This window comes from Kitasatospora sp. NPDC058115 (genome assembly GCF_042884635.1).
In the GTDB taxonomy this organism is placed as follows: Bacteria; Actinomycetota; Actinomycetes; order Streptomycetales; family Streptomycetaceae; genus Kitasatospora.
In genome coordinates, this window is the sequence record NZ_JBHVTL010000005.1 from 81690 (window position 1) to 296395 (window position 214706).

198 protein-coding genes and 2 pseudogenes are annotated in these 214706 nt (G+C 76.1%); 110 read left to right on the forward strand and 90 right to left on the reverse strand.

Features of this window, described 5'->3' with window-relative positions:
- Positions 1-706: 706 nt before the first annotated feature.
- The 9 genes from ACFVVL_RS06845 to ACFVVL_RS06885 all read left to right on the forward strand — a co-directional run bounded on the left by ACFVVL_RS06845 (position 707) and on the right by ACFVVL_RS06885 (position 8018).
- Positions 707-1795, forward strand: coding sequence for a hypothetical protein (locus ACFVVL_RS06845; RefSeq protein ID WP_387671809.1), 1089 nt, complete (start codon positions 707-709; stop codon positions 1793-1795).
- Positions 1796-1968: 173 nt separating this feature from the next.
- Positions 1969-2598, forward strand: a complete 630-nt coding sequence (locus tag ACFVVL_RS06850; RefSeq protein WP_387671811.1) for a hypothetical protein — start codon at positions 1969-1971, stop codon at positions 2596-2598.
- Complete coding sequence (locus tag ACFVVL_RS06855) at positions 2595-3005, forward strand: hypothetical protein (protein ID WP_387671813.1); 411 nt, start codon at positions 2595-2597, stop codon at positions 3003-3005. The genes ACFVVL_RS06850 and ACFVVL_RS06855 overlap by 4 nt, the downstream gene beginning before the upstream one ends.
- The gene (locus ACFVVL_RS06860; RefSeq protein ID WP_387671815.1) at positions 3002-4183 is read left to right on the forward strand and encodes a zinc-binding dehydrogenase; all 1182 of its coding nucleotides are present in this window, start codon (positions 3002-3004) and stop codon (positions 4181-4183) included. The genes ACFVVL_RS06855 and ACFVVL_RS06860 overlap by 4 nt, the downstream gene beginning before the upstream one ends.
- Positions 4180-5031 carry a cupin domain-containing protein gene (locus tag ACFVVL_RS06865; protein WP_387671817.1) on the forward strand — a complete coding sequence of 284 codons (852 nt, stop codon included), beginning with the start codon at positions 4180-4182 and terminating at the stop codon, positions 5029-5031. Before ACFVVL_RS06860 ends, ACFVVL_RS06865 begins: the two co-directional genes overlap by 4 nt.
- Positions 5028-5984 carry an SDR family oxidoreductase gene (locus ACFVVL_RS06870; protein WP_387671819.1) on the forward strand — a complete coding sequence of 319 codons (957 nt, stop codon included), beginning with the start codon at positions 5028-5030 and terminating at the stop codon, positions 5982-5984. The genes ACFVVL_RS06865 and ACFVVL_RS06870 overlap by 4 nt, the downstream gene beginning before the upstream one ends.
- The gene (locus tag ACFVVL_RS06875; RefSeq protein ID WP_387671821.1) at positions 5981-6559 is read left to right on the forward strand and encodes a VOC family protein; all 579 of its coding nucleotides are present in this window, start codon (positions 5981-5983) and stop codon (positions 6557-6559) included. The genes ACFVVL_RS06870 and ACFVVL_RS06875 overlap by 4 nt, the downstream gene beginning before the upstream one ends.
- The gene (locus ACFVVL_RS06880; RefSeq protein ID WP_387671823.1) at positions 6556-7680 is read left to right on the forward strand and encodes an NAD(P)-dependent alcohol dehydrogenase; all 1125 of its coding nucleotides are present in this window, start codon (positions 6556-6558) and stop codon (positions 7678-7680) included. The genes ACFVVL_RS06875 and ACFVVL_RS06880 overlap by 4 nt, the downstream gene beginning before the upstream one ends.
- A gap of 158 nt (positions 7681-7838) precedes the next feature.
- Positions 7839-8018, forward strand: coding sequence for a hypothetical protein (locus ACFVVL_RS06885; RefSeq protein ID WP_387671825.1), 180 nt, complete (start codon positions 7839-7841; stop codon positions 8016-8018).
- A 115-nt stretch (positions 8019-8133) separates the two neighbouring features.
- Here the strand turns inward: ACFVVL_RS06885 and ACFVVL_RS06890 are convergent, their stop codons facing one another.
- A complete protein-coding gene (locus tag ACFVVL_RS06890; protein ID WP_387671827.1) occupies positions 8134-10428 on the reverse strand; it encodes a sensor histidine kinase in 2295 nt (764 codons plus the stop codon).
- A gap of 323 nt (positions 10429-10751) precedes the next feature.
- On the opposite strand from ACFVVL_RS06890, the gene ACFVVL_RS06895 reads away from it, so the two are divergent.
- From ACFVVL_RS06895 to ACFVVL_RS06905, 3 genes are all read left to right on the forward strand, one after another.
- Entirely contained in the window at positions 10752-11384 is a 633-nt protein-coding gene (locus ACFVVL_RS06895; protein ID WP_380289667.1) for a response regulator, read from the forward strand.
- 121 nt (positions 11385-11505) lie between these two features.
- Complete coding sequence (locus tag ACFVVL_RS06900) at positions 11506-13728, forward strand: histidine kinase (protein WP_380422662.1); 2223 nt, start codon at positions 11506-11508, stop codon at positions 13726-13728.
- A 202-nt stretch (positions 13729-13930) separates the two neighbouring features.
- Complete coding sequence (locus ACFVVL_RS06905) at positions 13931-15277, forward strand: M28 family metallopeptidase (protein WP_387671829.1); 1347 nt, start codon at positions 13931-13933, stop codon at positions 15275-15277.
- A gap of 63 nt (positions 15278-15340) precedes the next feature.
- Here ACFVVL_RS06905 and ACFVVL_RS06910 read toward each other — a convergent pair whose 3' ends face one another.
- Complete coding sequence (locus tag ACFVVL_RS06910) at positions 15341-17041, reverse strand: acyl-CoA dehydrogenase family protein (protein ID WP_387671831.1); 1701 nt, start codon at positions 17039-17041, stop codon at positions 15341-15343.
- Positions 17042-17094: 53 nt separating this feature from the next.
- On the reverse strand, positions 17095-17709 hold the full coding sequence (locus tag ACFVVL_RS06915; RefSeq protein ID WP_387671833.1) for a PadR family transcriptional regulator: 615 nt from the start codon (positions 17707-17709) through the stop codon (positions 17095-17097).
- A gap of 191 nt (positions 17710-17900) precedes the next feature.
- Between ACFVVL_RS06915 and ACFVVL_RS06920 the strand changes: the two genes are divergently transcribed.
- Entirely contained in the window at positions 17901-18371 is a 471-nt protein-coding gene (locus tag ACFVVL_RS06920) for an SPW repeat protein (protein WP_380296153.1), read from the forward strand.
- 78 nt (positions 18372-18449) lie between these two features.
- On the opposite strand, the gene ACFVVL_RS06925 is transcribed toward ACFVVL_RS06920, so the two are convergent.
- The 3 genes from ACFVVL_RS06925 to ACFVVL_RS06935 form a co-directional block, all read right to left on the reverse strand.
- Complete coding sequence (locus ACFVVL_RS06925; RefSeq protein ID WP_387672208.1) at positions 18450-19853, reverse strand: class II fumarate hydratase; 1404 nt, start codon at positions 19851-19853, stop codon at positions 18450-18452.
- Between the two features lie 227 nt (positions 19854-20080).
- Complete coding sequence (locus tag ACFVVL_RS06930) at positions 20081-20809, reverse strand: carbon-nitrogen hydrolase family protein (protein WP_387671835.1); 729 nt, start codon at positions 20807-20809, stop codon at positions 20081-20083.
- A gap of 143 nt (positions 20810-20952) precedes the next feature.
- A complete protein-coding gene (locus ACFVVL_RS06935; RefSeq protein ID WP_387671837.1) occupies positions 20953-21531 on the reverse strand; it encodes a helix-turn-helix domain-containing protein in 579 nt (192 codons plus the stop codon).
- Positions 21532-21600: 69 nt separating this feature from the next.
- Here ACFVVL_RS06935 and ACFVVL_RS06940 point away from each other — a divergent pair, with 69 nt between their 5' ends.
- On the forward strand, positions 21601-22401 hold the full coding sequence (locus ACFVVL_RS06940) for an AzlC family ABC transporter permease (RefSeq protein WP_387671839.1): 801 nt from the start codon (positions 21601-21603) through the stop codon (positions 22399-22401).
- Positions 22401-22709: an AzlD domain-containing protein gene (locus ACFVVL_RS06945; protein WP_380296146.1), complete on the forward strand. Its 309-nt coding sequence runs from the start codon at positions 22401-22403 to the stop codon at positions 22707-22709. Before ACFVVL_RS06940 ends, ACFVVL_RS06945 begins: the two co-directional genes overlap by 1 nt.
- A gap of 29 nt (positions 22710-22738) precedes the next feature.
- Here the strand turns inward: ACFVVL_RS06945 and ACFVVL_RS06950 are convergent, their stop codons facing one another.
- From ACFVVL_RS06950 to ACFVVL_RS06960, 3 genes are read right to left on the reverse strand one after another with little or no spacing between them, the layout of a single operon-like run.
- The gene (locus ACFVVL_RS06950; protein WP_387671841.1) at positions 22739-23065 is read right to left on the reverse strand and encodes a hypothetical protein; all 327 of its coding nucleotides are present in this window, start codon (positions 23063-23065) and stop codon (positions 22739-22741) included.
- 49 nt (positions 23066-23114) lie between these two features.
- Positions 23115-23417: a GNAT family N-acetyltransferase gene (locus tag ACFVVL_RS06955; RefSeq protein ID WP_387671843.1), complete on the reverse strand. Its 303-nt coding sequence runs from the start codon at positions 23415-23417 to the stop codon at positions 23115-23117.
- On the reverse strand, positions 23414-23671 hold the full coding sequence (locus tag ACFVVL_RS06960) for a hypothetical protein (RefSeq protein ID WP_387671845.1): 258 nt from the start codon (positions 23669-23671) through the stop codon (positions 23414-23416). Before ACFVVL_RS06960 ends, ACFVVL_RS06955 begins: the two co-directional genes overlap by 4 nt.
- Before the next feature lie 102 nt (positions 23672-23773).
- Between ACFVVL_RS06960 and ACFVVL_RS06965 the strand changes: the two genes are divergently transcribed.
- The 5 genes from ACFVVL_RS06965 (at position 23774) to ACFVVL_RS06985 (ending at position 29244) form a co-directional block, all read left to right on the forward strand.
- Complete coding sequence (locus ACFVVL_RS06965; RefSeq protein WP_387671847.1) at positions 23774-24964, forward strand: acyl-CoA dehydrogenase family protein; 1191 nt, start codon at positions 23774-23776, stop codon at positions 24962-24964.
- A gap of 97 nt (positions 24965-25061) precedes the next feature.
- On the forward strand, positions 25062-25451 hold the full coding sequence (locus ACFVVL_RS06970; protein ID WP_387671850.1) for an ADP-ribosylation/crystallin J1: 390 nt from the start codon (positions 25062-25064) through the stop codon (positions 25449-25451).
- Positions 25452-26046: 595 nt separating this feature from the next.
- Positions 26047-26922 (forward strand): alkaline phosphatase family protein, encoded by an 876-nt coding sequence (locus ACFVVL_RS06975; RefSeq protein ID WP_387671853.1) that lies wholly within the window; start codon positions 26047-26049, stop codon positions 26920-26922.
- A 331-nt stretch (positions 26923-27253) separates the two neighbouring features.
- On the forward strand, positions 27254-27733 hold the full coding sequence (locus ACFVVL_RS06980; RefSeq protein WP_380296139.1) for a hypothetical protein: 480 nt from the start codon (positions 27254-27256) through the stop codon (positions 27731-27733).
- A gap of 131 nt (positions 27734-27864) precedes the next feature.
- Complete coding sequence (locus tag ACFVVL_RS06985) at positions 27865-29244, forward strand: multidrug effflux MFS transporter (protein ID WP_387671856.1); 1380 nt, start codon at positions 27865-27867, stop codon at positions 29242-29244.
- 201 nt (positions 29245-29445) lie between these two features.
- Here ACFVVL_RS06985 and ACFVVL_RS06990 read toward each other — a convergent pair whose 3' ends face one another.
- From ACFVVL_RS06990 to ACFVVL_RS07035, 10 genes are all read right to left on the reverse strand, one after another.
- Positions 29446-31566 carry a glycosyl hydrolase family 18 protein gene (locus ACFVVL_RS06990; protein ID WP_387671859.1) on the reverse strand — a complete coding sequence of 707 codons (2121 nt, stop codon included), beginning with the start codon at positions 31564-31566 and terminating at the stop codon, positions 29446-29448.
- A gap of 959 nt (positions 31567-32525) precedes the next feature.
- Positions 32526-33227 (reverse strand): hypothetical protein, encoded by a 702-nt coding sequence (locus ACFVVL_RS06995; RefSeq protein ID WP_387671862.1) that lies wholly within the window; start codon positions 33225-33227, stop codon positions 32526-32528.
- 84 nt (positions 33228-33311) lie between these two features.
- On the reverse strand, positions 33312-34286 hold the full coding sequence (locus tag ACFVVL_RS07000) for an ABC transporter substrate-binding protein (protein WP_387671865.1): 975 nt from the start codon (positions 34284-34286) through the stop codon (positions 33312-33314).
- A 105-nt stretch (positions 34287-34391) separates the two neighbouring features.
- Complete coding sequence (locus ACFVVL_RS07005) at positions 34392-35084, reverse strand: ABC transporter permease (RefSeq protein WP_380297960.1); 693 nt, start codon at positions 35082-35084, stop codon at positions 34392-34394.
- Positions 35081-35749: an ABC transporter permease gene (locus ACFVVL_RS07010; RefSeq protein WP_387671868.1), complete on the reverse strand. Its 669-nt coding sequence runs from the start codon at positions 35747-35749 to the stop codon at positions 35081-35083. The genes ACFVVL_RS07005 and ACFVVL_RS07010 overlap by 4 nt, the downstream gene beginning before the upstream one ends.
- Positions 35739-36956, reverse strand: a complete 1218-nt coding sequence (locus tag ACFVVL_RS07015; RefSeq protein ID WP_387671871.1) for an ABC transporter ATP-binding protein — start codon at positions 36954-36956, stop codon at positions 35739-35741. Before ACFVVL_RS07015 ends, ACFVVL_RS07010 begins: the two co-directional genes overlap by 11 nt.
- Before the next feature lie 241 nt (positions 36957-37197).
- A complete protein-coding gene (locus ACFVVL_RS07020) occupies positions 37198-37584 on the reverse strand; it encodes a rhodanese-like domain-containing protein (protein ID WP_380297145.1) in 387 nt (128 codons plus the stop codon).
- A complete protein-coding gene (locus tag ACFVVL_RS07025; RefSeq protein ID WP_380297147.1) occupies positions 37578-38114 on the reverse strand; it encodes a cysteine dioxygenase in 537 nt (178 codons plus the stop codon). The genes ACFVVL_RS07020 and ACFVVL_RS07025 overlap by 7 nt, the downstream gene beginning before the upstream one ends.
- Before the next feature lie 215 nt (positions 38115-38329).
- Positions 38330-38410 (reverse strand): putative leader peptide, encoded by an 81-nt coding sequence (locus tag ACFVVL_RS07030; protein ID WP_350561156.1) that lies wholly within the window; start codon positions 38408-38410, stop codon positions 38330-38332.
- A gap of 60 nt (positions 38411-38470) precedes the next feature.
- Positions 38471-41737: a hypothetical protein gene (locus ACFVVL_RS07035; RefSeq protein ID WP_387671875.1), complete on the reverse strand. Its 3267-nt coding sequence runs from the start codon at positions 41735-41737 to the stop codon at positions 38471-38473.
- 393 nt (positions 41738-42130) lie between these two features.
- Here ACFVVL_RS07035 and ACFVVL_RS07040 point away from each other — a divergent pair, with 393 nt between their 5' ends.
- The 4 genes from ACFVVL_RS07040 (at position 42131) to ACFVVL_RS07055 (ending at position 46145) form a co-directional block, all read left to right on the forward strand.
- Positions 42131-42973: a nitrilase-related carbon-nitrogen hydrolase gene (locus tag ACFVVL_RS07040; protein ID WP_387671877.1), complete on the forward strand. Its 843-nt coding sequence runs from the start codon at positions 42131-42133 to the stop codon at positions 42971-42973.
- A 16-nt stretch (positions 42974-42989) separates the two neighbouring features.
- Positions 42990-44417: a dihydropyrimidinase gene (gene hydA / locus ACFVVL_RS07045; protein ID WP_380297151.1), complete on the forward strand. Its 1428-nt coding sequence runs from the start codon at positions 42990-42992 to the stop codon at positions 44415-44417.
- 49 nt (positions 44418-44466) lie between these two features.
- The gene (locus tag ACFVVL_RS07050; RefSeq protein WP_387671881.1) at positions 44467-45492 is read left to right on the forward strand and encodes a TIGR03842 family LLM class F420-dependent oxidoreductase; all 1026 of its coding nucleotides are present in this window, start codon (positions 44467-44469) and stop codon (positions 45490-45492) included.
- 95 nt (positions 45493-45587) lie between these two features.
- Positions 45588-46145 carry an NUDIX hydrolase gene (locus tag ACFVVL_RS07055; protein WP_387671883.1) on the forward strand — a complete coding sequence of 186 codons (558 nt, stop codon included), beginning with the start codon at positions 45588-45590 and terminating at the stop codon, positions 46143-46145.
- Here the strand turns inward: ACFVVL_RS07055 and bla are convergent.
- Positions 46126-47130 carry a class A beta-lactamase gene (gene bla / locus ACFVVL_RS07060; protein WP_387671886.1) on the reverse strand — a complete coding sequence of 335 codons (1005 nt, stop codon included), beginning with the start codon at positions 47128-47130 and terminating at the stop codon, positions 46126-46128. The two genes, ACFVVL_RS07055 and bla, sit on opposite strands and share 20 nt — an antisense overlap.
- Positions 47127-48383: a glycosyltransferase gene (locus ACFVVL_RS07065; protein WP_380297157.1), complete on the reverse strand. Its 1257-nt coding sequence runs from the start codon at positions 48381-48383 to the stop codon at positions 47127-47129. Before ACFVVL_RS07065 ends, bla begins: the two co-directional genes overlap by 4 nt.
- 166 nt (positions 48384-48549) lie before the next feature.
- Here ACFVVL_RS07065 and ACFVVL_RS07070 point away from each other — a divergent pair, with 166 nt between their 5' ends.
- Complete coding sequence (locus ACFVVL_RS07070; protein WP_380297158.1) at positions 48550-48816, forward strand: GlsB/YeaQ/YmgE family stress response membrane protein; 267 nt, start codon at positions 48550-48552, stop codon at positions 48814-48816.
- A 371-nt stretch (positions 48817-49187) separates the two neighbouring features.
- Here the strand turns inward: ACFVVL_RS07070 and ACFVVL_RS07075 are convergent, their stop codons facing one another.
- The 4 genes from ACFVVL_RS07075 to ACFVVL_RS07090 all read right to left on the reverse strand — a co-directional run bounded on the left by ACFVVL_RS07075 (position 49188) and on the right by ACFVVL_RS07090 (position 52220).
- Entirely contained in the window at positions 49188-49778 is a 591-nt protein-coding gene (locus tag ACFVVL_RS07075; protein ID WP_387671890.1) for a TetR family transcriptional regulator, read from the reverse strand.
- Between the two features lie 103 nt (positions 49779-49881).
- Positions 49882-50904 carry an aldo/keto reductase gene (locus ACFVVL_RS07080; protein WP_380291524.1) on the reverse strand — a complete coding sequence of 341 codons (1023 nt, stop codon included), beginning with the start codon at positions 50902-50904 and terminating at the stop codon, positions 49882-49884.
- A 69-nt stretch (positions 50905-50973) separates the two neighbouring features.
- Positions 50974-51276, reverse strand: coding sequence for a GNAT family N-acetyltransferase (locus ACFVVL_RS07085; RefSeq protein ID WP_380291526.1), 303 nt, complete (start codon positions 51274-51276; stop codon positions 50974-50976).
- 68 nt (positions 51277-51344) lie between these two features.
- Positions 51345-52220, reverse strand: coding sequence for a class I SAM-dependent methyltransferase (locus ACFVVL_RS07090; RefSeq protein ID WP_387671894.1), 876 nt, complete (start codon positions 52218-52220; stop codon positions 51345-51347).
- Between the two features lie 170 nt (positions 52221-52390).
- Here ACFVVL_RS07090 and ACFVVL_RS07095 point away from each other — a divergent pair, with 170 nt between their 5' ends.
- From ACFVVL_RS07095 to ACFVVL_RS07105, 3 genes are all read left to right on the forward strand, one after another.
- On the forward strand, positions 52391-53971 hold the full coding sequence (locus ACFVVL_RS07095; RefSeq protein ID WP_387671897.1) for a sensor histidine kinase: 1581 nt from the start codon (positions 52391-52393) through the stop codon (positions 53969-53971).
- The gene (locus ACFVVL_RS07100; RefSeq protein WP_387671900.1) at positions 53968-54627 is read left to right on the forward strand and encodes a response regulator; all 660 of its coding nucleotides are present in this window, start codon (positions 53968-53970) and stop codon (positions 54625-54627) included. Before ACFVVL_RS07095 ends, ACFVVL_RS07100 begins: the two co-directional genes overlap by 4 nt.
- Before the next feature lie 640 nt (positions 54628-55267).
- Complete coding sequence (locus tag ACFVVL_RS07105; protein WP_387671903.1) at positions 55268-56869, forward strand: M20/M25/M40 family metallo-hydrolase; 1602 nt, start codon at positions 55268-55270, stop codon at positions 56867-56869.
- A gap of 172 nt (positions 56870-57041) precedes the next feature.
- On the opposite strand, the gene ACFVVL_RS07110 is transcribed toward ACFVVL_RS07105, so the two are convergent.
- Complete coding sequence (locus tag ACFVVL_RS07110; protein ID WP_387671905.1) at positions 57042-57983, reverse strand: aminoglycoside phosphotransferase family protein; 942 nt, start codon at positions 57981-57983, stop codon at positions 57042-57044.
- A gap of 231 nt (positions 57984-58214) precedes the next feature.
- Between ACFVVL_RS07110 and paaA the strand changes: the two genes are divergently transcribed.
- From paaA to paaE, 5 genes are read left to right on the forward strand one after another with little or no spacing between them, the layout of a single operon-like run.
- A complete protein-coding gene (gene paaA / locus ACFVVL_RS07115) occupies positions 58215-59252 on the forward strand; it encodes a 1,2-phenylacetyl-CoA epoxidase subunit PaaA (RefSeq protein WP_387671908.1) in 1038 nt (345 codons plus the stop codon).
- A complete protein-coding gene (gene paaB / locus ACFVVL_RS07120; protein WP_030391930.1) occupies positions 59249-59542 on the forward strand; it encodes a 1,2-phenylacetyl-CoA epoxidase subunit PaaB in 294 nt (97 codons plus the stop codon). The genes paaA and paaB overlap by 4 nt, the downstream gene beginning before the upstream one ends.
- A gap of 17 nt (positions 59543-59559) precedes the next feature.
- The gene (gene paaC, locus ACFVVL_RS07125; protein WP_387671912.1) at positions 59560-60441 is read left to right on the forward strand and encodes a 1,2-phenylacetyl-CoA epoxidase subunit PaaC; all 882 of its coding nucleotides are present in this window, start codon (positions 59560-59562) and stop codon (positions 60439-60441) included.
- A gap of 5 nt (positions 60442-60446) precedes the next feature.
- Entirely contained in the window at positions 60447-61004 is a 558-nt protein-coding gene (gene paaD / locus ACFVVL_RS07130; protein WP_387671915.1) for a 1,2-phenylacetyl-CoA epoxidase subunit PaaD, read from the forward strand.
- Positions 61005-62144, forward strand: coding sequence for a 1,2-phenylacetyl-CoA epoxidase subunit PaaE (gene paaE, locus ACFVVL_RS07135; RefSeq protein ID WP_387671918.1), 1140 nt, complete (start codon positions 61005-61007; stop codon positions 62142-62144). It begins immediately after the preceding gene.
- A gap of 12 nt (positions 62145-62156) precedes the next feature.
- Here paaE and ACFVVL_RS07140 read toward each other — a convergent pair whose 3' ends face one another.
- Positions 62157-63281, reverse strand: a complete 1125-nt coding sequence (locus tag ACFVVL_RS07140; RefSeq protein ID WP_387672212.1) for an NAD(P)-binding domain-containing protein — start codon at positions 63279-63281, stop codon at positions 62157-62159.
- Between the two features lie 179 nt (positions 63282-63460).
- Positions 63461-63835 (reverse strand): YbjQ family protein, encoded by a 375-nt coding sequence (locus ACFVVL_RS07145; RefSeq protein ID WP_380291546.1) that lies wholly within the window; start codon positions 63833-63835, stop codon positions 63461-63463.
- A gap of 147 nt (positions 63836-63982) precedes the next feature.
- Between ACFVVL_RS07145 and ACFVVL_RS07150 the strand changes: the two genes are divergently transcribed.
- Both ACFVVL_RS07150 and ACFVVL_RS07155 read left to right on the forward strand, forming a co-directional pair.
- On the forward strand, positions 63983-64918 hold the full coding sequence (locus ACFVVL_RS07150; RefSeq protein WP_387671922.1) for a hypothetical protein: 936 nt from the start codon (positions 63983-63985) through the stop codon (positions 64916-64918).
- A gap of 31 nt (positions 64919-64949) precedes the next feature.
- Positions 64950-65663: an aminoacyl-tRNA hydrolase gene (locus ACFVVL_RS07155; RefSeq protein ID WP_380291550.1), complete on the forward strand. Its 714-nt coding sequence runs from the start codon at positions 64950-64952 to the stop codon at positions 65661-65663.
- Positions 65664-65717: 54 nt separating this feature from the next.
- Here the strand turns inward: ACFVVL_RS07155 and ACFVVL_RS07160 are convergent, their stop codons facing one another.
- The 4 genes from ACFVVL_RS07160 to modA all read right to left on the reverse strand — a co-directional run bounded on the left by ACFVVL_RS07160 (position 65718) and on the right by modA (position 69093).
- Positions 65718-66152 carry an SRPBCC domain-containing protein gene (locus tag ACFVVL_RS07160; protein ID WP_387671925.1) on the reverse strand — a complete coding sequence of 145 codons (435 nt, stop codon included), beginning with the start codon at positions 66150-66152 and terminating at the stop codon, positions 65718-65720.
- A 112-nt stretch (positions 66153-66264) separates the two neighbouring features.
- Positions 66265-67368, reverse strand: coding sequence for an ABC transporter ATP-binding protein (locus ACFVVL_RS07165; RefSeq protein ID WP_387671928.1), 1104 nt, complete (start codon positions 67366-67368; stop codon positions 66265-66267).
- Between the two features lie 58 nt (positions 67369-67426).
- A complete protein-coding gene (locus ACFVVL_RS07170; RefSeq protein ID WP_387672215.1) occupies positions 67427-68278 on the reverse strand; it encodes an ABC transporter permease in 852 nt (283 codons plus the stop codon).
- Positions 68278-69093, reverse strand: coding sequence for a molybdate ABC transporter substrate-binding protein (gene modA / locus ACFVVL_RS07175; protein ID WP_387671931.1), 816 nt, complete (start codon positions 69091-69093; stop codon positions 68278-68280). Before modA ends, ACFVVL_RS07170 begins: the two co-directional genes overlap by 1 nt.
- Before the next feature lie 310 nt (positions 69094-69403).
- Between modA and ACFVVL_RS07180 the strand changes: the two genes are divergently transcribed.
- The 4 genes from ACFVVL_RS07180 to ACFVVL_RS07195 all read left to right on the forward strand — a co-directional run bounded on the left by ACFVVL_RS07180 (position 69404) and on the right by ACFVVL_RS07195 (position 74111).
- A complete protein-coding gene (locus ACFVVL_RS07180) occupies positions 69404-70471 on the forward strand; it encodes an RNA ligase (ATP) (protein WP_387671934.1) in 1068 nt (355 codons plus the stop codon).
- A 139-nt stretch (positions 70472-70610) separates the two neighbouring features.
- Positions 70611-72095 (forward strand): cytochrome P450, encoded by a 1485-nt coding sequence (locus ACFVVL_RS07185; protein WP_387671937.1) that lies wholly within the window; start codon positions 70611-70613, stop codon positions 72093-72095.
- Between the two features lie 401 nt (positions 72096-72496).
- Positions 72497-73033, forward strand: coding sequence for an RNA polymerase sigma factor (locus tag ACFVVL_RS07190; RefSeq protein WP_387671940.1), 537 nt, complete (start codon positions 72497-72499; stop codon positions 73031-73033).
- A 43-nt stretch (positions 73034-73076) separates the two neighbouring features.
- Entirely contained in the window at positions 73077-74111 is a 1035-nt protein-coding gene (locus ACFVVL_RS07195; RefSeq protein WP_387671943.1) for a hypothetical protein, read from the forward strand.
- Between the two features lie 121 nt (positions 74112-74232).
- On the opposite strand, the gene ACFVVL_RS07200 is transcribed toward ACFVVL_RS07195, so the two are convergent.
- Complete coding sequence (locus ACFVVL_RS07200) at positions 74233-75648, reverse strand: cation:dicarboxylate symporter family transporter (RefSeq protein WP_387671946.1); 1416 nt, start codon at positions 75646-75648, stop codon at positions 74233-74235.
- A 224-nt stretch (positions 75649-75872) separates the two neighbouring features.
- Between ACFVVL_RS07200 and ACFVVL_RS07205 the strand changes: the two genes are divergently transcribed.
- From ACFVVL_RS07205 to ACFVVL_RS07215, 3 genes are read left to right on the forward strand one after another with little or no spacing between them, the layout of a single operon-like run.
- A complete protein-coding gene (locus ACFVVL_RS07205; RefSeq protein WP_387671948.1) occupies positions 75873-77609 on the forward strand; it encodes an ATP-binding protein in 1737 nt (578 codons plus the stop codon).
- Complete coding sequence (locus tag ACFVVL_RS07210; protein ID WP_387671951.1) at positions 77606-78382, forward strand: response regulator; 777 nt, start codon at positions 77606-77608, stop codon at positions 78380-78382. The genes ACFVVL_RS07205 and ACFVVL_RS07210 overlap by 4 nt, the downstream gene beginning before the upstream one ends.
- 53 nt (positions 78383-78435) lie before the next feature.
- Positions 78436-79347, forward strand: a complete 912-nt coding sequence (locus tag ACFVVL_RS07215; protein ID WP_387671954.1) for a zinc-binding dehydrogenase — start codon at positions 78436-78438, stop codon at positions 79345-79347.
- Between the two features lie 41 nt (positions 79348-79388).
- On the opposite strand, the gene ACFVVL_RS07220 is transcribed toward ACFVVL_RS07215, so the two are convergent.
- Together ACFVVL_RS07220 and ACFVVL_RS07225 are read right to left on the reverse strand one after the other, a co-directional pair.
- Positions 79389-79754 carry a PH domain-containing protein gene (locus tag ACFVVL_RS07220; protein WP_380291574.1) on the reverse strand — a complete coding sequence of 122 codons (366 nt, stop codon included), beginning with the start codon at positions 79752-79754 and terminating at the stop codon, positions 79389-79391.
- 64 nt (positions 79755-79818) lie between these two features.
- Positions 79819-80526, reverse strand: a complete 708-nt coding sequence (locus ACFVVL_RS07225) for a class I SAM-dependent methyltransferase (protein ID WP_387671958.1) — start codon at positions 80524-80526, stop codon at positions 79819-79821.
- 193 nt (positions 80527-80719) lie between these two features.
- Here ACFVVL_RS07225 and ACFVVL_RS07230 point away from each other — a divergent pair, with 193 nt between their 5' ends.
- The 4 genes from ACFVVL_RS07230 to ACFVVL_RS07245 all read left to right on the forward strand — a co-directional run bounded on the left by ACFVVL_RS07230 (position 80720) and on the right by ACFVVL_RS07245 (position 84390).
- Positions 80720-82132 carry a diaminobutyrate--2-oxoglutarate transaminase family protein gene (locus ACFVVL_RS07230; protein ID WP_387671961.1) on the forward strand — a complete coding sequence of 471 codons (1413 nt, stop codon included), beginning with the start codon at positions 80720-80722 and terminating at the stop codon, positions 82130-82132.
- A 29-nt stretch (positions 82133-82161) separates the two neighbouring features.
- Positions 82162-83658 (forward strand): pyridoxal phosphate-dependent decarboxylase family protein, encoded by a 1497-nt coding sequence (locus tag ACFVVL_RS07235; RefSeq protein ID WP_387672217.1) that lies wholly within the window; start codon positions 82162-82164, stop codon positions 83656-83658.
- 48 nt (positions 83659-83706) lie between these two features.
- Positions 83707-83862, forward strand: a complete 156-nt coding sequence (locus tag ACFVVL_RS07240) for a hypothetical protein (protein WP_387671964.1) — start codon at positions 83707-83709, stop codon at positions 83860-83862.
- Positions 83863-84081: 219 nt separating this feature from the next.
- A complete protein-coding gene (locus ACFVVL_RS07245) occupies positions 84082-84390 on the forward strand; it encodes a hypothetical protein (protein WP_387671967.1) in 309 nt (102 codons plus the stop codon).
- A gap of 562 nt (positions 84391-84952) precedes the next feature.
- Here the strand turns inward: ACFVVL_RS07245 and ACFVVL_RS07250 are convergent.
- From ACFVVL_RS07250 to ACFVVL_RS07275, 6 genes are all read right to left on the reverse strand, one after another.
- Positions 84953-85750: an inositol monophosphatase family protein gene (locus tag ACFVVL_RS07250; RefSeq protein ID WP_380291600.1), complete on the reverse strand. Its 798-nt coding sequence runs from the start codon at positions 85748-85750 to the stop codon at positions 84953-84955.
- Between the two features lie 143 nt (positions 85751-85893).
- Positions 85894-87117 (reverse strand): type III PLP-dependent enzyme, encoded by a 1224-nt coding sequence (locus ACFVVL_RS07255; RefSeq protein ID WP_387671970.1) that lies wholly within the window; start codon positions 87115-87117, stop codon positions 85894-85896.
- Between the two features lie 86 nt (positions 87118-87203).
- On the reverse strand, positions 87204-88925 hold the full coding sequence (locus ACFVVL_RS07260; RefSeq protein WP_387671973.1) for an IucA/IucC family protein: 1722 nt from the start codon (positions 88923-88925) through the stop codon (positions 87204-87206).
- Positions 88922-90208: an MFS transporter gene (locus ACFVVL_RS07265; protein WP_387671976.1), complete on the reverse strand. Its 1287-nt coding sequence runs from the start codon at positions 90206-90208 to the stop codon at positions 88922-88924. Before ACFVVL_RS07265 ends, ACFVVL_RS07260 begins: the two co-directional genes overlap by 4 nt.
- Positions 90205-92022: an IucA/IucC family protein gene (locus tag ACFVVL_RS07270; RefSeq protein ID WP_387671979.1), complete on the reverse strand. Its 1818-nt coding sequence runs from the start codon at positions 92020-92022 to the stop codon at positions 90205-90207. The genes ACFVVL_RS07265 and ACFVVL_RS07270 overlap by 4 nt, the downstream gene beginning before the upstream one ends.
- Positions 92019-93254, reverse strand: a complete 1236-nt coding sequence (locus ACFVVL_RS07275) for an acetyl-CoA carboxylase biotin carboxylase subunit family protein (RefSeq protein WP_387671982.1) — start codon at positions 93252-93254, stop codon at positions 92019-92021. Before ACFVVL_RS07275 ends, ACFVVL_RS07270 begins: the two co-directional genes overlap by 4 nt.
- A gap of 811 nt (positions 93255-94065) precedes the next feature.
- Here ACFVVL_RS07275 and ACFVVL_RS07280 point away from each other — a divergent pair.
- Complete coding sequence (locus ACFVVL_RS07280; protein ID WP_387671985.1) at positions 94066-94962, forward strand: (2Fe-2S)-binding protein; 897 nt, start codon at positions 94066-94068, stop codon at positions 94960-94962.
- A gap of 97 nt (positions 94963-95059) precedes the next feature.
- Positions 95060-95461, forward strand: coding sequence for a VOC family protein (locus ACFVVL_RS07285; protein WP_387671987.1), 402 nt, complete (start codon positions 95060-95062; stop codon positions 95459-95461).
- A 158-nt stretch (positions 95462-95619) separates the two neighbouring features.
- Here ACFVVL_RS07285 and ACFVVL_RS07290 read toward each other — a convergent pair whose 3' ends face one another.
- Together ACFVVL_RS07290 and ACFVVL_RS07295 are read right to left on the reverse strand one after the other, a co-directional pair.
- Positions 95620-96327, reverse strand: a complete 708-nt coding sequence (locus ACFVVL_RS07290) for a bleomycin resistance protein (protein WP_387671990.1) — start codon at positions 96325-96327, stop codon at positions 95620-95622.
- Between the two features lie 46 nt (positions 96328-96373).
- Entirely contained in the window at positions 96374-96991 is a 618-nt protein-coding gene (locus ACFVVL_RS07295) for a maleylpyruvate isomerase family mycothiol-dependent enzyme (protein ID WP_387671993.1), read from the reverse strand.
- Between the two features lie 72 nt (positions 96992-97063).
- On the opposite strand from ACFVVL_RS07295, the gene ACFVVL_RS07300 reads away from it, so the two are divergent.
- Entirely contained in the window at positions 97064-97999 is a 936-nt protein-coding gene (locus ACFVVL_RS07300) for a LysR family transcriptional regulator (protein WP_387671995.1), read from the forward strand.
- Here ACFVVL_RS07300 and ACFVVL_RS07305 read toward each other — a convergent pair.
- Positions 97980-98501, reverse strand: coding sequence for a GNAT family N-acetyltransferase (locus tag ACFVVL_RS07305; RefSeq protein ID WP_380294684.1), 522 nt, complete (start codon positions 98499-98501; stop codon positions 97980-97982). The genes ACFVVL_RS07300 and ACFVVL_RS07305 overlap by 20 nt on opposite strands.
- 210 nt (positions 98502-98711) lie before the next feature.
- On the opposite strand from ACFVVL_RS07305, the gene ACFVVL_RS07310 reads away from it, so the two are divergent.
- Positions 98712-100721: an SMI1/KNR4 family protein gene (locus tag ACFVVL_RS07310; protein ID WP_387671997.1), complete on the forward strand. Its 2010-nt coding sequence runs from the start codon at positions 98712-98714 to the stop codon at positions 100719-100721.
- Between the two features lie 191 nt (positions 100722-100912).
- Here ACFVVL_RS07310 and ACFVVL_RS07315 read toward each other — a convergent pair.
- Together ACFVVL_RS07315 and ACFVVL_RS07320 are read right to left on the reverse strand one after the other, a co-directional pair.
- A pseudogene (locus ACFVVL_RS07315) lies at positions 100913-101407 on the reverse strand (GNAT family N-acetyltransferase); the annotation flags it as partial.
- A 178-nt stretch (positions 101408-101585) separates the two neighbouring features.
- Positions 101586-102398 (reverse strand): MerR family transcriptional regulator, encoded by an 813-nt coding sequence (locus ACFVVL_RS07320; protein WP_380294668.1) that lies wholly within the window; start codon positions 102396-102398, stop codon positions 101586-101588.
- A gap of 173 nt (positions 102399-102571) precedes the next feature.
- Here ACFVVL_RS07320 and ACFVVL_RS07325 point away from each other — a divergent pair, with 173 nt between their 5' ends.
- From ACFVVL_RS07325 to ACFVVL_RS07335, 3 genes are read left to right on the forward strand one after another with little or no spacing between them, the layout of a single operon-like run.
- Positions 102572-104260, forward strand: coding sequence for a flavin-containing monooxygenase (locus ACFVVL_RS07325; protein ID WP_387672000.1), 1689 nt, complete (start codon positions 102572-102574; stop codon positions 104258-104260).
- Positions 104257-105258, forward strand: coding sequence for an alpha/beta fold hydrolase (locus tag ACFVVL_RS07330; RefSeq protein ID WP_387672002.1), 1002 nt, complete (start codon positions 104257-104259; stop codon positions 105256-105258). The genes ACFVVL_RS07325 and ACFVVL_RS07330 overlap by 4 nt, the downstream gene beginning before the upstream one ends.
- Positions 105255-106148: an SDR family oxidoreductase gene (locus ACFVVL_RS07335; RefSeq protein WP_387672004.1), complete on the forward strand. Its 894-nt coding sequence runs from the start codon at positions 105255-105257 to the stop codon at positions 106146-106148. Before ACFVVL_RS07330 ends, ACFVVL_RS07335 begins: the two co-directional genes overlap by 4 nt.
- A gap of 310 nt (positions 106149-106458) precedes the next feature.
- Here ACFVVL_RS07335 and ACFVVL_RS07340 read toward each other — a convergent pair whose 3' ends face one another.
- The 4 genes from ACFVVL_RS07340 to ACFVVL_RS07355 form a co-directional block, all read right to left on the reverse strand.
- Positions 106459-107547: a serine hydrolase domain-containing protein gene (locus tag ACFVVL_RS07340; protein ID WP_387672007.1), complete on the reverse strand. Its 1089-nt coding sequence runs from the start codon at positions 107545-107547 to the stop codon at positions 106459-106461.
- Entirely contained in the window at positions 107548-108528 is a 981-nt protein-coding gene (locus ACFVVL_RS07345; protein WP_387672010.1) for a DUF6895 family protein, read from the reverse strand.
- Entirely contained in the window at positions 108525-109445 is a 921-nt protein-coding gene (locus ACFVVL_RS07350) for a hypothetical protein (RefSeq protein ID WP_387672013.1), read from the reverse strand. Before ACFVVL_RS07350 ends, ACFVVL_RS07345 begins: the two co-directional genes overlap by 4 nt.
- 94 nt (positions 109446-109539) lie before the next feature.
- Entirely contained in the window at positions 109540-109740 is a 201-nt protein-coding gene (locus tag ACFVVL_RS07355) for a hypothetical protein (protein WP_355365744.1), read from the reverse strand.
- 187 nt (positions 109741-109927) lie between these two features.
- On the opposite strand from ACFVVL_RS07355, the gene ACFVVL_RS07360 reads away from it, so the two are divergent.
- On the forward strand, positions 109928-110701 hold the full coding sequence (locus ACFVVL_RS07360; protein WP_387672017.1) for an SDR family NAD(P)-dependent oxidoreductase: 774 nt from the start codon (positions 109928-109930) through the stop codon (positions 110699-110701).
- A 238-nt stretch (positions 110702-110939) separates the two neighbouring features.
- On the forward strand, positions 110940-112766 hold the full coding sequence (locus ACFVVL_RS07365) for an ABC transporter ATP-binding protein (protein ID WP_387672019.1): 1827 nt from the start codon (positions 110940-110942) through the stop codon (positions 112764-112766).
- 52 nt (positions 112767-112818) lie between these two features.
- Here the strand turns inward: ACFVVL_RS07365 and ACFVVL_RS07370 are convergent, their stop codons facing one another.
- Entirely contained in the window at positions 112819-113487 is a 669-nt protein-coding gene (locus ACFVVL_RS07370) for a lysophospholipid acyltransferase family protein (protein ID WP_380294677.1), read from the reverse strand.
- A gap of 215 nt (positions 113488-113702) precedes the next feature.
- On the opposite strand from ACFVVL_RS07370, the gene ACFVVL_RS07375 reads away from it, so the two are divergent.
- Entirely contained in the window at positions 113703-113915 is a 213-nt protein-coding gene (locus ACFVVL_RS07375) for an EF-hand domain-containing protein (RefSeq protein ID WP_380294678.1), read from the forward strand.
- 58 nt (positions 113916-113973) lie between these two features.
- Here the strand turns inward: ACFVVL_RS07375 and ACFVVL_RS07380 are convergent, their stop codons facing one another.
- Positions 113974-116184 carry a CDP-glycerol glycerophosphotransferase family protein gene (locus tag ACFVVL_RS07380; RefSeq protein WP_387672023.1) on the reverse strand — a complete coding sequence of 737 codons (2211 nt, stop codon included), beginning with the start codon at positions 116182-116184 and terminating at the stop codon, positions 113974-113976.
- 699 nt (positions 116185-116883) lie between these two features.
- Between ACFVVL_RS07380 and ACFVVL_RS07385 the strand changes: the two genes are divergently transcribed.
- On the forward strand, positions 116884-117126 hold the full coding sequence (locus ACFVVL_RS07385) for a hypothetical protein (protein WP_387672026.1): 243 nt from the start codon (positions 116884-116886) through the stop codon (positions 117124-117126).
- Between the two features lie 220 nt (positions 117127-117346).
- Positions 117347-117796 carry a secondary thiamine-phosphate synthase enzyme YjbQ gene (locus ACFVVL_RS07390; protein WP_380294681.1) on the forward strand — a complete coding sequence of 150 codons (450 nt, stop codon included), beginning with the start codon at positions 117347-117349 and terminating at the stop codon, positions 117794-117796.
- Between the two features lie 113 nt (positions 117797-117909).
- On the opposite strand, the gene ACFVVL_RS07395 is transcribed toward ACFVVL_RS07390, so the two are convergent.
- Positions 117910-118431 carry a DUF1990 family protein gene (locus tag ACFVVL_RS07395; RefSeq protein ID WP_387672029.1) on the reverse strand — a complete coding sequence of 174 codons (522 nt, stop codon included), beginning with the start codon at positions 118429-118431 and terminating at the stop codon, positions 117910-117912.
- A gap of 298 nt (positions 118432-118729) precedes the next feature.
- Here ACFVVL_RS07395 and ACFVVL_RS07400 point away from each other — a divergent pair, with 298 nt between their 5' ends.
- Positions 118730-118993 carry a hypothetical protein gene (locus ACFVVL_RS07400; RefSeq protein ID WP_380294682.1) on the forward strand — a complete coding sequence of 88 codons (264 nt, stop codon included), beginning with the start codon at positions 118730-118732 and terminating at the stop codon, positions 118991-118993.
- Positions 118994-119089: 96 nt separating this feature from the next.
- On the opposite strand, the gene ACFVVL_RS07405 is transcribed toward ACFVVL_RS07400, so the two are convergent.
- Together ACFVVL_RS07405 and ACFVVL_RS07410 are read right to left on the reverse strand one after the other, a co-directional pair.
- Positions 119090-122173 carry an AAA family ATPase gene (locus tag ACFVVL_RS07405; RefSeq protein ID WP_387672032.1) on the reverse strand — a complete coding sequence of 1028 codons (3084 nt, stop codon included), beginning with the start codon at positions 122171-122173 and terminating at the stop codon, positions 119090-119092.
- The gene (locus ACFVVL_RS07410) at positions 122170-123339 is read right to left on the reverse strand and encodes an exonuclease SbcCD subunit D (RefSeq protein ID WP_387672035.1); all 1170 of its coding nucleotides are present in this window, start codon (positions 123337-123339) and stop codon (positions 122170-122172) included. The genes ACFVVL_RS07405 and ACFVVL_RS07410 overlap by 4 nt, the downstream gene beginning before the upstream one ends.
- Positions 123340-124085: 746 nt before the next feature.
- Here ACFVVL_RS07410 and ACFVVL_RS07415 point away from each other — a divergent pair.
- From ACFVVL_RS07415 to ACFVVL_RS07425, 3 genes are all read left to right on the forward strand, one after another.
- Entirely contained in the window at positions 124086-124922 is an 837-nt protein-coding gene (locus tag ACFVVL_RS07415) for a hypothetical protein (protein ID WP_387672038.1), read from the forward strand.
- A 238-nt stretch (positions 124923-125160) separates the two neighbouring features.
- Positions 125161-125778, forward strand: a complete 618-nt coding sequence (locus tag ACFVVL_RS07420; RefSeq protein WP_380297574.1) for a hypothetical protein — start codon at positions 125161-125163, stop codon at positions 125776-125778.
- Positions 125779-126106: 328 nt separating this feature from the next.
- Positions 126107-126907 (forward strand): SGNH/GDSL hydrolase family protein, encoded by an 801-nt coding sequence (locus tag ACFVVL_RS07425; protein WP_380297572.1) that lies wholly within the window; start codon positions 126107-126109, stop codon positions 126905-126907.
- Between the two features lie 101 nt (positions 126908-127008).
- Here the strand turns inward: ACFVVL_RS07425 and ACFVVL_RS07430 are convergent.
- The 3 genes and pseudogenes from ACFVVL_RS07430 to ACFVVL_RS07440 all read right to left on the reverse strand — a co-directional run.
- Positions 127009-127419: pseudogene (locus ACFVVL_RS07430) on the reverse strand (nitroreductase/quinone reductase family protein); the annotation flags it as partial.
- A 351-nt stretch (positions 127420-127770) separates the two neighbouring features.
- Positions 127771-128952: a polysaccharide deacetylase family protein gene (locus tag ACFVVL_RS07435; protein ID WP_387672041.1), complete on the reverse strand. Its 1182-nt coding sequence runs from the start codon at positions 128950-128952 to the stop codon at positions 127771-127773.
- A 214-nt stretch (positions 128953-129166) separates the two neighbouring features.
- Positions 129167-131077 (reverse strand): AMP-dependent synthetase/ligase, encoded by a 1911-nt coding sequence (locus ACFVVL_RS07440; RefSeq protein WP_387672044.1) that lies wholly within the window; start codon positions 131075-131077, stop codon positions 129167-129169.
- A gap of 462 nt (positions 131078-131539) precedes the next feature.
- Here ACFVVL_RS07440 and ACFVVL_RS07445 point away from each other — a divergent pair, with 462 nt between their 5' ends.
- The 6 genes from ACFVVL_RS07445 (at position 131540) to ACFVVL_RS07470 (ending at position 137887) form a co-directional block, all read left to right on the forward strand.
- A complete protein-coding gene (locus ACFVVL_RS07445) occupies positions 131540-134485 on the forward strand; it encodes a nitrate- and nitrite sensing domain-containing protein (RefSeq protein WP_387672047.1) in 2946 nt (981 codons plus the stop codon).
- On the forward strand, positions 134482-134901 hold the full coding sequence (locus ACFVVL_RS07450) for a roadblock/LC7 domain-containing protein (RefSeq protein ID WP_380297310.1): 420 nt from the start codon (positions 134482-134484) through the stop codon (positions 134899-134901). Before ACFVVL_RS07445 ends, ACFVVL_RS07450 begins: the two co-directional genes overlap by 4 nt.
- Positions 134902-134909: 8 nt before the next feature.
- Positions 134910-135446, forward strand: a complete 537-nt coding sequence (locus ACFVVL_RS07455; RefSeq protein ID WP_387672050.1) for a DUF742 domain-containing protein — start codon at positions 134910-134912, stop codon at positions 135444-135446.
- A 145-nt stretch (positions 135447-135591) separates the two neighbouring features.
- Positions 135592-136140 (forward strand): ATP/GTP-binding protein, encoded by a 549-nt coding sequence (locus ACFVVL_RS07460; protein WP_387672219.1) that lies wholly within the window; start codon positions 135592-135594, stop codon positions 136138-136140.
- 263 nt (positions 136141-136403) lie between these two features.
- Positions 136404-136532, forward strand: coding sequence for a hypothetical protein (locus tag ACFVVL_RS07465; RefSeq protein ID WP_387672053.1), 129 nt, complete (start codon positions 136404-136406; stop codon positions 136530-136532).
- Between the two features lie 551 nt (positions 136533-137083).
- Complete coding sequence (locus ACFVVL_RS07470) at positions 137084-137887, forward strand: winged helix-turn-helix domain-containing protein (RefSeq protein ID WP_387672056.1); 804 nt, start codon at positions 137084-137086, stop codon at positions 137885-137887.
- Positions 137888-137953: 66 nt separating this feature from the next.
- On the opposite strand, the gene ACFVVL_RS07475 is transcribed toward ACFVVL_RS07470, so the two are convergent.
- On the reverse strand, positions 137954-138736 hold the full coding sequence (locus ACFVVL_RS07475; RefSeq protein WP_380297301.1) for an IclR family transcriptional regulator: 783 nt from the start codon (positions 138734-138736) through the stop codon (positions 137954-137956).
- Between the two features lie 400 nt (positions 138737-139136).
- Here ACFVVL_RS07475 and ACFVVL_RS07480 point away from each other — a divergent pair, with 400 nt between their 5' ends.
- The 6 genes from ACFVVL_RS07480 to ACFVVL_RS07505 all read left to right on the forward strand — a co-directional run bounded on the left by ACFVVL_RS07480 (position 139137) and on the right by ACFVVL_RS07505 (position 145116).
- Positions 139137-140201, forward strand: a complete 1065-nt coding sequence (locus tag ACFVVL_RS07480) for an ABC transporter substrate-binding protein (protein ID WP_387672059.1) — start codon at positions 139137-139139, stop codon at positions 140199-140201.
- A 101-nt stretch (positions 140202-140302) separates the two neighbouring features.
- Positions 140303-141322, forward strand: a complete 1020-nt coding sequence (locus ACFVVL_RS07485; RefSeq protein ID WP_387672062.1) for an NrtA/SsuA/CpmA family ABC transporter substrate-binding protein — start codon at positions 140303-140305, stop codon at positions 141320-141322.
- Positions 141323-141480: 158 nt separating this feature from the next.
- Positions 141481-142287, forward strand: coding sequence for an ABC transporter permease (locus ACFVVL_RS07490; protein WP_380297311.1), 807 nt, complete (start codon positions 141481-141483; stop codon positions 142285-142287).
- Positions 142284-143021 carry an ABC transporter ATP-binding protein gene (locus ACFVVL_RS07495; RefSeq protein ID WP_380297298.1) on the forward strand — a complete coding sequence of 246 codons (738 nt, stop codon included), beginning with the start codon at positions 142284-142286 and terminating at the stop codon, positions 143019-143021. The genes ACFVVL_RS07490 and ACFVVL_RS07495 overlap by 4 nt, the downstream gene beginning before the upstream one ends.
- A 49-nt stretch (positions 143022-143070) precedes the next feature.
- Positions 143071-144036 (forward strand): ABC transporter substrate-binding protein, encoded by a 966-nt coding sequence (locus ACFVVL_RS07500; protein WP_387672066.1) that lies wholly within the window; start codon positions 143071-143073, stop codon positions 144034-144036.
- 3 nt (positions 144037-144039) lie between these two features.
- Positions 144040-145116 (forward strand): LLM class flavin-dependent oxidoreductase, encoded by a 1077-nt coding sequence (locus ACFVVL_RS07505; RefSeq protein ID WP_380297295.1) that lies wholly within the window; start codon positions 144040-144042, stop codon positions 145114-145116.
- On the opposite strand, the gene ACFVVL_RS07510 is transcribed toward ACFVVL_RS07505, so the two are convergent.
- Complete coding sequence (locus ACFVVL_RS07510; RefSeq protein ID WP_387672070.1) at positions 145087-145257, reverse strand: hypothetical protein; 171 nt, start codon at positions 145255-145257, stop codon at positions 145087-145089. The two genes, ACFVVL_RS07505 and ACFVVL_RS07510, sit on opposite strands and share 30 nt — an antisense overlap.
- Positions 145258-145372: 115 nt before the next feature.
- Complete coding sequence (locus ACFVVL_RS07515) at positions 145373-146365, reverse strand: aldo/keto reductase (RefSeq protein ID WP_387672072.1); 993 nt, start codon at positions 146363-146365, stop codon at positions 145373-145375.
- Between the two features lie 236 nt (positions 146366-146601).
- On the opposite strand from ACFVVL_RS07515, the gene ACFVVL_RS07520 reads away from it, so the two are divergent.
- Genes ACFVVL_RS07520 through ACFVVL_RS07535 form a run of 4 tightly spaced genes read left to right on the forward strand, consistent with a single transcriptional unit; the run spans position 146602 to position 149229 of the window.
- On the forward strand, positions 146602-147189 hold the full coding sequence (locus tag ACFVVL_RS07520) for a TetR/AcrR family transcriptional regulator (RefSeq protein ID WP_387672075.1): 588 nt from the start codon (positions 146602-146604) through the stop codon (positions 147187-147189).
- Positions 147190-147200: 11 nt separating this feature from the next.
- The gene (locus tag ACFVVL_RS07525; RefSeq protein ID WP_387672078.1) at positions 147201-147791 is read left to right on the forward strand and encodes a DUF4865 family protein; all 591 of its coding nucleotides are present in this window, start codon (positions 147201-147203) and stop codon (positions 147789-147791) included.
- Between the two features lie 17 nt (positions 147792-147808).
- The gene (locus ACFVVL_RS07530; protein ID WP_387672081.1) at positions 147809-148279 is read left to right on the forward strand and encodes a carboxymuconolactone decarboxylase family protein; all 471 of its coding nucleotides are present in this window, start codon (positions 147809-147811) and stop codon (positions 148277-148279) included.
- Positions 148276-149229 (forward strand): phosphotriesterase, encoded by a 954-nt coding sequence (locus ACFVVL_RS07535; protein WP_387672084.1) that lies wholly within the window; start codon positions 148276-148278, stop codon positions 149227-149229. The genes ACFVVL_RS07530 and ACFVVL_RS07535 overlap by 4 nt, the downstream gene beginning before the upstream one ends.
- Before the next feature lie 33 nt (positions 149230-149262).
- On the opposite strand, the gene ACFVVL_RS07540 is transcribed toward ACFVVL_RS07535, so the two are convergent.
- On the reverse strand, positions 149263-150027 hold the full coding sequence (locus tag ACFVVL_RS07540; RefSeq protein ID WP_387672087.1) for an SDR family NAD(P)-dependent oxidoreductase: 765 nt from the start codon (positions 150025-150027) through the stop codon (positions 149263-149265).
- A 124-nt stretch (positions 150028-150151) separates the two neighbouring features.
- On the opposite strand from ACFVVL_RS07540, the gene ACFVVL_RS07545 reads away from it, so the two are divergent.
- Both ACFVVL_RS07545 and ACFVVL_RS07550 read left to right on the forward strand, forming a co-directional pair.
- Positions 150152-150772, forward strand: a complete 621-nt coding sequence (locus tag ACFVVL_RS07545; protein WP_380297978.1) for a TetR/AcrR family transcriptional regulator — start codon at positions 150152-150154, stop codon at positions 150770-150772.
- Between the two features lie 213 nt (positions 150773-150985).
- Positions 150986-152134, forward strand: a complete 1149-nt coding sequence (locus tag ACFVVL_RS07550; protein ID WP_387672090.1) for an alpha/beta hydrolase — start codon at positions 150986-150988, stop codon at positions 152132-152134.
- A gap of 58 nt (positions 152135-152192) precedes the next feature.
- Here ACFVVL_RS07550 and ACFVVL_RS07555 read toward each other — a convergent pair whose 3' ends face one another.
- The 4 genes from ACFVVL_RS07555 to ACFVVL_RS07570 form a co-directional block, all read right to left on the reverse strand.
- Positions 152193-152522 carry a hypothetical protein gene (locus ACFVVL_RS07555; RefSeq protein ID WP_380297982.1) on the reverse strand — a complete coding sequence of 110 codons (330 nt, stop codon included), beginning with the start codon at positions 152520-152522 and terminating at the stop codon, positions 152193-152195.
- 184 nt (positions 152523-152706) lie between these two features.
- A complete protein-coding gene (locus ACFVVL_RS07560) occupies positions 152707-153408 on the reverse strand; it encodes a hypothetical protein (protein WP_387672094.1) in 702 nt (233 codons plus the stop codon).
- Positions 153409-153643: 235 nt separating this feature from the next.
- Positions 153644-154489, reverse strand: coding sequence for an IclR family transcriptional regulator (locus tag ACFVVL_RS07565; RefSeq protein ID WP_387672097.1), 846 nt, complete (start codon positions 154487-154489; stop codon positions 153644-153646).
- A 109-nt stretch (positions 154490-154598) separates the two neighbouring features.
- Positions 154599-155660 carry a helix-turn-helix domain-containing protein gene (locus tag ACFVVL_RS07570; protein WP_387672100.1) on the reverse strand — a complete coding sequence of 354 codons (1062 nt, stop codon included), beginning with the start codon at positions 155658-155660 and terminating at the stop codon, positions 154599-154601.
- A gap of 55 nt (positions 155661-155715) precedes the next feature.
- Between ACFVVL_RS07570 and ACFVVL_RS07575 the strand changes: the two genes are divergently transcribed.
- Positions 155716-156984, forward strand: coding sequence for an MFS transporter (locus ACFVVL_RS07575; protein WP_387672103.1), 1269 nt, complete (start codon positions 155716-155718; stop codon positions 156982-156984).
- Positions 156985-157054: 70 nt separating this feature from the next.
- Here ACFVVL_RS07575 and ACFVVL_RS07580 read toward each other — a convergent pair whose 3' ends face one another.
- The 5 genes from ACFVVL_RS07580 to ACFVVL_RS07600 all read right to left on the reverse strand — a co-directional run bounded on the left by ACFVVL_RS07580 (position 157055) and on the right by ACFVVL_RS07600 (position 160869).
- Complete coding sequence (locus ACFVVL_RS07580; RefSeq protein WP_387672106.1) at positions 157055-158440, reverse strand: 8-oxoguanine deaminase; 1386 nt, start codon at positions 158438-158440, stop codon at positions 157055-157057.
- 59 nt (positions 158441-158499) lie between these two features.
- Positions 158500-159402, reverse strand: coding sequence for a factor-independent urate hydroxylase (gene pucL / locus ACFVVL_RS07585; protein ID WP_387672109.1), 903 nt, complete (start codon positions 159400-159402; stop codon positions 158500-158502).
- Between the two features lie 30 nt (positions 159403-159432).
- A complete protein-coding gene (uraH, locus tag ACFVVL_RS07590) occupies positions 159433-159771 on the reverse strand; it encodes a hydroxyisourate hydrolase (RefSeq protein WP_380296906.1) in 339 nt (112 codons plus the stop codon).
- Between the two features lie 33 nt (positions 159772-159804).
- Entirely contained in the window at positions 159805-160326 is a 522-nt protein-coding gene (gene uraD, locus ACFVVL_RS07595) for a 2-oxo-4-hydroxy-4-carboxy-5-ureidoimidazoline decarboxylase (protein ID WP_380296904.1), read from the reverse strand.
- Between the two features lie 162 nt (positions 160327-160488).
- Positions 160489-160869: a helix-turn-helix domain-containing protein gene (locus ACFVVL_RS07600; RefSeq protein ID WP_380296902.1), complete on the reverse strand. Its 381-nt coding sequence runs from the start codon at positions 160867-160869 to the stop codon at positions 160489-160491.
- Positions 160870-161138: 269 nt separating this feature from the next.
- Between ACFVVL_RS07600 and ACFVVL_RS07605 the strand changes: the two genes are divergently transcribed.
- The 8 genes from ACFVVL_RS07605 (at position 161139) to ACFVVL_RS07640 (ending at position 171571) form a co-directional block, all read left to right on the forward strand.
- Positions 161139-162281: a glycerate kinase gene (locus ACFVVL_RS07605; protein WP_387672113.1), complete on the forward strand. Its 1143-nt coding sequence runs from the start codon at positions 161139-161141 to the stop codon at positions 162279-162281.
- A 178-nt stretch (positions 162282-162459) separates the two neighbouring features.
- Positions 162460-163815 carry an allantoinase AllB gene (gene allB, locus ACFVVL_RS07610; protein WP_387672115.1) on the forward strand — a complete coding sequence of 452 codons (1356 nt, stop codon included), beginning with the start codon at positions 162460-162462 and terminating at the stop codon, positions 163813-163815.
- A 783-nt stretch (positions 163816-164598) separates the two neighbouring features.
- Positions 164599-165378, forward strand: coding sequence for an IclR family transcriptional regulator (locus ACFVVL_RS07615; RefSeq protein ID WP_387672118.1), 780 nt, complete (start codon positions 164599-164601; stop codon positions 165376-165378).
- Between the two features lie 221 nt (positions 165379-165599).
- Positions 165600-166514 carry a metal-dependent hydrolase gene (locus tag ACFVVL_RS07620; RefSeq protein ID WP_380296894.1) on the forward strand — a complete coding sequence of 305 codons (915 nt, stop codon included), beginning with the start codon at positions 165600-165602 and terminating at the stop codon, positions 166512-166514.
- 160 nt (positions 166515-166674) lie between these two features.
- On the forward strand, positions 166675-167763 hold the full coding sequence (locus tag ACFVVL_RS07625) for a PDR/VanB family oxidoreductase (protein WP_387672121.1): 1089 nt from the start codon (positions 166675-166677) through the stop codon (positions 167761-167763).
- 44 nt (positions 167764-167807) lie between these two features.
- A complete protein-coding gene (locus tag ACFVVL_RS07630) occupies positions 167808-168680 on the forward strand; it encodes a M24 family metallopeptidase (RefSeq protein ID WP_387672124.1) in 873 nt (290 codons plus the stop codon).
- A complete protein-coding gene (locus ACFVVL_RS07635) occupies positions 168677-170410 on the forward strand; it encodes an SDR family oxidoreductase (RefSeq protein WP_387672127.1) in 1734 nt (577 codons plus the stop codon). The genes ACFVVL_RS07630 and ACFVVL_RS07635 overlap by 4 nt, the downstream gene beginning before the upstream one ends.
- Positions 170411-170653: 243 nt before the next feature.
- Complete coding sequence (locus tag ACFVVL_RS07640; RefSeq protein ID WP_387672130.1) at positions 170654-171571, forward strand: SDR family oxidoreductase; 918 nt, start codon at positions 170654-170656, stop codon at positions 171569-171571.
- Here the strand turns inward: ACFVVL_RS07640 and ACFVVL_RS07645 are convergent.
- Positions 171562-172626: a helix-turn-helix transcriptional regulator gene (locus ACFVVL_RS07645; protein WP_387672132.1), complete on the reverse strand. Its 1065-nt coding sequence runs from the start codon at positions 172624-172626 to the stop codon at positions 171562-171564. The genes ACFVVL_RS07640 and ACFVVL_RS07645 overlap by 10 nt on opposite strands.
- A 113-nt stretch (positions 172627-172739) precedes the next feature.
- Here ACFVVL_RS07645 and ACFVVL_RS07650 point away from each other — a divergent pair, with 113 nt between their 5' ends.
- Positions 172740-172952: a cold-shock protein gene (locus tag ACFVVL_RS07650; RefSeq protein ID WP_380293038.1), complete on the forward strand. Its 213-nt coding sequence runs from the start codon at positions 172740-172742 to the stop codon at positions 172950-172952.
- A gap of 76 nt (positions 172953-173028) precedes the next feature.
- Positions 173029-173673: a LysE family translocator gene (locus ACFVVL_RS07655; RefSeq protein ID WP_387672136.1), complete on the forward strand. Its 645-nt coding sequence runs from the start codon at positions 173029-173031 to the stop codon at positions 173671-173673.
- 22 nt (positions 173674-173695) lie between these two features.
- Here the strand turns inward: ACFVVL_RS07655 and ACFVVL_RS07660 are convergent, their stop codons facing one another.
- Positions 173696-173989, reverse strand: coding sequence for a hypothetical protein (locus tag ACFVVL_RS07660; protein ID WP_380293034.1), 294 nt, complete (start codon positions 173987-173989; stop codon positions 173696-173698).
- 177 nt (positions 173990-174166) lie between these two features.
- Here ACFVVL_RS07660 and ACFVVL_RS07665 point away from each other — a divergent pair, with 177 nt between their 5' ends.
- Positions 174167-174463: a hypothetical protein gene (locus tag ACFVVL_RS07665; protein ID WP_380293032.1), complete on the forward strand. Its 297-nt coding sequence runs from the start codon at positions 174167-174169 to the stop codon at positions 174461-174463.
- On the opposite strand, the gene ACFVVL_RS07670 is transcribed toward ACFVVL_RS07665, so the two are convergent.
- The 4 genes from ACFVVL_RS07670 to ACFVVL_RS07685 all read right to left on the reverse strand — a co-directional run bounded on the left by ACFVVL_RS07670 (position 174445) and on the right by ACFVVL_RS07685 (position 179666).
- A complete protein-coding gene (locus ACFVVL_RS07670) occupies positions 174445-175704 on the reverse strand; it encodes an XdhC family protein (RefSeq protein WP_387672140.1) in 1260 nt (419 codons plus the stop codon). The genes ACFVVL_RS07665 and ACFVVL_RS07670 overlap by 19 nt on opposite strands.
- Before the next feature lie 155 nt (positions 175705-175859).
- Entirely contained in the window at positions 175860-178304 is a 2445-nt protein-coding gene (gene pucD, locus ACFVVL_RS07675; RefSeq protein ID WP_387672143.1) for a xanthine dehydrogenase subunit D, read from the reverse strand.
- 4 nt (positions 178305-178308) lie between these two features.
- Positions 178309-178782, reverse strand: a complete 474-nt coding sequence (locus ACFVVL_RS07680; protein ID WP_380293026.1) for a (2Fe-2S)-binding protein — start codon at positions 178780-178782, stop codon at positions 178309-178311.
- The gene (locus ACFVVL_RS07685; protein WP_387672146.1) at positions 178779-179666 is read right to left on the reverse strand and encodes an FAD binding domain-containing protein; all 888 of its coding nucleotides are present in this window, start codon (positions 179664-179666) and stop codon (positions 178779-178781) included. The genes ACFVVL_RS07680 and ACFVVL_RS07685 overlap by 4 nt, the downstream gene beginning before the upstream one ends.
- 378 nt (positions 179667-180044) lie before the next feature.
- On the opposite strand from ACFVVL_RS07685, the gene ACFVVL_RS07690 reads away from it, so the two are divergent.
- On the forward strand, positions 180045-181652 hold the full coding sequence (locus ACFVVL_RS07690) for a PucR family transcriptional regulator (RefSeq protein ID WP_387672149.1): 1608 nt from the start codon (positions 180045-180047) through the stop codon (positions 181650-181652).
- Between the two features lie 61 nt (positions 181653-181713).
- Here the strand turns inward: ACFVVL_RS07690 and ACFVVL_RS07695 are convergent, their stop codons facing one another.
- Positions 181714-182847, reverse strand: coding sequence for an alpha/beta hydrolase (locus tag ACFVVL_RS07695; protein WP_380293020.1), 1134 nt, complete (start codon positions 182845-182847; stop codon positions 181714-181716).
- Between the two features lie 357 nt (positions 182848-183204).
- On the opposite strand from ACFVVL_RS07695, the gene ACFVVL_RS07700 reads away from it, so the two are divergent.
- The 7 genes from ACFVVL_RS07700 to ACFVVL_RS07730 all read left to right on the forward strand — a co-directional run bounded on the left by ACFVVL_RS07700 (position 183205) and on the right by ACFVVL_RS07730 (position 191090).
- Positions 183205-184233 (forward strand): substrate-binding domain-containing protein, encoded by a 1029-nt coding sequence (locus ACFVVL_RS07700; protein WP_380293016.1) that lies wholly within the window; start codon positions 183205-183207, stop codon positions 184231-184233.
- Positions 184230-185270 (forward strand): ABC transporter permease, encoded by a 1041-nt coding sequence (locus ACFVVL_RS07705; RefSeq protein ID WP_380293013.1) that lies wholly within the window; start codon positions 184230-184232, stop codon positions 185268-185270. The genes ACFVVL_RS07700 and ACFVVL_RS07705 overlap by 4 nt, the downstream gene beginning before the upstream one ends.
- Positions 185267-186175: an ATP-binding cassette domain-containing protein gene (locus ACFVVL_RS07710; protein WP_387672152.1), complete on the forward strand. Its 909-nt coding sequence runs from the start codon at positions 185267-185269 to the stop codon at positions 186173-186175. Before ACFVVL_RS07705 ends, ACFVVL_RS07710 begins: the two co-directional genes overlap by 4 nt.
- A complete protein-coding gene (locus tag ACFVVL_RS07715) occupies positions 186172-187278 on the forward strand; it encodes an ROK family glucokinase (protein ID WP_380293009.1) in 1107 nt (368 codons plus the stop codon). The genes ACFVVL_RS07710 and ACFVVL_RS07715 overlap by 4 nt, the downstream gene beginning before the upstream one ends.
- Before the next feature lie 123 nt (positions 187279-187401).
- The gene (gene ggt, locus ACFVVL_RS07720; protein ID WP_387672156.1) at positions 187402-189189 is read left to right on the forward strand and encodes a gamma-glutamyltransferase; all 1788 of its coding nucleotides are present in this window, start codon (positions 187402-187404) and stop codon (positions 189187-189189) included.
- A gap of 248 nt (positions 189190-189437) precedes the next feature.
- Positions 189438-190241 carry an exodeoxyribonuclease III gene (locus ACFVVL_RS07725; RefSeq protein ID WP_376085398.1) on the forward strand — a complete coding sequence of 268 codons (804 nt, stop codon included), beginning with the start codon at positions 189438-189440 and terminating at the stop codon, positions 190239-190241.
- Positions 190242-190421: 180 nt separating this feature from the next.
- A complete protein-coding gene (locus ACFVVL_RS07730) occupies positions 190422-191090 on the forward strand; it encodes a hypothetical protein (RefSeq protein WP_387672159.1) in 669 nt (222 codons plus the stop codon).
- Positions 191091-191156: 66 nt separating this feature from the next.
- Here ACFVVL_RS07730 and ACFVVL_RS07735 read toward each other — a convergent pair whose 3' ends face one another.
- Entirely contained in the window at positions 191157-191942 is a 786-nt protein-coding gene (locus tag ACFVVL_RS07735) for a lysoplasmalogenase (protein ID WP_387672161.1), read from the reverse strand.
- Positions 191943-192429: 487 nt separating this feature from the next.
- On the opposite strand from ACFVVL_RS07735, the gene ACFVVL_RS07740 reads away from it, so the two are divergent.
- Entirely contained in the window at positions 192430-193941 is a 1512-nt protein-coding gene (locus ACFVVL_RS07740; protein ID WP_387672163.1) for a DUF2398 family protein, read from the forward strand.
- 1293 nt (positions 193942-195234) lie between these two features.
- Here ACFVVL_RS07740 and ACFVVL_RS07745 read toward each other — a convergent pair.
- The 6 genes from ACFVVL_RS07745 to ACFVVL_RS07770 all read right to left on the reverse strand — a co-directional run bounded on the left by ACFVVL_RS07745 (position 195235) and on the right by ACFVVL_RS07770 (position 199424).
- Positions 195235-195381, reverse strand: a complete 147-nt coding sequence (locus tag ACFVVL_RS07745) for a hypothetical protein (protein ID WP_387672166.1) — start codon at positions 195379-195381, stop codon at positions 195235-195237.
- The gene (locus tag ACFVVL_RS07750) at positions 195378-195815 is read right to left on the reverse strand and encodes a hypothetical protein (RefSeq protein WP_380292999.1); all 438 of its coding nucleotides are present in this window, start codon (positions 195813-195815) and stop codon (positions 195378-195380) included. Before ACFVVL_RS07750 ends, ACFVVL_RS07745 begins: the two co-directional genes overlap by 4 nt.
- 138 nt (positions 195816-195953) lie before the next feature.
- A complete protein-coding gene (locus ACFVVL_RS07755) occupies positions 195954-196139 on the reverse strand; it encodes a hypothetical protein (RefSeq protein ID WP_380292997.1) in 186 nt (61 codons plus the stop codon).
- 149 nt (positions 196140-196288) lie between these two features.
- Positions 196289-197932 carry a BCCT family transporter gene (locus ACFVVL_RS07760; RefSeq protein WP_387672169.1) on the reverse strand — a complete coding sequence of 548 codons (1644 nt, stop codon included), beginning with the start codon at positions 197930-197932 and terminating at the stop codon, positions 196289-196291.
- 140 nt (positions 197933-198072) lie between these two features.
- On the reverse strand, positions 198073-198447 hold the full coding sequence (locus tag ACFVVL_RS07765; RefSeq protein WP_380292993.1) for a MerR family transcriptional regulator: 375 nt from the start codon (positions 198445-198447) through the stop codon (positions 198073-198075).
- Positions 198448-198560: 113 nt separating this feature from the next.
- Positions 198561-199424 carry an alpha/beta fold hydrolase gene (locus ACFVVL_RS07770; protein ID WP_387672173.1) on the reverse strand — a complete coding sequence of 288 codons (864 nt, stop codon included), beginning with the start codon at positions 199422-199424 and terminating at the stop codon, positions 198561-198563.
- Positions 199425-199785: 361 nt separating this feature from the next.
- Here ACFVVL_RS07770 and ACFVVL_RS07775 point away from each other — a divergent pair, with 361 nt between their 5' ends.
- Complete coding sequence (locus ACFVVL_RS07775) at positions 199786-201135, forward strand: sulfite oxidase (protein ID WP_387672176.1); 1350 nt, start codon at positions 199786-199788, stop codon at positions 201133-201135.
- 35 nt (positions 201136-201170) lie between these two features.
- On the opposite strand, the gene ACFVVL_RS07780 is transcribed toward ACFVVL_RS07775, so the two are convergent.
- Together ACFVVL_RS07780 and ACFVVL_RS07785 are read right to left on the reverse strand one after the other, a co-directional pair.
- Positions 201171-201824, reverse strand: a complete 654-nt coding sequence (locus ACFVVL_RS07780) for a TetR/AcrR family transcriptional regulator (protein ID WP_380292987.1) — start codon at positions 201822-201824, stop codon at positions 201171-201173.
- 181 nt (positions 201825-202005) lie between these two features.
- Positions 202006-202914 (reverse strand): acyl-CoA thioesterase, encoded by a 909-nt coding sequence (locus ACFVVL_RS07785; RefSeq protein WP_387672179.1) that lies wholly within the window; start codon positions 202912-202914, stop codon positions 202006-202008.
- 147 nt (positions 202915-203061) lie between these two features.
- Here ACFVVL_RS07785 and ACFVVL_RS07790 point away from each other — a divergent pair, with 147 nt between their 5' ends.
- From ACFVVL_RS07790 to ACFVVL_RS07805, 4 genes are all read left to right on the forward strand, one after another.
- Positions 203062-204474 (forward strand): SWIM zinc finger family protein, encoded by a 1413-nt coding sequence (locus tag ACFVVL_RS07790; protein WP_387672182.1) that lies wholly within the window; start codon positions 203062-203064, stop codon positions 204472-204474.
- Positions 204471-207203, forward strand: a complete 2733-nt coding sequence (locus ACFVVL_RS07795; protein WP_387672185.1) for a DUF6493 family protein — start codon at positions 204471-204473, stop codon at positions 207201-207203. Before ACFVVL_RS07790 ends, ACFVVL_RS07795 begins: the two co-directional genes overlap by 4 nt.
- Positions 207204-207303: 100 nt before the next feature.
- On the forward strand, positions 207304-207828 hold the full coding sequence (locus ACFVVL_RS07800) for a TetR/AcrR family transcriptional regulator (protein ID WP_380297058.1): 525 nt from the start codon (positions 207304-207306) through the stop codon (positions 207826-207828).
- Between the two features lie 56 nt (positions 207829-207884).
- Positions 207885-208241 (forward strand): hypothetical protein, encoded by a 357-nt coding sequence (locus ACFVVL_RS07805; protein WP_380297056.1) that lies wholly within the window; start codon positions 207885-207887, stop codon positions 208239-208241.
- 53 nt (positions 208242-208294) lie between these two features.
- Here ACFVVL_RS07805 and ACFVVL_RS07810 read toward each other — a convergent pair whose 3' ends face one another.
- The 3 genes from ACFVVL_RS07810 to ACFVVL_RS07820 form a co-directional block, all read right to left on the reverse strand.
- On the reverse strand, positions 208295-209509 hold the full coding sequence (locus ACFVVL_RS07810; protein ID WP_387672221.1) for an MBL fold metallo-hydrolase: 1215 nt from the start codon (positions 209507-209509) through the stop codon (positions 208295-208297).
- Positions 209510-209772: 263 nt separating this feature from the next.
- Positions 209773-210225, reverse strand: coding sequence for a MaoC family dehydratase (locus ACFVVL_RS07815; protein WP_350564017.1), 453 nt, complete (start codon positions 210223-210225; stop codon positions 209773-209775).
- 200 nt (positions 210226-210425) lie between these two features.
- Complete coding sequence (locus ACFVVL_RS07820) at positions 210426-210857, reverse strand: pyridoxamine 5'-phosphate oxidase family protein (protein ID WP_387672190.1); 432 nt, start codon at positions 210855-210857, stop codon at positions 210426-210428.
- A gap of 382 nt (positions 210858-211239) precedes the next feature.
- On the opposite strand from ACFVVL_RS07820, the gene ACFVVL_RS07825 reads away from it, so the two are divergent.
- The 4 genes from ACFVVL_RS07825 to ACFVVL_RS07840 form a co-directional block, all read left to right on the forward strand.
- The gene (locus ACFVVL_RS07825; protein WP_380297052.1) at positions 211240-212136 is read left to right on the forward strand and encodes a hypothetical protein; all 897 of its coding nucleotides are present in this window, start codon (positions 211240-211242) and stop codon (positions 212134-212136) included.
- A 192-nt stretch (positions 212137-212328) separates the two neighbouring features.
- Positions 212329-212898, forward strand: coding sequence for a hypothetical protein (locus tag ACFVVL_RS07830; RefSeq protein ID WP_380297050.1), 570 nt, complete (start codon positions 212329-212331; stop codon positions 212896-212898).
- Positions 212899-212966: 68 nt separating this feature from the next.
- Positions 212967-213836, forward strand: a complete 870-nt coding sequence (locus tag ACFVVL_RS07835) for a hypothetical protein (protein ID WP_387672193.1) — start codon at positions 212967-212969, stop codon at positions 213834-213836.
- A 49-nt stretch (positions 213837-213885) separates the two neighbouring features.
- On the forward strand, positions 213886-214706 hold an 821-nt coding region (locus tag ACFVVL_RS07840; RefSeq protein WP_387672196.1), incomplete at its 3' end, for an SAF domain-containing protein.

Here is a 214706-nt window from a genome sequence, read left to right on the forward strand (position 1 = left end):
GGTGAGGTCGGCTCGGGACGTGGGTGTCGCCCGGTGAGGTTCGGGGCTCGGAGCTGGGCCGTCCCGGGGCCCGTCCGGCGGCCCCGGCCGGTGTCCGCGGGGCGTGGGTGGGGCCGGCTCGGGACGTGGCGGCCCATCCGGGCCCGTGGTGAGGGGGGCTGCGCCGGCCGTTGGTGGTCGCGGACGGTGTCCGTGGGGCGTGCGTGGGGCCGCTCCGGACCTGGGTGACGCCCGGCGGGGGCGGCGAGGCCCGCTCCGGCGCGGGTCGAGGCGGAGCGCTCGGGCCCGTGGTGGCGCCGGTTGGTGGCCGGTGGGTGTCCGTGGGGTGCGGGTGAGGTCGGCTCGGGACGTGGGTGTCGCCCGGTGAGGTTCGGGGCTCGGAGCTGGGCCGTCCCGGGGCCCGTCCGGCGGCCCCGGCCGGTGTCCGTGGGACGCGGGTGGGGCCGGCTCGGGACGTGGCGCCGCCCGGTCTGGGTGCAGGGGCCGGGGCCCTCCGCCATGGACCGGCGGGGTCGGGGCGGACTCGGTGAGGGGTGGGTGGCCCCGGCCGGTGTCCGTGGGGCGCGGCCGGGGCCGGTTCCCGCCCCGGGGCGTCCCGGGCGGGGGTGCGGGGCGTGGTGGGGGCCGGGGGCTCAGGTGGGCGGGGCGGTGGGTGGCGCAGCGTGGAGGCCGTGGTCCGGAGCCGTCCGGACGGGAGGAGGCCGCCATGCGTCGAGGCGTCCGGCTCGATCGCCGCATCCAGGCCGGTGCCGCACAGCTCTCCCTGGCGGTGCGCAGCGGCGAGGCGTCGTGGGCCGAACTCGGGGCGCGGCTGGACGGGTTCGGGGCCGGCCGGTTCGTCGTGGTGACGGACGGCACGGCGCCCGCCGGTCCGCTGGGCCGGGTCCGCGCACTCGCCGCCGGCCTGGCGCCCACCACCGTGCACGACCTGCGCGACGGACCGCTGCCCGCCGCCCCCGCCGCCCCCGCCGGGGCCGTCGTGGTTGCCGTCGGCGGTGAACGCGCCTGCGGGTACCCGGCCGACGTCCGGGTGCCCACCGACCTGGCCGCCGCGTGCGGTCCGGCACTGGCCCTGCACCGGCCGGTCCCGGCCGCGGCGCTGGCCTGGGTGCCGGCCGACGTGCTCGCCGAGCGCCCCGCCGCGTGGACCCGCGCCGGGATGGTCGCCGTCGTGCGCCACGTGCTCGCCGTCTGCCCGGCCCGCTACTCGACGCTCGCCGCCCTCCTCCACCCCGGCGCGCGCTACGACGAGCCGACGCTCACCGCCCTGCTCGCCCTGTGCGCCGACGCGCGGGCCGCCCTGGTCTGCTTTGACCCCGAGGAGACCGGCCCCGCGCTGGCCCTCGGCTACGGCCGCGGCCTCGCGAGTGCCGTGCGGGCCGTCGCCGGCCCCGCCCTCGCGCCCGGCGACGCCGGGGCGCTGGGCCTGCTGCTCGCCGCCCGGGTGGCGGCGCGGCTCGGGCTGGCGGACGGTGCCACCGGCTGGGCCCACCGGGAGCTGCTGGCCCGCAACGGTTCGGCGACCGCCCTGCCTTGCGGGGTCGACCCGGACCGGCTGACCGCCGCGCTCGCCGCCGCGAGCGCGCCCGGGCTGCTGCTCCTCGCCGAGCTCGGCCGCCCGTACTGCGCCGGTGGCAGGCTGCTGACCCCGGTGGACGGCACGGTGCTGAGGGCCGCGGTCGACGGTCTGGCCGACGGTGCGGGGGCGGGCGTCCCGCGCAGCCGCACCGGCAGCCCGGAGCCCGCCCGGGCCGTCGCGCTGCGGGCCGCCGGACCGGTCCCGGGCACGCCGTGAGGACGCGGGGACCCGGGCCCGGGGGCCGCCCGGGCACCGTCCGGGAGCGGGCCGGGAGAGGGCCGGGAGCGGGACAGGACCCGGCTCCCGTGCGACCGGGACGACAGGCGCCACATCGTGGACAACGGAAGCGGCCCCGTACGGACCGCAGGAGACCAGAAGGAGTTCCCGTCATGCCGGGCACCGTCATCACCGACCTCCGCCGACGCGGCGCCGTCGACCCCAGCCGGGTGCTGACCGGACCGCTGCGCGCCGTCGGACTGCAGTGGCTCGACCCCGGCCGCAGCGTCGAGGTCACCGCCGAGGGCGTCGAGCGCGCCCTGTACATCACGGCCGGCTCGGGCACCGCCACGGTGCCGGGGGCCGAGGCCGACGCCGGGTCCGAGGCCGGGAACGAGCCGTCGGCGGCCGGCGACTCCGGGATCCCGCTGGTCGAGGGCACCGCCGTGACCCTGCCGCTCGGCGCGCGCACCGTGTTCACGGCCGGCACCGCCGGTCTGGAGTTCTTCCACGCGGTGCTCGCCGTGGCCGGCCACCCGGGCCGGGCCCTCGCCCACCCGGCGGCCGACCGGCCGAGCACCGAACGCCCGGTGGACGGCCACCCGGCCGCCGGACGACCGGAGACCGACCACCCCGACGCCGACCACCCCGACGCCGGACATCCCGCCGCCGAACGTCCCACGACCGGCCGCCCCGACCCCCGGCGTCCCGCGACCGGACGCCCCGCGACCGGACGCCCCGCCGCCGGCCGCCCCGACCACCCCGACACCCCTCCGAGCCCGAAGGGAGGCGAGCCCCGGTGATCGTCACCACCGCCACGGCCTCGGCCGCCGTCATCCTCGGCCCGAACGGCGAGCGCGTGCGCCTGCGCTGCCTCGCGCGCCGCTCCATGCTCGCCAGTGCCTGCGAGAGCTTCGACCACCTGCGGCTGAGCCCCGGCGCCCACCACCTGATGCCGGGGCGGCCCGAGACCGAGACCGTCCTGTTCGTGGTGCGCGGCTCCCTGCTCGTCGGCCGGACCGCCGACGAGCCGGACCACCTGGCCGCCGACGGCGATCTGCTGCTGGCGACCCGGGGCCGGGAACTGCTCCTGGAAGCCGGTCCGCTCGGCGCCGAGGTGCTCTGCCTCGCCCTGGCCGCGCCCCGCCGCACCACCGCGACCAGGCGCTCCCTGGCCCGGCGGCGCGCCGAACGGCGGAGCCGGCCGTGACCGGCCCCGCCGCGGCCGCCGCGGCGCGCACCTCCGGCCGCGTCCCGGATCGCACCGAGGCCCCCGCCCGTACGGCGGGGGCCGCCGGTGCCACGGCCGACGCCGCGACCATGGCGGCGCTGCGCTTCGAGGCACCGCACCGGGTCGTGCTCGCCCGGGTGCCCCGGCCCGCGCCGCCGGGGCCGGACGCGGTCACCGTGCGCACCTCCCTGGTCGGCCTCTGCGGCACCGACCTCGAACTCCTCCACGGCACCGCCGCCTACCTGCGCGACGGGCGGGCCCGCTTCCCGCTCGTCCCGGGGCACGAGTGGTGCGGCACGGTCGCCGAAGTCGGCCGTGCGGTCACCGAGTTCGCGCCCGGCGACCGGGTGGTCGGCCACACCATGGTGCACTGCGGCCTGTGCCGGATGTGCCGGCGCGGCCGCCGCCCGCTGTGCGAACGCCTCACCGAGGTCGGCCTCTACGGCCGCCAGGGCGCCGCCGCCGAGTACGTGGTGCTGCCGGAACGCTCGCTGTCCCGGATCCCCGCCCGGGTGCCGGACCGGGCCGCCGTGCTGACCGAACCGGCGGTGACGGTGGTGGCCGGGCTGGAACGGTCCGGGTGCGGGCTCGGCGACCGGGTGGTCGTCCTCGGCACCGGCACCATCGGCCTGCTCGCCGTCCAACTCGCCGCCCGGCTGGGTGAGTCGGTGGACGCGGTGGGCATCGACCCGGCCGGGCGGCGGCTCGCGCTGCGCTGCGGTGCGCGCCGCGCGCTGAGCCCCGAGCAGGCCCGGGCCGCCGGCCCCGGCCGCTACGCGCTCGCGGTCGAGGCGTCGGGTGCGGCGCCGGCGTTCGCGCTCGGCCTCGACCTGCTCGAACCGGGCGGCCGGCTCGTCGTGATCGGCGTGGCCGGCGGCCCGTGCCCGGGCTTCGACCCGGGCCGACTCGCCCTGCGCGGACTGGAGGTGATCGGTGTCCGGCACGGCCTGGACCACTACGACCGCACGCTGCGGCTGTTCCGCGACGGCGTGCTGACGGCCGAGCCGCTGATCGCCGCCGTGCTGCCGCCGGCCGCCGGGCCGGAGGCGTTCCGCTTGCTTGCGGGCGGCCGCAGCGGCCCGCCCAAGGTGCTCCTCGACTTCGGCCGCGTCGGCGACGCGGCGCCCGTCCCTCCCCCCGAAGGAGATCCCGCGTGATCCTCGTACCCGCCGCCGTCCCCCGGACGGCCCCCGCGTTCCGGCGGCTGATCGACCCGCAGCACCTGCCGTCCGCGCACGGCGGTCTGACCGTCGAGACCCTGCCGCCCGGTGTCCGCGTCGAGCACCACCCCTCCCGGGTGGGCGAATCCGTGACGCTGGTGCTCTCCGGCGGGATCCGCTCGGCCGGGCGCGTGCTCGGCCCGGGCGAGGGCCTCTACCACCCGCCCGGCAGCGTCTGCGGACTCACCGCCCTGCCCGGCGCGCCCGCCGCCGTGCTGACCGTCCGGCCGCTCGCGGTGCCCGGCGACCGGCCCGCGCCGCGCCCCCACCCCGTCCCGCTCGCGCCGCCGAGGCCCGGCCTCCGCTCCCACGGCGACGTTCCGGACCCGCCCGCCCCCGACCCGCCCGCCGCGGCGGTGCCCGCCGCACGCAGCAGCGACACCGACGTCGGCGCCAGCACCGGCCCCGGCACCGGCAGCGCGCCGATCGCCGGCTCGGCCGGCATGACGGTGCACTGGCTCGCCACCGACGAGACGGTCGGCGCCCTGCGGCTCACCGTCGCCGCCTCGCGGTTCGGCGCCGGCGGCAGCCACGACCTGCACCGGCACCCGCACGCCGACGAGTTCTTCCTCGTCCTCTCCGGCGGCGGCACCCACCTCACGGAGACCACCGGGATCCCGGTCCGCGCCGGGGACCTGGTGTTCGTCCCGGCCGGTGAGTGGCACGGCTTCCGCACCGGCCCGGCCGGTCCGACCGACGCCCTCTACGGCTACCTGGGCGCGCCGAGCCTCGCCCGGGCCGGCTACCGGGTCCGCCCCGCCGCCGCGGCGGAGGTGACCCGATGAGCGTCCCCGGACCGCACGACCGGCACCCCGACGGCGGTGCGCGGCTGCCCACGGTGGCCGTCGTCACCGGGGCCAGCTCCGGCATCGGCCGGGCCACCGCCGTCGCCCTGGCCCGGGCCGGGCACGCGGTGGCGATCGGCTACCGCACCGACCGCGCCGCCGCCCGCCGGACCGCCGAACTGGCGGGCGGGCGGACCGTGCTGCTGCCGCTGGACCTCGCCGACCCGGCGGGCGCGGCGCGGGCCGTGCACGGCGCCGCCGAGCAGCTCGGCGGCATCGACATCCTGGTCAACTCGGCCGGGATCAACCATCGTTCACCGGCCCTGGAAGAGAACCTGGACGACTGGTGGCGGATCCTCGCGGTGGACCTCACCGGCCCCTTCGCCTGCGCCCAGGCGGCCGCCCGCCGGATGGTCGGCCAGGGGCGCGGCGGGCGGATCGTCAACGTCACCTCCGTCCACGAGTTCACCCCGATCCTGGGCGGCTCCGCCTACTGCGCGGCCAAGGGCGCGCTCGGCGCGCTCACCCGGGTGATGGCCCTGGAGCTGGCGCCGTTCGGGATCACCGTGAACGCGGTGAGCCCCGGCGAGACCGCCACCCGGATGAACGGCGTCGTCGACGACCGCGTCCTCGACGACCGCGCCCTGGACGGCCGTGACCTCGGCGCCCTCGCCCGGCCCGCCATCCCGGTGGGCCGGCCCGGCCGGGCGGCCGAGGTCGCGGCGGCCGTCGTCCACCTGACCGGCCCGGACGCCGGGTACACCACCGGCGTGTCGCTCACCGTCGACGGCGGCCTCAGCCTGATGAGCGCGATCGCCAACCAGCGCGACGCCGCCCACGAACGGGCCCTCCGCCCCGAGCGGCCCGACGGCCCGGAAGCCCCGGAAGCGGAAGCCCCGGAAGCCCCGGAAGCCTCCGGATTCCCGAACGCCCCCGGAAGGAGCGCCCGATGACCGGCATTCCCGGCGCGCGCGCCGTGCACCACGTCGCCTACACCGTCCCCGACCTCGACCAGGCGGTGGCGTTCTTCACCGAGGTGCTCGGCGCCCGCCTGCTCTACCGCCTCGGACCGGTCGCCGCGCCGCCCGGGGACGAGGACTGGATGCACCGCCAACTCGGCGTCCACCGCTCGGCGGTGGCGCACATCGCGATGCTGCGCCTGGGCCCGGTCAGCAACCTGGAGCTGTTCCAGTACACCGCCCCGGGCCAGCGCCGCGAGCAGCCCGCCAACAGCGACTGGGGCGGGCACCACCTCGCGATCGCCGTCGACGACGTGGACCGCGCCGTCGCCCACCTGCGCCGCCGGCCCGGCGTCGAGGTGCTGGGCGAGCCGCAGACGATCGCCGACGGCGGACCGATCGACGGCGACCGCTGGGTGTACTTCCGCGCGCCCTGGGGGCTCCAGCTGGAGGTGCTCGCGATGCCGCCCGGCATGCCCTACGAACGCGCCACCCCCGACCGGCTGTTCGCACCCCCGGGGCCGTGGGACGCCGCCGGCGCGCCGGCGGACGGGACCGGTCCGTCGTGATCGAGACCACCGCCGCCGTGGTGCGCGGCACCGGTGGGCCGTTCCGCCCGGAGACCGTCCGGCTGGACGGCCCCCGCGCGGACGAGGTCCTGGTCCGGATTCGCGCCGTCGGCATCTGCCACACCGACCTGAGCGTGCGGGCCGGCCGCACGCCCGCGCCGCTGCCCGCCGTCCTCGGCCACGAGGGCGCGGGGACCGTCGAGGCGGTCGGCGACGGCGTCACCCGGCTGCGGCCCGGCGACCGCGTCGTGCTGACCTTCGACTCCTGCGGCGCCTGTCCGCCCTGCCGGGCCGGGCTTCCGGTGCGCTGTGACCACTGGGCCGCGCTGAACCTGTTCGGCGGCTTCCGGCTGGACGGCAGCGCCACCGTGCACGGCACGGGCCGCCACCGCGGCGCCACGCTGCACGGCCACTTCTTCGGCCAGTCCTCCTTCGCGGGGCACGCGCTCGCCGACGAGCGCAACGCCGTGCCCGTCACCGGCCCGCCGGTGCCGTTCGAGGTGCTGGCGCCGCTCGGCTGCGGCGTGCAGACCGGCGCGGGCGCCGTCCTCAACGTGCTGCGGCCCGAACCCGGCGACACCCTGGCGGTGTTCGGCGCGGGCGCGGTGGGACTGGCCGCCGTCCTGGCGGCCCGGTCGACCCCGGTGGTGCGGATCGTCGCCGTCGACCTGCGCCCCGAGCGGCTCGCCCTGGCCCGCGAACTCGGGGCCACCGACGTGGTCGACGCGGGCACCGCGGATCCGGTGGCGGCGCTGCGGGACCTCACCGGCGGGCGCGGCGCGCAGCACACGCTGGAGACCAGCGGCAGCGTCCGCGCGCTGCGCCAGGCGGTGGAGGCGCTGGCCGTCGGCGGGACCTGCGGGGTGGTCGGCGCGCCGCCGGCCGGCAGCGAAGTGGGCCTGGACGTCCCCGGGCTGCTCGCCCGGGCGCCCAGGATCGTCGGGGTGAACCAGGGGGCGAGCGTGCCGCAGCGGTTCCTGCCGGTGCTGGTGGACCTGTTCCGGGCGGGACGGCTGCCGGTGGACCGGCTGGTGCGGACGTTCCCGTTCGCGGCGGTCGAGGAGGCGGCCGCGGCGGCGGAGGCGGGGGAGGTGGTGAAGCCGGTGCTGATGCTGCCCTGAGCTGCGCCGATGGCCCGCCGTCGGGTCCGCCGTCCCGTTCTGGGACCGGAACGGGACGGCGGGCCCATGTGCCCGGGGCGTGGCGCCGACCAGAGTGGAGTGCGGAGCGGTTGATCGGCTCGACCGCCCGGAGCTGAAGAATCTGGAGCACCCATCCCATGGCAACGAACACGACCTCGAAGACGCTCGGCGTCGCGTCCGCCATCGTCGGCATCGCCGCGGCGACCGCGGTCATCAGGAGCGCCGTCATCGGCGCGGTGGCCAAGTCGGCTCCCGCGCCGGCGGGCTCCGCCGCGGAACCCGAGCGCCACTGCAAGCCGGGCCAGAAGGACTGCTGAACCGGTCACCCGTGATCGCTTCCGCCGGATCCCTCCCCGGCCCACCCCCGACCCCCCGCCCCCGCTCCCGGTCCTGCCGGAAGCGGGGGCGGGGGGCGTCGTGGTGCGCCGCCGCTCAGGACGCGGGGCCGCGCCGCTGGGAGGGGTGCCGGGGGAGGACGGCCAGCACCCGGGTCCCGCTCTGCTGCGTGAGCCGGGCGATGGTGCAGTGTCCGCCGATCTCGGCCGCCCGGTCCGCCATCGACCGCAGCCCGACCCCGCCGGACGACCCCAGCCGCGCCAGGTCCGTTCCCGCGGGCCCCGGTGCACCCGGGGGGCCCTCCTCGGGCGGCTGCGGGACGCCGAGGCCGATCCCGTCGTCCTGGACGGTCAGCGTCAGGTTCGCGTCGTCCACCCGCATCGTCACCCGGGCGTGCCGGGCGTCGGCGTGCCGCAGCACGTTGTTGAGCGCCTCGGCGGTGATCCGGTACGCGGCCACCTCCACGGCGGCGGGCAGGTCCGGCAGCGGGTCCGGGTGCAGGGCGGCCGTGACGGCGAGCCCGTCGGTGCTGAACGAGGCGGCCAGGTGCTGGACGGCCCGGGTGAGGCCGAACTCGCCGAGCGGCGCCGGCCCGAGCCGGTCGGTGATCCGCCGCACCTCCTTGATCGCCATCGCCAGGTCGTCCGAGATGCCCTGCAGCGTCCGCGCGATCCCCTCGGCCGCCGCCCCGGCGGCCCCACCGGTGCCCGTCCCGCCCGCTGCCCCGCCCGTCCCGCCCGCTGTCCCCGCCGCGCTCCCGGCGGTCCCGGCCGTCCCCGCGCCCGCCGTCCCCGCGCCCGCCGTCGTCTCGGCCGCCGAGGCCGCGTTGTCGACCCGCAGCCGCAGCCCGGCCAGCGCCGGGCCGAGTCCGTCGTGGATGTCCCGCCGCAGGCAGCGCCGCTCCTCCTCGCGCGCGGCGACGATCTGCTCGCGGCTGGCCTGGAGGTCCTCCGCCAGCCGCAGCGAGGCGACGGCCGGCGAGGCCTGGTCGGCCAGCGAGCGCAGGATGTCGGCGTCGCTCGGCTCCAGCTGCTCCTCGCCCGCCCGCAGCCCCACCGTCAACTCCCCGATCACCACGCCGTGGTGGACCAGCTCGAAGCCCCGCACCGGCCCGTCCAGCCGCCCCACCGCCGCGAGCGGCCGGCGCCCGGCCCGGGTGGAGACGGCCAGCGCCACGCCCGGCAGCCTGAGCTCCTCCGCGACGGCCGTGCACAGCGCCGCCGGCAGCCGCTGCGGCTCGACCACCTGCCGGACCTGCCCGGCCAGCGTCCGCAGCACCTGGTAGGGCTGGGCGCGGTCGCCGTAGTAGAGCCGGTCCACCACGCCCACCGCCCACCGGGCGGCCCGCGGCAGACCCGCGCCCAGCGCGAAGACCAGCGCGATCAGCAACAGCGCGGCGGCGCCCCGGCCGGGCACCAGCCACGCGGACAGCACCGCCGCGCACGCCACGAACAGCACGGTGAGCCCGGTGGCGAGCAGCAGCCCGGTCAGGACGGAGCGGGCCGCCCGGTCCAGCCGCCACCCGCCGTCCCGGACCACCAGGAAGGCGACGGCCACCGCCCACACCGCGCCGGCCGCCGTGAACAGCGCGTAGCTCAGCCAGTACTCGTACGCGTAGCGGCGCTCGTAGTACTCCTGCATGCCCGCCCACAGCAGGTAGGCGCCCAGCATCCCGGCCAGGTGCGCGCGCCGCCGGGGCGCGCTGCGCCGCAGCAGCCGCACCAGCAGCACGGTGGCGGCGATGCCGATCAGCAGGTAGTTGGTGGCGTCGTAGAGGCCGCCGACGTGGTCGGCCACGGAGCCGAAGAAGTTCGCGGGCGCGGTGTCGGCGAGCGGGTTGGGGCGGCCGTAGACGGTCGGCCGGTCCAGGAAGGACATCGTGTCCGGGATCACCCAGAGGGTGACGGCGCCGATGTACCACCACCACCGGCGGGTGGTGAGCCGGGCGGCCGGCAGCCAGAGCGGCAGCACGTAGAACAGGGTCACGCTGACGGTGTCGCAGACCGCGCGCACCACCGCGGCGGTGCCCACCAGCCCGGGGTCGGTGACCTGCACCGAGACGGGTGCGGCGACGGCGCTCGGCAGCATGGACGTCAGCGCGTAGAGGAGCATCACCCAACCGAGCGGATTTCCCGGCCGGTGGGCGTGCAGCAGCATGCCCGCCGCCGCCGTCGGCAGGGCGTAGACCAGGATGGCGAGCTGGTCCCGCGGACCCTCCACCCCGGAGGCGCCGAGGTGGACCAGGACGTAGCAGATCCAGAGGGTGGCGACCGCCAGGCAGAGCACGGTGAGCGCGGCGGCGCCGGTGAGCCGCCGCTGGGCGGGCGTCCGGCGTGGCGGAGCCCCGGCCCGCGTGTGCGGCCGGGGGCGGGAGGGGATCACCGTGGTCATGGCACCGCCTAGGGACGGGTGGGGAACGGGCCACCGACGGCCGGTCGCGGGGCCGGGCGCGCTTTGCTCCAGTGTCGGCCGCCCGCCGTCCCGGGCGCATGGGGTCGTGGTCTCGTCCGCCCCGGTCGGGGGACGCCCCCGTCCACGGCCCGTCCGCCGGGCGGGCACCCGCCGTCACCGTCGTCACGCAGAGTCGCGAAGATATCGCTGGTAGTGTCGGCCACGTGGAGGAAAACCAGCCAGCCGAAGAACCGCGGCAGCCGGAGGGCCGGGCGGACGAGGTCCGGGCGGACGAGGAACGGGCGCCCGCACCGGTCCGGGTCCTGATCGTCGACGACCACCCGCTGTTCCGCGAAGGCCTGAAGGCCGCCCTGGAGAGCGCCGAGGGCATCGTCGTCGTCGCCGAGGCCGAACGCGCCGGCGACGTACCGGAGGCGGTCGCCCGCCACCACCCCGACATGGTCGTGATGGACCTCTCGCTCCCGGACGGCTCCGGGCTGGAGGCCACCCGGCGGCTCTCCGCCGGCCAGCCGGCCCCGCCGGTGCTGATGCTCACCATGGCGGACGACGACGGCAGCCTGCTCGCCGCCCTCCAGGCCGGGGCCCGCGGCTACCTGGTGAAGGGCGCGGGCCGCGAGGAGGTGCTGCACGCGGTGCGCACCGTCGCGGCGGGCGGAGCGGTCTTCGGCGCGGACGTCGCCGAACGGATCACCACCCTGCTCGCCGGGGCCCGGGTGCGGGAGGCCGGCCAGCTCTTCCCGGCGCTCACCGCCCGCGAGGCCGAGGTCCTCGACCTGGTGGCGCGCGGACTGGACAACCGCCGGATCGCCCGGGAGCTGGTGGTCGCGGAGAAGACGGTCCGCAACCACGTCACCCACATCTTCGAGAAGCTGCACGTCGCGACCCGCGCCGAGGCCGTCGCCCGGGCCCGCGACATGGGACTCGGCGACGGCTGACCGCTCCGCGGGCACCCCGCCGCCACCCCCCGGGCCGGCCGGGCCGGGGCCGGGACCGGACCGTCGTCCCGCGCCGCCGGGACGGCGGGACCCGCAGGATGCGGGGGAGGAGGCCCTCATCATGAGCGAACCGGCCGCGACCCCGGCCACCGCCGTGGCCCGGCACACCGCCGGCCCGGCCACCCGGCCCGCCCGCCCGCCCGGCCCGGCGGGCTCGTCCGCCACCACGGCGCCCCCGGCGCCGCACCCGGCCGCGCCCCGGCGCGCCGTCCTCGGCCCGGCGGCCTGGGTCTGCGTCGCGACCCTGCTCAGCGGGCTCGGCTGGGTCCTGCTCGCCGTCACCCACCCGAACGCCCCGTGGACCGCCCCGTTCTACCTCCACGACGGCGAGACCGTCCTGCTGGGCTTCGCCTTCGCGCTCTCCGGGCTGCTCGTCCTCGCCCACCGCGCCGCACCCGCCCCCGACGGCGCCGCCCCGGCCCCCGCCGCCGCGCCGGCCGGCCGCAGCCTCGGCCGCTGCCTGCTCGCCGCCGGCCTCGGCGGCTGCCTGTCCCGCTTCGTCCTCCTCGCCGCCGCGGTCACCGACGCCGGACCGGCGGCGAAGGCCCTCGGCGCGGCCCTGCTGCTGGCCTCCGTCGCCCTGTTCATCTTCGTCTCGCTCGCCCTCCCGCTCTGGCTGCCCGAGGGGCGGCTGCCCGGCGGACCGGGCCGGGCCTTCGTCGCGGCCATCGCGCTGTGGAGCGCCGTGCACGCGTGCGCCGTCCGCCTGCGCAGCCCGCTGCCCTACCACGGCGACGTCCTGCTGCCGCCCGGGCGCGGACTGCCGCTGGACGAATGGCACGCCACCCTGGTCGCCTGGGGCCTGGTCGCCGCCAGCCTGGCCGTCGCCGCCGTCCGCTGGCGGCGCTCCGCCCGGCCGCACCGCAGCGTGACCGCCGTCCTGGTGCCCTACCTGGTCTGGCTGGTCACCACCAACATCGCGCTGCGGCTCGGCAGCTCGGAGAGCGTCGCGGCGGTCGCCTACTTCGCCGGCTCCGCGCTGTGGATGCTCGGCGCGGTCGGCTACGCCTTCACCCGCGACCGCTCCCGCTACCTCGACCGGGCGACCCGCCGGATGCTCAGCGTCCTCGCCCTCACCGCCCTGCTGATCGCCGGCTACCTCGGCGTCGCGCTGCTGCTGCGCCGCGCCGTGCCGCAGGCCAGCAGCGCCCCCGCGCAGCTGCTCGCCGCCGCGGCGCTGGCCATCGGAGGCCTGCTCGGGCCCACCACCCGCTGGGTGGTGCGGGCCGTCGACCGCTTCTACTACGGCGACCGCGCCCGCCCCTACCAGGTGGTGCGGGCGCTCGCGGAACGGCTGAGCCGCGCCGTCAGCCCCGCCGACGCGCCGCCGCTGCTCTGCGACACCGTGGTGACCGCCCTCGGCCTGCCCGGCGCCCGGGTCGTGCTGCACACCCGCACCGGCCCGCACGAGCTCGCCTCCGTCGGCACCCTGGGGCCCGCCAGTCAGGTCTTCCCGCTCAGCTACGAGGGCGCGGTGATCGGGGACCTCTACGCGCCCCCGCGCACCGGGCAGCCCGAACTCGACGCCCAGGACCACGAGGTGCTGCGCTTCCTCGCCGACCAGGCCGCGCCCGCGATCGCCTCGCTGCGGATGTACGAGGAGCTCCAGCGCGGGCGGCGGCAGATCGTGCTGGCCCGGGAGGAGGAGCGCCGGCGCCTGCGGCACGATCTGCACGACGGCCTCGGCCCGACCCTGTCGGGCCTGCGGCTCGGCGTCGACACCGCGCGGGCCGCCGTGCCCGAGGACTCCCCGGCGGCCCGCTCGCTGATCGCGGTGTCGGCCGGGATCGGGCAGGCGATCGACGAACTGCGCCGGATCACCGAGGGGCTGGCGCCCGCCGCGCTGGCGGGGGAGGGGCTCGCGGTGGCGCTGCGGCGGCTGGTCGCGGAGCTGGACGGGGCGCGGGTGAGGATCTCCCTGGTGCTGGACCCGGACCCGCCGCCCGCGCTGCCGGCCGCCGTCGAGGTGGCGGCGCTGCGGATCAGCGGCGAGGCGCTGCACAACGTGCTGCGCCACTCGGGGGCCGGGCGGGCCCGGTTGACGCTGCGGGTGCGTCCGGAGGCGGTGGTGCTGGAGGTCTGGGACGACGGCCGCGGCTTCCACGCGGGGGGCGGGGGAGGCGCCGGGGCCGTCCGGCGGGCCGGTTCGGGCGTCGGGCTGCGGTCGATGGCCGAGCGGGCCGAGGAGCTGGGCGGCCGGTTCGAGACGGGCAACCACGACGGCGGCGCCGTCGTCCGGGCCGTGCTGCCCCGCACGCCCGAGCTGCCGCCGGTCGACGCCTGACCGCCGCCGCCTGACCGCCGACGGCTGACGGATATCGGCCGTCGCCGCTCCGCCGCCCCTTGACGGGGACCTCGCTTCGCCCAATCATCATGGTCGCGTCAACTTTTCCGCGCGGCCGGTGGCCCCACGCCCCCTCAGTACCCCCCTGCCGCCCGCGAAGTGGCGCGCTTCCGTTCTGCCCCACCGGATACCGGAGCCCCCATTGACCGAGCGCGCCCCGCGGCGATCCCGCCTGCGCCGAACCGCCCTGTCCGCCGCTGCCGCCGTCACCCTCGCGGCCGCCTTCCTCGTCCCCGCCGCCTCGGCGGCCCCCGCCCCGGCCGGCGCCCCCGCCGCGCCGACGGTGGCCGCCGCCCCCGACATCCCGGTCGCCAACGTCAAGGCGCACCTGGCCCAGCTCCAGTCGATAGCCACCGCCAACGGCGGCAACCGCGCCCACGGCCGCACCGGCTACAAGGCCTCGATCGACTACGTGAAGGGCAAGCTGGACGCGGCCGGCTACACCACCACCCTGCTGACCTTCAGCTACAACGGATCGACCGGCTACAACCTGATCGCCGACTGGCCGGGCGGCGACACCTCGCACGTGGTGATGGCCGGCGCCCACCTCGACTCCGTCAGCGGCGGCCCGGGCATCAACGACAACGGCTCCGGCTCGGCCGGCGTCCTGGAGACCGCGCTCGCCGTCTCGCGGGCCGGCCTCAAGCCCACCAAGCACCTGCGGTTCGGCTGGTGGGGCGCCGAGGAGTACGGCATGGTCGGCTCCAAGAACTACGTCAACGGCCTCGGTGCCACCGAGCGTTCGAAGATCGAGACCTACCTCAACTTCGACATGATCGGCTCGCCCAACCCCGGCTACTTCACCTACCGCTACGACAGCGCGCTCGACGCCCTGTTCCGCGACTACTTCGCCGGCCTGGGCATCAGCACCGAGCAGGACTTCGAGGGCGACGGCCGCTCCGACCACGCCCCGTTCCAGAACGCCGGCATCCGCGTCGGCGGCCTGTTCAGCGGCGCCGACTACACCAAGACCAGCGCCCAGGCCGCCAAGTGGGGCGGGACGGCGGGCCAGCCCTTCGACCGCTGCTACCACTCCTCCTGCGACACCAGCGCCAACATCAACGACACCGCGCTGGACCGGATGAGCGACGCCATCGCGCACGCGATCTGGACCCTCGCGGCCGGCAGCACCACCCCGCCCACCGGCACCGTCTTCGAGAACACCGCCGACGTCCAGATCCCCGACTACGGCTCGGCCGTGACCTCCGAGATCACCGTCACCGGCCGCACCGGCAACGCCCCGGCCGCGCTCCAGGTCGGCGTGGACATCAAGCACACCTTCCGCGGCGACCTCGTCATCGACCTGGTCGCGCCGAACGGCACCGCCTTCCGCCTCAAGTCCTCCAGCAGCGACTCCGCGGCGAATGTGCAGACCACGTACACCGTGAACGCCTCCGCCGTGCCGGCCAACGGCACCTGGAAGCTCAAGGTGCAGGACGCCGGCCCGCAGGACACCGGCTACATCGACAGCTGGAAGCTCACCTTCTGACGACGCGCCGGAACGCTCCGGGGGCGCCGGTCCGCCGTGCGGCCGACGCCCCCGGAGGTCCGCCTACGGGGCCATCTCGTACGCGCCGGAGAGCGCCTCGACCATGCCCCACACCTTCGCCGCCCGTGCGCCGTCCGCGACCGGGCGGCGCACGTGCGCCAGGGCCCACGCCGCCTGGGCCTCACTGGTGGACGCCTTGCCGTGCAGCTCGGTGGCGTGCGCGGAGAAGTCCCGCACCAGCGCGTCGAAGACCTGGTCCAGCAGGTCCGCGTCCAGCCCGGTGAGCGCGGCCTGCTCCAGCACCAGCTGCCCGTAGACGATCAGCGCGAACAGCTGGCCGATCTCCAGCAGGAAGTCGAGGTCCGCCTGCTGCTCCGTGCCCGGTGCGTGGTTCAGCAGCAACTCGCAGAAGCCGTCGGCCTGTTCGCGGAACCGGGCGACGTTCGGCAGGTGGCCGTGGGCGTCGTAGGCGGCCCGCCAGTCGTGGAAGCGGATCGCGCCCAGGCCGCGGGCCGGGCCCTGCCGGAACAGGAAGGCGTCGTCGGCGGCGTCCTGCCGGGTCGGCACCGGGGCGTACTCGGCCGGGTCGAACAGGTAGTTCGCCATGAACTTGAGGATCAGCGCCAGGTTGACGTGGACGGTGCCCTCCAGCTTCGGCAGGCCGCGGATGTCCTTGGCGGCCTTGTCGAAGTAGGTGTCCGCCTCGAAGCCCTTGGCCGCGATGACGTCCCACATGAGGTCGATGACCTTCTCGCCCTCGGTGGTGACCTTCATCTTGGTCATCGGGTTGAAGAGCAGGTAGCGGCGGTCCTCGGGGGAGGCGGTGCGGAAGTAGTCCACCGCCCGCGCGGAGAACAGCTTCATCGCCACCAGCCGCGCGTAGGCGTCGGTCAACTCGCGGCGCACGTGCGGGAAGTCGGTGACCGGCTTGCCGTACAGCACCCGGTTGCGGGCGTGCGTCACGGCCTCGTACATGGCGTGCTCGCAGATGCCGACCGAGGCGGTGCACAGGTTGAACTTGCCGACGTTCACGGTGTTCAGCGCGGCGTCGAAGGCCGCCTTGCCGGTGTGCAGCACGTCCTCGGCGCGGACCGGGTACTCCTCCAGCCGGAACTCGCTGACGTACATCTGGGCGTTGACCACGTTCTTCACCAGGTGGTACGCCTCGTGGCGGCTGTCGGCGGCGAAGAAGACGTAGCCCTCCGGCCCCTCGACGTCCGAGCGGCGGCCGAAGACCGAGACCAGCCCGGCGACGTTGCCGTTGCCGATGTAGTACTTGGACCCGGTGGCGGTGAAGCCGCCCTCGCCGTCCGGGGTGAGGATCATGTCGGTCGAGTAGATGTCGGCGCCGTGGCCGCGCTCGGAGAGGCCGAACGCCATGACGTGGCCCTCCGTCAGGAGTCGGGCGGCGCGCGCCCGGACGGCCTCGTTCTCGCTCTGCCACACCGGGCCCAGGCCCAGGATGGTGACCTGCCAGGTGTACCAGTAGCCGAGGCCGTAGAAGCCGAGGATCTCGTTCAGCTCGGCGATCCGGGCGGTGTCCCAGCGCTTGGCCGGATCGGCGGCGGAGGGCGTCAGGAACTCGGCGAACAGGCCTTCCTTCGCGGCGAAGTCGAGGAAGTCGCCGTACCAGGCGCGGTCGACGTAGGTGTCGATCAGCGCCTTCTTTCCACGCGATTCGAACCAGTCGACGGTCGCGCGCAGCAGCCGGCGGGTCGGCTCGTCGAACTGCGCGGGGTCGTAGGTGCGCGGGTTGAAGAGCATCGCGGGCTCCCGGGGGTCGAGGGTGAGGGTGAGGGGTGGGGGGGGAGAGGGGGTCAGCGGCCCGGGGCGTCCGGGCCGCCGGCCAGCTCGCGCAGGGTGGCGAGCACGTCGTCGAGCCAGGCGATCGTCATCCGCTCGTACTCGATGCCGCCGCGCAGCACCACGTGCTGGAGCCGCTGCTGGGCGTCGAGCGCGGCCGGGGCCGGGTCCGGGCCGGCGGCCCCGGGGCCGGTGGTGTCCGGTTCGCCGGCGCCCGGGAAGTCGCGCCGCTCGCCGTGCAGGTAGCGGGCGAGCAGGGCGGCGTGGCCCTCCCGGTGGCGCTCGACCTCGGGGATCAGCGCGGCCGGGTCGTCGAAGGCCGCCGCCCGGATCCGGACGGCCAGCTCGTGCCGGACGGTCTCCGGCTCGACGGGCTCACGCAGCCAGGCGGCGAGGGCCGCACGGCCGGGCGGGGCCGCCGAGTACACCTTCTTGTCCGGCCGGCCGTCCTGGGCGACCTCCTCGGCGCGGACCCAGCCGTCCGCCTCCATCCGCCGCAGCACCCGGTAGATCTGCTGGTGGGTGGCGGTCCAGAAGCGGCCGATGGACCGGTCGAAGCGCCGGGCCAGCTCGTAGCCGGAGCCGGGCCGTTCCAGCAGCGAGACGAGGATCGCGTGCTCCAGTGCCATGGGCGGCATCCTGCTATGCAACGAATTGCATAGGCAAGGGCGGCGGGTGGCGGTGAGACGGAGCTCACCCGCCGCAGCGGCGTGGGCGCGGAAGGGTAACCGCCCAGGTCAAAAGGTGCAAAACGGTCGAACGGCGCCAGAATGGTACTGGGCTAGAGCCCTCCATGTTCGCAACCTAGGAGGTGGTATCGGTGTCGACCCAAGCGCCGATGGGCATGGAGCACCATCCGGACATCGTCGAACTCCGGGAGCACTACGAGCGGGTCACCCTGACCCCGCGGGCCCAGGCCGTCGAGGCCCTGGCCGTTCTGGCCGGTCTGTTCCTGGCGGCTTCGCCGTGGATCGTCGGCTTCACCGCGTTCAACACGCTCACCGTCACCTGCCTGATCGTCGGCATCGCCTACTGCGTGCTGATGGCCGGCTACGGCTCGGCGTACGAGCGCACCCACGCACGGGCCTGGGCGGCGACCCTGCTCGGCGCGTGGACGATCATCTCCCCGTGGGCCGTCTCCGGCGAGGCGGACCGGGGCCGGAACATCATCACCTGCCTGATCGCGGGCGCCGTGATGTTCCTGCTGGGGCTCGCCGCCATCTCGATGGCGACGATGACGTCGAACGGAGCAGCGATGCGGCGCGGCCGGGCCGGCCGGGCCAGGGGCTGACGGTCACCGCGAGCCCGACACCCGGGGCGCGGACGGCGGCGCCGCCGTCCGCGCCCCGGGCGCGACCCCGTCCGGCGGCTACGGCCGGGTCATCCGCAGCACGTCCAGCGCCTCGTCCAGCTGCTCCACCGTGAGCCGCCCCTGCTCGACGTAGCCGCGCTCCAGCACCACCTGACGGATGGTCTTGCGCTCGGCGAGCGCCTGCTTGGCGACCTTGGCGGCCTCCTCGTAGCCGATGTACCGGTTCAGCGGCGTCACCACCGACGGCGAGGACTCCGCGTACTCCCGGGCCCGCTCGGCGTTGGCCGTGATCCCGTCCACCGCGCGGTCGGCCAGCAGCCGGGCGCCGGCGGCGAGCAGCCGGACCGACTCCAGGACGTTGCGGGCGATCACCGGCAGCATCACGTTGAGCTCGAAGTTGCCGCTCGCCCCGGCCACCGTGACGGTGGCGTCGTTGCCGATCACCTGGGCCGCGACCATCAGCACCACCTCGGGCATTACGGGGTTCACCTTGCCCGGCATGATCGAGGAGCCGGGCTGGAGGTCCGGCAGGTTCAGCTCGCCGAGACCGGTGCGCGGCCCCGAGCCCATCCACCGCAGGTCGTTCGCGATCTTGGTGAAGCCGACGGCGACGGTGCGCAGCTGGCCGCTCAGCTCGACCAGGCCGTCCCGCGCGCCCTGTGCCTCGAAGTGGTCGCGGGCCTCGGTCAGCGGCAGCCCGGTGGTGCGGGCGACCTCCTCGATCACCGCCGCCGCGAACCCGGGCGGGGTGTTGATGCCGGTGCCCACCGCGGTACCGCCCAGCGGCAGTTCGGCGACCCGGGGGAGGGTGGCGAGCAGCCGCTCCCGCCCGTGCCGCACCTGCGCCGCGTAGCCGCCGAACTCCTGGCCGAGGGTGACGGGCGTGGCGTCCATCAGATGGGTGCGCCCCGCCTTGACGACGTCCGCGAACTCCGCCGCCTTGCGTTCCAGCGCCTCCGCCAGGTGCTCCAGCGCCGGGATCAGCTCCTGGCTGACGGCGGCGGTGGCGGCGATGTGGATCGAGGACGGGAAGACGTCGTTGGACGACTGGCTGGCGTTGACGTGGTCGTTGGGGTGGACCGGGCGGCCGAGGCGCTCGCCGGCCAGGGTGGCGATCACCTCGTTGGTGTTCATGTTGGACGAGGTGCCCGAACCGGTCTGGAAGACGTCCACCGGGAACTCGGCGTCCCAGCGCCCGGCCGCCACCTCCTCGGCGGCGGAGGCGATCGCGGCGGCGGTCTCCTCGTCCAGCACGCCGAGCCGGGCGTTGACCCGCGCGGCGGCGGCCTTGATCCGGGCCAGCGCGGCGATGTGCGCCCGCTCCAGGCGCTGGCCGGACACCGGGAAGTTCTCCACCGCCCGCTGCGTCTGCGCCTGCCACTTCGCCCCGGCCGGCACCCGGACCTCGCCCATCGAGTCGTGCTCGATCCGGTAGTCGCCGGTCATCTGCTCGTCACCCATCGTGCGCTGCACCTCCTGAACGGTCCCGGCCGGTGCGGGGCCCCTTCGGGCCCGGGGTCCCCGCTCCCGGCCGGGTACGGCTTCCGCACACCACAGCCGCGCGCGGGCCCCGGGTATTTCCGGGCCGGTACCGGTGCCGGTGCCCGCCACCCGCGTCCGGAGAAGTGGCGGGCGTCCGAGGTGCGTGCCAGGCGTCGCCCGGCAGGCGGGGGTTTGAAGACGACCCCCTAGCCCAGGACGGCGGTCACGACCTCGTCCGGTGCCGTGCCCGCCCTGGCGACCTCGGTGCCGTCCGGCGCCCAGACGCCCGAGCCGCCGGAGGTCGCGGCGAACTCGCCGCTCGGCCCGGCGGCGGTGGCCAGCACCACCCAGAGGCCGTTGTCCGCCGCGCGCGCGGGGTACCGGGCCTCCTTGGTGGCCAGGGCCTCGGCGCCCGCCCCGTACAGCGTGGAGGCGACGTAGGCGTCGGCGCCGAGCGCGGCCAGCCGCCGGGCGTGCCCGGGGTCGGCGGCGTCCGCGCAGATCGCCAGGCCCAGCCGCCGGCCGTCCAGCTCCAGGACGGACGGCCGGTCGGCGGCGGTGAAGCGGTCGGACTCGCGCCCGTAGAGGTTGGTCTTGCGGCAGACCACCGTGGCGCCCGCGCCGGTGACGGCGAGCGTGGCGATGTACGCGCGGCCGTCGGCCGCGGCCACCGGTGCGCCGACGAGGGCGGTGGCGCCGGTCCCGGCGCAGGTGGCGACCAGGGGCGCGAGCCGTTCGTCGGACGGGTCGACGGCGGGCGCGGCCAGGTCGTAGCCGGTCAGCGAGAACTCCGGGAACACCACCAGGCGCACCGCCCCGGCCGCGCGGACCGCGGCGGCGTGCCGCTCGACGTTGACCGCGACGGTCTCGGGCCGCCCCGAGGGGTGGCAGGCGGGCTGGGCGACGGCGACGGCCAGGGGAGCGGGCGCGGGCACGGCGGGGCCTCCGGGGGTGAGCGGGCGCGGGTGCGCGGGGGTGACCGGCGGTGGCGATCACGATCAACCTATGAGCCCACCGGCGACCCGGCAAGGTTCACCCGTTCGGGTGCAGGTGAGGGGCGCCGCCGCCCGGCGGCCCGTCAGACGTGCTCCATCACGATCACCGCGAGGGTGCCGGGCGCCAGGGCCCGGAACACGTGCGGCACGTCGCCGGGGTAGCTGACGTAGTCGCCCGGGCCCAGTTCGACGGGCGCCTGCGTCGGACCGGCCAGCGCCCGGCCGGCGCCCAGCAGCACGTGCTCGACGGTGCCCGGCATGTGCGGGTCGGAGGCCCGGGTCTCGCCCGGCTCGGCGTCGATCCGGTAGATGTCGCGCCGGGCGTTCGGCGGGCAGGAGGCGAGCAGGGTCGCGGCGTAGTCGGCCCGCTCCGAGTGGGTGACCGGACCCTCGCCGGCCCGCACCACCCGGACCACCGGGCGGGGCGGGTCGACCAGCCGGCTGAACGGCACGTCCAGGGCCACGCCGAGCGCCCAGAGCGTCTCGACGCTCGGATTGCCGGCGCCCGACTCCAGCTGCGAGAGCGTCGATTTGGCGATCCCCGCCCGCCGGGCCAGCTCGGCCATCGACAGCCCGGCGCGCTCGCGCTCGCGCCGGATCGAGGCCGCGATCAGCTCGATCAGTTCGCCCCCCGAGGGGCCCGCGCCGTTGTTGCCACTCATCCGCGTTCGCTCCACCCTGCCAGGCGTTCGCCTTGACGAACGACCCCTGTTGCGTTCACTCTACTGGACATGCGTTCGCTCCTCCGAACCCTCGAACGCGCCACCCTGCGCGACATCGCCCTGGTCTGCCTCGCGGACGCCCTGGTCGGCGCCTCGTTCGGGGCGATCTCCGTCTCCGGCGGCCTCCCGCTCTGGGTGCCCGTCGCCATGTCCGTGCTGGTCTTCGCCGGAGGCTCGCAGTTCGCCGCGGTCGGCATCGTGCTCTCCGGCGGCGGCCCGCTCGCCGCCGTCGTCACCGGTGTCGTCCTCAACGCCCGCCTGCTGCCCTTCGGCTTCACCGTCACCGACGTCCTGGACGGCCCCCGGTGGCGCCGGCTGCTCGGCGCCCAGCTGCTGACCGACGAGTCCGCCGCGTTCACCCTGATGCAGTCCGAGCCCCGGCGGCGCCGGGCCGCGTACTGGATCAGCGGCCTGGCCCTGTTCGTGATCTGGAACGTCTCCGTCGTGGTCGGCGCGGCCGCCGGCGGGCTGATCGGCGACACCGACGCCCTCGGCCTGGACGCCGCGTTCCCCGCCGTGCTGCTCGCCCTCGTCCTGCCCGCGCTCGGCGAGCGCCGCACCCGCACCGCCGCCCTGGCCGGCGCCGCCGCCGCGGTGGCCGCCACCCCGTACGTCCCGGCGGGCCTGCCGGTGCTGCTCGCGCTCGCCGGCCTGCTGTTCGCCGCCCGCCCGGCCACCCCGGCCACCCCGGCCGCTCCTGACACACCTGACGCTCCTGACGCACCGACGGCCGGGGCGCCCGGAGCCGGCCACGAGGAAGCCGGGGCCGCCCCCGGCCGTGCCGTGCGCCTCGCCGAGGAGGTCCGCTGATGCCCCTGACCGCCATCCTGCTGCTCGCCGCCGGCACCTACGCCTTCCGGGTCGCCGGACCGCTGCTCGGCGACCGCCTCACCGTCTCCGACCGCCTGCGCCACCTGCTCACCGTCTCCGCCGCCGTGCTGCTGGTCGCCCTGGTGGCCACCGGCGCGCTCACCCAGGGCCACGGCTTCGCCGGCTGGGCCCGGCCGGCCGGCGTCCTGGTCGCGGGCCTGCTCGCGGTGCGCCGCGCGCCGTTCCCGCTGGTGGTCGTCGCGGCCGCCGCGACCACCGCGCTGCTCCGCCTCTGCGGCGTCTCCTGACCACCCGCCGGGCGGCCGCGCCCCGCCGTTCAGCCGGCCCCGCCCCCGGCCTCCGTGAGCCGGTCGCGCTGCACCTCGGGCCGCTCGCTGTCCCACAGCAGCTCCCACACCGTGAACACGCAGTGGTAGTCCCGCATGCTCCCCTCGGTGATCAGCAGGTAGTCGTCGCCGTCCCGCAGCAGCCGGCGCCGCCGCCCGTTGAACGGGTGCTGCGGGGTGTACCCGGGCACGATCCGCCGCAGCTCGGCGAGCGCGTCCTCCCGGCCGCCCTCCACCTCGGCGAGCACCTTGGGACCCCAGATCCGGTTCTCCCCGATGCCCTCGGTCTCCTGCACGACCACGGCCCACCGGCCCACGGTCCACCACCCTTCCGGTTCGTTCCACGCCCCGCCCTGCGCGGGAGCGTCAGCGCGGCGACGCGGCCCCCGCGCCGCCCAGCGGCTTGTAGAAGACGGTCGTCCCGCGCGGGACCCCCGTCGGATCGGTCGCGAAGTCCGGCACCGTGCCGACCCTGGTCCAGCCCGCCGCCGCGTACATCCGCTCGGCGGGGCTGTCCGTCTCGGTGTCCAGCACCAGCGTCCGCAGCCCGCGCGCGGCGGCCGCCGACTCCAGGGCCGCCAGCAACCGCCCGGCCAGCCCCCGCCCCCGGTCCGCCCGGTGCACCATCAACTTGGCGACGTCCGCCCGGTGCCGGCCGTTGGCCGTCACCGCCGGACGCAGCTGCACCGTCCCGGCGACCCGCCCTCCCCGCCCGCCGGGCCGGGTTCGGCCACCCAGACCAGCAGCCGCCCCGCCGCCACGTCCGGGGCCAGCGCCCGCCACCAGTCGGCCGCCGCGACGCGGTCCAGCGGGGCGAGGAAGCCGACCGAGGCGCCGCCGTCGACGGTGTCCGCCAGCAGGTCGCCCAGCCGCTGCGCCGAACCGCGCAGGTCCTCCGCCGTCAGCTGCCGGACTGTGTACATGGTCACCCCTTCGTCCGCGGTCCGGCGCCGGCCGGGTGCGCCATACTCGCCGGTACTCAACGCCGCGACGGTTCGCACCCGCCGAGACTACAAGGAGCTTCCATGGCGAAGCCGACCAGGATCGACCCCGCCGACCTGCTCGCCGTCGGTGACCTGCTCACCGACGAGGAGCGCCTCGTCCGCGACACCGTCCGCAGGTTCGCCGACGACCGGATCCGCCCGTACATCGCCGAGTGGTTCGAGCGCGGCGTCTTCCCCGCCCGCGAACTCGCCCCCGAACTCGGCGCCCTCGGCGTGCTCGGCATGCACCTCGACGGCTACGGCTGCGCCGGCTCCGGCGCCGTCGCCTACGGCGTCGCCTGCATGGAGCTGGAGGCCGCCGACTCCGGCCTGCGCAGCTTCGTCTCCGTCCAGGGCTCACTCGCCATGCGCTCCATCCACGCCTTCGGCTCGGAGGAGCAGAAGCAGCGCTGGCTGCCGGGCCTCGCCGCCGGCGAGCTGATCGGCTGCTTCGCCCTGACCGAACCGGACTTCGGCTCCGACCCCGCCAACATGCGCACCCGCGCCCGCCGCAAGGGCTCCGGCGAGGGCGCGGACTGGGTGCTCTCCGGCTCCAAGACGTGGATCACCAACGGCGGCATCTGCGACGTCGCGGTGGTCTGGGCGCAGACCGAGGACGGCGTGCGCGGCTTCCTGGTCGAACCCGGCACGCCCGGCTTCACCACCACCGACGTGCCCGGCAAGCTGTCCCTGCGCGCCTCGGTGACCAGCTTGCTCGCCTTCGACGACGTCGTCCTGCCCGCCGACGCCGTCCTGCCCGGCGTCAGCGGCCTGCGCGGACCGCTCTCCTCCCTCAACGAGGCCCGCTACGGGATCCTCTGGGGCACCGTCGGCGCCGCCCGCGACTGCTACACCGCCGCCCTCGACTACGCCGGGAGCCGCGTCCAGTTCGAGCGCCCGATCGCCGGCTTCCAGCTCACCCAGCAGAAGCTGGTCGAGATGATGCTGGAGGTCGAGAAGGCCTACCTGGTCGCGCTGCGGATCGGCCGCCTCAAGGACGAGGGCGCGGCCCGCCCGGCGCACATCAGCTTCGGCAAGCTCAACAACGTGCGTGCCGCTCTGGAGATCGCCCGCAGCGCCCGCACCGTGCTCGGCGCCAACGGCATCACCACCGCCTACCCGGTCCTGCGGCACGCCAACAACCTGGAGTCGGTGCTCACCTACGAGGGCACCAGCGAGATCCACACCCTCGTCCTCGGCGAGGCCATCACCGGCGAGTCCGCCTACCGCTGAGTCCGGCGATCCCGCCGATCCCGCCGATCCCGCCGACCCCGCGCCACCGCGAAAACCGGTACCGCCGCCGGGCCGTTCATGGCCACCGTCCCTGCCCATGCCCATGAACGGCCCGACGAACCCGACCGCGCCCACCCCCGCCACCACCACGCTCCGGCGCCCGACCGGCCCTCAGGAGCCGGCCCTGGTCGAGGCGGCGAACTGGCGCGCCTGGCCGCCGCGCCTGCCCGACCAGCCGATCTTCTACCCGGTGCTGAACGAGGACTACGCGATCCGCATCGCCCGGGACCGGAGCGTCCCCGCCTCCGGCGTCGGCTACGTCACCCGCTTCGAGGTCGACACCGCCTTCCTCGCCCGCTATCCCGTCCGCCGGGCCGGCGGCCGCACCATCCTCGAACTCCGGTTCCCCGCCGAGGACCTGCCCGCGTTCAACCGCCACCTGGTCGGCCGCATCGAGGTGGTCCACGCGTTCCGGCCGCCGCGGTGACGGCGCCGGCCACGGTCCCGTCCTCCTGACCCCGGCCCGGGCCCAACGGGCCGACCACCGGCTCACCACCCTCGCCGAGGGCGTGGACGCCGGGCCGGCCGGCCTTCGTCGAACCGCCCGCCGACGAGTCCCTCCCACCCGCCGTCCATGCCGACGGCGGCCGCCTGCCGCACACCGGCGAGCGGATCGGCCCCGACGCGCCCGCTTCGGCCGGCTCGGCCCGGGGCCGCTCACCGGACCGGCCGTCGCCCTCGCGCCGCGCCTGCCCGCCGCCGTCGCCCTCGCGCTGCGCCTGCCCGCCGCCGTCGCCCCGGACACCGGAACGCTGCTCGACCCGTACGATCCGGCCGAACGACGGGCCGTGGTCGAGGCGAACCCGCCGTGGTCCGCCCACTGCTGCGCCGCCGACCGGCGCCTCGTACGCCCCGCCGCGGGCTGCGGGGCGGAGGAGGGGATTCCGGACGCCGCCCGTCCACCCGGCCGTCCCCTCCAGGACACCCGGCGGCCCGGCGGGGCGTGAAGCATGGCGCGGTCGCCGCCGCCCGCCCCGGTGCGGGCGCCGCCGACGCCCGCACCGTGAAAGGAACCGCCCCTCATGCCCACACCGCCGCCGCGCCCCCACGTCCTCGTCGTCGGGATCGACGGCGTCCGGTTCGACCTGCTGGAGCGGGTGCCGATGCCGAGGCTGGCGGAGGTCGCCGCGGCCGGGTTCCTCGCGCCCGTGACGGTCGCGGACTCCACGCCCACCATGTCCGGCCCCTGCTGGGCCACCATCGTCACCGGCGTCGAGCCCGCCAAGCACGGCGTGTGGGGCAACCACCTGGGCGGCAACCGCCTCGACGTCTTCCCCGACTTCACCACCCGCCTCGCCCGCGGCGAGGGGCGCCGCACCTTCGTCGCCGCCGGCTGGGACCCGCTGGTCATCGGCGAGTCCGGCGGACCGCTGTTCCGCGCCCCCGGCCGGCTCTGCTACGTCGCCCCCGCCGAGGACACCCCCGAGGCCTGGGACGCCGTCGACGAGGAGGTCACCCGGGAGGCCGTCGACGTGCTGCGCGACGCCGACCCCGAGGCCTCCTTCGTCTACCTCGGCGCCGTCGACGAGACCGCCCACTTCCTCGGCTGCGGCGAGGAGTACCGCACCGCGATGCGGGCCGCCGACGAGCGCCTCGGCCGACTGCTGGACGCGCTGCGCGCCCGGCCCGGGTACGCCGGGGAGGACTGGACGGTCATCGTCGTCACCGACCACGGCCACGTCGACACCGGCGGCCACGGCGGGCGCACGCCCGAGGAGCGCACCGCCTGGGTCGCCTGCGCCGGCCCCGGGATCCCCGCCGCCCCGCCCGTCGGCGAGATCCGCCACCCCGACGTCGCCGCCCAGGTGTACGCCGCGCTCGGCCGCCCGATCGACCCGCACTGGACCCTGGACGGCCGGCCCTTCCCGCTCGCCGCCCCCGTCCCGGCGGCGCTCTGACACCCCCGCGCCGGCCCGGGCGCCGGGCCCGGCAGTATCCGGCGACCGGGTGGCCGCCGCACCCGCCGGCACCCGGGCGGGTGCGGCCGGGCTGCGCCGCCGGTCGCGGCGGGCCAGGCTCGACCAGGGGGAACCCCGAGACCGGCCGGGCGCGCGTACGCCTCAAGGTGGAGGGCCTACCCCCCAAGGACGGCGCAAGGTCGCGACCTGCCGGTGACGATCCGGCACCCCGGCGCGGGTCAGGATGGAGACACACCGGGAGACCGGGGCCGGAGTCGCGGGCCCGGGACACCGGACGCACCGCAGCACCACACGGGAGAGGACAGTCGGCATGAACGGCATCGCGGGCAGGATCGCACTCGGAGTCGCGGGCACCGGCATGGCCGTCGCCGTCGCCGCCGTGGTGGCGGGGCCGAGGGTCGCCGAGTGGTACGACGGCCGGCACCAGGAGCAGTCCAGCTACGCCAGCGGCAGCGCGGCCAAGGCCGACGGGCGCGCCGTCCCGGCCTGGCTGCCCGACAACGCCTCCTCCGTCCGCTACCTGATGTCCACCACCGGCGACGACCGCCTGCTGACCGCGACCCTCCCCGAGGGCCGGCTGCCCGCCGGCTGCCGGGTCGGCGAGCCCGGCAAGGGCAACCACCCGGCGCCGGTCTCGCTGCGGGCGGGCTGGTTCCCGGAGGGCGTCACCAACAAGGTCACCGGCTCCTGCGGGCACTACCACGTCACGCTGACCGGCAACCAGCTCTACGCGTGGCAGGACGGCGCCGCCGTCCAGGCCGCCCTGCGGGCCGAGCGGCTCGCGCGCTGAGACGGCGTCACCGGGGACCGGCCGCCCCGCCCGGCGGCGGAAGGGCGGCCGACCCCCGACTGTCGGCGGCCCCGGGGGCTGCGGTAGGACGGAGCGAGCACGAACGCCGTGCTCGTTCCGAGAGGAGCCCCATGCCTGGTCCGACCGCCGGCCCCGCCGGTGACACGTCGACCGCCGCCTCCGCCACTCCCGCCGACTCCCTCACCGGCACCGACTCCCTCACCCCCGCCGAAGCCGCCGCCCCCTCCGGCCCCGCCGATCCCTCGGGCCCCTCCGGCCCCGCCAAGGCCCGGCCGGGCGGCGGCCCCGGCGGCCGCGCCACCATCGGCGTCCTCGGCGGCCTGGTCGCCCTCGGCCCCCTCACCACCGACCTCTACCTGCCCGGCCTGCCCGCGATCGCCGACGACCTCGCCGCCGAACCGGCCGCCGTCCAGCTCACCCTCACCTTCTCGATGTTCGGCGTCGCCGCCGGCCAGCTGCTCTTCGGACCGCTCAGCGACCGCTTCGGCCGCCGCCCGCCGCTGCTCGCCGGACTCGTCGTCTACACCCTCGCCAGCGTCGCCTGCGTGATCGCCCCCAGCCTGCCCGTGCTGATCGCCGCCCGCTTCGTCCAGGGCGCCGCCGGCGCCGCCGGCCTGGTCATCGGCCGCGCCGTCGCCCGCGACCGCTTCGAGGGCGTCGCGATGATCCGCTTCCTCGCCTCGATCACCCTGATATCCGGTCTGGCCCCGATCCTCGCCCCGCTGTTCGGCGCGCAACTGCTGCGCGTCACCTCCTGGCGCGGCACCTTCGGAGCCCTGGCCGCGCTCGGCCTGCTGCTCACCCTGGTGGCCTTCGGCGCGCTGCGCGAGACCCTCCCGGCGTCCGCCCGGCGCGGCGGCGGCCTGGGCGCCACCCTGCGCACGATGGGCGGGCTGCTGCGCGACGTGCCCTTCCTCGGCCTGCTGCTGACCAGCACCTTCGCCTTCGGCGCGCTGTTCGGCTACATCAGCGGATCCTCGGTGGTGCTGCAGCACGTCTACCACGTGTCCCCGCAGACCTACAGCCTGCTGTTCGGGCTCAACTCGGTGGCCATCGTCGCCGCCACCCAGGTCAACGGGCGGGTGCTCGCCCCCCGCTTCGCCGCCGCCACCCTGATGCGGACGGGCCTGGCGGTCCTGATCACCGCCGGGACGTTCCTGGTCCTGGCCACCGCCGTCTGGGACCTCGGGCTGGCCGCCGTCTGCGCCTCGCTGTTCGTGATGATGGCGGGCCTCGGCATCGTGCTGCCGAACTCGGCCGCCCGGGCGCTGAGCGTGGTCGCCCCGCAGACCGCGGGCTCGGCCTCCGCCCTCCTCGGCACCGCCAACTTCCTCTGCGGCGCCGTGGTCGCCCCGCTCAGCAGCCTGGGCGGGAACCCCTCGGCGGTGCTGCTCGCGCTCGTCGTGCTCGGCTGCTCGCTGCTCGCGGCGGCGTCCTACCTGCTGCTCCTGCGGCCGGGGCGGTCCGCCCCGGAGCCCGCCGCGGTGTGACCGACCGCAGTGGGACCGACCGCCGTTCGACCGATCGCCGTTCGACCGGTCGCGGTGTGACCGGTCGCGGTGCGACCGGCGTCATCGGCGGCGGCGCGCCCGGCACGGGTGCGGCCGTCCGCCGGAACGGGACCCGCCGGGGTGCCACGACACGAGGGTCGCGGCACCCCGGCGGGGGAGTGGAACGGGGGCCTTCGGCCGTCAGGCGATCGAGAAGTCGTCGCCGAAGACGTTGCCCTGGCCGTACCAGCCGTGCAGGTACACCGTCACCGTGCCGGAGGCGCCGGTGGTGAACGGGACGGAGAGCTTGGTCCAGCCGGAGCCGCTGGTCCACGCGGAGCCGGTGGCGCCGCCGCTCACACCGATGTAGGAGTAGCTGCCCTGGACCCAGCCGGTCAGCGTGTACGCCTTGTTGGGCGCCAGCGTCACGGTCTGGGCGCACTCACCGGTCTGCGAGCCGGTCGCCGCCGCCTGGAGCGCGTACGAGCCGGAGTGGACCGGGGTGCTCACCACGGAGCCGCCGGCCTGGCAGGTCCACGGGCCCAGGCTGCCGGTCTCCAGGCCGCCGTTGACCAGACCGCCGGGCGGGGTGACCCCGGTGACGGTCAGGGTGTAGGTGGCGGTGTGGCTGCCGGAGGCGGCGGTGCCGGTGATGGTGAGCGGGTAGCTGCCCGGGGTGGTGGTGGCCGCGGTGGCGATGTTCAGCGTCGCGGGCGAACCGGCGGTGACGCTGCCGGGGTTGACCGTGGCGGTGACGCCGGCCGGGGCGCCGCTGACGCTCAGGGCGACGCTCTGCGCGGAGCCGGCGACGACACCGGTGTTGACGGTGGCGCTGGCGGAGGAGCCGGCCGTGACCGAACCGGCGGCCGGGCTCACGGCGACCGAGAAGTCGTTGCCGGGCTGGGTGCTCGTCACCTTCAGCGTGTAGGTGGCGGTGCGGGTGCCGCTGGTGGAGGTGCCGCTGACGGTGAGCGGGTAGCTGCCCGGGGCGACGGAGGCCGTGGTGGTCACGGTCAGCGTCGCGGGCGTACCGGCCAGGACGGTACCGGGGTTGACCGTGGCGGTGACGCCGGCCGGCGCGCCGCTGACGCTCAGGTTGATGCTCGGCGCGGTGCCGGTGGAGCCGCCGGGCGGGGCGACCTCGGCGGTGAGGACGGTGGCGGTGGTGGAGGAACCGGCCGTCACGGTGCCGGTGGCGGGGTTCAGGCTGAGCGCGAAGTCATTGGTGGACGGGGTGTTGCTGGTGAAGGGCGCGAAGATCTTGCTGAAGTCCCAGGTGTTCTGCTGGATCCCGGAGCAGTCGTCGCGGCCGCCGACGCCGGGGCACTTGCCGGTGTCGCGCTGCAGCGCCCAGAACGACAGGGTGCTGATGCCCCTGGACAGCGCCCAGTTGTAGACCGTGGTCGCGTTGGCCAGCGTAAAGGTCTCGGCCGGGCCGAAGTCGTCGATGCCGGGCATCTCGATGATGCCGATCGAGCCCCAGAGCTGCGTGGGGGTCTTGGTCGGGTACAGCTTGGCCAGCTGGTTGTACAGGCCGGTCGCCGCGGTCTGGGTGTCGGCGGCCATGTCGTGCGTGGCGTTGTCGTAGTAGTCGAACGTCATGAGGCTGACGACGTCGATCCGCGCGTTGTTGGTGACGGCGTTGCGCAGCAGCGCGAGGCCGTTGGAGGCGAGGCCGCTGGTCGTGGTCGGCAGCGTGTAGGCGAACTGGACCTGGCGGCCGTTGGCGGCGGCCCAGTCCTGGGTCAGCTTGATCGCCTTGTTGCGGCGGTCGACACCCGCGGCGTTGTCCAGCGAGTCGGCCTCGATGTCGAGGTCGATCCGGGTGATGTCGTAGGTGGTGATCAGCTTCTGGTACGCGGCGGCGATCTGGTTGACGTCGGTGCAGCTGTCGGCCAGTTCGGTGCCGGTGGTGTCGGCGGTGTAGCCGCCGAACGACGGGATCACGTTGCCGCCGTTGGCCCGGATGGTGGCGAAGTCGGCGCCGAAGGACGACTGCGCGATCGGCAGCGAGGTGTCGCCGTTCCAGTACGGCGTGCAGGAGCCCTTGGTGGCGGTCTGCAGGAACGCCATCGTCAGGTTCTTGGCCCCGGACTGGGCGGACAGCGCGGCGGGGCTCTCGCCGGTCCAGGACTCGAAGTAGGGGGCGAACACCCGGCTGGGGATCGGGGTCGGGGCGGCGGCGACCGGGGCCGCGGCCTCGACGGAGACCTGGTTCACCGGGGCCGCGCCGGCCGACACCGCGCCGGCGACCAGGCCGGCCGAGGCGACGAGCGTGGCGCAGGCCGTCAGGGCGGCCTGAACTGTTCTGTGTAGACGCATGGGTTCTCCAACAGACGTGGTGGGGCAGGGCGTTGGTGAAGCGTGCGGAACTGCGCCCGCAGAACTGCGCTGCGGGCCTTGCGGGGGCGTGCAGGGGCGTGCGGAACCCTCGTAGGGGAGAGGGGCGTGCGGCGGGACGGTGGCGCGGGGGTGTGCGGGACCCGCAGGCGCGCGGCACGGACGGACGGCGTGCGCGGACGCGCGGACGCCGTGACGGGGCCTGGGGGCGGAGCAGAGCAGGGCATGGCAGGGCAGTGCCTCAGCCGCCGGTGGTCACACCCCCACAGTGCATCCCGGTCGGATCGACATGCCTATGGTTGGACTAGACCACTCGTCTGTCAAGAGTCCTTACAGTTCGTCAGCGAACCGCAGCCGGTTCGAGGTTGGCCGAGTGAGGGTCAACCGCCGACAAATCCGCTTGTGGCCCGGTCGGCCGCTCCGACATCATCGGGGCATGCGAGACCTCGACTGGAAGTCCGACAGAGAGGGCGGCTGCCGCCCGCACCGGTGAGCCCCCGGCTCCCGGGTCCCGGCCCGCCGCCATCGGCGGCCGGCGGCCGGACCGGCCCCGTCCGCGCCCGCTCCCGTTCGTCCGTTCTGCCGATCCTTCGCCCTCCCGTGCCTGCGTGCGCCCGATCTCCCGGGCGTGCGCCGCCGTGGACGGCTCTTCACTCCCACGCGCCCGTGCACCGGGCGTCCGCAAGGCGCACCACCGCGCCCGTGCGCCCGTCATGGCCGGCGCCGCGGCGGCGTGACGGTGCGCTCCGTGTCTGTGCGTTCTCGCGCCTGTCGACCCCCGGAAAGGAGGAACCCGTGGACTTCATCACGTCCGACGACAAGGACACCGCCTGGAGCCTGGTCTGATCCAGGGGGTGGGCCGTGGCCGCGCGGTGGTCGTCGCGCGCGGCCACGGTGGCCCGGAGCTCAGGACACCGGGCCGTTCGGGGGGTGCCGGCGGTTCAGGCCGGCGGGCAGAGGGTGGTGCGCAGCGCGTCCAGGATCTTGTCCGCCTTCTCCGGTCCGAAACCCAGGGGATGGGCGGGATCCGTAAAGCGCTGGTCGGCCAGCTCGGCCAACTTGGCCCGGTCCTTGGGGAACCGGTACATCGCCTGGCACTGGTTGCGGGCCCGGTCGACGGCCTGTTCGGGATTGCCGCCGACGATCGCCGGGTCGATCGCCTCCAGTGCGGCGATCAGCCGCGCGGTGACGTCCGCGGCGGGTGCGGCCGGCAGCCCGGCGTCGGCGGGGGGTGCCGGCTTCGGCGCCGCCGGGGGATCGGCGGGGGAGCCGGCCGCCGGTGGGGTGCCGGTGGCCCCCGCCGCGGGGGGCGCCGGGGGAACGGTCGCGGCCGTGGGGGCGGTGGCCGGTGCGCCGGCCGGGCTGCCGGGGCGGGAGGGGGCCGCGCCCGACGCGACCGGGGCGTCGGGCGCGTCGGAGGCGCCCGGTGCCGGGGCGGAGGCGGTCGCGGCCGGCGTCGCGGCCGGCGTTCCCGATGGTGCGGGGGCGCCCGGTGCGGCGGCCTCGGTGGGGCCGGCCGCGGCGGTTCCGGCCGGGGTGGTGCCGGCCGCGGTGGTGGCGGAGCCCGAGCCGGAGCCGGAGCACGCGGCGAGGCTCACCGCGGCCAGGGCCGTGAGGGTGGCGGCGAGAAGGCGAGTGCGCATGCCGTCACACTGTCATGTTCGCGCCGTTCTGGGGAAGGTGCTGCCGGACCCGGGATCGGCTCCCGGGCCCGGCATCCGGCGTGGTCAGGAGAGCCCGTTGCTCTTCAGCCAGTCCTTGGCCACCGCCGACGGGTCCTCCTTGTCGACCGCGACCTTCTTCATCAGCGCCAGCAGCCCCGCCGTGTCCAGCTTGGCCGACACCGCGTTGAGCGCGCCGGTCGCCGTCGTGTCCACCTTGGCCTTGTTGACCAGCGGCGTGACGTTCTGGGCGGCGAACAGGTTCTTCGGGTCGGTCAGCGGGACGAGCTTCAACTGCGTGATCTTGGGGTCCGTGGAGAAGACGTTGCCGACCTGCACCGAGCCGTCCTTGACCGCGTTGGCGGTGGTCTCGCCGGTCGACTTCCACTCCTTGAACGTCACGCCGTAGACGTCCTTGAGCGGCTGTTCCTGGCGCGACTTGAACTCCGGCGGGCCGCCGATGGTCAACTCGCCCGCCTTGCCGGCCAGGTCGGCGATCGACTTCAACCCGTACTTGTCGGCGGTCTCCTGGCTGACGCTCAAGGTGTCCTTGTCCTCGGCGGGGGAGGAGTCCAGGACCGCGAGCGAGGCGGGCAGCGCCTTGGCCAGCTCGGCGTTGACGGCGCTCGTGCCCGGATCCGCGGACTTGCCGCCGAGGTAGGCGAGCAGCGAGCCGTTGTACTCGGGCAGCACGGACAGGCTGCCGCTCAGCAGCTGCCCGTAGAGCACCTCGCGGCTGCCGATGTTGAACTTCTCCTCGACCTTCACGCCCTTGGCCTTGAGCGCCTGCGAGTAGATCGAGCCGAGCAGCACGTTCTCGGGGAAGTTGGCCGAGCCGACCACGACCGTCCCGCCGGCCGGGGCACCCGCGGTGGCGCTGCCGGCGGGCGCCGGGGCCGCCGAGTCCTTGCCGCCGAGCGGGTCGCCGCCGGAGGAGGAGCAGGCGGTCGCGGTCAGGGCGAGCGCCGCGAGGGCGGCCAGCGCGGCGGCCCGGCGGCCGGCCTTCACCGTTCTCAGCGGCGTGGATACGGATGTCGACATGGTGATGGGTGTCCTTTCGAGGTGGACGTCACGGTCGGTCGAAGGAGGTGAAGGAGGTGAGGGAGGTGAAGGAGGCTCGGGAGTGAGGGGAGCGGGCCGGAACGGTCACGTCGGCTGCCGGGCCGCGGCCAGCTGCTGGGCGCGCAGCCCGGGCGGCAGCGCGTAGCGGGCGAGCAGGGCGAAGAACGCCTGGGCCCCGACGGCGAGCAGCACGACCAGCAGCGCGCCGCCGACCGTCATCGCGTAGTCCCGGGTGGCCAGGCCGTCGACGACGTACCGGCCCAGACCGCCGAGCCCGACGTACGCGGCCACCGTCGCCGTCGCGATCACCTGCACGGTCGCCGTCCGGAAGCCGGCCAGCAGGGTCGGCAGCGCGGACGGCACGCAGACCTGCCGCAGCACCTGCGGATGCGTCAGCCCGACGCCGCGCGCCGCGTCCCGCACGTCCGGGTCGGTACCGCGCACCCCCTCGACGGCGGCGACCAGCAGCGGCGGCGCGGCCAGCGCGACCAGGGGCACCAGGACGGCGGTGTCGCCGACCCCGGCGAGCAGCACCGCCAGCGTCACCAGCCCGAGCGTCGGCAGCGCGCGGGCGGCGCCGGCCAGCGCGGTCACGGCGGTGACGCCGCGCCCGGTGTAGCCGATCAGCAGCCCGAGCGGGACGGCCAGCAGCGCGGCGAAGAGCAGCGCCTCGCCGGAGAACAGCAGGTGCTCGGCGATCCGGTTGACGATCGAGTTCGGGCCGCTGCGGCGGTCCGGGTCGGAGAAGAAGTCCCCCAGCCAGGTGAGCCAGTTCACCGGCCCGCCCCCCTCTCCCGCACGGCCCACGGCGCCAGCAGCCGGCGGGCGCCGACCAGCAGCAGGTCCACGGCCAGGGCGAGCGCGGCGATCAGTACGATTCCGGCCACGATCGGGGTCGGGAAGGTGCGCTGGAAGCCGTCGACGAACAGGTAGCCGAGGCCGCCGCGCCCGACCAGCGCGCCCACCGAGGCCAGCGAGATGCTGGAGACGGCGGCCACCCGCAGACCGGCCACCAGATAGGGGACGGCGGCGGGCAGTTCCACCGCGGCCAGCCGGTGCCACGGTCCGTACCCCATCGCGGTCGCGGCCTGGCGCACCGGGTCGGGCACGGCGCGCAGCCCGTCCACGGTGGTGGGCAGCAGCACGGCGAGTGCGTAGAAGGTGAGCGGGATCATCACGGTGGCCTGGGTGGCGAGCCCCGTGTAGGGGATGAGCACCACGAAGACGGCCAGCGAGGGCAGGGCGTAGACGATGTTGAAGACGGCGGCGAGCGGCTGGTAGAGGCGCGGGTAGCGGGTGCAGGCCAGGCCGAGCGGGACCGCCAGCAGCAGGCCGATCAGGACCGGGAGCAGCGCGATCGCGGCGTGGTCGGCGAGCAGGTCACCGAGGTAGCCGAGGTGGTCGCCGATCCAGTACCAGCGGACGATCGGTTCATCGTCCACCGGTGGCTCCGTCCTTCTCGGGCTCACCGGCGCCGGGGGCGTGCGCGCCGGGTGCGTCCGCGGCGGATGCTTCTGCGGCGGGGGCGTCCGGACCGCCCGTTCCGGCCGTGTCCGCGCCGGCCCGGTCCGCCGGGGGGACCCGGGCGACGACGGGCGAGGGGGCCGGGGGCGCGGCGAGCGCCGCCAGGACGGCCTCGCGGTCGGCCGTACCGGTCACCCGGCCGTCGGTGTCCAGGGCGGTGGCGATCCCGGCGGGGGAGAGCACGGCGGCGTCCAGCGCCGCGCGCAGCGTGTCGGTCCCGGGCCGGAACCCGGGCGCGGGCTGCAGGGCGGCCCCCGCCGCGTCCCGGTCGATCCACCCGATCGGGCGGCGCTCGTCGTCCAGCACGAGTTCCCAACCGCCGAAGAGCGCTCCGCCGGTCCCGGCCGGTATCGGCCGCACCGCGACCGCCGCGGCCGGCCGCAGCCCGAGCCCGCGCAGGCCCCGGTCGCGGCCGAGGAAGGCGGCGACGTCCGCGTCGGCGGGCGCCGTGAGCAGCGTGTGCGGGTCCGCCAGCTGGGCGATCCGGCCCCGCTCGCGCAGCACCACCACCTGGTCGCCGAGCCGGACGGCCTCCTCGATGTCGTGCGTCACGAACAGCACCGTCTTGTGCAGCTCGGACTGCAGGCGCAGCAGCTCCTCCTGGAGCCCGGCCCGCACCACCGGGTCGACGGCGCTGAACGGCTCGTCCATCAGCAGGACCGGCGGATCGGCGGCCAGCGCCCGAGCGACGCCGACCCGCTGCTGCTGGCCGCCGGAGAGCTGGAACGGGTACCGCTTGGCGGTCTCGGGGGCGAGCCCCACCAGGTCGAGCAGCTCGGCCGCCCGGGCGCGGGCCTTCCTGCGGTCCCAGCCGAGCAGGTAGGGGACGGTCGCGACGTTGTCGATCACCCGGCGGTGCGGGAACAGCCCGGCCTGCTGGATCACGTACCCGATGCCGCGTCGCAGCTTGGCCGGATCCAGCGCCGCCACGTCGGTGCCGTCCAGCAGGACCCGGCCCGAGGTCGGCTCGACCATGCGGTTGACCATCCGCAGCAGGGTGGTCTTCCCGCAGCCGGACGGGCCGACCAGCACGGTGGTCCGGCCGGTGGGGACGTCGAGGTCGAGGCCCTCGACGGCGACCGTGCCGTCGGGGTGGCGCTTGCCCGCGCCGTCGAATCTGATCACGGGGTGTTTCCTCGTCCCGGCGGCCCCCGGCGGCGGCGCCTGTGGTGTCGTCTGTCGGTCTGTCGGTCTCGGTCGGTGTGCCTGTCGCTCGCGTGGCTGCCCGCCCTGGCGGCGGTGGAAACTCTGATCAGCCTATGACCTGACGACCCTTGTGTCCCTGATTTCCCAGCCGTGGTCGGATCCGCCGGGCGTCGCGGCCCGCACGGATCCGACCACCGGCCGGGTTCACGGCAGGGCCCGCTCAGCCGCCCTGACGGGTCGGCAGCCCGGCCGCCGCCCAGCCGACGAAGCCGCCGTCCAGGTCGGTCGCCCGGTGCAGTCCCAGCTCACGCAGCGACGCCGCCGCCAGGCTCGACGCGTACCCCTCCGAGCAGACCAGGATCACCTCCAGGTCGTACCCGGTGGCCTCGGGGATCCGGTGGCTCCCCGCCGGGTCCAGCCGCCACTCCAGGACGTTGCGCTCGATGATCAGCGCGTCGGGGATCTCCCCCTCGGCCGCGCGCTGCGCCGCCGGGCGGATGTCCACCAGCAGGGCGCCGTCGCGCTGGGCGCGGTGCGCCTCCTCGGCGCCGGGCCGCCGGACGCCCTCGCGGGAGCGGGCGAGCAGGTCGTCGATCGTGGTCACCACTGGTCGGGTCCTTCCTCGGAGGTGCGGACCAGACCGCCGGCCCGCAGTTCGTAGTGCGCCATCGAGCTCAGCGGCGGCGAGTAGGCGTGCAGCGTCACGGCCGGGCCGGACGCGGTGTTGCGGACGTCGTGCACGTACTCCGGGCCGAACGCGCGGACGGTGCCGGACTGCACCCGCCGGATCAGCAGGCCCTGTTCGGGGCCGCCCAGCGAGAGTTCCTCCAGCTCGCCCAGCGCCACGGTGAACGCGCCGCGCGAGCCGCCGTGGTCGTGGAAGCCGGTGGACTGGCCCGGCAGCCAGCTGATCAGCCAGACCTCGTGGTCCTCGTCGGCGGCCAGCCGCCGGTACCAGCGCTCCTCGGTGGAGAGCCGTACGTGGTGGATCCACTGGTCGGGCTGTTCGGCCAGCTCGCGGACGATCGTCCGCAGGGTGTTCGGGGTGAGCGGTGCGCGGGTGTCCCCGGCCGGGGCGGGCGTGCCGGGGGCGGGTGCTCCGGGGGCGGGGGTGTCGAAGGCGAGGTCCAGGCTCATGTGGGTGTCCTCGGAAGAAGGCGGAGGGGAACGGGAGCGTGGGGGCGTACGCGCCGGACCGCACGGGACCGCACCACCGCGCCGGTCGGGCGTCGGCGGACGGCGCGCTCGCGCGGGGCGAACGCGGCGCGAAGGCGCGTCAGGAAGACGGGTGTGGCTGTCCGGCGCGAACCCTGGGGGGCGTCACAGGGCGGGGCCGGCGGGGGAGGGGGAGATCAACAACAGGCACAGATGGAACTCGCCTGGCGTCGGAGGTCGACGTGCAGGCGGCAGACCAGAGTGGTGCCGGTGTCCATGAGCCGGATCCTTCCTGACGGAAGCGGTAGGAGTCAAGCGCACACCGGCACACCTGCCCGTCACGCCCGTCCGTCGGGCCCCTGCCCGTTGCGCCCCTGGTCGGGCGCGGTGGCCCCGCGTTCCGCGCCGGGCGCGCGCCCGGGCGCGGGGACGGTTCCCGTCCGGCCCGGGCGCCGGCCGTTGGACTTGGGGTCCGGGGGGACCACGGCCGGTTCCGCCGGCTCCCCTGCTCCTTCCGGTTCCGCCGCTCCTCCCGGTTCCGCGCGTTCCGGTGCTTGCGGTGGGACCTCCGCCGGGATCTCCCCCGGGTTCGCCAGCGCCGCCGCGACCGCCGGTGCGGCCTGCTCGCCCAGGTACCGGCCGAGCGTCTGGTAGGCGTCGAACTGCCGGTGGTCGAACCACTGGTCGCCGGCCCCGTCGTTGGGGAAGGCCGGATCCGCCGCCGCGTACGCGTGCAGCTCGTACGGCATGCCCGGGGTGAGGACGGCCTGGGCGACGATCAGCGTGCCGTGCCGGGCCGACCCCGGCGGATCGTCGGCCTCCCCGAGCTCCAACGGCCACGGGTACACGATGTCCCCGACCACCACCGCCCGGGCGGAGAGCCGTTCGGCCAGCCGCGCCGCCAGACCGCGCAACGGCGGCCGGCCGCTTCCGCCGGGCCCGCTCCCGCCGGAGCCGCCGCCCCCGGCACTGCCCGGGACCAGCAGCTCCGGCTCGCGCAGCGTGATGGCGATGCCCAGCTCCTCCCGCGCCAGGGTGATCGCCGCCGCGAGCGCGCCCGCGAAGGCGGAGTCGCCGCTCGCGTCGATGCACACGGCCGTCCGTACGCCGTGCCGCAGCAGTTCGACCAGACCGAGGTTCTCGTAGTGCCCGCCGTCGGTGGTGAGCAGGAACCGCGCGTCCATCGGGTACCGCCCGCAGGCCTCCCGCAGCTGGTAGGAGAGCCGCCGGACAGCCGGCTGCGGCGCGTAGCGCCAGTCCCGCTCGGCGGCCCAGAGCGGGGCGAGCGCCGCCGGGTTGGGCAGCCAGGTGCCCAGCCGGGCGTTGGTCACCGCGAACAGCCCCTGGTAGGCACGGGAACGGCGGCCCATCGCGGAGGAGAACGCCGCACCGGAGACGGCCATCGCGGACTGCACGGTGAGGTCCCGCGCGATGTGCCGCCGGGTGCGCCGCTCCAGCAGGTCGGTGCGCGCGTACCCGACGTCCGGCCCGCCCACGTAGTCGTGGGAGAAGGTGAACGACACCGCCCGCCGCCCGGGTGGCGTGCGCGCGCTGCCGGAGAGGTTCGCCGCCGCCGCGAAGATCACCTGCGGGAAGTCTGGCCGCCGGGCGCCGTAGTGGCTGAGCCGGGTCTGCTCGCGGAAGAAGTGGTACGGCCGGGCCAGCACCTCCCCGGACCCGTCCCCGCCGGCCGCCTCACCGCTGCCCCCGCCTGCCCCGCCCCCGCCTGCCCCGCCCCCGCCTGCCCCGCCGCCGGTCCCGCCCCCGCCTGCCCCGCCGCCGCCGTCCCCGTCCCCGCCCTCGACGACCCGGCGGACGGCGAAGGCCGAGGCGAGCCGGCGCCGGTAGAAGGGGTGCAGGCCCATCCAGGTCTGGTCGAGGTTGAGCCCCACCGTGACCAGCACCAGCGGCAGCAGCACCTGGACCGCGCCCGGCCAGGCGTGCCCGGTCGCCACCGCCCAGCCGAAGGTCAGCAGCGTGCCCGAGGTGAGCGCGGTCAGCGCCGACCAGAGCACCAGGTACTCGGTGATCCGCCCGGTGAGGCCACCGGGACGCCGCACCCCGGCGCCGTGCCGCACCCCGCGCAGCACCCCGCCGAGCACGGCGGCGCCCTGCTCGATGGCGTGCCGCCCGTGCCACAGGATGCCCAGCAGCAGCGCCAGGTAGCTGAGCAGCACGGTGAGGCTGATGCCGGCGCCGGTCTGCCGGGCGCCGACCGCGAGCGCCCGCTGCAGCGCGACCGCGCCCCATGCCAGGCCGGGGACGGCCAGCACCCCGAGGGCGGTCAGCGCGGCCAGCGCCAGCGCGCCGTGCGAGAAGCGGCGCAGGACGCGGGGCAGCAGCGTGTTCCAGCCGAGCCAGGAGAAGGTGAGCAACCACAGCAGCCACCCGGTGACGGCGGCCGCCAGCAGCCCGGCGAGGGCGAACAGGGCGGGGGAGCGCACCGAGGGCGGGCCGTCCAGGTCGGCGAGCGGGACGAGGTGGTAGCAGCGGCTCAGCCCCAGGCCCAGCACCAGGACGGCGGCGAGCAGCAGGGAGAGCGCCGCGACCAGCCCGCGCAGCAGGGTGCCGAGCGCCACCAGCCACTCGCCCGCGCCGTCCGCCAGGTACTTGGAGTGGCGGCGCAGGTGGTCCTCCTCGGGCGAGCCCGGTTCGAGCACGGTCTCGGCGCTCAGCCCGGAGCGGGCCCGGACCGGACCGCCCGGCGCGGAGTCGCTCAGCGCCAGCTGCATCGCGCCGACGGTGTACCCGCCGCCGGAGACGGCGACCAGGTAGCGGGCCTGCTGCAGCCAGGGGCGCAGCGCCTGCAGCGCGCCGAGGGTGACGCAGGCCGAGCGGATGCCGCCGCCGGAGACGCAGAAGCCGAGCCGGGCGTGCTCGCGGCCGGGCGGCACCCTGGCGGCGTTGCGCCAGCGGGCGTGCCGGGCGAGCGGCCCGTGGGCCCGGGGGCCGGGCGGCCAGCGCCCGCCCCGCGCGGTCGCCACCGGCCACGGCGGGATCAGCGCCGGTCCCGCCCCGCCGTCGCCGCCCGCCTCCTCCGCCGGCCGGGGCAGCAGTGCCCGCACCGCCCGGTGGACGGTGGCGGTGCAGACGACGACCGCGACCGCGCCCGCGGGCGGCAGCAGCAGCCATTTGACGGTGGCGAACGCGGCCGCCGCGGCGAACGGCGCGTCCCCGCCCGCCGGTCCCGGGCCGGCGGGGCCGAGACCGGCGTCCAGCAGGACGTCCTCGGCGAGGTCGCAGCAGCCGGCCAGCACGCCGGCCAGGCCGGCGACCAGCGCCGTCCGCCGCCAGTGCGCCCGGGTGAACACGTAGCCCCCGAGCAGCCCGGCCGCCGCCAGGGTGACCGCGAGGCCGCCGATCAGCCACAGGTCGGCCGCCAGCGAGGCGCGGAAGGCCGGGGCCCGCCCGGCGAGCACGGCCTCGGCGGCGGCCCGCGAGCCGGCCAGCTGGAGCCGGACGTCCAGGGTGCCCTGGCCGGCGGGCGTCCGGCGGACGAACAGCAGCCACCCGAGCACCGCCGGCAGCGGCACCCCGAGCCCGAGCAGCACCCCGCCCCAGGCCGGCACCCGCACCGGCTCCGCCGCCCCCTCGGCCGTCCCCATCCGGCCACCTCCCCCTCGACCGCCACAGCCACGTCGTGTCACCGGCTTCCTGCCCCGCACCACGCGGTTCCGCTCCTGGATTCACCCGAATGAGTAAGAAGGGCGGTCCCGGGGTAGATGACCGTTTCATCCCATCAATTCATCCCGCCTGCGGGGCCCCGCGTGTCAGCGCACCAGGATCGCCCCGGGCGCATCGCGTCCGACGTATTGTCAGGCGACCGAGGCCGGGCCTACGGTCGAGGCACCCACCCTCTACGCACGTAGACCGCGCACCGGCCGCACCGGCGGACCATGCGCGGACCGCTCGGAGACATCCACCGCAGGCAGCACCGCCCGCCGACCCTCGGACCGCGGGCCCGCCCCCGGACGGGCCGCGGAGTTGCGGAGGTACCCATGTCGCAGATCGTCCGTGCCGCCCTCGTCCAGACCCGCTGGACCGGCGACCAGGAGAGCATGATCGCCCTCCACGAGCGGTACGCCCGCGAGGCCGCCGCCCGGGGCGCGAAGATCCTCGGCTTCCAGGAGGTCTTCAACGCCCCGTACTTCTGCCAGGTCCAGGAGCCCGAGCACTACCGCTGGGCCGAGGCCGTCCCCGACGGCCCCACCGTGCGCCGGATGCGCGACCTCGCCCGCGAGCTCGGCCTCGTCCTCGTCGTCCCGGTCTACGAGGAGGAACAGCCCGGCGTCTACTACAACACCGCCGCCGTGATCGACGCCGACGGCAGCTACCTCGGCAAGTACCGCAAGCACCACATCCCGCAGGTCAAGGGCTTCTGGGAGAAGTACTACTTCAAGCCCGGCAACCTCGGCTGGCCGGTCTTCGACACCGCCGTCGGCAAGGTCGGCGTCTACATCTGCTACGACCGGCACTTCCCCGAGGGCTGGCGCGCCCTGGGCCTGGCCGGCGCGCAGATCGTCTACAACCCCTCCGCGACCAGCCGCAGCCTCTCCGCCTACCTCTGGCAGCTCGAACAGCCGGCCGCCGCCGTCGCCAACGCCTACTACGTGGCCGCGATCAACCGCGTCGGCACCGAGGAGTACGGCGACAACGACTTCTACGGCACCTCCTACTTCGTCGACCCGCGCGGCCAGCTCGTCGGCGACGTCGCCTCCGACAAGGAGGAGGAACTCGTCGTCCGCGACCTCGACCTCGGGCAGATCGAGGAGGTCCGCCGGCAGTGGGCGTTCTACCGCGACCGCCGCCCCGAGGCCTACGGCCCGCTGACCGAGGCCTGACGGAGGCGAACCCCCTGTGACCAGCAGCGCATCCCGGCGCACCGCCGTGCGCGGCGGCCTCGTCATCACCGCCACCGAGGAACTGCACGCCGACGTCCTCATCGAGGGCGAGCGGATCGCCGCCCTCGCCGCCACCGGCAGCGACGCCGCCCTCTCCTGGAGCGCCGGCACCGTCATCGACGCGACCGGCCACTACGTCCTCCCGGGCGGCGTCGACGTCCACACCCACATGGAGCTGCCGTTCGGCGGCACCCACGCCTCCGACACCTTCGAGACCGGCACCCGCGCCGCCGCCTGGGGCGGCACCACCACCATCGTCGACTTCGCCGTCCAGCCCGTCGGCGGCAGCCTGCGCGAGGGACTGGACGCCTGGCACGCCAAGGCCGAGGGCAACTGCGCGATCGACTACGCCTTCCACACCATCGTCTCCGACGTCACCGATGCCGTCCTCAAGGAGATGGACACCCTCGTCGACTCCGGCGAGTCCACCTCCTTCAAGCTGTTCATGGCCTACCCCGGGGTGTTCTACAGCGACGACGGACGCATCCTGCGCGCCATGCAGCGCGCCGCCGCCAACGGCGGGATGATCATGATGCACGCCGAGAACGGCATCGCCATCGACGTCCTCGTCGAACAGGCCCTCGCCGCCGGCCGCACCGCGCCCCGGTACCACGGCGAGGTCCGCCGCGAACTGCTGGAGGCCGAGGCCACCCACCGGGCGATCAGGCTCGCCCAGGTCGCCGGCAGCCCGCTCTACGTCGTCCACGTCTCCGCCGCCTCCGCCCTCGCCGAACTCGCCCGCGCCCGCGACGACGGCCACCCCGTCTTCGGCGAGACCTGTCCGCAGTACCTCTTCCTGTCCACCGACGACCTCGCCGCGGAGGGCGACGACGGCTTCGAGGGCGCCAAGTACGTGTGCAGCACCCCGCTGCGCCCCCGCGAGCACCAGGCGGCACTCTGGCGGGGCCTGCGCACCAACGACCTCCAGGTGGTCTCCACCGACCACTGCCCGTTCTGCTTCACCGGCCAGAAGGAACTCGGCCGCGGCGACTTCTCGAAGATCCCCAACGGCCTGCCCGGCGTGGAGAACCGGATGGACCTGCTCCACCAGGCCGTCGTCGACGGGCGCCTGGGCCGCCGCCGCTGGATCGAACTCGCCTGCACCACCCCGGCCCGGATGTTCGGCCTGCACCCGCGCAAGGGCACCCTCGCCCCCGGCGCCGACGCCGACGTGGTCGTCTACGACCCCACCGCCGTGCAGACCGTCTCCGCCGCCACCCACCACATGAACGTCGACTACTCGGCGTACGAGGGACGCACCCTCACCGGCCGGGCCCGCACCGTGCTCTCCCGGGGCACCGTCGTCCTCGACCGCGGCACCTGGCTCGGCCGGGCCGGCCACGGCACCTTCCTGCGCCGCGACACCTGCCAGTACCTCGGCTGAGCCCGCCCCCGTCCCACCCGCCTCCCCGTCCCGACTCCCGGAGCCCACCATGGACATCGGCCTCGTGCTGCAGACCGACCCGCCCGCCCGCCTGCTCGTCGAGCGCATGGTCCGCGCCGAGCGGGCCGGCTTCAGCCACGGCTGGACCTTCGACTCCTGCGTGCTGTGGCAGGAGCCCTTCGTCATCTACAGCCGCATCCTCGCCGGGACCAGCACCCTCACCGTCGGCCCCATGGTCACCAACCCCTCCACCCGCACCTGGGAGGTCACCGCCTCCCTGTTCGCCACCCTCAACGACATGTACGGCAACCGCACCGTCTGCGGCATCGGGCGCGGCGACTCCGCCATGCGCGTCGCGGGCCGGCAGCCCGCCACCCTGGAGCGGCTCTCCCACGCCATGCACGCCATCAAGGAACTGGCGGAGGGCCGCACCGCCGAGGTCGACGGCACCGAGCTGCACCTGCCCTGGGTCGGCGAGGGCGCCACCCTGCCGGTCTGGATGGGCGCCTACGGCCCCAAGGCGCTCGCCCTGACCGGCCGTCAGGCCGACGGCTTCATCCTCCAGCTCGCCGACCCCTTCCTCACCGAGTACATGGTCAAGGCGGTCCGCCGCGCCGCCGCCGAGGCCGGCCGCGACCCCGACGCGCTCACCGTCTGCGTCGCCGCTCCCGCCTACGTCACCGCCGACGACTCCCCGGCCGCCCTCGCCCACGCCCGCGAACAGTGCCGCTGGTTCGGCGGCATGGTCGGCAACCACGTCGCCGACCTGGTCCGCCACTACGGCGAGCACTCCGGGCTCGTCCCCGACGCCCTCACCGCCTACATCAAGGACCGCCAGGGCTACGACTACAGCCACCACGGCCGCGCCGGTAACCCCGACACCGCCTTCGTCCCCGACGAGATCGTCGACCGCTTCTGCATCATCGGCCCCACCGCCACCCACCTCGCCCGCCTCGACCAGCTCCGCGCCCTCGGCGTCGACCAGTTCGCCGTCTACGCCATGCACGACGCCGTCGAACCCACCATCGACGCCTACGGCACCTCCGTCATCCCCCGCCTGTCCGCCGGCAGCTGAGCCCCCGCCCCCGCGAGGACCGCGACCACCAGCCCACCACGGCGGACTCGTGAAAGAGTCGGGGCAGCGGCAGGCACACGTGCGAGGAGGGCTCGGTGGCACAACCGGAACGGCAGGTCCACGGTCGTCGGCAGCTGTACGGCTCGCCCTGGGTCAAGCTGTGGCTCGACGACGTGGAGGTTCCCGGCGCCGGCCGCGGCGAGCACCACGTCGTCCGCATGCCCCGCGCCACCACCACGGCGGTCGTCACCGACGAGGACGGGCGCTTCCTGCTGATCCACCGACACCGCTTCATCACCGGCCGGTGGGGCTGGGAGGTCCCGGCCGGCTGGGCCGATCCCGGGGAGGAGCCGGCCGCCGCCATCGCCCGCGAGGTGGAGGAGGAGACCGGTTGGCGGCCCGGGAAGGTCGAGCCGATGACCGAGTACGACGCCATGCCCGGCCTCGGCGACGCCCGCTTCCGGAGCTACCACGTCACGGGCTGCACCCGTGTCGGCGAACCGCAGGACGTCGCCGAGGCGGCCCGGGTGGAGTGGCTGCCGCAGGCCGAGGTGGTCGGGCTGCTGCTCGGCGGCGGGGTGCCCGACGGCCCGTCGCACGCGGCGCTCTCCTTCTCCCTGGGGCCCTGGCGCCTCACCCGCGGGGGCCGTTGACCCGGCCGGCCGTCCCCGGCCCCGGGGGCCGGGCGAGTGCGGAGGCGAGCAGGGCGGCGGTTGCGGCGAGCAGGGGCTCGTCGGGCGGGGCGGCGGGGGCGTGTCGGGTGGAGAGGAGCGCGATGGTGATCGGGGGGCGGCCGGGGGGTGCGGTGAGGCCGACGTCGTTGGTGGTGCCGTAGTCCCCGGTGCCGGTCTTCTCCGCGACGGTCCAGTCCGCGGGCAGGCCGGCGCGCAGGCGGTGGGCGCCCGTCGTGTTGTGCAGCAGCCAGCCGGTCAGGCGGCGGCGGTCGGCGGGGTCGAGGGCGTTCCCGAGGGTGAGACGGGCGTAGTCGCGGGCGATGGCGCGCGGGCTGGTGGTGTCGGTGATCCGGCCGGGTTCCGCGGAGTTCAGTGCGGGCTCCCAGCGGTCCAGGCGGGTCACCCGGTCCCCGAGGGAGCGGCAGAAGCGGGTGACCGCCGTCGGGCCGCCGAGCGCGCGCAGCAGGAGGTTGGCGGCGGCGTTGTCGCTGTGTGTGAGGGCAGCGGCGCACAACTCCTCGACGGTCAGGCCGCCTTCGAGGTTCGCGGGCAGGCCGGTGACCGGTGCGTGACCCGCCTGCGTGACGTCCCGTTCCGTGTAGTGGAGCCGTTCGGCGAGGAAGGTGCCGTCGTGGTCGAGGTCCCGCAGGACCGCGGCGACGGCGAGGGTCTTGAACGTCGAGCACATCGGGAACGGTTCGTCCGCGCGGTACGCCAGTGTCCGGCCGGTGGCCGTGCCGTGGGCGAGGACGCCCAGCCGCGCCCCGTGCGCCTGCTCCAGCGCCCGCAGCCGGCCGGCGAGGCCGCGTTCGCCCGTGTCCGGGGCTGAGCCCGTGTCCGGGGCTGAGCCCGGGTCCGGGGCTGAGCCCGTGTCCCGCGCGAAGGCCCGGCCCCCGGTGGGGAGGGCGGCCGCGAGGGCGGTCGCGGCGGCCCCGCCGAGGAACCGGCGCCGGCCGCGGCTCACCGCTGCCCGTGCCGTGCGGCGACGCGGGTGATGCGGGTGAGGACCTCGGCGGCGCCGTCCTCCTCCGCCAGGGCGTCGGCGAGGAACCGGGCGCGGGTGCGGTGGCGGGGGTCGTCGAGGGCCCGGCGGATGGCGGCGGCGAGCCGGGGTGCGGTGAGCCGGGCGAGGGGGACCGGCCCGGGGGAGGTGCCGAGGCGGGTGAGGCGGTCGGACCAGAAGGGGGCGTCGAGTTGGGCGGGGACGGGCACCGTGGGGGTGCCGGCGCGCAGGGTCGCCGCGGTGGTGCCGGCGCCCGCGTGGTGGACGGTGACGGCGGTGCGGGGGAAGAGCCAGTCGTGCGGGGTGTCGCCGATGGTGAGGACGTCGTCGGCGCCGTCGGGTGCGGCGAGGCCGCTCCAGCCGGACTGGACGACGGCGCGGACCCGGGCGGTGCGGACGGCGGCGAGGAGGGTGGCGCTGAGGCGTTCGGGGTCGGGGACGACGAGGCTGCCGAAGCCGAGGTAGACGGGCGGCGGTCCGGCGGCCAGGAAGTCGAGGAGGCGTTGCGGTGGCCGCCAGCCGGGGTCGGGGTGCGGCCACCAGTAGCCGGCGACCTCGTGGGCCGGGCGCCAGTCGGCGGGGCGCGGGACGACGTGACGCGAATAGCCGTTCAGCACCGGGTGGTTGCCGAGGTCGCGGGCCGCCGGGCGCGAGGGCAGGCCGAGTTGGCGCCGCAGTGCGCGGACCGCCGGGGCGGCGAAGCGGTCGGCGGCGGCCTGGACGGCCCGGCCGGCGAGCAGGTTGCCGGGGCCCCCGAGCGAGCGGGCACCGATGACGGGCGGGGCGAACGCGCGGGTGGCGAGGAGGGGTTGGAGGCTGAGGGTGATGCTGGGGATGCCGGCCGCCTCGGCGACCACCTCGCCCAGGTGGGCCGTGGTGCTGGTGGTGAGCAGGAGGTCGGCGCCCGGTTCGGCCGCGGCGGCGATGCCGGAACCGAGGGCGGGCAGGAACGAGCTTGCCATCCGGGCCAGTCGGACGAGGCCGAGCGGGCCGGTCCCGGTGCGCAGCAGCTGCTGACCGCGGGCGGAGGCGAGTTCGGTGCGCGGGTCGACGGGCAGCGGGCGGAATTCCAGACCGGCGGCGCGCACGGAGTCGGCGAACGCGGTGTGGGCGGCGAGGGCCACCTGATGGCCGGCCGCGCTCAGGCGGGCGCCGAGTCCGGTGAAGGGGGCGACGTCGCCCCGGGAGCCGGCGGTGGCGATCAGGATGCGCATGGCCGCAGTATCGCGGGGCAGTCGGGAGCGCGGAAAGGGCGCCGCGCCGACCGTTCCCGCAGCGGAGGCGGCGGGGGCGGGAACCGCCGGCCGGTGGTGCGGCGTCCTTGCAGGCAGTACGGCGCGCACGGGGCCGCCGTACGGTGCGAAGGGCGGGAGGACACGGATGAGCTTCGTCGCATGGATCGTGCTGGGTCTGGTGGCCGGAGCCCTGGCCAAACTGCTGCTGCCGGGCCGGGACCCGGGCGGCCTGGTGGTGACCACCCTGATCGGCATCGCCGGTTCGTTCGTCGGCGGCTGGATCTCCGCGAAGGTCCTGGACCGCCCGGTGACGGCCCAGTTCTTCGACCTGGCGACCTGGGGGGCCGCGATCGGCGGGGCCCTGGTGCTGCTGATCCTCTACCGGCTCGTGTTCGGGCACTCCCGGAGCTGAGCGCGGGGGAGGAGCGGGGACGGATTCGGGGCCGGGCCGGTCGCGCGGGATGCGCGACCGGCCCGGCCGCGTCCCCGGCGGTCGCGCCGCCCGCGGTGGTGGTGGTGTCCAGGTCGTCCCAGCCCTCCCGGGTGTGCCGGAGGGCGTCCGGATGCCCGGCGGCGGACCACCGGGCGTCCGGCAGGGAGTCCGGCGCCCGTCCGGGTGGACGTACGTGGTGCGGGCCTGGAGTTCGGCCTGACGGACGACGGCGTGGAGGTCGTCGGCGAACCAGCGGTCGCCGAACGCGTCGCCGAGGGCGAGGCCGTGCAGGCTGTCGAGGGCGGGCGCGGGTCGGCGGCTCCCGCCGCCCCGGGCGGGCCGGGTACCCGTCAGGCGTCGGCGGCCAGGCCGCGCAGGAGGAGCGCCCAGAGGGCCTCGAAGCGGTCGCCGGCCGCCGGGTCGGACCAGCCGGACGCGTGGGCGGGGTCGTGGAAGTGCGCGGTGGCCTCGAACACCGCGAGGGCGGTCGGGTCGACGGGGGCGTGCCGGAACTCCCCCCGGTCGACGCCGTCGCGCAGGATCCGGGCGATCTGGCCGACCAGCGTTCCCAGGTGGGCGTCGACGACGTGGCTGGCCTCGCCGACCAGCGTCAGGTAGGTCGCGAAGAGCTGGGGGTCGTCCAGGGCCTTCCCGCGCTTGGCGGCGAACAGCGTGGTCAACCACCGGTGCAGGCGCTCGGGGGCCGGGCCGGACTCGGCGGCGACGGAGCGCAGCTCCTCGTGGGCCTGGGCGAGCCAGCGCTCGGTGACGGCCTCGCGCAGCGCCGCCTTGCTGGGGAAGAAGCGGTAGACGCTGCCGTGGCTGACGCCGAGGGCGCGGGCCACGTCGACGACGGTGGCCTTGGCCGGGCCGAACCGCCTGAGGGCGTCCTCCGTCGCGCTCAGGATCTGGTCGGCGGTGAGCGCGCTGTCCGTGGCCACGGGGAGGTTCGTCCTAACGGGTGAGACGTGCGCCGGCCGGGTGCGGTGGCCGGCCGACGGTGGGTGGCCCGCGGCGGGTGGGCGCCGCGGGCGGGGCCGCGGCTCAGCGCTCGCTGTCGAGATGGGCCATCTGGGCGGCAGCGTACCGTTCCCCGGCGGCGGACCCGGCCGGGACCGCCGCCTCGACGGCCGCGAGGTCGGCCCCGGTGAGGGTGACGTCCAGCGCGCCGAGCGCCTCGGCGAGCCGGTCGCGGCGGCGGGCGCCGACCAGCGGGACGACGTCCCGGCCGCGCGAGGCGACCCAGGCGACGGCGATCTGCGCGACGGTGGCGTTCCGCTCGGCGGCGACCGCGCGCAGGGCCTCGACGAGCCGGAGGTTGTGGGCGAGGTTGTCGCCCTGGAAGCGGGGGCTGTGGCCGCGGAAGTCCGTGCCGGACAGCTCGCGGTCGCCCCGCCAGTGGCCGCTGAGCAGGCCGCGCGAGAGCACGCCGTACGCGGTGACGCCGATCCCCAGCTCGCGGGCGGCGGGCAGGATCCCGGCCTCGGCGGAGCGGGAGAGCAGCGAGTACTCGATCTGGAGGTCGCTGATCGGGTGGACGGCGGCGGCGCGGCGCAGGGTGTCGGCGCCGACCTCGGAGAGGCCGATGTGGCGGACGTGGCCGGCCCGCACCAGCTCGGCGATCGCACCGACGGTCTCCTCGACCGGGACGGCCGGGTCCAGCCGGGCCGGGCGGTAGACGTCGACGTGATCGGTGCCCAGCCGGCGCAGGGTGTAGGCGAGCGCGGTCTTCACGGCGGCCGGGCGGGCGTCGTAGCCGAGCCACCGGCCGTCGGGGTCGCGCTGGGCGCCGAACTTCACGCTGAGCAGGACGTCCGCGCGGTCGCGGCCGCGCAGCGCCTCGCGGATCAGCAGTTCGTTGTGGCCCATGCCGTAGAAGTCGCCGGTGTCGAGCAGGGTGACGCCGGCGTCGAGGGCGGCGCGGACGGTGGCGATGCTCTCGGTGTCGTCGGCGGGGCCGTAGAGGTCCGACATGCCCATGCAGCCGAGGCCGAGGGCGGAGACGACCGGGCCGGTGGCGCCGAGGCTGCGCCTCGGGACGCGGGGGAGCGGGGTGGAGGTGGACATGGGGCCAGGGTGCACCCGTCACTGACAGGTGACAAAAGCTGTCACCTGAAATCCGCCGGGAGCCGGCCGTCAGTCGCTCACCCGGCTCCGGTTCTCGTACGCCAGGTCGAGGTACTCGGGGTGCCGGGCCATCCACGCCTTGATGAACGGGCACGTCGCCAGCACCGCCAGCCCCCGGGCCCGCGCGTCGTCCAGCGCCGCCCGCGCGAGCGCCCCGCCGATGCCCTGCCCCTCGTACGCCGGCTCGACCACCGTGTGCGGGTACACCACCAGCTCGCCGCTGCGCAGGTACTCCGCGAACCCGGCCAGGGTGTCGCCCACCCGCGCCTCGAAGCGGCCGGCCTCCTCGGCGTCACGGATCGTGACCGTCATCGTGGCTCCCTCACTGCTGCTCGCTCACTGCTGCTCGGCACGGAGCCGCGGCCGGCGGCCCCGGTCCATCATCGAGCGGCCGACGCCTCCCCGCCCGTCGGGTCGCCCCCGCCCGGCGTGGCGTTCCGGCGGCCGCCGGGTGCGCGCAGCAGGTGCGCCCGCGCCGGCGGAACGTTCCGCCACGCCGTCCGGCTCCCCAGCCCGTACTCCTGCTCGAACCGCCGCAGCAGCCGCACCACCGCCCGGTGCTGCGCCCCCCGGCGCGGCCCGGACGTCAGCAACCGCGCCGCCGACGTCCCCAGGTAGGAGAAGTACGTCAGCTCGCCGCCGGGCACCAGCAGCCGCAGGTAGAGGTCGAGGACGCGCTGGACCTCCGCCGGTGCGAAGTTGGTGAACGGCAGGCCCGACACGATCACGTCGTACCGCTCGGCGGCCGGCCCGGCCCCGCCGTCGCCCCCCGGCCCGCCCGACTCCGCCGCGCGGGCCTCCGGAAGGTCCTGCACCCGGCACTCCGAGACCCGCAGCCCCAGCTCCGGCCCGCGCCGCGCCAACTCCGGATCCGAGCGCAGCCGTTGGGCGAACCGCGGGTTGGCCTCCACCGCGTGCAGCCGGTCGCCCGCCCGCAGCACCCGCACCAGCCGGCGCGTCACCGCCCCCGTGCCGGCGCCCACCTCCAGCACCGAGATCGGCCGGTCGGGACGGCTCGTCGCCGGGACCACCAGCGCGTTCACCAGATCCGCCCCGCTCGGCGCCACCGCGCCCGTCAGACGGAAGGTGCGCAGCGCCTCGGAGAGGAAGAACCAGCCCTCGCCGCCGCCGTCCGCCCGGGGCCCGCCGGGAACGACGGGCAGGGCGTCCGGGTGGACGGCGGCGGAGGGTGCGGGGGAGCCGGGGCTCGGAGCGGAGCCGGGGACGGGGTCCGGGCGGAGCTGATCGGTCGTCATGACACCGAAGCTAGAGACGCCCCGGCCGCCCGGGATCGGCCGACCGACCGCCCGCACCCCCGACGAAAGTCGAGGGTGCCGCTGGTCGATCGTCAGGGGCCGCGGCCCGCCGCCGCGTCGTAGCATCAGGGCGCTGGAGCCGCCGAGGAGGGAGAGGAGGAGGGAGCCGGATGGCCGCCGATCACCTGCCCCGGCCCCGCACGCCCCGCCCTGCCCGCCCCGCCCGCCCCGGCCGTCAGCCCCGTCCGCCCCGCCCGCCCCGCCCGCCCCGCCCGTCGGAGGGGCCGCGGCCCGGGCGCACCGCGCTGTTCGGCTGGTACGCCCCCGGCCGCAACCGGCTGACCGAGACCCTGCTGCTGGTGACCGTCCTCGTGCTCGTCGCCGAGGAGATCGTCTTCCAGTGGCTCGACCACGACCTGCCGCTGCGCCCGCTGCGGATCGTCGGCGCCGCCCTCGCCGCACTCTCCCTGCTGCTCACCCGCCGCCACCCGGTCGCCGCCGCGGTGCTGCCCGTTCTCGTCAGCGGACTGCTCAACCGCGCCTTCCCCGGCCTGTTCAGCGTCTTCCACCTGGCCGCCACGGGCCGCACCGGACCGGCCTTCGCCGCCGGGGCCGCGATGGCGGCGCTCAGCGCGTTCCGGGCCGACTCCGTGCTCGACCGGGTCGGCATCACCGGCTCCCAACTCCTCGTGGACACCGCCGCCGTCTTCCTCGGCCTGTGGTTGCACGGCCGCCGCGTGCTGATCCGCACCCTGCACACCAAGGTCGACGCGCTGCGCCGCGAACGCGAGCTGCGCGCCGAGCAGGCCCGCGCCGCCGAACGGGCCCGGATCGCCCGTGAGATGCACGACGTCCTCGCCCACCGGCTGAGCCTCCTGGTGCTGCACACCGGCGTGCTGCGCGACCAGGCCCGGGCCGGCACCGTGGCGGACGACCCCGAGCGCCTGGCCCACCGCCTCGAACTGCTCCGGGCGACGGCCGCCCGGTCGCTCGACGACCTGCGGGACGTCCTCGGCGCGCTCCGGGCCGACCCGCCGGAGCAGCCGGACCCGGCCGACCCGGCCGACCCGGCCGACCTGCCCGGCCTGTCCGACCCGTCCGACCTGCCGGACCGGCCCGACCCCGCGAGCGCCGCCGACGGCGACGACGCACCGCCCGGCCGGCGCCCGGACCCCAGACCCGTCGCCGCGCCCGCGCTGCGCGACCTCGCCGAGCTGGTCGGCGAGGCCACCGGCGCGGGCCAGCGCGTCGAACTCGCCCTCACCGGGGACCCGGAGAGCATTCCGACCACCCACCGGCTGGCCGTGCACCGGGTCGTCCAGGAGGCGCTGACCAACGCCCGCAAGTACGCGCACACCGCGCAGGTCACGGTCCGCGTCCAGTACGGGGCGCCCGCGACGACCGTCGAGGTGCACAACGGCGCGGGCGACCCGGCACCCTCCGGTGCCTGCACGGGCGGCGGCTACGGTCTGGTCGGGCTCGGTGAACGGATCGGCGCGCTGGGCGGGCACTTCGACGCGGGCCCCGATGGCCGCGGCGGCTTCCGGCTGGCCGCCCGTCTCCCCGCCCCGCCCCGGCCCCCGGTCCGCCCGCCGGCCCGACCGCCCGAGCGGACTCCCCCCGGGCCCGTCCCGGCCGACCCGCCCCCGCCCCTGCCTCCGATACCGCCCCTGCCTCCGATACCGCCCCCGCCCGCGACGCCGGCTCCGGCTCCGCGTCCGGGCCCGAACCCACCGAGTGAGGCGACGTGATCCGCACGATGGTCGTGGACGACGACGCGCTGGTCCGGCTCGGGCTCGTCGACCTGCTCGCCCAGGACCCCGAGCTCACGGTCGTCGCCGAGGCCGCCGACGGTCTGGAGGCCGTCGAACTCGCCGGACGGCACCGCATCGACGTCGCGCTGATGGACATCCGGATGCCCCGGCTCGACGGCATCGCCGCGACCCGCCGCCTGCGCGAGCTCCCCGACGGCCCGCGGGTCATCGCGCTGACCACCTTCGACCTCGACGAGTACGTCTACCGGGCCCTGGCCGCGGGCGCCGACGGCTTCCTGCTGAAGGACACCCCGCCCGCCGAGATCGCCCGCGCCGTCCATGTCGTCGCCGGCGGACAGGGCATGCTCCACCCGGCAGCCGCCCGGCGGCTCATCGACCGCTACCACCGCACCGGCGCACCGCGTGCGGTCGCCGCCCGGGCCCGGCTGGCCGGGCTCACCCCGCGCGAGACCGATGTGCTGCGCGAACTCGCCGTCGGCCGTTCCAACGCCGAGATCGCGCTCGCCCTCGGCATGCGCGAGAGCACCGTCAAAGCCCATGTCAGCCGGATCCTCACCGGACTGGGCGTCGGCAACCGCGTCCAGGCGGCGCTGCTCGCCCGGGACGCGGGCGTGGTCGACGACCCGGCCTGACCGACCGTCGCCCGCCATGACCGTCCCCGGCCATCGTCGTTGCCCGTTCCACCCGGCCTCCTCCGGATTCATTCCGGTTGAGGGGGAATCGTCCCGTTCCGGCGATGTGCGATCCGCGCCACGCGGTACTCGCCACCGGCCCGCCATCACCCATCTGGCTTGGAAAAGGCGCGCCTTGGCGCCCCGCGCTGCCGAACCCCGGCGCCGGGTCCATGGTGGAAGTGGGCGCGATCCGGCGACCGCGCCCGCGCGCCGGGCAGGATCCGTACGCCGTGCGCCGACCGCGGCCCGCGGCCGCGCGCCGGGGCGGATCCCGGTCCCGGCACGCTGGGAGCAGGGCCACCTCGCAGGAAACCGAACGGTTCTTCTAGGCTCACATCTCGGCTTCCCTGCAGTGGTGCGCTGATCTGCGCCCGCCGCGAGGGAAGCCGCCGTCCACGGAGGCCCCGGGACGATCGGGGCCACCGGATCGAGCGAGGAGGACGTACATGCCACAGACGCCGCCCAGCCGTTCCAGCGCACTTGGACCGGAGGGCCACCTCCGCTGTCCCGCCGTCACGGCCGGGGCCGTCCGCCCGGCACCCCGGTCCGGCCGGCCCGCCCGGCCGCTCTATACCGGCGGCGGCCGCGGAGGCGAGCGTTGAGTCCTCAAGCCGTCCGCCCGTCCGCCGCACCGGCGGCCCCCGCGACCGCCGTCGCTCCCACCGCCGTTGCCGCCGCCACCACCCAGGGCGCCGCTCCGGGCGCCACCGTCGGCACGCTCACCGCAGCGCCGGCACCGCCCCCGGCCCCCGTGCCGTCCGCCGCCCCCTCCGCCGTCGCCCCCGCCGCCTCCACCGCGACGGCAGTCGCGCCAGCCGCGGCGGTCACCGCCATCACCACGACCGAACCGCCCGGGACCCCCGGCGCCGCGCCCGTCGCGGCCGTGCCCGGCACGACCAGGACCGCCGGCACCGTCCGGACCGCCCTCGCCCCGGCCGCCCCCGCCGCCGCCGCCGCACCACCCACCGCGGCGGCCCCCCACGCTCCGGCCGTCCCCGACAGCGAGGGCCAGTCCGGCCCCACCGCCGCGCTCCCCGGTCTGCCCCAGGCCCTCTCCACCCGGGCCCGCACCCTCGCCGGAGCCGTCCGCAGACGCTGCGCGGACCTCGCCAGGATCGAGTCCCCCAGCGGCGACGCACCCCGACTCGACGCGCTCGCCGAGGAGTTGTCGGCCGGATTCCGCGCCACCGGGGCCACCGTCCAACGCGAGCCCGGTCCGGCCGGCGACCACCTGGTCCTCCAGTGGGACGGCCGGGACGAGAGCCTGCCGCACCTGCTCGTGGTCGGCCACCACGACACCGTCTGGCCGGCCGGCATCCTCGCCGACTGGCCGGTCACCGAGCGCGACGGCACCCTCAGCGGGCCCGGCGTGGTCGACATGAAGGGCGGACTCGCCATCCTCGAAGGCGCGTTCGCCCTGCTCGCCGACCTCGGCCAACGCCCGCACCGCACCGTCCGCCTGGTCGTGGTCTCCGACGAGGAGGTCGGCAGCCCGGACGGCCGGCGCCTCGTCGAACGCCAACTGCGCGGAGCCGCCGCCGTCCTGGGCCTGGAACCCCCGCACCCGGACGGCCGGCTGAAGACCGCCCGCCGCGGCTCCACCCGGGTACGGCTCACCGTCACCGGCCGTGAGGCGCACGCGGGCAACGACGCCGCCGAGGGGGTCTCGGCGGTCGACGAACTCGTCGACCAACTGGTGGCCGTCCGCGGACTGGTCAGTCTGCCCGGCACCGAACTCAACGCGGGCCGGATCAGCGGCGGCAGCCGGGCCAATGTGATCGCCGGCCGGGCCGAGGCCGAACTCGGCCTGCGCTTCGCCACCACCGAGGCGCAACGCCGCACCCTCGACAACCTCGCCCGGCTGACCGCGCTCCGGCCCGGCGCGCGGGTCCGTACCGAGGTGCTGTCCAGCAGGCCGGCCTGGCCCGAACGCTCCGCCAACCCGTTGCTGCGCCATGTTCGTTCCCTCGCGGCCGTGCTGGGGCAGCAACTGGACGGCGGTCCGGCGGGCGGCGCGGGCGACACCAACCTGCCGGGCTCGCGCGGACTGCCCACGCTCGACGGCTTCGGCGCCGTCGGCGGGGGCGCGCACGCCCGGCACGAGCATATTCGGATCGACCAGCTGGCACCGCGGATCGCCCTGCTGGCGGCGCTGCTGGCCGTCCCGCTCCCTCGGCTGCGCGACCGCTCGGAGGGCTGAGCGGCACAGCGCGGCGGGTCGTGACGGTGGGCGGTGGATCCCGGGATCCACCGCCCGCCGTCCACCGTCCACCGCCCACCGCCCGTCGGCGCCGGCCCGGTTCCCCCCTCCGGGTCCGTGAGCAGCGGGAAGAGCCCGGCCCCGCGGCGGGCCGGACTCTTCCCGGTGCCGCCTACCCGAGCCCGGCGGCGTCGGCGAGGATCGCCCGCAGGCGCGCCAGGCACTCCGCGACGAAGGCCGGAAAGGTGTGCCGGTAGTACGCGATCCCGCTGGCGCCGACCACGATCGCCCAGGCGCGGGCGCGGGTCCAGGTGGCCTCGTCGAGGTCCAGCGCGTCCCGGTAGGCCCGGCGCGCCTCGGGCGGCAGGTCCCAGACGGTCGAGTGCTCGGCGTCCGGGCGGCCGACCGAGAGGCAGCCGAAGTCGATGACCGCCCGCAGCCCGCCGTCCCGGACCAGCAGGTTGGTGGGCTTGAGGTCGCCGTGGAGCCAGACGTGCGGCCCGGCCGAATCCGGCAGCGCGAGCCCGGCGCGCCACAGCCGCTCCAGCGTGTCGACGTCGAGCCCGCCGCCCCCGTCGGGCAGCTCCGCGTCGGGACCGGTCAGCGCCCGGCACTCCGCCAGGCACCGGGTGCCCCACTCGACGCAGTCCCGCAGGGAGCCGCCGCGGTACCAGCTGAGGTCGCCCGCGCGGACCGCGCCCATCAGATCGAGGCCGTGCAGCTCCCGGACGAACGCCGCGAGGTCACGGCCGAGCCCGGCCCAGTCCCGGACGCTCGCCGGCCCGGCCTCCGCGCCGTCGATCCAGCGGTAGACCGACCAGGCGAGCGGGAAGGCCGTGGTGGGCGCCCCGGCGTGGACGGGGGCGGGGACGGCGGTCCGGCCCAGCAGCGGGGCCAGCCGGGGGAGCCACTCCTGCTCCTTCCGTACCGACCGTGCGGCGTCCGGGGTGCGCGGCAGCCGGACGAGCAGCTCCTCGCCCAGCCGGTACATCGTGTTGTCCGTGCCCGCGCCCGCCGGTGCCAGGGCGAGGCCCGCCCAGTCCGGCCGCTGCGCCCGCAGCAGGGAGCGGACCAGTTCCTCGTCGGCCGCGATCTCGTCCGCGTGCAGTGTCATGCCGGGAAGTCTCGCGCCGCGGGCGGGCCCAGGCCACCGGTTTTCCGCCCGGACGGCCGGAACCGCGGGGCCCGAACCGCACGGCCGGAACCGCGGGGCCCGCCACCGGCGGTGCTCCCTTGTCAGCCGCCCCCTCGCCGCGCACAATAGTACCGACCGAACGGTTGGTCGGTTACCTCTGTCGGGCGCCCGACGGGGCGGCGGGGACAGAGCCAGCGAAAGGGGACCGTGGTGACAGCAGAGGTGGCCGAGCGGCCCGGGGCGTCGCCCGAGGAGACGTTCGAGGCCGTCATCGCCGCGGAGCAGCGGATCGAGCCCCGCGACTGGATGCCCGACGCCTACCGGGCCACCCTCGTCCGCCAGATCGCCCAGCACGCGCATTCCGAGATCATCGGCATGCAGCCCGAGGGCAACTGGCTCACCCGCGCCCCGTCCCTGCGCCGCAAGGCGATCCTGCTCGCCAAGGCCCAGGACGAGGCCGGTCACGGCCTGTACCTGTACGCCGCCGCCGAGACCCTCGGCGTGGACCGCGCCGAGCTCACCGAGAAGCTGATCGCCGGCCGCCAGAAGTACTCGTCGATCTTCAACTACCCGACCCTCACCTTCGCCGACGTCGGGGTGATCGGCTGGCTGGTCGACGGCGCCGCGATCTGCAACCAGGTCCCGCTCTGCCGCTGCAGCTACGGCCCGTACGCCCGCGCCATGGTCCGGATCTGCAAGGAGGAGTCCTTCCACCAGCGCCAGGGCTACGAGCTGCTGATGACGATGATGCGCGGCACCGACGCCCAGCGCCGGATGGTCCAGGACGCGGTGGACCGCTGGTGGTGGCCGTCGCTGATGATGTTCGGCCCCTCGGACGCCGCCTCGCCCAACACCGCCCGCTCGATGGCCTGGCGGATCAAGCGGCACACCAACGACGAGCTGCGGCAGCGCTTCGTCGACATGACCGTCCCGCAGGCCGAGCACCTCGGCGTCACCCTCCCCGACCCCGAGCTGCGCCGGAACGAGGAGCGCGGCGGCTGGGACTTCGGCGAGCCGGACTGGTCGGAGCTGAACCGGGTCATCCACGGCCAGGGCCCGTGCAACGCGCAGCGGACGGAACGCCGCCGGGCGGCCCACGAGGACGGCGCATGGGTGCGCGAGGCGGCCACGGCGTACGCGGCGAAGCGCCGCGCCGAGGCCGGGGCGGGGACGGGAGCGGCACGGCACGCGGCGCCGAACACGGCACAGCACGCGGCACAGCACGCGGAACAGGAGAACGGAAAGTGACCGAGTCCAAGGCCGGCTGGCCGCTCTACGAGGTGTTCGTGCGCCCCCGGCGCGGCCTGAACCACGTGCACGTCGGCTCGCTGCACGCCGCCGACGACCGGATGGCCCTGCTCGCCGCCCGCGACCTCTACACCCGCCGCAACGAGGGCGTCAGCCTCTGGGTGGTCCGTTCCGACGCGATCACCGCCTCCACCCCGGACGAGCGCGACCCCTTCTTCGCGCCCAGCGGCGACAAGGTCTACCGCCACCCGACCTTCTACGACATCCCCGAGGATGTCCCGCACATCTGACCGGGAGCAGCCGAACCATGACCGACGACCACGTGTACCTGAGCCTCGCCGAGGCGTCCCCCGAGCCCGAGGGCGAGGGCCGCTGGGCGTACGGGACGGGCTTCGCCGACCCGCTGCTCGGCGTGGACACCGCCGTGCCGCCCGGCCTGGACGGCGCCGACCTCGCGGCCTACTGCCTGATGCTGGGCGACGACGCGCTCGTCCTCGCCCAGCGGCTGATCGAGTGGTGTACCCGCGCGCCGGAGCTGGAGGAGGAGGTCGCGCTCGCCAACCTCGGCCTCGACCTGCTCGGCCAGGCCCGTCAGCTGCTCACCCGGGCCGGGCAGGCGGACGGCTCCGGGCGCACCGAGGACGACCTCGCGTACTGGCGCGAGGAGCACGAGTTCCGCAACGTCCGCCTGGTCGAGGCGCCGAACGGGGACTTCGCGTACTCGATCGCCCGGCTGCTGCTGTTCGCCACCGCCCGCGGGGCGCTCTACGAGGCGCTGGCCGGGCACGCCGACCCGGTGCTGGCGGCGGTCGCGGCGCGCGGGGCGAAGGAGCTGGCGTACCACCGCGAGTACGCCACCGCGTGGACGCTGCGGCTCGGCGACGGCACGCCGTACTCGGCCGCGCGGATGCAGGCCGGGCTGGAGGCCGTGTGGCCGCTGCTGGAGGAGCTGTTCACCGCGCACCCGGTGGAGCTGCGGGCCGGGGTGGACCCCGGGACGCTGCGCGAGCCGGTGCTGCGCGCGGTGGCGGCGGTGTGCGCGGAGGCCGGGCTGACGGTGCCGGAGGTGCCGGGCCTGGCGGCCGTCGGTGGCCGGGCCGGCCGGGACGGCGTGCACACCGAGGCGCTCGGCCCGCTGCTGGCCGAGCTGCAGGTGCTGGCCCGCGCGCACCCGGGCGCGACGTGGTGACGGCCGTGGCCGGGGCGCGCGCGCCGGGCGGGACGACGGCCTGGGAGGTGGCGGCGGCCGTGCCGGACCCGGAGCTGCCGATGCTGACCCTGGCGGACCTGGGCGTGCTGGCCGAGGTCGCGCAGGACGGCGGCACCGTGACCGCGTGGCTCACCCCGACGTACTCGGGCTGCCCCGCGGTCGCCGAGATGGCCGCCGACGTGGACCGGCGGCTGCGCGCGGCCGGGTTCGCGGACGTGCGGGTCCGGCTGCGGCTCGACCCGCCCTGGTCGACCGACCTGATCACCCCCGAGGGCCGGCGCAAGCTCGCCGAGGCCGGCATCGCCCCGCCCCGGCCCGGCGCCGCCGCCGGCCGGGTCACCGGCGGCGGGAGCACACCGCTGAGCCTCGGCCCGACCCGGCTCGCGGCCGTCGGCGCTCCCGTCGCGGCCGCGCCCGTCGGCTGCCCGCTGTGCGGCGGCACCGACACCGAGGAGCTGTCCCGCTTCGGCTCCACCGCCTGCAAGGCGCTGTGGCGCTGCCGGGACTGCCGCGAGCCCTTCGAACGCGTCAAGGAGATCTGAATGGCCGCCGTCCCCTCCGCGGACCTGCCCGCCGCCCCGGCCGTCGAGCCGCCCGCCGTGCGCCCCGCCCGCCGCCCGTCCTTCCACGCGCTGCGGATCGCCGGGCTGGAGCGGCTCTGCGAGGACGCCGTCGCGGTGACCTTCGCCGTACCGGAGGGGCTCGCGGAGGCGTTCGCGTTCCGGCCGGGGCAGACGCTGACGCTGCGCAGGGTGGTGGACGGCGTCGACGAGCGCCGCTCGTACTCGATCTGCGCCCCCGTCGGCGGCCCGCTGCGCATCGCCGTGCGCGAGGTGCCGGGCGGGCTGTTCTCCCGCTGGCTGGTGCGCGACGCCCGGCCGGGGGAGGAGGTGGAGGTGCTGACGCCGTCCGGCCTGTTCACCCCGGACCTCGCCGAACCCGCCGACCACGTGCTGCTGGCGGCCGGCTCCGGCATCACCCCGATGGTGTCGATCGCGGCCTCCGTGCTGGCGGCCGACCGCACCTCCACGGTCACCCTGCTCTACGGCAACCGGCGCAGCGACACCGTGATGTTCGCCGACGAGCTGGCCGACCTGAAGGACCGCTACCTGGGCCGCTTCCAGCTGGTCCACGTGCTCTCCCGGGAGACCAGGGACGCCGAACTGCTCAGCGGCCGGCTGGACCCGGAGCGGGTCGCGGCGCTGCTGGCGGCGCTGGTGGACACGGCGGCGGTCGGCCACTGGTGGCTCTGCGGGCCGTTCGGCATGGTCGCCGGGGCGAAGGAGCTGCTCGCCGGGCTTGGCGTCCCGGCGGAGCGGGTGCACCAGGAGCTGTTCCACGCCGAGGACGAGCCGGTCGCCGGGCGTACGGCCGACACCCCGGCCGCCGACGCCGACGGCGCCGCGCACAGCGAGGTCACCGTCGTCCTGGACGGGCGCGGCAGCACCCTCACCCTCCCGTGCGACCGCTCCATCCTGGACGGCGCCCAGCGCTCCCGCCCCGACCTGCCGTTCGCCTGCAAGGGCGGGGTCTGCGGCACCTGCCGCGCCCTGGTGACGCAGGGCGAGGTGGAGATGCGGCGCAACTTCGCCCTGGAGGAGAAGGAGCTGGCGGCCGGCTACGTCCTCACCTGCCAGGCCCGCCCGGTGACGGACCGGGTGACGGTCGACTACGACCGCTGACCAGCGGCCGGGCTACGCGGGCACGACCGCCGGCACCGGGGCCCCGGCCGGGGTCCCGGTCCCGCCCTCGGAGCCGCCCTCAGCCCCGGCCGGGGCGCCGAGCAGCGCGACGATCTCGTTGACCGCCGCGCGGCCGGCCCGGTTGGCGCCGACGGTGCTGGCGGACGGCCCGTAGCCGACCAGGTGGATCCGGGGGTCGGCGGTGGCCCGGGTGCCGGTGAGGGCGATCCCGCCGCCGGGGGAGCGCAGGCCGAGTGGGGCGAGGTGGCCGACCTCGGGGCGGAACCCGGTGGCCCAGACGATCGCGTCGACGGCCAGCTCCTGGTCGCCCCAGGCGACACCGTGCTCGGTGAGCCGGTCGAACATCGGGCGCCGGTGCAGCGCGCCCAGCTCCTCGGCCCGGCGGTAGGCGACCGACGGGCCGAGCCCGGTCACGCTCACCACGCTGCGCACCGGCAGCCCCTGGCGGACCCGCTCCTCGACCTTGGCGACCACGGCGCGCCCGTACTCGGGGGTGAACGGTCCGTCGTGGAGCACGGGCGGGGTGCGGGTGACCCAGACGGTCTCGCCGACCGCCGCGACCTCGGAGAGCACCTGGATCGCCGAGGCCCCGCCGCCGACCACCAGCACCCGCCGGCCGGCGAACTCCTCCGGGCCCCGGTAGGCGGCGTAGTGCAGCTGGCGCCCGGCGAAGTGGCCGGGGTAGTGGGGCAGGAAGGGGCGGGTCCAGGTGCCGGTGGCGTTGATCAGCGCCCGGGCGGACCAGGTGCCGGAGTCGGTGGTGACCAGCAGCCGGGCGTCCGGCCGGGCGGACGCCGAGCGCACCGCCAGCACCTTGACGGGGCGTACGACGGGGAGCGCGTGCTTCGCCTCGTACGCCGCGAAGTACCCCGGGACGACCTCGCGTGCGGGGGCCTGCGGGTCGGGTTCGGGGAGTTCGAAGTCCGGCAGGTCGTGGAAGCCGTGCACGGTGGCCATCCGCAGGGAGGGCGCGCGGTGCGCCCAGGCGCCGCCGGGGGCGCGGTCGGCGTCGAGGACGGCGAACCCGCCGTCGATGTCCGCGCGGTACGGCGCGAAGCCGCGGCGGCGCAGGTGGTAGGCGGCGGACAGGCCCGCCTGGCCCGCGCCGATCACCAGGACGTCGACCCGGCGGCCCGCGTCCGACGCGGTCCCGGGCTCCGACGCGGCACCGAGGGTGGTTGCACCGTAAACAGTCACGCCGGTGAAACATGTGGCGGGCGGGCGGTGTTCCCGCTCGCCCGCCCGTCGTGGGAGCCGTGCCCGCCGCCCGTCGTGGGAGCCGCGCCGGCCGGGGGTCAGACCGTGGCCGGGGAGATCACCACCGCAGTGCCGTAGGCGCAGACCTCGGTACCGACGTCCGCCGCCTCCGTGACGTCGAACCGGAACATCAGCACCGCGTTCCCGCCGCGCGCCCTGGTCTGCTCGACCAGCCGCTCCATCGCCTCGTTCCGGCTCTCCACCAGGGTCTTCGTCAGTCCGCGCAGTTCCCCGCCGACCAGCGACTTCAGCGAGGCGCCGATCTGGCTGCCGATGTGCCGGCTGCGCACGGTCAGACCGAAGACCTCGCCGATCACGTGGTCGACCCGGTAACCGGGGATGTCGTTGGTGGTCACCACCAGGACCTGGGCGTCCGGGCGCTGCCCGCCGCCGTACTCGTCGATGTTTGCCATGGGGCCCATCCTGCCGGGAATTCGGACGTCGTCGAACAGAGGCGCGCGGGGCGCGCACGGGAACGCACGGGGCGGTAACGGCGAGAACGCGTAGGGTAGCCGGAACAGACCGGTGATCGGAGGGCCGAAAGGCCGTACCGTAGCCCCATGGGCGAGCGAAGCGATCATCCACAGGGGCCGGGCGCGGCGGAGGACTCCGGTGCGCAGGAGATCGAGGCGACGGTGGTCCTGGGCCTGCGGATCACGAACTGGCCGGCGTTGCGCGCCGCGGCCATCGCGGCCGTGGAGGAGCTGGACTTCGAGGGCATCGATCCGGCCGGGCAGCGCCGTGAGCTGCTGCGCGAGGTGGCCGAGGACGCCAACGCGGCGCTCGGCGCGCTGCTGCACCCGGACCGGCTGGTGGCGGCGATCCCGGGCGTGGAGGCGATCGGCGGCACGCTGGAGATCAGCCTGACCGAGGACTTCGCGCCCGACTTCGCCGAGCTGTTCCCGCTGGACGGCGGCGACGAGGAGGACGGCGGCGGCGCGGCCGGCGACTGGACGCTCACCCCGCGCACCGCGTGTCTGCTGCACGCCCAGCTGCTCGGGCTGGCCGACGCCGCCTACGACGACCTCGACGAGCACGAGGACGAGCCGGTCGCCGACGGCGAGGAGGCCGACTGGACGGTGTTCGGGCGGCTGCCGCAGCGCACCTGGCGCCTCCACCGGGGCTGGCGCCGCGCCATGGCCCGCACCTTCGACGACCTCGCCGACGACCTCGCCCTCGGCGAGTGGCCGCTGCCGCGCTGCCTGGCGGAGGAGATCGCGCTGCGGATGGCGCTGGTCGACGCCCGGGCGCTGCTCGGCGCGCAGCCCGAGTCGGTCGCCGACATGATGGGCGACCTTCCGGCGGACCTCTACGACTACGACTGGGACGGCTGCCACGACGAACTGTTCGGCGTCTACGGGCCGGACGACGGTGATCCGGAGCTGACCGCGGAGCAGCGCGCCGAACTGCTGCTGACCGCCACCCACCCGGAGGGCTGGTTCCTGCCCTACGACGACGCGGAGGAGCGGGACCCGCACCGCGGCTACCGCCGCTGAGCGCGGCCGCGGGGGCTGGCATGCTGGTCGGGTGACTTCTCCGTTCGACACCCCCGTTCCCGACCCGACGCCCGAGGACCGCGACGCCCGGCCGCAGTACGTGCTGCCGCTGGTGGTCCGGCTGGAGCGCGCGACGCCCCCCGGGCGGACCGACGCGCTGGAGACCTCGGCGCGCGCGGTGCTGACGCTGCTCGCCGACCCCCGTGTCGTCGGGGCCGAGGGGGAGTGGGCGGAGCGGGTCGCGGCCTGGGAGGACGCCCGGATCCGCAAGGTGGTCCGGCGGGCGCGCGGCGGCGAGTGGCGCCGGGCCGGGGAGCTGCCCGGGATCACGGTGACGGGCCGGGAGGCGGAGGTGCGGGTCTTCCCGCCGGTGCCGCTGGACGGCTGGCCGAAGGAACTCGCCAAGCTCCAGGTGTCGGGCACCGACCTGGAGGAGAGCGGTCCGGTGGACGCCCCGGCGCCGGGGGTCCCGGTGCTGTGGCTGAACCCGGAGCTGGAGATGAGCGCCGGCAAGACCATGGCGCAGACCGGTCACGCCGCCCAGCTCGCCTGGTGGCGCCTGGACGAGGCGCACCGCAAGGAGTGGGCGGACAGCGGCTTCGCGCTCGCCGTGCGCACCGCGACCCCGGAGGCCTGGGCGGAGCTGGTGGCCGGGGGTCTGCCCCTGGTCCAGGACGCGGGCTTCACCGAGATCGCCCCGGGCAGCTGCACCGTGGTCGCCGACCACCCGGCGCTGCGCGGCTGACGGCGCGCCGCGCGGGCCGGGAGCCGACGGCCGGCGGTCGCCGGCCGACGGTCGTCAGCGGCGGAGCGTGAGGCGCTCCGTGTGGCAGGCGAGGTCGGTGAGCCTGCGGGTCCAGCCGGTGCCGCTGCGGTCGGTGCCGGCCCGGGCCGCCTTCCCGGGAAAGCCGGGGGCCGTGAAGCCGCTCTCCGTCATGCGCAGCCGGGTGTGGTCGCCGGGTTCGGTGGTCAGGGTGAGGGTGACCAGTGTGGTGGCGGCGGAGGTGAGGGCGGAGGTGACGGCCGCCGGGGCGGGGGCCCCGTCGGCCGGGCTCCGGCCGCCGTCGCCCCACGGTCGGCGGAACGCGAGGACGGCGGGCGGCTCCACCCGCTCGACGGGTCCGTGGGCGCCGCCGAGCCAGGCGCCCAGGAACTCCGGCCGGGTGAGCTCCTCCCAGACCCGCTCGCGCGGCGCCGCGATGGTGATCTCACGCTGGATGCTGTCGGCGACCATGCCGTGACCCTCCTCGATCCGTTGCCCGAGGGTCCCACGTCCCGGCCGCCATGTGCAACCCAATGGTTGCGCGTGGCGGCCCGGCGCCACCGTCCCGCGCGCCGCGCCCCCCTCAGGCCGGGTACGCGTGCGTCTGGGCGGCCTTGACGGCGGCCCAGACCGTCGAGCCGGGCGCGAGGCCGAGTTCCGCGGCCGCCGCCGGGGTCAGGTCGGCGGCCATCGGGACGGCCCCCGCCAGGTCGGCCCGCACCTGGTCGCCGTGCAGCTCCAGGCCGGCGACCGTCAGCTCCCACACGTTGCGCGCGCTGCCCTCCGGCCGGGCGGGGTGCAGGGTCACGGCGGAGGGCGGGAACGCCACGAACGCGGGCCCGGACAGTTCCTCGTCCGTCGTCAGCACGGCGCCCTGCGGCAGCGTCACCCGGTGCCCGTCCGCCGTGCCCCGGTAGAGGTTGAGGCCGACCAGCCGGGCGATGTAGTCGGTGCGCGGCCGGCGCGCGATCTCCGCCGGGAGGCCGGACTGCACCTGGCGGCCCTCCTCGATCACCACCAGCCGGTCGGCCAGCACCATCGCGTCCAGCGGATCGTGCGTCACCAGCACCGCGACCGCCTCGAACTCCGCCAGGTGGCGGCGCAACCGGGCCCGGACGTCGAGCCGGGTGCGGGCGTCCAGGGCGGCCAGTGGCTCGTCCAGCAGCAGCAGCCGCGGCCGGACGGCCAGCGCCCGGGCCAGCGCCACCCGCTGCGCCTGGCCGCCGGAGAGCCGGCCCGGCCGGGCGTCCGCGTGCTCGGCCAGGCCCATCCGCTCCAGCCAGACCGCCGCCTCGGCGCGCGCCTCGCGCCGGGAGCGGCCCCGGCAGCGCGGGCCGAACGCCACGTTGTCCAGCGCGCTCAGGTGCGGGAACAGCAGGTAGTCCTGGAAGACCACGCCGACCGGGCGCTCCTCGGCGGGGGTGTGCAGCCGCCGCGCAGGGTCCTCCAGGACGCGCCCGTCCAGCCGCAGGTGGCCGTCGCCGAGCGGCAGCAGACCGGCCAGCGCGCGCAGGGCGGTGGACTTGCCGGCGCCGTTCGGGCCGAGCAGCGCGACCACCTCGCCGGGGGCGGCGGTCAGCGCGAGGTCCAGGGTGAAGGCGGCGCGCTCGACCCGCAGCCGGGCGTCCAGGCCGGTGGCGGGGCCGGGGCCGTGGCCGGTGGCGGTGCGGTCGGTCGGGGCGGTCATCGGCGGAGGCCTCCGGGGACGGGGCCCGGGCGGGCCGGCGGCAGGGGCGCGGAAGGTGTCACGGCGTGGTCAGCCAGCGCTCGCGCAGCCCGGCCAGGACCGCGATCGAGACCACCAGCAGCACCAGCGACAGCGCGATCGCCGCCTCCGGGTCCGACTCCATCGCCAGGTAGACGGCGAGCGGCATGGTCTGGGTGCGGCCGGGAAAGTTGCCCGCGAAGGTGATCGTCGCGCCGAACTCGCCGAGCGCCCGCGCCCACGCCAGCACCGCGCCCGCCCCGATTCCCGGGGCGATCAGCGGCAGCGTCACCCGGCGGAACGTCGTCAGCCGGGAGGCGCCCAGCGTCGCGGCGGCCTCCTCGTAGCGCGGATCGGCGGCGCGCAGCGCACCCTCGACGCTGATCACCAGGAACGGCATCGCGACGAACGCCTCGGCGATCACCACACCGGTGGTGGTGAACGGCAGGGTCAGGCCGAACGCGGAGTCCAGCCAGGAGCCGACGATGCCGCGCCGGCCGAGCGCCAGCAGCAGCGCCACGCCGCCGACCACCGGCGGCAGCACCAGCGGCAGCGTCACCAGGGCCCGGATCAGCCGCCGGCCCGGCAGTTCGGTGCGGGCCAGCAGCCAGGCCAGCGGCACCCCCAGCACCAGCGACACGCCCGTGGCCGCCGTCGCGCAGACCAGCGACAGGCGCAGCGCCTCCCACACCTGCGGGCTGGTGAGCTGGTCGGACAGCGTGCTCCACGGCGCCCGGACCAGCAGCCCGACCAGCGGCAGGACGAGGAACGCCAGGCCGAGCAGCGCCGGGAGCAGCAGGGCGGCCGGCACCCGGTGCGCCCGCCGGCGCCGTCGGCGCGGCGGGCCGTCGGCGGGGTCGGTGCGGTCGGCGTCGTCGTCGGTGCGGCGGATCACGGCGCCTGGAAGCCCGCCGCGGTCAGCACCTGCTGCGCCTCGGGCGACCGGACGTAGGCGACGAAGGCGGCGGCGCCGCCCTTGTTCGGGGCCTTGGCCAGCGCGGCGATCGGGTAGTCGTTCACGGCCTTGGCGGCCTCGGGGAAGTCCACGCCGTCGATCTTCCCGGAATCGGCCCGCACATCGGTGCGGTACACCAGCGACGCGTCCACCTCGCCCAGTTCGACCTTGGTCAGCGCGCCCTTGACGTCCTGCTCCAGGGTGACCGGGGTGAGGTCGACGTTCGCGGCCTTGAGGGCGGTCAGCGCGGCGGCGCCGCAGGGCACCTCCTTGGCGCAGAGCGCGACCTTCACGCCGGGGGCGGCCAGGTCGGCCAGGGCGGCGAGGTGCTTGGGGTTGCCCTTGGGGACGGCGATGGTGAGGGTGTTGCGCACGAAGGTCGCCGGGTCGCCGGCGGCGCCGCCGGCGTCGGTGACGGTCTTCATGGTGGCCGCGCTGGCGGCGGCGAAGACGTCGGCCGGGGCGCCGGAGTTGATGCTGGCGGCGAGGGCCGAGCTGCCGCCGAAGTTGAAGCCGACCTTGGTGCCGGGGTGGGCGGCCTCGAACTTCCTGCCGAGGTCGGTGAAGGTCTCCTTGAGCGAGGCGGCCGCGAACACGGTGACCGTCCCGGAGACCTGGGGGGCACCGGCGGTGGCCGCGTCCGTGGCCGCGTTCCCGGTGGTGCCCGAACCGCCATCGCTGCCGCAGGCGGTGGCGCCGAGCACGAGGGCGAGGGCCGCGGCGCCGGCGGCGGTGAGTCTGCGGATGGTCATGGCCTTGCTTCCCCTCCTGGGCGCGCCGCGGGGGCGCGGAGCAACGGCCGCATCTGCGGCCTTTATGCCGATCATAGTGCCGCAGTTGCGGGCCCTGGATCCCCTGTTCCCTCGCAGGAGCCAGGGCTCGGCCGGGCGGCGCGTACGCGCCGTCCCGCCGCCGTCCCGCCGCCGTCCCGCCGCGGGCGCGCCGCCCGGCCGCCGGAAAACCCTTCGCGCGGGGTCGCGCCGCAGCGGGAGAGTGGCCCCGTCCGTCCACCAGTCCGTCCGCGCACCGGCCGACCGGCCGAGCCCGGGGAGGAGTACGCCCATGTCCACGCTGCGGGTCACCGCCGAGCGGCTGACCGTTCTGGAGCACCCGAACGCCGACGCCCTCGAACTGGCCCAGGTCGGCCTCTACCGCGCGGTGGTCGCCAAGGGGGCGTTCCGCACCGGCGACTGGGCCGTGTACATCCCGGAGCAGGCCGTGCTGCCGGCCCCGCTGATCGCCGAGCTCGGCCTGACCGGGCGGCTCGCCGGGAGCGGGGCGGACCGGGTCAAGGCGGTGCGGCTGCGCGGCGAGCTGTCGCAGGGCATCGTCTGCCGGCCCGCCGCCCTGGCCGGCACCGACCTGCGGGCGGCCGCCGCGCGCGGCGAGGACTTCGCCGCGCTGCTGGGCGTCACCAAGTGGCAGCCGCCGGTGCCGACCACGATGAGCGGCGACGTCGTGTCCGCCCCGGACCTGCTGCCCTGGGTGGAGGTCGAGAACCTCAAGCGGTTCCCGGACGTCTTCGAGCCCGGCGAGCCCGTCGTGGTGACCGAGAAGCTGCACGGCAGCTGCTGCCTGGTCACCTACGACGCCGCCACCGGCGAGGTGTGGGTCTCCTCCAAGGGCGTCGGCGCGCGCGGGCTGGCGCTCGTCGAGGACGAGCGCAACCTCTACTGGCGGGCGGTGCGGGCGCACGGGGTCGCGCGGGTCGCGGCGCGGCTGGCCGAACGCCTGGGCGCGCAGCGGGTCGGGATCTTCGGCGAGGTCTACGGCGCGGGCGTGCAGGACCTCACCTACGGCGGGTCCGGGCGCGGCGCGGAGCCGGGCTACGCCGCCTTCGACGTCTCGGCGGTGTCCGGCGGGCGGCTGCGCTGGCTGCCCGCCGCCGAACTGCTGGACGGCGAACTGCCGTTGGTGCCAGAGCTGTGGCGCGGGCCGTTCGCGGCCGACACCGTGCTGGCGCTCGCCGAGGGGCGCGAGACGGTCTCCGGGCGCGGGCTGCACCTGCGCGAGGGCGTGGTGGTCCGGCCGCTGACCGAGCGGTACAGCCCGGTGCTGGGCGGCCGCGCCATCGCCAAGGTGGTCGGTGACGCCTACCTGACCCGCAAGGGCGGCACCGAGTACGAGTAGGCCCCCGGGGCGTGAACGGCTCGGCGCGCGCCGTGAGGCGTCCGCCGAGCCGCTCCATACGCTCCTTCTGCTGTGATTACCACTCAGTTACGTTGGAAGTGGATGGAAGTGGGACGAGGGGAACGACCGAGGAGGGGACATGGCGCAGACCTTCGCCGCCGTCACCGTGGCTGCGGCCGCCGGAGCCGCCGGTTCGCAGCGGATACCGGGCCCGCCCGGACTGCCGCTGGTGGGTTCGCTGTTCGACCTGACCCGCCGCCCCCTGCGGACGTACCTCGACGCCCGCCGCGACTACGGTGACGTCGTGCGCTTCGTGGCCGGACCGCCCGGGCTGCGCGCGGAGTTCCACGCCGTCTTCTCCCCGGAGGGCGCCCACCAGGTGCTCGCCGGCCAGGCCGCCAACTTCCGCAAGGACAACAGCTTCTACGACGAACTGCGGACGAGCCTCGGCAACGGCCTGCTGACCAGCCAGGACGGCGACTACCAGCGCCAGCGCCGACTGATCCAGCCGCTGTTCACCCGCCGCCGGGTGGACGGCTACGCGCGGGCCGTCGGGCTGGAGTGCCGGGCGCTCGCCGACCGGTGGCGGGCGGCGCCCGACGGGGTGGTGGACGTCGCCGGGGAGATGTCGCGCTTCGCGCTGCGCACGGTCTCCCGGATCCTGTTCGGATCGGACGTGGAGGCGGCGGTCGACGTGGTGCACCGCAGCTTCCCGGTGCTGGGGGAGTTCGTCCTCGAACGCGGGTTCGCGCCGGTCAGGTTGCCGCTCTCCTGGCCGACGCCGGCCAACCGGCGCGGCGGTGCGGCGCGCCGTGACCTGTACGCGGTCTGCGACCGGATCATCGCGGACCGGGCCCGGCGGGCGGAACGGTTCGGCGGGGCCCACCACGGCCCGGACGGCACCGGTGGAGCGGGTGGTCCGGGTGGTCCGGGTGGTCCGGGCGGCCCGGGTGGAACGGAGGACCTGCTGGAGCTGCTGACGCGGGCCCGGGGCGAGGGCGGCGAGCGGCTGGACCCGGACGAGCTGCGCGACCAGGTGCTGATCTTCCTGCTCGCCGGGCACGAGACCACCGCGACCTCGCTCGCCTTCGCGCTGTTCCTGCTGGCCAAGCACCCCGAACAGCGCCGGCTGGCCCAGCGGGAGGCGGACGCGGTGCTCGGCGGGCGCGAGCCGGTGGCGGCCGACCTGGAGGCGCTGCCGTACCTGACCCGGGTGCTGAAGGAGGCCATGCGGCTCTACCCGCCCGCCTCGCAGATGGGGCGCCGCTCGGTGGCGGAGTCGGTGGTCGACGGGCACGTCATCCCGGCCGGCGCCCAGGTGATCCTGGCGCCCTGGGTGACCCACCGGCACCCCGCCCACTGGGAGGAGCCCGACCGCTTCGACCCGGACCGCTTCCTGCCCGAGCGGGAGAGGGCCCGGCACCGCTACGCCTGGTACCCGTTCGGCGGCGGGCCGCGGGCGTGCATCGGGCAGCACTTCTCGATGCTGGAGTCGGTGCTGGCGCTGGGAGCGCTGCTGCGGGACTTCGACCTGGAGGCGATCGACCACGGGGTGCGGCTCGGCCAGGGCATCACGCTCCAGGTGAAGAGCCCGATGCGGGTCCGGCTGACGCCGCGCGGCTGAGCCACCGCGAAAGCGCGCACGGAAGCGTGCAGCGAAGCGCGGGCGGGCGTGCAGCGAATCGCGGGCAGCGAATCGCGGGCAGGGAAGCGCGGGCGGGGAAGCGCGCCCGCACGGAATTCGCAAGAACGTGCGCACCGGAATGTGCGCGCGCGGATGAACACGCGAATGCGTGAGCGAATTCGCGAACGAACCACCGCGCGATGCATTGCCGGGATTCAGAGCGGGCAGGAGGACGGAGCAGCCATCGCGCGCGGGAGCGTCATGGCTGCTCCGGCCGGTGGTCGCCGGCCGGGCTTCGGAATGCCGATGTCCGAGGGGGCGGCATGGCGGGCGCGCCGGATTGTCGGGGGGATCAGCGGCCGAACGGCTTTTCCGGGGCCGAATCGGCGGAATTCGATCGGGTGTTCACGGAACTGCTGCCGAGGCTCCACCGGGCGGCCGCGCGGCTGCTCGGAAATCCGTTCGGCGCGGGGGACGTCGTGCACGAGACGTATCTGCGCATCGCCCGGCGCCCCGCCCGCTTCCTCGGCCATCCGCGGCCCTACGCCTACGCGTTCACCGCCATGGTCAACGTGGTCCGCGACGAGTGGCGCCGCGACCGCCGCCGGCTGGTCCCGTTCGAGGCGCTGGAGGACGTCGAGGCGCTCGGCGGCGAGGCCGGCGGGCAGGCCGAGCTGCAGGCGCACTGGGAGGTCGTGCGGCTGCTGGGCTGCCTGACGGCCAAGCAGGCCCGGGCCGTCCTGCTGGTCGACCTCGACGGGTACGGTCTGGAGGAGGCCGCCGCCCTGCTCGGCGTCCACCGCTCCACCCTGGCCCTCACCCGGCGGCGGGCGCTGGAGCGGCTGCGGACCGTCCTCGAACGGGAGCGCGAGACGGCCGACGGGTCCGGTTCCGGCTCCGGCTCGGGCCCCGGGCGGGGCCCCGACGCGCCGGACTGACGGTCTGTCAGCTGCCGCCCCGCTCCCGCCCGTACGCTGAACCGTGATCACCTACGAGGAGCACCGGCTCCGCTCCCTGGCGGACCAGGGCCGGTGGATCGAACTGCTGGGCGCCTACCGGCAGGCCCGGGCCGCCGCCGTCGCGCTCGACCCGGTGGCCGGCGGTGCGGCCGGCGGTCTGTTCCGTGCCCCGGGCGGTCCCGCGCAGGGCCGGGCCGCCGCCGCGACCGCCCCGCTCGGCCACCTGATCGCGTACGCCGCGCCGCCCGAGGTGGCGGCCCGGCTGTTCGACCCGGACGGCGGGCCCGGCACCGCCGCCGACGTCACCGACCACGACGCCGGACCGCTCTGGGAGGTGCTGGCGACCCGGCACTCCTGGCGACGGCTCGCCCCGCTGCTCGGCCCGCCCCCGGTGCGGCGGCTGGTCGCGCAGACCCGGGTGCTGCTCGGCGAGGACCTCTCCCGGGACGCCGAGCCGGACCGGGAGGGCGTCCCGCTGCGGCTGGAGCCGTGGGAGGCGGCGGGCCGCACCGAGGGCGCGCCGGTGCGCGAGTACCTGCGCGACGGCGGTGCGCGCAGTGCGCTGCTGACGCTGCCGGCCAGCCGCGAGGGGCTGGCCCCGGTGGAACTGCCCGCGCCCGGCACCCGGCTGCCCGGGCAGCCGGCCACCCGGGCGCTCGCCGAGCTGGCGGGGTGGGCGCGGGCGGTCTGCGTCCGGGGGCCGGCGCCGTGCGCCGCCGCGCAGCTCGCGCCCGGGCGGCTGGTCACCGGCGGGTACCTGCCGTTCGTGCTCGCCTGGCCGGCGCTGGTGCAGGCGGGCGTCACGGGCCGGGCGCACGGCGCGGCGCACGGGCGGCTGGCGCTGTGGCGGGCGCTGGCGGCGATGACCGGGGCCCGGCGGCCGGGGTGGGCGGACCGGGCGGACCTGGTGGACCGGGCGGAGGTGGGCGCCCTGGTGGCCCGGATGCGCTGCTTCACCTGGGAGGACCCGGCGGACCGGCTGCGCCACCTGCACCTCGCGCTGGAGGACCCGGCGAGCGGCCTGAGCTGGGCGCTCAGCGGGTCCGAGGAGGTCTGAGGGCGGTGCGGGCATGGCGAACCCCCGGTCCGGCGCCTTTCCGGGGGGTTGGGCGGGGCGCCGGACCGGGGGAGTCAAGGGGTGGGGCGGCAGGAGGTGGGGCGGCAGGGGTGGCCGGGGCTCAGGCGGCGGCCGCCGGTACCACCGCCGGGGCCGCGGGCACCGCGGCAGGCCCGGCGGCGCCGCGGCCGTGGCCGTCGGCGCCGTGGCCGTCGGCGTCGGCGTCGAGCAGCGTCCGCTCGTCGAACGGCACCGCGCCCGTCAGCACCTGCCGGGCCCGCTCGCGGTCGAACTCCCCGGTCCACTGGCCGATCAGCACGGTGGCGACGGCGTTCCCCGCGAAGTTGGTCAGCGCCCGGGCCTCGGACATGAAGCGGTCGATGCCGACGATCAGCCCGACCCCGTCCACGAGGGCCGGCTTGTGCGACTGCAGCCCGCCGGCCAGGGTGGCCAGCCCGGCGCCGGTGACCCCGGCCGCGCCCTTGCTGGCGATCACCATGAAGACCAGCAGCGACAACTGCTCGCCGACCGACATCGGCTTGTCCAGCGCCTCCGAGATGAAGATCGAGGCCATGGTGAGGTAGATCGCCGTGCCGTCCAGGTTGAAGCTGTAGCCGGTCGGGACGGTGATGCCGACCACCGGGCGGCTGACGCCCAGGTGCTCCATCTTGGCGATCAGCCGGGGCAGCGCGCTCTCCGAGGACGAGGTGGAGAGGATCAGCAGGAACTCCCGGCCCAGGTAGCGCAGCAGGGCGAGGACGTTGACGCCCGCGACCAGCCGCAGCAGCGTGCCGAGCACCACGACCACGAACAGTGCGCAGGTCAGGTAGAAGCCGATCATGATGACGGCGAGGCTCTTCAGCGCGGCCGTGCCGGTGGCGCCGACCACCGCCGCCATCGCCCCGAAGGCGCCGACCGGCGCCACCCACATGATCATCGCCATCACCCGGAAGACCAGCCGCTGCACGTGCTCGACGCCGCGCAGCACCGGTGCGCCGGCCGGGCCCATCGCCTGCAGGGCGAAGCCGGTCAGCAGGGCCACCAGCAGGGTCTGCAGCACCTTGCCCTCGGTGAGGGCGGAGAGCAGGGAGGTGGGGATCATGCCGAGCAGGAAGTCGGTGGTGGACTGCGCGCCGCCCGCGGCCGCCTGGGCGTGGCCGGACTTGGCGAGCGCGGCGGTCAGATGGAGGCCGCCGCCGGGCTCCAGCAGGTTGCCGACCAGCAGGCCGATGCCGAGCGCCACGGTGGACATCGCGAGGAAGTAGCCGAGCGCCAGGCCGCCGACCCGGCCCACCTTGGCGGCTTTGGTCACCGACCCGATGCCGAGCACGATGGTGCAGAAGATGACCGGGCTGATCATCATCTTGATGAGGTTGACGAAGCCCGTGCCGACCGGCTTGAGCTCCACCGCGAAGCCCGGTGCGGCCAGGCCCACCGCGACGCCCGCGACCACCGCCGCGATCACGGCGAGATAGAGGTAGTGGGTGCGGTCCTTCGCTCTGGCGCCCGCCCCCGCTGCTGTTCCGGTGATCGACATCCGCGGCTCCTTCGCCGTGCTGTGCCCGCCCGGCGCGCCTGCACGGGGGTGCGCGGCCGGACGGCTTCCTGGCGGCCCCGGGTGGTGGGCCGCTCCGACTATGCGGCCGGGCGTGACGCCGGTCACGCTTGCGTTCATAGAGTTCACGCGGGCACCGGGCGGCCGGCACCGGCGGACGCCGCGGGCGCCCGGGGACGCCGCGGCCGTGGTGCACACTGACAGGCATGTCCGCGCGTCCCCTCCCTCCGCCGCGCCGGCTGGTGCGCAGCCTGGCCGGACAGCTCTTCGTCGTCCAGGTGGTCATCGTCGCCGCCGTGGTGGCCGGCGGGGCGGTGCTGGCGTACCTGTTCACCGCCGACCGCGCGGAGGACGCCGCCCGCCGCCAGGTCACCGCCGTCGCCCGCGCCGTCGCCGACTCCCCGGACGTGCTCGCCGCCGTCACCGCGCCCGACCCGACGGCCGTGCTCCAGCCGTACGCCGAGCGGGTGCGGGCCGACACCGGGGTCTCCTTCGTCACCGTGATGGACACCGGCGGTGTCCGCTGGACGCACCCGCTGCCCGAGCAGATCGGGCGCACCTTCCTCGGCCACATCGACTGGGCGCTCGCCGGGCAGACCCGCAGCGAGACCTACACCGGCACGCTCGGCCCCTCGGTGCGGGTGGTCACCCCGGTGGCGGACGGGCGGGGCCGGGTGGTCGCCCTGGTCAGCGCGGGCATCACGGTGCAGTCCATCGCGGCGCGGCTGCGCGGGCCGCTGCTCGCCCTGGCCGGTGTCGCGGCGGGCGCGCTGGCGATCGGCGGGATCGGCACCTACCTCGCCAACGCCCGGCTGCGGCGGCACACCCACGGCATGGGCCCGGTCGAGCTCAGCCACCTCTACGAGTACCACCAGGCCACCCTGCACGCCGTACGGGAGGGGCTGGTGCTGCTCGACCGCGACCGCCGGGTGGTGCTCTGCAACGACGCCGCGCGTGAACTCCTCGGCCTGGCAGGGGTGGTGGAGGGCCGGCCGGTCGCGGAGCTGGGCCTGCCGGGAGCGCTGGTGGCCGCCGTCTCGGGGGCCGGGCCGGTCCGTGACGAGGTGCACCTGACGGCCGAGCGGGTGGTGGTGCTCAACACCTCCACCATCGGCACCGGCCTCGGCCGCGTCCTCACCCTGCGCGACCACACCGAACTCCAGTCGCTCAGCGGCGAACTGGACTCGGTGCGCGGGTTCACCGAGGCGCTGGGCGCACAGGCGCACGAGGCCGCCAACCGGCTGCACGCCGTCGTCTCGCTGATCGAACTCGGCCGCCACCGCGAGGCGGTGGAGTTCGCGACCGCCGAACTCGCCCTCGCCCAGCGGCTCACCGACCGGGTGGTGGCCGCCGTCGGCGAGCCCGTCCTGGCCGCCCTGCTGCTCGGCAAGGCCGCCCAGGCGGCCGAACGGGGCGTGGAACTGACGCTCACCCCGGACAGTTCCATCGACGACGGGGTGCTCCCCGCGCACCTGAGCGCGCGCGACCTCATCACCGTCCTCGGCAACCTGATCGACAACGCCGTGGACGCCGCCATCGCGGGCGCGGGCGCGAGCCCCGAGCCGCCGGAGGTCATCGTCACCGCCCGGATCGACGGCGAGCACCTGCTGCTGAGGGTCGCCGACACCGGCGCCGGCATCGCCCCGGACGCGGTCGACGACGCGTTCCGGCGCGGCTGGAGCACCAAGGCGGACCGGACCGGGGGCGGCCACGGGCGCGGACTCGGACTCGCCCTCGTCGCGCAGGCCGCCCGGCGCAACGGCGGCACCGTCGAGGTCGGCCGGGAGCGCGGCGCCGTCCTCACCGTCCGGCTGCCGCTCGACCGTCCGGCGCGCGCCGGGGGCACGGAGGGGGCGATGGGCGCGGAGGGCACGGAGGACGCGGAGGGTGCGGACGACGCGGGGGAGCACGGGCCCGGCGGGCGTGTGGCGGTGGCCCCGTGAGCGCCGCGCGCCCCGCGATCTCCGTCCTGGTCGTCGAGGACGACCCGGTGGCCGCCGCCGCCCACGCCCTCTACGTCGACCGCGAACCGGGCTTCCGCACCGCCGGGACCGTGCACGGCTGCGCCCAGGCGCTGCGCTTCCTGGAACGCGAGCGCGCCGCCGGGCGGCCCGTCGACCTCCTGCTGCTCGACCTCTACCTGCCCGACGGCCACGGCCTCCAGCTCTGCGGCACGCTGCGCGCCGCCGGGCACACCACCGACGTCATCGCCGTCACCTCCGCCCGCGACCTGACGATGGTCCGCCAGGCCGTCTCCGCGGGCGTCGTCCAGTACCTGCTGAAGCCGTTCGCCGCCGCCGCGCTGCACGACCGCCTGGAACGCTACGCCCGCTACCGCGACACCCTCGCCCGGACCGGCCCGGCCACCGGGCAGGACGAGGTCGACCAGGCACTCGCGCTGCTCCGCGCACCCGAACGCACCGCCCTGCCCAAGGGCCTGTGCGCACCGACCCTGGACACCGTCGCCGGGGTGCTGCGCACGGCCCGCACCGGCCTGTCCGCCGCCGCCGCGGGCACGGCGGCCGGGGTCTCGCGGATCACCGCGCGCCGTTACCTGGAGCACCTGGTGGACACCGGTCTCGCCGCCCGCGAGCCCCGGTACGGCACCGTCGGCCGCCCGGAGCTGTGCTACCGCTGGACCGGCGACGGCCGCCACGGCGGTGCCGACGGCGGTACCGGCACCGAAGGTGGCGGAGGTCGGCGGGAATTCCCGTGATCATGACGGTTGTTGACGCCGTGACAGCAGCCGTCGTGTGAGAAGGGCCTCCCGTGCGCGCCATCCGGATCGACCGCTTCGGCACCCCCGACGTCCTGCGGGTCGTCGACGTCCCCGAGCCCGAGCCCGAGCCGGCTCCCGGCGAGGTGCTGATCCGGGTCGCCGCGACCGCCGTCAACCCGGTCGACGAGAAGACCCGGGAGGGCGCCATCGGCGAGGGGACGCCGCCGCTGCCGATGACGCTCGGCTGGGAGCTGGCGGGCACCGTGGTCGACGGCGGCGACAGCGGACTGCGCGCCGGGGAGCCCGTCGTGGCGATGTCCCACCAGCTCGCCTCCGGCCGCGGGACGTGGGCGGAGCTGGTCGCGCTGCCGGCCGCGGCGGTGGCCCGCGCGCCCAGGACGGCCGGCCCGGCCGCGGCGGCCACCCTGCCGCTGCCCGGGCTGACGGCCTGGCAGACCCTCGACTGGCTGGCGGTGGAGGCCGGTGAGCGGCTGCTGGTCGCCGGCGCGGGCGGAGCCGTCGGCGGGCTGGCGCTGCAGATGGCCCGGGCGCGCGGCGTCGAGGTGGACGCCCTGGTCTCCCGGGACGAGCAGGCCGCCTTCGCCCGGGCGCACGGCGCCGGACTGGCCACCACCGACCGCCGCGCCCTGCGCGAGGGCGGCTACGACGCCGTGTTCGACACCTTCGGGGCCTTCGTCACCGGGGCGGTGGCCGACGGCGGCCGCTACGCCTCGATCGCCACCCAGGCGGGCCCGGTCCCCGACCTGTCCGGCCGGGGCGTGCGCACCACCGTCCACCAGGTGCGCGAGGACGGCGCGGCGCTCGGCGAGCTCGCCCGGCTGGTCGACGCCGGGGCGCTGCGACCACGGGTGCACGCCGTGTTCGCCCTGGAGGAGGTCCGCCGGGCGCACGAGCGGTTCCGGCGCGGCGGGCTGAACGGGAAGCTCGCCCTGGTGTTCTGAGCGGCGGGTGCGGTGCCCGATGGGTGCGGTGCCCGTCGGGGTCAGCGGGTGACGAACTGGGTGAGCAGGGCCTGCACCTCGTAGATGTCCACGCCCTTGGTGAAGTTCTTGGAGATCGGCAGTGCCGCGCCCGACACCCAGATCTTCAGCTCGGCGTCCAGGTCGAAGTTCCCGGCGGTCTCCACGGCGAAGTGGGTGATCGAGCGGTAGGGGATCGAGTGGTACTCGGTCTTCTTGCCGGTGATGCCCTGCTTGTCGACCAGGATCAGCCGGCGGTCGGTGAACAGGAAGGAGTCGCGCAGCAGTTGGTACGCGGCGTGCACCTGCTCGCCCTCGCCGAACAGCCGGGCGAACTCCTTCTGGGCCTCGTCGTTGTCGACCCGGTGGGCGTTGCCGAAGAGCGCCACGCCGGCTCCTTCCGTCGGGCACCCGGGGCGGGTGCGGAGGGTCCCGAGTCTGGCACGCCCCCGATCACGCCGGGGTGGCGGGCCCGTCCGCGGTCCGTTCGGCGAGCGCGAGGTAGCGGTCGTCGGCGTCCGTGTAGGAGACGAGGCGCCAGCCGGCGGCGGCGAGCAGGGGGCGCAGCCGGGGCTCGGCGCGCAGGTCGTCCGGGGTGACGGCGCGGCCGTGGCGGGCGGCGAGGGCGGCCCGGCCGACGGGGTGGAACAGCGCGAGCCGGCCGCCGGGGCGCACCACCCGGGCCAGTTCACCGAGGGCGCGGAGCGGGTCGGGCAGGTGGGAGAGCAGCCCGGCGGCGAAGACGGCGTCCAGCGCGGCGTCGGGCAGCGGGAGCCGGGCGCAGTCGGCGAGCAGCAGGCGGGCGGCGCCGGGGTGGCGGGCGGCGGCCTCGTGCAGCATCTCCGGGGTGACGTCGACGCCGAACACCCGGCCCGCCGGCCCGACCGCGGCGCGCAGCGGCGGCAGGGCGCGTCCGGTGCCGCAGCCCGCGTCGAGCACCGAGTCGCCCGGGCGCAGGGCGAGTTCGGCGACGGCGGCGGCGTAGCGCGGGCCGTCGTCGGGGAACTTGGCGTCCCAGCCGGCCGCGCGGACGGCGAAGAACGCGCGCGTGCGGGCGAGTTCGGCGGCGTAGGCGTCGGGGGCGCCGTCAGGGTCGAGGCCGGTGTCGGTGTCGAGGTCGGGCGAGGGCCGGGCGGGCGTGGAGGGCGTGGAGGGCGGCATGCGGCGAGGGTAGCGCGGGGCGGGGCGGGGCAGGGCCGGGCGCGTGCGGAGGCCGGGCGTGACCTCCGGACGGCTCGCTCGTTGGGGAAACGGGCCCGATGTCACCCGCACGGGTGGTTCCGGCGACCCGGGGGCGGATCCGGACGGACCGGGGAAGTAAGGTTAGCCTCACCTAATTTCTTGGGAGTCCGTCTTGACGCTCGCCGCTGAGCCCGCCACCGGTCCGACCGTCCCCGTCCCCGCCCCCGCCGCCCAGGACCCCGCCGCCCCGGCCGCCGCCGTCCTGCGGCGCCAGCGCGTGCGCGAATCCGCCGCCCGCACCTACGCGCGCTCGTTCCCGATCGTCCCCGTGCGCGCCAACGGCATGACCGTCGAGGGCGCCGACGGCCGCCGCTACCTCGACTGCCTCTCCGGCGCCGGCACCCTCGCGCTCGGCCACAACCACCCCGTCGTCCTGGAGGCGATCCGCCGCACCCTCGACAGCGGCGCCCCGCTCCACCTGCTCGACCTCGCCACCGCGGAGAAGGACGACTTCACCACCGCCCTGTTCGAGAGCCTGCCGCCCGCCTTCGCCGACGGCGCGCGGGTGCACTTCTGCGGCCCGGCGGGAACGGACGCCGTCGAGGCCGCGCTCAAGCTGATGCAGACCGCCACCGGCCGCTCCGGCGCCCTCGCCTTCACCGGCGCCTACCACGGGATGACCGCCGGCGCCCTCGCGCTCACCGGCAACGTCGCCGTCAAGGAACCGCTGCCCGGCGGCGGCGAGGTGGTCCGGCTGCCCTACCCCTACGGCTACCGCTGCCCGTTCGGGGTCGGCGGGCGGGCCGGCGCCGACCTGTCCGCCACCTACGTCGAGCGGCTGCTCGACGACCCGTCCGGCGGCGTCGTCCCGCCCGCCGCGATGATCCTGGAAGCCGTCCAGGGCGAGGGCGGCGTCGTCCCCGCCCCCGACGACTGGCTGCGCGCGATGCGCCGGATCACCGCCGAACGCCGCATCCCGCTGATCGTCGACGAGGTGCAGACCGGGGTGGGCCGCACCGGCGCGATGTGGGCGGTCGAACACAGCGGGATCGTGCCGGACGCGATGGTGCTCTCCAAGGCGATCGGCGGCAGCCTGCCGCTCGCCGTCGTCGTCTACCGCGAGGAGTACGACGGCTGGCGGCCCGGCGCGCACACCGGCACCTTCCGCGGCAACACGCTCGCCATGGCGGCCGGCGCCGCCACCCTGCGTCACGTCGCCGCCCACGGGCTCGCCGAACGGGCGGCGGTGGTCGGCGAGCGGATGACCGGACGGCTGCGGGCGCTCGCCGGCGAACTGCCCGTGATCGGCGAGGTCCGCGGGCGCGGGCTGATGATCGGCGTCGAGCTCGTCGACCCGGCGGCGGAACCGGACGCCTGCGGGGCGCGGCCGGCCGCCCCCGCACTCGCCGTCCGGGTGCGCGAGGCGTGCCTGGCGCGCGGGCTGATCGTCGAACTCGGCGGCCGGCACGACGCCGTCCTGCGGCTGCTGCCGCCGCTCACCATCACGGACGAGCAGGCGGCCGCGGTGCTGGACCGGCTCGCCGACGCCGTCGCGGCGGCCTCGGACCCGGCGGCCTCCGCGTGAGCGCGGACGATCCGGACGGCGCGGACCGCGTGGACGGCCCGGGCGGCGGGCGGCGGCCGGACGCGCTGGCCGGCGGCGTCGGAGGGCCCGCCGCACTCGGCCCGCTGCTCGCCACCGTCCTCGACGCACTGGAGACCGGCGCCACCCGGCGCGGCGGCCCGCTGCCCGAGGGCCGTCCCGAGGACCTCGCCGCCCGGACCGCCGAGGCGCTCGCCGCCGCCCACGGCCCCGGCGCCCTCGCCCGGCTCACCGAACTCCTCGCCCACGGCGCCGCCGACCCTGCCGACCCCTACTGCGCCGCCCACCTGCACTGCCCGCCGCTCGCCGTCGCCACCGCCGCCGACCTCGCCGTCAGCGCCCTCAACCCCTCCCAGGACTCCTGGGACCAGGCCCCCGCCGCGACCGCGCTGGAGACCGCGCTGCTCGCCGAACTCGCCGCCCTCGTCGGCTACGACCCGGCCCACGCCGCCGGCGTGCTCACCTCCGGCGGCACCGAGTCCAACCTCATGGGCCTGATGCTGGCCCGCGACCAGAAGCTCGACGGCATCGTCGAACTCGACGGCCTCCTCGGCCGGCCCGCCGGCACCCGGCCCCGGATCTTCGCCTCCCGGGCCGCCCACTTCTCCGTCCAGCGGGCAGCCGCCCTGCTCGGCCTCGGCGAACGGGCCGTCGTGCCCGTCGACGTCGACCGTGAACTGCGGATGGACCCCGCCGCCCTCGAACGCGCCCTGGCCGAGGCCGACTGGGCCGGCGCCACCCCGCTCGCCGTCGTCGCCACCGCCGGCACCACCGACACCGGGGCCGTCGACCCGCTGCCCGCCGCCGCCGACCTCGCCGCCCGCTACGGCGCCTGGCTGCACGTCGACGCCGCGTACGGCGGCGGCGCACTGCTCTCCGACCGCCTCGCCCCGCTGCTGGCGGGCATCGAACGGGCCGACTCCGTCTCGCTCGACTGGCACAAACTGGGCTGGCAGCCCGCCGCCGCCGGGGTCTTCCTCGTCCGCCGCGCCGAGACCTACCTGTCGCTCGCCCGCCGCGCCGCCTACCTCAACCCGGCCGACGACGAAAAGGCCGGCTACCCCAGCCTGCTGGGCCTCTCGCTGCGCACCACCCGGCGCCCCGACGCCTTCAAGCTCGCCGTCACCCTGCGCACCCTCGGCCGCGCCGGACTGGGCCGCCTCGTCGACGCCTGCCACGACCTCGCGCTCGCCGCCGCCGACGCCGTCCGCGCGGACCCGGAACTCGAACTGCACGCCGAACCCGTGCTGACCGCACTGCTGTTCCGCTACCGCCCGGCGGACGCCCGGGACGAGGCCGCCGTCGACCGGGTCAACGCCGCACTGCGCCGCGAACTGCTGCGCACCGGCCGCGCCGTGGTCGGCCGCACCGAACTGCCCGGCGCGGGCCCGGGGCGGGTGCGGCTGAAGCTCACCCTGCTCAACCCGCACACCACGCCCGAGGATGTCGCCGGCCTGCTCGGCGAGGTCACCCGGGCCGGCCGGGAAGCCTGGCACACGCTGCGGTAGCCCGGCCGGCTCCGCCCGGGGCGCCGGGTTTCGTCACGGGCGGGAGCGGTGGGTGCGGGCCGTTGGTTCGTGGTCGGCGCGGGCCCGGGGCGGGTGCGGCTGAAGCTCACCCTGCTCAACCCGCACACCACGCCCGAGGACGTCGCCGGCCTGCTCGGCGAGGTCACCCGGGTCGGCCGGGAAGCCTGGCACACCTTGCGGTAGCCCGGCCGGCTCCGCCTGGACCGCCGACGCGTGGTCGGCGCGGGCTCGGGATGGGTGCGGCTGAAGCTCACCCTGTTCAACCCGCACACCACGCCCGTGGACGTCGCCGGCCTGCTCGGCGAGGTCACCCGGGTCGGCCGGGAAGCCTGGCACACCCTGCGGTAGCCCGGCCGGCTCCGCCTGGACCGCCGACGCGTGGTCGGCGCGGGCCCGGGATGGGTGCGGCTGAAGCTCACCCTGTTCAACCCGCACACCACCCCGGAGGACGTTGCCGGCCTGCTCGGCGAGGTCACCCGGGTCGGCCGGGAAGCCTGGCTAGACCGGCCGGCTCCGCCCCGGACTGTCGACGCGTGGTCGGCGCGGGCGGGAGCGGTGGCTGCTGGCCGTTGGTTCGTGGTCGGCGCGGGCTCGGGATGGGTGCGGCTGAAGCTCATCCTGTTCAACCCGCACACCACCCCGGAGGACGTTGCCGGCCTGCTCGGCGAGGTCACCCGGGTCGGCCGGGAAGCCTGGCACACCTTGCGATAGACCGGCCGGCTCCGCCCGGGGCGCCGGGCTTCGTCACGGGCGGGAGGGGGTGTTGTGGATCGTCGGTTCGTGATCGCCAGTCCCGAAGGGCTTCGTCACCGGCGGGAGCGGTGGCTGCGGGCTGTTGGTTCGTGGTCGGCGCGGGTGGTCGGGGGCCTTGCCGTGGGCGGTGGTTCCGCCGGGCCTCGCGCCAGCGGCAGCCGCGGGTCGGCGGTGGGGGTGGGCGTTGCCTCGGGTTCCCGGTGGCCTCGTCGGTGGGGGCGTCCTCGGAGGCCTCGTGGTCGGCGGTCCCGCCGGGCGTCGTCGCCGGCGGGAGCGGTGGCTGCCGGCCGTCGCTTCGTGGCCGGCGCGGGCGGCCAGGGGCCTCGCGACGGGTGGTCTTGCCGAAGATCGTCATCACGGGCGGCAAGGGTGGACCGCCCGCTCGTGGCCGGCCGCGCGGGCGGGGGTTGCCTCGCGGTGGGTGGCCCTGCCGGCGGTGGACCGGCCAGGTCGCGTCGGGTTCCGGGCTGCCGGCCGGTGCCTCCGGCGAGGCGTCCCAGGCCCCCCGGGCCCCCGGGGCCTACGGGGCGAGCAGGATCTCGCGGCAGCGCTCCCAGGTGGCCGGGTCGGCGGCGGCGAGCAGGCCGTCCTCGCCGCCGGGGGCCTCGGGGCGGTACGGGGTGCCGTCGAGGCGGGCGGAGCGGCCGCCGGCCTCGGTGAGGAGGAGGGAACCGGGGGCGTGGTCCCAGGGCAGGGTGCGCCAGTAGAGGATGAAGTCCATGGCGCCCTCGGCGAGGTCCGGGTACTCGATGCCGGCGGCGTGGCGGCCCGGGGTCATCTCGCCGAAGGCGGTCGTGTTGGCCTCGACCAGGCGGCGGCGGGACGGGTCGAGGAAGCGGCTCTTCACCGAGCCGCGCCACTCGGCCGGGTCGGCGACGGCCGGGGTGCGGGTGAGGCGGTGGCCGTCGCGCCAGGCGCCGGAGCCGAGTTCGGCGGTGTAGGTGGTGGCGGTGACGGGGTGCCGGATCCAGGCGGCGACCGTCCGGCCGTCGCGCACCAGCGAGACCATCACGGCGTACTCGGGCCGGCCCGCGATGAAGTTGGAGGTGCCGTCGACGGGGTCGACGAGCCAGGCGGCGGGTTCGGCGTGCAGCGCCCGGGCGAGGTCCGGGTCGGCGGCGACGGCCTCCTCGCCCACCACCGGGACCGGCAGCAGCTCGCGCAGCCGCCGGGCGATGATCACCTCGGCCTCCCGGTCGGCGACGGTGACCACCTCGCCCGGGGCCTTCTCCATCACCTCGCCGGCCGCCAGCGCGCGGAACCGGGGCTCCACCACTTCGGCCGAGGCCTCCGCGATGATCTCCGCCACCTTCTCCATCAGCACGTGCCCGCTCCCTTCGCCGGCTACCACCTTCGCACGTCAGTGCGGAGTCGGCGTGCGGCAGGGCGGGCGCAGCCGGCGGCGCTGACAGCGGACAGATTCCGGAGTCTGTCAGCGCCCGCCGGCTCGGCCGCCGGCCGTCAGCCGCCGAGGTGGTGGAACCCCGGGCGGGGGTGCATGAGGAAGTCGTGGTGCGAGATGTTCCAGCCGTACGCCCCGGCCATGCCGAACAGCACCCGGTCGCCCGCGCGCAGGCCGGACGCCGCCGGGGCGCCGTGGGCGAGGACGTCCTTCGGGGTGCAGAGCTGGCCGGTCAGCGTGGCCCGGCCGGTGGTCACGGCCGGGCGCGTCCAGGGGTGCGGCCAGTCGGCGACCCGCAGGGTGGTGAACGGCTGGCTGTGGCCCCGGGCGGCCGGGGTGCGCAGGTGGTGGGTGCCGCCGCGGACGACCGCGAAGTCCTCGCCGTGGCTGCGCTTCACGTCCAGCACCTCGGTGGCGTACCAGCCGCAGTACGCGGTGAGCGCCCGGCCCGGCTCGATCCGCAGGAGCGTTCCCGGGTGGCGCTCCAGCAGCCCGCCGAGGCCCTCGCCGAACGCCGCCCAGTCGAAGCGGGCGGCCGGGTCGCCGTAGTCGACGGCCATGCCGCCGCCGACGTTGACCTCCTCCAGCCGGAACGCGTGCCGCTCCGCCAGCCGGGCGGACCAGGCGACGATCTGCCCGGCGAGCGCCAGTTGCTCGGCCGCCGCGAGCCCGCTCGCCAGGTGGGCGTGCACACCGCGCAGCCGCAGGCGCCGCCGGACCGCGCCGAGCGGGCCGAGCGGGCCGACCGGCTCGGTGAGCATCCGCACGGCGGCCTCGGCACGGTCCGGGTCCAGCCCGAACGGCGTCGGCCGCCCGCCCATCGCCAGGGCCACCGAGTCCAACGCGCCCGCGCCGACCGGCAGGTTCACCCGCAGCAGGACGTCCACCACCGCGTCCGGCCGCTCGGCCAGCGCGGCGGCGAGCCGGTGCAGCTCCTGCTCGCTCTCCACGTGCCAGCGGTGCACGCCCGCGTCGACCGCGGCGGCGATCTCGGCGGGCGTCTTGCCGGGCCCGCCGAACGCCAGCGGAGCGCCCGGCACTTCGGTCGCGACATGCGCCAACTCGCCTCCGCTGGAGACCTCGTAGCCGTCCACGACGCCGCGCAGCGCGGCCAGCACCGGCGCGTCCGGGTTGGCCTTGGCGGCGTAGTACAGCTCGACGCGCTCCGGCAGGGCGGCCCGGACGGCCGCGGCGTGCGTCCGCAGCGCGGACAGGTCGTAGACGAAGGCGGGCAGTTGCTCCGGCGTCAGACCCGCGACGTGGCGGCGGACGGCCTCGGTCACGGGAGCGGGGGGAGTGGGGGGCGAGGCGGGACCGACGGGCGAGGCGGGGGCGACGGGCGAGGCGGCAACGGGGCGGGCGGGGGGAGTCATCGGGTCCTTCCGGCGGGAACGGGCGGGGCCTGCACGGGTCGTGGGGCGTGCGCCGCCTCGGCCAGCACCGAGCGGGCCAGCGGCGAGGCGAGCCGGACGTAGTCGGCCGAGCGGTCGGCCTTGCGCCCCCAGCGGGTGAGCAGATTGGCCTTTCCCGGCAGCGGCACGCCCGCCAGCAGTGCGCGCAGCCGTGGCGGGCATCCCTGCGCGGCGGCGCACTCGGCCAGGACGCGGCGCACCGCCTCCCAGAGCGCGCCCTCCGCCGACGGGTGCAGGTCGGCGAGGGCGGCGAGCAGTTCGGCGACGTGGTTGACCAGCAGGCAGTACACCACCCGGTCCCAGCCGCGCTCGGCGTCGTACGCCATCGGCCCGGCCACCTCGGGCGGCAGCGTCGCGAGCAGGGCCGCGTGCCGTTCGGGGACGAGCTTGGTCCCCTCCAGGTCGCGGAAGAGCACCTGGACCGGCCGCCCGGCGGCGTCCACACCGATCAGCACGTTCTGCAGGTGCGGCTCCAGCACCACGCCGTGGTCGAAGTAGGCGGCCAGCACCGGCGGGAGCAGCAGCCGCAGGTAGGCCGTCCACCAGTCGAGCGCCCGCGCCGGGTCCGCGGTGCCGGGCAGCAATTGGGAGATGTGCGCGGAGCTGGTCGGGTACTCGTCGGCGACGGCGGCGGCCAGCAGCGGCGTGACGCCGGGGCGCAGCGCGCCGCCGAGGCCCTCGCGGACGATCAGCCCGAACCCCTCGAAGAGCGCCAGGTCGGGCCGGCCGTCGGGGCCGGGCACGGCGAGGGTGCGGTACGCCGGTTCCCGCAGCACGGCCGCGTCCGGGAACCGTCCGGCGAGGTCGGCCAGGACCGGGGCGAGCAGCCGGGTGAGGGCGACGGCGCCGGTCAGCTCGTACGCCGCGTTCTTGCGCAGGCAGTTGGTGATCCGCACGTTGAGGCTGAACTTGAGGAACGCGCCCGCGCCGTACAGGGTCCGCACCGAGGCGGTGGCGGCGAACGGGGCGCCGGCGGGGCCGAGGTCGAGGACGTCCCCGCGTTCCAGGGCGCCCCGCAGCAGCGGGTGGTCGCCGACGAGCCGGTACTGCCAGGGGTGGGCGGGCAGCAGCCGGTAGCCGTCCGGGACGCCGCCCAGGCCGTCCAGCAGCGCGGTCGCGGCGGGGTCGACGGAGGACTCGGCGATCAGCTCCCGCCGCACGGCGAGGTGGCGCAGCGGGAAGGCGGCGCGGGCCTCGGGCGCGTAGTCGCGCCAGTCGCCGTGTTCGGCGGCGCGGGACTTGGGCGCGGGGTGGAAGCGGTGGCCGAACAGCAGGGCCTGCTCGGACTCCAGGTAGCGGTCGGGGCCGGGTGCCGGGCGTCCGGCCAGGGCGGTGGCGACGGCGGCGTGGCTGGAGGCGAGTTGGCCGAGGAACTCCTCGTTGACGGTGCCGGTGCGCAGTTCCAGCTCGCCCTGGACGTGCCGGGCGAGCTCGTCCCAGTCCAACGCGCGCCAGCCGTCGGGGTGTTCCTCCTCGACGGGGCCGGTGAAGCGGTGCGCGCCGAGCAGCGAGGTGCGGCGCAGGGCGATCCGGAGCAGGACGCCGCGCCGGGGCAGCCGGAGCAGCAGCCGTCCGTCGGTGACGGCGGTCTGGTGCTCGGGCGCGGACACCTCCCGCAGCAGGCAGTTGACCAGGGTGTGGGCCACCGCGTGCTCGGCGGTGGGAAGTCGGTGCGTCATGAGTGACTCCAACGCTGGCGGACGGGGGCGGTGAACGCGGTGGCCGCGAGGGCGGCCAGGAGTGCGGCGGCGGTGCCGGCCAGCACGGGGGCGGTGGCGCCGAACCGGCCGTTGACCAGCGCGGCGACGGCGCCGGCGGCCACGGCGCCGCCCTTGGAGACGAATTCGAGCGTGCCGAACATCCGCCCGGGTGGCCGGCCGCGGGCGGCCTCGGCGGCCAGCACCGCGAGGCTGACCAGGCCGAGGGTGAGTCCGGCGCCGAGCAGCAGCCGTACGGCGGCGAAGACGGCCAGCGAGCCGGCCACGGCGTGTCCGGCGAGGCCGAGTGCGACGAGGAGGAGGCCGAGGGCGAGGCCGGTGTGCGGGCGGTGCAGGAAGGCGGTGTGGGTGCGGGCGGCGAACACCAGGTAGCACAGGTGGGGCAGGGCGAACAGCACGCCGGTGGTGGTGCCGGAGACACCGGGGAGGCGCTGCTCGGCCAGCGCGATCAGGTAGGGGAAGGAGATGATGGTGGCGAAGACGAAGGCGAACTCGAAGGCGTAGAGCACCCGCAGGGGCGCCCGTGGCGGCTCATCGGCGACACCGGCGACACCGGAGGCCTCGGCGACCTCGGCGACCTCGGCGGTCCGGGCGGCCTCGGCGGTCTCGGCGGCGCCCGGGGCGTCGCGGGCCGGTGGCCGGCCCGGCTCCGGCAGCAGCAGCAGGAATCCGGCGGCGGTCAGCGGCAGGACGGCCATCAGCAGGTACTGCCGGTGCGGGTCGATCCACGGCGAGAGCGCGCCGACCAGGATCGGCGCCGCCACCAGCGCGGCCCGGGCGCTGCCCTGCATCAGGGTGAGCGCCCGGGAGAGCCGCGGGCCGTCGAGGGCGGCGGCGAGGTAGCCGTTGGTGGCGGCGAAGGTGCCGCCGAGGAAGCCCTGGAGGACCAGGGCGAGGGTGAACGCGGTCAGCGAGCCGGCCGCTCCGGCCAGCAGGAAGGAGACGGCGAGGCCGAGTTGGGCGCGCAGCAGCAGCCGCTTCCGGCCGAACCGGTCGGCGAGCCGCCCCCAGAGCGGCGCGCCGAGGGCGCTGAACACCGTCGGCACGATGTACAGGACGCCCGCCCAGGTGCCGTCCGGGTCGCCGAGGCCGGGCAGGATCGCGGTCAGGTACGGCGGCAGGCCGAGGGCGGCGAAGGAGGCGACGAAGTAGCAGGCGGCGACGGCGTTCACCTGGCGGCGGCCGAGTCCGCCGGGGGGAGCGGCGTCGGATCCGGAGGCCAGGGACGGCGCGTCGACCGTCACCTCCCGCTGCCCTTCGGAGAGGAACCGCTCTGCGCCAGTAGGTAGTTGGGGCCGTCGGTGTAGTGCTTGTTGATGTCGGTGGCGCCCGAGCGCCGCTTGCTGAGCAGGGTGCCGGCGGTGACCATCGCCTTGACCGGCAGCCGTTCGGCGTCGAGCAGGGCGGCGCGCAGCGGCCGGGCGGCCGGTCCGGTCCGCTCGACGGCCTCGGTGAGCCGCTTGCGCAACAGCGTCAGCAACTCGTCGAGTCCGGCCCGCCCGTGGGCGGCGAGGCCGAACGCGAGGGCGCCGGTGCACAGGTGGCCGGTGATCGTGGCGAACAGGTCGGTGAGCGGCCGGTCGTCGTCGGCGAAGGTCCGGGCGTCGTCGAACGCCTCGCGGACGGAGGTCAGTTCACCGAGGGACTCGGCGAGGCGGCCGGTGTGGACGCGCGGGCCGTCGTCGTCCTTGAAGAGCAGGCGGGGGTCGCCGTGTTCGTCGAGGACGAGGGAGGTGTTCTGCTGGTGGGACTCCAGGGCGACGCCGTACCCGAAGAGGGTGGTCTGCCAGTCGAGCAGCAGCTCCAGCAGGGCGTCGTAGAGGGCGACCACGTCGCCGCCGTAGAAGCGGGCGGCGAGGTGGTCGACCACCAGGCGCCCGCCCGCGCCGGGCGCCGGGGCGAGCAGGGCGGCGAGCGGGACGGTCACGGACCCCGGCGGCCCGGCCGGCTGGCGGCGCAGCAGCACGGCGAGCAGCTCGTGCCCGGCGTGCGCCCAGGTCTGCTCGTCGGCGTGCAGGATCCGTCCGGCGAAGCGCGGTTCGCGCGCCAGCACGGCCTCGACCAGCCGCTGTCCCGCGGCGCCGTCGCGCAGGGTGCCGGGCTTGATGGTGCGGCGGTTGAGCCGGCCGAGGGTGGCGGTGACGAGCGGGAGCTTGAGGTGGTGGACGGGGTCCTCGGCGACGGCGACGGTGCGCATCGACAGGGTGGGGACGACGGGGAGGTGCGGGCGTTCGGCGAGCACGGCGCGCTCGTCGAGGCCGGTGGCGCGCAGCGCCTCGTCCAGGGCCGGACCGACGGTGAGCGGGTGGACCGGCAGGGTCTCCCAGGCAGGGTCGCCGCCGGGCAGGTCGAGGCTCAGCCGGCCGGGGGTGGGCCACCAGGGCGGCAGGGGTCGCTCGCCGTGCCGGGTGAGCGTCCCGGCCGGCAGGGCGAGCCAGCGCAGCTCGAAGACCGGGTGGAACTCCGGTGCGTAGGAGCGCAGTTCTGGTTCTCCGAGGCCGGCGCGGCCGCGTGCGGTGGGGTAGACGGGATGGTCGAGAAAGGCGGCCAGCGCATCGTGGCCGAGCGTGGCGGAGGGGCCGCTCCAGTGGGCCGGGTCGGCGCCGTACAGGTCGGCGAGCGCGCTGTGGACCTCGTCGCGGACCCGGTCGTGCAGCTCCATGGTGGCGAGCGTCTGGCGGCACTCCTCGGCGAACGCGGCCCAGCCGGGCCGGTCCTCGGCGTCGGCGCGTTCGGCGAGGGCGGCGAGGACGGTGTCCAGGTCGCCGGTGGGGCGGCCGTCGAGGTCGACGAGCGGGAGCCGGGCGGCGTACTCGCTCTGGAAGCCGTCGGCGGCGACGGGGACGGCGATGCCGAGCCCGGCGGCCACCAGCCAGGCCCCGTCGGCCCGTTGCTCCACGGCGGCGCGGGTTCGCAGTCCGAGCACGTCCTCGCGCAGCAGCGCGGACAGCACCCGCAGCGCGAGGGCGTCGGCGGCGGAGCGGGCGGAGCGGGCGGAGCGGGCGGGGCGGCCCGCGGCCGTGACGGGGGAGCCGGTCGGGGCGGCGGGGGCGCTCACGGGGTGATCTCCCAGCGGTTGGCGGCCTGGAAGCCGGCCACGGCGGCGTCGACGGAGGCCTGATCGGGGCCGATGGCCCAGATCAGGCCCAGGTAGTCCCGGTTGGTGCGGTAGTGCTCGTGCCGTTCGCCGACGGCGCGCAGCGGCCGGTAGGCGAGCCGGACCCCGTCGGCCCGCTCCTCGGCCCGCGCGTCGTACGGTCCGGGCGCGGCGGTGAGGGTTCCGGCCCGGTCGGCGCAGACGGCCTCGTTGCTGGCCCGCACGGTGGTCGCGGCGCAGTGCTCGCCGAGGCCGGCGGGCAGTTCGCGGCCGAGGTGGACGGCCAGGATGTACTCGAAGAGCGGGATGTCCAGGACCTCGGCGAGCATGAGGTCGCACTGGTCGCCGATGGCGCGGTAGTTGACCTCGATGATCCGGGCCCGGCCGTCCGGCTGGACCACGAACTCGGTGTGGCAGGCGCCGAGTCCGACGCCGATCGCGTCCAGCTGGGCGAGCACCTGCGTGACCACGGCCGGCGGGTGCGCGGGGACGAACTCCAGGACCACCTCGATGAAGTCCGGGGGCGGGGAGAGCCTGGTGCGGAACCCGCCGAGGACGTGCCTGCGGCGGCCGTCGCCGAGCGTCTCCAGCGTGCACAGCGCGCCGTCCAGGAACTCCTCGACGACCAGCGCTCCGGCGCGCCTGGCCTGGATCTCCTTGGCGAGGCGCACCAGTTCCCCGGCGTCGGCGGCCAGCGTGACGTCCTCGCTGGCGACGCCCTCGCGCGGCTTGACCACGACCGGGAAGGGGAGGTCCGCCTCCCGCAGTGCGGACGGGTCCTGGTCCGGGGCGAGTTCGGCGGAGCGGACGGTGTCGAGCCCGGAGGCGGCCAGGTGGCGGCGCAGCAGGCCCTTGTTCTTGGCCCGCAGGGTGGCCCTCCAGTCCTTGCCCGGCAGCCCGAAGTACTCGGCGGTGAGGGCGGTCTGGGTCTGCAGGTGGTCGCTGTTGCTGAAGACGGCGAACGGCCGGCGGTCGTCCGGGGCGAGCCGGGAGACCAGCCCGACGACCTCGCGGAAGTCGTGCACCGCGCACTCCACCACCTCGGGCCGGTGGGGCAGTCGGGCGTAGGCGGCGCGGTGTGCGTCGGCCTGGTCGGTGAGCACGGTGACGTCGAGTCCGAGGCGGGCGGCGGCGGGCAGGAATCCGTCGGTCACCGAGTCGGTCGGATTGAGCGCGAGCAGGTAGAGACGCATGGCAGAGTGATCCTCTCCGCTGGGGCGGTGTGGGGGTGAGGATGGGGGTGGGCTCGGCTCCACCCCCCTGGCGTCCCCGGGGGGTGGAGCCGAGCCCACTCGGACGCTTCGCGCCCGCGACCTCGGTGACGTCGTCGGCCGGCGCCCGGGTGCCTCCGGGTGCCGGGCCGGCCCTGTCGGGGCGCGTTGACGTCACAGGCTTGTCGTGTTCATGAGCATAGGGCCGGTGGTCTGTACCAGGATGCTTGCGGGGGCGGATCCGGGCCTTCTTGGGCGTGCCGGTGCCCGCGCCCTTGACGAGGTCCAGGAGTGCGGCTTCCGCGGCCCGGACGCCGCGGCCGGACATCGGGGTTCCGCCCGGCGGGCGGGGGGCCTCGTCGGGCCCGGCGGCGTTCAGGCCCTGCCAGGTCAGGGTGGTCCGGACTTCGCTCCGCCCGGCCCCGGCCGGGCCGGCGGCCGCGGTGCCGAGGGCCCGCCCGCATCGCTCCGGTGGATCCGCCCGGCGCCGGCCCCCGGCATCGATCCGTCGACGCCCCGTGCGAACGCCGTCCGGGCATGCCGGCGCCGGCCGCCGGGGCGGCGGCCGATCTTCCGGTCGCGTACCGGGCCAGGTCGGTGCGGCCCGGCGCCTCGACGGTGGCCGCTCCGGGCAGGGCGCCGGCCGCCGGGCGCGGCGGCATGCTGCACCCCGTCAAGCCTTGGCGCGATTCGAGCGCGCCGCAGGCGCCGACGCGCGAATGCCCCGGGTGGCGCGCGGCGATCGCGGACTGTGTATAAGGTGAGGCTCACCTAATGCGATGCGGGAGTGTCGATGAGTTTCTCGGGTCAGCCGCCGGCTGTCAACAGGTTCGCCGAGACGCCCGCTGTCGCCGCGCCGGGCGCCGCCGTGTCCGCCGCGCCGCCTCCCGTGAACCCGCTGGACGCCGACTACCGGTGGCTGCTGGACCTCTGCCCGGTGCTCCGGGTGCGGCTGCTCGCGGCGGACGAACCCGCCCCCGCCCGGGCGCAGGGCTGGTACTCCGCCACCGAACTGGCCGGGGAGCCGGAGGCGCTGGCGCGGGCGCTGGCCGGCGAGGCCGCGCGGATCGCCCCGCTCGCCGCCGTGCACGGCACCGCCCCGCGCCCGCACGTGACCGCCTCCCGGCTGCTGCACCACTACCTCTGGTCGGTCTGCGTGCTGATCGCCGGGCCGTGGTGGCGGGCCCGGCGGGTGCCCTCGATCAACGGCGCCGACCTGTGGCTGCACGCTCCCACCGGTGACCTCGCGCTCCGTCCGGGCGCCTGTGTCACCCGCCCCGGCGAGGACGAGCTGCGGGCCGAACTGCGCGCCGCCGTCGTCGCCCACGTCGAACCGCTGGTCACCGCCTTCGCCGCGCCCACCCGGCGCGGCACCCGCGCGCTGTGGGGCATGGTCACCGACGACCTCGCCGCGGCGATCTGGTACCTCGGCAAGCAGCTCGACGCCCGCGCCCCGGCCCCCGGCACCGGCCGGGAGGCCGCCGCGGTCGAGGCCGCCGGCGCCGTCCTGCCCGGGCGCACCGACCCGCTCCCCGGGGCGGCCAGCTTCCGGCGGCTGCGCGGCGAGGACGGCCGCACCCACCACACCCGGACCCGCCTCGGCTGCTGCCTGTACTACGCCGTCGAACCCGCCCGGGCCTGCCTCACCTGTCCGCGCACCGGGGACGAGGAGCGGCTGCGCAGGCTCTGACGGGCCCTCCGGCCGGGCGGGGAGGCCGGGCGGGGAGGCCGGGCGTGCGCCGGGGAGGCCGGAGTGCGGCGGGGCCCGGCGGGTAGGCTCGGCGCCCGTGATCGACTCCACCACCCATGTCCGGGTCGCGCGCCCCAGCCGGGACCTCGCCGCGGCCGAGCGCTTCTACGCCGGCGGTCTCGGCCTCGCCGTCCTGTGGCGCGGCACCGCGCACGCCCCCGGCGAGCACGACCTGCTAATGGTCGGCCCCTCCGGCGGCGGCTGGCACTTCGAGCTCACCCGCGACCCGGACCACCCGGTCGAACCGTCGCCCACCGTCGACGACCTCTTCGTCGTCTACCTCGGCGCGCCCGCCGACGAGGCCCTGGTGCGCCGCCTGGAGGAGGCCGGGGGCACCCGGGTGCCCGCCCACAACCCGTACTGGGACGAGCACGGCGTCACGGTGGCCGACCCGGACGGCTACCGGCTGGTGCTCTGCGCCCGCACCTGGAGCTCCTGACCGCGCGCTCCCGGCCGGAGTGCTCCCGACCGCGCGCAGGGCCCTTGAGCAGCGCGCCGGCGCACCGCACGCACCATCACTGCGGTGCGTGCCGTTCGTGCCGCTCGCGCTGCTCACGGACCCCCGGGCGCCGGAGCCCGGTCGTACCTGACGGTGGGTCAGAGCAGGATGTCGGCCAGCCGCTTGAGGTCGTCGCGGACCGACTCCCGCTCCTCATCGGTGAGTTCTTCCGCGACGGCCCCGGCTCGCTGGGTGAACGCCTCGGCGCTCGCGCCGTCCGCGAGGCGGTGCGCCAGATCGGCGCGCAGGGCCAGGATGCGGAACAGCAGCACCGGCGCGGGCGGGCCGTCCGGCAGCGAGAGCGCGCGGTCCAGCACCCGGGCGGCCGCGGCCGGGTCCTCCTTGGAGTCGGCGAACAGGGCCGCGTGGTGCAGCGCCTTGGCGAACGGCTCCTCGGGGGACGGGCGGTGGCGCTGGTCGGCACGGATCGGCTGGCCGATCCGCAGGCAGTTGCCGCCGGGGTCGGTCACCAGGAACTGCCGTACGCCGTGCGAGGTGTCGCCGACCGGGCCGATCCGCGGCAGCCCGCGGGTCGGCACCCGCCCGTAGGCGGACCGCAGGCCCTCCTGGAACGCGGCGTGCAGGGCGTCCACGTCGTCCGTGCGCACCAGGCAGGTGCTGTAGGAGGCGCCGGGGTCGTACTGCTTCATGCCGAAGAAGTGCAGTTGGATGGCGCCGCGCTGGACGACGGCGTAGGGATTGGGGCTCTTCTGATGGAGGGTCACCTCGAAGCCGAGCGCGGTGTAGAACTCGAGCACTGGTGGGAGGGCCTGACAGGGCAGGATCGGGACCGTCGATTCGACCATGCCCGCTGACTTTACCCCTGGTTGACCGCGAATCGGACGCTTCCGGTCAGATGTCGACCCCGGGAACGCGGCGGCCGTGCGCGAGGAGCAGGAGTTCCTGGGCCGGCCGGGCGACGGTCCGGGGACCGCCCGCGTACGACCAGTCGAGATCGGTGGCGCGCAGGGCGGCACCGTCCAGGCGGGCCCCGAAGAACCGCAGGGTGCGCGGGGTGGTGCCGTCGAGCAGCATCCGCAGCCGCTCGGGCGGCACCCGGCGGCCGAGGCCGAGGGCGACGGTGATGTCCAGGCCGTGCACGACGTCGTGCCCCAGCGCGGCGGTGAGGCCGCCGACCGGCGGCATCCACGGATGGTCGGCGTTGTCCCGCATCGCGGAGGCGAGTTGGGCCCCGGTGAGCCCGGCGGCGTCGCGGCGGGCGAAGCGGTCGGTCATCCGGTGCAGGCTGCCGCGCGAGCGGACCAGCTCGACGGCGATCCGCGGGAGCCGGTGGCGGAAGCCCATGCTCAGGTGCGCGGCCACCTCGCGTGCTCGCCAACCCGCGCACAGCGAGGGCGAGTTCCACTGCTCGAAGGACAGCGTGTCCAGGACGTCGGCGAGTTCGCGGCGCTCGGCGGCGATCGCGGCGCGCAACTCGGCGGTGTGGTACGGGCGGGAGTCGTTCTGCATGATCACCAGGCTGCGGGACGAAGCGGCCAGAAGTCCAAGAGCTGGTTCTTCTGGTCCCTAGAATCACCGGTTATGGAGCTTCGGCAGTTGCAGTACCTGGTGGCGGTGGTCGAGGAGGGCGGATTCACCCGGGCGGCCGAGCGCCTGCACCTCGCGCAACCCGGGATCAGCGCGCAGATCCGACGGCTGGAGCGCGAGTTGGGCCAGCGACTGCTCGACCGCACCGGACGCACGGTCACCCCGACCGAGGCGGGGGAGGCCGTCCTGCCGTACGCCCGGGCGGCGCTCGCGGCCGTCGAGGGCGTGCGGCAGACCGCGCAGGCCCACGCCGGGCTGCTGACGGGACAGGTCGCGGTCGGCATGGTGGCGGGCGTCGCGGGCGGACCCGTGCCCGCCGGGACGCCCGATCTCGCCGCACTGCTCGCCGACTTCCACACCGAGCACCCCGGCGTGGAGATCTCGCTGCGCGAATCGACCTCGGAACGCATGCTCACCGCCGTGCGGCGCGGCGAACTCGACCTCGCGCTGGTCGGCCTGGAGACCGCCGGAGCGCCGCCCGGCCTCGCCCTCCACCTGGTCGTCGACCTGCCGCTGGTCGCCGCGATCGCCCCGGGCCACCCGCTCGCCGCCGACCCCGGACCGCTCCCGGTCGCGGCCCTCGCCGGCCACCCGCTGATCGGACTGCCGCCCGGCACCGGCCTGCGCGGCGCGCTCGAACAGGCCTGCGCCGAGGCGGGCGTCCGGCCGCGCGTCGCCTTCGAGGCCTCCACCCCGGCGCTGCTCGCCCGGCTCGCCGCCCGCGGCCTCGGCGTCGCCGTCCTGCCGCGGCCGGCCCCCGACGGCGCCCCCGGTCTGCGTCTGCGCCGGCTGACCGGCCCCGAACCGCGGGGCCGGGTCGCCCTGGTCTGGCCCGCCGCGGGCCCGGCCCGGCCCGCCGCCCGCGCCCTGCTCGCCCGGCTGCGGGCGGCCTTCGACGCGGCCGGGCCGCTCACGCCGTCAGACGCTTGACCATCACCCGCTCCGGTCCGCCGGAGCCGTGCGCGTCGACGAACCCGTGCCGCCGGTACAGCGCGACGGCGGCCGTGTTGCCCGGCAGCACCCCGAGCCGCAACCACGCGCTGCCCCGGCGCCGCGCCCACCCCTCGACGGCGCCCAGCAGCCCGTCCCCGACCCCGCGCCCCCGGGCCCGCGGCCCCACCCACACCGACCGCAGCTCGCTCACCGCGCCCGCGTCAGGACCGGCTCCCGGAACCCCGCCCGCGAGCCCGGCCGGCCGCCCGTCCGCGCCGACGGCCACCACGTGCAGGGCGTCCGTCCGCGCGAACCGGGCCCGCCACTCCTGCTCGCCCCCCGCGGACCAGTCCGCCGGGCGCGCCGTGAACGCGTACGGCGCGTCCGCCAGTGCCGCGAGCCGCGCGTCCCGCCACAGCGGCCAGTCGGCCGGATCGGCGGGCGTCAGGACGCGGAGCACGAACCCCGCGCCGCCGGTCCCCTGCGGCGTCCCGCGCATCCCGTGCCCGTCGATCTCCATCGCCCCCCGGCGGCGCACACGTCCGAGCCCCGGGCCGCCCCCGTGGTCGCGTTCCACCGCACCTCCCATTCTGCGGCGGCCGCCACGCTTCGCGGGAGGGCGGCGCGGCTTCGCGGTGGACGCCCGGGTGCGGGCGTCCGCCTGACGGGCCGACGGGGACTGTCGGTGGTGCGTGCAAGGATCACCGGCATGACGGAGCAGACGTTCGACTGGCGGTCCTTCCTCGTGCGCTGGAGCGAGGAGTGGGCGGGGGCGTGCCCCGGCCCGGAGGAGCTCCGGGCCGGGGACGAGGAGGCGTGGCGGGCGCGCTGGCTGGGGTTCGACGGGGCTCCGGCCGACCGCCTCGCGGCGGCGGAGACGGAGCTCGGGTGCGCGCTGCCGCCGTCCTACCGGGAGTTCCTCGCGGTGAGCGACGGGTGGCGGCACGCCGGGGGCTTCGTGTACCGGCTGGCCGGGACGGACGGTGCGCGGTGGCACCGGGACGCCTACGGGCTCAGCGAGTACGACGACGAGGACGGGACGCAGGGCATGTGGGAGCGGGCCCTGCAGCTGGACGTCGAGTCCGACGCGACGCTCGTCCTGCTCGACCCGGGCGACGTCGACGCCGACGGGGAGTGGGCGGTGTACTGCCACGCCTCGTGGCGGGCCGCGCCGCCGGAGCGCCACCCGTCCTTCAAGGCGTTCATGCTGGCCATGCACCAGGAGTTCCACCGGCTCGCCGCCGACCGGCCCGTGGTGCCGTTCGTCAACGCCACCACCCGTGCGCTGGACGCGCGGGTCGAGGCCGCCCGGCTGGACGCCCTGGCGGGCGCGCACGAACGGGCGCAGGCCGCGCTGACCGAGGCTGTCGCGTTCGGGCGGCCGCGCGCGGCCGGCATGCTGGACCAGCTGCGCCGGTTCGAACGGCACTGGCCCGAGCCGACGTTCGGGGAGCTGCCGGGCGATCCCGGCTACCTCGGGGAGGTGGTGCCGGTGCTCGCGGCCCACCACGTGCGGAACGGGCACGACGCCGCGGTGTGGGGCTACAAGCTGCGGGTGGACACCGGGGACCTGCGGACCGCGGCCGACGAGGTGCTCCGGCAGGTGCGCGGGCGCGCGTACCGCTACCGGGCGGCCGGTCCGTTCGGCGAGGCCGTCGACCGGGCGCGGGAGCAGGCGCGCTGGGGTGCCACGGACACCGCCTGGCGGACGCTGCGCGCCGCACTGCCGCAGTGGACCCCGGTGGGGCCGGACCACCTCGCGCCCGTCGGGCTGCTCGCGGACACCCTGCTCGGGCCGCTGATCACGGCGGAGCGCGGGCGGGAGCTGCTGGCCACGCCGCGCGGCCTGCCCGGCGGAGCGGCGGGGGAGCCGGCGCGGGAGGAGCCGGGGGCCGGGGGCGACGGGCTCGCCTGGCTCGCCCTGGAACCGCGCTCGGGCCGGCCCGAGCCGTACCGCTTCGTGCTGGTGGAGGGGGTGGCGCCGGACGCGCTGCCGGCCGCCCTCGCCGGGGAGGGGGCGGTGCTGGACCCGCCCGCGACCCGCTGGGAGGCCGACAGGGAGCGGTTCCGGGACGGGGCGCTCTTCTCCTCCGGGGGCCCGGCGGCCGCCCTCGTCGGCCACGCGGGCGGGGACGGCGGGGGCGGCTGGAGCTTCGCCTTCGAGGCGCGGACGTGGCCGGGGACGGCGGAGCAGCGCATCGCCACCCCGGCCGTGACGGCGTCCGGGCGGACGGGCGGGCGGGCCCTCGCCGTGTCCGTCGCGCCGGAGGAGGGCTTCTTCCACCTGTCGGTGGCCGAGGCCGGGCAGGAGCGGTACGGGTTCACGGTGCACGGCCCGGAGCTCGGCCGCAGCGGGGCGGCGCCGGTCCCGCCCGCGCTGGACCCGGACCGCCACTTCGGCCCGCACGCCCACGGCCGGCAGGGCGAGCACGGCCTGCTGACCGCGCTCGCCGCCGAGTTCGGGGTGGCGCTGCCCCGGTTCGCGCTCACCGAGGGGCGGCTGCACGCCTTCGCGGACCCCTCGTGGACGCCGACCCGGCTGCCGGGCGAGGTCTATTCGGAGGCGAGGATCGTGCTCACGGAGCCCCACCCGACGTCGGACAGCGCCCGGGAGGCGTTCTCGGCGCTGCGGTCACGAACCGCCGGGGTCGTGCCGGGCGTCCCGGGGGCGGCGGGGGTGCCGGACGGCCCGCCGGGGCGGCCGCCGGAGGCGTCGTGAGCACCGTCGGCTCGGGCAGGTCCGGCAGGTTCGGAGGGTCCGGCAGGTTCGGAGGGGCCGGCAGGTTCGGCGGGCCGTCCGGTGGGGTCGGTGCGGTCGGTGCGGTCGGGCCCGTCGGCTCCGGTGGAGTCCGGGTGGCGCCGCCGCTCCTCCCACTCCTCACGGAGCATGCCGAACAGCAGGCGGTCGTAGCGGACGCCGGCCACCAGCACGGCGGCCCGCCGGCGGCCCTCCTCGCGGAAGCCGAGCCGGGTGAACGCGCGGGCGGCGCGGGCGTTGCCGCTCCAGGTGTCCAGCTCCACGCGGTGCAGCGGGAACGCGCCGAACAGGTGGTCCACCAGCAGGCCGAGGGCCTCGGTGCCGTAGCCGCGGTCCCAGAACCTCCGCTCGCCGATGGCGACCCCGACCTCGGCGACGCCCTCGTACGGGTCGAAGCCCCGGTAGTCGACCAGCCCGATCGGACGCCCGCCGGCGGTCTCCTCGACGGTCAGCATCGCGGCCTCGCGCGGATCGAGGCGCAGGATCCGCTCGAACCGCTCCGCCAGCGCCTCGGCGGTGACCGGCCCGAAGCGGGGATCCCCGGCCGCCGCCAGCCGGACGACCTCGGGGTCGTTGCGCCAGCGGAGCTGGTGCTCCGCGTCCCCGGCACGCAGGGCACGAAGTCGTACTGTCCTACCTTCGATCATGAACGGATGGTAAGCCGGACGGCCCTCGGCGGGTGCGGTGACGGCGGATCCCGCTCCGCGATCTCGGCGATCTCGGCGGTCGGCGTGGTCGTGGCGGTCCTGGGGGCAACGATGCCGCCGCCGCCCGCGCCGCGTCGCCGGAGCAGGGGCCACACCTCCGGACCGGACCGTGGTCCCCTCAGCCGTCGGCCGCCGGCGGTCCGTCGCCGTCCTCCCGGTGCTCCCTGCGCTGACGGAGCAGCCGGTCGTACTCGGTGTGCACCCGGCGGTCCATCGCCAGGGCGAACTGGGCGTCGGTGACCGTCCGGGCGAGGGGCCGGATCCGCAGGACCTGCTCGGTCAGCCGGGCGGCCTCGCCGGGCGGCAGCGGGCCGTCGGCGGCGAGCGCGCCGAGGACGTGCTCGCGGGCCAGCGAGGTGAAGATCTCGGCGATCGCCGTCACGTGCTCCAGGGTCTGCCGGCTCGCCTCCAGCACCACCGAGAGCGGCACGCCCTCCGCGACCAGGGCCGTGGTGGCGTCCATCAGCCGCCGGCTGACGTGGGTGATGCCGTCCTCCTCGACCGTGATGAAGCCCTGCGCGAGGGACTCGGCGGTGTTCTCCTCGGTGAGCTCGTCGCCGAGGGCCGCCTTCAGATCGTCCCAGCCGAGGTGCACCGGCGTCTCGTCGGACCACGGTGCGACGATCGCCGCCTCCAGACCGATCAGCTCGGCGACGTCCCGCCCGCTCTCGCCGGCGCCGATGAGCTCGGCGATGCCGCCCAGGGTGTGGCCGCGCTCCAGCAGTTCGGCGATCATCCGCAGCCGCGCGAGGTGGGCCTCGCCGTACCAGGCGATCCGGCCCTCCTTGCGGGGTGGCTGGAGCAGCTTGCGCTCACGGTAGAAACGCAGGGTGCGGGTGGTGATCCCGGCCGCTTCGGCCAGTTCCTCCACCCGGAACTCGCGTGGTCTGTCCTCGCCGGCGGTTTCTCCCTTGTCCACGGCGCTCAGCATAGGACCGGAGGAGAGGTCCTCCGATCGGGTCGGTCGGGCTTCTTCCCACGACTGTCAGCAAGGGCTACCCTGCCAACCGTGCCAGTGATTGCTGGCGCGGTTGGCGTGATCCGCGCCGCGCCGGGCAACGGCGACGCGCACCCCACGGCCCCCCACCTCCAGGAGGACGCCGCATGGCATCCAGCAGCAAGCGCCCCCGCCCCCGCGCGTCCGACGCGGACGCCGACACCGCCGTCGCCGACACCCCCGCCGGCCCTGCCGACACCCCCGCCGCCGCGACCGCCCCCGACCCGGCCGCGTCCACGGGCGGGCGGACCGGCGGGGCGGAGCCCGCCGAGGAGCAGCCCGTCCCGCACGTGCGGGTCGCCGTCATCGGCTCCGGCTTCGGCGGCCTCGGCGCGGGCGTCCGGCTGCGCCGCGCCGGCATCACCGACTTCGTCATCCTGGAGCGCGCCGACTCGGTCGGCGGCACCTGGCGCGACAACAGCTACCCCGGCTGCGCCTGCGACGTCCCCTCGCACCTCTACTCCTTCTCCTTCGCCCCCAACCCGGACTGGCCGCGCAGCTTCTCCGGCCAGCCGGACATCCGCGCCTACCTGGAGAAGGTCACCGACGTCTTCGGCCTCCGCCCCCACCTGCGGCTCGGCACCGAGGTCACCGAGGCCCGCTGGGACGTCGCGCGGACCCACTGGCGGATCACCACCACCGCCGGCCGCTGGACCGCCGACGCCGTCGTCTCCGCCGCCGGCCCGCTCGCCGACCCGCAGATCCCCGACCTGCCCGGCCTGGACACCTTCCCCGGCAAGGTGTTCCACTCCTCCCGCTGGGACCACGACTTCGACCTCACGGGCAAGCGGGTCGCGATGGTCGGCACCGGCGCCTCCGCGGCCCAGATCATTCCGGCCATCCAGCCGACGGTGGGGAGGCTGACGGTCTTCCAGCGCACCCCCGCCTGGGTCCTGCCGCGCCGTGACCGGGCGGTCACCGAACTGGAGAAGTGGCTGCACGGCCGGTTCCCGCTCACCGCCAAGATCCGCCGCGGCGCCCTGTTCGCGCTGCGCGAGCTCCAGGTGGACGCCTTCGTGCGGCGGCCCGGCCTGCTCAGGGCGGTCCAGCGGCTCGCCGAGCGGCACCTCGCGGAGGGCGTCGCCGACCCGGCCCTGCGCGCCCGGCTCACGCCCGACTACCGGATCGGCTGCAAGCGCATCCTGCTCAGCAACACCTACTACCCGGCGCTCGCCGCCGCCAACACGGAGGTGGTGCCCGGCGGTCTGCGCGAGGTGCGCGGCTCGACGCTGGTCGGCGCCGACGGCAGCGAGCACGAGGCGGACGCGATCGTCTTCGGCACCGGCTTCCACGTCACCGACATGCCCATGGGCTCCAGGGTGTTCGGCGTCAACGGCACCAGCTTCGCCGAGGAGTGGAAGGAGGGCATGGAGGCGCTGCGCGGCTCCACCGTGCACGGCTTCCCGAACTTCTTCTTCGTCATCGGCCCCAACACCGGCCTCGGCAACAGCTCGATGATCCTGATGATCGAGTCCCAGCTCAACTACATGATCGACGCGTTGACCACGCTGGACGAGATCGGCGCGAGCGCCATGCAGCCCACCGCCCGGGCGCAGCGCCGCTGGAACCTCGAACTCCAGCACCGGATGGACCGCACCGTCTGGACCAACGGCGGCTGCCGCAGCTGGTACCTGGACAGGAGCGGCAAGAACACCGTGCTCTGGCCGGGATCGACCACCTCCTTCCGCCGGGCCACCCGTAAGGTCGACCTCGGCGAATACGAACTGATCCTTCGTCAGGAGGGCCGACCGGGCCTTCCGGCGACCACCGCCGAGACCGGGGAGGTCCTGGTATGAGCCGCTCGTCGATCCCCGCCGACTGTCTGCCGCCCGTTCCCGCCGAGGAGTTGGCCGTGCTGTCGGCCGACGGGACCAGGCTGCACGTCGAGGTGCACGGGCAGCCCGGTGCCCCGACGGTCGTGCTCGCGCACGGCTGGACCTGTTCCACCGCCTTCTGGGCGCCGGTGATCCACCAGCTCGCGGACCGCTACCGGGTGGTGGCCTACGACCAGCGCGGCCACGGACGCAGCGAGGTCCCGCCGAGCCGTGTGCGCTACTCCACCCGGGCGCTGGGCGAGGACCTCGCGGCGGTGCTCACCCGGGTCGTTCCGCCGGGGGAGCGGGCCGTGCTGGCCGGCCACAGCATGGGCGGGATGACCATCATGGCGGGCGCCGCCCGGGCCGAGGTCGCCGAGCGCACGGCGGCGGCGGTCCTGGTCTCCACCGGACCGTTCGACCTGGTCCGGGAGTTGAACGTGGTGCCGCGGGCGGTGCCCTCCGGCGTGCGGTTCCTCCTGCACCGGGAGCTCATGCGCTCCCGGCTGCCGCTGGGGCCGGTCAATCCGCTCACCCGGGCCGGACTCGGCTACGCGATCATGGGGACGAGCGCCACCGCCGCCCGCACCGAGGTGGCGGTCCGGATGGTGCACGCCTGCCCGACCGCCGTGCGGGCCAACTGGGCCCGGGTGCTGGGCCGGCTGGACGTCCGCGCCGGGCTGGCCCGGCTCGCCGTGCCGACCTCCGTGGTGGTCGGCGCCGAGGACCGGCTCACCCCGCCGGTGCACGCGCACCGGATCGTCGCGGCGCTGGCCGATCCGCAGGGGCTGCTCCTGCTGCCGGGGGTCGGCCACATGGCGCCGATCGAGCGGCCGGCCGAGGTCGCCGCCGAGATCGACCGGATGGCGACCGCCCACCTCCCGGGCGGCCTCGCCGCCGACGCCCCGTCCGCCACCGATGCCCCGACCGGCACGGACGCCACGACCGGCACCGACCCCGAGAGGACCGCCGTCGCATGACCGCCACCCCGCCGCTCTCCGCCCAGGTCGTCGTCGTCACCGGAGCCGCGCGCGGCGTCGGCGCCTCGCTGGCCCGCGCCCTCGCCCGCCGCGGCGCCAAGGTCGCGCTCCTCGGCCTGGAACCGGAGGAACTCAAGGCCGTGGCCGCCCAGTGCGGCCCGGACGCCACCGCCTGGGAGGCCGACGTCACCGACGTCGAGGCGCTCACCGCGCTCGCCGGGCGGATCAAGGAGCACTACGGCCGGGTCGACACCGTCGTCGCCAACGCGGGCATCGCGATCGGCGGCCCGCTGCTGCAGAACGACCACGGGGCGTTCAGCCGGGTGATCGAGGTCAACCTGCTGGGCAGCGTGGCGACCGCCCGGGCGTTCCTCCCGGTCCTCGCCGAGAGCCGCGGCTACCTGCTGCAGATCGCCTCGCTGGCCGCGCTCACCCCGGCGCCGCTGATGAGCGCCTACTGCGCGAGCAAGTCCGGGGTCGAGGCGTTCGCCCACGCGATCCGCGCCGAGGTCGCCCACGAGGGCGTCAAGGTCGGCGTGGGCTACCTGAGCTGGACCGACACCGACATGGTGCGCGGGGCCGACGAGGACGCGGTGCTCAAGCAGATGCGCTCCCGGCTGCCCTGGCCGGCGAACAAGACGTACCCGCTGGAACCGGCCGTCGACCGCCTGGTCGCCGGGATCGCCCGGCGCTCCGCCCACGTCTACGCCCAGGCGTGGCTGCGCGGCATGCAGCCGGTCCGCTGGGTCCTGCCGTCGCTGATCGCCGTGGTCGGTTCCCGGGACGTGGCCCGCCTCGCACCGCAACTCGCCGCCACCGCCACCACCCGCCTCCGCGCGGTCGGCGCCGGGGGAGCCGCCGACACGGCTGCCCGTTCGGGGCGGCCCTGACGGGTGGCGGATGCCGCAATCCGCCGGCGGTCTCCCGGGGCGACTCCCGGTCGCCTTGGGGGGAATGGTTGACAAGGCTGTCCGCTCCGGGCGGCGTTGACGGGTTGCGGCCGGCTGCTGCGTCCTCAGCCGTCGTCCGGCTCCTCGGACGGCTTCCCGCCGTGGTCGGCTTTCGGGGTGTGGTCCGTTTCGCGTCGCTGATCGTCGCGAGCCGGCTTCGTGTGGTCTGCCTCTGACGTGGCTGCCCGTTCGGGGCGGCGCTGATGGCCAGCGGCCGGCGGGTGTCGCGACCCCGCTGGCCGCTGCGTCCTCAGCCGTCGTCCGCCTCCCGGGCGAACTCCTTGAAGACGTCGTAGGCCGCCTGCGCGAAGTTCTCCCACCGGCTCGGGCCGGCGTTGCAGAGGGCGGCCACGGCGGTGGCGGTCTGCGGGCAGAATGCGATGAGCGCCGTGCAGCCGCGCGTGCCGCCGGAGTGGAAGAGCAGGTCGCGGCCGTCCTCGGTGCGCCGGTGGTTCCAGACCAGGCCGAGCTGGTCGCCCGAGCGCGGCAGCCTCAGCCGCGGCCGCTGCACCTCCCGCAGGGCGTCGCGCAGCGCGTCCCCGGCGGGGGCCCCGTCCGGCCGCAGATGGGCCCGCAGGTACCGCAGCAGGTCGCCGCCGCCGGCCCGGACGGCGCCCGCCCCCGGCAGGCCGGGGATGCGCCACGGTGGCAGCGGACGTCCGTGCCGGTGGCCGATCGCCCGGTGGGGCGGGTCGGGCGCGCAGGTGGTGGCCCGCAACCCGAGGGGTCGGCAGACCCGCTCGGCGAGCAGCTCCGGGTAGCCGGCGCCGCCGCCCGCTTCGGTGAGCAGCCGGCCGAGCAGCCCGACCCCGAAGTTGGAGTAGCCGAACCGCTCCCCGGGCCGGTGGCGCACGGTGGTCCGGGCGAGCCCCGCCCGCAGCTGCCGATCGCCGTAGGCGGCGTACGGGTTGCTGTTCCAGGCGGCGACGGCGCTGGCCACCAGTCCCGGCGGCAGCCTCGGCAGCCCGGAGGTGTGGGTGGCCAGGTGGAGCAGCCGGATCGGCCCGCCGCGCCGGACCTCGGGGGGCTGCCAGCCGGCCGGCAGGTGGCGTTCCACCGGGTCGTCGAGGGCGACGTCGCCGCGTGCGGCGAGTTCGGCGAGCAGCAGGGCGGTGAACGTCTTGCTGATGGAGCCGAGTTCGAAGACGGTGTCGGGTGTGCAGGGCTCGCCGGAGGTGTGGTCGACCCGCCCGGAGCACCGCACCGCCTGCCGTTCGCCCCGCGCCACGGCGAGCGTGACGGCGCTGGCGCCCGGTCCGGCGGCGCGGACCAGGCCGGCCAACTCCCTTTCCCCCCAGGGCCCGTCGTCCAACCGCGCGGGTTCTTCGAGGGTGATCACCTAGTTCTCCGGCGGCGTGCCGGGCGCCACCGCCGCCGGTACGCCCGCGGCCGCCCCGGTGGTGCCGCCGAGCGCGCGGGCCAGGGTGGTGGTGGCGGCGACCACGGCCACCACGGCGGTGTGCCCGTGGTCGGTGAGCAGTTGGGCCGGGTCCCCCTCCGTCGCCGTGTTGGCGTCCTTCGGCAGGAGCCCGTCGGGCAGTTGGGCGGAGGCCAGTGCGGCCCAGCCCGTCGTGCCCTGGTCGAGCTCGCCGATGCAGGCCGCGACGATGAGCAACTCGCCCACGAGGTCCCAGTGGCCGACCTCCTGCCACACGTCGAGCCAGGCCGGCAGCCAGTCCCGCAGGTACCCGCGGATGTGCGCGGGCAGGCACTCGGGGCGGGCGCCCCAGTCGGTGAGGTGGAAGACGGAGTGGGTGACGTAGTAGGCGGTGAGCCAGTCGATGATCCACGGCTCGGGCGTGGCGCCCAGCCAGGTGGCGGCGGCCAGTTCGTCCCAGTCCTCCAGCTGGTCCAGGCCGATCACGCGCCGGGCGTTGGCCGAGGCCAGGCGGCGGCTGGGGAGCTGTTCGGCGGCCCGCACGGAGTGCAGCCGGTTCAGCGTCGCCAGCTGCTCCTCCAGGGCCCGGTGGCGGAAGCCGGCCCGCGCGAAGTGGACGTAGACCTCCAGCGGGTCGGTCATCAGCGGGTAGCGCAGCTGCCGGTCGTAGAGCAGGTCCCCCTCGCGCAGTTCGGCCCAGGCGAGGTCGATGATCTGGCGGGCGATCCGCGTGTCGTCGGCGCCGGCGACCCCCTCGCGCAGCAGCAGGCCGGTGGCCAGGGCGACTTCGCCGAGCGGCTTGTAGATCTCGTTGGGGTTGGCGAGGTCGGTGGTGACGTCCTCCTGGAAGCCGCCGAGGCCGTTGGCGTAGAAGGAGTGCAGCCAGCGCAGCGATCTCGATCCGACCTGCTGGGCGACGCCGATGATCTGACTGTCCGTCATGCCGCTGCTCCGTCCGGGGAGTCGCCGTCTGGTCCGTGGTCCGGCGGTCCGGCGGTCCGGCCGGGCGCCCCGGCGGACGGCGTCGAGGCCGCGGTGGGGGAGGCCGTGGAGGCGGTGGTGCCGGGGCCCGCCAGGGCTTCGGTGATGGCGAGTTCGAGCCACATGCGGGTGCTGCCGTCGCCGACCGCGCGGATCCGGTCCAGGACGGGGCCGAGGTCCAGGTGCGCCGCCGCGCCGTCCGCCTCGGTCCAGGCCAGCCAGCGGGCGAGCCGGGCGGCGGTGCGGTAGTCGCGGCGGAGCATGGAGCGCACGACGCCGCGGGCCAGCGTCAGCGAGTGGCGGCGGGCGAGTTCGTGCACGGGGCCGTCGAGGCGGGGCAGGGCGAGGGCGGAGAGCCGGGCCATGTCCACGGACCACCGCGGCCAGTCGCCCGGCGTCGGTTCCGGGGGGCGGAGCGGATCGGGGCCCGGGACCGGGCCGGGGCGGCCCGCCAGCGCGACGAGCTGCGCGGTGGTCCGGTCCCGCCAGGCGTTGGCGAGCGCGGCGCCCGTCGCGTCCGGGCCCGCCGCGGCGGCGCTGCCGGGCGCGGGGGAGGCCCCGCCCATCGGGAAGGTTTCGAGGGCCTCGGCCGCGGCGTCGGCGGTCGGGCCGTCCAGGGGCAGCCCGGCGAGCAACTGGGCGGCGAAGAGGTCGGGCCCCAGGACCCGCACCGCGGCCGACTCTGCTCGGGACAGCGGGCCTTCGGCGGGGAGGGGGCCCTCGGGCGCCGCGTGGGCGGGCCCGGCGGCGCCCGGGGCGGACCGGCGGGTGGGCGCGGCCGGGTCCCCGGCGCCGCGGAGGGCGTCGAGGACCCGGCCCGCCACTCGCTCGACGGCCGCCGCGTACTCGTCGCGGAGTGTGGTGTCGGCGAACGGCATGGAGTGGGATTCTCCTGTCTGGAGCGTGCTCAGGACCTCCGGGACCGGCCGGCGGCCCGGCCGGTGTGCGACCGGGTCGACCGGGTCCAGGGGTCTACCGGGTCTTCTCCTTGGGCTGCTTCTGCGGAGAGAGCAGGAGGAGTCCGAGCAGCAGGAGCAGGCCTGCGGCTTCGGGCTGGTACGTGGGCGCGTCGCTGACGGCCGCCTCGTCCTCCGTGATCAACGTACCGAGGGTGTCGATCTCGGCCTGGGTGGCGAGCGGAGCCCGCGTGGTACGGGTGGTCTGAGCAAGCATCTGAGTGCCTCCTCATCGAAGTTCCACCGCCTGGTCCGGCGATGCCCCCTCGATCGACGATACGAGCACGAACCGACCGGCGCCACCCCTGTACGCTCCGTCACCGCGGTCACGGAGGGGCACCGCGGTGCGGCGCACCGGAAGCGCCGGGCTGTCGCGGATACCCGGGAGTAGGTACGGTCGCTGCATGACCACTGCCTTGATCACCGGCGCGACCGCCGGCATCGGAGCCGCGTTCGCGCGCCGGCTCGCGCGGAACGGCTACGGGCTCGTCCTGGTGGCCCGGGACGGCGAGCGGCTGGAACGTTCCGCCGCGGAATTGCGGGACGGGTTCGGGGTGGAGGTGGAAGTGCTCGGCGCGGACCTCGCCACCGACCGGGGGATCGCGGACGTCGAGGCCCGGCTGTCCGACGCCGACCGCCCGGTGGACCTCCTGGTGAACAACGCCGGCTTCGGCAACCGGGGCGCGTTCTCCACCGTGCCGCTGCAGGACGAGCTGGACATGCTGAAGGTGCACGTCGAGGCGGTGCTGCGGCTGACCACGGCCGCCCTGCCGGGGATGCGCGAACGCGGTCGCGGCGCGGTCGTCAACGTGGCCTCGGTGGCGGCGTTCCTGCCGCGCGGCACCTACGGGGCCAGCAAGGCGTGGGTGGTGAGCTTCACCCAGGGCGTGATGCGCGACCTCGGCGGCACCGGGGTGCGGCTGATGGCGCTCTGCCCGGGCTTCACCCGCACCGAGTTCCACCAGCGGGCCGGCATGGGCACCGGCAACATCCCGGCCTGGGGGTGGCTGTCCGCGGAGCGCGTGGTCGACGAGGCGATGCGCGACCTGGCCCGGGGCCGTTCCGTCTCGGTGCCGAGCAAGCGCTACAAGCTGGCGGTGGCGCTCGCCCGGGTGCTGCCGTCCGGGAAGCTCGGCGGGCTCTCCTCCAAGGCGGCCCGCACCTACCGCACCACCTGAGCCGGGCCCCGGCCCCGGCCGGACGGGGTGGGCGGGGGCGAAGGGCCGCGGGCACGGGCGGACGGGCCCGGTCGGGGCGGAGGGTGTCCGAACGGCATCGCAGAGGGCATCTCACTATTAGCTTTGCTAACTATGAGCCTCTCTCGTTATGCTGGCGATCGCCCGACCGCCCACCCGCCGCCGGCGCGCGCCCCCGGGCGCCGCGCCCGCCCGGCCGTCCGAGGGAGGCTGCCCGCCCGTGCGCCCCGAAGGCATTCAGTGGACCCCGCCCGCCCGCGCCGAGGACGACCCGCGCCCGCCGACCCAGTGGCGCCGCATCCTCGCGCTCTTCCGCCCCTACTCGGGCCGGCTCGCCGTCGTCGGCCTGCTGGTCGCCGCCTCCGCCGTGGTCTCGGTGACCACGCCGTTCCTGCTGCGCGCCGTCCTCGACACCGCCATCCCGCAGGGCCGCACCGGACTGCTGACCGTCCTGGTGCTCGGCATGGTCGGCACCGCCGTGGTCAACAGCATCTTCAGCGTGCTGCAGACGCTGATCTCCACCACCGTCGGCCAGCGGGTCATGCACGACCTGCGCACCGCCGTCTACGGCCACCTCCAGCGGATGTCGCTGGCGTTCTTCACCCGCACCCGCACCGGCGAGGTGCAGTCCCGGATCGCCAACGACATCGGCGGCATGCAGTCCACCGTGACCTCCACCGCCACCTCGCTGGTCTCCAACTTCACCGCCGTGACCGCCTCGGTGGTCGCCATGGCGGCGCTGGACTGGCGGCTGACCGTGGTCTCGCTGCTGCTCCTGCCGGTGTTCGTGTGGATCAGCCGCCGGGTCGGCAACGAGCGCAAGAAGATCACCGGTGAGCGGCAGAAGCAGCTCGCCGCGATGAGCGCGGCGGTGCAGGAGTCGCTCTCGGTCAGCGGCATCCTGCTCGGCCGCACCATGGGCCGCTCCGGCTCGCTCTCGCGCGAGTTCACCGCCCAGTCCGAGCGGCTGGCCGAGCTGGAGGTGCGCTCCTCGATGGCCGGGCGCTGGCGGATGAACACCATCCAGATCGTGATGGCCGCGATGCCCGCGGTGATCTACTGGGCGGCCGGCATGACCGCGGCCGGCGGCGCCCCGATCGTCTCGATCGGCACCCTGGTCGCCTTCGTCTCGCTGCAGCAGGGCCTGTTCCGCCCGACCGTCAGCCTGCTCGCCACCGGCGTCCAGGTGCAGACCTCGCTGGCGCTGTTCCAGCGGATCTTCGAGTACCTCGACCTGACCGTGGAGATCGACGAGCCCGCACGCGCCGTCACCCTGGACGCCGTGCGCGGCGAGGTCCGCTTCGAGGGCGTCGACTTCCGCTACGACCCGCAGCAGGAGCGGCCCACCCTGGCCGGGGTGGACCTGCGGATCCCGGCCGGCGGTTCGCTCGCGGTGGTCGGCGAGACCGGCTCGGGGAAGACCACGCTCAGCTACCTGGTACCCCGGCTCTACGACGTCACCGGCGGCCGGGTCACCCTCGACGGGGTCGACGTGCGCGAGCTGTCCTTCGACACCCTCGCCCGCGCGGCGGGCGTGGTCTCCCAGGAGACCTACCTCTTCCACGCCTCGGTCGCCGACAACCTGCGCTTCGCCAAGCCGGACGCCACCGACGAGGAACTCGTCGCCGCCGCCCGGGCCGCGCGGATCCACGACACCGTCGCCGCCCTGCCGGACGGCTACGACACCCTGGTCGGGGAGCGCGGCTACCGCTTCTCGGGAGGGGAGAAGCAGCGCCTCGCGCTCGCCCGCACCATCCTGCGCAACCCGCCGGTGCTGATCCTCGACGAGGCCACCAGCGCGCTGGACAACAGCACCGAACGCGCCGTCCAGGAGGCCATCGACACCCTCGCGGCGGGCCGCACCACCATCACCATCGCGCACCGGCTCTCCACCGTGCGCGCGGCGGACCAGATCGCCGTCCTGGACCGCGGCGAGGTCGCCGAACTCGGCACCCACGAGGAACTGCTGGCGGCGGACGGCCGCTACGCCGCGCTGCTGCGCCGGGAGGCCCCGGCAGCGGCGGCCGCCGTGGCCGTCGCGCCCTGACGGCCGCGGGGCCGCCGGGCCCCGGCGGCCGGTGCCGGGTCAGGCGGCCGGGTCAGGCGGCCTTGGGGACCTCGTTGTACGTCCCCACGACCTCCTGGCCGGAGAGCTGCTGGATCGCCGCCATCACCTCGTCGGTGACCTGGCGGCGGGCCTTGAGCGACCGGGCCTGGCCGTGCAGGTCGTCGAAGTGCAGCGGCTCGCCGAAACGGACCGTCACCTTCTTCAGCCTCGGCAGCCGCTTGCCGACCGGCAGGATCCCCTCCGGGCCCTCCAGGGCCACCGGCACCACCGGGACGCCGGCCGTCAGGGCCAGCCAGGCCACGCCGGTCTTGCCGCGGTAGAGCCGGCCGTCCAGCGAGCGGGTGCCCTCCGGGTAGATGCCGAACGCCTTGCCGTCCTCCAGGATCTCCAGCGCCCGCTCCAGCGAGGCCTGCGCGGAGCGGTAGGTGCCGCGCTCGACCGGCACCGCGCCGATCCCCTGGAAGAAGCCGCGGGACAGCGCGCCCTTGAGCCCGGTGCCGGTGAAGTACTCGGCCTTGGCCAGGAAGTGCACCCGGCGCGGCGCGGTGAGCGGGATCACCACGCTGTCGATGAAGGAGAGGTGATTGCTGGCCAGGATCACGCCGCCCTTGCGCGGCACGTTCTCCATGCCCTCGATGGCGGGTCGCCAGAGCCCCCGGGCGAGCGGTTTCAGTACCAGCCTGGTGACGAGATCGAGCATGGTCCCTCCCTGGACGAGCATGCCCGAGAGGTGCCCGGGCCTGGGGTTACGACGAGCGGCGTTCGGTCGGCCCGGCCGGGCCGGGAACAGAACCGCAGACTACGACACCCACCCCGGACGCCGTCCACTCCCGGCGGCCGTGGCGCTCACCACGGCCGGGTAGGGTACGGCCGTCGGAAATGCACATCAGCAGTTGATCATCCCTGGGAGGGCCCATGGCAGACGTCGAGGACATCCGCGCGGCGTTCGACAAGTACGACGTGAACGGCGACGGCCGGATCACCGCCACCGAGTACGCGCTGGTCGCGCGTGAGCTCGGCGACCTGACCACCTCGATCGCCGTGGCCGAGGCCGTCATCAAGACGATGGACACCAACCACGACGGCGAGCTGACCTTCGACGAGTTCCTGGCCGCGCGCCAGGGCTGACGCGGGTCGGACGGGGCCCGGGGAACATCCCCGGGCCCCCTCCTCGCCTCCGGCCGCCTCAGCCGGTGGTCGGGAACACCCGGCGGACCACCCGCTCCGCCGCCCCGCCGTCGTCCCACGGGCAGAACCGCTTGCGGAACTCCGCCCGCGCGGCCGGCTCCGGGTCCCCGGCCAGCAGCGCCGCCGCCAGCCCCTGGAGATCCGTCGTCACCGCGCCCGGCGGCTGCTCGAACAGGTCGAAGTAGACGCCCCGGTCCCGCTTGTACTCCTCCCAGTCCGGCGCGAAGATCACCACCGGCCGGTCCAGCACGGCGTAGTCGAACATCATCGACGAGTAGTCCGTGACCAGCACGTCCGCCGCCAGGTAGAGGTCCTCCACGGTGGGGTGCGCCGACACGTCCAGGATCCGCGCCGCGCCCTGCTGCTCCGTCAGGTCGCCGGTGCCGCCGGTGTGGAAGTAGTGGGTGCGCACCAGCAGGGTGAAGTCCGGTCCCAGCCGCCGCGCCAGCTCCCGCACGTCCAGCAGCGGCACGTAACCGCCGCGCGCCTCCCGGTGGGTGGGCGCGTACAGCACGGCGGTGCTGCCGGGCGCCAGCCCGAACCGCTCGCGCATCGCCGCCGTCCCGGCCGGCGTCGCGTTGGCGAGCCGGTCGTTGCGCGGGTAGCCGGTGTCCAGCATCTCGTAGCGGCCGGGGAAGGCGCGGGCGAAGTGCTCGCTGGTGTGCGGGTTGGAGGAGACCAGGAAGTCCCAGCGGTCGACGGCCTCCTGGAGCCGGTCGAAGTCCATCCCGTCGGCGGCCACCGGGTGGTCCCTGAGGTCCATGCCCATCGCCTTGAGCGGCGTGCCGTGCTGCGTCTGGACGTGCACCGTGCCCGGCCGCTTGACCATGGTGCGCGGGAAGTTGACGTTGTTCACGAAGTACTTGGCCGTGGCCATCGTCTTCAGGTACGCCGGGGTGTTGACGATGACGTACGGCACGCCCTCCGGCAGCGTCGCCGCCTGCGTGCGGTTCTCCACCACCCAGACGCCGCGGATCCCGGGCGCCAGCTCCTTGGCCTTCTCGTAGATCGCGGCCGGGCTGCACGCGTAGCCGCGGTGCCAGTACGCGGCGTACACCGCCAGGCCGGGGTCCAGCGGCATCCGCCGGAAGGCGTTGTAGGCGGTGAACCGGGCGCTGCTGCGCACGCCCTTCTTCAGGGCCGGCGCCACCGCCCGCGCTCCGCGCTTGAGTTCGCGCGGCAGCCGCCCGGTGCGGCGCAGCTCCGCGTACGCGCGCCGGGCGCCGCGCGCCGCGAGCCGGTACTGCACCCCGCGCACGCCCCCGGGGAAGCGGTAGCCGGCCGGGCGGTGCCGGGCGAAGTGCCCGGCGATCCGGCGGAAGAACTCGGGGCGCAGCGCCACCGGGACCAGCCCCGGGGTGTCGTAGACGGTGAGCGCCTGCTGCACCGTCCGCTCGAAGACCAGCGTGCGCAGCGCCTCCGGGACGGGCCGGCCGGGGCGGTCGGGCCGGTCGAGGAAGGCGAAGATCGCGTCGTACTGGGCGAAGGCGTCGGCGTGCTTGGCGGAGGCGGTGCTGGTGATCGCCCCGGCCCGCCCGCGCCGGTAGAAGTAGCAGGGGCGGTCGAGGTGGCGCAGTCGCTCGGCGGCGAGCAGCGCGGGGTAGGTGACCGAGATGTCCTCGTAGTAGCCGCGGCCGAAGGAGACGCCGAGGCCGAGCAGGAACTCCCGGCGGAACACCTTGTTCCAGACCGACATCACGGTCTTGAACAGCGCGGGGTGCTCGGCCAGCGTGCAGCCCTCGATCAGCGGGGAGCCGGTCAGCACGTGCCGCCACGGGTTGGGCTCGGTGCCGCCGTCGGGGTAGACGTGGGTGAAGTCGGTGAGCAGGACGTCGGCGGGGGCCTCGCCGCGTTCGGCGCGCTCCGTCTCCGCGCCGAGTTCGTCGAGCAGGGCGGTCACCGTGCCCTCGGGCACCCAGTCGTCGCTGTCGACGAACCAGACGTAGGTGCCGCGGGTCTCGGGGAGGGCGGCGGTGCGGGCGCCGCCGAGGCCCTGGTTCTCGGCGAGGTGCAGGACGCGCAGGCGCGGGTCGCGGGACGCGTACTCGTCCAGGATCGCGCCGCAGCGGTCGGGGGAGCGGTCGTCGACCGCGATCACCTCGAAGCGGGACTCACCGGCGGGGGTGTCCGCCAGGAGGGAGTCGAGGCAGCGCGGCAGGAAGCGCTCCACGCCGTGGACCGGGAGCACGATGCTGAGGAGGACTGGCACGCTGGCCGAGTCTACCGAGGCGGCGCAAGGGCGGAACCCGCAGGTCCGCGGCGCAGGAGCCGCCGGTGCCGGACCCCGTGCGGGGTGGCACCGGCAGCCTGGCGGCGGCCCGGCCGACCCTCTACGGCCGGCCACCCGTCCGAGCACCGCCCGAGCCTGGCCGCCGCAGCGTCGAGGCGACCTGGCAGTAGGCACGGGGGAGCCGGAGTCTTCATCAGTCGAACACGTCGGTGAGTGCGGCTCGCGCCCGCGTGGTCGCTACGAATACTGCTTGGAGTCAGGGTCCGCGTCAATCCCTCGTCTGTGTTCACTTCCTAAACGGATAGTCGTATCGACCTCGAACGGGCGCCGCAGCTTGCGAGGGGCGCCCGACGGGCGCTCGTCGAGCGCCGGACGGGCGCGGGGCGTGACAGTGCGGTGACTCCGCGCTCCCGGCGCGCGCCTTTCCGGCGGGCGCCGGGGAAGTGCCCCGGCGAACCCGCTGACGATTGCCCGGTCGTGCACCATCATTGATGCCTAGTCGTGATCGCCCGGGCGGCCCCTGGTGCGGTGTCAGTTGACGCCGCACGGTACGGTGGCAGCACACCGGGACGGTTGCGCGAAGACCGTCTGTCGCGGATAGTCTTCGCCTCACGGCCCTGGCGCCTCGTAGGGGTGGGAAATCAGATGGAACACATGCAAGTGCGGAACCGGCCCCGCGTGCCGGCGATCCAGTGCGGTGTCGGCACGACCGGCCGCCGGATCGACCGGCACCTGGCCGTGCTCGGCGCGCCCGCACTCCCGGCGGTGGACACCGCCGAGGCGCTCGGCTTGATAAGGGAGCTGACGCCGCGCGGTGTCGGCGCCCCGACCGCGCCGCCGCGCCGCCACGCCCGGGTCAGGCTGCTGGCGCCGCTGCGCCGGCTGCGCCGCGGCCTGTTCGGCGGGCGCGGGCGCGGCTGAGGGGCCGACCGGCCCCGGGGCGCACCGCCGCCCTCCGCGCCCGACCGCACCGACCCGACGGATCCACGCGACCGTCGGGTCTTCGGCATGCCCCGGGGCAGGGTCGTCCCCGACTCCCGGAATTGGTCTGAACCTCTCAGGGTACGACGACTTGCCCCACCGGCACGGGGAGTCGGCGAGGCTGGTCGGACCGCCCCCGGACGTGGGCGAGGATGGCGCCATGGCGGACCACATCCACACCTCCCCCCACTCCCCGTCCTTCCGGACCGAGACCATCGAGATCACCACCGGCAGCCGTGAGGTCGCACTCGACATCACCGACCGCTGCGCCCGGTTCCTCGACGAGCACGCCGTCGGGCGGGACGGCCTGCTCAACGTCTTCGTCCCGCACGCCACGGCCGGGATCGCCGTCCTGGAGACCGGCTCCGGCAGTGACGCCGACCTGCTCGCCGCCCTGCGCGAGCTGTTGCCGGCCGACGACCGCTGGCAGCACCGGCACGGCAGCCCGGGACACGGCCGCGACCACGTCGTCCCCGGCCTCGTCGCCCCGCACGCCACCCTGCCGGTGATCGACGGACGGCTCGCGCTGGGCGTCTGGCAGTCGGTGGTCCTCGTCGACACCAACGGCGACAACCCGCGCCGCACGGTCCGGTTCTCCTTCCTGGGCTGACCTGACCACCGTGCCGGGCCGACCACCGCGCCCCCGGGGCGGACCGGCGTCGGGCCAGGGGTCGTCTTCACACCCCCGTCGTCACCCGGCAGGCGGGGGTTTGAAGACGACCCCTATAGCCCCGCGCCGCCCGCCCCGGGGGCCTCCCCGGCGGCCGCGGCCCGCAGGACGGCGCTGAGGTACCGCTCGATCGCCAGGTACTGGCAGAGCGCGGCCACCGGACGGCCGAGCCGGGCGTACCAGGCGGCGAGGCGGGAGAAGGCGCTCACCTCGAACCACACCTCGCCCGCCGCGTCCATGGACACCACGAAGGACTCCTCGCCGCACTCCGGGTGCCCCGGCAGCGTCCCGTAGGCGAAGCCGATCCGGTCCGGCTCCTCCACCGTCCACACCACCCGGCACGGGATCACCAGCCGGGGCCACCGGGTGCCGGGCAGGGCGAGCCGCAGCAGCACCGTCGCCCCCGTCGCGGCCGGCGCGTACGGGTGGACGGCGAAGCCGGTGCCCAGCTGGCAGCCCCAGCCGAGGACGAACCGCCCGGCGCGCTCCAGGACCTCCGGACCGTGCCCGAGGTGGACCCGCCGCCGCAGGTGCGCATAGCCCTCCGGCAGCCGGGCGCCCCGGGTGGCGCCCACCTCGCGGTAGCCGGGCGCCCCGGGTGGCGCCCACCTCGCGGTAGCCGGGCGCGGCGGCCCGGGCGGCGAGCAGCCGCCGCTCCAGGGCGGACGACGGCCTGGCGGTGCGCCGCGCACCGGGGGCGCCGGGGGCGGGGGCAGTGCCGTCGGTGCGGGTGCCGTCGGTGCCGGTGGCGGTGCCGTCCGTGTCGATCTCGGCGTCGATCTCGATGTCGGGGGAGTCGGGCATGCCGCCACCGTAGCGGCCGCCCCGGAGCGCGCCTTGCGCCGGGCCCGGCCGAGGAGTAGAGAGGGCCCCATGAGCGAAACAGCCGTGAACGACAGGGTCCTCCCCGGCACCCCGGAGCACGACGGCAGCACGGTGACCGACCAGGTCTGCGCCCTCGCCCCGGGCGACGGCGAGGCCGTGGCGGGCCTGCTGCCCGACCCGGACCTCACCGGCCCGCGCGCGGACTGCGTGCTGTGCGGCGAGCCGACCGAACTGCCCGCCGACCACCCGGGCAGCACCCTGTGCCCCGTCTGCACCTGGCAGCAGGCCCAGCGGATCGCCTGCTCCGGCTGACGGGCCCGCTCCGGCCGGCGGGCCCGGCCACGGCCCGGCCCGCCCGGTCGGGATCCGCCCGGTCGAGGGCGCCGCGCGGCCCGGTCACGGCCGGCGTCAGGCGTCCTCCCGCCCCGCCAGGGCCAGCGTCGAGCCGTGCCGCCCCTTGCGGACCAGCAACTGGGCCGGGATCCGGCTGCGCAGATCGGCGACGTGGCTGACGATGCCGACCGCGCGGTCCCGCTCGCGCAGACCGTCGAGGACGTCCATCACCTCCTCCAGGGTGTGTTCGTCGAGGCTGCCGAAGCCCTCGTCGATGAACAGGGTGTCCAGCGGCATCCCCCCGGCCTCGTCGGTGACCACGTCGGCCAGGCCGAGCGCCAGCGCCAGCGAGGCGAAGAAGCTCTCGCCGCCGGAGAGCGTCGCGGTGTCGCGCTCGGTGCCGGTCCAGGCGTCCACCACCCGCAGCGCCAGCCCCGAGCGCTTGTTGCCGGTGCCCCGGTCGTCGCTGTGGACGAGGGTGTAGCGGCCGCCGGACATCCGGACCAGGCGGTCGCTGGCCGCCGCCGCCACCTGCTCCAGCCGCGCCGCCAGGACGTACGACTCCAGGCGCATCCGGAGCCGGTTGTCGGCCGAGGTCCCGGCCGCCAGCGCCGCCAGCCGGCCGATCCGCGCGGACCGGTCCAGCTCGGGCGCGAGCGAGCGGGCCAGCTCGGCCAGCTGCCGCCCGATCCCGGCGAGCGCCTCGCACCGCGCCCGGGCCGCGTCCCGCGCCGCGTGGGCGGCCCGCAGCCGGTCGGTGGCGGCGGCGAGCGCGGCGCGGCTGCCCGGCAGGTCGGCGGGCGGCAGCGCGGCGGCGGTGGCCAGCTCCGGCTCGGCGAGCCGGCGCTCGGCCGCCGCCAGCTCCGCGCGGTGCCGGTCCAGCCGCTGTTCCAGCCGCTCGCGCTCCGGGCGGGGCAGCAGCACGGCGGCGGCGTCCTGGGCGTCCGCGAACCCGGCCGCCACCGCGGCGCCGGCCAGTTCGTCGTCGGCCAGCTTCAGCTGGTGCGCCGCCTCGTCGGCGGTCCGCACCGCGCCCGCCAGCGCCGCCACGGCCGAGGCGAGCCGGTTCAGGATGGCCGCGCGCGCCGCCACCGACGGCGCGTCACCCCGGGCCGCCGCCACCCGGGTGCCCAGCTTCTCCTGGTCGGCGTGCAGGGTCCGGGCCTGGACGGCCAGCTCGGCGCTCCGCTCCCGGGCCCCGGCCAGCGCCGTCCGGTGGACCGCCTGCTCCGCGGTGAGCCGCTCGATCGCCCGGCCCGCCGCTCCGAGCCCCTCCGCGGCCCGGAGTGCCTCCCGGTGCTCGCGCTCCAGCCCGGCGAGCGCCCCGGCAAGGGCCTCGGCGGGCTCCTCACCGGCCGCTCCGGCGGCCGCCGCCCGGCGCACCCGGAGGCCGGAGAGATCCTGCTCCGCCGTGTCGGCGGCCTGCTCGGCGGCGCTCTGGGCCCGCCGGGCGCGCTCCTCGTCCTCCGCCCGGACCGGCTCCCCGGCCGGGCGCGCGGGTGCCGGGTGCTCCGCCGAGCCGCAGACCCGGCACGGCTCCCCGGCGCTCAGCTGCGCGGCCAGCTCGGCGGCCATCCCGGCCAGCCGGCGCTCCCGGAGGTCCAGGCCGTACTGCCGGGCGTCGAGGGCCTCCGCGCGCAGCGTGAGGGCGCGCGGACGGGCGTGGTCGATCTCCACGTCCAGCCCGTCCCGCTCGCGGGCGGCGGCCAGCCGGGCGGCCAGCTCCGCGCGCCGGGCGTCCAGCCGCTCGACCCGCCCCGCGGCGTCCCGGGCGGCGGACTCCTCCGCCTGGAGGGTGGCCAGCCGGGGCTCGAAATCGGCCAGCCAGTCGCCCGCCTCCTCGGCGAGGTCCTCGGCGCGGCGCAGGTCGGCGGCCACCGCCGCCCGCGCACCGTCCAGCTCGGCGCACTGCCGCTCGTCCTCCCGGGCCCCCTCCAGCCGGACGATCTCCGCGCGCAGCCGCTGCTCGGCCTCCACCAGCTCCCCGGCCTGCGCGTTGGCCAGGGCCCGGCCGCCGACCGCCGGATCCCCGCCCGCCGGGCCGTCGGCGAGGCCGCCCAGCACCGTGCGGTGCCGGCGCTCCTCCTCCCCGGCCCGCCGGTGCACCTGTGCCGCGCGCTCGCGCAGGTGCAGCACCGACTCGACGCCGACCGCCGCCTGCGCCGCCGCCAGCCGCTGCCGGTCCGCCTCCCGGGCGGGCCCGTCCTCGGCCAGCCGGTCCGCCTCCCGCACCGCCTGCCGGTACCGCTCCTGCCGGTCGGCCAGCTGCTCGGCGGCCTCCCGGCCCCGCTGCGCCGCCCGGTGCGCCTCCTCCGCGCCCGCCAGCGCGGCCCCGGCCACCGTCAGCTGCTCGGCCGCGCCGCCGCGCAGCACGGCCGCCCAGCCCAGCACGCCCGCGGTGAGGTCGCTGTCCGCCGGGGCGGACTCGTCCTCGCCGGGCACCAGGCCCGCGGCCGGCTCCGCGCCCGGGCCGGCCGCCTGCTCCGCCCGGCTCGCGAGGTCCCGCAGCCGGCGGCGCCCCGCCTGGACGGCGGCCTCGTGGGTCCGGCGCTGCTCGGCGAGCCAGGCCTCGACGGACTGGAACCGCTCGGTGTCGAACAGCCGGCGCAGCAGCTTGCCGCGCTCCTCCGAGTCCGCCCGCAGGAACCGCGCGAAGTCGCCCTGCGGCAGCAGCACCACCTGGCAGAACTGGTCCCGGCTCATGCCGATCAGCCGGTGGATCTCCTCCCCGGCCTCCTGGTGCGACTTGCTGAGCGCCCGCCAGCCCGGCGTGCCGTCGCCGGTGCCCGTGCCGTCCGCCGACCACTCGCGCAGCAGCGTCTGGGCGCGCTCGGTCGTCATGCCCCGGCCGACCTTCTTCGGCCGCGGCTGCTCCGGGACGCGGGTAACCTCCAGCCGCCGCCCGCCCAGCGTCAGCTCCAGCCGGACGCTGGTCAGCCGGTCCGGCTCGGCGTGGTCGCTGCGCAGCCGGTTGGCCTTCCGGGTGCCGGGCACCTCGCCGTAGAGGGCGTAGCAGACCGCGTCCAGCACGCTGCTCTTGCCCGCGCCGGTGGCGCCGCGCAGCAGGAACAGCCCGCCGGCGGCCAGCGCGTCGAAGTCGACCGTCTCGGTGCCCGCGAACGGGCCGAACGCGGTCACGGTCAGCCGGTGGAGTCTCATCGGGGCAGCTCCGCCTTCCGGTCGGTGGTCTCCCGGACGCGCTCGAAGCCCTCGCGCAGCCAGTCCAGCTCCCGCGCGTCGGGCTCGGCGCCGGGGCGGACGTGCCGCAGGAAGCCCTCGGCGATCTCCAGGTCCGTCCGCCCGCCGACCCGGGCGGCGTAGGACGCGGAGGCGGCGGCGGTCGTCTCCTCGGGTTCGAAGAGCAGCTGGAGGGTGTGCGGGAAGCGGCGGCGCAGCCGCTCCATCGGCTCGGCCGGGCGACTCGGGTCGGTGAGGGTGGCCTGCACCCAGGACTGCTCGTCGGCGCTGTACCGCTCGTCGGTGAGCAGCTCGTCGAGGCGGCCGCGCAGCCGGGCCAGCGGGCGCGGCACCGGGCAGTACACCCGCTCGGCGGTGACCTCGCCGTCCGCCGCGAGGTCGACCAGCCACATGCTCTTGCGGTGCTCGTGCTCGGAGAAGGAGTAGGCGAGCGGGGAGCCGCTGTAACGCAGGTGCGGGGCGAGCGTCTGGCAGCCGTGCAGGTGGCCGAGGGCGGCGTAGTGCACGCCGTCGAAGACCGAGGCGGGGACGGCCGCGACCCCGCCCACCGCGATGTCGCGCTCGCTGTCGCTGGGCTCGCCGCCGGTGACGAAGGCGTGCGCCAGCACCACCGCGCGGGTGCCGGCCGGCCGGGCCGCGAGGTCGGCCCGGACCTGTTCCATCGCCGCGCCGAGCACCGCCGCGTGCCCGCCGCGCGCCAGCCCGAACCGCTCGCGCACCAGCGTCGGCTCCAGGTACGGCAGGCCGTAGACGGCGACCGGGCCGTGCTCGTCGGCCAGCAGCACCGGCTCGGCGCACTCGCCGGGGTCGGTCCGCAGGTGGACGCCGGCGCGGCCGATGAGCCCTGCGCCCACGCCGAGGCGGCGGGCGGAGTCGTGGTTGCCGCTGATGAACACCGTCGGCACGCCGAGGTCGGCCAGTCGGTGCAGCACGTCGTCGAACAGCGCCACCGCCTCCAGCCCGGGCAGCGCGCGGTCGTACACGTCGCCGGCGACCAGCACGGCGTCCACGCCCTCGTCCCGGACCACCGCTACGAGGTGGTCCAGGAAGGCGCGCTGGGCGTCGTGCAGGCTCTCCCGGTGGAACGAGCGCCCCAGGTGCCAGTCGGAGGTATGCAGCAGTCGCATGGTCCCCGACCATAACGGGAGCCACCGACAATCCGGCCCGGAACGGAGATCCCGCCCGATCCCCGAGGTCGCTGTGGGTCGGAACTTGCGGTCGAAGGTGAGCGGGTTCGGTGGCCTGGCCGGGAGTGGGTTCCGCCCGGTCCCCGTCGGCCGTCCGGCGGTCGCTGCGCGTTGGGGCTCGCGGTGGGTCGGGTGTGTGCGGATTTGGCGGCCTGGCCGGGGGCGGGGGTTTCACCCGGTCCCTGTCGGCCGTCCGGCGGTCGCTGCGGGTCGGGGCTCGTGGTGGTGGTGACGGGTGGGTCGGAGGTGCGCGGGTTCGGTGGCCTGGCCGGGGGCGGGGGTTTCGCCCGGCCCCCGTTGGCGGTCCGGCGGGCGCTGTGAGTTTGGGGCTCGTGGTTGGTGTGTGCTGGCCGGGCCGGGGGCGGGTCCTGTCGGGCCCCCGCCCCCGGCCGGGGGTCATCGCTGCGTGTGGATTGTCAGTGACCGTGTGTATGTTCGTGCCCGCCGGGAGCCGAGGGGCTCGTGGGGCCGGTGGGACGGGTGTCGACGACGGGGAGGAAGGGCTCATGGTGGTGCGGGACGGAATGCGCGGTGGGTGGGCCGGGCGGCGGCCGGGGCCGGCCGGGCCGGTGACGCGGGGGTCCGGTGGGCGGCCGCCGGGCGGTGGGCCGGGTGGGCCCGCGGCCCCGGGGCGCCGGCGGGGGCGGCCGCGCGGGGCCCCGCCGCCGCAGCCGGTGGCGCTCGCGGTGGCGGTCCGCGCCGCGGACTTCGCCGACCTCGCGGGGCACGGGCTGTTCGGCGGGCTCTCCTTCCGGGCCTACCTGCGGCGGGTGGCCGTCCAGCTCCGGGCGCTGGGCGGGCACGGTTTCGAGGTCCACCTGCGGATGCTGGACCCGGCGGACTACGAGGAGTACTGCGCGGCGCTCGGCTTCGACCCGGGTGACGCGGCGGCCCGGGTCGCCTACGCGGCCGATCCCGAGCTGGCCGGGGAGCCGTTCGTCTACGCCGGGCAGCGGCTGGCGGTGCTGCTGCCGGCGCTGGCCGGGGACCACCGGGCCAGGGTGCGGATCTCCATCGCGACGGCGGCGCTGCTGACCGCGGCGGGGGAGGGGCCGCCGGGGGACCGGCGGTTGGTGGAGGCGATGCAGCACGCGATCGAGGTCCGCGCGGCGGTGGCGGCGGGCGCCGGTGACGGGTTCCACCTGCTGACCCTGCACTGCCACGGCCCCGAGGACGGCGAGGAGCTGACCTCGGCGACCGATCTCCTGGTGGAGCGGGGCCGGTCCGCGGCGGGCGGACGGGACGACGAGGCGTTCTGCGTCACGCTGGCGGCGGGGCTGGCCGCCGGCGGGGCCGGGGCGATGGTGCTGCACGGGGATCCGGCGGCGCCCGGCGGCCGGGCGGTGCGGGGCTGGGCGCTGCGCGGCGGGCGGCTGCGGCCGATGACGGTCCGGGAGGTGCTGGACGAGCTGGCCGACGACGTCGGCCGCGGCCTGCCCTTCCCGCCGGCCGCCGTCCCGCTGCCGGGCTTCCCCCTCCCGGTGCCGCCCTCGCCGCAGGACGGGGGTGGGCCCTTGGACTGACGCGGACCGACCGGGGCTGACCAGGGCGTTCGGGCCCCGGTGTCCACCAAGCGGCGCTGGGGACTGTTCATCGACCGCCTGTTCGGGGAAGATTTCGGGGAAGATCAACAGTGGGAACGGCCGGTGCCCCACGCCGCCGTTCCCGCCCGCTCGGCCCCGAACCGCGCACCGAGAACGTCCCCGTGAACGTCCCCGCGCAGTGTCGGCCCGGCGAGCCCGACACCGAGAGGGGGGACGCATGAGCCGGATCGAGTTCAGCGCGGAGATCGCCGAACTGCTCGGCCGGGTGCGTCGGCGTCCCACCGCGGGGTGGCCGTGGCGGCCGGACGAGCAGGTGCCCCCCGGGCTGCCGGTCAAGCAGTCGTGGGGGTGGCTGTTCGCCCCCGACGGACGGGTGCTGACGCTGGTCAACCCCAAGGACGGCATCGTCTCGCTGCCCGGCGGTTCGCTGGAGCCGGAGGACGCCGGCGACCCCGGTCGCGCGCTGGCCCGGGAGGCGGGCGAGGAGGCGCAGGCGCTGATCGGCCCGGCGTACTACCTCGGCTACCTCTACGACCGGGTCGGGTCGGCCAACGGCGGGAACGAGTGCGCCCGGGTCCGGATGGCCGCCGCGCTGGGGGCGGTCGGCCCGAGCGCGCCGGACCCGGCCTCGGGGCGGCACTACCGGCGGCTGCTGGTGGCGCCGGGCCTCGCGGTCGAGCTGCTGGGCTGGGGTGCGCCCGGCCTGCGCCAGGCCCGGGCGGCGGTGACGACCGCCGTCCGGTGGCTCGGCGTGCCAGCGGCGGCCAACGAGACGATCGAGGAGCTGCCGGTCGACGGCTGCGAGGTCTTCCCCGGGGTGACCCCGGGCGGGTGACCACCCCCGGGGTCGGGTCCGCGCCCGGGACCGCGCGCGTCCGCGTCCGGTCCCTCCGGTCCCCCCGGGCGACCGGCCGTCAGCGCCCCACGCCCGCCAGCGCCCCGCCGCCGTCTCCCGCCCACCTGACGCCTCGTTCGGGTGATGACCACCCGGGTGATGCCCCGTCCGGTCACTACCGGCGCCCGCCCGGTCGCCGGTAGTGAGAAAAGGGCGTGTTCTCCCCTCGTTGTCAGACTGTTCGTCAATTGACTTGGCATGACAACTTCACACGTTAGCTACCGCCTGGTATCAAATTGCGTGACACACGTCACTACCAGGAGACCACATGTCGCGCCCTGCCCGAGTCATGTCCGTCGCCGTCACCGCGGCCCTCGTTTCCCTGACCACGCTGGCCTCCGCCGGCTCGGCCCACGCCGCCGGTGTCAACTACGTCGCCCTGGGCGACTCGTACTCCGCCGGCGTCGGTGCCGGCAGCTACACGAGCGAGAGCGGGAGCTGCAAGCGCAGCACCAACGCGTACGCGTACCTGTGGAAGAACGCGCACGCGCCGTCGTCCTTCAAGTTCGTCGCCTGTTCCGGAGCGAGAACCGGAGACGTGCTCAACAGTCAGATCTCCGCGTTGAGTTCGACCACCACGCTGGTCAGCATCAGCATCGGCGGCAACGACGCGGGCTTCGCGAGCACGATGCAGACGTGTGTCCTGGACACCGAGAGCGCCTGCCTCAACGCCGTCGCCACCGCGAAGAACTACGCCACCGCCACGCTGCCCGGCCAGCTCGACAAGGTCTACGCGGCGATCCGTGCCAAGGCGCCGAACGCCCGCGTCGTCGTGCTCGGCTACCCGCACATGTACAAGGTCGGGGGCAGCTGCATCCTCGGCATCGGCGACACCAAGCGGGCCGCCATCAACGGTGCCGCCGACACGCTCGACGACGTCGTCGCCAAGCGCGCGGCCAACGCGGGCTTCGCCTTCGGCGACGTCCGCTCGATCTTCCGCGAGCACGAGATCTGCGGCTCCAGCACCACCTGGCTGAACAGCACCACCCTGCCGGTCGACGAGAGCTACCACCCCAAGGCCGCCGGCCAGTCGGGCGGCTACCTCCCGGTCTTCTCCGCCCAGGTCTGAGCGGATCCGCCCGGGCCCGAGCGCGGCTCAGGCCCTGACCGGGCCCGGGCCCGCCGGTCCCTCACAGGGGGAGGGACCGGCGGGCCCGTCCACGGTCAGTGGCGTTCCAGCGCGACCACCGGCAGCACCCGCCGGGTGTGCCGCTGGTAGTCCCCGTATCCGGGCGCGGCCCGGACGACGGCCGCGAAGAGCCGGTCCCGCCGCTCGCCCCCGGCCGGGACGGCGGTCGCGTCGAACACCTCCTCGCCGAGCTCCACCCGCACCGCCGGGCGGGCGACCAGGTTGCGGTACCACTGCGGGTCCTCGGCCGCCCCGGCCGCCGAGGCGACGATCAGCAGCAGGCCCTCGGCCCGTACGAATCCGAGCGGGACGGTGTGCTCCCGGCCGGTCCGCGTGCCGGTGGTGGTCAGCAGCAGGAGGTCCCCGCCCTCGAAGGGCCCGCCGACCCTCCCGCCGTTGGCGCGAAACTCCTCGATGACGGACTGATTGAACGACGAATTCGACATGGGCATACGTCTGTACGCATCTCCGGAGAAGGAAGAGCGGCCACCGCGCCTCGGCCGTGGCCGCGGGGAACGGGTCAGAAAAGGGGAGCGGAGCAGGTACTCGTCACGCGTCGTCCCTCGGTGTCGGGTGCCGGCTCGGCTGCCGGCCGGCCCACTTCTCCGTGGCCGGCGCCGCGCTGCACGGGCCCCATCCCAACACCCCGCCCGCGACCTGTCAACGAGCGCCGGCCGACGCAACGGGCGCCACCGGAAGGCCGACGGGGGCAACGGTCGCGCCGCCGGCCCCGTGCGGGACCGGCGGCGCAGGACGGTGCGTGGCAGTACTGGCAGTACGTGTCAGTGCGTGGCGGCGCGGCGTCAGCGCAGGTACGACGCCAGGCCCGCGGGCTTGAGACCGGCGATCTCGGCGGCGGCCAGGGCACGCTGGAGGTCACCGGCCAGGGTGTCGGTCCAGTGCATCAGCACGACGTCCCCGGGGGACAGGGTGCCCTCGTGCCAGATGTTGGAGGCGCCCCAGCTGAAGTCCGCGTCGGCGGTGAGCACGGTGCGCATGCCGCAGTTGGCGGCGGCCTGCAGGGTGTCGGTGTTCCAGGCGAAGTACGGCGGGCGGAACACGGTCGGTGCGGTGCCGAACTGGCGGGTCAGCGAGTCCCGGGCGTCGCAGATCTCCACCTGCTGCTCGGCGGGCGAGAGCTTGGTGAGGTCCGGGTGGGAGACGCTGTGGTTCTGCACGGAGGAGCCGGGCACCGCGGTGACCCGCTGGAAGTAGCCGGGGTTGTTGGCGGCGGCCATCGGCAGCGGGAAGGCGGTGATCGGCAGCTGGTGGTCGGCGATGAACCGCTCCGCCTCCGGGGTGGTCTGCCAGCCGTCGTCGACGGTGAAGAAGACCACCTTGTCGCTGGTCGGCACCGAGGCGGCGGCGGTCGCCGGGGCGGGGGCCGGGCCGTCCACCCGGACGTCGTCGACCGCGAACGGGCCCTGCTGGTACCAGCCGTGGACGGTGAGGCGGACGGTGGTCGCGGTGGCGCCGGCGGTGAAGCGGGTGGTGAGCTTCTGCCAGCCGCCGTGGGTGTCCTCGGTCCAGTCGGGGGCGGTCGGACGGTCGGTGCCGTCGGTGGCGCCGAGGAAGACGAACGTCCCGCGGACCCAGGCGGAGGCGGTGTAGGTGGTACCGGGCTGGACCGAGACGGTCTGCGTGCACGCGCCGGTGGAGTCGTCGCCCGCCGGGGTGACGGCCAGGGCGGAGGTGCCCGAATGCGGGGCGGCGGCGGTGACGGAGGCCTCGGCGGGCCCGCCGGAACAGCGCCAGCCGGGCACGCTGCCCCAGTCGGCGAGCGAGGAGGCGGGGATCTCGAACCCGGGGTTGGTGGCCAGGTTGACGGCGGGAGCGGCGGCGGCCCCACCGGACGCGGCCGAGGCCGAGGACACGGATGCGGACTCGGACGCCGCCGCGGCGGGCCCGGCGAGACCGGCCACCAGCAGCGCGGCGGTCGCGGCGAGCGCGGACAGGCGTGCGGGCATGCGCGAGGAGATGGACACGTGGGGACTCCTGCGTGGGGACGCGGCCGTTGGGGCGGACGCGCGGTGAAGGGGAGGTGGCGGTGTGCGTGGGGGTGCTCCCGGAGGGGGCGGGAGCCGTCGGCGTGCCGCACTCTGACCGGACCAAAACAATGGACTGGACCACTCCGATCGTCAAGGAGTGACGGCCGGGTCGGCGCCACCGGCCGCGCCGAAAGCGGGACGAGACGGTCCGTCAGGGGGCGTAGAGCTCCTCGATGTCCGCCGCGTAGTACTCCGCGACCGCCGCCCGCCGCACCTTCAGCGAGGGTGTCATCAGCCCCTGCTCCACGCCGAACTCCCGGGGCAGCAGCCGGAACGCGCGGATCGACTCGGCCCGCGAGACGGCGGTGTTGGCTGCGGCCACGGCCCGCTGGATCTCGGCGTGGAGCTCCTCGTCGGTGAGCACCGCCCACGGGTCCGCCTGCCCGCGCCCGCGCCGTTTCAGCCAGTGCGCCAGCGCCGCCGGGTCGAGGGTGATCAGCGCGGCCACGTACGGGCGGTCGTCGCCCACCACCAGGCACTGCGAGACCAGCGGGTGCGTCTCGATCCGGAGCTCCAGGGCGGCCGGGGCGAGGTTCTTGCCGCTGCTGGTGACGATGAGGTCCTTCTTGCGGCCGGTGATGGTCAGGTAGCCGTCCTCGTCCAGGCTGCCGAGGTCGCCGGTGCCGAACCAGCCGTCGAACAGCGACTCCTCGGTGCAGCGCGGGTGGTTGAGGTAGCCGCCGAAGACGCCGGGGCCGCGCACCCACACCTCGCCGTCGTCGGCGATCGCCACCGTGGCGCCGGGCACCGGCCGGCCGACCGTACCGGCCTTCGCCCGCCCGGGCGGGTTGCCGGTGATCGCGGCCGAGGTCTCGGTGAGCCCGTAGCCCGTGTACAGCTGGAAGCCGATCCCGGTGAAGAAGAGGCCGAGGCCGCGCTCCAGCGTCGAGCCCCCGCACATCAGCGCCCGCAGCCGGCCGCCGAACACGGCGCGCAGCCGCTGGTAGACGGTCCGCTCGTAGGCGAGGTGGCGCAGCCGCAGTGCGGCGCCGGGGCCGGGGCCGCGCCCGAACACCCGCAGCTCGCGGGCGGTGGCCCAGTCCACGGCCACCTGCCGGGCCTGGTCGAACAGTTCGCCGCGCCCGGCCTCCTCGGCGGAGCGGCGGGCCTGCTGGAACACCTTGTCGAGCACGTACGGGACGACGAGCAGGAAGGTCGGGCGCAGCGCGGCGAGCGCGGGCAGCAGGGCGTCGGTGGACACCTCGGAGACGTGGCCGAGCCGGAAGCCGCCGCGCACCGCCGCGATCTGCACCATCCGCCCGTAGACGTGCGCCAGCGGCAGGAACAGCACGGTGGAGGGCTGGTGGCCGCCGGTGTCGCGCAGCGCCTCGCCCCAGCAGTCGAGCAGCGCGTCGGCGGCGGTGGCCAGGGCGCCGTGGGTGATCGGACAGCCCTTGGGGCGCCCGGTGGTGCCGGAGGTGTAGACGACGGTGGCGACGGTGTCGGCGGTGACGCCGAGCCGCTGGCGGTGGACGAGGGAGTCGGGGACCCCGTGCCCGTCCTCGACGATCGCGGCGACGCAGCCCCGGTCCAGCTGCCAGATGCCGGTCAGGTCGGGTAACGCGTCGCAGACCGCGCCGACGGTCATCGCGTGGTCCTCGTCCTCCACCAGGCAGGCCGTCGCCTGGGTCTCGGCGAGGATCCAGCGGACCTGCTCGGGTGCGGCGGTGGGGTAGACGGGCACGGAGATCGCGCCGATCGACCAGAGTGCGTAGTCGAACAGCGTCCACTCGTAGCGGGTGCGGGACATCAGCGCGACCCGGTCGCCGTAGCGCACGCCCCGGGTGAGCAGGCCCTTGGCGAGGGCGAGCACCTCGTCGCGGAAGCCGGCCGCGGTGACGTCCTGCCAGCCGCTTCCGGCGGCGTCCTGCCACCGGCCCCCGGTGGGGTCCTGACGCCCGCTCCCGTCGGCGCGGTGCCGGCCGTGCTGCCGGGGGGCGGCCCCGTCGGGGCGGGTCAACTGGACCAGGGCGGGTGAGCGTTCGGCGGTGTCGTAGAGCGAGTCGGCCAGTCCGCCGGCGGCCGGCGGTCCGGCCGGGGCGGGGGTGGTGAACTCGCGCACGATCCCCCCGATCAGTCCTGCAGGTGGAGCGAAACTATCGGATGGCGTGCCGACTGCCCAGGGTTGTGACCGTGACGCGACGAGATCGGCACCGGGTCGTGCGCAAAGTGCCGTGGAACGGCCGTCCGCCGCCGGTCAGCGGCCTGGAGGCGGCTTGGAGGCGGCGGGGAGGGCGGCACCGGGACGGCACGGCGACGGCGCCAAACCGGTGATCTTGGTGCCGATCCGGACACGATCCGGTCCGGGGCGAAGAGAGGCCGGGTTCGACCCTCGAACGAGTGGTCAGGGCGTAGTAGAGTCTCGCAGACCCGCGGCCGGGTCTCCCGGCCCGGCCTGCGGAACCACCCCCGGGCCGGCACCTGGTCCGTACCAGCCCGCCCGTCGTCCGCGCCGAACCACGCCCCCCACCGACCCCGCCGCCCGCACCCCGTCCGCGCCTGGCACTTCCCGACCGAGGACTCCATGCGTCTGCGCAGCAGCTCGATCCGCGCGAAGATCATCGCGCTGCTCCTGGTGCCCATCGTCGCCCTCGCCGCCCTCTGGGCGTACGCGACGCTCACCACCGCCGGGGACGTCTGGAGCCGGCTGGACCTCAGCAGGACGTACAAGGAGTTCGGCACCCCGGTCGACCAGTACGCACACGACCTGCAGAACGAGCGCCGGGCCGCCGTCAAGCGGCTGGCCGACCCGGCCTCGCGCGCCGCCCGGGACGCCCTCGAACAGGCCCAGGCCGTCACCGACCGGGACCTCGCCGTGCTGCGGCAGAAGAAGGACACCGGCAGCGGCCGGCTCGACGAGGCCCAGCGCGGCCGCCTGCTGCAGATCCTCGCCGCCGCCGACCAGCTCCCCCCGCTGCGCGCCCAGGTCGGCCGCGCCGCGCTCAACTGGGAGTTCGCGCTCGCCCAGTACACCGACCTGGTCAAGCCCACCTTCGGCTTCCGGTCCGCCTTCGTCGCCCGCCAGAGCGGCCAGCTCCCGCGGCAGGGAACGATCCTGACCGAGCTGGTGCGCGCCCGCGAGTACCTCTCCCAGGAGGACGCGGCCATGGAGGGCCTGCGCACCGCGCCCGGCCGCCCGACCGCCGAGCAGTACCAGGTGGCGCTCGACGCCCTGCACAACCAGCAGGCCCTGTTCACGGTCTACATCGCCGAACTGGACCCGGTCGACCAGGCCGACTACATCGCCCTGCGCGGCGGCGAGGCCTGGGCCTCGCTCGCCCGGGCGGAGGCGGACTTCGTCGGCGCGGGCGGCCCCGAACGCGTCGTCCAGGCGATCAACGGCAGCGACTGGCGGCGGACCGCCGACCACGCGCTCGGCGACCTCGCGGCGATCAACACCCGGCTGGCCGGCACCATCGACGACCGCGACCACTCGTACGCGGTCGGACTGCTCTGGCGCGGCGGCATCGCCGGTGTGATCGGCCTGGTCGCCGTGGTGCTCTCGGTCCTGATCTCCTACCGGATCGGCCGCGGCCTGGTCCGCGAGCTGATCGGCCTGCGCAACGCCGCCAACGAGCTGGCCGGCACCCGGCTGCCGTCGGTGATGCTGCGGCTGCGCAAGGGCGAGGCGGTGGACGTCGTCACCGAGGCCCCCGAGCTGGAGTTCGGCCCGGCCGAGATCGGTCAGGTCGGACGGGCGATCAACGCCGTGCAGCGGGCCGCCGTCGAGGCCGCCGTCGAACAGGCCGAGCTGCGGCGCGGCGTCTCCGCGGTCTTCGTCAACCTGGCGCGGCGCAGCCAGGTGCTGCTGCACCGCCAGCTGACCCTGCTCGACACCATGGAGCGGCGCACCGAGGACCCGGCGGAGCTGGAGGACCTCTTCAAGGTCGACCACCTCACCACCCGCATGCGCCGGCACGCCGAGGGCCTGATCATCCTGGCCGGCGGCTCGCCGGGCCGGGCCTGGCGCAAGCCGGTGCGGATGGTGGACGTGGTGCGCGCGGCGGTCGGCGAGGTCGAGGACTACGCCCGGGTGATCGTCCGGCCGTTCCCCGGCACCGGGCTGCTCGGCAGCGCGGTCGCGGACGTCACCCACCTGGTCGCCGAACTGGTCGAGAACGCGGCGGTCTACTCCCCGCCGGCCACCCAGGTCACCGTCCAGGGCGAGGTGGTGGCGCACGGCTTCGCGCTGGAGATCGACGACCGGGGGCTCGGGCTGAGCGAGCAGGCCCTCGCCGGGATCAACGAACGCCTCGCCGTGGAGCAGGAGTTCGACCTCGCCGACACCGACCGGCTGGGGCTGTTCGTGGTCAGCCGGCTGGCCCGGCGGCACGGCATCCGGGTGCACCTGCGGCCCTCGCCGTACGGGGGGACCACGGCGGTGGTGCTGATACCGCGCGAGCTGCTGGCGGAGGCCCCGGACGGGCTGCCGGAGCCGCCCGGCGCGGGCGCGGCTGCGGCCGGGGGACGACGGGCGGCGGCGGGCCGGCGCGACCTCGTCGCGGTGCCCGGGCCCGGCGGGACGAACGGCGCGAGCCCGGCGAACGGCGGGGCCCGGACGAACGGTGCGAGCCGGACGAACGGTGCGAGCCCGGCGAACGGCGCCGACGGGGAGGGCGGACGGCACCGGAGCAGCGGGGGGCCGCGCCCCTCGGCGCCCGAACCCGCGCGCACGCCCGGCGGACTGCCGCGCCGGTCGCGGGGCACCGGCGGGCCGGTGCTCGTCCCGGCGCCGGGCGGCGAGCCCACCGGACCGGGCACCGGCCGGCACCGGCGTGCCGAGGAGCGGGGCGCGACCGTGGCGGACGCCGCGGCCGGGGCCCCCGCGCCCACCGTTGCGCCGGGTGACGCCGCGCCGCGTGCCGGGGCGCCGTCCGAGGCCGTCTCCCCGGGCGGCCTGCCGCGCCGCGTCCGGCAGGCGAGCCTCGCCCCGCAGTTGCGCGAGCGGGCGGCGGAGACCGCTGCCGCCGCCCCGGCCGGTACCGGCCCGGACGGCGCCGAGGCGGCCCGTGAGCGTTCGCCCGAGGAGGCCCGGGCCACCTTCGCCTCGTTCCAGCGCGGCTTCACCCGTGGCCGTGGCGCCACCGGTGCCCCGGCCGCTCCCGCACCCCCGCCGCGGCCGGCGCCGTCGCCGCGGCCCGCGCCCGGCTGGCAGCCGCCGGACCCCGGGCGCCGCGCGATCAGCCCGGCGCCCGCCCCGGCGGCGCTGCCCGGCCCGTCCGGCGGCGAGCCGGCGCCGCTGGCCCGCCGCGCGCCCGTACCGCCGCCGACCAGGCTCGTCCGCGCTCCGCGCGTCACGGCGGAACCGGGCGCACCCGCCGGTCCGTTGTCCGACGGGCCGACCGAAGGCACCGCACCACCCGCACCACCGGCACGACCCGCTCGACCCGGTCGACCCGCACCACCGGCAGGACCCGCACCACACGCAGGACACGCACCACCCGCACCAGCGGAAGGAACAGATTCATGACCACTACGACGCAGTCGCCCGGAGACCTCAACTGGCTCCTGGACGACCTGGTGGGACGCGTCGCCGCACTGCGGCATGCGGTGATCCTCTCCAGCGACGGCCTGGCCACCGGAGCCTCCCGCGACCTCGACCGCGAGGACGCCGAGCACCTGGCCGCCGTCGCGGCGGGCTTCCACAGCCTGGCGAAGGGCGCCGGCGGGCACTTCAAGGTCGGTGGCGTGCGCCAGACCATGGTCGAGCTGGACGAGGCCTTCCTGTTCATCACCGCCGCCGGTGACGGCAGTTGCCTGGCGGTGCTGAGCGAGGCCGAGGCGGACATCGGCCAGATCGCCTACGAGATGGCCCTGCTGGTCAAGCGGGTCGGCGAGCACCTGGCCGCCGAGCCGCGCGCCGACGTGGCCCCGCCCGGGAGATGAGCGGTCCGATGGCGGACGAGGAACCGACACCGGTGCCGCCGGAGCCGGCCCCGGTCTCGGGGCCGGTCCCGGGAGCGGACGGCCCGGGGCCGGGCGGGCGGGAGCCGGACGGCCCGGACGGGGGCGAGAGCGGGCTCGACCTGTTCCAGCCGCGGACCCCGGTCGACGACCGCTGGTTCGACGACGAAGCCGGCCCGGTGGTGCGGCTGTTCTCGATGACCCGCGGCCGCACCCGGCCGGTCGAGGACGGCCTGTTCGACCTGATCTCGCTGATCACCGCCAAGGACCCCGCGCCGGCCACGGGGGCCGTGCCCGCGCACGTACTTGACCCGGAACACCAGACCATCCTGGCCTGGTGCCGCCGGGAGCCGATCTCCGTGGCCGAGCTCGGCTCCTACACCGACCTGCCGGTCAGCGTCGTGCGCGTCCTGCTCGGCGACCTCTACGACGCCGACCTGATCAGCGTCACCCGACCCGTTCCGCTCGCCGAGCTGCCGGACGAGCGCCTGCTGCGAGACGTGATCAATGGACTCCGTGCGCTCTGACCTCCCCGCGACCGCGCCCGCCCCGGTACCGTCCGCCCCGGTGCCGTCCGCCCCGGTACCGTCCGCCCCGGTGCCGCCCGCCCCGGCGCCGTCCGGCGGCGACCGGGCCAACGACCCGCGCTGGCGGGGCGGCCCGGCGGTCGCGGTGAAGATCCTGGTCGCCGGCGGCTTCGGCGCGGGGAAGACCACCCTGGTCGGCTCGGTCAGCGAGATCCGCCCGCTGCGCACCGAGGAGGAGCTCAGCGAGCTGGGCCGCCCGGTGGACGACACCGCGGGCGTGGAGGCCAAGCGCACCACCACCGTGGCGATGGACTTCGGCCGGATCGACCTGCGGCCCGGGCTCGCCCTCTACCTGTTCGGCACGCCCGGCCAGGACCGGTTCTGGTTCGTCTGGGACGAGCTGGCCCGGGGCGCGCTCGGCGCGGTGGTGCTCGCCGACACCCGGCGGCTGGCGGACTGCTTCCCCTCGGTGGACTTCTTCGAGCAGCGCGGCATCCCGTTCCTGGTGGCCGTGAACTGCTTCGAGGGCAGCGAGGTCTTCGCCCCCGAGGAGGTCCGGGACGCGCTCGACCTGGACCCGGGGATCCCGGTGGTGCTCTGCGACGCCCGTCTCCGGGAGGACGGCAAGAAGCTGCTGGTGGCGCTGGTCGAGCACGCGGCGGCCCGCCGCCGGAGCGCGCCGGCCGCGGTCTGAGGGGCCGCGGCACGGCTTCTCCGGCGCCCTCCGCGGCGGGTGGCACCGCGTCAGCGTCTCATTCCGGTGTTCACATGCCGGACGATCGCAGCGCGGCAGGTTGCCTTGACCGGCCCGGCGTGGAAGGCTCTGGGGAGAAGGCCGCCCGGCCCGCCGCCGGGGTGCCTCGAACGTGCCGCGCACCCATGGTGCCCGGCACGCGCGCCGCAGCACGCCACAGGGACGTGCCGGCGCACCGGGACCAGAGGGGGGAGGGCCGCACCGTGAACGCCGAGCAGCGACGTACCGCGGCCGTGTCCGCCGCCCTGGTCCTCCCCGCCCCGGTCACCCCGGCGCTGACCGTCCGGCGGTACATCGACCACGCGCTGATCTGCAGCGCCTGCTGTCGCTGACGTCGCCACCCTTCGCCGACCACCTCACCGTCGCCGCCGCCCGCCGCCCGGGGAACCCTCCCGGCCGGTTCGGCCCCTCCGGACCACCCCAACGGGTCCGGCTGAAGGCGACGGCCCCTCGCACCGTCGACCCGGCAGCTCCGGACAGCCGTCCGGCGCGCCGCCGTCGTCCCTGCCCGCTTCGCGGAGAGCACCAGTGAACCTCGCCAGCACCACCCTCCACCCGGCCACCGCCACCACCGTCACCGTCGGCGCCGCTCTCCGCGCCGCCGCGGGGACGGCCGGGGCGGCACGGGCGATGCGGTGCGCGACGGGGTCCACCTGGCCGGATGGGCGCGGGAACCACGCCGTGGACGGCAGAAGAGGTCGGTACCCCGACCTTGAGCCGTTCTGGACGTCCCGGCAGCCGCACCTGTTCGACCAGACGTGTCCGGGGTCGCCCAGCGCGTCCCGGCACTCCTTCCGCTGACCTCGGGTCAGTCCTCGGCAGCACGCCCGGTCGACGCGCAGACGACTCCACCCCGTCCGTCACGCGCGAAATGAGCGGCATCATGTCCTCCACCTCCACCGCCACCCTTCCCCTCCCCTCCGCGACCCCGCACCTGCGCGCGGTCCGCTCCGTCTCCCCGACCCCCGACCGCCGCCACGGCGGGCCCGTCGCGCCCGCGACGGCCGGCCCGACCGTGCCCGCGCCCGCTTCCGGCCCGGCCCCGGTCGTGCCCTCGCTCCCGCCGCAGGCGCTGCTCGCGGCGCTGCCCGAGGGCGCGGCGGTGGTCGCCGCGCTCCCGCAGGGCTCGCTGCCGCAGGCCCTGCTCGCCCAGTACGGGGCGCAGTTCGGCGCCTCGGCGGGGCAGCCGATGGTCGGCTACCTGGTGCTGGTCCCGGCCGAGGGCGGTGCCGCGCCGGCCGGCTTCCCGGTCGCGTCCATCGGAGCCCCGGCCCCGGCCCCGGCCCCCGCGCCCTTCGGTTCGGCGCCCTTCGCCTCCGGCCCGTCCGCCGCGCCGCTGTCCGTCCCCGCCGCCGCGCCGTCCGCCGCCGGGAGCCACGTGCGCCCGGTGCGGCCCGCCGGCCGCGGCATCACGGTCGACGTGGAGCGCCGCAACGCCTACGTGGACGGGCGGCTGCTCGACCTCACCTACCTGGAGTTCGAGCTGCTCGCCCACCTGACCGAGCACCCGCAGCGGGTGCACACCCGCGACCACCTGGTCTCCGCCGTCTGGGGCTACGGCCACGTCGGCGACGGCCGCACCGTGGACGTGCACGTGGCCCGGCTGCGCCGCAAGCTCGGCGTGGCCTACCGGGACAGCATCGTGACGGTCCGCCGGGTCGGCTACAAGTACACCCCGGTCGCCTGATCCCTTCCCTGGCGGGGCCGGGCGTTCCTCCGAACGCCCGGCCCCTTCGGCATGAGTGACGCCCCGTCAGATCCGCTGGTCCGGCGGCAGCAGCAGGACGGCGAGCGCGGCGGCGCAGGATCGTGCATGGCCGAGGAACCAGTCCAGCCGCTCGTCGGTGAGGTGGACGGGCGTCGAGCGGACGGCGAGCGCGAACCGGGCCTGTCCGGCGCCGTCCAGCACCGGAACCGCCACGGTGCGCACCCCGGCCGCCGACTCACCGTCGTTGAGCGCGTGGCCGGCCGTCCGCACCTTCGCCAACTCCTCGTCCAGGCGGCCCGGTTCGGTGATGGTCCGGTCGGTGAACGGCGGCAGCGGGCCCAGCGTCGAGACGCCCGCGTCGCCGGGGCGCGGCCAGGCCAGCAGCACCTTGCCGAGCGCGGTGGAGTGCAGCGGCCGGCGCAGCCCGAGCCCGGTGTCCGGGCGGACCGAGGCGCCGACCAGGATCACCGCGTGGGGGCCGCTGCGGATCGCCAGGTCGGCGGCGGCGCCGGTGCGCCGCGACAGCAGGTCGAGCTCGGGTGCGGCCAGGTGCAGTCCCCTTTGGTGGAACGAGAGTTGGCCCAGCTCGGCGACGGCCGGGCCGAGCCGGTAGCGGGCCGTCTGCTCGTCCTGCTCCAGGAAGCCGGCGCTGACCAGGGTGCGGGCCAGCCGGTGCGCGGTGGAGACCGACAGGGCCATCCGGCGGGCCAGGTCCGAGGCGCTCAGGTCGGGGCCGTTGTCGTGGAAGCAGTGCAGCAGCCCGAGGGCCCGCTGGACGGCCTGGGCGCCGGCCGGCGGTCCCTGGGCGGCGGTGGCGGCCTCGGCCATGGCACCTCTCGTTCTGTTCCCGGCTCCGGCCGATTCACCGGAGTTGCTCCCAGACTATGGCAGCGCGTGCTGCGGGAATGTGTCAACGGCGTTGCAAAAGGATGCCGTTCATGAACAACCGATCCCATGATGTGGCAAACCCTTGTCCATCGGCCGCTCGTCGTGGAACGCTCGGCACAGCGCACCGGACGAACCCCGTCCACCGCGCGCCGACCGCAGGAAGGAGCAGCGCCGTGACGTACCGCCGGTGCCCCGCCCCCTGCGCCTGTTGTCGCTGACGCGCCGCTTCCGTCCGCGTCGACCACCCTACGCAACTCCCCGCCCCGCCACGCCTGGTGACCCGTGCCGCGCCGCGCCCCGCCGCAGCCGCGCGCACCCTGCCGCAGAGGACCAGCCCACCGTGCCCAGCCACGACCGCTCCACCACCGCCGCCGCCGCGGCGACGACCGCACCCGAGGCGCCCGACACCCTCTGGTTCACCCGCTGCCCCGTCCCCACCGCGACCGGCATCGCGGCCGACCGGGGCTGGCTCGGCCGGGAGTTCGCCGCCGACGGCATCGCCGTCCGCTCGCTCCAGGACGTGCCGCCGGAGGTGGCCGCCGACCACCACTACACCCACGCGCTGACCGGACTGTTCCGGGAGGGCGGCAACGTGCCGGCGCTCTGGGCCCGTTCGCGCGGCGAGCGGACCAGGCTGATCGGGCTCACCTGGATCGAGGAGCGGCAGGTCGTCCTGGTCCGGGCCGGCAGCGGCATCACCGGTCCCGGGCAGCTGCGCGGCCGCAGGCTCGCCGTCCCACGACATGGGATCGCGATCGACTTCTGGCGGGCGATGGCGCTGGCCGGGCTGCACGGAGCGCTCTCGCTCGCCGGCCTCACCCTGGACGACGCCGAGCTGGTGGACGTGCCGGCCGTGCCGGACGGCGGCCAGTGGGCGGCGGAACTGGCCGCGCTGCGCGACGGCGTGGTGGACGCGGTCTACGTGAAGGGCGCGCTCGCGGTCGAGGCGGCCCGGCGGATCGGCGCGGAGGTCGCCGTCGAGCTGGACGCGGCGCCGGACCGCCGCGCCCGGGTCAACAACGGCACGCCCCGGCCGATCACCGTCCACCAGCGACTGCTGGACGAGCGCCCGGACCTGGTCGCCCGCTTCCTCGCCGTGCTGCTGGAGGCGGCCGACTGGGCCGCCGAACGGCCCGGGGAGGTCGCCCGCATCCTGAGCGCCGAGACGGGCGCGGGGGAGGAGGGCGTCGCCGGCGCCTACGCCCGCGGCGGCCACCGCACCCTGCACCTCGACCTCTCCGAGGAGCGCCTGGCCCTCCTGGAGCAGCAGAACCGGTTCCTGGAACGGCACGGGTTCCTGGCCGGCCCGGTCGACGTCCCCTCCTGGGCCGACCCCGAGCCGCTCCGTGCCGCCCGCGCCCTGCTCGCCGCCCGCCGCGCCGAAGGGCGGACGCACGGCGGCTGACGGCCGCCGCTCCCCGAAGCCCCCCGGCGGTCCGCCCGCCCCGCCGACGCCGCCCGCCGACGCCCCCGACCCGACCTCGCCCCCTCTCAGGAGTCGACCCCGTGAACCCCTCCCGCCTCGCCCTCGCCGCCGCCGCACTGCTCGCCACCACCGTCCTGGCCGCCTGCGGCTCCTCCGCCGACGGCGCCGGGGACTCCTCCGCCGGCGGCAAGGCCGAGGTGGTGCTCCGGGTGCCCGACCCCGGCAACAACGGCTTCCTCGCCCTCGGGAAGAAGGACGGCTCGCTCGACCGGGCGCTGGCCGCCGTCCACGCCAAGGTGGCCTGGACCGGCAGCGCCGGCCCGTTCGCCCCCGCCGCCCAGGCGCTCTCCGCCGACCAGCTCGACGTCGCCCAGGGCTCGATCACCTCCGCCGTCGCCGCGCTCGCCCAGAAGCCCGGCTTCAAGCTCTTCGCCCAGACCGCCCCCGACGGCGTCGGCGAGGGCATCCTGGTGAAGAACGACTCGCCGATCAGGAGCGTGCAGGACCTCGTCGGCCGCAAGGTCGCCGTCAGCCAGGGCGGCACCAGCGAGTACCTGCTGCTGAAGGCGCTGGAGAAGAACGGCGTCCCGGCGGACAAGGTCGAGCGGGTCTACCTGCGCGCCGACCAGACCTCGGGCGTCTTCAACTCCGGCCAGGTCGACGCCTGGGCCACCTGGAACACCTTCTCCACCCCGACGATCGCCAACTCCGCCTCCCACTTCCTGGTCAACGGCAAGGAGGTCGGCTCCGACAACTACGCCGTCTGGGCCGTCCGCAACGGCTTCGCCGACAAGCACCCCGAGGTGGTCAGGGCCTTCTACGACTACCTGCGCGAGAACGGGCTCAAGGAGAAGGCCGACCCGGCCGCCTACCTCAACGTCTTCACCGACTCCGGGCCGACGGCCGTCACCCCCGCCGAGAAGGACGTCGCGATCGCGGTCTCCCGCCAGGGCTCCGCGGCCGGCGCCATCGGCGAGGGCGACATCACCCGGTTCGGCACCGTCGCCGCGTTCTTCGCCGACCAGAAGGTCACCAAGCAGCTGGTCGACGTCAAGCCCTACCTGATCGACGTCGACAAGCTCGGGTCGGGTGCCAAGTGAGCGTCACCACCGACCCGTTGAGCGGCCCCGCGGCCGCCGGACCGAACTCTGCCGGACCGAACTCTGCCGGGCCGGACGCCACCGAGGCGGGCACCGCCGGAGCGGGCCCCGCCGCGCCGGACGCCGACCGCGGCACCGCCGCCGCCCGCGCGGCCGGCCTGGTCGAGCCCCGCACCCGCCTGCGGTCCCCGCGCCCCCGGGCGCTCGCCCTCGTCCTGCGCACCCTCGGCCCGCTCGCCCTGCTCGGCGGCTGGGCCCTCGCCTCCGCCACCGGCGCCCTCACCCAGGACGTGCTGGCCTCGCCCGCCCAGGTGGCCGAGGCGGTCGGCGAACTGTGGGGCAACGGCCAGCTCGCCGACGCCCTCACCGTCTCGCTCACCCGGGCCGGCCTCGGCCTGCTGATCGGCGCCTCCGCCGGGCTGGTGCTCGGCGTCGTGACCGGCTTCTTCCGCCTCGGCGAGGAGCTGCTGGACTCCGCCGTCCAGGTGCTGCGCACCGTCCCCTTCCTCGCGCTCGTCCCGCTGTTCATGGTCTGGTTCGGCATCACCGAGACCGCCAAGGTCGCCCTCATCGGCGTCGCCACCAGCTTCCCGATGTACGTGTCGACCTCCGGTGGCGTGCGCAACACCGACCGCAAGCTCATCGAGGCGATGCGCAGCTTCGGCCTCGGCCGCTGGGCGATCGTGCGCACCGTGGTCCTGCCCGGCGCGCTCCCGGCGCTGCTGTCCGGACTGCGGCTGTCCATGACGCTCAGCGTGATCGCGCTGATCGCCGCCGAGGAGATCAACTCCACCGAGGGCATCGGCTACCTGATGGCCCAGGCGCAGAACTACTCCCGCACCGACATCCTCGCCGTCTGCATCCTGGTGTACGGACTGCTGGGACTCACCGCCGACGGCATCGTGCGCCTGCTGGAGCGCTTCCTGATGCCCTGGCGCCAGGCCACCCAGGGAGCCACCCGATGAGCACCGCCACCGCCCCCGCCGCCGACACCGCCCCCGCCGCGGCTCCCGCCGTCCATCTGCGCGGCCTGCGCCGGGTGTTCGGCACCCGGGCCGTCCTCGACGGCGTCGACCTCGACATCGACCGCGGCGAGTTCGTCGCCCTGCTCGGCGCCAGCGGCACCGGGAAGACCACCCTGCTGCGCATCCTCGGCGCCCTGGACCGGGCCGACGCCGGCACCGTCCTGGTGCCGCCGGTGCGCACGGTGGTCTTCCAGGAGCCCCGGCTGGTCCCCTCCAAGCGGGTGCTCGCCAATGTCACCGTCGGCCTGCCGCGCGGCGCCGCCACCCGGGAGACCGGGCTCAAGGCGCTCGCCGAGGTCGGCCTCGACCGGCACGCCGACGCCTGGCCGGCCACCCTCTCCGGCGGCGAGGCGCAGCGCGCCGCGCTCGCCCGGGCGCTCGTCCGCGAGCCGCAACTGCTGCTGCTGGACGAGCCGTTCGCCGCGCTGGACGCGCTGACCCGGCTGCGCATGCAGGACCTCGTGGGCGACCTCGTCCGCCGCCACCGGCCCGCCGTCCTGCTGGTCACCCACGACGTGGACGAGGCCGTGCGGCTCGCCGACCGGGTCGCCGTGCTCCGCGACGGCGCGCTGGTGCGCGACGAGCGCGTCGCCGTCGAGCGCCCGCGCGACCCGGCCGACCCGGCCTTCGCCGAGCTGCGCCGGCGTCTGCTCGCCGACCTCGGCGTCCACTGACCCACCCCCGACCTTCCCGCCCCCGCCCGCACCACAGGAGCTGATCCCCTTGACCATCACCCTCGGCGTCCACGCCAGCAACCCCTCGCTCTACTACCTCTCCCGGCTCGCCTACCTGGACGAGGAGCTGGCCCCGCTCGGGGAGAGCGGCGCGTTCCACCACTACCGCGACGGCACCCGCACCGGCGAGCTGCTCGCCGACGGCACCATCGACTTCGGCGGCACCGGCTCCACCCCGCCGGTCACCGCCCAGGCCGCCGGGCACGACCTCGTCTACGCGGCCGTCTCCGCGCCCCGCCCCGACCACGGCGCGCTGCTGGTGCGCGCCGACGGCCCGGTGCGCACCGTCGCCGACCTCAAGGGCGGCACCGTCGTCCTCGCCATCGGCTCCTGGCAGACGCACCTGCTCGCCAAGGCCCTGCACGCCGAGGGCCTCTCCTACGCCGACGACGTCACCGCCGTGCGCCCGGCCGCCGGTGAGGACCAGGCGCGGCGGCTGCGCGAGGGGGAGATCGCCGGCTGGATCACCCAGGGCGCCGAGCTGGCCGCCGCCCGTCGCGACGGCGGGTTCCGCGAGCTGGTCCGCACCGGTGACGTGATCACCGACCGCTCGGTGTTCTTCACCCGCCGGGGCTTCGCGGCCGAGCGCCCCGAGGTGGTCGCCGCGATCGCCGCCGCCCTGCGCCGCGCGGACGCCTGGGTGGCCGCGCACCTGCCCGAGGCCGCCGCGATCGCCGCCGAGGACCTCGGCGGCAGCGCCGAGGACTGGCACACGGCGCTGGCCGGGCTGCCGTGGCGGCTGGAGCCGGCGACCGCCGCGTTCGTCGCCGAGCAGCAGGAGGCGGCCGACATCTTCCACCGGGTCGGCTTCATCGACCGGGCGGTGACCGTCGCCGACGCCCACCTGCCCGCGCTGGAGGCCCCGGTGGCCGCCGCCGTCGCCCCCGCCCCCGTCGCACCCGCCCCCGCCGCGCCCGACGCCGTCGCGCACGGCACCGGCTCCGAGGCGGTCTGACCGATGGCCTCCGAAGTCCTCTGGTACATCATCCCGCGCGAGGGCCACTACCCGTGGGAGCCGGCCGGCCGCCGCCCGGTGGACCTGCGCTACCTCCAGCAACTCGCCGGCAGCGTCGAGCGCCTGGGCTACACCGGCGCGCTGCTGGCGACCGACCTCTACGACGTGTGGGACCTCGGCAACGCCCTGGCCGCCGCCACCACCCCGGCCTTCAAGCCGCTGCTGGCCGTCCACCCCGGGCTGGTCTCGCCCACCCTGCTGGCGAAGATGGCGCTCAGCTTCGACCACCTGCACGGCGGACGGCTGCGCTTCAACGTGGTCAACGGCTCCACCGAACAGCTGCGCGAGTACGGCCTGCACGTCGAGCACGACGACCGCTACCGGCTCAGCGCCGAGTACTGGTCGATCGTCAAGCGCCTCACCGCCGGTGAGGTCTTCGACCACAAGGGCGAGTTCTACGACCTGCGCAACGCGGGGGCGAGCCTGCGCGAACTCACCCCGGTCCAGCCGGGCGGCATCCCGCTCTGGTTCGGCGGCAGTTCACCGGCCGGCATCGAGATGGCCGCCGAGCACGTCGACGTCTACCTCACCTGGGGCGAGCCGCCGCAGCAGCTGAAGGAGAAGCTGGACCTGGTCCGCGCGCGGGCCGCCGCGCACGGCCGCAGCCTGCGGATCGGCCTGCGGCTGCACCTGATCGTCCGCGACACCGAGGACGAGGCCTGGGCCGCCGCCGACCGGCTGCTCGACGTCACCAGCGAGGCCACCTACGCCCGTCAGCTCGGCGGGGTGCGCGGCGAGGACGGGGTCGGCTGGCAGCGGCAGTTCCGCCAGCACGGCGGCAAGGTGCCCGCGCGGGCACGGGAGCTGGAGACGCACCCCAACCTCTGGCCCGGGATGAGCCTGTTCCGTCCCGGCCCCGGCACCGCCGTGGTCGGCTCGACGGCCCAGGTGATCGAACGGCTCCAGGAGTTCGAGTCGCTCGGCGTGGACACCTTCATCCTCTCCGGCAACCCGCTGCTGGAGGAGGCCCACCGGGTCGCCGAGACGGTGCTACCCGCGCTGGGGGTCCAGCGGCGGTAGGGCGCCCGGCAGGACCCCGGACAGCATGCCCGGGGGCGGGAACCCCGGCTGGGCGCCGGGCAGGACGGGGAACGGCAGCGGCGACGTCAGCGCCAGCTGCCGGGCGAACCGGGCGACGGCCCGGAGGAGGTACGTCCGCACGGCGGGCTCCCGAGGTCTCGAAGGACGCGTACGGACGGTCCAACGAGCGCGGTGCCCGGCCGGTCACGCATCGACCGGCCGGGCACCGCTCCGCACCACTCACCGGTTCAGCGGATCACCGGCTCAGCGTGTCGATCTCGGCCAGGTCCTCGGCGCTCAGCGGGCCGCCCGCCAGCGCGTCGAGGTTCTGGTCCAGCTGCGCCACGCTGCTCGCCCCGATGATCACCGACACCACCCGCGGGTCCCGCAGCACCCAGCTCAGCGCCAGCTGCGCCAGGCTCTGCCCGCGTCGCTCCGCCACCTTGTTCAGCGCCCGCAGCTGCTCCAGCTTCGCCTCGGTGAGCGCCTCCTCGCGCAGGAACTTGCCGATCGACATCCGCGACCCGGCCGGCACCTCCCCCGAGAGGTAGCGGTCGGTCAGCAGGCCCTGCGCCAGCGGGGAGTAGGCGATCAGACTGGTCTGCGTCTCGGCGACCGCGTCCAGCACGCCCTCGTCCTCGACGTAGCGGTTGAGGACGGAGTACGCACACTGGTTCATCAGGACCGGCGTGCCCAGCTCGCGCAGGATCGCCACCGCCTCCCGGTGCTGCTCCGCCGGGTAGTTGGAGATGCCCGCGTACAGCGCCTTGCCCGCCCGGACCGCCGCGTCCAGGGCGCCCATGGTCTCGTCGAGCGGGGTGTTCGCGTCGTAGCGGTGCGAGTAGAAGACGTCCACGTAGTCGAGGCCCATCCGGCCCAGCGACTGGTCCAGGCTGGCCGTCAGGTACTTGCGGCTGCCGCCCTCGCCGTACGGGCCGGGCCACATGTCGTAGCCGGCCTTGGAGGCGATGAACAGCTCGTCCCGGTACGGGCGGAAGTCCTGCGCGAAGAGGTGGCCGAAGTTGCGCTCCGCGCTGCCGTACGGCGGGCCGTAGTTGTTGGCGAGGTCGAAGTGGGTGACACCCCGGTCGAAGGCGCGGCGCAGCACCGCCCGCTGGACGTCGAGCGGCTGGGCGTCACCGAAGTTGTGCCACAGGCCCAGCGAGACGGCGGGGAGCAGCACGCCACTGCGCCCGGCCCGGCGGTAGGTCATCGAGGCATAGCGGTCATCCGCGGCGAGGTAGGTCATGGCGACCATCCTGCCAGCCCGCGGCCGTCCGGGGGTGATCCGTGCCACGGTCCGCCGAGGAGTGCCGGACGGCGCGGGCGGGGACGACGATCACACAGGGCCGTGGACCGCCGGGGGGCGGCCCACGGCCTCGCGGCCTCCCGGGGAACGCCGCGGCGAACGGCCGCGGTGAGCGCCGCAGCGTTCTGTACCTACTGGTATGTACATCCTCTGTACCCATGGGTACAGTGACCGGCATGGCAACCCAGGACCGCCTCATCGAGAGCACCCAGGAACTCCTCTGGGAACGCGGCTACGTCGGCACCAGCCCCAAGGCCATCCAGCAGCGCGCCGGCGTCGGCCAGGGCAGCATGTACCACCACTTCGACGGCAAGCCGGACCTCGCGGCCGCCGCCCTGCGCCGCAGCGCCGAGCAGATGCGCGCCGTCGCCGAGGCCGACCTCGCGGGCCCCGGCAGCGCCCACGACCGGGTGGCCGCCTACCTGCGGCGCGAGCGGGACGTGCTGCGCGGCTGCCGGATCGGCCGGATGGCGCAGGACCCCGAGGTGGTCGCCGACCCCCGGCTGCGCGCGCCCGTGGAGGAGACCTTCGACTGGCTGCGCGGCCGGATCGCGGAGGTGATCGCCGACGGCCAGACGGCCGGTGACCTGCGCGCGGGCACCGATCCCGCCGACCTCGCCGCCGCCGTGGTCGCGGTCGTGCAGGGCGGCTACGTGCTCGCCCGGGCCGCGGACAGCGCCGAACCCTTCGAACGGGCCGTGCGCGGCGCGCTCGCCCTGCTCGCCGCCCACCGCCCGGACCGGGCCGCCGGCCCGACCCCCTGACGGAGCCCGCCGTGCACGCCATGCAGTACGAGATCACCCTCCCCGCCGACTACGACATGGGGATCGTCCACCGGAGGATCGCCGAGCGGGGCCACCTGCTCGACGCCCACCCCGGCCTCGGCCTCAAGGCCTACCTCGTCCGCGAGCGCGGGCTCGACGGCTCGCCCGTCAACCAGTACGCGCCGTTCTACCTGTGGCGCACCGCCGAGGGCATGAACGCCTTCCTCTGGGGCCCCGGCTTCCGCGGTCTGGCCGCCGACTTCGGCCGCCCCGCCGTGCGGCACTGGCTCGGCGCGGGACTGCGCCGCGGCCCGGCCGCCGAGGAACCCGCCGCCGGGGCGCCCGCCACCGCCACCCGGCAGACCGAGCGCCTCCCGGAGGGCCTCGACCCCGGCGAGGCCGTCGAGGCCGCCCTCGCCGCACTGCCGGACCACCCCGGGCTGCACACCGCCGCCGTCGCCGTCGACCCGGCCCGCTGGGAGCTGCTGCGCTTCGCCCTCTGGCGCGCCGCCGCCCCGGACGCCGTGCCCGGCACCCGCTACCGCGTGCACCACCTCTCCAGCCCCGAGCTCGACCGGCTGCCCGCCGGCCGCCACTGGTGAAAGGACCGTCCCGCCCGATGCGCCCCGCCCCGGCCCCCGACCCCGCCCCCGACCCCGACCCCGCCTCCGTCGACGCGGCCGCCGCCGGCCCCGCCGCCGACGACCTCGAACCCGCCCCGCTCGACCGGGCCGCCGGCTACGCCCTGCTCGCCGAACTCGCCGGGCCGAGGACCACGGCCGCGACCCTGGGCCCGCTCGACGAATTCGCCCCCGGCTTCCCCGACTGGATCGTCACCGCGCTCTTCGGCGGCACCTACCAGCGGCCCGGACTGGCCCTGCGCGACCGCCAGGTGGCCAACCTCGCCGCGCTCACCGCGCTCGGCGGCGTGGAGCCGCAGCTCGCCGACCACGTCCGCAACAGCCTGCGGATCGGCATGACCAGGGAGGAGATCACCGAGGTCCTGGTGCACCTCGCGCCCTACGTCGGCGTCCCCAGGGCCCTGGCCGGACTGCGGGTCGCCGCCGCGACCTTCGCCGAGGCCGAGTGAAGACCGCCGCCGCGGCCGCCGTCCGCACCGTCCTCGGCGACCTCGACCCCGCGGAACTCGGGGTCTGCGACGCCCATGACCACCTCTTCCTGCGCAGCCCCGTGCTGCCCGGCGAGGAACTCGACGACCCCGCCGCCGCCGAGCGGGTGCTGCGCGCCTTCGCGGCGGCCGGCGGCCGGGCGTTCGTCCAGTGGACGCCCGCCGGGATGGGCCGGCGGGCCGGCGCGCTGCCGGGGCTGTCCCGGGCCAGCGGGGTCCACCTGGTCGCCGCCACCGGACTCCACCAGGCCGTCCACTACGACCCGGCCGACCTCGAACGGCGCTACGCCGGGCTCGCCGGGTTCTTCACCGCCGAGCTCACCACCGGTCTGCACGGCGCACCCGAGGGCGTCCGCGCCGGCCTGATCAAGGTGGCCGGCGACTTCCACGGCCTGGGCGCCCACACCCGCCGGGTGATGGCGGCCGCCGCCGAGGCGCACCACGCCACCGGCGCGCCGATCGCCGTCCACCATGAACTCGGCACCGCCGCGACGGACGTCCTCGACCTGCTCTGCGACCACCACGGCGTGCCGCCCGGGCGGGTGATCCTCGGCCACCTCAACCGGCACCCGGATCTCCGGCTGCACCGCCGGCTCGCCGCCACCGGCGCCTTCCTGGCGCTGGACGGCCCCTCCCGCGCGCACCACGCGACCGACCACCACCTCTTCGACACGGTCGCGGCCGTCGTCGAGGCCGGTCACGCGGACCGCCTGCTGCTCGGCGGCGACACCACCACCCGCACCGCCCGCCATGCCCCGGGCCCCACCCACCTGCTGACCGCCCTCGCCCCCCGCCTGGCGCGCGAGTTCGGGCCCGGGCTCCCGCACCGCCTCCTCACCGCCAATCCCGCCCGGGCCTTCGCGGCACCGTGGCGGGCGGCGGGCCCCGGCGGGACGGCGGCCGGCAGCTGACGGCCGGGGGGCCGCCGGCTGCCGGCACCGGCCTCACATGTGGGTGCCGCCGTCGATCCGCAGCTCGGTGCCGGTGACGAACGCGCCGTCGTCCGAGGCGAGCATGGCGATCACGCCGGCCACGGTCTCCGGCCCGGCGAAGCCCTGCCCGATCGCGGGGGAGAGCTTGGCGAGGAGGCCGAGGTCCGCGTCGGCCGGCAGGCCCGGGTTGTGGGTCATGCCGCTGTCGATGCTGCCCGGCGCGACGCAGACCGCGCGCAGCCCCTGCCGGGCGTACTCGGCGGCGATCGCGTGGGTGAAGGACTGGATGCCGCCCTTGGTCGCGGCGTACGCGGCCATGTAGGGGTGGGCGAAGGTCGCCGAGGTGGAGCTGAAGTTCACCACCACGCCCCGGCCGCCCGCGAGCAGCGCGGGCAGCGCCTCGCGGGTCATCAGGAAGGTGCCGGTCAGGTTGACCGCGAGCACCTTGTTCCAGAACTCCAGGCTGGTCTCGTGGGTGTGCGACGAACGCAGGATGCCGGCCGCGTTGACCAGCACGTCCAGGCCGCCGAGCGAGGCCACGGCCCCGGCGACGCCCGCCCGGACGGCGGCCTCGTCCGACACGTCCAGCACCGCCGTGGTGAGGCGGCCGTCGGTGCCGTCGGCGGTGGCGCGCTCCAGCGTGCCCTTCAGACCGTTCTCGTCGACGTCGACCGCGACGACCCGCCCGCCCTCGGCGAGGATCCGGTGCACGGTGGCCCGGCCGATGCCCGAGCCGCCGCCGGTGATCAGGACGTTCCGTCCGGTGAAGCGCTCCATGGTGGTTCTCCGTTCGTTCGTTTCGGTCGTTCGTTCGCGGCCCCCGAACCTCACTGGCACGTTACGCCCAAGTGGCACGTTGTGCCAAAAAGTCTCGACGTGCCGCTTCGCGTACGCTGACCCCGTGACCGGACGCCCCTCCCTGACCCAGCGCCGCCGCGAGAGCACCCGGCTGGAGATCGCCCGGGCCGCGGCCGGCCTGTTCGCCGCGCGCGGGGCCGAGGCCACCACCGCCGAGGAGATCGCCGACGCCGCCGGCATCTCGCTGCGCACCTTCTACCGCTACTTCTCGGAGAAGGAGGACGCCGTCGCCCCGCTGCTCGCGGCCGGCGGCGACCGCTGGGTGCGGCTGTTCACCGAGAGCGCGTCCGGCCTGCCGCTCCGCGAGGCGCTGGAGCGCTCGGCGGCCGAGTCGCTGAGCCCGGCCGACGCGCAGGCCGGCGAGGCCATGCGCTGGACCCGCGAACTGCTGCGCGACCCCCGCCTCGCCACGGTCTGGCAGCGGGTGCACGCCGCCTCCGAGGAGCGGCTGCGGGCCGCCATTGCCGACCGCTGCCCGCCGGGCACGGACGCCCTGGAGATCCGCCTCGCCGCGGCCGCCGCCACCGCCGCCATCCGGGTCGCCCTGGAGGAGTGGGCGGTGTCCGGCGCCCCGCCCACCGGCCCCGGCTCGCCCCGCGAACTCGGGGCCCGCTGCGTGCGTGAACTCACCGCGGGCCTCGGCCTCTGGAACCACGTCAACTGACGGCGCCCGTGCCACACCCCCCGCGCGGTGCTCTCCTCCTCCAGGTCGAGGGCATCACCGCTGGTCGGCGGGGGCGGTGCGGTCCGCGCGGGCGCTAGGCTGAGTGGTCGCGCCCGGACGAGCGCCTCGTTGCGGACGGGGGAACCGGGGCGGCCCTCCCGGGTGTCCTTCCCCCGGGGGCGGGGGAGTACGAGGCGTGGGAGCAAACACGACATGGGTCTGACGAGCCACAAGGTGCTGGCATTGACCGTCCTGATCGCCCTCGTGGCGATGGCCGGAACGGTCTGGCTGTGGCCGAGACTGTCGAAGCGCAGCTGGCAGGCGGTGCTCGGCCGGATCGGCGCCCTGCTCGCGACCCAGCTGACGGTGCTCGCCGCGCTCGGCCTGGTGGCCAACAACTACTTCGCGTTCTACAGCAGTTGGGACGACCTGCTGGGCACCGGCGACAACGGCCCGGTGGTCATCCAGAACAAGGTGGACGCCTCAGGCCGGCTGCGCGTGGAGACCATCGGCCACGCCGAGGTCCAGGGCGGCGGGGCGCTCGGCCGCGACCCCGCCAAGTCCGGCGAGATCCGCGAGGTCCGGATCGACGGCGCCACCACCCGGCTCTCCACCGAGGGGTACGTCTACCTGCCGCCGCAGTACTTCCAGCCGGAGTACGAGCAGAAGCAGTTCCCGGTGCTGATCGTCAGCACCGGCTTCCCGGGCATCGCCAAGAACCTGGTCACCCGGCTCAACTACCCGGGCGCGGCGCTCAAGCTGCTCCAGGAGGGCCGGATGCAGCCGACCGTGATGGTGCTGGTGCGCCCCTCGCCGGCGCTGCCGCAGGACACCGAGTGCGAGGACGTCCCCGGCGGCCCGCAGTCCGAGACCTACTTCGCCAAGGACGTGCCCTCGGCGCTCCAGGCGACCTACCGGGTGTCGTCCGACCCGCGGGCCTGGGCGTTCATGGGCAACTCGACGGGCGGCTACTGCGCCCTCAAGCTGGCGATGCGCCACCCGGAGGTCTTCCCGACCGCCGTCTCGCTCTCCGGCTACTACCAGGCCGCCGAGGACCCGACCACCGGCGACCTCTTCAAGGGCAGCGCCCAGCGGCGCAACGAGGCCGACCTGATGTGGCGGCTGAAGAACCTCCCGCAGCCCGAGGTCGCGGTGCTGCTGGCCGGCACCAAGCAGGGCGACGGCGACTACCGGCGCGAGACCGAGGCGTTCGTGGCCGCCGCGCACAGCCCGATGAAGGTCTCCTACAGCATGCTGGAGACCGGCGGCCACAACTTCGAGACCTGGAGCCGGCTGCTGCCGTCCTCGCTGGAGTGGATCTCCCAGCACCTGGTCGTCCCGGCCGCCGGCCGGCCGGCCTGACCGGGCGGGTCCGACCGGGTGGGCCTGATCGGATGGGCCCGGCCCCGCGGCCGCGAGGTCAGGCCACCTGCTCCAGGGTGCCGGTGTGCAGCTCGCCGACCCGGCCGCCCTCGCCCTCGTACGTCCAGAACGCCCGGACCGTCATCCGCGCCAGGTCCATCACGTGGCTGACGGTGATGCCGCTCACCTCGGTCCAGCTCACGAAGTACACCTGCGGTCCGACCTCGGCGACGTGCAGGGTGACGTCCTCCCACTGGCCCGCCGACTCGCCGAGGCCCTCCCAGCGCAGCCGCTTGCCGTCGGCCGAGTAGGCGTTGCGGAAGGCCGCGCCGTTGTCGACCCGGAACAGATAGGTGCGGCCGGCGAAGGCGGGCAGGGGCGCGGTCATGGTGGGGCGGGTCTCCTTGTCGGGCGTCGCGGACGGAGCTCCAACCTATCCGACCACCCCGCCCACCCGGCGCACTTTCCCCGCCGGACCCGCCACACCGGCCGGTTCCGCGGCCCCGGCCGGGCCGCCGCGAGGGCCCGCCGACCGCGGCCACCCCTCGCCGGGCGGCCGCCGTCGCCGCAGGTCAGACGGCCGGGCGCGGGCCGGTCGACTCGACGACCGGGATCTCGAAGGGCTGCTTGTTGTTCTCCTCGTCGCAGTCGTCGGGGCTGCGCACCGCCACCCAGCCACCGGTCAGGGTGCCGGGGGCCGGGACGGTGGCCGCCAGCCGGACCGGGACGAGCGCCGTCGCGCTGCGGTACGGCGCCAGGCCGGCCGGGAAGGTGCAGCGCACCCGGTGGCCCTCCTGGAAGGCGTAGCAGTTCTCCGGGACGTACGGGCCCTCGGCGGTGACGCCCGCGGGGAGGGTGACCACGACGGTGAACGGCGAGGCCGTGGTGTCCGGGCCGAGGTTGCCGACGAAGGCGTGCACGGTGGTCGTGCCGCCGGGCGTGGCGGCGTCCGGGTCCATCCGGATCACGAAGAGGTCGGAGTCCGACGACTGGACGGCCGAGGCCGGATCGGCGGCCGCGGCCGAGCCGGCCGCGCCGCCCTGGCCCGCCGAGGCCGGGCCGGCCGCCGCCGGACCGCCCGCCGCGTCCGCCGGGCCCGCCTCCGGGCTCACCTCCGGGGCCGCCTCCTCGCCCGGTTCCCCGGCCGGATCGGCCGCCGGCTCCGCGGCGGCGGGGGCGCTCGCCCCCGGCGTGAGCGCCTTGTCGTCCGGTGCGCAGGTGTCCGCCCACGCCTGCCCGGCGGCCAGTGCCGCCACCGCGCACCCCACTGCCATCGACCTGCCGAGGAGACCTCGAACGGATCCGCTGCGGGCCATCCCGCTCACCCTGCCCTCCGTGTCCGGCGCCCCGCGCCGTCGCGGGCCGCGTCCGCTCCAGCGTCACCGACGGGTCCGCCGGGGCCGGGGCAACCCCGGGGCAACCCGCCCTCGGGTGGCTCGAACGGGCGAACGCCCGTCGCACAGCCGGCCGCCCGGGTGCGGGGAGCGCGGCCGGACGGGGGCCGGACCGTCAGGGAGCCAGGACCTGCCCGAGCCGGGCCGCGATCTCCTGCATCACCGGCACCAGCGATTCCGCACCGGCCCGTTCCTCCAGCGCCCGGATCCGGGCCTCCGGGCCGGACACCGACAGCGCCGCCGGGGTCGGTGAGCCGGGGACGGCGAGCGCGATGCAGCGCACCCCGATCTCCTGCTCCTGGTCGTCCACCACGTAGCCGTGCTCGCGCGCCCCGGCCAGCCGGTGCATCAGCTCCTCGGGCTCGGTCACCGTGTACGGGGTGAGCGCGGGCAGCGGGCCCGGGCCGAGGACGGCGCGGGCCTCCTCCACCGGCAGCTGCGCCAGCAGCGCCTTCCCGACGCCGGTGCAGTGCGGCTGCACCCGGCGGCCGACCTCGGTGAACATCCGCATCGAGCGCCGTGACTGCACCTGGCCGACGTACACCACCTCGCCGCCCTCCAGCACCGCCAGGTTGGCGGTCTCGCCGGTGGCCTCCATCAGCTCCGCCAGGTAGGGGCGGGCCCAGCTGCCGAGCAGCCGGCCGGCGGTCTCGCCGAGCCGGATCAGCCGGGGGCCGAGGGTGTAGCGGCGGGTGGCGTCCTGGCGGACGTAGCCCTGCTGGACGAGGGTGCGGACCAGACGGTGGATGGTCGGCATGGGCAGGCCCGAGGAGGTGGACAGCTCGCTGAGCGTCGCCACGCCACCGGCGTCGGCGAGCGCCTCCAGCAGCTGGAAGGCGCGCTCGACGGACTGCACCCCGCCGCTCGCGCGCTCGGACGTCGTGCGCCCGGTCGTCGCGTGCTCGCTCGGAGCCTGCTCGGTCGGCGTTCGCTCCGTGCCGTCGGAGGAGGTCGGGGCCACCGGCGTTCCCTTCCCGTCGGAATTCTGCATCGTGGAAACAAGTCTCCACCCTACAGAATCGGGCCCTCCCGGAGCCGTGCGGGCCGGGGCGCCGACGCCGCCGCCGGGCTCAGGACCGGTCGCGGGCCAGCGCGTCGCCGAGCCCGCTGCGCCGGTAGAGCACCCGGCGGCCGTGCCGGGTGCGCTCCAGCAGCCCGGCCGCCGCCAGCGCGCCCAGGTGCCGGCTGACCGCGCCCGGCGTCACCCCCAGCCGGTGCGCGAGCTCCGTGGTGCTGGCCGGGGCCGCCAGCAGCACCAGCAGCCGCGCCCGGGGCGGGCCGATCAGCCCCACCAGCCCGGCCGGTGCGCCGTCCGCGTTGCCCGCGCCGGTCGTCGGGTCCGCCGCGCCCGGCGCACCGGCGGACCCCGGCAGGCCCTCGGCCATGGTCGCCCGGCCGCGCGCCGGGTAGGTGATCAGCGGCGGGCCGTCCTGGGTGATGTCGGTCTGCGCGCCGCGCCCGCCCAGCGTCGGGATCAGCACCAGCCCCCGCCCGGCCACGTCCACCACCGAGGTGCCCAGCGCCACGACCACCGGCGTGTGGTCGACCAGCCGCAGCACCCCGTCCCGCCAGGAGATCCGGCCGTCCAGGTCCGCGAACAGCCCCTCCGCGCCGCGCTCGGAGAGCAGCCGGGCCCGGTACGCGAGGTCCGCCTCCAGCACCGACCGCGCCCTCGGCCACCACGCGGGCGCCAGGCACCGCGTCCAGTACGCCGCCAGCGCCTCCGCCGCCCGGGCGGTCAGCGCGGCCAGCGCCGCCGGGTCGTCGACCGCCGCCGCCAGTACCGGCGGCAGCGGGCACCCGCCGCCGGGGTAGGCGGCCAGCAGGTCCGCGCGCACCACCTCCGCGGGGGTGCGGGCCATCCGGGCCAGCTCGTCCTCGAAGCCCGGCCGGGGCACCGCCGGACGGGGCGTCAGGAAGTCCGGCACGAAGCCGTTCGGCGCGGTCAGCGCGTCCAGCAGCTCGGTGTCCAGGGCGGCGTAGCGGTCCTGCCAGCCGGCGATCCACGGCTGCTGCTCCGGGTAGTACGCCGGCCGGCGGCGGGCGCGCAGGCCCAACACCGCCTCCTGCAAAGGGGAGTAGGCGAACCAGGTGGCGGCGAGGTCGTCGACGCCGAGACGGAACTCGAACATTGACCGTAACGGTAAAAGAATTCCGCCCGCCCGGGAACCCCGCTGTGCTTCTGCCATGACCTCCTCCGCCCCGGCGGGGGCGCGCCCGTGCGCCCTCGGCCGCCGCCTGCTGCCCGCCGGTCCCCTGCTGCGCGGACTCGTGCTGATGACCCTGGTGAACGCCGTCGGCGACGGGCTGTTCGTCACCGTGAACGTGCTGTTCTTCACCCGCTCGCTCGGGCTGACGCCCGGTTCGGTGGCGCTCGGCCTCACCGCCGCCGGGGTGTGCGGGGTGTTCGCCGGGGTGCCGATGGGGCGGCTCGCCGACCGGGCCGGGAGCAGACGGCTGCTGCTGGTGCTCGGCCCGCTGGAGGCGGCGGCGGTGCTCGGCTACGCCTTCGTGCGCTCCTTCGCCGCGTTCGTGGTGCTGGCCTGCGCGGCCACGGTGCTCTCGCGCGGGGCGGCGGCGGTGCGCAGCGCGCTGATCGCGCGGGCGCTGCCGGCCGACGGGCAGGTGCGGTCGCGGGCGCTGCTGCGCTCGGTGGCGAACGCGGGCCTGGTGGTCGGCTCGGGCGGCGCGGCGCTCGCCCTCCAGGCGGACTCCTACGCCGGGTACGTGACGATGCTGGCGCTGGACGCGGCGAGCTTCCTGGGGGTGGCCTTGCTGCTGGCCCGGCTGCGGGTTCCCGCGACGCCCGCCCCCGGGACGCCGGTGCGCGGCGGTGCGGCGGGCGGGCGCCGGACGGCGCTGGGTGACCGCCGCTATCTGCTGGTCACCGCGCTGCACGCCGTCCTGGAGCTGCAACTCGCCGTGCTGACCGTCGGGTTGCCGCTGTGGATCGTGCTCGGGACGCAGGCCCCGGCCGCGCTGGTCGCGGCGGTGAACGTGGTCAACTGCCTGCTGGTGGTGCTGTTCCAGGTGCGGGCGAGCCGGGGCGTGACGGACGTCCCGTCGGCGGCGCGGGCCTGTGCGGCCGGGGCGCTGCTGCTGGCGGCCGGCTGCGCGGGCTACGCGGCGGCGCAGTACGGCCCGGCCTGGGCGGCCGCCGCGGCGCTGCTGGCCGGTGCGCTGGTGCACACGCTGGGCGAGCTGCTGACCTCCGCGGGCGGCTGGACGCTCAGCCTGGACCTGGCGGACCCGCGGGCGCACGGCGAGTACCAGGGGGTGTTCCTGAGCGGGCAGGCGGCCGCGCACGTGATCGGTCCGCTGGTGGTCACGCTGACGGCGGTGAACCACGGGGCGGCCGGCTGGCTGGTGCTGGCGGGGCTGTTCGCGCTGGCCGGGCCCGCCCTGGTGCCGGCCGTGCGAGGGGCGGCGGTCGCGCCCGTGCCGACGGCCCCGTGAGCCGGGCCGGTGCCGGCGCCCCACGGGGGTGGGAGCCGGCGCCGGCCTTCCGCATCCGTCTGACGTGCCGTCATCCTGTCCGGTCCGCCAGCTCCTTGGCGGCCCGGGAGCAGGAGCGCGCGATCCGCTCCTCGTCCGCCGTGGTGAGCCGGCCGTGCTCGACGACGGTGGTGCCGTTGACGAGGAGGGCCGCCAGCGGCGGCAGGGCGCCGAGGACGAGCGCGGCCACCGGGTCGGCGACCGAGGAGTGCATCAGGCCGTCGACCTTCCACAGCGCGAGGTCGGCGAGCTTGCCGGGCTCGATCGAGCCGATCTCGTCCTGCCGCCCGAGCACCCGGGCGCCGCCCATGGTGCCCAGCCGCAGCGCCTGGCGGGTGGTGAGCGCCTTCGGCGAGCCGTGCAGGCGGTTGATCAGCAGGGCGTTGCGCAGTTCGGTGCCGAGTTCGCCGGACTCGTTGGAGGCGGTGCCGTCGACGCCGAGGCCGACCGGGACGCCGGCCGCCAGCAGCTCGGGCACCCGCGCCGTCCCGGCGGCCAGGCGGGCGTTGGAGGACGGGCAGTGCGCGACGCCGGTGCCCGTCGCGGCGAACCTGGCGATGGCGGAGTCGTCCAGGTGGACGCAGTGCGCCATCCAGACGTCCTCGCCGAGCCAGCCGACCGACTCGAAGTAGTCGGTGGGGCCCATCCCGAACGCCTTCCTGCAGTACGCCTCCTCCTCGGCCGTCTCGGAGCCGTGGGTGTGCAGCCGGACGCCCTTGCGGCGGGCGAGCTCGGCGGACTCGCGCATCAGCCGGGTGGAGACCGAGAACGGCGAGCAGGGCGCCAGGGCGATCCGCAGCATGGAGCCGGGGGAGGGGTCGTGGTGGCGGTCGACGGCCTCCTCGGAGGCGGTGAGGGCGGTGTCGAGCTCCTCGACGGCGTTGTCCGGGGGCAGGCCGCCGTCGCTGCTGCCGCGGTCCATGGAGCCGCGCGCGGCGGTGAACCGCAGGCCGAGTTCGCGCACCGCCTCGATCTCGGCGCCGAGGAGGTCGCCGCCGTCGTGCGGGAAGACGTAGTGGTGGTCGGCGGCGGTGGTGCAGCCGGACTTGAGCAGCGCGGCGGCGGAGCCCAGGGCGGCGGTGTGCACCAGCCGGTCGTCGAGCCGGGCCCAGGCCGGGTAGAGGGCGGCCAGCCAGTCGAAGAGGATGTCGTCCTGGGCGAGGCCGCGGGTGATCCACTGGTAGAAGTGGTGGTGGGTGTTGACCAGGCCGGGGGTGACGAGGTGGCCCTCGGCGTCGATCCGGCGGGCCGCACCGCCCGGCCGCGCGGGGGCGGGGCCGTCGCCGACCGCCTCGATCCGGTTGCCGAGGACGACCACGTGGCCGCGGGCGTACTCGGTGCCGTCGGCGTCGACGGTCGCGATCGCCGCGTTCTCGATGACGGTCCGCCGGTCGGCGGGCGGGGGGTGGACTGCCATGGGGCGGCTCCAAGGAGGGGGGCCGGGCGAGGGGCGGCGGGGGAGCGGGCGCCGGACGGTCAGCCGACCGGGATGACCGGGACGACGCCCTCGCGGTGGACGGTGCCCTCGATGAGGCCGTACATCCGGTCGGCGGCGTAGTAGACCTCGTTGTCGTTGTGCAGGCCGAACGGCTCCAGGTCGACCAGGAAGTGGTGCTTGTTGGGGAGTTCGAGGCGGACCTCGTCGACCTCGGCGTTGTGGTCGAGGACGCGGGTGCCCATCGCGTGCAGGGTCTGCTGCAGCGAGTAGGAGTAGGTGCCGGCGAAGGCCTCCAGCAGGTGCCGCTTCACCCGGGCGTAGCAGTGGTCCCAGCGGGGCGCGGTCTCGTCGTCGCGGCCGGTGTAGCCGTACCTCCAGCGGGCGGTGACCCGGGTCGCGAGGATCCGGTCGTAGGCCTCCTGGAGGGTGGTGTAGCGGTCCTTGAGGTAGCCCCAGAACTCCGAGTCGGTGGAGTTCAGCACGACCAGGTCCCTGAGGCCGGAGATCACCTGGACGGACTCGCCGTCGTAGCCGATCTCGGTGGTGCGGACCTCCTGGCCGGTGCGGACGAAGGAGTGGCCGGTCCCCTCCGTCCCGTCGGCGGCGGGGATCCGCTCCCAGGCGTACTCCTCGATCCGGATCCGGGCCCGGCGGACGACGCCGCGTTCGGTGTCGTCCACGAAGTGCCGGGCCAGCAGGAGGCCGAAGGCCTCGGCGGAGTCGATGCCGTACTGCTTGGCGAAGGCGAAGACGGTGTTCTTGGCGGTGTCGGTGGGCAGGCAGTTGGCGTTGGACCCGGTGCGGTGGACGTCCTCGAACGCCCCGGAGAGGGAGACCGAGACGTTCAGGTCCTTGATCTCGTGGCGGGCGGAGCCCCGGCGGACGCGCACGATGCGGTTCTCCGCCTTGCCGTACTGGTTCTGACCGAGCACGTGGGCCATGAGGTGGGTCCCCTGTCAGTCGGTGTGGACCTAGCTTCCGCGGTAGACCGAGTAGCCGAACGGGTTCAGCAGCAGCGGCACGTGGTAGTGGTGTTGCGCGGGCGCCACGGTGAAGACGACCGAGACCTCCGGGAAGAACGGCGGGTCGCCGCCGGCCGTCCGCGCGAGGTGGGCGGCGGTGTCGAAGACCAGCCGGACGACCGAGCCCGCCGCCACGTCCGGGAGGTCCCGGGCCCGGCCGTCGGAGTCGGTCGCGGTGGTGCCGAGCACCTGCCAGCCGTCCGCGGTGCGCAGCGCCAGCTCGACCGGGACGCCCTCGGCGGGGCGGCCGAGGCTGGTGTCGAGCACATGGGTGGAGATGCCGGTCATGGGGCGGCCTCACGCAGTGGCGGTGACGGTCCGTCAGGAGCCGTCGAGCAGGCGGGTGATGCGGAGGTGGTTGATTTTCCGTAGCTCTCCTCGGGCGATCTCCGTCTCGGTGGCGGGGTCATGGGCGTGGCGCTCGCGCAGGGCGGCGAGCACGCCGGCCGCGGTGCGGCCGGTCGCGCAGATCAGGAACACATGGCCGAACTTGGCCTCGTAGGCGGCGTTCGCCCGGGCCAGCTCGGCGAGCAGGGCCTCGTCGGCCTCGCGGATCCGGGACTGTTCCCGTTCGGAGGCGGCGTCGCCCGCCCCGGGCGCGCCGATCCGGGCGTGGCCGGCCATCGCCTCGCGCAGGTCGGCGGCGGAGAGCGCGGCCGTCGCCTCGGCGCCGGCGTCCAGCAGGGCCCGACGGTCGCGCCACGGGCGGGTCGCCGCGACGGCTTCGGCCCAGGCGGGGCTGGCGCAGACGTCCAGCAGGGTCTTCCTCAGCCCGGCGGCGTCCGCGGCCGCCAGGGCGCCCAGGGCGTCCGGGGCGTCCGGATCATGGGGGCGGTCGGTCACGAGTGGACCTCCTGGGGAGTGGTGCCACCCGCACAAGCTAGGTCGGCCGGGACGGGTCGGCAACACGTCGGCGAACCTTTGGTGCCGACGTCTCCCGGCGGGCCCGGTCACCGGGGCAGATTCTGTGCGATGCGACAAGTGTGCCCCGGTTCCGCCCCCCGTTCAGTTCGACTTCGAACCGTCCTGCCGGTTGAGGTAGTTGTACACGGTGAAGCGGCTGACGCCGAGCGCCGAGGCGACCGTCTCCACTCCGTGGCGGACGGTGAACGCTCCGCGTTCCTCCAGCAGGGCGACCACGTGCTGCTTCTCCGGGCGCCCCAGCTCGGCCAGCGGGCGGCCGTCGAACCGGCGGGTCATCCCGGTCAGCAGGAGGTCCAACGCGCCGTTGAGGTGCGGCAGGCGGACGGCCAGCGCCCGTTCGCCCTCCCACTCCAGGACGATGTCCTCGGGCCTCGCCTCGTCCAGCGGGACGGGGGTCGCGCCGACCGCGTCCAGGAGCGGTTCGAGCGCCGCGGCCAGCGGGTGTCGCGGCTGTCCGGTCACGGGGTGCCGTCCTCGCCGGCCGTGCGGCGGGCCGCCACGGCGTGCGGCGGGAACGTGTCCGGCTCGAAGGGCTCGGTCGTGAACTCCACCATCAATCGCACCCGCTCACTCTAGCGAGCACGGGGCGGGGCGGCGCAGCGCTTCCCCGGTCCGTGGCAGGCTCGTGCGGGAGAGTGACGGCCGGCCGGATCCGTCGGCCGGAAGCCGGCGGTCGTCCGTCGCCCCTGCTGGACGAACCCGATTCGGTTTCCGGAAGTGAGGCCCCCGCCATGCCCGCCGACCCCCGCCAGGGCCATGTGGTCGTAGCGCCCGACAAGTTCAAGGGCACCCTGGAGGCCGCCGAGGCGGCCGCCCGGATCGCCGCCGGCATCCGGCGCGCCGCCCCCGGTGCCGACGTGCGCGAACTGCCCGTCGCCGACGGCGGGGAGGGCACGCTGGCCGCCGCCCTCGCGGCCGGCTTCACCCGGGTCCCCGTCGAGGTGTCCGGCCCCACCGGGCTGCCGGTGGACGCCGCGTTCGCCGTCCGGGGCGACACGGCCGTGGTCGAACTCGCCCAGGCCGCCGGTCTGGCCCGGCTCCCCGGCGGCCGGCCCGCCCCGCTGGCGGCCGGCTCCGCCGGGGTCGGCGGGCTGATCGTCCGGGCGCTCGACGAGGGCGCCCGGCGGATCGTGCTCGGCCTCGGCGGCAGCGCCTGCACCGACGGCGGGGCCGGGCTGCTCCAGGCGCTGGGGGTGTCCCTGCTGGACGCCGGGGGATCCGAACTGCCGCCCGGCGGAGCGGCGTTGCGACGGCTGGCGCGCCTCGACCCCGGCCCGTCGGTCCGCGTCCTGGCGGGCGTCGAGGTGGTGGTGGCCTGTGACGTCGACAACCCGCTGCTGGGCCCGCGCGGCGCCGCGGCCGTCTACGGTCCGCAGAAGGGCGCGAGCGCCGAGGACGTGGCGGTGCTGGAGGAGGGCCTGACCCGCTTCGCCGACGTGGTCGCGGCGACGGTCGGCCGGGACGTCCGTGACGCGCCCGGCGCCGGGGCGGCGGGCGGGGTCGGCTTCGCCGCGCTGGCCCTGCTGGGCGCCACCATGCGGCCCGGCATCGAGCTGCTGCTCGACCTGCTGGACTTCGGCGCGGCGGTGCGCGGGGCACGCCTCGTCGTCACCGGGGAGGGCTGCCTGGACGCGCAGACGCTCCACGGCAAGGCCCCCGCCGGGGTGGCCGCGGCCGCCGCGCGGGCGGGGGTCCCGGTGGCCGCCGTGGCGGGTCGGGTGGAGCTGTCCGAACGCGTGTGGCGGGAGGCCGGATTCGTGGCCGCCTACGCGCTGGGTGAGCTGGGCGGGGGCCCGTCGGACGCCCCGGCCAGGGCCGGCGAGCTGGCCGAGGTCGCGGGGGAGCGGCTGGCGGCGGACCTCCTGCGCGGGTAGCGCCGCCCCCACCCGGCGGCCCCGTCCGCTCCCTTGACGCCCGGTCGGGGGCGGCCCTACGCTCCGGGCCCGCCCCTCGACCGGGTGGGCCCCGTCGCGCCGCCCCGCCGCACCCCGTTCCGCCGCACCGTGCCCCGCCGCGCCCCGCCCGTCGTCCAGGCCAGGTTCCGGAGGCCCCATGCCCCGCAGCGAGACCGAGGTGATCCGCTCCCGCCGGGTGGTCCTGCCGGAGGGTGAGCGCCCGGCGGACGTGCTGGTCCGGGACGGGCGGATCGCGCGGATCGCCGGACACGGCTCCCTCCCGGCCGGCGACGGCCGGCTGACCGACCTCGGCGACACGGCCCTGCTGCCGGGCCTGGTCGACACCCACGTGCACGTCAACGAGCCCGGCCGCACCGCGTGGGAGGGCTTCGCCACCGCCACCCGGGCCGCCGCGGCCGGCGGCGTCACCACCATCGTCGACATGCCGCTCAACTCGGTGCCCCCCACCACCACGCCCGCCGACCTGGAGGCCAAGCGGAAGGCCGCCGCCGGCCGGGCCTGGGTGGACCTCGGCTTCTGGGGCGGCGCCGTCCCCGGCAACCTCGCCGACCTCGAACCCCTGCACCGCGCGGGCGTGTTCGGCTTCAAGTCGTTCCTCTCGCCGAGTGGCGTCGACGAGTTCCCGCACCTGGAGCCGGCCGCGCTGGAGGCCGCGCTCGCCGAGCAGGCCCGGCTCGGGGCGCTGGCCGTCGTCCACGCCGAGGACCCGGCCGTGCTGGCCGCCGCCCCGCAGCAACCCGGCGTCCGCTACCGGGACTTCCTCGCCTCCCGTCCGCCCGGCGCGGAGACCGCCGCCGTCGCCCGGCTGCTGGCGGCGGCCCGCCGCACCGGCGCCCGGGTGCACGTGCTGCACGTCTCCTCGGCGGCGGTGCTGCCGCTGCTGTGCCGGGCCCGCGCGCAGGGCGTCGAGGTCACCGCCGAGACCTGCCCGCACTACCTCACGCTGGCCGCCGAGCACGTCCCGGACGGCGCCACCGCGTTCAAGTGTTGCCCGCCGATCCGCGACGAGGCGAACCGCGAGGCGCTCTGGACGGCCCTGGCGGCAGGGGAGTTCACGGCCGTGGTGTCCGACCACTCCCCGTCCGTCCCCGGGCTGAAGCTGCTGCCCGAGCGCGGCGGCAGCGGCGACTTCGCGGCGGCCTGGGGCGGCATCTCCTCCCTCCAGCTCGGCCTGCCGGCGGTCTGGACCGAGGCCCGCAGGCGCGGCCACACCCTCGCCGACCTGGCCGGCTGGATGTCCGCGGGGCCCGCCCGGCTGGCCGGTCTCGACGGGCGGAAGGGGGCCGTCGCGGTCGGCCGCGACGCCGATCTGGTGGCGTTCGACCCGGACGGCGTGTTCACCGTGCACGCCGCCGGGCTGCACCACCGCCACCCGGTCACCCCCTACGCGGGCCGCACGCTCACCGGCACCGTGCACACCACCTGGCTGCGCGGGCGGGTGGTGGACGTGGGCGGCGAGCCCTTCGGCGTCCAACTGCTGCGCCCGCACTGACCCACCGGCCCCCTGGTGAGCGAGACCAGTGGCCTTCGCCTCGGACGGCGTGTTCACCGTCCGCGCCGCCGGGCTGTGCCGCCGCAACCCGGTAGCCCCCTGCGCGGGCGGGTGGTGGATGTCGGTGGCGAGCCCTTCGGCGTCCAACTGCCGTGCCCGCACTGACCCGCCGGCCCCGCCGGCCCCGCCGGTGAGTGAGCCCAGTGGCCTTCGCCTCGGACGGCGTGTTCACCGTCCGCGCCGCCGGGCTGTGCCGCCGCAATTCGGTCACCCCCTGCGCGGGCGGGTGGTGGACGTGGGCGGCGAGCCTCTTCGGCGTCCGCCCGCGCTGATCCGCCGGCCCCGCTGGTGACGGGCCGGTGAGTGAGCCTCGGGGCCGTCGGCCCGGGTGGCGTGTTCACCGTCCGCGCCGCCGGGCTGCGCCGCCGCAACCTGGTCACCCCCTGTGCGGGCGGGTGGTGGACGTGGGGCGGTTGGCCCTTCGGTGTCCAACTGCTGCGCCCGCACTGCCCCGTCGGTGAGCGAGCCGACCCCGGACGGCGTTGTGCCGGATGTGACCCAGGGGGCCGGTTCCGCCCCCGGCGGTGACGCACTGGTGAGCGAGTCCGGTCGGCCGGTCCGCCGCAAGGGGGTACGAGGGGGCGCGGTGAGGCATATGCCAGTCAAGTGTTTCACCGTATCTGATGGGGATTCCGGCGAAGGAGACGATGGCGGTGTCCGGCGGTCGATAGGCTGGACCCTACCCGCCGGTCACGCCGCGCGGGGACATCGGAAGGGGACGACATGTCGACACCAGCCCCGGGCCGTCACGCCGTGCCGGAGCAGGGCGTGCCCGGTTCGTTCACCTCCCTGCAGCACGCCCTCAGACTGCTGGAGGCCGTCGACCGGCACCCCGGCGGTGCCACCCTGGTGGCCCTGGCGAGGGAGACGTCCCTGGGGCTGCCGACGGTTCGCCGGCTCGCGGAGATCCTGGAGACGGAGGGCTATCTGCTCTGCCAGGACGGCGGCTGGGTCTTCGGCGGAACCTTCGCGCTGCTCGGTCAGCACAACCGGGAGCAGCTGGTCCGCGCCCGGCTGGACAGCAAACTCGCCGAGCTGCGCGACGAGTTGGGTGCCGCGGTGTACTTCGGCCGCTACCACGACGGGGAGTTGTCGGTCGAGGCGGTCTCGGCCTCCGAGGGTGCGCCGGCGGTGCAGGAGTGGGTGGACTTCCGGGCCACCGCGCACGCCAGCGCGATCGGCAAGTGTCTGCTCAGCCAGCTCGACCACGACGGCCGCCGGGACCACCTGTCCCGCCACCCGGTGGCCCGCCTCACCTCGCGGACGGTCACCGACACCGACCAGCTGATGCACCGTCTGGAGCGCCAGCCGGCCACCGTGCCGGTGCTGGACATCCAGGAGTACGCCCTCGGCACGGTCTGCGCGGCCGTGCCGGTGACCGCCGGCAGCACGGTCGGCTGCCTGGCCACCTCGATGCCGGTCGACAACGTGCACCGGCTGAAGGCGGCGGCCGAGGTGCTTGCGGCCCGCGCCGCGCCGCTGATGCTCGCGATGGCGGTCTGAGCGGTCCGGCCGGACCGCGCGCCCGCGCCCAGGGACCCCGCTCCGGCGGGGTTCTCGCGTTTCCGGGGGTGTCGTCCCACGGCCGACCCGGGGTGTCCGCGACGCGGGCCACTTATTAGACTCGATGTCGATAAGGCGTGCCGAAACCCTTGTGGCCGGGGCTACCCGCGAGTACGTTGTGCCGGGTCGAGCCGCCACCCGCAGGTCAGGAGGGCCCTCCCATGCCCAGCCCCACCCCCGTCCCCGCCCTCGCCGCGCCCGCCGCCCGGGTGCACGAGGGCCTCGTCCTGGAGCCCCGCGACGTCCGCTTCGACTGGGCGGACCTGCCGCTGCACTGGATCCCCGACGAGCCGATGGCCACCCACGTCATCAACGTCCTGCACCTGCTCCTGCCCGAGGGCGAGCGCTGGTTCGTCAAGGTCTTCAAAGAGGCCCTGCCGATGGTTCGCGACGAGCAACTGCGCGAGGAGGTCCTGGGGTTCATCGGCCAGGAGGCGATCCACGCCGAGGCGCACCAGGAGGTCCTCGACCACCTGCTCGGCCAGGGCCTCGACCCGCGGCCCTACGTGCGCCAGATCGCCTGGCTGTTCCAGCGCGTCCTCGGGGACAAGCCCGGCCTGTCGCCCGCCCGGCGGCGCGAGAACATCATCGAACGGGTCGCCTTCGTCGCGGCGATCGAGCACTTCACCGCCTTCCTCGGCGACTGGGCGCTCAACTCCCCGGGCCTGGACCGCGCCAAGGCCGACCCGACGATGCTGGACCTGCTGCGCTGGCACGGCGCCGAGGAGGTCGAGCACCGCAGCGTCGCCTACGACCTGATGGTCCACCTCGACCCCGGCTACGCACGGCGGATCCGCGGCATGCTGGTCTCCGGCCCGCTGCTGGTGCACCTCTGGGTGCGCGGCGCCCGCTTCCTGCTCGCCGCCGACCCCACCCTCGACGGCCGGCTCAGGCCCACCTGGCGCGAGGCGGGCCGGATCGCCCGGCGCGGCCTGCTGCCCGACCCGGTCAGGTCGCTCCGCTCCGGCCTGCGCTACCTGCGGCCCGGCTACCACCCCACCCAGGAGGGCTCCTCCAGCCAGGCCCTCGGCTACCTCGCGACCTCCCCGGCCGCCCGCGCCGCCGCCGGCCGCTGAGCGCCGCCGGCCGCCGCCCGGTCCGGCCGGTCCGGCCAGTCCGGCCAGTCCGGCCGGTCCGGCCACCGGCCCGCCCGGCCGCCGAGCCGACGCCGACCCGCCCGCCAGCCCGCCCCAGGACCCGAGCCCGTACCACCCGAGCCCCCAAGGACCCCGCCGGATGGACCTGCGCACCCCGCCCCCCGACCTCTACGGCCGCCCCCGCGCCGACACCTTCTTCCGCTTCCTCACCGCCTTCGGCGACCGCTACAGCCCCGCCCTCGGCGGCCCGCTGCTGCGCCGCAACCCCCGGCGCCCCCTCGGCACCCCCGTCCCGGCGCTGGACCTGGTCGTCGCCGCCCGCCGCGACGTCGCCGCCGACGCCGTCGAGCTGACCCTCGCCGACCCCTCCGGCGGCCACCTCCCGGCCTGGCAGCCCGGCGCCCACCTGCGCCTCACGCTCCCCTCCGGCCGCGAACGCCACTACTCGCTCTGCGGCGACCCCGCCGACCGCGCCGGCTACCGGATCGCGGTGCGCCGGCTGCCCGACGGGGGCGGCGGCTCCGCCGAGATCCACGACACCGTCCGGCCCGGCACCCGCCTCACGGCCCGCCGCCCGCGCAACGGCTTCGCCTTCTGCGCGGAACCGGCCGTCCTGCTGCTGGCCGGCGGCATCGGCGTCACCCCGCTGCTCCCGATGGTGCGCGAGGCCCGCCGGCACGGCCTGGACTGGCGGCTGGTCCACACCGGCCGCAGCGCCGACACCCTCCCGTTCGCCGCCGAACTGCGCGCCCTCGACCCGGCCCGGGTCCGCCTGCGCACCGACGACGAGCACGGCGGCCCGCCCACCGGCGCCGAACTGCTCGCCCACGCCCCGCGCGGCGCCGCCGTCTACTGCTGCGGCCCGGCCCCGATGCTGGCCGCCGTGCAGCAGGCGCTGGACGCCTCGCCCGCCGCCTCCCTGCACTTCGAACGCTTCGGCGCCGCCCCGGTCACCGACGGCGAGCCGTTCACCCTCCGCCTCGGCGCCGACGGCCCCGACCTCGCCGTCCCCGCCGACCGCTCCGCCCTGGACGTGCTCCGCGAGGCCCGCCCCGACCTCGCGTACTCCTGCCGGCAGGGCTTCTGCGGCACCTGCGAGGTCCGGCTGCTGGCCGGCACCGCCGACCACCGCGACCGCCGCCTCACCCCCGAGCAGCGCGCCGCCGGAGCCCTGCTGCCCTGCGTCTCCCGCGCCGCCGGGGGCGAGACCCTCGTACTCGACGTCTAGTCGCGCCCAGCTCCACCGCCCCGTAGCCCAGAAGGAGCCCCGCCGTGCCGCGCACCCCCGCCTTCCCGTTCACCGAGCGCGACCTCGCGCGCTTCCGGGAGACCCAGCAGCTCGCCTACGACTGCGCCGAGCAGGTCGCCGCCTGGATCGAACCCGGCGTCACCGAACGCCAGGCCACCGCCCAGCTGTGCCGCCGCCTGGTCGCCGCCGGCGTGCAGGACTTCTTCCACGTCCCCTTCGCGTGGTTCGGCGACCGGACGGCGTTCCGTCACTTCCACACCCCGCTGCAGTTCTTCGCCGGCAACCGCCGCCTCCAGGAGGGCATGCCGTACGTGCTGGACTGCGCGCCCGTCGTCGACGGCTACACCGCCGACATCGGCTACGGCGGCAAGGTCGGCGAGAACCGCGTCTGGGACCGCCTCGCCGCCGACCTGCGGGTCTACCGCGAGCTGATCCTCGCCGAGGTCCGCGCCCGCAAGCCGCTCTCCGAGGTCTACGCGGCCGTCGACACCCAGATCGAGGCGCACGGCTACGACAACCGCCACCGCGTCTACCCGGGCCGGGTGATCGGTCACCAGGTCACCCGGACGACGGCGCGCGGCCCCGCCGGGGTGAACCTCCTCGGCTTCGGCGTGCGCACCCTCCAGACGCTCGGCCGCGAACTCGTCAGCGAGCGCCTGCACGGCCGTTCGCCGCTGTGGGCGGACGGCCGCTCCTCCCGGCACGCGCCCACCCCGGGCCTGTGGGCGGTGGAGCCGCACATCGGGTTCCGCGAGACCGGCATCAAGTTCGAGGAGCTGCTGGTGGTGACGGAGGACGACGCCTACTGGCTGGACGACGACCTCCCGCACGTCCGCCGCTGGAATACTGCCCCCGTCGCCACCGCCGTGACCGCCCCCGAGGGAGCCGCCCGATGAGCACCCCCACCCGCCGCCGCACGGTCCACTCCGGCGGCCTGCCGCTCGCCGTCCACGAGCAGGGCGACCCGGCCGCGCCCACCGTGCTGCTGGTCCACGGCTACCCCGACACCCACGCGGTCTGGGACGACGTCGCCGCCGACCTCGCCCGCGACCACCACGTGGTCCGCTACGACGTGCGTGGCGCCGGCGCCTCGGGCGTGCCCGCCGACCGCTCCGGCTACCGCCTCGAACAGCTCGCCGCCGACCTGTTCGCCGTCGCCGACGCGGTCAGCCCCGACCGCCCGGTGCACCTCGTCGCCCACGACTGGGGCTCGCTGCAGTCCTGGGAGGCCGTCACCGCCCCCGGGGCCGAACGCCGCCTCGCCTCCTTCACCACCCTCTCCGGCCCCTGCCTCGACCACGTGGGCTTCTGGCTGCGCGAGCGCCTGCGCCGCCCCACCCCGCGCCACCTGAAGCAACTGCTCGCCCAGAGCCTCGACTCCTGGTACATCACCGCCTTCCACCTGCCCTTCCTCGCCCCCGGCGTCTGGCGGCTCGGTCTCGCCCGCGCCTGGCCGCGGCTGCTGCACCGGCTGGAGGGCATCACCCCGCGCCCCGGCCACCCGCAGCCCAGCCTGCGGCGCGACGCGGTGCGCGGCATCGAGCTCTACCGGGCCAACATGCGCCCGGTCCTGCGCGACCCGCGCGAACGCCCCACCGAGGTACCGGTCCAGGTGATCACCCTCACCGAGGACCGCTTCGTCGGCGGCCACCTCACCGAGGGCCTGGAGCGCTGGGCGCCCAGGCTGACCCGCCGCACCCTGCGCGCCACCCACTGGTCCGCGCTGCTGGAGAAGGGAACCACCGTGGCAGGAATGGTCCGCGAACACATCACCCGCACCGGGACCGGCGCGTCCGGGTCCGAGGCGGCCGTGCCCGGGGACGGCCGGCTGGTCGTCATCACCGGCGGCGGCAGCGGCATCGGCCGGGCCACCGCGCTCGCCTTCGCCGAGGAGGGCGCCCGGGTGGTGGTCTGCGACCTCGACCTCGACGCGGCCCGCCGCACCGCCGAGCTGGCCGGGCTGCTCGGCCCGGCCGCGTACGCCTACCGGGTGGACGTCGGCGACGGCGCCGCCGTCGACGCGTTCGCCCAGCAGGTCGCCGCCGAGCACGGCGTGCCCGACGTGGTCGTCAACAACGCGGGCATCGGCCACTCCGGGACCTTCCTGGAGACCACCGAGAAGGAGTGGCAGCGGGTCCTGGACGTCAACCTCTGGGGCGTCATCCACGGCTGCCGGGCCTTCGGCGCCCTGATGGCCGAGCGCGACGAGGGCGGCCACATCGTCAACCTCGCCTCCGCGGCCGCCTACCTGCCGTCCAAGGCGCTCACCGCCTACGCCACCAGCAAGGCCGCGGTGTTCATGCTCTCCGACTGCCTGCGCGCCGAACTCGCCGGCCACGGGATCGGCGTGTCCACCATCTGCCCCGGCATCGTCAACACCAACATCACCCGCACCTCCACCTTCTCCGCCAGCACCGCCGACGAACAGGCCGCCAAGCAGGCCCGCGCCGCCCGCCTCTACGCCCGCCGCGGCTTCCCGCCGGAGAAGGTCGCCACCGCGATCCTGGCCGCCGTCCGCACCAACAAGCCCGTCGTCCCGGTCACCCCCGAGGCCAGGGCCGCCCGCTTCCTCAGCCGTCTCGCCCCCGGCCTCCTCCGCCTCGCCGCCCGCCTCGACGTCACCTGAGCGGCCCACAGGTCTTTGACGCCGGACAAGCGTGAATCCGGTATCACAGGCTCAGTGCCGTGATCGCCGCCGTGCCGGGTCGGCCGAGCCGGTGGGTGGTTCCACCCGGCTCGGCCGGCTGACGGACGGCCCTCGCGTTCCCGGTCGAGCTTCTGCCGGAATCCCGACAGGAGGTGTCGGGATTCGGGGGGAGCATCGGTGGTGACGGGTGGAGACACCACGGGCCGCGAGGAAGGGCGAGGGATGACGGAGCAGCCGCTGAAGGGGAAGGTCGCGTTGGTCGCGGGGGCGACGCGCGGGGCCGGGCGGGGGATCGCGGTGGCGCTGGGCGCCGCCGGGGCGACGGTGTACGGGACGGGGCGCAGCGCCGAGGGGCACCGGGGCGAGTACGGGCGCCCGGAGACCCTGGAGGAGACGGCGGCCCTGGTGACGGCGGCCGGCGGGCACGGCATCGCGGTGCGCGCCGACCACTTGGTGCCCGCCGAGGTGGCGGCGGTGGCCGCGCGGATCGAGGCCGAGCAGGGCGGGCTGGACATCCTGGTGAACGACATCTGGGGCGGTGAGCAGCTCTTCGCGTGGGACCTCCCGGTCTGGGAGCACGACCTCGACAAGGGGCTGCGGCTGCTGCGGCTGGCCGTCGAGACGCACGCGATCACCAGCCACCACCTGCTGCCCCTGCTGCTGCGCCGCCCCGGCGGGCTGGTGGTGGAGATGACGGACGGCACCGCGGAGTACAACGGCACCCGCTACCGCAACTCCTTCTTCTACGACGTCGCCAAGGCGGCCGTGCTGCGGATGGCGTTCGCGCTGGGGCACGAGCTGGGTCCGCGCGGGGCGACGGCGGTGGCGCTGACGCCCGGGTGGATGCGCTCGGAGATGATGCTGGAGCACTTCGGCGTCACCGAGGAGACCTGGCGCGAGGCGACGACGGCCGAGCCGCAGTTCGGCATCTCGGAGTCCCCGCTGTACGTCGGGCGCGCGGTGGTGGCGCTGGCCGCCGACCCCGGGGCCGCGCGGTTCAACGGCACCTCGCTCTCCAGCGGCGGCCTGGCCCTGGAGTACGGCTTCACCGATCTGGACGGCAGCCGCCCGGACGCCTTCCGCTACCTGGTGGACGTCGAGGGCGCCGACGGCCCGCCGGACCCGGCCGGCTACCGCTGAGGCGGGCCGTAGAGGGCGGCGGCGCGGGCCGCCGCCCCGGCCAGCCGCCGCCGCAGCGCCGGCGGGTCGAGCACCTCGGCCTCCGGTCCGAGCCGCAGCAGTTCCTCGTAGCCGACCTCCAGGGACTCGACGGGGAGCCGGACGGTCACCCATCCGTGCCCGTCCGGCTCCCCGGCGCCGGCGAGCGCCTCCCGGACGGCGACCGGTTCGAGCAGGTGCGGCAGGCGCTCGACGCCGTGCGGGCTGAGTCGTACGGTCACCCGCTCGCGCAGCAGCGAACGGGCGAACTCGGCGGCCTTGGCGTCCCAGAACGCGGCGAGGTCGAACGCCTCGTCGCGTTCGAACGGCCGGTCGGCCAGCGGCTCGGCGGCGGTCAGCCGGTCCACCCGGTAGACACGGCCGGCCACCGCCGGGCCGCCGGCCGGGCCGTCCCGGGGGCCGTCCCCGGGGCCTTCGCCGGAGCCTTCGTCGGGGCCGTCCTCGTCCGGCCGGGCGACCAGGTACCAGGTGCCCGCCTTCAGCACCAGCCCGTACGGCCGCAGCACCCGCTCGACCGGGGGTTCCGCGCCGGGGCCCGCCCCGGGGCGCCGCCGGTAGCGGACCCGCAGCAGCCGCCCGCCCCACACCGCCCGGGCGACCTCGGCCAGCAGCGGCGGCACGGGCGCGTCGCGGAACCACCCGGGCGCGTCCAGGTGGAACCGCCGGGCCCCGGCGGCCGGGGCGCCGCCGAGCTCGCCGGCGACCTTGAGCCGGGCGGCCAGCGCCGGATCGGCGAGACCCATGTCCCCGAGCGGCCCGGGCAGTCCGGCCAGCAGCAGCACCTCCGCCTCGGCGCGGTCGAGGCCGGTCAGCCGGGTGCGGTAGCCGTCGAGCAGCCGGTAGCCCCCGGCCCGCCCCCGGTCGGCGTACACGGGGACGCCGGCCTCGGCCAGGGCCAGCACGTCGCGCTGCACGGTGCGCTCGGAGACCTCCAGCTCGGCGGCCAGTTCGGCGCCGGTCATGCTGCGGCGCGCCTGGAGCAGCAGGAGCAGTGAGATCGCCCGTGCGGTGCGCATCGGCGGGCCGTCCTCCCGTTCGGGCCGGGGCGCGCCCGGCCGGTCCAGCACCGATCATGGAGGGCCGGGGGGTGTTCGGCCCACGCGCCCACCACCGGACCCGAGGAGACCCGATGGCCACCGGCACCGTGCAGTCCTACCACGCGAACCACGGGTACGGCCTGATCACCCCCGACGACGACGGCCCGCCGCTGTACGTGTACTACGACTCGATCCTGCCGGCGGGGGGCGGGGACCGGGTGCTGACCGAGGGCCAGCGGGTGGAGTACGACCCGACCCGGCAGGAGGGCCGCCGGGTCGCCGAGCGGGTCCGGCGACTGGCCTGACCCGCCCGGCCACCGGGAAAGCGCAGGTGGAAATCCGGTACGGCCGACGTTCCGTGCCCCCGTACGATGAGGGCCCATGGAAATGACGACCGCCCTCTGGTCCTTCGCCCTCGTCGTGGGGCTGCTGACCCTCACCCCGGGGCTGGACACCGCCCTGATCCTGCGGACCTCGGCCCTCGGCCACCGGCGGCAGGCCTGGGGCGTGGTGCTCGGCATCCAGACCGGCACGCTGCTCTGGGGGACGTTCACCTCGGCCGGGGTGACGGCGCTGCTCACCGCCTCGCGGGTCGGCTACGAGGTGCTGCGCTGGGCGGGCGCCGCCTACCTGGTGTGGATGGGGATCGGGATGATCCGCGCCCGGGCCGGGGGCGGCGGCGAGGAGCAGCCGGAGCCGGGGGCGGACGGGGAGAAGACCCCGGCGGGCGGCCTGGCGGCCGGCTGGCGGCGCGGTCTGCTGACCAATCTGCTCAACCCCAAGGTGGGCGTCTTCTACGTGGCGGTGCTGCCGCAGTTCATCCCGGCGGGGGCGCCGCACTTCGCCGCCGGGGTCGCGCTCACCTGCGTGCACGTGGTGGAGGGGCTGCTCTGGTCGCTGGTGCTGGTGGGCTTCGCCCGGGCGCTGCGCGGCTGGCTGCGCCGGCCGGCGGCGCGCCGGGCGATGGACCGGGTGACCGGTGTGGTGGTGGTCGGGTTCGGCCTGAAGCTGGCGGTCTCCGACTGACGGCCGGGGGAGCGGCGGGCGCTCAGCGGCCCAGCCGCTTCAGACCCTCGTTCAGCTGCTCCGGGTCCATGCAGATGTGCATGTCGATGTGGGCGTTGAACTCCAGCCAGAAGGGCTCGCAGATCTTGACGACGGCGGCCTCGTCGGGGACGTCCACCACGACGATCTGGCAGCGCCGGCCGTTGCGCGGGAAGGCGTAGGCGGCCTCGGGCTTCAGGTCGGCCATGATCCGGTCGAACGTCGCCGCGACGGCGCCGTCCGCGACGGCGCGGTTGGCCGTCTGGGTGTCGAGTTCGATCTCCAGCAACGCACGCATGGCGGTGCCCCTTTCCCGGGCTCGGGTGAGTCCTCGTCTCCAGCCTCCCGCCGCCGCACGGGGGCCGCAATTCACCCGTTCGGCGGTACCGGGTTGGCCGCCGCGCGGACCCGCGGGCTGCACTGGAGGCGACCGGGCGGTGACGGGCCGTCGGCAGGCAGGCACAGGAGCCGCCCCATGGCGATCATCGCGGTGTTCGACCTCCCCGGGGTCACCCGGGAGCAGTACGAGGAGTCGGTGGACCGGCTGACCGGCGGCACCGGGCTGCACCGGCCCGAGGACTGGCCGGTGCGCGGCCTGCTGCTGCACGCGGCCGGTCCGCTGCCGGACGGCGGGGGCTGGCACGTCACCGACGTCTGGGAGTCCCGGGAGGCCTTCGAGCACTTCGCGGCCGTGCTGCTGCCGATCCTGCGCGAGGTGGGCATGGCGACCGCCGCGCCGATGATCTGCGAGGCCTACAACGTGGTGAGCTGAGCCCGGCCCGCCGCGAGGCCGTGCCCGGCGCCGCCGTGGCCCGCGCCGCCGTGGCCCGTGACGCCGTGCGCCGCCGGGCCGGGGGCGCCGCCGTCCGCGCGGTCGTGGTGGATCGGCCCGTCCCCGGCGCTCAGCGGCAGGCACCCGCCGCCCCGCCGGTGGGCGACGATCTCGGCGGCGACCGAGACGGCGGTCTCCTCGGGCGTACGGGCGCCGAGGTCGAGGCCGACGGGCGAGTGCAGCCGGGCGAGTTCGGCCTCGGTCAGCCCGGCGGCGCGCAGCCCGGCCGCGCGCTCGCGGTGGGTGCGGCGCGAGCCCATCGCGCCGACGAAGCCGAGCGGCAGCCGCAGGGCGCGTTCCAGCAGCGGGAGGTCGAACCTGGGGTCGTGGGTGAGTACGCACACCACCGTGCGCCCGTCCAGCCGGTCCAGCTGGGAGTCCAGGTAGCGGTGCGGCCAGTCGACGACCACCCGGTCGGCGTCGGGGAAGCGCCGCTCCGTGGCGAAGACCGGCCGGGCGTCGCAGACGGTGACGTGGTAGCCGAGGAACCTGCCGATCCGCACGACCGCCGCGGCGAAGTCGATCGCACCGAACACCAGCATCCGGGGCGCCGGCACGTACGACTCGATGAACAGGGTGACGGTGCCCCGCGCGCGGTCGTCGCAGGGGCGCCCGTCGAGGCCGAGCACGAGCCGGCCGGTGCGGCCCGCGTCGAGCATGGCGCGCGCCTCGGCGACCACGGCCCGCTCCAGCGGCGTCGGCGTGGTCGGCGTCGGCGGCGCGGGGGAGAGGGTGCCGTGGTGGCCGGTTGCCGTGACGGCGAGGGTCGCACCGAGCGGCCCCGCGTCCCCGGCGACGACCCGGGCGAGCGCCACGGGGGTGCCGGCGGCGATGAGCGCGATGCCCGCGTCGAGCGCCGGATCGGCGCCGGGGACGACCGGCTGGACGAACACGTCCAGGACCCCGCCGCAGGTCAGGCCGACGGCGAAGGCGTCCTCGTCGCCGTAGCCGAACCGTTCCAGCACCGGTTCGCCGGAGGCGAGGGCGGTCCGGCACAGCTCGTAGACGGCCCCCTCCACGCAGCCGCCGGAGACGCTGCCGACGGCCTCGCCGTCCGCGTCGACGGCGAGCGCGGCGCCCGGGTCGCGCGGGGCGCTGCCGGTGACGCCGACGACGGTGGCCACGGCGAAGGGGCGGCCGGACGCGTGCCAGGCCAGCAGCTGCTCGGCGATGTCCTGCATGACGGGAGCTCCTTCGCGCTTTCGAGGGTAGGCGAACCGGGCCCGCCGGGGGCACCGCCGCCGCAGGGAGAACGATCCCGTACGGCGGCGGGCACCCGTGGGGCCCGGCGCGTTCCCGCGCGGGCAGGGTCGCGGTGCGGCGGCCCGGCGGCCGGTCAGAGCGGCCCGGGCCGCTCGGTGGTCAGGTGCTCGGGCCGCACCGGGATCCGGTTCAGCGCCAGCCCGGTGGCGGCGCGCACGGCCGCCACGATGGACGGCGTGGCCGAGACGGTCGGCGCCTCGCCCACCCCGCGCAGCCCGTACGGGGCGTGCGGGTCGGGCAGTTCGAGCAGCTCGACCGGGATCGGCGGGGTGTCCAGGACGGTCGGGACGAGGTAGTCGGTGAAGGAGGCGTTGCGCACCTCGCCGTCCCGCAGGAGGATCTCCTCCATCACCGCGAGCCCCAGCGCCTGGGTGCAGGCGCCCTGGATCTGGCCGACCACCGACAGCGGGTTGAGCGCCCGGCCGACGTCCTGGACGGCGCTCAGCTCGACCACCTTGACCAGGCCGAGTTCGACGTCCACGTCGACCACCGCGCGGTTGGCGCAGAAGCTGTACTGGACGTGGCCCCGGCCCTGTCCGGTCTCCCGGTCGAAGGGGAAGGTCGGACGGTGGCGGTGGACCCGGGTCAGGTCGATCGGCTCGTCGCCCAGCAGGTCGGCGACGGCGGCCAGCGGGCCGGCCGACGCGGAGACGACCTCGCCGCCGGCGAGCGCGAGGTCCCGCTGGGTCCAGCCGTGGCGGCGCCGGCCCCGTTCGATCAGCTCCCGCGCGACCGCCTCGGCGGCCAGCTTGACCGCGCCGCCCGTCATGTAGGTCTGCCGGGAGGCGGAGGTCGAACCGGCCGAGTCGATCCCGGTCGTGGTGGCCGGCTGGATGGTCACGTGTTCGACACCCAGCTCGGTGCGGGCGATCTGCGCCTGCACGGTGACCCCGCCCTGGCCGACCTCGGCCATCGCGGTGTGCACCAGGGCGACCGGCTCACCGCCGATCACCTCCAGTCGCACCCGTGCCGTGGAGTAGTCGTCGAAGCCCTCGGAGAAGCCGACGTTCTTGATGCCCACCGAGTAGCCGACGCCGCGCACCACCCCCTCGCCGTGCGTGGAGTTGGACAGCGCGCCGGGCAGCTCCCGCTGGTCGGGGCCGTCCGGGGCGAGCGGCGGCGGCAGCGGCCGCTCCTTGACCCGCCGCAGCAGTTCGGCGACCGGCGCGGGCGCGTCGATCTCCTGGCCGGTGGGCATCCGGTCGCCCTGCCGGACGGCGTTGAGCTGCCGGAACTCCACCGGGTCCATGCCGAGTGCGGCGGCCAGCCGGTCCATCTGGCTCTCGTAGCCGAACGCCGCCTGCACCGCGCCGAAGCCGCGCATCGCCCCGCAGGGCGGGTTGTTGCTGTACAGCGCGAGGGCGTGCATCCGGACGTTCGGGATCACGTAGGGGCCGTTGCCGAGCGAGGCCGCGTTGCCGACCACCGCCGGGGAGGTGGAGGCGTACGCGCCGCCGTCCAGCACGATCCGGGCGTCGGAGTAGACCAGCCGGCCGTCCCGGGTGGCGCCGTGCTCGTAGGTCATCCGCGCCGGGTGGCGGTGGACGTGGCCGAAGAACGACTCGTCCCGGGAGTAGACGATCTTGACCGGACGGCCGGTGCGCAGGGCCAGCAGGCAGGCGTGGATCTGCATCGAGAGGTCCTCGCGGCCGCCGAACGCCCCGCCGACGCCGGCCAGGGTGAGCCGGACCTTCTCCTCCGGCAGCCCGAGCACCGGCGCCATCTGCCGCCGGTCCGCGTGCAGCCACTGGGTGGCGACGTAGAGGTCGACGCCGCCGTCCCCGGCCGGTACCGCCAGCCCGGACTCCGGGCCGAGGAAGGCCTGGTCCTGCATCCCGACCTCGTAGGTGCCGCGGACCACCACGTCGGCCCGCGCCCGCACCTCGTCGGTGACGCCGAGGCCGGAGACCACCCACTGCTCGTGGCAGACGTTGCCCCGCGCGTGCGCGCGGTACTCGTGCGGCTCGTGCACGTAGCCGTGGGTCGCCGGGTCGAGGCACTGCTCCTCGGTGACGATCGGGGTCAGCACCTCGTACGCGACCGCGATCCGCTTCGCCGCGCGCCGGGCGGTCTCCGGGTGGTCGGCGGCCACCAGGGCGATCGGCTCGCCCTGGTAGCGGATCCGGTCGACGGCCAGGGCCGGCTGGTCGGCGACGTCCAGCCCGTAGTACGCGGTGCCGGGGATGTCCTCGTGGGTGAGCACCGCCGCGACCCCGGGCACGGCGAGCGCCCCGGAGACGTCCACCGAGAGGATGGCGGCCCGGGGGTGGGGCGAGCGCAGCGCCGTGCCCCAGAGCATGTCCTCGTGCCACAGGTCGGAGGAGTAGGCGAACTCGCCGCGCGCCTTCAGCGCGCCGTCCGGGCGCAGCGGCGAGCCGCCGATGCCGTCCGGGCTGCTCTGCCGGAGGTCCTGGAGGCTCTTCTCCCCCCGGACGCCGCGGGTCGGCGCGGTCGCGGGGGCGGCCGGTGCGTCCGCGGTCCGGGCGCGTGCGTCCACCCGGCGGGCGTGCGCGTCCATCCGCTCACCGCCCCGCCGTCCGGGCGGCCGCCAGCCGCACCGCGTCCATGATCTTCTCGTACCCGGTGCACCGGCACAGGTTGCCCGACAGCGCCTCGCGGATGTCGGCGTCGGACGGCCGCGGGTCCCGGGCCAGCAGCGCGTCGGTCTGCACCAGCAGCCCCGGGGTGCAGAAGCCGCACTGGACGGCTCCGGCGTCCAGGAACGCCTGCTGGACGGGGCCGAGGGCGCCGTCCTCCCCGCCCAGGCCCTCGACGGTGCGCACCTCGCGGTCCTGCGCCTGGCCGGCCGCGACCAGGCAGGCGCAGACCGGCACGCCGTCCAGGTGGACCGTGCAGGAGCCGCACTCGCCCTGCTCGCAGGCGTTCTTCGAACCGGGCAGGCCGACGCGTTCGCGCAGCACGTACAGGAGGCTCTCGCCCTCCCACACGTCGTCGGCCTCGACCGGTCTGCCGTTGGCGGTGAAGGTGACCCTCATGCCGTGCTCCTGATCTGCCGGCGGTGCTCGTTCCAGGTCCAGGTGAGGGTGCGCCGCGCGATCACGGCGAGCGCGTGCCGCCGGTAGGCGGCGCTGCCGCGGACGTCGTCGATCGGCGCGGCGGCGGCCGCGACCAGCTCGCCGAAGCGCCGGACCAGCCCGGCCTCCAGCGTGCCGCCGCGCTCCCACAGGCCGCGCCCGGCGAACTCCCCGCGCAGGTACTCCTCGGCCTCGACGGCGCGGCGCGGGGTGGGGGCGGCCGAGCCGATCCCGGTGCCGACGGTGCCGGTGCGCGGGTGCAGCGCGAAGCCGAACGCGCAGACCGCGATCACCATCGCGTTGCGGGGCCCGACCTTGGCGAACTGCTGCGGCCCGTCGGCGACCGGGATCCGCACCGCGCGGATCAGCTCGTCGGCCGCCAGGGCGTTGCGCTTCACCCCGGTGTAGAACGCGTCGATCGGGATCAGCCGGGTGCCGCGCACCGAGGCCGCCTCGACGGCCACGTCCCGGCCGGCCGCCAGCAGCGCCGGGTGCGCGTCACCGGCCGGCGAGGCCGCGCCCAGGTTGCCGCCGACGCTGCCCCGGTTGCGGATCTGCGGGGAGCCGACGGTGCGGGCGGCCAGCGCGAGGCCGGGCAGCGGGCCGGACAGTTCGGCGATGATCCGGCTGTACGGGACGGCGGCGCCGAGCCGCACCACCGCGCCGTCGTCCGACCAGGTGGTGAGCTCGGCGACGCGGGTCAGGTCGAGCAGCGCGGGCGGGCGGCGCAGGTCGAAGTTCAGCTCGACCATGACGTCCGTGCCGCCGCAGAGCGGCAGCGCGTCCGGGTGCCGGGCCTTCGCGGCGAGCGCCTCGTCCCAGCTCGCGGGGCGGAGGAACTCCATCGGGCGCCTCCTCGCGTGGTCGCCGTCCGGTCACGGGGTGTGTCCGGCGCCGTCCGGCCAGTGAACCCCCGCGACCGGGCCCCGGGCAGTCACCGATGGCATGAAACCCCGGCGGCCGGGGAGCCCGGCATCCTGTACGTTCCTCCAAGGGGCCGGTGCGGCGGGACAGCGCCGCGGTCCGGCCCGCGCGCGGCCCCACCTACGACCGTAGTCCGGCCGCGCCTCCCGGGCACGGCCCGGCGGCCCGGCACCCGGGGGGACCCTCGGTCCGGGCGGCCGCGGGACGTGACGCCGAGCACGCGTGTTCGGGCAGACTGTGACCGCGGACCGAGCGCTCGGACCACCCTCACCCCACCCCAGCCCCGAAGGAGCCCGCGGATGCGTGTCCGTGACCTGCTCGCCCCCGGCGCCCCGCGCCTGCGTCTGCTCGCGGCCGAGGAGGAGCTGGACCGGCAGGTCAGCGGGGTGATGACGACCGACCTGCACGACCCGGGCCGGTACCTGCACGGCGGCGAGCTGGTCCTCACCGGCATGCTCTGGCGCTCCGGCCCGGCCGACTCCGAGCGGTTCGTGCGCACCCTCGCGGCCGGCGGCGCGGTCGCCCTCGCGGCCGGCGAGGCCGAGGTCGGGCCGGTCCCCGAGGACCTCGTCGAGGCCTGCCGCCGGCACCGGATGCCGCTGCTCGCGGTGCCCGACGACATCGCCTTCGGCACCGTCACCGAGTTCGTCGGCCGCCAGGTCTCGGCGGACCGGGCCTCGGACCTCGCCGCCCTCGTCGACCGGCACCGGATGCTGGTCTCGGCGGCCGGCGGCGGGGGACTGGACGCCGTCCTCGACCTGCTGGGCGGCGACCTCGACCTCGACTGCTGGGTGCTCGCCCCGACCGGCGCGGTGATCGCCGGCCCCGCCGACCGGCTGACCGCCGAGGACCGCGACCAGCTGGTCCGCGCCCACCTCACCGCCCAGTCCCGGTGCCGCCGGCCCCCGCACCGGGTCCGGCTGGCGGCCGGCCCCTACTCGCTGCTGCCCGCGCCCGCCGCGCCGCCGGCCCCGGCCCCGCCGGTCCCGGTCCCGCTCGCCGACTGGATGCTCGTGGTCGCCGGCGACGTCACCGAGTGGAGCGCCAAACGCCAGCAGCTCGCCGAGAACCTCGCCCGGCTGGTCGCCGCCGAGCGCCACCGCCGCGACGAGGGCCGCCGGCTGCGCCGCGGCCTCGCCGACGACCTGCTCGCCCTGCTGCGGCGCGACGCCGACCCGGCGGAGATCGGCCGCACCCTGGACGCGTCCGCGGCGACGGCCGCCCGCTACCGGGGGCCCGGCCCGGCGGGCCCGCCGGGGGAGGGCGCCTGGCTGGTGGCCAGCGCCGAGGGCACCGGCCTGCCCGAGGGCGTGGTGCGGGCCGTCCTGGAGGAGGCCCTCGACGGCGGCACCGACCGCGCGCTCGTCGCCGGGGCCGGGACCGGCGCGGTGGTGGTGATGCCCGCGCCGGACGGCCCGGTGCCCGCCGAGGCGCTGCGCGAGCTGCTCGCCCCGCTGGAGGCCGGGCTCGGGCCGGAGGGCCGGATCACCGTCGGCGTCTCCGCCCCCGCCCGGGAGGCGGCCGGCCTGCGCGGCGCGCTGGAGGAGGCCCGGCACGCCCGCCGGATCGCGGACGCCAGGCCCGGCCGGGTCGGCGTGGCCGGGCCGGAGGAGCTGGCCTCGCACGTGCTGCTGCTCGCGGCCGTCCCGGACGAGGTCCGCCGGGCCTTCCGCGGCCGGCTGCTGGACACCGTGATCGCCTACGACCAGGAGCACCAGGCGGAGCTGGTGCGCACCCTGGAGGCGTTCCTGCGCGCGGACGGCTCGTGGACCAGGTGCGCCGCGCAGCTGCACGTCCACGTCAACACCCTGCGCTACCGGATCGGCCGCATCGAGGAGTTGACCGGCCGTGACCTGTCCCGTCTGGAGGACCGGGTGGACTTCTACCTGGCGCTCGCGCTGGGCTGAGCGCGCCGCGACGGCCGAGGCCCCCGGAGCGTGGTGCTCCGGGGGCCTCGGCGCGCGCGGGTCACTGGGCCGGGATGATGCCGGTCAGCCACTCGAAGACGCCCGGCACCATGTCCTTCCACACGTCGCTGGAGTGCGGACCGGTGGTCTCGACGACCTGGACGGTGGTGGGCGCCTTGGCGGCGGCGGCGATCGCCTGGCCGTCCTCGTAGCCGTCGCCCTTGTTGCCGGAGACGTACAGCGAGACCTTCGGCGGCTGGGCGGCGCCCTTGACGAGGGCGACCGGGTTGTTGGCCTCGCGCAGCTTCGGGTCCTTGCCGACCAGCGAGTCCTTCTCGGTCGCCGGGTCGTTGTAGCCCGAGAGGCTGACGCCGGCCCGGTAGCGGTTCGGGTGGGCGAGCGAGAGCTTGGCGGCGCAGTGCGCGCCGGCCGAGTAGCCGGCGATCGCCCAGCGGTCGGAGGACGGGTCGGCCCGGAAGTTGTCCAGGATCATCTGCGGCACGTCCCGGGTGAGCCAGGTGTCCGCGTTGACCTTGCCCGGCACGTCGGTGCAGCCCGCGTCGGTGTGGTTGCCCAGCAGCAGGGTGCGCGGCGAGACCAGGATGAACGGCGCCACCTTGCCCTGCTGCATCAGCGGCTTGAGCTGCTCGGAGACCTTCAGCGTGCCGTACCAGGTGGAGGAGGAGCCCGGGTAGCCGGGGATCAGCTCGACCACCGGGAACTTCCGGTCCTTGAACGCCGGGTCGTTGTACTGCGGCGGCAGCCAGACCAGCACCTCGCCGTCGACCCCGGACAGCTGGCCCTTCAGGTCGGTCTTCTGGACGTCGCCCGGCACCTTCGGGTCGTCCACGCCGCGGAAGGACTGCTGGACCTTGTTGGCCGGCGGGTGGGCCGCGTCACCGGCCGGCGCACCGCCGCCGCCCCCGGCACCGGCCGCCGGGGCCACGCCCTGGCCGCCGGCCGCGGCCGGCTCCTGCGGCGGGACGGAGGGCACCGCCCGGACGTGGTTGCCGGTGCCGAGCAGGTCGTCCCAGTTGCCGTAGATGAGGTTGGCGTTGTTGACCATCACGAAGACCATGACCACCGCGGTGACCTGGCAGAACACGAGCATGGCGAGCCTGGACAGGACGCGCACCGGCTTGGGGCCCTTGACCCGTCCCCAGAACCACATCGCCACCGCGATGGAGACCGGCACGAGAATGACCGTGCAGATGAAGAATGGCGTACCTGTCAGTTGCATGAAGTTCTCGTATCCGGGTTCGAAGCCGCTCGGGCCCCACTCGCCCGGAGCGCCACCTCAATGGCATCAGACGGCCTGGAACGGGGATCGGTTGCCGTCCGAATCTGTGCGGAACCTGAGAGGAACATCACGTTCACGCGAAGCTCCCCATTTCGGGCCCGCACCAGTCTGCCACCCCGGCGGACCTCGTCCGGACGTCGCACCCAGCGGACTCCCAGGAATCCCCCCGCGGGGCACGATACCGTCCGGACGGATCGCCCCACCGGGCGAGGCGGTGCGAAAGCGCGTGCGCCGGGAAGCGAGACTATGGGGATGAGCACAACCCGCATGAGTCCCGTCCGCCGGCTGAGGCCCCTCGCCGCCGCGCTGGCCGTCCTGGCCCTCACGGTCGCCGTCGCCGGCTGCAGCAGCACCGGAGGCAGACGCGCCGAGGAGGCCCGCGCCAAGGCCGCGGCCACCGCCGGCGGCGCCGTCACCACCCCGCGCTGGAAGGTCGCCATGGTGACCCACGCGGGCGCCGGCGACGCCTTCTGGGACACCGTGCGCAAGGGCGCCGAGCAGGCCGCCGCCAAGGACAACATCACCTTCCTGTACTCCAACGACGCGCAGACCCAGAACCAGGTCCAGCTCGTCCAGGCCGCCATCGACCAGAAGGTCGACGGCCTGCTGGTCACCCTCGCCAAGGGCGACGCGATGGCCGACGTGCTCGGCAAGGCCAAGGCCGCCGGCATCCCCGTGATCACCATCAACTCCGGCCAGGAGTTCTCCGCGAAGTTCGGCGCGCTCACCCACATCGGCCAGGACGAGGCCACCGCCGGCCAGGCCGCCGGCACCGAGCTCGCCGGGCGCGGCCGCAAGAACGTCCTCTGCGTGATCCACGAGCAGGGCAACGTCGGCCAGGAGCAGCGCTGCTCCGGCGCCCGGAGCACCTCCGGCGGCGCCTTCCAGGTGCTGTACGTCGACGGCGTCAACATGCCCGACGCCCGGGCGGCGATCTCCGCCAAGCTCCAGGCCGACCAGGCGATCGACACCGTGCTCACCCTCTCCGGCCCGATGGCGGCCACCGGCCTCCAGGCGGTCCAGGACGCCCGCCGCCCGGTCGAGCTCGACACCTTCGACCTGGGCACCCAGGTGGTGGCCGGCCTCAAGGCGGGCACCGTCGGCTTCGCCGTCGACCAGCAGCCCTACCTCCAGGGCTACGAGGGCGTCGACCTGATCTGGCTCTACCGCTTCAACCTCAACATGCTCGGCGGCGGCAGGCCGGTGGCCACCGGCCCGCAGATCCTCACCAAGGAGAACGCGGACGCCCTGGCCGAGTACGTCGCGAGGGGGACCAGGTGAGCACCTCCGACGTCCTGGCCGCCGAGCGCCGGGAGCGCCCGGCCGCGCTGCGCCGGCTGGCCGGCCGGCCCGAGCTGGGCGCGCTGCTGGCGGCGGCCGCGGTCTTCCTGGTCTTCGCCGCCGTGGCCGAGCCCTTCCTGCGGGTCTCCTCGCTGGGCACCGTGCTGTACGCCGCCTCCACCATCGGGATCATGGCCGTCCCGGTCGCGCTGCTGATGATCGGCGGCGAGTTCGACCTGTCGGCCGGCGTCCTGGTCACCACCGCCGCGCTGACCTCGTCGATGGTCTCCTACCAGCTCACCGCCGTCACCTGGGTCGGCGTGCTGGCCTCGCTGGCCGTCACGCTGGCGGTCGGCCTGTTCAACGGCTGGATGCTGGCGCGCACCAAGCTGCCGAGCTTCATCGTCACCCTCGGCACCTTCCTGATGCTGACCGGCGCCAACCTCGGCGTCACCAAGGCGGTCTCCGGCACCGTCACCACCAAGCCGATCTCCGACATGGAGGGCTTCGCCTCCTGCCGCTGGCTGTTCGCCTCCGAGGTCACCGTCGGCGGGCTGACCGTCAAGGCCACCGTCTGGTGGTGGCTGGGCCTGCTGCTGGCCGGCAGCTGGGTGCTGCTGCGCACCCGGTTCGGCAACTGGATCTTCGCGGTCGGCGGGGACGCGGACGCGGCCCGCGCGGTGGGCGTCCCGGTCGCCCGGACGAAGACCGTGCTCTACCTGTTCGTCGGCTTCGGCGCCTGGGTGCTCGGCCAGCACCTGCTGTTCTCCTTCGACACCGTGCAGTCCGGCGAGGGCGTCGGCAACGAGCTGATCTACATCGTCGCGGCCGTCATCGGCGGCTGCCTGATCACCGGCGGCTACGGCTCGGTGGTGGGCTCCGCACTCGGCGCGCTGATCTTCGGCATGGCCAGCAAGGGCATCATCTACGCCCAGTGGAACCCCGACTGGTTCAAGTTCTTCCTCGGTGCGATGCTGCTGCTGGCCGCCCTGCTGAACTCCTTCGTCAAGCGCCGCGCCGAACGGGGGCCCCGATGACCGAGCTCCTCTCCCTGCGGGGTGTCGGCAAGACCTACGGCACCGTGCGCGCGCTGGAGGACGTCTCGCTGACCCTGCGCTCCGGCGAGATCAGCTGCGTGCTGGGCGACAACGGCGCCGGGAAGTCCACCCTGATCAAGATCATCGCCGGGCTGCACCGGCACGACGAGGGCACCTTCACGGTGGCCGGCGAGGAGGTCCGGCTGGACTCCCCGCGCCAGGCCCTGGACCGCGGCATCGCCACCGTCTACCAGGACCTCGCCGTGGTGCCGCTGATGCCCGTCTGGCGCAACTTCTTCCTCGGCTCCGAGCAGGGGCACAAGCGCTGGGGCGGGCTGCGGATCGACGCCGACGGCATGCGCGCCACCACCCGCCGGGCGCTCGCCGACATGGGCATCGACCTGCCCGACGTCGACCGCCCGATCGGCACGCTGTCCGGCGGGCAGCGCCAGTGCGTGGCCATCGCCCGCGCCGTGCACTTCGGCGCCAAGGTGCTCGTCCTGGACGAGCCGACCGCCGCGCTCGGCGTCAAGCAGTCCGGGGTGGTGCTCAAGTACGTCACCGCCGCCCGGGACGCCGGACTCGGCGTCGTGCTGATCACCCACAACCCGCACCACGCGTACCTGGTCGGGGACCACTTCACCCTGCTCAAGCGGGGCCGGATGGCCGGCAGCCACCCCCGGGCGGAGATCGGCCTCGAACAGCTCACCACCGAGATGGCCGGCGGCTCCGACCTGGCCGAGCTCTCCCACGAGCTGTCCCGGGCCGGCGCCCCCGGCGTCCCCGGCGGCCCGGCCACCGGACCGGACGCCGGCCCGACCCCCGGCCCCACCCCCGGTCCGAGCAGCGGCCCGACTGATGGCCCGACCACCGATCCCGGCACCAAGGAGCGTCCGCAGCCGTGACCAGCCCCCACGGCGGCAGCCGTCCGCCGGTCCTGCCCACCCTGCTCGGCCTCGGGCCGCGCGCCGAGCGCCGCCGCCGGGCGCTGCCCGCCGGCGTGCTCCGGCTGCCGACGATCGGCGTCGACATCGGCGGCACCAAGGTCGTCGCCGGCGTGGTCGACGGCGAGGGCAAGGTGCTGGAGAAGCTGCGCACCGACACGCCCCACAAGTCCAAGAGCCCCAAGGTCGTCGAGGACGTCATCGTCGAGCTGGTGCTGGAGCTCGCCGACCGGCACGACGTCCACGCGGTCGGCGTCGGCGCGGCCGGCTGGGTCGACGCCGAGCGCTCCACCGTGCTCTTCGCCCCGCACCTCAACTGGCGCGGCGAGCCGCTGCGGGAGGCGCTCAGCGCCCGGCTGCGGTTCCCGGTGGTCGTCGAGAACGACGCCAACGCCGCCGCCTGGGCCGAGTGGCGCTTCGGCGCCGGCCGGGGCGAGGAGCACATGGTGATGCTCACCCTGGGCACCGGCATCGGCGGCGCCGTCGTCCGCGACGGCTTCGTGGACCGGGGCAGGTACGGGCTGGCCGGCGAGTTCGGGCACATGCAGGTGGTGCCCGGCGGCCACCGCTGCCCGTGCGGCAACCGCGGCTGCTGGGAGCAGTACTCCTCCGGCAACGCGCTGGTGCGCGACGCCCGCGAGCTGGTCGCCGAGGAGTCCCCGGTGGTCCAGCCGCTGCTGGCCCGGGCCGGCGGCACCGTCGAGGGCATCACCGGGCCGCTGGTCACCGAGGCCGCCCGGGCCGGCGACCCGACCGCCACCGAGCTGCTCTACGAGGTCGGCACCTGGCTCGGCGTCGGCATCGCCAACCTGGCCGCCGCCCTCGACCCGGGCCGCTTCGTCATCGGCGGCGGCGTATCCGAGGCCGGCGACCTGCTGCTCGGCCCGGCCCGCGACACCTTCCGCCGCACCCTCACCGGCCGCGGCTTCCGGCCCGAGGCGACCATCGTGCACGCGGCCCTCGGCAACGAGGCCGGGCTCGTCGGCGCCGCCGACCTCGCCCGCCAGGTCGCCCGCCGCTTCCGCACCATCAAGCGCCGCCGGGTGGAGCGCGCCGTGCCGTGACCGCGCGGCGTCGTCCGAACGGTTGCCCGCCGTCAACTACCCGTTGGTAGCGACGCGGCACTGTTGTCGGGGTCATGGCTCCTGTGAAACAACGGAGTTGACGTCGACTCAGAGGAGTATCGGATGAGAGCACTGGCCCGCGTCGCCCCGTCGCTCCTGCTCGCCACCGCCCTGGTGTGGTCCGCCACCGGACCCGCCGGGGCGGCGCCGCCGGCCAAGGTGCCCGAGGCGGTCGGCTGGGGCGGGGCGGTGGCCAGCGTGGACGCCGACGCCACGGCGGCCGGCATCGAGGTCCTGCGCAAGGGCGGCAACGCCGTGGACGCGGCGGTGGCGGTCGCCGCGGCGCTCGGGGTCACCGAACCGTACTCGGCCGGGATCGGCGGCGGCGGGTACTTCGTCTACTACGACCACGCCACCGGCCGGGTGCACACCATCGACGGGCGGGAGACCGCCTCCCGCAAGGCCGACACCTCGCTCTTCCTGGAGAACGGCGCACCGCTGCCGTTCGCCGACGCCGTGACCAGCGGCCTGTCGGTGGGCGTCCCCGGCTCCCCGGCGACCTGGGAGACCGCCGTCGGGCTCTGGGGCCGGCGCAGCTTCGCCGAGAACCTCAAGCCCGCCCAGCGGATCGCCGAGCAGGGCTTCACCGTCGACCAGACCTTCCAGGACCAGACCGCGCTCAACCAGGCCCGGTTCAAGGACTTCCCCGACACCGCCCGGCTCTTCCTGCCCGGCGGCGCGCTCCCGGTGGTCGGCTCCACCTTCCGCAACCCCGATCTCGCCGCCACCTACCGCCAGCTCGGCAAGGAGGGCACCGAGGCGCTCTACCGGGGCGCGATCGGCGAGGACATCGTCCGCACCGTCCAGCACCCGCCGGTCGACCCCGCCTCCGGCCGCAACGCCCGCCCCGGACAGGTGGACGCCGCCGACCTGGCCGCGTACCGGGTCCGCCGCCAGCAGCCCACCCACGTCGCCTACCGGGACTACGACCTCTACTCGATCGCCCCCTCCAGCTCCGGCGGCACCACGGTCGGCGAGGCGCTCGGCATCCTGGAGGACGGCGAGGTCGCCGACTACGACGCCACGCAGTACTACCACCACTTCCTGGAGGCCTCGCGGCTCTCCTTCGCCGACCGCAACCGCTGGGTCGGCGACCCGGCGTTCAACGACGTGCCGACGAAGGAGCTGCTCTCCGCCCGGTACGCGGCCTCCCGGGCCTGCCTGATCCGGCCCGACCGCGCGCTCACCAGCCCGGTCGCCCCCGGCGACCCGCGTCACCCGGCCGGCTGCCCGGACGCCGCCCCGGCGCCCGCCGCCGAGCCCTACGAGGGCCTGAGCACCAGCCACCTCACGGTGGCCGACCGCTGGGGCAACGTCGTCTCCTACACCCTCACCCTGGAGCAGACCGGCGGCAGCGGCATCACCGTCCCCGGCCGCGGCTTCCTGCTCAACAACGAGCTGACCGACTTCAACTTCACCCCGCTGTTCGCCGGGGTGCCCGACCCCAACCTGCCCGGCCCCGGCAAGCGGCCGCGCTCCTCGCTCTCGCCGACCATCGTGCTGCGCGACGGCGAGCCCCTGCTGGCCGCCGGCTCGCCCGGCGGCGCCACCATCATCACCACCACCCTCCAGGTGCTGCTCGGCCGCCTCGACCGGGGCCTGAGCCTGGAGCGGGCGATCGCCGCGCCGCGCGCCAGCCAGCGCAACACCGCCGCCACCCAGGCCGAGCCGGCCTTCCTGGCGCTGCCCGAGCGGACCGGGCTGGAGGCGCTCGGCCACGTGTTCGCCGCCACGCCGGAGATCGGCGCCGCGACCGGCGTCGAGCGGCTGCCGGACGGCCGCTGGGTCGCCGCGGCCGAACCGGTGCGCCGCGGCGGCGGCTCGGCGGCGGTGGTGCGGCCGGCGCCGTGAGACGGGAGCCGGGCGGCCGGTGCCACGGGGTCCGCGCCGTGGGGCCCGCGTGTCGAGGCCTGCGTGTCGAGGCCTGCGTGTCGAGGCCTGCGTGTCGAGGTCCGCGTGTTGAGGCCCGCGTGTTGAGGCCGGGCCGGACTGTCGGTGCCGTTCGGTAGATTCGGGGTGGGCGTCCACCGGGGCCACTGCGGCCCCCGGGCGCCCACCCCGCACCCGTACCTGAACCGCCACCGGGAAGGCCGCCCGCCGTGACCGTCCGCATCGCCACCTGGAACATCAACTCCGTCACCGCGCGGCTGCCCAAGCTCCTCGAATGGCTGGAGAGCGCCAAGCCCGACGTGCTCTGCCTCCAGGAGCTCAAGTGCGCCGCCGACGCCTTCCCCTACGAGCCGGTGCGCGAGCTCGGCTACGAGACCGCCGCCCACGGCACCGGCCGGTGGAACGGCGTGGCGATCGTCTCCCGGATCGGCCTCGACGACGTCGTCCGCGACCTGCCCGAGCAGCCCGGCTACCTCGCCGACGACGCCCTGCTGCCCGACGTCGAGCCGCGCGCCGTCGCCGCCACCTGCGGCCCGGTCCGGGTCTGGTCGGTCTACGTGCCCAACGGCCGCGAGGTCGACCATGCCCACTACCGCTACAAGCTGGAGTGGCTGGAGGCGCTGCGCCGCGCCTCGCTGGAGGACGCGGCCGGCGAGCGCCCGTTCGCCGTCCTCGGCGACTTCAACATCGCGCCGAGCGACGAGGACGTCTTCGACGTGGCGGCCTTCGAGGGCCTCACCCACGTCACCCCCGCCGAGCGGGCCGCCCTCGCCGCCCTCGACGCGGCCGGGCTGCACGACGTGGTGCCGCGCCCGCTGAAGTACGACCGCCCCTACACCTACTGGGACTACCGCCAGCTGGCCTTCCCGAAGAACCGGGGCATGCGGATCGACCTCACCTACGCCAACAAGCCCTTCGTGGACGCCGTCACCGACAGCTATGTCGACCGGGAGGCGCGCAAGGGCAAGGGCACCTCGGACCACGCCCCGGTCGTCGTCGACCTGGACCTCTGACGGCCGGGCGGGTGGCCGGCGGGCGGTGACGCCGGGTGGCGGCGGCTCGCCCGAACGGGCCAGAGCGGTGGCCGGGCGGGCGGCGGGTGCCTACCGTCGGGGGGTGACCGGGTGTGGTTGTTCGATCACGTGGACGTAGGAGTCCCCGGCCGCGCCCGAGAGAATCCCGGAGGTTCCGGTATGCGCCCCACGCGTACGGCCGCCGCCGCCCTGATCGGCGCGACGCTGCTGACCGGCCTGACGGCCCCCCTCGCGCTGGCCAAGGACGGCGCCGCCTCGGTCAGCCCGTCCCAGGCCGCACCGGGCCAGACCGTGACGGTCACGGTCGCCTGTGAGAAGTCCGACAAGCCCACCGCCAAGACGATCACCGCCAACTCGCCGGCCTTCGAGGGCGGCCCCGCCACCCTGACGCTCGGCTCCGACGGCAAGCACACCGGATCCGCCCGGCTGGCGGGCAAGTACGGGGGCGACAACAAGGTCGACGGGACCTGCCCGGACGGCGCCGCCTTCGCCACCAGCGTCACGGTGACCACGGTCTCGGTGTCCACGGGCGGGGGCGCGGGGGCCGGTGCGGGCGCCGGATCCGGCGTCGGTGCCGGTGCCGGTGCCGCGGGTTCCGCGCCCTCCGGCCTCGGCGGGTGGAGCGAGGCGGCAGGGGAGTGGGCGGGCTCCCTCGGGCAGTCCGGCGCCGGCAGCCAGCAGGTCGCCCCGCACGGCGCGGTGAAGACCGGTCTCGGCGGCTCGATCGCGGCGAACCCGGCCGAGCTGGCGGGCGGCGCGCTGCTGGTCGCGGGCGGCCTCGGCGGCTTCTGGCTGCTGCGGCGGCGCGCGGGCACCGGGTCCGCCTGAGCCGGGGGAGGGTGCCGCCGGACGGTTCGTCGTCCGGCGGCACCTCCGTGCGGTCAGGCCGTGCGGTCAGGCCGTGCCGTCGGCCGGGACCGTCGCGTCGGCGTGCGGCTTCCTCCGGTCCTGGTCCTCCCGGGCCTGCGCGGCCTCCCCGGCCTCCCCGGCCTCCTGGGCCTCGGCGGCCCGCAGCGCGCCGGTCGCCAGCAGGTACTGGGCCAGGATGTAGGTCGCCATGATCCAGAAATCGTGGCCCGGCAGCTCCCGCCAGTTCGCCAGCTTGGTGGCGATCAGGGTGTCCGAGAGCAGGAACAGCGCCCCGCCCAGCCCGGTCCGCACCCCCAGCCCGGCCGAGGTCACCGCCGTCGAGGCGAGCAGCAGGCTGTACCCGGCCACCGGGATCCGGAGGTCCCCGAGATCCGGCCAGAGCAGGCCCACCATCGAGGCCCAGGCCGCCGCGTAGGCGGCCGCGACCACCAGCGTGCGGCGCCGCTCCGTCAGCGCGCCCTGGCCGACGAACATCGTCACGTAGCAGACGTGCGCCGCCGCGAACGAGCCCATTCCGGCCAGGAACGCGGGGTCCGAGCCGAGCTGGAGCAGCACGTCCCCGCCCGCGCTCGCCAGCAGCGCCGGCGCCAGCAGCTTCGGCGCCCGCCGCCCCGCCGCGGTGGCGCTGACGACGCTGTGCGCGGCCAGCAGCGGCATCAACGCCGGCTTGGTGGCGTGCCGCAGCGCCGGAACGTCGGTCAGCAGCGCCCCCAGATGGGCCGCCGAGGTGGCGGCGAAACCGGCGAGCAGGCCGGAGGCCGAGCGCAGCCGGCCGCCGAGGACGGCGCGGGTGGTCGTACGGATGCTCATGCGGGGGTGTCCTCCGGGTGGGTGGGGGCGAGGGTGGTGGGGCGGACGGCCCGTGCGGGCACGATAGGGGACCGGGGCGGTGGCACGGAAGAGATTGTTACCGGTGCGTAGGTGCCGGTGGGCGGGCGGGGTGACGTGCCGCCGGGCCGGCGCGCGCTCACCGTCCGGCCGCCCGGCCGGATGTCGCCGCGCCCCGGGCGGCTGCCAGCGGGGGCCGCGTCCAGCGTCTAGTCTGGTCCCCGACATGGAGCAGCAGGAGTACGCGACCGGCGCCGCGCGGACGGCCGGTGGCACGTCGGACGGACGCACGGGCGGGGCGGGGCGCAGCACCGCCGGCGCCGTCCTCGCCGTACGCGAACCCGCTCGCGGCCCCGGGCCCGGTGCCGCGGCCGGAGCTGACGCCCCGCAGGACCCCTCGCGCGGTCTCCCGTCCCAACCCTCGTCCGGCTCCCGGTCCGGATCCCCGTCCCAGCCGCTGTCCGAACCGTTGTCCGGACCGCTGTCCGGCCTCTCGCCCGACCCGGGGCTGCTCCGGCTCGCGCGCTGGTTCGCCGAGGCCGGCCCCGGCGCCGCCGACGACCTCTGCGCGGCCTCCTTCGGCCTCTACCCGGCCCGTCACTTCGGCGCCCCCGCCGCGCCGTCCGGCCCCGACGTCAGCTGGTGGCACGGCCCCACCGCGCACATGCCCGCGCCGCTGCGCACCCGCGAACCGCGCACCGCCACGGGCCTGCGCCGCGCCCGCCGCGACGCCGCCGCCCTGCCCGTCGTGCTCTCGGGCGCCAAATCCGGCACGCCCGGCCGGCACCGCAGGCCCGAACACCCCCGCTCCGCCGCCACCGTCGTACCGCAGGATCGTTCCGGCGCCACCACCGCCGCCGAACGCCGGATCGCCGCCCGGCTGCTCCTCGCCCACCCGCTGGTCACCGCCTCCGGGCCGCACGCGGACGGCTTCCCGCTGATCCGCCGTCACCGCGACTGGCTCACCGAACGCTTCGACACCCTGCTCGGCTACCCGCTGGTCGTCGGCCCCTGGCACGCCCGTCTGCACAAGGCCGGCCCCGGCCCCGGCGCCGTCCGCCGCCTCGAACACCCCGCCACCGGCGCCCCGTTCACCCCCGGCGGCTACGCCGGGCTCGCGCTCGCCCTGTCGCTGCTCGTCGACGCGCCCGAACAGCTCCCGCTCGGCGCGCTGCTGACCGCGATGAACACCGCCGAGCCCGCGCCCGCCGACCCCGCCGACCTCGCCATGGCGTTCGCCGTGCTCGCCGACTGGCAGGTGCTCACCGACGTCCCCGCCGGCCTCGCGGACGCCTCCGCCGTCCTGACGGTCGACCGGCAGCTCGCCCGCGCCGTCCCGGCCGGGCCGCCCGCGCTCGCCGACGACGCCGCCGACCTCGTCCGCCGCGCCGCCGAGGCCGAGCCCGGCACCGCCGTCCGCCGGCGCCTCGCCGAGACCCCGGCCGTCCTGGTCGCCGACCTGCCCGAGGACCAGCGCGCCTGGCTGCGCGACCACCGGCACTCCGGCCCTGCCGCGCTCGCCGACTTCCTCGGCCTGGAGGCCGAGCACCGGGCCGAGGGCGTCGCGCTCCTCGACCCGGCGGAGGAGCTCACCGACCTCGCCCTGTCCGGCGGCGGAACGGCCGCGCAGGCGGCGCTGCTGCTGGTCGAGCGCCTGGTCGAGGAGGTCCGCCCGCTGCCCGGCGAGACCACCGGCGCCGACGTGCCCGTCCCGGACGCGCTGATAGACGGCGTGCTCGGCGACATCGCCGACGAGTACGGCCTCCGGGCCGGCTGGCGCCGCGACTACCTCGCCGACCGCACCGCCCTGCGGCGCGACGCCCTCGACCTGCTCCACCGCATGGGCCTGATCGCCACCCGCCCCTCGGGCCGCCTCCTGCGCGCGCCCGCCGCCCGCTACGCCCCGGCCCCGGACCTCCTCCCCGCCCCCGGCACCGGCCGCCACTCCCGCCCCGCCCCTCGCGCGGGCCAGCCTGCCTGACCCGGCCGGCACTCCCGGGTCGTACGCCGCCGGGCTCGGCGGGACCCCCGGGGGCCTTGGTGCGGTCTGCTCGCCGCCGCGACGGTCGGCGTCCGGAACGCCTGTGGGGCGTCGGTGCTGTCGTGGCCGGGCCGGTTCCTGCGGGTGCCCGCCGCCCGCTATGCCTCGGTCCCGGTGCCGGTCGCCGCTCCTGGCCCGCCCTTCGCGCGGGCCTGCCTGCGTGACCTGGCTGGCACGCTCGGCTCGTACGCCTGCCTGGGTCGGCGGGTCCGCCGAGGGCCCCGATGTGGTCTGCTCGCCGCCGTGGTGGGCGGCGTGTGGAATGGCTGTGGGGGCTTCGGTGCCGTCCTGGCAGGGCCGGCTCCTGCGGGCACTCGCCACCCGCTCTGCCCTGGATCTCCTCCGCGTCCCCGGCGCGGGCCAGCCTGCCTGACCTGGCCGGCACTCTCGGCTCGTACACCGCCGGGCTCGGCGGGCCCCCCGGAGGCCTTGGCGCGGTCCGCTCGCCGACCGCACCGCCCTGCGCCGCGACGCCCTCGACCTGCTCCACCGCATGGGCCTGATCGCCACCCGCCCCTCGGGCCGCCTCCTGCGCGCGCCCGCCGCCCGCTACGCCCCGGCCCCGGATCTCCTCCCCGCCCCCGGCACCGGCCGCCACTCCCGCCCCGCCCCTCGCGCGGGCCAGCCTGCCTGACCCGGCCGCCACTCCCGGCTCGTACACCGCCGGGGTCGGCGGGATCGCCGAGGGCTTTGGCGTGGCTCGCTCGCCGCTGGGGTGGTTGGCGTCCGGAATGGCTGTGGGGCCTTGGTGCCGTCGTGGCCGGGTCGGCTTCTGCGGGCGCTCGTCGCCCGCTACGCCCCGGCTCTCCTCCGCGCCCCCCTCGCGCGGGCCAGCCTGCCTGACCCGGCCAGCACTCTGGGCTCGTTTGCCGCCGGGGTTCGGCGGGATCGCCGAGGGCTTTGGCGTGGTCTGCTCGCCGCGGTGGTGGTTGGCGTCCGGAATGGCTGTGGGGCTTCGGTGCCGTCGTGGCCGGGCCGGTTCCTGCACACCCCGTCCCTCGCGCGGGCCAGCTTGCCTGACTCGGCCGGCACTCTGGGCTCGTTTGCCGCCGGGGTTCGGCGGCATCGCCGACGGCCTTGGCCTGGTCTGCTCGCCGCTGTGGTGGTTGGCGTCCGGAATGCCTGTGGGGCTTTGGTGCCGTCGTGGCCGGGCCGGTGCGCCGAGCGCGGGGATGGCGGTCCGCGGGCAGCCGCCCCACCCGGGGCGGCTGCCCGCGCCGACCGCCGGGGACGTCAGCGGAAGCGCCGGAAGAAGGGGCGGACGTCGGCGGCGAGGTGGCCGGGGCGGGACCGTGCCGGCCGTGCGGGCAGGTCGTCCACGGCCGCCCGGGGAGCGCCGGGCCCGTAGGGGCGGACCGCCGTCCGGGCCTCCGCGTTCATGCGCGCTCGTCCTCGTCCGGTCGGCCCGCGAGCGTCCGGGCGGCCGTGACGTCGTCCTCGTCCCAGCCCCAGTGCCCCGGGTTGTCCGGCTGCTGGGCCTGCTCGTCGATCCACCGGTTGTGGGCTTCCCAGGCGGCCTGCTTGCTGGTGCCCAGCGCGGCGCCGATCTGCGACCACGAGGCCCCGGCCCGACGCGCGGAACGGACGGACAGCTGGCGGCCGTAGGCGGCCTTGCGGGCGATCACCTCACCGAGGGCGAGCATCTCCAGGGCCTCGCCGCGCGCCAGGGGCGCCTCGTCCGGATCGGGCGACGCCGTCGCGGCATCGTCCTCGTCGGGCGGCGCCGCGAGGGCGTCGCGCGTCCGCAAGGCGTCGTAACGCGCGACTGCGGCGGGCAGCGTGAACCGGCCTTCAAGGGCATCGGGGGTCGACATGACCCGAGTTTCCCGTCAAGGTGTCCTGACGTCAAGACCGCCTGACGGTTCCGGTCGCCACTCCCCGGCGGCGCGTCCCGAGGCGCGGAGTGGCCGGGTGTTCCTCGTCGGGGCCGCGCCGCCCGTCGCCGCCCGGGGCTACTTCCGTACGGGGGCCGTGGCGGTGGCCACGGTGCCGTGCTGGACGGTTTCGACGGTGGCGCCGACGCCCAGGGTGCCCAGGGCGATGGAAGCGAGGACGGCGGTGCAGGCCAGGAAGCGGCGGTGGCGCTGGGGCAGGGGGAAGCGCGGGTCCTGGAGGGTCGCCGGGGGGTTGGCGTTCATGGCACGGAGGTTTCCAGGCCGGTGTGAACGGTCGCTACGTGCGGGTGAAGTCCGGATGGGGGATCGGCGTCGGCTTGGGCGACATGTGCAACGCCGCAGGTCACGCCCTCCGGGGAGGCCGTCCGGCGGTCCCCGGAGGGCGGGGGGTCTCACCCGTTCGGAGGACGCCGGTTGCCCCGCCGGACATCGGCGAGGGCCTCGCCGACCGCGACCCGCACGGCGTCCCGCAGGCCGTGCGCCGGGTGGAAGCGGGACGGCCCGGCGGACGGGTCGGCGCGCAGTTCCTTCACCAGGGCGACGCACAGCATCAGCATCACCCCGACGAACGGCAGCGCGACCAGGATGGTGGCGTTCTGCAGCGCGGTGAGCCCGCCGGCCAGCAGCAGCGCCGCGGCGACGCCGCCCATCAGCACGCCCCAGACCACCACCAGCCAGGTGCGCGGGTGCAGCGAACCGCGGCTGGAGAGCGAGCCGAGCACCAGCGAGGCGGAGTCGGCGCTGGTGATGAAGAAGGTCATCACCAGCAGCACCGCGACCACGCTGGTCACCGTGCCGCCCGGCAGTGCGCGCAGCATCTCGAAGAGCGAGGCCTCGGCGCCCTGCGGGATGGTGGCGACGAGGTCGGCGGCGCCGGTGGTGTCCAGCCGGATCGCGGTGCCGCCCATCACGCAGAACCAGATGACGGTGGCCCCGCTGGGCACCAGCAGCACGCCGATGAGGAACTGCCGCACGGTGCGGCCGCGCGAGATCCGGGCGATGAAGGTGCCGACGAACGGCGCCCAGGAGAGCCACCAGGCCCAGTAGAAGATGGTCCAGTTGCCGAGCCAGTCCTCGTCGGTGAAGGCGCCGGTCTGGGTGGACATGGTGGTCAGGTTGGAGAGGTAGCCGCCGACGGTGGAGGGGATGGAGTCCAGCACGAAGACGGTCGGGCCGACGAGGAAGACGAAGACCATGATCAGCGAGGCCAGCACCACGTTGGCCGTGGAGAGCCACTTGACGCCGCGGTGCACGCCGGAGAAGGCGGAGAGCACGAAGGCGGCGGTCAGCGCGCCGATGATGACCAGCTGGGTGCGCTCGCTGTTGTTGACGTCGGAGATGTAACCGAGCCCGTCGGCCACCTGGAGGGCGCCGAGGCCGAGGCTGGTGGCGGAGCCGAAGACGGTCGCGAACACGGCGAGCAGGTCGATCGCCTGGCCCTTCCAGCCGTTGGCGCCGCGTTCGCCGATCAGCGGGACGAACGCGGCGGAGATCCGGTTGCCGCGGCCCTTGCGGAAGGTGGTGTAGGCGAGGGCGAGGCCGCCGACGGCGTAGATCGCCCAGGGGTGCAGGGTCCAGTGGAAGAGCGAGAACTCCAGTGCCTGCTGGGCGGCGGCCGCGGACTCGGGTTCGAGGCCGGAGCCGGGCTGCGGGGCGGCGAACAGCTGGAGCGGTTCGCCGACGCCGTAGAACATCAGGCCGATGCCCATGCCGGCGCTGAACATCATGGCGACCCAGGCGGTGGTGGAGAACTCCGGTTCGTCGTCGTCACGCCCGAGCCGGATCCGGCCGAACCGGCTGAAGGCGAGCACCACGGTGAGGACGAGGAAGACGTCGGCGGCGGCGACGAAGAGCCAGCCGAAGTTGTGCAGCACCCAGCCGAGGGCGGTGCTGGAGGTCCGGCCGAGGGAGTCCTCGGCGAAGACGCCCCACGCGACGACCCCGAGCACCGCGACCGCGCCGACTCCGAACACGACCCGGTCGAGGGGGAGGGTGGCGGCGGGTTCGTCCGGCGGCTCGGGCGGCTGACTGGTCATGGGGTACCTCTCGCGGCGTCCTGGCGGTCCGACGGCATGCGTCGGCGACATGATCGGAATCGTGATACATGTCGTACTATGTCCAGTTCTTGCCGGGAGAAGCGGCAGGGCGCGCCGGGAAGCCGCGACCTGGGCGGGCGTCAGGCGGCCGCGTACGGGCGGGACGACGGCACGGCGGCGTCCAGGTAGCCGGCCAGGGCGCGCCGGCTGCGGCTCAGCTCGTCGATGCGCGCGTCGAGCTCGGCCAGTTCGCCGCGCAGGGTGCCGAGCAGGTCGGGGCAGGCCTCCAGGGCGGGGATCGGGCCGGTCGCGCAGGGGAGGATCTGCGCGATCACCCGGGTGGAGAGGCCCGCCGCGAGCAGGCTGCGGATCTGGCGGACGCGGACGGTGTCGCCCTGGTCGTACTCGCGGTAGCCGCCGGCCGAGCGGGTGGGTTCGAGCAGGCCCTGCTCCTCGTAGTACCGCAGCAGGCGGGTGGACACCCCGGTCAGACGGGCGAGTTCTCCGATGCGCATGCCCGGACGAACGTCCCCGCCCGGTGGGGTGTTCCCGTCCCGCCGGGCCGGACCGGCCCCGGACGGCGGCCGAACCCGCGCTGGGCGTCGGCCGGTTCGGAGGCGTCGGCCGGTCAGGAGGCCGCGGCCGGTCCGGAGGCGGCCGGTCCGGGGACGTCGGCCGGTCCGGAGGCGGCGGCGCCCGTCAGGAAGCCCACCATCAGGTCCCGCAGCTCGGGCAGCCGCTCCACCATCGGCAGGTGGCCGGCCGGCAGCTCGGCCAGCCGGGCGCCGGGGATGCCCCGCGCCAGGGCGCGGTGCTGCTCCGGGGTGACCAGACCGTCCTCGGTGGTGGAGACGACCAGGGTGGGCACGGCGATCCGGGCCAGCTCGGCGCGCACGTCCGCACGGGCGGCGAGCTCGAACTGCCAGCGGAAGCCCGCCGGGACCGGCGCGGCGGCCAGGGCGGCCCGCAGCCCGGCGAACCGCTCGGCGGGCAGGGCGTCCACCCAGGTGCGGCCGAAGGCGGTGGCCAGGCTGTGGTCGGCCCAGAGCGCGGGGTGCGCGGTGAGGGCGACGGCCTGGTCGGCGAGCAGCCGGAAGCGCTGCGAGCCGCCGGCCACCCCGGCGAGCAGCAGCAGCGAGCGGACCCGGCCCGGGTGGCGGGTGGCGATCCGGACGGCGACGGCGGCGCCGAGCGAGTAGCCGGCGAGGTCGAAGTCCGCGAGCCCGGCCGCGTCGGCGGCGGCCACCAGGCGGTCGGCCAGTTCGTCGAGCGAGTGCGGCACGCCGGGTTCGTCGGGGCTGTCGCCGGAGCCCGGGTAGTCGGGGGCGACGACGGTGCGGTGGGCGGCGAGGTCGTCGAGCAGCGGGCCCCAGTTGTCGTGGACGCTGCCGCCCGCGCCGTGGGCGAGCAGCAGTCCGGGGCCGCTGCCGCGGACGGTGCGGGCGAGCGGCGCGGCGGCGGGGGCGGGGGCGAGGACGGGGGTGGTGGTCATGACGGCGCTCCTCCGGGGTGGTCCTGGGGCCGGCGGTCGGCCGGCCCGCTCCGCACGGTAGGAGTTCACACCGGTGTGAGGGTCAAGTCCCGGTTCGCCTGACGCGGGGTTCGCGGCGGCCCTAGGATCCGACCGTGACCGGGGGAGCGCGCGCCGTGGTACCCGCCGGGCGGCCCGCGGCCGTCGCCGGCGCCGGTGGCGCGCCCGTCCTCTCCCGCCGCGGCCGGTGTTGTCGCTGTTGCCGCCACCGCTGCCGCCGCTGCTGCCGCTGAGCTCTTCCCCCCTCCGCCGTCGTCCCTCCGCGCCGTGACCGCACGGACGACCCCGGACCCACCACCCTGACTCGAACGGGAGTGTGCCGATGTCCGCCGACATCCCCTCGGAAACCGTCCACGCGCGGCCGGGCGGCCGCCGCCGGGGCCTCGAACGCCGTGAGCTGCTGCGTCTGCTCGCCGCCGCCGGTGCCGCCGCCCCGGCCGTCGGCGCCCTGACCGGCGCGCAGCGCGCGTCCGCCGCCCCGGCTGCCCCGGCCCCGGAAGCCCCGGCCCCGGCAGCCCCGATCGTTCCGGTGGTCCCCGCCACCCCCACCGCCGGGCCGGTGCCCGGGATCGTCAAGCCGCTGCCCGCCGAGTGGTTCGTGCCGCGCGGGACCAACGCCGAGATGCGCTTCGACGCGCTGCGCGGCGGCCCGGACGGCACACCGGTGGGGCGGCACGTCCCGGTGGAGCGGTTCTTCGTCCGCAACCACACCAGCACCCCGCTGATCGACGCCGGCACCTGGCGGCTCCGGCTCTTCGGCACCGGCCTGCGCGGCGCCCCGACCGCCGAGCGCCCGGTCGAGTTCTCGCTCGCGGACCTGCGCGCCCTGCCCGCCCACACCACCACGGCGCTGATCGAGTGCGCGGGCAACGGCCGCAGCTTCTTCACCGGCCAGCAGCACCAGAGCGTGCCCGGCACCCCGTGGACGCTCGGCGGCATCGGCTCGGCCCGCTGGCGCGGGGTGCGGCTGGCGGAGGTGCTGCGCCGGGCGGGCCTGACGCCGCAGGCGGTGGACGTGATGCCGGCCGGCCTGGACCCGGAGCCGGTCGTCGGCGGGGTGAACCTGGGCCGGGTCCGCCGCCCGCTGCCGGTCGCCAAGGCACTGGACGACGTGCTGCTCGCCTACGAGATGAACGGCGAGCCGCTGACGCCCGATCACGGCGCACCGGTCCGGGTGGTGGTGCCGGGGTGGGTCGGGATCGCCTCGATCAAGTGGGTCGGCAGCGTCGAGGTCGCGGACCGGCCGCTGTTCTCGCCGTGGAACACCGACTCCTACCGCCTCTTCGGCCCCGACTACCCGCCCGGCGGCAGCGCGCCGCTCACCACCCAGGTGGTGAAGAGCGCCTTCGAGCTGGCCCGGGACGCCGTCCTGCCGGCCGGCCGCACGCACCGGCTGCACGGCCGTTCGTGGTCGGGCGCGGCGCCGGTCCGCCGGGTCGAGGTGTCGGTCGACGGCGGCCGGCGGTGGCGCCCCGCGGAGCTGCGCGACGAGCCGCGGTACGGCGACTGGACGCGCTGGAGCTTCGACTGGCGCCCGGAGCGGCCCGGCCCGTACGAGCTGCGGGCGCGGGCGACCGACCGCCGGGGCAGGACCCAGCCCGAGGTGGCGGTGTTCAACCGCGAGGGCTACCTGTTCGACGCGGTGGTGGTCCACCCGGTGACGGCGGTCTGAGCGGGGGAGCGGCGGCGGCCGCGCCCGCCCCGCCGTCAGGCGTTGGACGGGACCTCGTACGGGGCCGGGTAGGCGGTCTCGTACGGGGTCAGCACCAGTCGCACCACGTCCTCCAGCCGCCGGCGGGCGTCGCCGAGCGTGGTGCGCCCGGTCACCCAGGCGGTCAGCTCGCCCTGCCAGGCGTGGCCGACGATGTGCCGCACGAGGTCGCTCGCGGCGGCCGGCACTTCGTCGGCCATCACCGCCTGGAGCGCGGCGCTGTCGGCCCGGGCCATGCCCTGCAGCGCCTCGCTGGCGAAGGGGTCCGTGGAGGCGGCGACGGCGACGCGCAGTCTGGCCAGCTCGGGCTGGCGCTGGTAGGCCCGCATGCCGCCGCGCACGAACCGCGCCACCCGGTCGGTGGCGCCCAGGCCGGCGCGCGGTCCGCGCAGCTCCGCCACCAGATCGGCCAGCAGCAGCCGGTGCCACTCGGCGATCGCCGCCGCCAGCAGGTGGTCCTTGGAGGAGAAGTAGCGGTACGCCGTCCCCAGGGCGACTCCGGAGCGCTCGCAGACCTGCTTCATCTGCAGCCGCTCGACGCCGATCTCGTTCACCAGGGCGAGCGCGGCCGCGATCAGGCTTTCGCGGCGTTCGAGCTGACGCGGAGACATCGCCTCCACCGGTCGTGGTGACAGGTCAACCTTGGTCACCCGCACCATGATACGGGGCGGGGCCGCTCAGGAATATGACGCCGTCCGGCCTCCCGCCGTTCGCCCCCCGGCCACCGGGTGGTGACGGGGGCCGGCGGCGGTCGGCCGGACGGTCCCGGACGGTCCCGGACGGTCTCCGACGGGTGCGCGCGGGGGCGGCCGGGGCGCGGCCCGGCGGCGCTCAGCGCGGCGAGACCAGGCGTTCGCGGATCAGCGCCTCCTGGACGGCGGAGGCCACCAGCCGGCCCGAGCGGTCGTAGAACTCGCCCAGCGCCAGGCCGCGGCCGTCCGAGGAGGACGGGCTGCGCTGCGCGAACAGCAGCCACTCGTCGGCCCGGAAGGGCCGGTGGAACCACATCGCGTGGTCCAGCGAGGCCATCAGCAGCCGGGGCTCCTCGGTGCGCTGGAAGAAGTTCGGCTGGACGTGCAGCCCGGCCGTCGAGGCGAGCGTGAGGTCCGACAGGTAGGTGAGCGCGCAGACGTGCAGCAGCGGGTCGTCGGCGGGCAGCGGCGAGCCGGTGCGCAGCCAGACGAACTGCTGGGGCATGCCCGGGACGGCCGGCGGCACGTCCGGCGCGTCCGCGGGGACGAAGCGCAGCTCCAGGTCGCCGAAGCCGACGTCGGCCAGCGCGGCGCGGGCCGCGTCGTCCCAGAGCGAGAGGGCGTCCGGCAGTTCCTCGGGGCCGGGCAGCCTCGGCACCTCCCGGTGCCGGTCGGCGGCGGGCTCGGGGCGCTTGAAGGAGGCGGAGAGGCTGAAGACGTCCTCGCCCCGCTGGACCGCGGTCACCCGCCGGGTGGCGTAGGAGGTGCCCTGGCGGACCCGGTCGACCCGGTACTCGATGGGGCGGCCCGGGTCGCCCGGCGTCAGGAAGTAGCCGTGCAGCGAGTGCACCGCGCGGTCCGTGCCGATGGTCCGCCCGGCCGCCAGCAGGGCCTGCGCGGCGACGTGCCCGCCGAACGCGCGCATCGGCGCACCGGCGTGGCAGTGGCCGCGGAACGTGTTCTCGTCGAGGCGCTCGATCCGCAGCAGCTCGGCGAACGGGCCGACCGTGCCGGTGGCCCGTCTGTCCTGTTCGGTCAGCTCTGTCACAGGCCCATACTGGCAGACCCGGGCCGTGCGCCGGTGTGACCTGGGTAACCCGGAGGGCGAACGCACGTGCTAGAACGTGTTCCACAATTCGAAGGCGGTGGGGCGGTCCGGGGTCGGCTGTCAGTGCCCTGACCTACCGTGCTCGGCATGTCGCAATCCGCACACGCGTACGCCTATCTGCGCCCCTCCGCCGTCCTCGACGGCGAGGCCGGGCGGAGCCTCGCCCTGGAGACGTCCGGCGGCACCACCCCGCTCGGGGCGGCCGCCCACCCGCGCTTCTTCGCGGGCTTCCTGGCCGAGCCCGCGCCGGCCGCCGCCGCGCTGCTCGCCGTCGCCGACGTCGCCGCCGCCCGCTACTACCAGCCGCAGCTGCGCGCCTCGCTGGATCCGGTGGTCACCGCCAACGGCGACCGGCTGCGCTTCGAGTCCTTCTCCGGCTGCTGCGGCGTCTACGCCCGGCTCGACGTGCTCGCCGCCGGCCTGGACGGCGACGAGATCGGCCACGGCACCACCAACGTCGACGTCAACAACCCGCTGCGCGAGGCGCTCACCCGGATCGGGCCCGCCGAGCCGCTGCACCTCGCTGTCGGCCCGGACGCCCTGGAGGTCACCACCTTCGACGGGCCGGTCGTCGAGAAGAAGGTCCCGCTGCCCGAGCGCTGGCTGCGCGGGTTCGCCGAGACCCAGGTCACCGCCGCCGGCTTCGACCTGCGCGCCGAGCTGTCCGCCGCCGAGGCGGTCCGCTTCCTGCGCTCGCTGCCGCGCGGCGGGGGCCGGGCCGGGGCCCGGGTCGCCCAGTGGGTCGTCCCGGCGGGGCGCACGCTGCGGCCCACCACCCGGCCGGTGCCCGGCGCGGTCTGCCTGCCCGGGCCCGAGCGGCTGGCCGCCCTGCAGCGGGTGCTGCGGCACGCGCGGGCGCTGCGGGTCTACGGCCCGCCGGTCGCCGGGACCGGCCCGGCGGCCTCCGCCTGGGAGGTGGAGCTGCCCGGGATGCGGCTGACCCTCACCCTCTCGCCGGACGCCTCCCGGGGCTTCAGCGGCGAGGGCGGGGTGCTCGGCGCGCTCGCCACCGGCACCGCCGAGCAGGACGCCGACCTGGTGTCGGCGCTGCTCGCCTGGGAGCCGCGGATCGAGATCGCCGAGCTGGCCGAGCAGTCCGGGCTCACCGCGGCCCGGGTGCGGGCCGCGCTCACCCGGCTCGGCACCGCCGGGCAGATCGGCTACGACGTGGCGGAGGCCGCGTACTTCCACCGTCAGCTCCCGTACGAGGCGGGGCGCGCGGAGGCGGCCAATCCGCGGCTGAAGGCGGCCCGCGCGCTGGTCGCGGCCGGGGCGGTGCGGCTGGAGGACGGCGGCGCGACGGCCGTCGTCACGGTGGACGACCACGTCCAGCGGGTGCGCACGGACGCGGCCGGCGCGGTCGGCTGCACCTGCCTGTGGTGGGCGAAGTACCGGGGCGGGCGCGGGCCGTGCAAGCACGTGCTCGCGGTCGGCATGGTCCGCGAGGAGCGGGCGCGGGGCGGGGCGGCGGACCGGCCGGCCGAGGGGGCGCAGCGATGAGCACCGGAACCGCGAGCAGCGCGCAGCCGCCGGCGGCCACGAGCGAGGCGGTGGAGGCCCTGATGGCGGCCGTCCGCGAGGGGCGGACCGGGGAGGTGCCGGGACTGCTGGCCGCCCTCGGCCCGGCCGAGCGGCGCTCCTGCCTGCCGACGTTCAAGGAGATGCGCCGGAGCGGCCGCCGTGACTGGACCAAGGAGGGCGGCCGGCGGATGTGCGCGGTGCTGGTGGCCGGCGCGGGCTGCCACGCCGGTCCGGCCGGCGCCGCCACCTGGATCGGATCCCGGGACTTCTCCGGCCGCTCCTGGGCCCGCCACCCCGCCCTGGCCGACGTCGTCGAGGCGCAGCCGGTGGAGTGGCAGACCGACGTGGTCGGCCGGCTCGCCGCCAAGCGCGGGTCCGGCTGGAGCTGGGACCTCTATCCGCTGATCGAGCGGGTGGTGCGGCGCACCGGCTGCGCCGTCCCGGCCTCCGACGACTTCGTCACCGAGTGGCTGCGCTCGGCCGCCGGGGCGGAGAACGGCCGGCGCGGCACCGCCACCACCCTGCTGGAGCGGCTGCGGACGGACACCTTCACCCCCGTGCTGCTGCCCCGGGTGTTCGAACTGGACGATGTCGCTTGGCCACTGAACGCCACCTACACCACCCGTTCGGGTGACAACTGGCCGGCGGCGATCGCCGGGCTCGCCGAGTCCGGGCGCCTGGGGCGCGAGGAGCTGATCGACCTCTGCCTCGGCCGTCTGGTGCGCGGCGGCAAGACGGCCGACCAGCGCGCGTTCCTCACGGTGCTGGTCGCGCTCGCGCCCACCCCGGCGGAGTACGCGGCCCGGGCGCGCGACCTGCTGGCGCTGCTCGACGGCCTGCCGGCGGTGGCCGGCCACGCCCAGCAGGTGCTCGCCGGGCTGGACGAGGCCGGGCTGATCGAGCCGGAGGCGGTCGTCGAGGCCTCGGCCGTGGTGCTGTTCCGCAGTGAGAAGAAGCTGGTGCGGGCCCAGCTCGCCTGGCTGGAGAAGGCCGCGAGGCGCTCGCCCGAGCGGTCGGGCGCGGTGGTGCTGGCCGCCGCCGGGGCCTTCGGCCACCCCGACGGCGCCCTCCAGGAGCGGGCGCTCAACGTGGTCGCCCGCCGGCTCAAGGCCGCCGGGGAGGCCGTGCTGCCGGAGCTGCTGCTCGCCGCCGAGGCGCTCAACCCCGCCCACCACGCCCGGGCCGGGGAGCTGTTCGGCGCACCGGTGGCCGGCTCGGGCGGGGACGACACCGCCTGGGACGAACTGCTGCCGCCCGCCCCGGTGCCCGCCCCGCTCGGCGAACCGCTCGCCACCCCGGCGGAGGTCGCCGAGGAGCTCGCCGTGCTGCTGGCCTCCGCACGGCCCGACGTCGCCGTCTTCGAGAGGGTCCTGGACGGCCTGGTCCGGCACGCCCACCGCGACCGGACGGCGCTCGTCCGGGCGCTGGAGCCGGTGCTGCGGACCAACCCGTGGCAGGAGGTCGGCCGCTGGCGGGACTGCGGCCCGGGCGACGTGCTGTATGTGGCCGCCGTGGTCGCCGGGAAGGCCGAGCCGTACCGGCCCGGCCCCGTCTTCCGCAAGGGCCGCGACCCGCTGCGCGGGACCCACAACACCGAGTACGGCAACGTGCTGGCCGCCCGGATCTCCGAGGCCGCCGAGCGGGTCGTCACCGACACCCCGCCGTTCCTGCTCGCCACGCCGACCGACGCCACCGGCGCGATCACCGCGAGTGCGCTGGTCGAGCGCCTCGCCCGCTACGAGGCGGCCGGCGCGGCACCCGGCCCGGCCGATCTGAACGCCGCGCTGCTGCGGGTCGCCCCGACGGCGGACCCGGAGGTGCGGGCGGCGGCCGGCCGGCTCACCTCGGCGGCCGGACGGTGGGCGGCGGCCTGGCTGCACGAGGGCGGTCTGCCGGCCCAGGGTTCGGAGCGGGTGGTCTTCGCCCCCGGCGCCGGCTACGAGCGCAAGCGGCGCTACTGGGAGCGCTGGTGGGAGGACCTCAAGCGGATCGCGGTCGCCCAGCGCGGCACCGGCGGCCCGGCCGGCCCGGCGCGCGAGCGGCTGTCCGGCGACTTCCGCAAGCTGCTGGAGGGCACCGAGCCCAGCGTGGCCCGGATCCGCCGGTCGGACGACTGGCTCCGGGAGCCCACCGTGCACTGGGCCGCGATGCTCCCGCACCACCGCGAGGAGCTCGCCGCCCGCTGGCTGGACCGGTTCGCCGACTGCGCCGACCGCGAGCGGCGGGGCACGCTGCGGATGCTGGTCGTGCTCGCCGAGGCCGGCGGCCCGGCCGGGCTCGCCCTCCACCTCGCCCTCGCCTACGGCCTGGGCGCCCGCCACCCCGAGGACCGCGCCGCCGCCGTCGACGCCCTGCTCGTGCTCGCCGCCCGCGGTGACCTGGACGGCGCGCTGCTCGGCCGCGAGCTGGGCGAGCTGGTGGCGCTCGGCACGGTGAAGCCCAACCGCCTCGTCCAGTCCGTGAGCGGCGCCGCCGACACCGGCGCCCACGCCACCGTCTGGTCCGTGCTCTCCGCCGCCCTCCCGTCCCTGCTCACCGGCGAGTCCCCGCGCGGCACCGCGGACCTCCTCGCCCTCGCCAACGACACCGCCCGCCGCAGCGCCGCCCGCGGCCCGATCCCCGAACTCGCCGCCGTCGCCGAGCGCTCCGGCACCGGCCGTCTCGTCAAGGAGGCCCGCACCCTCCATGCCTTCCTCACCACCCCCTGACCCCGGCCGCGCGCCCCGCTCCTCCTGGGGCGGGACGGTGGCGAGGGTTTGAGAACGGTCGTTCTTGACTGATCGTTCTTCAACTCGTAGAGTCCTGCCCATGGGAAGACCACGCGCCTTCGACGAGGAGCAGGCAGTGCGCGCGGCGGCGGAGTTGTTCGCCGTGCACGGGTACGAGGGGACTTCGGTGGACGATCTCGTCACTGGGCTCGGTGTGCACCGGGGGAGCCTCTACAAGGTGTTCGGGAGCAAGCGCGGGCTCTACCTCGCCGCGCTGCGCCGGCACCTCGACGAGGAGGTGCTGCCGCTCGCGGCGGCGCTTCGGGAGGCCGACGGGCTCGCCGCGCTGCTGACGCAGGCGGTGGCCGCGTTCGACGGCGGGCCGGCCGCCGGGTTGCTGCTGTCGGCCGCCGTGGAGCGGGCCGGGAGCGATCCGGAGGTCGGGGCGCTGGTCGCCGAGGGGACGGCCGCGCTGGACGGCGCGGTCGAGCGGGTGACCGGCAGCGGCGACGGCGGCGCCGGTGTGCTCGCCGCGACCGTCCTCGGCCTGCGGCTGCGCGCCCGCGCCGGCCTTGACGGCCCGTCCGCCGAAGCGGTGCTCGCCTTCGCCGGACGCCTCGGCTGACGCCCGGTCGGCGCCGGTCCACCGCAGATCATCCACCAGTGGGAGGAAACAGTTCCATGGCCCGTGTCAGCATCACCGACCAGACCCTCGTCGTCGAGATCGAGGGCCTCGACCGGCTCTGGGCGGTCCGCAGCCGGATCGAGATCCCGCTCGGCAACGTCCGGGGCGCGACCGTCGACCCCGGGATCCTCCGGGAGCCCAAGGGGATCAAGGTCGGCGGCACGCACTTCCCCGGGGTGATCACCGCCGGGACCTTCCGCTCGGGCGGCGAGTGGGTGTTCTGGGACGTCAAGAACCCCGCCAAGGCCGTGGTGATCGAGCTCGCCGACGAGCGCTACAGCCGGCTGATCGTGGAGGTCGACGACCCGCGCGCCACCGTCGACCTCGTCGAGCACGCCAAGCGGCCCGCCTGAGCGCCCCGGACCGTCGGTCCGTCAATCCATCAATCCATCAATCCGTCGGTCCGTCAGACCGTCAGGCCGTCGCCGCCCCGGGCCGCCGCCCGGGGCCGCGACCCGTCGGCGGCGGCCCGGTCGTCCGCGCCGTCCGGACCGGCCGCGCCGTCCGGCACCACCAGCGGCGCGCTGTCCCGGGGCGGTGCGGCCACCGCCCGCCACCAGCGCCGCAGCGCGGGCGGCCCGGCCGGCTCGAAGGGCTTGCCGGGCCGGGGCACCGCCAGCCGTGCGCCGTGCGTCCGCGCGGCGGCGGCCACCCGTTCGGCGGGCTCCTCCCACGGGTGCGGGGCGAGGTTGAAGGTGCACCAGTGGATGGGCAGCAGCAGGTCGCCGCGCAGGTCCAGGTGGGCCCGCACACCCTCCTCGGGCGTCATGTGGACGTCGGGCCAGAAGTCGCTGTACGCGCCGACCTGCACCATCGTCGCGTCGAACGGGCCGAGCCGGCGGCCGATCTCGGCGAAGCCGGCGAAGTAGCCGGTGTCCCCGCTGTGGAAGACGGTGCGCCCGCCGCCGGCCACCACCCAGGACGCCCAGAGGAAGAGCGGGCTGGTGCGCGGGCCGCGGCTGCAGTAGTGCCGGGCGGGGGTGGCGGTCAGGGTCAGGCCCGCCACCTCGGCCGACTCCCACCAGTCGAGCTCGACGATCCGGCCGGCCGGCACCCCCCAGTGCTCCAGGTGCGCCCCGACGCCGAGCGGCACCGCGAAGACCGCGCCGCTGCCGGTCAGCGCCCGGATCGTGGCCATGTCGAGGTGGTCGTAGTGGTCGTGGGAGACGACGACCACGTCGACCGGACCGAGTTCGGCGAGCGGCAGCGGCACCGGGTGGAGCCGTTTGGGGCCGGTCCAGGAGAACGGTGAGCAGCGCTCGCCCCAGACCGGGTCGAACAGCACCCGGCGACCGCCGATCTCGGCGAGCACGGTGGCGTGGCCCAGCCAGGTGAGCCGCAGCCCGGAGGCGGGCGGCGCGGCGAGGTCGGCCGGGAGCAGCCGGTGCAGCGGCACGGCGGCGGCCGGCGTCCGCCGGGCGCGGTCGGCCGCCAGCTGGGCGCGGGCGATCTCCAGCGGGCTGCGCGCGGAGACCAGCCGGCGGGTCGGCACGGGGTTGCGGAAGGCGCCGTCGGCGAACTGGGGGGAGCGGTGGATCCGGGCCAGCCGTTCGCCGCGCGGCTCGGCGCCGAAGGCGTCCGTGCGGACCCGGTGCCAGGCCGCCCGGGGCAGTCCGGCCAGGCCGGGCGGCGTGCCGAGGGCGGTGGACGCGGCGGAGGCCAGGGCCGAGGAGAGGCCGAGGGCGCGGGAGTACCACGGGGCGGCTGGGCGGGGCACGGCACCTCCAGGGGCGGCGAAGGAGAGCTGGCATGCCGGGGCCGCGTACCGCCGGCCGGAGCGCCGACCCGGTACGACGACCGTCTCGTCGGAGATTACTCGTGCTCGGCCTTCCGGACCCGGCGAGCGGCGGCCGCCGTCCGCCGACCAGGGGCCTTCCCCCGTGATCAGGCGTAGAAACGGGTGATCGTCTCGGCGACGCAGTGCGGCTTGGCGCTCTCCGCGCTGGTGATGGTGAACCGGACCACCGCCTGCACGCCCCCCGGGACCTCGGTGGCGGAGACCAGCTCGGCCTTCGCCCGGATCGCCGTGCCCACCGGCAGCGGGGCGGGGAAGCGGACCTTCTCCGAGCCGTAGTTGAGCGCCATCCGCACGCCCTCGACGCCGTAGCACTCCTTGGCCAGCACCGGGATCATCGACATCGTGAGGTAGCCGTGCGCGATGGTCGAGCCGAACTGGCTCTCCTTCGCCCGCTGCGGGTCGACGTGGATCCACTGGTGGTCGCCGGTCGCCTCGGCGAACAGGTCGATCCGGGCCTGCTCGACGGTGTGCCACCGGCTGGTGCCCAGCTCGGTGCCGACGGCGGCGGTCAGCTCGGCGAGGGAGGCGAAGGTCGTCACGGGGCGCTCCTGGGGCAGGCGGGACGGTCGGCGGTGCGCGGTGCTGCTGCGAACTCCGCAGAGTATGCCTACTCGCCGGTCACCTGTCAGGGGGTTCTCGTGACAGGGGGTCGGGGGCGGCCGGCGCCCCCCCCGGGCACGGCCGCCCCGGTCCCCGGGCACGGGCCCCGCGCGCGGCCGCCGGGCGCGGCCGCCGGGCCTCAGGAGTGCGGGACCGGGTGGCCGGCCGCGGTCAGCCGGCGGCCGCTGATCAGTTCGGGCACCAGGGAGACGAACATCGGGTCCGGGTCGCCCACCCAGGGCCGCAGGCCGGAGCGCAGCGCGCGGTGGACCTGCTCCGGGTCGCGCAGGACGTCCGCCCGGCCGTGCACCAGCACGCTCCAGCCGGTGCGGGTCACCGGGTCCAGCTGGTCGGCCTGGAAGGCGACCACGGTGCCGTCCAACCCGCGCGCGGTTGCACTGCCCCGGCGCACGGCCAGCAGCAGGCGCCCGTCCGGCGCGACCTCGAAGGAGACGGGCAGCACGGCCGGCAGCGCGTGCTCGGTGTACACCACGCGTCCGACGGGCACGGTGCTGAGCAGGCGCAGGCACGTGTCCGCGCCGAGTTCCTCCAGTGGGTCGTCACGGTCCATGGGTCCGATGGTCCCCCTCCCGCGCGCGGGCCGACAGGGCCCATGGTCCCTGGGCGGTAGGGCCTTGCGGCCGTCCTCGGGCACCGAGGGAGGGCCGCAGCCGGCGCCCACGGACGGCGGACGGTGCGCGCCGGGCGGGCGCACCGGTGGCGTCCGGACGCGGGATTCCCGCCCCGGAACGCGGCCGCGGGCCCGACGGTGACGGCACGGGGCGGTAGCCTGCCCGGCGGTGGCACCGGGGCACGCCGGGCGTGCCGGGGCCCCGGACGGCGCCGCCGGAGACGGCGGAGACGGCGGAGGGCGTGCGCGTCGGGCCGGAGCGGACGGCGTAACGGTTCGGCGGCCCCGGGAGTCCGGGGCCGGGCAGGAGGGGGCGGTGCGGGTGGCAAGTGGGGTCGATCTGGTGGTCATCGGGGCGGACGGCGGGCCGGACCGCGCCTTCGGCGGGTCCGCGCAGGCGGCCGAGGGCGCCCGGTTGCTGGCCGAGGTCCTGCCGGGGATGTGCTTCGACGCCGGCGCGGCCGGCAGCCGGGTCACCGTCGTCGAGCCGGGCGCGGACGCCAACACCATGCTCACCGCCGTCCGGGAGGCGGCCGCCCGTCCGGGCCGCTGGCTGCTGGTCTGCCTGGTGGGCCAGTTGGTGGCCGACCCGCGCGGGCGCCGGCTCGCCCTGGTGACGGCGGGCTCCACCGCCGACAACGCCTACCGGCGCGGGCTGGCCTGGGACTGGGTGGTCAGCGCCATGGTGCACGGCGACCAGGAGGAGGCGCTGCTGCTGGTCGACGCGGTCGCCGACAAGGACACCTGGGCGGCGCTGGAGCGCGGCGGCGGCGAGGACGGTGCGGGCGAACTGCTCAGCTACTCGCGCGTCCCGCTCTGGGGCCGGATCGGCCGCCACGCGCCCGGCCGCTACACCCCGGGCCGGCGCGGCCGGGACGCCGTGCTGCCGGGCGGCCCCGGCTCGTTCAGCCAGGCGCTGACCGCCGTGCTGGGCCAGGGCGTCCCGGGGGCGCCCGCGGCCGTCGGGCCGCACGACCTGCAGCCGGCCGTCGGCGCGCTGCTCGACGGTGGCGCCCCGCACGAGGCGGGTGGCGCCGGTGCGCCGTCGAACCAGTCCGACGCGCCGGGTGTGCGCCTGCTCGTCCCGCCGGAGGGCGGGCGCCTTCTGATGCGCAATCGGGCGGCGGTTCGGGGGGCATTGGCCGGATTGTCGCTTTCCGAGGAACTGTTGGCCCTGCTGTGGCGGGAAAGTGCCCCGACGGATCCGCCTTCCGCGTAAGGTCAGGAGCCCCCGGGTGTTGCCGTGAAGGCCCGGTTTGGCGAAGAATCGATGCCCGCGGGGGAACACCGGCGGGACGGCGGAATTCTTCTGGCGGCCCCGGTCCACACCCGGGGTCGGCTGCGACGAGGTGGGGCGATGCGGCAGCGCGGAAATGTGTTGCGCCCTGGGGCGGTTGGGGTCGGAGGGCTGGTGCTGGCGTTGCTGCTGGGCGGCTGCGCGAGCAGCGGGGCCGGCGGTTCCACCGATCGGCTGGGGACGAGCGCGCCCACGGTGGCGGGGGTGACCGCGGTCCCTCCTTCGGGTGGTTCGGCAAACGTCGGGAACGCGCCGACCGACGGACCCGAGGGTGCGGCGGCCAGATCGGCCCTGAGCACCTATCAGGACTGGTGGCAGGCGCAGACAGAAGCGTTCGCACGCGCCGATTCGGACGGGTCCCGATTCGACACCTTCGCTTCCGGGAAGGCGCTGACCGAGGCCTTGGTGAACCTTCGTCAGTTACAAGAAGCCAAACTCGTGATGACGGGTGAACCGCGGAGTTCCGCGGTGGTGAAGTCCGTCGACCTGAACGCCGATCCGAACACCGCCGTGATCGAGGACTGCCTGGACGTGTCCGGGTGGCACCAGGCGGACGCCGTCACGCGCGCGGTGAAGGATCCGCCCGACCGGCTCGACCGGTACGTGGCGACCGTTTCCCTGCGGCTGTTCCAGACGCGCTGGCTGATCAACGAGTTCAAGCGGGAGGTGGGGCGCACATGCTGAAACCGGTCAGGCGGTTGGTGATCGGCACGCCGTTGTTCGCCGGATTGCTTCTGGCGCCGGCGAGCCCTGTGGCGGCTGATCCCACCCCCGCGGACACGGGGGGAGCCACCCACTGCGAGATCACCGTCATCTGCACGGGCGGAGGTCACGCCGGCAGCACACCACCTCCCTCGGGTGGCGGCGGCGGAGGGGGAGGCGGCGGCACCTCGGGGCCGCAGCTCTGCACCTGGAACGGTCAGGTCCTCGCCTGCACCGACCCCGAGCTGGGCTGGTTCAGCGCCACCGACGGCTGCTACTACCGGGTCATCAACCCGCCGCCCGAGGCCGGGGATTCGCGCTGGGAGGGCCACGACCCCAAGGAGGGGGCGGTCTACAACCGGACCTGCCGCTTCTCCGACGGCTCGATCGGCCCGCCCGCGTCGACGTTCCTCGCCCAGGCGCCCGTGCCCGCGCCGCCGGACCCGGGAGCCATGGCCGCTGCGTACGTCAAGGACAGACTGGAGTTCAAACCCCCGGAGCTCGGGATCGCCCCCGGGAAGGACCCGGTGGTCGGCGGGAACGTCTGGCTCTGGCTGGCGGACCCGAAGAAGCCGGTCACGCAACCGCTCCACGCCGGCAGCCTCACGGTGACGGTCACCCCCCGGGTGGCCTCGGTGAAGTGGGACCTCGGCGACGGCCCCAGCGTGACCTGCAAGGGCGCTGCCGCGGTCGGCACTCCGTACGACGTCAAGTACGGCGCCGGCCCGTCGCCCACCTGCGGCCACGTCTTCAGGACCGGCTCGGGCACCAAGAAGAACGGCCTGTTCAGCGGCGACGTCGAGGTCGTGTGGATGAACGACGTGACGGTGTCCGACGGCACGAAGGTCGACCCGATCGAGATCCGGGTCTACGTGCGGAACGTCAGCTACCGGGTCGCCGAGGTCCAGGTCCTCAACTAGCGCACAGCAACCCCGACGAACGAACGAACGCGAGGAAGGCCGAACCCCGGTGGAGAACCGTACAGTTGCCACGCCCGGCCCCGGCGCGACCGCCACGGCGACCGCGGCCACCGCCGCGACCGCCCCCGCGGCCGCGCCGGAGCAGCGGCGCGGGGCGCCCCGCACGCCCGGGCGGACGCTCGGCGCGCGGCGCCGGCGCCCCGCCGTGCTGGCGATGGCGGTGGCCCTGATAGCCGCGGGCGGGCTCGGTGGCGCGGTGCTCTACAACAGCACCGGTCAGCGGGTCGCGGTGCTGGCGCTCGCCCGGGACGTGCCGTGGGGGCAGGTGCTGAGCGAGTCCGACCTGGTGGTCGTCCGGATCGCGAGCGATCCTGCGCTCAAGCCGCTGGACGCCGCCGACCGGGCCAAGGCGGTCGGGATGCGGGCCACCACCGACCTGCACAAGGGCGGGCTGCTCACCAAGTCCGACCTCGCGCAGTCGCTCGTCCTCAACCCCGGGCAGCTGCTGGTCGGCGTCTCGGCCCGGCGCACCCAGCTGCCGGCCACCCGCCTCCAGCCGGGTCAGCCGGTGATCGTCGTCTACACCCCGGACGGCGCGCGGGCCGAGACGCTCGCCGCCACCGTCTACACGGTCGGCCGGGTGGACACCGACGGCAGCCAGGTCTTCGACGCCGTCGTCGACCAGGCGGACGCGGGCAAGCTCGCCGCCTGGGTCGCCACCGGGCGGATCCAGGTGGTGGTGGCGCCGCGCGCGGCGGCCGGCACGCCCGCTGCCGGTACGCCCGCCGCCGGGGCCCCCGCCCAGACCGGGGCACCGGCCACCGGGGCTCCGGCGTCCGGCGCGCCCGTCTCCGGCGCGCCGTCGGCCGC

Bases quoted from the DNA above. Each gene is read 5' to 3' on its own strand.
- ACFVVL_RS07390 (WP_380294681.1), top strand. From the start codon at position 117,347: ATGGCGGACCACATCCACACCTCCCCCCACTCCCCGTCCTTCCGGACC.
- ACFVVL_RS06960 (WP_387671845.1), bottom strand. From the start codon at position 23,671: ATGTACACAGTCCGGCAGCTGACGGCGGAGGACCTGCGCGGTTCGGCG.
- ACFVVL_RS07735 (WP_387672161.1), bottom strand. From the start codon at position 191,942: ATGAGCATCCGTACGACCACCCGCGCCGTCCTCGGCGGCCGGCTGCGC.
- ACFVVL_RS07330 (WP_387672002.1), top strand. From the start codon at position 104,257: ATGAGCCGCTCGTCGATCCCCGCCGACTGTCTGCCGCCCGTTCCCGCC.
- ACFVVL_RS07660 (WP_380293034.1), bottom strand. From the start codon at position 173,989: ATGCGTGCGTTGCTGGAGATCGAACTCGACACCCAGACGGCCAACCGC.
- ACFVVL_RS07345 (WP_387672010.1), bottom strand. From the start codon at position 108,528: ATGACGGACAGTCAGATCATCGGCGTCGCCCAGCAGGTCGGATCGAGA.
- ACFVVL_RS07755 (WP_380292997.1), bottom strand. From the start codon at position 196,139: ATGAACGCCAACCCCCCGGCGACCCTCCAGGACCCGCGCTTCCCCCTG.
- ACFVVL_RS07555 (WP_380297982.1), bottom strand. From the start codon at position 152,522: ATGACCGCGCCCCTGCCCGCCTTCGCCGGCCGCACCTATCTGTTCCGG.
- ACFVVL_RS07700 (WP_380293016.1), top strand. From the start codon at position 183,205: ATGAGCACAACCCGCATGAGTCCCGTCCGCCGGCTGAGGCCCCTCGCC.
- ACFVVL_RS07560 (WP_387672094.1), bottom strand. From the start codon at position 153,408: ATGGCAGTGGGGTGCGCGGTGGCGGCACTGGCCGCCGGGCAGGCGTGG.
- ACFVVL_RS07085 (WP_380291526.1), bottom strand. From the start codon at position 51,276: ATGACGGTCACGATCCGTGACGCCGAGGAGGCCGGCCGCTTCGAGGCG.
- ACFVVL_RS07745 (WP_387672166.1), bottom strand. From the start codon at position 195,381: ATGAACGCGGAGGCCCGGACGGCGGTCCGCCCCTACGGGCCCGGCGCT.
- ACFVVL_RS06870 (WP_387671819.1), top strand. From the start codon at position 5,028: ATGAGCGTCCCCGGACCGCACGACCGGCACCCCGACGGCGGTGCGCGG.
- ACFVVL_RS07310 (WP_387671997.1), top strand. From the start codon at position 98,712: ATGACGGAGCAGACGTTCGACTGGCGGTCCTTCCTCGTGCGCTGGAGC.
- ACFVVL_RS06925 (WP_387672208.1), bottom strand. From the start codon at position 19,853: ATGGGTGACGAGCAGATGACCGGCGACTACCGGATCGAGCACGACTCG.
- ACFVVL_RS07760 (WP_387672169.1), bottom strand. From the start codon at position 197,932: ATGACCAGTCAGCCGCCCGAGCCGCCGGACGAACCCGCCGCCACCCTC.
- ACFVVL_RS06915 (WP_387671833.1), bottom strand. From the start codon at position 17,709: ATGGCACTGGAGCACGCGATCCTCGTCTCGCTGCTGGAACGGCCCGGC.
- ACFVVL_RS07425 (WP_380297572.1), top strand. From the start codon at position 126,107: ATGTCGCGCCCTGCCCGAGTCATGTCCGTCGCCGTCACCGCGGCCCTC.
- ACFVVL_RS07570 (WP_387672100.1), bottom strand. From the start codon at position 155,660: ATGTTCGAGTTCCGTCTCGGCGTCGACGACCTCGCCGCCACCTGGTTC.
- ACFVVL_RS07165 (WP_387671928.1), bottom strand. From the start codon at position 67,368: ATGACCGCCCCGACCGACCGCACCGCCACCGGCCACGGCCCCGGCCCC.
- ACFVVL_RS07370 (WP_380294677.1), bottom strand. From the start codon at position 113,487: ATGCTCGATCTCGTCACCAGGCTGGTACTGAAACCGCTCGCCCGGGGG.
- ACFVVL_RS07635 (WP_387672127.1), top strand. From the start codon at position 168,677: ATGAGCACCCCCACCCGCCGCCGCACGGTCCACTCCGGCGGCCTGCCG.
- ACFVVL_RS07730 (WP_387672159.1), top strand. From the start codon at position 190,422: ATGCGCCCCACGCGTACGGCCGCCGCCGCCCTGATCGGCGCGACGCTG.
- ACFVVL_RS07690 (WP_387672149.1), top strand. From the start codon at position 180,045: ATGCGTGTCCGTGACCTGCTCGCCCCCGGCGCCCCGCGCCTGCGTCTG.
- ACFVVL_RS06975 (WP_387671853.1), top strand. From the start codon at position 26,047: ATGCCCACACCGCCGCCGCGCCCCCACGTCCTCGTCGTCGGGATCGAC.
- ACFVVL_RS07080 (WP_380291524.1), bottom strand. From the start codon at position 50,904: ATGTCCACCTCCACCCCGCTCCCCCGCGTCCCGAGGCGCAGCCTCGGC.
- ACFVVL_RS07455 (WP_387672050.1), top strand. From the start codon at position 134,910: ATGGCGGACGAGGAACCGACACCGGTGCCGCCGGAGCCGGCCCCGGTC.
- paaC (WP_387671912.1), top strand. From the start codon at position 59,560: ATGACCGACGACCACGTGTACCTGAGCCTCGCCGAGGCGTCCCCCGAG.
- ACFVVL_RS07795 (WP_387672185.1), top strand. From the start codon at position 204,471: ATGAGCACCGGAACCGCGAGCAGCGCGCAGCCGCCGGCGGCCACGAGC.
- ACFVVL_RS07065 (WP_380297157.1), bottom strand. From the start codon at position 48,383: ATGCGCATCCTGATCGCCACCGCCGGCTCCCGGGGCGACGTCGCCCCC.
- ACFVVL_RS07710 (WP_387672152.1), top strand. From the start codon at position 185,267: ATGACCGAGCTCCTCTCCCTGCGGGGTGTCGGCAAGACCTACGGCACC.
- ACFVVL_RS07200 (WP_387671946.1), bottom strand. From the start codon at position 75,648: ATGTCGATCACCGGAACAGCAGCGGGGGCGGGCGCCAGAGCGAAGGAC.
- ACFVVL_RS06885 (WP_387671825.1), top strand. From the start codon at position 7,839: ATGGCAACGAACACGACCTCGAAGACGCTCGGCGTCGCGTCCGCCATC.
- ACFVVL_RS07205 (WP_387671948.1), top strand. From the start codon at position 75,873: ATGTCCGCGCGTCCCCTCCCTCCGCCGCGCCGGCTGGTGCGCAGCCTG.
- ACFVVL_RS07040 (WP_387671877.1), top strand. From the start codon at position 42,131: ATGTCGCAGATCGTCCGTGCCGCCCTCGTCCAGACCCGCTGGACCGGC.
- ACFVVL_RS07475 (WP_380297301.1), bottom strand. From the start codon at position 138,736: ATGGCCGAGGCCGCCACCGCCGCCCAGGGACCGCCGGCCGGCGCCCAG.
- ACFVVL_RS07605 (WP_387672113.1), top strand. From the start codon at position 161,139: ATGCCCGCCGACCCCCGCCAGGGCCATGTGGTCGTAGCGCCCGACAAG.
- pucL (WP_387672109.1), bottom strand. From the start codon at position 159,402: ATGGCCCACGTGCTCGGTCAGAACCAGTACGGCAAGGCGGAGAACCGC.
- ACFVVL_RS06980 (WP_380296139.1), top strand. From the start codon at position 27,254: ATGAACGGCATCGCGGGCAGGATCGCACTCGGAGTCGCGGGCACCGGC.
- modA (WP_387671931.1), bottom strand. From the start codon at position 69,093: ATGACCATCCGCAGACTCACCGCCGCCGGCGCCGCGGCCCTCGCCCTC.
- ACFVVL_RS07090 (WP_387671894.1), bottom strand. From the start codon at position 52,220: ATGACGACCGATCAGCTCCGCCCGGACCCCGTCCCCGGCTCCGCTCCG.
- ACFVVL_RS07820 (WP_387672190.1), bottom strand. From the start codon at position 210,857: ATGGACCGTGACGACCCACTGGAGGAACTCGGCGCGGACACGTGCCTG.
- allB (WP_387672115.1), top strand. From the start codon at position 162,460: ATGCCCCGCAGCGAGACCGAGGTGATCCGCTCCCGCCGGGTGGTCCTG.
- ACFVVL_RS07615 (WP_387672118.1), top strand. From the start codon at position 164,599: ATGTCGACACCAGCCCCGGGCCGTCACGCCGTGCCGGAGCAGGGCGTG.
- ACFVVL_RS07355 (WP_355365744.1), bottom strand. From the start codon at position 109,740: ATGCTTGCTCAGACCACCCGTACCACGCGGGCTCCGCTCGCCACCCAG.
- ACFVVL_RS07495 (WP_380297298.1), top strand. From the start codon at position 142,284: ATGAGCACCGCCACCGCCCCCGCCGCCGACACCGCCCCCGCCGCGGCT.
- ACFVVL_RS07580 (WP_387672106.1), bottom strand. From the start codon at position 158,440: ATGGCAGTCCACCCCCCGCCCGCCGACCGGCGGACCGTCATCGAGAAC.
- ACFVVL_RS07805 (WP_380297056.1), top strand. From the start codon at position 207,885: ATGGCCCGTGTCAGCATCACCGACCAGACCCTCGTCGTCGAGATCGAG.
- ACFVVL_RS07150 (WP_387671922.1), top strand. From the start codon at position 63,983: ATGGGCGAGCGAAGCGATCATCCACAGGGGCCGGGCGCGGCGGAGGAC.
- ACFVVL_RS07650 (WP_380293038.1), top strand. From the start codon at position 172,740: ATGGCCACCGGCACCGTGCAGTCCTACCACGCGAACCACGGGTACGGC.
- ACFVVL_RS07450 (WP_380297310.1), top strand. From the start codon at position 134,482: ATGACCACTACGACGCAGTCGCCCGGAGACCTCAACTGGCTCCTGGAC.
- ACFVVL_RS07790 (WP_387672182.1), top strand. From the start codon at position 203,062: ATGTCGCAATCCGCACACGCGTACGCCTATCTGCGCCCCTCCGCCGTC.
- ACFVVL_RS07800 (WP_380297058.1), top strand. From the start codon at position 207,304: ATGGGAAGACCACGCGCCTTCGACGAGGAGCAGGCAGTGCGCGCGGCG.
- ACFVVL_RS07290 (WP_387671990.1), bottom strand. From the start codon at position 96,327: ATGGTCGAATCGACGGTCCCGATCCTGCCCTGTCAGGCCCTCCCACCA.
- ACFVVL_RS07530 (WP_387672081.1), top strand. From the start codon at position 147,809: ATGCGCCCCGCCCCGGCCCCCGACCCCGCCCCCGACCCCGACCCCGCC.
- ACFVVL_RS07185 (WP_387671937.1), top strand. From the start codon at position 70,611: ATGGCGCAGACCTTCGCCGCCGTCACCGTGGCTGCGGCCGCCGGAGCC.
- ACFVVL_RS06850 (WP_387671811.1), top strand. From the start codon at position 1,969: ATGCCGGGCACCGTCATCACCGACCTCCGCCGACGCGGCGCCGTCGAC.
- ACFVVL_RS07275 (WP_387671982.1), bottom strand. From the start codon at position 93,254: ATGCGTCTCTACCTGCTCGCGCTCAATCCGACCGACTCGGTGACCGAC.
- ACFVVL_RS07620 (WP_380296894.1), top strand. From the start codon at position 165,600: ATGCCCAGCCCCACCCCCGTCCCCGCCCTCGCCGCGCCCGCCGCCCGG.
- ACFVVL_RS07180 (WP_387671934.1), top strand. From the start codon at position 69,404: ATGTCCACGCTGCGGGTCACCGCCGAGCGGCTGACCGTTCTGGAGCAC.
- ACFVVL_RS07775 (WP_387672176.1), top strand. From the start codon at position 199,786: ATGTCCGCCGACATCCCCTCGGAAACCGTCCACGCGCGGCCGGGCGGC.
- ACFVVL_RS07575 (WP_387672103.1), top strand. From the start codon at position 155,716: ATGACCTCCTCCGCCCCGGCGGGGGCGCGCCCGTGCGCCCTCGGCCGC.
- ACFVVL_RS07540 (WP_387672087.1), bottom strand. From the start codon at position 150,027: ATGGAGCGCTTCACCGGACGGAACGTCCTGATCACCGGCGGCGGCTCG.
- ACFVVL_RS07765 (WP_380292993.1), bottom strand. From the start codon at position 198,447: ATGCGCATCGGAGAACTCGCCCGTCTGACCGGGGTGTCCACCCGCCTG.
- ACFVVL_RS07685 (WP_387672146.1), bottom strand. From the start codon at position 179,666: ATGGAGTTCCTCCGCCCCGCGAGCTGGGACGAGGCGCTCGCCGCGAAG.
- ACFVVL_RS07030 (WP_350561156.1), bottom strand. From the start codon at position 38,410: ATGGACACCGGCACCACTCTGGTCTGCCGCCTGCACGTCGACCTCCGA.
- ACFVVL_RS07095 (WP_387671897.1), top strand. From the start codon at position 52,391: ATGGCCGCCGATCACCTGCCCCGGCCCCGCACGCCCCGCCCTGCCCGC.
- ACFVVL_RS07260 (WP_387671973.1), bottom strand. From the start codon at position 88,925: ATGACGCACCGACTTCCCACCGCCGAGCACGCGGTGGCCCACACCCTG.
- ACFVVL_RS07070 (WP_380297158.1), top strand. From the start codon at position 48,550: ATGAGCTTCGTCGCATGGATCGTGCTGGGTCTGGTGGCCGGAGCCCTG.
- ACFVVL_RS07420 (WP_380297574.1), top strand. From the start codon at position 125,161: ATGAGCCGGATCGAGTTCAGCGCGGAGATCGCCGAACTGCTCGGCCGG.
- ACFVVL_RS07520 (WP_387672075.1), top strand. From the start codon at position 146,602: ATGGCAACCCAGGACCGCCTCATCGAGAGCACCCAGGAACTCCTCTGG.
- ACFVVL_RS07350 (WP_387672013.1), bottom strand. From the start codon at position 109,445: ATGCCGTTCGCCGACACCACACTCCGCGACGAGTACGCGGCGGCCGTC.
- ACFVVL_RS07445 (WP_387672047.1), top strand. From the start codon at position 131,540: ATGCGTCTGCGCAGCAGCTCGATCCGCGCGAAGATCATCGCGCTGCTC.
- ACFVVL_RS07655 (WP_387672136.1), top strand. From the start codon at position 173,029: ATGGAAATGACGACCGCCCTCTGGTCCTTCGCCCTCGTCGTGGGGCTG.
- ACFVVL_RS07625 (WP_387672121.1), top strand. From the start codon at position 166,675: ATGGACCTGCGCACCCCGCCCCCCGACCTCTACGGCCGCCCCCGCGCC.
- ACFVVL_RS07160 (WP_387671925.1), bottom strand. From the start codon at position 66,152: ATGGTCGCCGACAGCATCCAGCGTGAGATCACCATCGCGGCGCCGCGC.
- ACFVVL_RS07505 (WP_380297295.1), top strand. From the start codon at position 144,040: ATGGCCTCCGAAGTCCTCTGGTACATCATCCCGCGCGAGGGCCACTAC.
- ACFVVL_RS06965 (WP_387671847.1), top strand. From the start codon at position 23,774: ATGGCGAAGCCGACCAGGATCGACCCCGCCGACCTGCTCGCCGTCGGT.
- paaE (WP_387671918.1), top strand. From the start codon at position 61,005: ATGGCCGCCGTCCCCTCCGCGGACCTGCCCGCCGCCCCGGCCGTCGAG.
- ACFVVL_RS07515 (WP_387672072.1), bottom strand. From the start codon at position 146,365: ATGACCTACCTCGCCGCGGATGACCGCTATGCCTCGATGACCTACCGC.
- ACFVVL_RS07640 (WP_387672130.1), top strand. From the start codon at position 170,654: ATGACGGAGCAGCCGCTGAAGGGGAAGGTCGCGTTGGTCGCGGGGGCG.
- uraH (WP_380296906.1), bottom strand. From the start codon at position 159,771: ATGACCGGCATCTCCACCCATGTGCTCGACACCAGCCTCGGCCGCCCC.
- ACFVVL_RS06995 (WP_387671862.1), bottom strand. From the start codon at position 33,227: ATGCGCACTCGCCTTCTCGCCGCCACCCTCACGGCCCTGGCCGCGGTG.
- ACFVVL_RS06890 (WP_387671827.1), bottom strand. From the start codon at position 10,428: ATGACCACGGTGATCCCCTCCCGCCCCCGGCCGCACACGCGGGCCGGG.
- ACFVVL_RS06945 (WP_380296146.1), top strand. From the start codon at position 22,401: ATGCCCCTGACCGCCATCCTGCTGCTCGCCGCCGGCACCTACGCCTTC.
- ACFVVL_RS07665 (WP_380293032.1), top strand. From the start codon at position 174,167: ATGGCGATCATCGCGGTGTTCGACCTCCCCGGGGTCACCCGGGAGCAG.
- ACFVVL_RS07335 (WP_387672004.1), top strand. From the start codon at position 105,255: ATGACCGCCACCCCGCCGCTCTCCGCCCAGGTCGTCGTCGTCACCGGA.
- ACFVVL_RS07000 (WP_387671865.1), bottom strand. From the start codon at position 34,286: ATGTCGACATCCGTATCCACGCCGCTGAGAACGGTGAAGGCCGGCCGC.
- ACFVVL_RS07250 (WP_380291600.1), bottom strand. From the start codon at position 85,750: ATGGAGAAGGTGGCGGAGATCATCGCGGAGGCCTCGGCCGAAGTGGTG.
- ACFVVL_RS07670 (WP_387672140.1), bottom strand. From the start codon at position 175,704: ATGCAGGACATCGCCGAGCAGCTGCTGGCCTGGCACGCGTCCGGCCGC.
- ACFVVL_RS06935 (WP_387671837.1), bottom strand. From the start codon at position 21,531: ATGAGTGGCAACAACGGCGCGGGCCCCTCGGGGGGCGAACTGATCGAG.
- ACFVVL_RS06940 (WP_387671839.1), top strand. From the start codon at position 21,601: ATGCGTTCGCTCCTCCGAACCCTCGAACGCGCCACCCTGCGCGACATC.
- ACFVVL_RS07320 (WP_380294668.1), bottom strand. From the start codon at position 102,398: ATGCTGAGCGCCGTGGACAAGGGAGAAACCGCCGGCGAGGACAGACCA.
- ACFVVL_RS07680 (WP_380293026.1), bottom strand. From the start codon at position 178,782: ATGAGGGTCACCTTCACCGCCAACGGCAGACCGGTCGAGGCCGACGAC.
- ACFVVL_RS06985 (WP_387671856.1), top strand. From the start codon at position 27,865: ATGCCTGGTCCGACCGCCGGCCCCGCCGGTGACACGTCGACCGCCGCC.
- ACFVVL_RS07750 (WP_380292999.1), bottom strand. From the start codon at position 195,815: ATGTCGACCCCCGATGCCCTTGAAGGCCGGTTCACGCTGCCCGCCGCA.
- ACFVVL_RS07405 (WP_387672032.1), bottom strand. From the start codon at position 122,173: ATGAGACTCCACCGGCTGACCGTGACCGCGTTCGGCCCGTTCGCGGGC.
- ACFVVL_RS07225 (WP_387671958.1), bottom strand. From the start codon at position 80,526: ATGCCGCCCTCCACGCCCTCCACGCCCGCCCGGCCCTCGCCCGACCTC.
- ACFVVL_RS07550 (WP_387672090.1), top strand. From the start codon at position 150,986: ATGGGTCTGACGAGCCACAAGGTGCTGGCATTGACCGTCCTGATCGCC.
- ACFVVL_RS07410 (WP_387672035.1), bottom strand. From the start codon at position 123,339: ATGCGACTGCTGCATACCTCCGACTGGCACCTGGGGCGCTCGTTCCAC.
- ACFVVL_RS07375 (WP_380294678.1), top strand. From the start codon at position 113,703: ATGGCAGACGTCGAGGACATCCGCGCGGCGTTCGACAAGTACGACGTG.
- ACFVVL_RS07145 (WP_380291546.1), bottom strand. From the start codon at position 63,835: ATGGCAAACATCGACGAGTACGGCGGCGGGCAGCGCCCGGACGCCCAG.
- ACFVVL_RS06845 (WP_387671809.1), top strand. From the start codon at position 707: ATGCGTCGAGGCGTCCGGCTCGATCGCCGCATCCAGGCCGGTGCCGCA.
- ACFVVL_RS07770 (WP_387672173.1), bottom strand. From the start codon at position 199,424: ATGACCACCACCCCCGTCCTCGCCCCCGCCCCCGCCGCCGCGCCGCTC.
- ACFVVL_RS07360 (WP_387672017.1), top strand. From the start codon at position 109,928: ATGACCACTGCCTTGATCACCGGCGCGACCGCCGGCATCGGAGCCGCG.
- ACFVVL_RS07300 (WP_387671995.1), top strand. From the start codon at position 97,064: ATGGAGCTTCGGCAGTTGCAGTACCTGGTGGCGGTGGTCGAGGAGGGC.
- ACFVVL_RS07325 (WP_387672000.1), top strand. From the start codon at position 102,572: ATGGCATCCAGCAGCAAGCGCCCCCGCCCCCGCGCGTCCGACGCGGAC.
- ACFVVL_RS07400 (WP_380294682.1), top strand. From the start codon at position 118,730: ATGAGCGAAACAGCCGTGAACGACAGGGTCCTCCCCGGCACCCCGGAG.
- pucD (WP_387672143.1), bottom strand. From the start codon at position 178,304: ATGGACGCGCACGCCCGCCGGGTGGACGCACGCGCCCGGACCGCGGAC.
- ACFVVL_RS07470 (WP_387672056.1), top strand. From the start codon at position 137,084: ATGTCCTCCACCTCCACCGCCACCCTTCCCCTCCCCTCCGCGACCCCG.
- ACFVVL_RS07110 (WP_387671905.1), bottom strand. From the start codon at position 57,983: ATGACACTGCACGCGGACGAGATCGCGGCCGACGAGGAACTGGTCCGC.
- ACFVVL_RS06970 (WP_387671850.1), top strand. From the start codon at position 25,062: ATGCCCATGAACGGCCCGACGAACCCGACCGCGCCCACCCCCGCCACC.
- ACFVVL_RS07025 (WP_380297147.1), bottom strand. From the start codon at position 38,114: ATGAGCCTGGACCTCGCCTTCGACACCCCCGCCCCCGGAGCACCCGCC.
- ACFVVL_RS07050 (WP_387671881.1), top strand. From the start codon at position 44,467: ATGGACATCGGCCTCGTGCTGCAGACCGACCCGCCCGCCCGCCTGCTC.
- ACFVVL_RS07645 (WP_387672132.1), bottom strand. From the start codon at position 172,626: ATGCGCACCGCACGGGCGATCTCACTGCTCCTGCTGCTCCAGGCGCGC.
- ACFVVL_RS06875 (WP_387671821.1), top strand. From the start codon at position 5,981: ATGACCGGCATTCCCGGCGCGCGCGCCGTGCACCACGTCGCCTACACC.
- ACFVVL_RS06910 (WP_387671831.1), bottom strand. From the start codon at position 17,041: ATGCTCTTCAACCCGCGCACCTACGACCCCGCGCAGTTCGACGAGCCG.
- ACFVVL_RS06990 (WP_387671859.1), bottom strand. From the start codon at position 31,566: ATGCGTCTACACAGAACAGTTCAGGCCGCCCTGACGGCCTGCGCCACG.
- ACFVVL_RS07035 (WP_387671875.1), bottom strand. From the start codon at position 41,737: ATGGGGACGGCCGAGGGGGCGGCGGAGCCGGTGCGGGTGCCGGCCTGG.
- ACFVVL_RS07280 (WP_387671985.1), top strand. From the start codon at position 94,066: ATGAGTTTCTCGGGTCAGCCGCCGGCTGTCAACAGGTTCGCCGAGACG.
- ACFVVL_RS06900 (WP_380422662.1), top strand. From the start codon at position 11,506: ATGAGCGAACCGGCCGCGACCCCGGCCACCGCCGTGGCCCGGCACACC.
- ACFVVL_RS07305 (WP_380294684.1), bottom strand. From the start codon at position 98,501: ATGCGCGGGACGCCGCAGGGGACCGGCGGCGCGGGGTTCGTGCTCCGC.
- ACFVVL_RS07295 (WP_387671993.1), bottom strand. From the start codon at position 96,991: ATGCAGAACGACTCCCGCCCGTACCACACCGCCGAGTTGCGCGCCGCG.
- ggt (WP_387672156.1), top strand. From the start codon at position 187,402: ATGAGAGCACTGGCCCGCGTCGCCCCGTCGCTCCTGCTCGCCACCGCC.